The 228,645-nt window shown below is 70.8% G+C and carries 213 protein-coding genes, 1 tRNA gene and 4 pseudogenes (2 of these 218 cut by a window edge); 125 read left to right on the top strand and 93 right to left on the bottom strand.

Annotation, left to right across the window (positions count from 1 at the left end; genetic code table 11):
• Positions 1–3,284: the 5' portion of a type VII secretion protein EccCb gene (eccCb, locus tag ACN27J_RS17425; RefSeq protein WP_421367422.1), read on the bottom strand. 832 nt of this gene lie to the left of the window's left edge; only the first 3,284 of its 4,116 coding nucleotides appear in the window; the start codon lies at positions 3,282–3,284; its stop codon lies off the left edge, out of view.
• Between the two features lie 103 nt (positions 3,285–3,387).
• Between eccCb and eccD the strand changes: the two genes are divergently transcribed.
• The gene (eccD, locus tag ACN27J_RS17420; protein WP_421367420.1) at positions 3,388–4,737 is read left to right on the top strand and encodes a type VII secretion integral membrane protein EccD; all 1,350 of its coding nucleotides are present in this window, start codon (positions 3,388–3,390) and stop codon (positions 4,735–4,737) included.
• Between the two features lie 21 nt (positions 4,738–4,758).
• On the opposite strand, the gene ACN27J_RS17415 is transcribed toward eccD, so the two are convergent.
• On the bottom strand, positions 4,759–5,265 hold the full coding sequence (locus ACN27J_RS17415; RefSeq protein ID WP_123603846.1) for an inorganic diphosphatase: 507 nt from the start codon (positions 5,263–5,265) through the stop codon (positions 4,759–4,761).
• Positions 5,266–5,878: 613 nt separating this feature from the next.
• On the opposite strand from ACN27J_RS17415, the gene dacB reads away from it, so the two are divergent.
• From dacB to tilS, 3 genes and pseudogenes are all read left to right on the top strand, one after another.
• A complete protein-coding gene (dacB, locus tag ACN27J_RS17410; protein WP_421367417.1) occupies positions 5,879–7,477 on the top strand; it encodes a D-alanyl-D-alanine carboxypeptidase/D-alanyl-D-alanine endopeptidase in 1,599 nt (532 codons plus the stop codon).
• 51 nt (positions 7,478–7,528) lie between these two features.
• On the top strand, positions 7,529–8,602 hold the full coding sequence (locus tag ACN27J_RS17405; RefSeq protein WP_278172057.1) for a zinc-dependent metalloprotease: 1,074 nt from the start codon (positions 7,529–7,531) through the stop codon (positions 8,600–8,602).
• Positions 8,603–8,609: 7 nt separating this feature from the next.
• Positions 8,610–9,581: pseudogene (gene tilS / locus ACN27J_RS17400) on the top strand (tRNA lysidine(34) synthetase TilS); the annotation flags it as partial.
• Positions 9,582–9,608: 27 nt separating this feature from the next.
• Here tilS and ACN27J_RS17395 read toward each other — a convergent pair.
• Positions 9,609–10,571, bottom strand: a complete 963-nt coding sequence (locus ACN27J_RS17395) for a GlxA family transcriptional regulator (RefSeq protein ID WP_421367414.1) — start codon at positions 10,569–10,571, stop codon at positions 9,609–9,611.
• 199 nt (positions 10,572–10,770) lie between these two features.
• Between ACN27J_RS17395 and ACN27J_RS17390 the strand changes: the two genes are divergently transcribed.
• The 4 genes from ACN27J_RS17390 to folE all read left to right on the top strand — a co-directional run bounded on the left by ACN27J_RS17390 (position 10,771) and on the right by folE (position 14,572).
• Positions 10,771–10,899: a hypothetical protein gene (locus ACN27J_RS17390; protein WP_282232607.1), complete on the top strand. Its 129-nt coding sequence runs from the start codon at positions 10,771–10,773 to the stop codon at positions 10,897–10,899.
• A 93-nt stretch (positions 10,900–10,992) separates the two neighbouring features.
• Positions 10,993–11,568 (top strand): hypoxanthine phosphoribosyltransferase, encoded by a 576-nt coding sequence (gene hpt / locus ACN27J_RS17385; RefSeq protein WP_421367411.1) that lies wholly within the window; start codon positions 10,993–10,995, stop codon positions 11,566–11,568.
• A 284-nt stretch (positions 11,569–11,852) separates the two neighbouring features.
• Positions 11,853–13,892, top strand: coding sequence for an ATP-dependent zinc metalloprotease FtsH (ftsH, locus tag ACN27J_RS17380; RefSeq protein WP_421367408.1), 2,040 nt, complete (start codon positions 11,853–11,855; stop codon positions 13,890–13,892).
• Positions 13,893–13,945: 53 nt separating this feature from the next.
• Positions 13,946–14,572, top strand: coding sequence for a GTP cyclohydrolase I FolE (gene folE, locus ACN27J_RS17375; RefSeq protein ID WP_416552098.1), 627 nt, complete (start codon positions 13,946–13,948; stop codon positions 14,570–14,572).
• 15 nt (positions 14,573–14,587) lie between these two features.
• On the opposite strand, the gene ACN27J_RS17370 is transcribed toward folE, so the two are convergent.
• Positions 14,588–15,280 carry a hypothetical protein gene (locus tag ACN27J_RS17370; protein ID WP_421367406.1) on the bottom strand — a complete coding sequence of 231 codons (693 nt, stop codon included), beginning with the start codon at positions 15,278–15,280 and terminating at the stop codon, positions 14,588–14,590.
• A complete protein-coding gene (locus ACN27J_RS17365) occupies positions 15,277–18,057 on the bottom strand; it encodes an FtsK/SpoIIIE domain-containing protein (protein WP_421367403.1) in 2,781 nt (926 codons plus the stop codon). Before ACN27J_RS17365 ends, ACN27J_RS17370 begins: the two co-directional genes overlap by 4 nt.
• Positions 18,058–18,271: 214 nt before the next feature.
• Here ACN27J_RS17365 and ACN27J_RS17360 point away from each other — a divergent pair, with 214 nt between their 5' ends.
• Positions 18,272–18,823, top strand: a complete 552-nt coding sequence (locus ACN27J_RS17360) for a hypothetical protein (protein ID WP_421367400.1) — start codon at positions 18,272–18,274, stop codon at positions 18,821–18,823.
• Between the two features lie 10 nt (positions 18,824–18,833).
• Here the strand turns inward: ACN27J_RS17360 and ACN27J_RS17355 are convergent, their stop codons facing one another.
• The 7 genes from ACN27J_RS17355 to ACN27J_RS17325 form a co-directional block, all read right to left on the bottom strand.
• Positions 18,834–19,421 carry a hypothetical protein gene (locus ACN27J_RS17355; protein WP_421372310.1) on the bottom strand — a complete coding sequence of 196 codons (588 nt, stop codon included), beginning with the start codon at positions 19,419–19,421 and terminating at the stop codon, positions 18,834–18,836.
• A gap of 33 nt (positions 19,422–19,454) precedes the next feature.
• Positions 19,455–20,582: a M23 family metallopeptidase gene (locus tag ACN27J_RS17350; protein WP_421367398.1), complete on the bottom strand. Its 1,128-nt coding sequence runs from the start codon at positions 20,580–20,582 to the stop codon at positions 19,455–19,457.
• Entirely contained in the window at positions 20,579–21,127 is a 549-nt protein-coding gene (locus ACN27J_RS17345; RefSeq protein ID WP_421367396.1) for a hypothetical protein, read from the bottom strand. Before ACN27J_RS17345 ends, ACN27J_RS17350 begins: the two co-directional genes overlap by 4 nt.
• Before the next feature lie 6 nt (positions 21,128–21,133).
• Positions 21,134–23,062 carry an MFS transporter gene (locus tag ACN27J_RS17340; RefSeq protein WP_421367393.1) on the bottom strand — a complete coding sequence of 643 codons (1,929 nt, stop codon included), beginning with the start codon at positions 23,060–23,062 and terminating at the stop codon, positions 21,134–21,136.
• Position 23,063: 1 nt separating this feature from the next.
• Positions 23,064–26,657, bottom strand: a complete 3,594-nt coding sequence (locus ACN27J_RS17335; protein ID WP_421367391.1) for an ATP-binding protein — start codon at positions 26,655–26,657, stop codon at positions 23,064–23,066.
• Positions 26,658–26,721: 64 nt separating this feature from the next.
• Complete coding sequence (locus ACN27J_RS17330; RefSeq protein ID WP_278172040.1) at positions 26,722–27,084, bottom strand: hypothetical protein; 363 nt, start codon at positions 27,082–27,084, stop codon at positions 26,722–26,724.
• 15 nt (positions 27,085–27,099) lie between these two features.
• Positions 27,100–27,387 carry a hypothetical protein gene (locus ACN27J_RS17325; RefSeq protein ID WP_233606437.1) on the bottom strand — a complete coding sequence of 96 codons (288 nt, stop codon included), beginning with the start codon at positions 27,385–27,387 and terminating at the stop codon, positions 27,100–27,102.
• A gap of 370 nt (positions 27,388–27,757) precedes the next feature.
• On the opposite strand from ACN27J_RS17325, the gene folP reads away from it, so the two are divergent.
• The 6 genes from folP (at position 27,758) to ACN27J_RS17295 (ending at position 32,291) form a co-directional block, all read left to right on the top strand.
• Entirely contained in the window at positions 27,758–28,630 is an 873-nt protein-coding gene (gene folP, locus ACN27J_RS17320) for a dihydropteroate synthase (protein ID WP_278172039.1), read from the top strand.
• Positions 28,627–29,049 carry a dihydroneopterin aldolase gene (folB, locus tag ACN27J_RS17315; protein ID WP_421367388.1) on the top strand — a complete coding sequence of 141 codons (423 nt, stop codon included), beginning with the start codon at positions 28,627–28,629 and terminating at the stop codon, positions 29,047–29,049. Before folP ends, folB begins: the two co-directional genes overlap by 4 nt.
• The gene (folK, locus tag ACN27J_RS17310) at positions 29,046–29,573 is read left to right on the top strand and encodes a 2-amino-4-hydroxy-6-hydroxymethyldihydropteridine diphosphokinase (RefSeq protein ID WP_278172037.1); all 528 of its coding nucleotides are present in this window, start codon (positions 29,046–29,048) and stop codon (positions 29,571–29,573) included. Before folB ends, folK begins: the two co-directional genes overlap by 4 nt.
• Positions 29,574–29,664: 91 nt before the next feature.
• Positions 29,665–30,132, top strand: coding sequence for a DUF3180 domain-containing protein (locus ACN27J_RS17305; protein ID WP_282232595.1), 468 nt, complete (start codon positions 29,665–29,667; stop codon positions 30,130–30,132).
• A gap of 209 nt (positions 30,133–30,341) precedes the next feature.
• Entirely contained in the window at positions 30,342–31,898 is a 1,557-nt protein-coding gene (locus tag ACN27J_RS17300) for an ABC transporter permease (RefSeq protein WP_421367384.1), read from the top strand.
• Between the two features lie 72 nt (positions 31,899–31,970).
• Positions 31,971–32,291 carry a hypothetical protein gene (locus ACN27J_RS17295; RefSeq protein WP_421367382.1) on the top strand — a complete coding sequence of 107 codons (321 nt, stop codon included), beginning with the start codon at positions 31,971–31,973 and terminating at the stop codon, positions 32,289–32,291.
• A 21-nt stretch (positions 32,292–32,312) separates the two neighbouring features.
• Here ACN27J_RS17295 and ACN27J_RS17290 read toward each other — a convergent pair whose 3' ends face one another.
• Positions 32,313–33,302, bottom strand: coding sequence for an ABC transporter ATP-binding protein (locus ACN27J_RS17290; RefSeq protein ID WP_421367381.1), 990 nt, complete (start codon positions 33,300–33,302; stop codon positions 32,313–32,315).
• A gap of 2 nt (positions 33,303–33,304) precedes the next feature.
• Between ACN27J_RS17290 and ACN27J_RS17285 the strand changes: the two genes are divergently transcribed.
• From ACN27J_RS17285 to ACN27J_RS17270, 4 genes are all read left to right on the top strand, one after another.
• Positions 33,305–33,997, top strand: coding sequence for an ABC transporter permease (locus tag ACN27J_RS17285; protein ID WP_421367379.1), 693 nt, complete (start codon positions 33,305–33,307; stop codon positions 33,995–33,997).
• A complete protein-coding gene (locus tag ACN27J_RS17280) occupies positions 33,994–34,734 on the top strand; it encodes an ABC transporter permease (protein WP_421367377.1) in 741 nt (246 codons plus the stop codon). Before ACN27J_RS17285 ends, ACN27J_RS17280 begins: the two co-directional genes overlap by 4 nt.
• A 238-nt stretch (positions 34,735–34,972) precedes the next feature.
• Positions 34,973–35,977 carry a glycine betaine ABC transporter substrate-binding protein gene (locus ACN27J_RS17275; RefSeq protein ID WP_421367375.1) on the top strand — a complete coding sequence of 335 codons (1,005 nt, stop codon included), beginning with the start codon at positions 34,973–34,975 and terminating at the stop codon, positions 35,975–35,977.
• A gap of 113 nt (positions 35,978–36,090) precedes the next feature.
• On the top strand, positions 36,091–37,779 hold the full coding sequence (locus ACN27J_RS17270; protein WP_421367372.1) for a hypothetical protein: 1,689 nt from the start codon (positions 36,091–36,093) through the stop codon (positions 37,777–37,779).
• Positions 37,780–37,786: 7 nt separating this feature from the next.
• Here ACN27J_RS17270 and ACN27J_RS17265 read toward each other — a convergent pair whose 3' ends face one another.
• Both ACN27J_RS17265 and ACN27J_RS17260 read right to left on the bottom strand, forming a co-directional pair.
• Positions 37,787–38,977, bottom strand: a complete 1,191-nt coding sequence (locus tag ACN27J_RS17265) for an NADH-quinone oxidoreductase subunit D (RefSeq protein WP_421367370.1) — start codon at positions 38,975–38,977, stop codon at positions 37,787–37,789.
• A gap of 46 nt (positions 38,978–39,023) precedes the next feature.
• The gene (locus ACN27J_RS17260) at positions 39,024–40,055 is read right to left on the bottom strand and encodes an SAM-dependent methyltransferase (protein WP_421372307.1); all 1,032 of its coding nucleotides are present in this window, start codon (positions 40,053–40,055) and stop codon (positions 39,024–39,026) included.
• A 115-nt stretch (positions 40,056–40,170) separates the two neighbouring features.
• On the opposite strand from ACN27J_RS17260, the gene ACN27J_RS17255 reads away from it, so the two are divergent.
• The 10 genes and pseudogenes from ACN27J_RS17255 to ACN27J_RS17210 all read left to right on the top strand — a co-directional run bounded on the left by ACN27J_RS17255 (position 40,171) and on the right by ACN27J_RS17210 (position 52,197).
• Complete coding sequence (locus tag ACN27J_RS17255; RefSeq protein ID WP_421367368.1) at positions 40,171–41,127, top strand: Rossmann-like and DUF2520 domain-containing protein; 957 nt, start codon at positions 40,171–40,173, stop codon at positions 41,125–41,127.
• A gap of 23 nt (positions 41,128–41,150) precedes the next feature.
• Positions 41,151–42,092 (top strand): pantoate--beta-alanine ligase, encoded by a 942-nt coding sequence (gene panC / locus ACN27J_RS17250; protein ID WP_421367366.1) that lies wholly within the window; start codon positions 41,151–41,153, stop codon positions 42,090–42,092.
• A complete protein-coding gene (gene panD, locus ACN27J_RS17245) occupies positions 42,092–42,538 on the top strand; it encodes an aspartate 1-decarboxylase (RefSeq protein ID WP_278172019.1) in 447 nt (148 codons plus the stop codon). The genes panC and panD overlap by 1 nt, the downstream gene beginning before the upstream one ends.
• A 110-nt stretch (positions 42,539–42,648) precedes the next feature.
• The gene (locus tag ACN27J_RS17240; protein WP_421367363.1) at positions 42,649–43,554 is read left to right on the top strand and encodes a septum formation family protein; all 906 of its coding nucleotides are present in this window, start codon (positions 42,649–42,651) and stop codon (positions 43,552–43,554) included.
• A gap of 106 nt (positions 43,555–43,660) precedes the next feature.
• The gene (locus tag ACN27J_RS17235) at positions 43,661–45,355 is read left to right on the top strand and encodes an L-aspartate oxidase (protein ID WP_421367361.1); all 1,695 of its coding nucleotides are present in this window, start codon (positions 43,661–43,663) and stop codon (positions 45,353–45,355) included.
• Positions 45,340–46,221: pseudogene (gene nadC, locus ACN27J_RS17230) on the top strand (carboxylating nicotinate-nucleotide diphosphorylase); the annotation flags it as partial. The gene ACN27J_RS17235 and the pseudogene nadC, both read left to right, overlap by 16 nt.
• Positions 46,222–46,303: 82 nt before the next feature.
• Complete coding sequence (locus ACN27J_RS17225; RefSeq protein WP_278172014.1) at positions 46,304–47,062, top strand: type III pantothenate kinase; 759 nt, start codon at positions 46,304–46,306, stop codon at positions 47,060–47,062.
• A 107-nt stretch (positions 47,063–47,169) separates the two neighbouring features.
• The gene (gene lysS, locus ACN27J_RS17220; protein ID WP_421367357.1) at positions 47,170–48,687 is read left to right on the top strand and encodes a lysine--tRNA ligase; all 1,518 of its coding nucleotides are present in this window, start codon (positions 47,170–47,172) and stop codon (positions 48,685–48,687) included.
• Between the two features lie 108 nt (positions 48,688–48,795).
• Positions 48,796–49,146: an Lsr2 family protein gene (locus ACN27J_RS17215; RefSeq protein WP_326549857.1), complete on the top strand. Its 351-nt coding sequence runs from the start codon at positions 48,796–48,798 to the stop codon at positions 49,144–49,146.
• A 519-nt stretch (positions 49,147–49,665) separates the two neighbouring features.
• The gene (locus tag ACN27J_RS17210; protein ID WP_278172012.1) at positions 49,666–52,197 is read left to right on the top strand and encodes an ATP-dependent Clp protease ATP-binding subunit; all 2,532 of its coding nucleotides are present in this window, start codon (positions 49,666–49,668) and stop codon (positions 52,195–52,197) included.
• A 127-nt stretch (positions 52,198–52,324) separates the two neighbouring features.
• On the opposite strand, the gene ACN27J_RS17205 is transcribed toward ACN27J_RS17210, so the two are convergent.
• Complete coding sequence (locus ACN27J_RS17205) at positions 52,325–53,221, bottom strand: A/G-specific adenine glycosylase (RefSeq protein WP_421367354.1); 897 nt, start codon at positions 53,219–53,221, stop codon at positions 52,325–52,327.
• 126 nt (positions 53,222–53,347) lie between these two features.
• On the opposite strand from ACN27J_RS17205, the gene ACN27J_RS17200 reads away from it, so the two are divergent.
• The 3 genes from ACN27J_RS17200 (at position 53,348) to ACN27J_RS17190 (ending at position 55,254) form a co-directional block, all read left to right on the top strand.
• Positions 53,348–53,860, top strand: a complete 513-nt coding sequence (locus ACN27J_RS17200; protein WP_278172008.1) for a glycine cleavage system protein R — start codon at positions 53,348–53,350, stop codon at positions 53,858–53,860.
• Positions 53,857–54,417, top strand: a complete 561-nt coding sequence (locus tag ACN27J_RS17195) for a peptide deformylase (RefSeq protein ID WP_421367350.1) — start codon at positions 53,857–53,859, stop codon at positions 54,415–54,417. The genes ACN27J_RS17200 and ACN27J_RS17195 overlap by 4 nt, the downstream gene beginning before the upstream one ends.
• A 66-nt stretch (positions 54,418–54,483) precedes the next feature.
• Positions 54,484–55,254, top strand: coding sequence for a hypothetical protein (locus ACN27J_RS17190; RefSeq protein ID WP_421367347.1), 771 nt, complete (start codon positions 54,484–54,486; stop codon positions 55,252–55,254).
• Between the two features lie 74 nt (positions 55,255–55,328).
• Here the strand turns inward: ACN27J_RS17190 and disA are convergent, their stop codons facing one another.
• From disA to ACN27J_RS17170, 4 genes are all read right to left on the bottom strand, one after another.
• Complete coding sequence (gene disA / locus ACN27J_RS17185) at positions 55,329–56,561, bottom strand: DNA integrity scanning diadenylate cyclase DisA (protein ID WP_421367345.1); 1,233 nt, start codon at positions 56,559–56,561, stop codon at positions 55,329–55,331.
• A gap of 59 nt (positions 56,562–56,620) precedes the next feature.
• Positions 56,621–58,078, bottom strand: a complete 1,458-nt coding sequence (radA, locus tag ACN27J_RS17180; protein ID WP_421372305.1) for a DNA repair protein RadA — start codon at positions 58,076–58,078, stop codon at positions 56,621–56,623.
• Positions 58,079–58,089: 11 nt separating this feature from the next.
• Complete coding sequence (locus ACN27J_RS17175) at positions 58,090–58,743, bottom strand: hypothetical protein (RefSeq protein ID WP_421367342.1); 654 nt, start codon at positions 58,741–58,743, stop codon at positions 58,090–58,092.
• 167 nt (positions 58,744–58,910) lie between these two features.
• The gene (locus tag ACN27J_RS17170; RefSeq protein WP_421367340.1) at positions 58,911–59,750 is read right to left on the bottom strand and encodes a UbiA family prenyltransferase; all 840 of its coding nucleotides are present in this window, start codon (positions 59,748–59,750) and stop codon (positions 58,911–58,913) included.
• A gap of 47 nt (positions 59,751–59,797) precedes the next feature.
• On the opposite strand from ACN27J_RS17170, the gene ACN27J_RS17165 reads away from it, so the two are divergent.
• Genes ACN27J_RS17165 through ACN27J_RS17155 form a run of 3 tightly spaced genes read left to right on the top strand, consistent with a single transcriptional unit; the run spans position 59,798 to position 62,817 of the window.
• Positions 59,798–60,535, top strand: coding sequence for a methyltransferase domain-containing protein (locus ACN27J_RS17165; RefSeq protein ID WP_421367338.1), 738 nt, complete (start codon positions 59,798–59,800; stop codon positions 60,533–60,535).
• A 42-nt stretch (positions 60,536–60,577) separates the two neighbouring features.
• A complete protein-coding gene (locus ACN27J_RS17160) occupies positions 60,578–61,747 on the top strand; it encodes an acyl-CoA dehydrogenase family protein (RefSeq protein ID WP_421367336.1) in 1,170 nt (389 codons plus the stop codon).
• Positions 61,741–62,817 (top strand): type III polyketide synthase, encoded by a 1,077-nt coding sequence (locus ACN27J_RS17155; RefSeq protein WP_421367334.1) that lies wholly within the window; start codon positions 61,741–61,743, stop codon positions 62,815–62,817. The genes ACN27J_RS17160 and ACN27J_RS17155 overlap by 7 nt, the downstream gene beginning before the upstream one ends.
• A gap of 84 nt (positions 62,818–62,901) precedes the next feature.
• On the opposite strand, the gene ACN27J_RS17150 is transcribed toward ACN27J_RS17155, so the two are convergent.
• The gene (locus ACN27J_RS17150) at positions 62,902–63,687 is read right to left on the bottom strand and encodes a hypothetical protein (RefSeq protein ID WP_421367332.1); all 786 of its coding nucleotides are present in this window, start codon (positions 63,685–63,687) and stop codon (positions 62,902–62,904) included.
• A 328-nt stretch (positions 63,688–64,015) separates the two neighbouring features.
• On the opposite strand from ACN27J_RS17150, the gene ACN27J_RS17145 reads away from it, so the two are divergent.
• The 4 genes from ACN27J_RS17145 to ACN27J_RS17130 are packed head-to-tail and all read left to right on the top strand — an operon-like array spanning position 64,016 to position 66,975.
• Positions 64,016–64,501 (top strand): CarD family transcriptional regulator, encoded by a 486-nt coding sequence (locus tag ACN27J_RS17145; RefSeq protein WP_123603804.1) that lies wholly within the window; start codon positions 64,016–64,018, stop codon positions 64,499–64,501.
• 52 nt (positions 64,502–64,553) lie between these two features.
• Positions 64,554–65,279: a 2-C-methyl-D-erythritol 4-phosphate cytidylyltransferase gene (ispD, locus tag ACN27J_RS17140; RefSeq protein ID WP_421367331.1), complete on the top strand. Its 726-nt coding sequence runs from the start codon at positions 64,554–64,556 to the stop codon at positions 65,277–65,279.
• Between the two features lie 25 nt (positions 65,280–65,304).
• Positions 65,305–65,790, top strand: a complete 486-nt coding sequence (gene ispF / locus ACN27J_RS17135; RefSeq protein WP_421367330.1) for a 2-C-methyl-D-erythritol 2,4-cyclodiphosphate synthase — start codon at positions 65,305–65,307, stop codon at positions 65,788–65,790.
• A 9-nt stretch (positions 65,791–65,799) separates the two neighbouring features.
• On the top strand, positions 65,800–66,975 hold the full coding sequence (locus ACN27J_RS17130; RefSeq protein ID WP_421367329.1) for a tetratricopeptide repeat protein: 1,176 nt from the start codon (positions 65,800–65,802) through the stop codon (positions 66,973–66,975).
• A gap of 9 nt (positions 66,976–66,984) precedes the next feature.
• Here the strand turns inward: ACN27J_RS17130 and ACN27J_RS17125 are convergent, their stop codons facing one another.
• The gene (locus ACN27J_RS17125; RefSeq protein WP_421367327.1) at positions 66,985–68,154 is read right to left on the bottom strand and encodes a homogentisate 1,2-dioxygenase; all 1,170 of its coding nucleotides are present in this window, start codon (positions 68,152–68,154) and stop codon (positions 66,985–66,987) included.
• Positions 68,155–68,248: 94 nt separating this feature from the next.
• Here ACN27J_RS17125 and ACN27J_RS17120 point away from each other — a divergent pair, with 94 nt between their 5' ends.
• The 4 genes from ACN27J_RS17120 to ACN27J_RS17105 all read left to right on the top strand — a co-directional run bounded on the left by ACN27J_RS17120 (position 68,249) and on the right by ACN27J_RS17105 (position 74,047).
• On the top strand, positions 68,249–69,106 hold the full coding sequence (locus ACN27J_RS17120; RefSeq protein WP_421367326.1) for a hypothetical protein: 858 nt from the start codon (positions 68,249–68,251) through the stop codon (positions 69,104–69,106).
• Positions 69,103–70,353, top strand: a complete 1,251-nt coding sequence (gene fahA / locus ACN27J_RS17115; RefSeq protein WP_421367325.1) for a fumarylacetoacetase — start codon at positions 69,103–69,105, stop codon at positions 70,351–70,353. Before ACN27J_RS17120 ends, fahA begins: the two co-directional genes overlap by 4 nt.
• Before the next feature lie 219 nt (positions 70,354–70,572).
• Complete coding sequence (locus ACN27J_RS17110; protein WP_421367323.1) at positions 70,573–73,314, top strand: FtsX-like permease family protein; 2,742 nt, start codon at positions 70,573–70,575, stop codon at positions 73,312–73,314.
• Positions 73,315–73,318: 4 nt separating this feature from the next.
• Positions 73,319–74,047 carry an ABC transporter ATP-binding protein gene (locus tag ACN27J_RS17105; protein ID WP_421367322.1) on the top strand — a complete coding sequence of 243 codons (729 nt, stop codon included), beginning with the start codon at positions 73,319–73,321 and terminating at the stop codon, positions 74,045–74,047.
• Positions 74,048–74,109: 62 nt separating this feature from the next.
• Here ACN27J_RS17105 and ACN27J_RS17100 read toward each other — a convergent pair whose 3' ends face one another.
• On the bottom strand, positions 74,110–74,580 hold the full coding sequence (locus ACN27J_RS17100) for a hypothetical protein (RefSeq protein WP_421367320.1): 471 nt from the start codon (positions 74,578–74,580) through the stop codon (positions 74,110–74,112).
• 218 nt (positions 74,581–74,798) lie between these two features.
• Here ACN27J_RS17100 and ACN27J_RS17095 point away from each other — a divergent pair, with 218 nt between their 5' ends.
• From ACN27J_RS17095 to ACN27J_RS17080, 4 genes and pseudogenes are all read left to right on the top strand, one after another.
• Positions 74,799–74,957 carry a hypothetical protein gene (locus ACN27J_RS17095; protein ID WP_278171978.1) on the top strand — a complete coding sequence of 53 codons (159 nt, stop codon included), beginning with the start codon at positions 74,799–74,801 and terminating at the stop codon, positions 74,955–74,957.
• A gap of 255 nt (positions 74,958–75,212) precedes the next feature.
• Positions 75,213–76,085, top strand: coding sequence for a helix-turn-helix domain-containing protein (locus ACN27J_RS17090; RefSeq protein WP_421367319.1), 873 nt, complete (start codon positions 75,213–75,215; stop codon positions 76,083–76,085).
• Positions 76,082–76,156, top strand: a pseudogene (locus ACN27J_RS17085) (DUF397 domain-containing protein); the annotation flags it as partial. The gene ACN27J_RS17090 and the pseudogene ACN27J_RS17085, both read left to right, overlap by 4 nt.
• The gene (locus ACN27J_RS17080; RefSeq protein WP_421372302.1) at positions 76,151–76,402 is read left to right on the top strand and encodes a DUF397 domain-containing protein; all 252 of its coding nucleotides are present in this window, start codon (positions 76,151–76,153) and stop codon (positions 76,400–76,402) included. The pseudogene ACN27J_RS17085 and the gene ACN27J_RS17080, both read left to right, overlap by 6 nt.
• Before the next feature lie 100 nt (positions 76,403–76,502).
• Here the strand turns inward: ACN27J_RS17080 and ACN27J_RS17075 are convergent, their stop codons facing one another.
• The 6 genes from ACN27J_RS17075 to ACN27J_RS17050 all read right to left on the bottom strand — a co-directional run bounded on the left by ACN27J_RS17075 (position 76,503) and on the right by ACN27J_RS17050 (position 80,416).
• Entirely contained in the window at positions 76,503–76,898 is a 396-nt protein-coding gene (locus ACN27J_RS17075; RefSeq protein ID WP_421367318.1) for a DUF805 domain-containing protein, read from the bottom strand.
• Between the two features lie 107 nt (positions 76,899–77,005).
• Entirely contained in the window at positions 77,006–77,278 is a 273-nt protein-coding gene (locus tag ACN27J_RS17070; RefSeq protein WP_421367317.1) for a type II toxin-antitoxin system Phd/YefM family antitoxin, read from the bottom strand.
• Between the two features lie 64 nt (positions 77,279–77,342).
• Positions 77,343–78,038: a hypothetical protein gene (locus tag ACN27J_RS17065; RefSeq protein ID WP_421367316.1), complete on the bottom strand. Its 696-nt coding sequence runs from the start codon at positions 78,036–78,038 to the stop codon at positions 77,343–77,345.
• Positions 78,035–79,255, bottom strand: a complete 1,221-nt coding sequence (locus tag ACN27J_RS17060) for a hypothetical protein (RefSeq protein WP_421367315.1) — start codon at positions 79,253–79,255, stop codon at positions 78,035–78,037. The genes ACN27J_RS17065 and ACN27J_RS17060 overlap by 4 nt, the downstream gene beginning before the upstream one ends.
• A gap of 176 nt (positions 79,256–79,431) precedes the next feature.
• Positions 79,432–79,965: a DUF6244 family protein gene (locus tag ACN27J_RS17055; protein ID WP_421367314.1), complete on the bottom strand. Its 534-nt coding sequence runs from the start codon at positions 79,963–79,965 to the stop codon at positions 79,432–79,434.
• 70 nt (positions 79,966–80,035) lie between these two features.
• Positions 80,036–80,416 (bottom strand): MerR family transcriptional regulator, encoded by a 381-nt coding sequence (locus ACN27J_RS17050; protein WP_278171964.1) that lies wholly within the window; start codon positions 80,414–80,416, stop codon positions 80,036–80,038.
• 55 nt (positions 80,417–80,471) lie between these two features.
• Here ACN27J_RS17050 and ACN27J_RS17045 point away from each other — a divergent pair.
• Positions 80,472–81,300: pseudogene (locus ACN27J_RS17045) on the top strand (aldo/keto reductase).
• Positions 81,301–81,303: 3 nt separating this feature from the next.
• On the opposite strand, the gene ACN27J_RS17040 reads toward ACN27J_RS17045, so the two are convergent.
• A complete protein-coding gene (locus ACN27J_RS17040; RefSeq protein ID WP_421367313.1) occupies positions 81,304–81,888 on the bottom strand; it encodes a TetR/AcrR family transcriptional regulator in 585 nt (194 codons plus the stop codon).
• A 62-nt stretch (positions 81,889–81,950) separates the two neighbouring features.
• Between ACN27J_RS17040 and ACN27J_RS17035 the strand changes: the two genes are divergently transcribed.
• Positions 81,951–82,916 (top strand): oxidoreductase, encoded by a 966-nt coding sequence (locus ACN27J_RS17035; RefSeq protein WP_421367312.1) that lies wholly within the window; start codon positions 81,951–81,953, stop codon positions 82,914–82,916.
• On the opposite strand, the gene ACN27J_RS17030 is transcribed toward ACN27J_RS17035, so the two are convergent.
• A protein-coding gene (locus ACN27J_RS17030) for an IS5 family transposase (RefSeq protein ID WP_421372099.1) occupies positions 82,850–83,727 on the bottom strand; the annotation gives its coding sequence in 2 pieces (ribosomal slippage) (positions 82,850–83,335 and positions 83,338–83,727; 876 coding nt in all). The genes ACN27J_RS17035 and ACN27J_RS17030 overlap by 67 nt on opposite strands.
• Positions 83,728–83,952: 225 nt before the next feature.
• Between ACN27J_RS17030 and ACN27J_RS17025 the strand changes: the two genes are divergently transcribed.
• Positions 83,953–84,591, top strand: coding sequence for a hypothetical protein (locus ACN27J_RS17025; protein WP_421367311.1), 639 nt, complete (start codon positions 83,953–83,955; stop codon positions 84,589–84,591).
• 92 nt (positions 84,592–84,683) lie between these two features.
• Here the strand turns inward: ACN27J_RS17025 and ACN27J_RS17020 are convergent, their stop codons facing one another.
• Together ACN27J_RS17020 and ACN27J_RS17015 are read right to left on the bottom strand one after the other, a co-directional pair.
• A complete protein-coding gene (locus ACN27J_RS17020; protein WP_421367310.1) occupies positions 84,684–86,633 on the bottom strand; it encodes a sensor histidine kinase in 1,950 nt (649 codons plus the stop codon).
• Entirely contained in the window at positions 86,626–87,333 is a 708-nt protein-coding gene (locus ACN27J_RS17015; protein WP_421372300.1) for a response regulator transcription factor, read from the bottom strand. The genes ACN27J_RS17020 and ACN27J_RS17015 overlap by 8 nt, the downstream gene beginning before the upstream one ends.
• 87 nt (positions 87,334–87,420) lie before the next feature.
• Here ACN27J_RS17015 and ACN27J_RS17010 point away from each other — a divergent pair, with 87 nt between their 5' ends.
• The 4 genes from ACN27J_RS17010 (at position 87,421) to ACN27J_RS16995 (ending at position 92,201) form a co-directional block, all read left to right on the top strand.
• Positions 87,421–88,692 (top strand): hypothetical protein, encoded by a 1,272-nt coding sequence (locus ACN27J_RS17010; RefSeq protein WP_421367309.1) that lies wholly within the window; start codon positions 87,421–87,423, stop codon positions 88,690–88,692.
• A gap of 32 nt (positions 88,693–88,724) precedes the next feature.
• Complete coding sequence (locus ACN27J_RS17005; RefSeq protein ID WP_421372298.1) at positions 88,725–89,384, top strand: ABC transporter ATP-binding protein; 660 nt, start codon at positions 88,725–88,727, stop codon at positions 89,382–89,384.
• Positions 89,381–90,625, top strand: a complete 1,245-nt coding sequence (locus tag ACN27J_RS17000) for an ABC transporter permease (protein ID WP_421367308.1) — start codon at positions 89,381–89,383, stop codon at positions 90,623–90,625. Before ACN27J_RS17005 ends, ACN27J_RS17000 begins: the two co-directional genes overlap by 4 nt.
• Before the next feature lie 139 nt (positions 90,626–90,764).
• Positions 90,765–92,201 carry a PQQ-binding-like beta-propeller repeat protein gene (locus ACN27J_RS16995; RefSeq protein ID WP_421367307.1) on the top strand — a complete coding sequence of 479 codons (1,437 nt, stop codon included), beginning with the start codon at positions 90,765–90,767 and terminating at the stop codon, positions 92,199–92,201.
• A 46-nt stretch (positions 92,202–92,247) separates the two neighbouring features.
• On the opposite strand, the gene ACN27J_RS16990 is transcribed toward ACN27J_RS16995, so the two are convergent.
• From ACN27J_RS16990 to hppD, 6 genes are all read right to left on the bottom strand, one after another.
• The gene (locus ACN27J_RS16990) at positions 92,248–93,225 is read right to left on the bottom strand and encodes a hypothetical protein (RefSeq protein ID WP_421367306.1); all 978 of its coding nucleotides are present in this window, start codon (positions 93,223–93,225) and stop codon (positions 92,248–92,250) included.
• Positions 93,218–93,757: a hypothetical protein gene (locus ACN27J_RS16985; RefSeq protein WP_421367305.1), complete on the bottom strand. Its 540-nt coding sequence runs from the start codon at positions 93,755–93,757 to the stop codon at positions 93,218–93,220. The genes ACN27J_RS16990 and ACN27J_RS16985 overlap by 8 nt, the downstream gene beginning before the upstream one ends.
• A 58-nt stretch (positions 93,758–93,815) precedes the next feature.
• Complete coding sequence (locus tag ACN27J_RS16980; protein ID WP_421367304.1) at positions 93,816–94,385, bottom strand: hypothetical protein; 570 nt, start codon at positions 94,383–94,385, stop codon at positions 93,816–93,818.
• A gap of 70 nt (positions 94,386–94,455) precedes the next feature.
• Complete coding sequence (gene hisC / locus ACN27J_RS16975; protein ID WP_421367303.1) at positions 94,456–95,556, bottom strand: histidinol-phosphate transaminase; 1,101 nt, start codon at positions 95,554–95,556, stop codon at positions 94,456–94,458.
• Positions 95,553–96,578, bottom strand: coding sequence for an RDD family protein (locus tag ACN27J_RS16970; protein ID WP_421367301.1), 1,026 nt, complete (start codon positions 96,576–96,578; stop codon positions 95,553–95,555). Before ACN27J_RS16970 ends, hisC begins: the two co-directional genes overlap by 4 nt.
• A gap of 123 nt (positions 96,579–96,701) precedes the next feature.
• Positions 96,702–97,850: a 4-hydroxyphenylpyruvate dioxygenase gene (gene hppD / locus ACN27J_RS16965; RefSeq protein WP_421372296.1), complete on the bottom strand. Its 1,149-nt coding sequence runs from the start codon at positions 97,848–97,850 to the stop codon at positions 96,702–96,704.
• A gap of 194 nt (positions 97,851–98,044) precedes the next feature.
• On the opposite strand from hppD, the gene ACN27J_RS16960 reads away from it, so the two are divergent.
• Positions 98,045–98,545 carry an Lrp/AsnC family transcriptional regulator gene (locus ACN27J_RS16960; protein WP_421367300.1) on the top strand — a complete coding sequence of 167 codons (501 nt, stop codon included), beginning with the start codon at positions 98,045–98,047 and terminating at the stop codon, positions 98,543–98,545.
• On the opposite strand, the gene ACN27J_RS16955 is transcribed toward ACN27J_RS16960, so the two are convergent.
• Positions 98,529–99,512 carry a DUF5937 family protein gene (locus tag ACN27J_RS16955; RefSeq protein ID WP_421367299.1) on the bottom strand — a complete coding sequence of 328 codons (984 nt, stop codon included), beginning with the start codon at positions 99,510–99,512 and terminating at the stop codon, positions 98,529–98,531. The genes ACN27J_RS16960 and ACN27J_RS16955 overlap by 17 nt on opposite strands.
• Positions 99,513–99,594: 82 nt before the next feature.
• Between ACN27J_RS16955 and ACN27J_RS16950 the strand changes: the two genes are divergently transcribed.
• From ACN27J_RS16950 to ACN27J_RS16940, 3 genes are read left to right on the top strand one after another with little or no spacing between them, the layout of a single operon-like run.
• Positions 99,595–100,824 carry an MFS transporter gene (locus tag ACN27J_RS16950; RefSeq protein WP_421367298.1) on the top strand — a complete coding sequence of 410 codons (1,230 nt, stop codon included), beginning with the start codon at positions 99,595–99,597 and terminating at the stop codon, positions 100,822–100,824.
• A 57-nt stretch (positions 100,825–100,881) separates the two neighbouring features.
• A complete protein-coding gene (locus tag ACN27J_RS16945; RefSeq protein ID WP_421367297.1) occupies positions 100,882–102,300 on the top strand; it encodes a hypothetical protein in 1,419 nt (472 codons plus the stop codon).
• 51 nt (positions 102,301–102,351) lie between these two features.
• On the top strand, positions 102,352–104,034 hold the full coding sequence (locus tag ACN27J_RS16940) for a fumarate hydratase (RefSeq protein WP_421367296.1): 1,683 nt from the start codon (positions 102,352–102,354) through the stop codon (positions 104,032–104,034).
• A 265-nt stretch (positions 104,035–104,299) separates the two neighbouring features.
• On the opposite strand, the gene ACN27J_RS16935 is transcribed toward ACN27J_RS16940, so the two are convergent.
• Positions 104,300–104,506, bottom strand: coding sequence for a hypothetical protein (locus ACN27J_RS16935; protein WP_421367295.1), 207 nt, complete (start codon positions 104,504–104,506; stop codon positions 104,300–104,302).
• A gap of 167 nt (positions 104,507–104,673) precedes the next feature.
• Between ACN27J_RS16935 and ACN27J_RS16930 the strand changes: the two genes are divergently transcribed.
• A complete protein-coding gene (locus ACN27J_RS16930) occupies positions 104,674–104,916 on the top strand; it encodes a hypothetical protein (RefSeq protein WP_421367294.1) in 243 nt (80 codons plus the stop codon).
• A gap of 123 nt (positions 104,917–105,039) precedes the next feature.
• Here ACN27J_RS16930 and ACN27J_RS16925 read toward each other — a convergent pair whose 3' ends face one another.
• The 3 genes from ACN27J_RS16925 to ACN27J_RS16915 form a co-directional block, all read right to left on the bottom strand.
• A complete protein-coding gene (locus tag ACN27J_RS16925; protein ID WP_421367293.1) occupies positions 105,040–106,500 on the bottom strand; it encodes an alkaline phosphatase PhoX in 1,461 nt (486 codons plus the stop codon).
• 1,476 nt (positions 106,501–107,976) lie between these two features.
• Complete coding sequence (locus tag ACN27J_RS16920) at positions 107,977–108,252, bottom strand: helix-turn-helix domain-containing protein (protein ID WP_421367292.1); 276 nt, start codon at positions 108,250–108,252, stop codon at positions 107,977–107,979.
• Positions 108,252–108,887 carry a DUF2975 domain-containing protein gene (locus tag ACN27J_RS16915; protein WP_421367291.1) on the bottom strand — a complete coding sequence of 212 codons (636 nt, stop codon included), beginning with the start codon at positions 108,885–108,887 and terminating at the stop codon, positions 108,252–108,254. The genes ACN27J_RS16920 and ACN27J_RS16915 overlap by 1 nt, the downstream gene beginning before the upstream one ends.
• Positions 108,888–109,020: 133 nt before the next feature.
• Between ACN27J_RS16915 and ACN27J_RS16910 the strand changes: the two genes are divergently transcribed.
• The gene (locus ACN27J_RS16910) at positions 109,021–109,707 is read left to right on the top strand and encodes a CPBP family intramembrane glutamic endopeptidase (RefSeq protein WP_421367290.1); all 687 of its coding nucleotides are present in this window, start codon (positions 109,021–109,023) and stop codon (positions 109,705–109,707) included.
• On the opposite strand, the gene ACN27J_RS16905 is transcribed toward ACN27J_RS16910, so the two are convergent.
• On the bottom strand, positions 109,708–110,547 hold the full coding sequence (locus ACN27J_RS16905; protein ID WP_421372294.1) for a LysR family transcriptional regulator: 840 nt from the start codon (positions 110,545–110,547) through the stop codon (positions 109,708–109,710).
• 103 nt (positions 110,548–110,650) lie between these two features.
• Between ACN27J_RS16905 and ACN27J_RS16900 the strand changes: the two genes are divergently transcribed.
• Positions 110,651–111,403 carry an SDR family oxidoreductase gene (locus ACN27J_RS16900; protein WP_421367288.1) on the top strand — a complete coding sequence of 251 codons (753 nt, stop codon included), beginning with the start codon at positions 110,651–110,653 and terminating at the stop codon, positions 111,401–111,403.
• Positions 111,404–111,493: 90 nt separating this feature from the next.
• On the opposite strand, the gene ACN27J_RS16895 is transcribed toward ACN27J_RS16900, so the two are convergent.
• Positions 111,494–113,275 (bottom strand): DUF1996 domain-containing protein, encoded by a 1,782-nt coding sequence (locus tag ACN27J_RS16895; RefSeq protein ID WP_421367287.1) that lies wholly within the window; start codon positions 113,273–113,275, stop codon positions 111,494–111,496.
• Between the two features lie 209 nt (positions 113,276–113,484).
• Complete coding sequence (locus ACN27J_RS16890; protein ID WP_421367286.1) at positions 113,485–113,832, bottom strand: 2Fe-2S iron-sulfur cluster-binding protein; 348 nt, start codon at positions 113,830–113,832, stop codon at positions 113,485–113,487.
• Between the two features lie 143 nt (positions 113,833–113,975).
• Here ACN27J_RS16890 and ACN27J_RS16885 point away from each other — a divergent pair, with 143 nt between their 5' ends.
• The gene (locus ACN27J_RS16885; RefSeq protein WP_421367285.1) at positions 113,976–114,149 is read left to right on the top strand and encodes a hypothetical protein; all 174 of its coding nucleotides are present in this window, start codon (positions 113,976–113,978) and stop codon (positions 114,147–114,149) included.
• Positions 114,150–114,166: 17 nt separating this feature from the next.
• On the opposite strand, the gene ACN27J_RS16880 is transcribed toward ACN27J_RS16885, so the two are convergent.
• Entirely contained in the window at positions 114,167–114,931 is a 765-nt protein-coding gene (locus ACN27J_RS16880) for a siderophore-interacting protein (protein WP_421367284.1), read from the bottom strand.
• 196 nt (positions 114,932–115,127) lie between these two features.
• Here ACN27J_RS16880 and ACN27J_RS16875 point away from each other — a divergent pair, with 196 nt between their 5' ends.
• From ACN27J_RS16875 to ACN27J_RS16855, 5 genes are all read left to right on the top strand, one after another.
• A complete protein-coding gene (locus ACN27J_RS16875; RefSeq protein ID WP_421367283.1) occupies positions 115,128–115,700 on the top strand; it encodes a TetR/AcrR family transcriptional regulator in 573 nt (190 codons plus the stop codon).
• Between the two features lie 287 nt (positions 115,701–115,987).
• On the top strand, positions 115,988–118,318 hold the full coding sequence (locus ACN27J_RS16870; RefSeq protein ID WP_421367282.1) for a 2OG-Fe(II) oxygenase: 2,331 nt from the start codon (positions 115,988–115,990) through the stop codon (positions 118,316–118,318).
• A gap of 189 nt (positions 118,319–118,507) precedes the next feature.
• A complete protein-coding gene (locus tag ACN27J_RS16865; RefSeq protein ID WP_421367281.1) occupies positions 118,508–118,630 on the top strand; it encodes a hypothetical protein in 123 nt (40 codons plus the stop codon).
• 188 nt (positions 118,631–118,818) lie between these two features.
• On the top strand, positions 118,819–120,117 hold the full coding sequence (locus tag ACN27J_RS16860) for a vanadium-dependent haloperoxidase (RefSeq protein ID WP_421367280.1): 1,299 nt from the start codon (positions 118,819–118,821) through the stop codon (positions 120,115–120,117).
• A 185-nt stretch (positions 120,118–120,302) separates the two neighbouring features.
• On the top strand, positions 120,303–120,896 hold the full coding sequence (locus ACN27J_RS16855; RefSeq protein ID WP_421367279.1) for a hypothetical protein: 594 nt from the start codon (positions 120,303–120,305) through the stop codon (positions 120,894–120,896).
• Positions 120,897–120,912: 16 nt separating this feature from the next.
• On the opposite strand, the gene ACN27J_RS16850 is transcribed toward ACN27J_RS16855, so the two are convergent.
• Entirely contained in the window at positions 120,913–121,176 is a 264-nt protein-coding gene (locus ACN27J_RS16850; protein WP_421367278.1) for a helix-turn-helix transcriptional regulator, read from the bottom strand.
• A 223-nt stretch (positions 121,177–121,399) separates the two neighbouring features.
• On the opposite strand from ACN27J_RS16850, the gene ACN27J_RS16845 reads away from it, so the two are divergent.
• The 3 genes from ACN27J_RS16845 (at position 121,400) to ACN27J_RS16835 (ending at position 123,709) form a co-directional block, all read left to right on the top strand.
• Complete coding sequence (locus ACN27J_RS16845) at positions 121,400–122,344, top strand: acyltransferase domain-containing protein (protein WP_421367277.1); 945 nt, start codon at positions 121,400–121,402, stop codon at positions 122,342–122,344.
• Positions 122,345–122,426: 82 nt separating this feature from the next.
• Entirely contained in the window at positions 122,427–122,972 is a 546-nt protein-coding gene (locus tag ACN27J_RS16840; protein ID WP_421367276.1) for an RNA polymerase sigma factor, read from the top strand.
• A gap of 80 nt (positions 122,973–123,052) precedes the next feature.
• Complete coding sequence (locus ACN27J_RS16835) at positions 123,053–123,709, top strand: hypothetical protein (protein ID WP_421367275.1); 657 nt, start codon at positions 123,053–123,055, stop codon at positions 123,707–123,709.
• 138 nt (positions 123,710–123,847) lie between these two features.
• On the opposite strand, the gene ACN27J_RS16830 is transcribed toward ACN27J_RS16835, so the two are convergent.
• Positions 123,848–126,742, bottom strand: coding sequence for an AAA family ATPase (locus tag ACN27J_RS16830; RefSeq protein WP_421367274.1), 2,895 nt, complete (start codon positions 126,740–126,742; stop codon positions 123,848–123,850).
• Positions 126,743–127,000: 258 nt separating this feature from the next.
• On the opposite strand from ACN27J_RS16830, the gene ACN27J_RS16825 reads away from it, so the two are divergent.
• The 18 genes from ACN27J_RS16825 to ACN27J_RS16740 all read left to right on the top strand — a co-directional run bounded on the left by ACN27J_RS16825 (position 127,001) and on the right by ACN27J_RS16740 (position 145,725).
• The gene (locus ACN27J_RS16825; protein ID WP_421367273.1) at positions 127,001–127,255 is read left to right on the top strand and encodes a hypothetical protein; all 255 of its coding nucleotides are present in this window, start codon (positions 127,001–127,003) and stop codon (positions 127,253–127,255) included.
• Positions 127,256–127,294: 39 nt separating this feature from the next.
• Positions 127,295–129,172 carry a phage tail sheath family protein gene (locus ACN27J_RS16820; protein ID WP_421367272.1) on the top strand — a complete coding sequence of 626 codons (1,878 nt, stop codon included), beginning with the start codon at positions 127,295–127,297 and terminating at the stop codon, positions 129,170–129,172.
• Between the two features lie 11 nt (positions 129,173–129,183).
• Positions 129,184–129,684 (top strand): phage tail protein, encoded by a 501-nt coding sequence (locus ACN27J_RS16815; protein WP_421367271.1) that lies wholly within the window; start codon positions 129,184–129,186, stop codon positions 129,682–129,684.
• Complete coding sequence (locus tag ACN27J_RS16810) at positions 129,684–130,475, top strand: hypothetical protein (RefSeq protein ID WP_421367270.1); 792 nt, start codon at positions 129,684–129,686, stop codon at positions 130,473–130,475. Before ACN27J_RS16815 ends, ACN27J_RS16810 begins: the two co-directional genes overlap by 1 nt.
• A 293-nt stretch (positions 130,476–130,768) precedes the next feature.
• The gene (locus ACN27J_RS16805; RefSeq protein WP_421367269.1) at positions 130,769–131,473 is read left to right on the top strand and encodes a hypothetical protein; all 705 of its coding nucleotides are present in this window, start codon (positions 130,769–130,771) and stop codon (positions 131,471–131,473) included.
• A gap of 7 nt (positions 131,474–131,480) precedes the next feature.
• The gene (locus ACN27J_RS16800; RefSeq protein ID WP_421367268.1) at positions 131,481–132,287 is read left to right on the top strand and encodes a Pvc16 family protein; all 807 of its coding nucleotides are present in this window, start codon (positions 131,481–131,483) and stop codon (positions 132,285–132,287) included.
• On the top strand, positions 132,284–134,341 hold the full coding sequence (locus ACN27J_RS16795) for an ATP-binding protein (protein ID WP_421367267.1): 2,058 nt from the start codon (positions 132,284–132,286) through the stop codon (positions 134,339–134,341). Before ACN27J_RS16800 ends, ACN27J_RS16795 begins: the two co-directional genes overlap by 4 nt.
• Positions 134,338–134,589, top strand: a complete 252-nt coding sequence (locus ACN27J_RS16790) for a hypothetical protein (protein WP_421367266.1) — start codon at positions 134,338–134,340, stop codon at positions 134,587–134,589. The genes ACN27J_RS16795 and ACN27J_RS16790 overlap by 4 nt, the downstream gene beginning before the upstream one ends.
• Positions 134,589–135,245, top strand: a complete 657-nt coding sequence (locus tag ACN27J_RS16785; RefSeq protein ID WP_421367265.1) for a hypothetical protein — start codon at positions 134,589–134,591, stop codon at positions 135,243–135,245. Before ACN27J_RS16790 ends, ACN27J_RS16785 begins: the two co-directional genes overlap by 1 nt.
• 1 nt (position 135,246) lies before the next feature.
• Positions 135,247–135,543, top strand: coding sequence for a LysM peptidoglycan-binding domain-containing protein (locus ACN27J_RS16780; protein ID WP_421367264.1), 297 nt, complete (start codon positions 135,247–135,249; stop codon positions 135,541–135,543).
• Positions 135,540–136,739: a phage late control D family protein gene (locus tag ACN27J_RS16775; RefSeq protein WP_421367263.1), complete on the top strand. Its 1,200-nt coding sequence runs from the start codon at positions 135,540–135,542 to the stop codon at positions 136,737–136,739. Before ACN27J_RS16780 ends, ACN27J_RS16775 begins: the two co-directional genes overlap by 4 nt.
• Positions 136,736–138,499 carry a baseplate J/gp47 family protein gene (locus ACN27J_RS16770; protein ID WP_421367262.1) on the top strand — a complete coding sequence of 588 codons (1,764 nt, stop codon included), beginning with the start codon at positions 136,736–136,738 and terminating at the stop codon, positions 138,497–138,499. Before ACN27J_RS16775 ends, ACN27J_RS16770 begins: the two co-directional genes overlap by 4 nt.
• Complete coding sequence (locus ACN27J_RS16765; RefSeq protein ID WP_421367261.1) at positions 138,496–139,602, top strand: hypothetical protein; 1,107 nt, start codon at positions 138,496–138,498, stop codon at positions 139,600–139,602. The genes ACN27J_RS16770 and ACN27J_RS16765 overlap by 4 nt, the downstream gene beginning before the upstream one ends.
• Positions 139,603–139,620: 18 nt before the next feature.
• Positions 139,621–142,404 (top strand): hypothetical protein, encoded by a 2,784-nt coding sequence (locus tag ACN27J_RS16760; RefSeq protein WP_421367260.1) that lies wholly within the window; start codon positions 139,621–139,623, stop codon positions 142,402–142,404.
• A 35-nt stretch (positions 142,405–142,439) separates the two neighbouring features.
• Positions 142,440–142,919: a hypothetical protein gene (locus ACN27J_RS16755; protein WP_421367259.1), complete on the top strand. Its 480-nt coding sequence runs from the start codon at positions 142,440–142,442 to the stop codon at positions 142,917–142,919.
• Positions 142,916–143,626 (top strand): GPW/gp25 family protein, encoded by a 711-nt coding sequence (locus ACN27J_RS16750; protein WP_421367258.1) that lies wholly within the window; start codon positions 142,916–142,918, stop codon positions 143,624–143,626. Before ACN27J_RS16755 ends, ACN27J_RS16750 begins: the two co-directional genes overlap by 4 nt.
• Before the next feature lie 2 nt (positions 143,627–143,628).
• On the top strand, positions 143,629–144,264 hold the full coding sequence (locus ACN27J_RS16745) for a phage baseplate assembly protein V (protein ID WP_421367257.1): 636 nt from the start codon (positions 143,629–143,631) through the stop codon (positions 144,262–144,264).
• Between the two features lie 93 nt (positions 144,265–144,357).
• Entirely contained in the window at positions 144,358–145,725 is a 1,368-nt protein-coding gene (locus ACN27J_RS16740; RefSeq protein ID WP_421367256.1) for a DUF4157 domain-containing protein, read from the top strand.
• 317 nt (positions 145,726–146,042) lie between these two features.
• Here ACN27J_RS16740 and ACN27J_RS16735 read toward each other — a convergent pair whose 3' ends face one another.
• The 3 genes from ACN27J_RS16735 to ACN27J_RS16725 all read right to left on the bottom strand — a co-directional run bounded on the left by ACN27J_RS16735 (position 146,043) and on the right by ACN27J_RS16725 (position 148,713).
• The gene (locus ACN27J_RS16735) at positions 146,043–146,849 is read right to left on the bottom strand and encodes an SDR family NAD(P)-dependent oxidoreductase (protein ID WP_421372292.1); all 807 of its coding nucleotides are present in this window, start codon (positions 146,847–146,849) and stop codon (positions 146,043–146,045) included.
• 465 nt (positions 146,850–147,314) lie between these two features.
• Positions 147,315–147,809 (bottom strand): barstar family protein, encoded by a 495-nt coding sequence (locus ACN27J_RS16730; RefSeq protein ID WP_421367255.1) that lies wholly within the window; start codon positions 147,807–147,809, stop codon positions 147,315–147,317.
• Entirely contained in the window at positions 147,799–148,713 is a 915-nt protein-coding gene (locus tag ACN27J_RS16725) for a barstar family protein (RefSeq protein ID WP_421367254.1), read from the bottom strand. The genes ACN27J_RS16730 and ACN27J_RS16725 overlap by 11 nt, the downstream gene beginning before the upstream one ends.
• Positions 148,714–148,783: 70 nt before the next feature.
• Between ACN27J_RS16725 and ACN27J_RS16720 the strand changes: the two genes are divergently transcribed.
• Positions 148,784–148,921, top strand: a complete 138-nt coding sequence (locus ACN27J_RS16720) for a hypothetical protein (protein ID WP_278171881.1) — start codon at positions 148,784–148,786, stop codon at positions 148,919–148,921.
• A gap of 18 nt (positions 148,922–148,939) precedes the next feature.
• Here ACN27J_RS16720 and ACN27J_RS16715 read toward each other — a convergent pair whose 3' ends face one another.
• Together ACN27J_RS16715 and ACN27J_RS16710 are read right to left on the bottom strand one after the other, a co-directional pair.
• Positions 148,940–150,016, bottom strand: coding sequence for a DUF6183 family protein (locus ACN27J_RS16715; RefSeq protein ID WP_421367253.1), 1,077 nt, complete (start codon positions 150,014–150,016; stop codon positions 148,940–148,942).
• 214 nt (positions 150,017–150,230) lie between these two features.
• A complete protein-coding gene (locus tag ACN27J_RS16710) occupies positions 150,231–150,968 on the bottom strand; it encodes a VOC family protein (protein WP_421367252.1) in 738 nt (245 codons plus the stop codon).
• Between the two features lie 194 nt (positions 150,969–151,162).
• Here ACN27J_RS16710 and ACN27J_RS16705 point away from each other — a divergent pair, with 194 nt between their 5' ends.
• The 4 genes from ACN27J_RS16705 (at position 151,163) to ACN27J_RS16690 (ending at position 155,297) form a co-directional block, all read left to right on the top strand.
• Positions 151,163–151,534 (top strand): hypothetical protein, encoded by a 372-nt coding sequence (locus ACN27J_RS16705; RefSeq protein WP_421367251.1) that lies wholly within the window; start codon positions 151,163–151,165, stop codon positions 151,532–151,534.
• 181 nt (positions 151,535–151,715) lie between these two features.
• Positions 151,716–152,021 (top strand): CU044_2847 family protein, encoded by a 306-nt coding sequence (locus ACN27J_RS16700; RefSeq protein WP_421367250.1) that lies wholly within the window; start codon positions 151,716–151,718, stop codon positions 152,019–152,021.
• Positions 152,022–152,050: 29 nt separating this feature from the next.
• Complete coding sequence (locus tag ACN27J_RS16695) at positions 152,051–153,055, top strand: hypothetical protein (protein WP_421367249.1); 1,005 nt, start codon at positions 152,051–152,053, stop codon at positions 153,053–153,055.
• 10 nt (positions 153,056–153,065) lie between these two features.
• A complete protein-coding gene (locus tag ACN27J_RS16690) occupies positions 153,066–155,297 on the top strand; it encodes a VWA domain-containing protein (protein WP_421367248.1) in 2,232 nt (743 codons plus the stop codon).
• Positions 155,298–155,352: 55 nt separating this feature from the next.
• Here ACN27J_RS16690 and ACN27J_RS16685 read toward each other — a convergent pair whose 3' ends face one another.
• The 6 genes from ACN27J_RS16685 to ACN27J_RS16660 form a co-directional block, all read right to left on the bottom strand.
• A complete protein-coding gene (locus ACN27J_RS16685; RefSeq protein ID WP_421367247.1) occupies positions 155,353–158,490 on the bottom strand; it encodes a type I restriction endonuclease subunit R in 3,138 nt (1,045 codons plus the stop codon).
• Positions 158,490–159,677, bottom strand: a complete 1,188-nt coding sequence (locus ACN27J_RS16680; protein ID WP_421367246.1) for a restriction endonuclease subunit S — start codon at positions 159,675–159,677, stop codon at positions 158,490–158,492. The genes ACN27J_RS16685 and ACN27J_RS16680 overlap by 1 nt, the downstream gene beginning before the upstream one ends.
• A 26-nt stretch (positions 159,678–159,703) precedes the next feature.
• Positions 159,704–161,449, bottom strand: a complete 1,746-nt coding sequence (locus ACN27J_RS16675; RefSeq protein ID WP_421367245.1) for an N-6 DNA methylase — start codon at positions 161,447–161,449, stop codon at positions 159,704–159,706.
• A 191-nt stretch (positions 161,450–161,640) separates the two neighbouring features.
• Complete coding sequence (locus ACN27J_RS16670) at positions 161,641–162,063, bottom strand: hypothetical protein (RefSeq protein WP_421367244.1); 423 nt, start codon at positions 162,061–162,063, stop codon at positions 161,641–161,643.
• Between the two features lie 11 nt (positions 162,064–162,074).
• Complete coding sequence (locus tag ACN27J_RS16665) at positions 162,075–162,281, bottom strand: DUF397 domain-containing protein (RefSeq protein ID WP_421367242.1); 207 nt, start codon at positions 162,279–162,281, stop codon at positions 162,075–162,077.
• A complete protein-coding gene (locus tag ACN27J_RS16660) occupies positions 162,262–163,149 on the bottom strand; it encodes a helix-turn-helix domain-containing protein (protein ID WP_421367241.1) in 888 nt (295 codons plus the stop codon). The genes ACN27J_RS16665 and ACN27J_RS16660 overlap by 20 nt, the downstream gene beginning before the upstream one ends.
• Positions 163,150–163,319: 170 nt before the next feature.
• Here ACN27J_RS16660 and ACN27J_RS16655 point away from each other — a divergent pair, with 170 nt between their 5' ends.
• The 4 genes from ACN27J_RS16655 (at position 163,320) to ACN27J_RS16640 (ending at position 166,080) form a co-directional block, all read left to right on the top strand.
• Entirely contained in the window at positions 163,320–163,550 is a 231-nt protein-coding gene (locus ACN27J_RS16655; protein ID WP_421367240.1) for a hypothetical protein, read from the top strand.
• Positions 163,551–163,596: 46 nt separating this feature from the next.
• On the top strand, positions 163,597–163,809 hold the full coding sequence (locus ACN27J_RS16650) for a hypothetical protein (protein WP_421367239.1): 213 nt from the start codon (positions 163,597–163,599) through the stop codon (positions 163,807–163,809).
• A gap of 91 nt (positions 163,810–163,900) precedes the next feature.
• Positions 163,901–164,314, top strand: a complete 414-nt coding sequence (locus tag ACN27J_RS16645) for a hypothetical protein (protein ID WP_421367238.1) — start codon at positions 163,901–163,903, stop codon at positions 164,312–164,314.
• Positions 164,311–166,080, top strand: coding sequence for a hypothetical protein (locus ACN27J_RS16640; RefSeq protein WP_421367237.1), 1,770 nt, complete (start codon positions 164,311–164,313; stop codon positions 166,078–166,080). Before ACN27J_RS16645 ends, ACN27J_RS16640 begins: the two co-directional genes overlap by 4 nt.
• Before the next feature lie 121 nt (positions 166,081–166,201).
• Here the strand turns inward: ACN27J_RS16640 and ACN27J_RS16635 are convergent, their stop codons facing one another.
• Entirely contained in the window at positions 166,202–167,512 is a 1,311-nt protein-coding gene (locus ACN27J_RS16635) for a ricin-type beta-trefoil lectin domain protein (protein WP_421367236.1), read from the bottom strand.
• Between the two features lie 274 nt (positions 167,513–167,786).
• Here ACN27J_RS16635 and ACN27J_RS16630 point away from each other — a divergent pair, with 274 nt between their 5' ends.
• Positions 167,787–168,206, top strand: coding sequence for a nucleotide triphosphate diphosphatase NUDT15 (locus tag ACN27J_RS16630; protein ID WP_278171866.1), 420 nt, complete (start codon positions 167,787–167,789; stop codon positions 168,204–168,206).
• A gap of 36 nt (positions 168,207–168,242) precedes the next feature.
• Here the strand turns inward: ACN27J_RS16630 and ACN27J_RS16625 are convergent, their stop codons facing one another.
• Positions 168,243–169,691 carry a CU044_5270 family protein gene (locus tag ACN27J_RS16625; RefSeq protein ID WP_421367235.1) on the bottom strand — a complete coding sequence of 483 codons (1,449 nt, stop codon included), beginning with the start codon at positions 169,689–169,691 and terminating at the stop codon, positions 168,243–168,245.
• 157 nt (positions 169,692–169,848) lie between these two features.
• Here ACN27J_RS16625 and ACN27J_RS16620 point away from each other — a divergent pair, with 157 nt between their 5' ends.
• Complete coding sequence (locus ACN27J_RS16620; RefSeq protein ID WP_421367234.1) at positions 169,849–170,562, top strand: hypothetical protein; 714 nt, start codon at positions 169,849–169,851, stop codon at positions 170,560–170,562.
• Positions 170,563–170,634: 72 nt separating this feature from the next.
• Here the strand turns inward: ACN27J_RS16620 and ACN27J_RS16615 are convergent, their stop codons facing one another.
• Positions 170,635–171,372, bottom strand: a complete 738-nt coding sequence (locus tag ACN27J_RS16615; RefSeq protein WP_421367233.1) for a hypothetical protein — start codon at positions 171,370–171,372, stop codon at positions 170,635–170,637.
• Positions 171,373–171,446: 74 nt separating this feature from the next.
• Positions 171,447–172,511: a helix-turn-helix transcriptional regulator gene (locus ACN27J_RS16610; protein ID WP_421367232.1), complete on the bottom strand. Its 1,065-nt coding sequence runs from the start codon at positions 172,509–172,511 to the stop codon at positions 171,447–171,449.
• A 111-nt stretch (positions 172,512–172,622) separates the two neighbouring features.
• Here ACN27J_RS16610 and ACN27J_RS16605 point away from each other — a divergent pair, with 111 nt between their 5' ends.
• The 5 genes from ACN27J_RS16605 (at position 172,623) to ACN27J_RS16585 (ending at position 176,927) form a co-directional block, all read left to right on the top strand.
• Positions 172,623–173,045, top strand: coding sequence for a VOC family protein (locus ACN27J_RS16605; RefSeq protein ID WP_421367231.1), 423 nt, complete (start codon positions 172,623–172,625; stop codon positions 173,043–173,045).
• A 15-nt stretch (positions 173,046–173,060) separates the two neighbouring features.
• Positions 173,061–174,176: a winged helix DNA-binding domain-containing protein gene (locus ACN27J_RS16600; protein WP_421367230.1), complete on the top strand. Its 1,116-nt coding sequence runs from the start codon at positions 173,061–173,063 to the stop codon at positions 174,174–174,176.
• Positions 174,177–174,248: 72 nt separating this feature from the next.
• A complete protein-coding gene (locus ACN27J_RS16595) occupies positions 174,249–174,695 on the top strand; it encodes a hypothetical protein (protein ID WP_421367229.1) in 447 nt (148 codons plus the stop codon).
• Between the two features lie 83 nt (positions 174,696–174,778).
• A complete protein-coding gene (locus tag ACN27J_RS16590) occupies positions 174,779–176,227 on the top strand; it encodes a class II fumarate hydratase (RefSeq protein ID WP_421367227.1) in 1,449 nt (482 codons plus the stop codon).
• Between the two features lie 19 nt (positions 176,228–176,246).
• Entirely contained in the window at positions 176,247–176,927 is a 681-nt protein-coding gene (locus tag ACN27J_RS16585) for an HAD family hydrolase (RefSeq protein WP_421367226.1), read from the top strand.
• A 60-nt stretch (positions 176,928–176,987) separates the two neighbouring features.
• Here the strand turns inward: ACN27J_RS16585 and ACN27J_RS16580 are convergent, their stop codons facing one another.
• Positions 176,988–177,638, bottom strand: a complete 651-nt coding sequence (locus ACN27J_RS16580) for a helix-turn-helix domain-containing protein (protein WP_421367225.1) — start codon at positions 177,636–177,638, stop codon at positions 176,988–176,990.
• Between the two features lie 42 nt (positions 177,639–177,680).
• Between ACN27J_RS16580 and cysS the strand changes: the two genes are divergently transcribed.
• The 3 genes from cysS to ACN27J_RS16565 all read left to right on the top strand — a co-directional run bounded on the left by cysS (position 177,681) and on the right by ACN27J_RS16565 (position 183,044).
• Complete coding sequence (gene cysS, locus ACN27J_RS16575) at positions 177,681–179,144, top strand: cysteine--tRNA ligase (RefSeq protein WP_421367224.1); 1,464 nt, start codon at positions 177,681–177,683, stop codon at positions 179,142–179,144.
• Entirely contained in the window at positions 179,144–180,259 is a 1,116-nt protein-coding gene (gene rlmB / locus ACN27J_RS16570) for a 23S rRNA (guanosine(2251)-2'-O)-methyltransferase RlmB (protein ID WP_421367223.1), read from the top strand. Before cysS ends, rlmB begins: the two co-directional genes overlap by 1 nt.
• Before the next feature lie 88 nt (positions 180,260–180,347).
• Positions 180,348–183,044, top strand: a complete 2,697-nt coding sequence (locus tag ACN27J_RS16565) for an Hsp70 family protein (protein WP_421367222.1) — start codon at positions 180,348–180,350, stop codon at positions 183,042–183,044.
• Here the strand turns inward: ACN27J_RS16565 and ACN27J_RS16560 are convergent.
• The 5 genes from ACN27J_RS16560 to ACN27J_RS16540 all read right to left on the bottom strand — a co-directional run bounded on the left by ACN27J_RS16560 (position 183,019) and on the right by ACN27J_RS16540 (position 188,054).
• Entirely contained in the window at positions 183,019–183,642 is a 624-nt protein-coding gene (locus ACN27J_RS16560) for a hypothetical protein (RefSeq protein ID WP_421367220.1), read from the bottom strand. The genes ACN27J_RS16565 and ACN27J_RS16560 overlap by 26 nt on opposite strands.
• A 5-nt stretch (positions 183,643–183,647) precedes the next feature.
• Positions 183,648–184,526 carry a carbohydrate ABC transporter permease gene (locus ACN27J_RS16555; protein ID WP_421367219.1) on the bottom strand — a complete coding sequence of 293 codons (879 nt, stop codon included), beginning with the start codon at positions 184,524–184,526 and terminating at the stop codon, positions 183,648–183,650.
• Between the two features lie 20 nt (positions 184,527–184,546).
• Positions 184,547–185,536 carry a carbohydrate ABC transporter permease gene (locus ACN27J_RS16550; protein WP_421372290.1) on the bottom strand — a complete coding sequence of 330 codons (990 nt, stop codon included), beginning with the start codon at positions 185,534–185,536 and terminating at the stop codon, positions 184,547–184,549.
• Between the two features lie 118 nt (positions 185,537–185,654).
• Complete coding sequence (locus tag ACN27J_RS16545; protein WP_421367218.1) at positions 185,655–187,001, bottom strand: ABC transporter substrate-binding protein; 1,347 nt, start codon at positions 186,999–187,001, stop codon at positions 185,655–185,657.
• Positions 187,002–187,019: 18 nt separating this feature from the next.
• Positions 187,020–188,054, bottom strand: coding sequence for a LacI family DNA-binding transcriptional regulator (locus ACN27J_RS16540; protein WP_421367217.1), 1,035 nt, complete (start codon positions 188,052–188,054; stop codon positions 187,020–187,022).
• 269 nt (positions 188,055–188,323) lie between these two features.
• On the opposite strand from ACN27J_RS16540, the gene ACN27J_RS16535 reads away from it, so the two are divergent.
• From ACN27J_RS16535 to ACN27J_RS16505, 7 genes are all read left to right on the top strand, one after another.
• Positions 188,324–189,652 carry a Gfo/Idh/MocA family protein gene (locus ACN27J_RS16535; RefSeq protein WP_421367215.1) on the top strand — a complete coding sequence of 443 codons (1,329 nt, stop codon included), beginning with the start codon at positions 188,324–188,326 and terminating at the stop codon, positions 189,650–189,652.
• A gap of 53 nt (positions 189,653–189,705) precedes the next feature.
• Complete coding sequence (gene uxaC / locus ACN27J_RS16530) at positions 189,706–191,175, top strand: glucuronate isomerase (protein WP_421367214.1); 1,470 nt, start codon at positions 189,706–189,708, stop codon at positions 191,173–191,175.
• Entirely contained in the window at positions 191,172–192,482 is a 1,311-nt protein-coding gene (locus ACN27J_RS16525; RefSeq protein ID WP_421367213.1) for an enolase C-terminal domain-like protein, read from the top strand. The genes uxaC and ACN27J_RS16525 overlap by 4 nt, the downstream gene beginning before the upstream one ends.
• A complete protein-coding gene (locus ACN27J_RS16520) occupies positions 192,479–193,996 on the top strand; it encodes a mannitol dehydrogenase family protein (RefSeq protein WP_421367212.1) in 1,518 nt (505 codons plus the stop codon). Before ACN27J_RS16525 ends, ACN27J_RS16520 begins: the two co-directional genes overlap by 4 nt.
• A gap of 31 nt (positions 193,997–194,027) precedes the next feature.
• Entirely contained in the window at positions 194,028–195,212 is a 1,185-nt protein-coding gene (locus tag ACN27J_RS16515; RefSeq protein ID WP_421367211.1) for a Gfo/Idh/MocA family protein, read from the top strand.
• 245 nt (positions 195,213–195,457) lie between these two features.
• Positions 195,458–196,810: a pectate lyase family protein gene (locus ACN27J_RS16510; RefSeq protein ID WP_421372288.1), complete on the top strand. Its 1,353-nt coding sequence runs from the start codon at positions 195,458–195,460 to the stop codon at positions 196,808–196,810.
• Between the two features lie 154 nt (positions 196,811–196,964).
• Entirely contained in the window at positions 196,965–198,821 is a 1,857-nt protein-coding gene (locus ACN27J_RS16505; protein ID WP_421367210.1) for a right-handed parallel beta-helix repeat-containing protein, read from the top strand.
• A gap of 146 nt (positions 198,822–198,967) precedes the next feature.
• Here the strand turns inward: ACN27J_RS16505 and ACN27J_RS16500 are convergent, their stop codons facing one another.
• Positions 198,968–200,059 carry an ABC transporter ATP-binding protein gene (locus tag ACN27J_RS16500; RefSeq protein ID WP_421367209.1) on the bottom strand — a complete coding sequence of 364 codons (1,092 nt, stop codon included), beginning with the start codon at positions 200,057–200,059 and terminating at the stop codon, positions 198,968–198,970.
• Positions 200,060–200,423: 364 nt separating this feature from the next.
• Between ACN27J_RS16500 and ACN27J_RS16495 the strand changes: the two genes are divergently transcribed.
• Positions 200,424–200,500 (top strand) — tRNA-Thr (locus tag ACN27J_RS16495).
• 74 nt (positions 200,501–200,574) lie between these two features.
• On the opposite strand, the gene ACN27J_RS16490 is transcribed toward ACN27J_RS16495, so the two are convergent.
• From ACN27J_RS16490 to ACN27J_RS16420, 15 genes are all read right to left on the bottom strand, one after another.
• On the bottom strand, positions 200,575–201,819 hold the full coding sequence (locus tag ACN27J_RS16490) for a tyrosine-type recombinase/integrase (RefSeq protein WP_421367208.1): 1,245 nt from the start codon (positions 201,817–201,819) through the stop codon (positions 200,575–200,577).
• Positions 201,819–202,016, bottom strand: coding sequence for an excisionase family DNA-binding protein (locus tag ACN27J_RS16485; RefSeq protein WP_421367206.1), 198 nt, complete (start codon positions 202,014–202,016; stop codon positions 201,819–201,821). Before ACN27J_RS16485 ends, ACN27J_RS16490 begins: the two co-directional genes overlap by 1 nt.
• A 32-nt stretch (positions 202,017–202,048) precedes the next feature.
• The gene (locus ACN27J_RS16480) at positions 202,049–203,839 is read right to left on the bottom strand and encodes a replication initiator (RefSeq protein WP_421367205.1); all 1,791 of its coding nucleotides are present in this window, start codon (positions 203,837–203,839) and stop codon (positions 202,049–202,051) included.
• Entirely contained in the window at positions 203,836–204,102 is a 267-nt protein-coding gene (locus ACN27J_RS16475; RefSeq protein ID WP_421367204.1) for a hypothetical protein, read from the bottom strand. Before ACN27J_RS16475 ends, ACN27J_RS16480 begins: the two co-directional genes overlap by 4 nt.
• Positions 204,099–204,953 carry a DUF2637 domain-containing protein gene (locus ACN27J_RS16470; RefSeq protein WP_421367203.1) on the bottom strand — a complete coding sequence of 285 codons (855 nt, stop codon included), beginning with the start codon at positions 204,951–204,953 and terminating at the stop codon, positions 204,099–204,101. The genes ACN27J_RS16475 and ACN27J_RS16470 overlap by 4 nt, the downstream gene beginning before the upstream one ends.
• A 29-nt stretch (positions 204,954–204,982) precedes the next feature.
• Positions 204,983–205,702 (bottom strand): GGDEF domain-containing protein, encoded by a 720-nt coding sequence (locus ACN27J_RS16465; RefSeq protein ID WP_421367202.1) that lies wholly within the window; start codon positions 205,700–205,702, stop codon positions 204,983–204,985.
• On the bottom strand, positions 205,699–206,076 hold the full coding sequence (locus ACN27J_RS16460; RefSeq protein WP_421367201.1) for a hypothetical protein: 378 nt from the start codon (positions 206,074–206,076) through the stop codon (positions 205,699–205,701). Before ACN27J_RS16460 ends, ACN27J_RS16465 begins: the two co-directional genes overlap by 4 nt.
• Positions 206,073–206,372, bottom strand: a complete 300-nt coding sequence (locus ACN27J_RS16455; RefSeq protein ID WP_421367200.1) for a hypothetical protein — start codon at positions 206,370–206,372, stop codon at positions 206,073–206,075. The genes ACN27J_RS16460 and ACN27J_RS16455 overlap by 4 nt, the downstream gene beginning before the upstream one ends.
• Positions 206,369–206,800, bottom strand: a complete 432-nt coding sequence (locus ACN27J_RS16450; protein WP_421367199.1) for a DUF6197 family protein — start codon at positions 206,798–206,800, stop codon at positions 206,369–206,371. The genes ACN27J_RS16455 and ACN27J_RS16450 overlap by 4 nt, the downstream gene beginning before the upstream one ends.
• Before the next feature lie 113 nt (positions 206,801–206,913).
• Positions 206,914–207,210 (bottom strand): hypothetical protein, encoded by a 297-nt coding sequence (locus ACN27J_RS16445; protein WP_421367198.1) that lies wholly within the window; start codon positions 207,208–207,210, stop codon positions 206,914–206,916.
• Between the two features lie 20 nt (positions 207,211–207,230).
• Complete coding sequence (locus ACN27J_RS16440; protein ID WP_421367197.1) at positions 207,231–207,428, bottom strand: hypothetical protein; 198 nt, start codon at positions 207,426–207,428, stop codon at positions 207,231–207,233.
• Positions 207,425–208,306 (bottom strand): FtsK/SpoIIIE domain-containing protein, encoded by an 882-nt coding sequence (locus ACN27J_RS16435; RefSeq protein ID WP_421367195.1) that lies wholly within the window; start codon positions 208,304–208,306, stop codon positions 207,425–207,427. The genes ACN27J_RS16440 and ACN27J_RS16435 overlap by 4 nt, the downstream gene beginning before the upstream one ends.
• Positions 208,307–208,399: 93 nt before the next feature.
• A complete protein-coding gene (locus tag ACN27J_RS16430) occupies positions 208,400–209,305 on the bottom strand; it encodes a hypothetical protein (RefSeq protein WP_421367194.1) in 906 nt (301 codons plus the stop codon).
• A gap of 166 nt (positions 209,306–209,471) precedes the next feature.
• A complete protein-coding gene (locus ACN27J_RS16425; RefSeq protein WP_421367193.1) occupies positions 209,472–209,900 on the bottom strand; it encodes a DUF3307 domain-containing protein in 429 nt (142 codons plus the stop codon).
• A 241-nt stretch (positions 209,901–210,141) separates the two neighbouring features.
• Positions 210,142–210,459: a hypothetical protein gene (locus ACN27J_RS16420; protein WP_282228482.1), complete on the bottom strand. Its 318-nt coding sequence runs from the start codon at positions 210,457–210,459 to the stop codon at positions 210,142–210,144.
• 202 nt (positions 210,460–210,661) lie between these two features.
• Here ACN27J_RS16420 and ACN27J_RS16415 point away from each other — a divergent pair, with 202 nt between their 5' ends.
• Positions 210,662–211,516: a GntR family transcriptional regulator gene (locus ACN27J_RS16415; protein ID WP_421367192.1), complete on the top strand. Its 855-nt coding sequence runs from the start codon at positions 210,662–210,664 to the stop codon at positions 211,514–211,516.
• 1,240 nt (positions 211,517–212,756) lie between these two features.
• On the opposite strand, the gene ACN27J_RS16410 is transcribed toward ACN27J_RS16415, so the two are convergent.
• Positions 212,757–213,422 (bottom strand): hypothetical protein, encoded by a 666-nt coding sequence (locus tag ACN27J_RS16410; RefSeq protein WP_421367191.1) that lies wholly within the window; start codon positions 213,420–213,422, stop codon positions 212,757–212,759.
• Positions 213,423–214,464: 1,042 nt separating this feature from the next.
• Between ACN27J_RS16410 and ACN27J_RS16405 the strand changes: the two genes are divergently transcribed.
• Positions 214,465–215,169: a hypothetical protein gene (locus ACN27J_RS16405; protein WP_278171832.1), complete on the top strand. Its 705-nt coding sequence runs from the start codon at positions 214,465–214,467 to the stop codon at positions 215,167–215,169.
• Between the two features lie 36 nt (positions 215,170–215,205).
• Here the strand turns inward: ACN27J_RS16405 and ACN27J_RS16400 are convergent, their stop codons facing one another.
• Positions 215,206–216,774, bottom strand: a complete 1,569-nt coding sequence (locus ACN27J_RS16400; RefSeq protein WP_421367190.1) for an FAD-dependent oxidoreductase — start codon at positions 216,772–216,774, stop codon at positions 215,206–215,208.
• A gap of 120 nt (positions 216,775–216,894) precedes the next feature.
• Between ACN27J_RS16400 and ACN27J_RS16395 the strand changes: the two genes are divergently transcribed.
• Entirely contained in the window at positions 216,895–218,655 is a 1,761-nt protein-coding gene (locus tag ACN27J_RS16395) for an NAD-binding protein (RefSeq protein ID WP_421367189.1), read from the top strand.
• Positions 218,656–218,708: 53 nt separating this feature from the next.
• Here ACN27J_RS16395 and ACN27J_RS16390 read toward each other — a convergent pair whose 3' ends face one another.
• Entirely contained in the window at positions 218,709–219,917 is a 1,209-nt protein-coding gene (locus ACN27J_RS16390) for a DUF4032 domain-containing protein (protein ID WP_421367188.1), read from the bottom strand.
• A 161-nt stretch (positions 219,918–220,078) separates the two neighbouring features.
• Here ACN27J_RS16390 and ACN27J_RS16385 point away from each other — a divergent pair, with 161 nt between their 5' ends.
• The 5 genes from ACN27J_RS16385 to ACN27J_RS16365 all read left to right on the top strand — a co-directional run bounded on the left by ACN27J_RS16385 (position 220,079) and on the right by ACN27J_RS16365 (position 225,205).
• The gene (locus ACN27J_RS16385; RefSeq protein ID WP_421367187.1) at positions 220,079–220,849 is read left to right on the top strand and encodes a phosphatase PAP2 family protein; all 771 of its coding nucleotides are present in this window, start codon (positions 220,079–220,081) and stop codon (positions 220,847–220,849) included.
• A gap of 498 nt (positions 220,850–221,347) precedes the next feature.
• Complete coding sequence (locus tag ACN27J_RS16380) at positions 221,348–221,899, top strand: HD domain-containing protein (protein ID WP_421367186.1); 552 nt, start codon at positions 221,348–221,350, stop codon at positions 221,897–221,899.
• Between the two features lie 716 nt (positions 221,900–222,615).
• Positions 222,616–223,407 (top strand): nucleotidyltransferase domain-containing protein, encoded by a 792-nt coding sequence (locus ACN27J_RS16375; RefSeq protein WP_421367185.1) that lies wholly within the window; start codon positions 222,616–222,618, stop codon positions 223,405–223,407.
• Entirely contained in the window at positions 223,404–224,087 is a 684-nt protein-coding gene (locus ACN27J_RS16370; protein WP_421367184.1) for a metallophosphoesterase, read from the top strand. Before ACN27J_RS16375 ends, ACN27J_RS16370 begins: the two co-directional genes overlap by 4 nt.
• A complete protein-coding gene (locus ACN27J_RS16365) occupies positions 224,084–225,205 on the top strand; it encodes a hypothetical protein (protein WP_421367183.1) in 1,122 nt (373 codons plus the stop codon). The genes ACN27J_RS16370 and ACN27J_RS16365 overlap by 4 nt, the downstream gene beginning before the upstream one ends.
• 645 nt (positions 225,206–225,850) lie before the next feature.
• Here the strand turns inward: ACN27J_RS16365 and ACN27J_RS16360 are convergent.
• A complete protein-coding gene (locus ACN27J_RS16360; RefSeq protein ID WP_421367181.1) occupies positions 225,851–226,321 on the bottom strand; it encodes an NUDIX hydrolase in 471 nt (156 codons plus the stop codon).
• Between the two features lie 5 nt (positions 226,322–226,326).
• The gene (locus ACN27J_RS16355; protein ID WP_421367180.1) at positions 226,327–227,085 is read right to left on the bottom strand and encodes an XRE family transcriptional regulator; all 759 of its coding nucleotides are present in this window, start codon (positions 227,083–227,085) and stop codon (positions 226,327–226,329) included.
• A 425-nt stretch (positions 227,086–227,510) separates the two neighbouring features.
• Here ACN27J_RS16355 and ACN27J_RS16350 point away from each other — a divergent pair, with 425 nt between their 5' ends.
• Both ACN27J_RS16350 and ACN27J_RS16345 read left to right on the top strand, forming a co-directional pair.
• Positions 227,511–227,768 carry a hypothetical protein gene (locus tag ACN27J_RS16350; protein WP_421367179.1) on the top strand — a complete coding sequence of 86 codons (258 nt, stop codon included), beginning with the start codon at positions 227,511–227,513 and terminating at the stop codon, positions 227,766–227,768.
• A gap of 21 nt (positions 227,769–227,789) precedes the next feature.
• Entirely contained in the window at positions 227,790–228,047 is a 258-nt protein-coding gene (locus ACN27J_RS16345) for a hypothetical protein (protein WP_421367178.1), read from the top strand.
• 7 nt (positions 228,048–228,054) lie between these two features.
• On the opposite strand, the gene nagA is transcribed toward ACN27J_RS16345, so the two are convergent.
• Positions 228,055–228,645: the 3' portion of an N-acetylglucosamine-6-phosphate deacetylase gene (nagA, locus tag ACN27J_RS16340; protein ID WP_421367177.1), read on the bottom strand. Its footprint extends 558 nt past the window's final position; 591 of the gene's 1,149 nt are visible here — the last part of the coding sequence; its start codon lies off the right edge, out of view — the gene reads right to left on this strand; it ends in the stop codon at positions 228,055–228,057.

Genomic DNA, 228,645 nt, shown 5'->3' with positions numbered 1-228,645 from the left:
GGCGGTGCCGCCGGCCCCGCCCAGCCGTCCGCGAACGCGTCGGTCAGGGTGGACACCGAGGCTACGGCGGCGAGGAAGTGCAGGCCGTCGCTGGTGATCCCGCGGCCCGGCGACCCCGGTGGCACGTTGGCCGCCGACCGGTGCGACACCAGCGAATCGATCGGGTCGCCGAGCCGCAGCTCCAGCCGGGAGCCGAACAGATCCCGCAGCGCCGGCCGGAAGTCAGCCCAGCGGGGTGCCGAGGCGACCAGATGCACCCCGTACGACAGGCCCCGGGTGGCCAGGTCGGTGATCGACGGTTCCAGGTCGTCGTACTCGCCGCGCAGCGTGGTCCAGCCATCGACGACCAGGAAGACGTCACCGTACGGGTCGTCCGGCGCACTGCCGGTCCCGGTCGCGCGGCGGGCGCGGTATGCGGCCATCGACTCCACCCCATCCCGGGCGAACCGCCGCTCCCGGCTCGCGAGCAGGTCGGTGACCTCGGCGACGGTACGCCGTACCGTCGCCGGTTCGGTGCGGACAGTCACCCCGCCGACGTGTGGCAGGTCCCGCAGCCCGGCCAACGCCCCGCCGCCAAAGTCGAGGCAGTACACCTGCACCTCGGCCGGCGAACGGCTCAGCGCCAGGGCGCAGATCAATGTCCGGATCAGCTGGGACTTTCCGCTCTGCGGTGCGCCGACCACCGCGACGTGCCCGGCCGCCCCGTCCAGATCCAGCCACAAGGGATCCCGGCGCTGCTCGTACGGCTTGTCGATGGCGGCGACGGCCACCCGCAGCCGCCCCGACCGGTCCGAATCGGCCACGGCCGGACCCCGACCGGGCACCAGCCGCACCGGACCGAGCAGGTCGGCCAGCCGGGGTGGCTCGCCCAGCGGCGGCAGCCAGATCCGGTGCGCCGGTGGACCGTACCGGGCCAGCCGGTCGATGCTCACCTCGAGCAGGCTGGCGTCGACGCCCGACGGCGCTCCGGCCGGTTCCGGCTGGGTGGTGGCCGTTGGCACCGGGTGCGTCCGGAAGCCGTACAGCCTGGGCGTCGAGCGAGGACCGCCGGCCCGGCGCGGGGCCGGTCGGCGGTACGGCCCGGACACGTAGGCGGCCCGGAACCGGACCGGTGACCCGGTGCCGTACCGCAGGAAACCGTGGCCCGGCTCGCGGGGCAGGTGGTACGCGTCCGGTACGCCGAGGACCGCCCGCGATTCCAGCGCCGAGAAGGTCCGCAGCCCGATCTGGTACGCCAGATGGGTGTCCAGTCCCCGTAACCGGCCCTCATCCACACGTTGTGAGGCGAGCACCAGGTGCATCCCCAGGGACCGTCCGACCCGGCCGATCTGAAGGAAGATGTCGATGAAGTCGGGCTTGGCGGTGAGCAGTTCGGTGAATTCGTCGCAGACGATCACCAGTGACGGCAGCGGCGGCAGGGTCTCGTCGGCCGGCTGCACCCGCAGGTAGTCGTGTCGGCTGGCCAGGTTGCCCGCCCGGCGTAGCAGCTGCTGCCGGCGGACCACCTCACCGTGCAGCGCGTCGGCCATCCGGTCCACCAGCGGTAGCTCCTGCGCCAGGTTGGTGATCACCGCAGCGGTGTGCGGCAATCGATCCAGCGCGGCGAACGTGGCACCACCCTTGAAGTCGATCAGGACGAGGTTCAACGACTCCGGCGGGTGGGTGAGCGCCAACCCGAGGACCAGCGTACGGAGCAGCTCCGACTTGCCGGAGCCGGTGGCGCCGACCACCAGCCCGTGCGGCCCCATGCCCTGCAGCGCCGACTCCTTGAGATCGAGCTCGACCGGGTGCCCCTCGGCGGTGACCCCGAACGGGACCCGCAGGTGGCGGTCGACTGACGGGCTGCGGTCCGGTCCGGCCGTCGTCCACCAGCGGGCACCGGCCCCACCGCTGCCGAAGCCGAGCAGCTGGACCAAGTCCGCCTGGGCCACTGCGGCGGACCGGGCCGGCCCGCTGTTCGTCGCGAGCCGCAACGGGGCGAGCTGCCGGGCGAGGGCCTCCGCTTCGACGACACCCAGCCTGTCGGCCGTCCCGGTATGAGTGGGCCCGGTCGGCTCACGGACGGCCAGCCGACCGGACGGGTCGACCGACAGCTCCACGGTGACCCGGTCGAGTATCCGTGGTGCCGGTACGCCCACCTGGACCACGGTGACGCCGTTCCCGCCCCCGTCGATCGGATCGGTCCCGCCGTCCGCCCCGGTCCCGTCGTCCGCCCCGGTCCCGTCGTCCGCCCCGGTCCCGTCGTCCGCCCCGGTCCCGCCGTTCGGATCGGCGCCGTCGCACACCACCACGACGTGCGCGGGAGACAACGAGTCCAGCAGCCGGGCCAGCTCCACCGCGCTGCCGGCGACCAACCGCAGTGGGCCGGTGGCGTCGGTGCGCTGCGGATGACCAGCGTGCGGTAGCCACTTGACCCACTCCCACCGGTCGCGACGGTCGGCCGGCGCGTAGACCGCGATGCGCAGGTCGTCCGGGGCGTGCAGGACGGCCAGCTGGGCCAGCACCGCGCGGACCAGCGCGGCCGGCGCCCCGTCCGGGGCATCGTCGCCCGACCCGCCGGCGTCGAGCGCCGGGTCGGCTGCCGGCAGCTGCTCGGCGCCGGACCTGTCGGTGTCGTCCGGCCGTCCGACGACGAAGATCCGGGCGACGTCGCGCAGTCCGACCACGATCGGCAACCCAGGTACCAGCGAGTACGAGTCGATGAACCGGCGTAACGCCGCGGCGGTGAGCGGCTCGATCTCGTCCACCGGCCGGTCGTCGGCCGGCGGCACGAGCGGGGTGGCGAGTGGGCGCGATCCGACCCCGACCCGTACGGTCGCGAAATCCCGGTCATGCGGTCGGCGCTCCCAGACCCGGCTGCTCGCCGCCGTCGACCACAACCGACCGGGCTCCGGGTACCGGTAGTTCAGCGCCGTTCGTTGCCGGTCCACGGTCCCCCGGACCTGGCTGCGCAGGCCGGCCAACTGCCGTAGGTAGCGACGCCGGGCCAGGTCGGTCGCGGACCGCGCGCCGGTGCCAGGTGCGGAGTTCCAACTGGTCGCCAACATGGCCAGCGTCGACACCCCGAACACCGCGGCCATCAGGTACGGGTAGACCCCGCCGTCGCGGCCCGGCAGCACCGCCATCGCCACCGATCCGCCAGCCATCGGCAGCAGGGCCAGCAGGCGTTGCCAGCGGCCGGAGTCCGGATCGGCGACCTGCGGCGGCGGCGGGATGCGGACCTCCCCGGCCGGGATCTCGGGTGCCGGACGACGCTCGGATCTCTTGAGGACGATGCCCGCCATCGCGTCAGCTAACACCTACGTAGAGTGTTCCGCAATGGATCGGCGGTGGATGGTGGTCGCCGGGCCGGCACCGGCCCGGCCGTTGCGGCGTTGAGGAGGGACGATGAACGTGAGCCTGGCCAGGATCACCGTCTGCGGACCGCGCCGCCGACTGGATCTCGCCCTGCCCGGACACGTGCCGGTCGCCGAACTGCTGCCGGAACTGCTGCGACACAACGGGGACGGGCTGGCCGACGACGGTGAACGGCACGGCGGCTGGGTGCTGCGTCGGGCGGACGGGGTACCGGTGTCCGCCGGGCAGGCGCTGCACCAGCAGGGGATCCGCGACGGCGACGTGCTGCATCTGGTGCCCGGGCGGACCTACTGGCCGGAGCCGGAGTACGACGACGTCGCCGAGGCGATCGCGGCCGCCGCCCGACAGCAGGGCCGGACCTGGTCGGCCGCGACGACCAGAGGGTACGCGCTCGGCGCGGCCGGCCTGTGGCTCGGGGTGGGATGGCTGGTGCTGGTCGGGGCCGGCACCGCAACGGCCGAGCGGGCATGGGCGGCGGCCCTCGTCGGGGCTGCGGTGCTGGTCGTCGGGGTACTAACCGGGCGGGTCTGGCGGGACGCGGCGGCCAGCGTCGTGCTCGGGGCCGGCTCGTTGCCGTACGCGTTCGCCGCGGGTCTGCTCGCCGCCGGCGACGGCGGTCCGGTCGGGCTCCGTCCCGACGACTGGCCGACCGCCGCGGCCCTGGCGACCGGGTTGCTGGTGCTGCTGGGCGCGGCGGTGACCGCTGGGGCCGCAGTGGCCGCCGGCGGGCCGATCTTCGTCGCCGTGGCGACCGTGGCCGGGCTCGGCTCGATGGCGGCCGTCGCCGCGTCGACGGTCACCGGGGCGTCCGGCGCGGCGGCCGGACTGCTGGTGGTAGTCGGTTGCGGGGTCGGGTTGCTGCCCCGACTCGCCGTCCGGCTCGGCCAGGTGCCGACGGTCGTCGGGACGGGTGACCTGGTGTCGCGTACCGTGGTCCGGGCCGAGCGGCTGCTCACCGGGATGCTGATCGGGTACGCCGCCGTCGGCGTCGCGGCCAGCGTGGTACTGGCGCAGGTCGGCGGCGTGGTCGGGGTGGTGCTGGTCGGCGTCGTCGGGCTGGCGATGTCGCTGCGCTCGCGGACGTTCGTCAGCACCCGGCAGCGGCTGTCACTGCTCGTCGCGGGGACAGCGGCCACGACGCTGTGCGTGTTCGGCGTGCTGACCGCGTACCTACCGGTGCCGACGCCGACGTTGGTCGTAGCTGGGGGCGTGGTCGCGGTGTCGACCGCCGCAGCCGGTGCCCGGTACGCCGGCCGGTCACCGTCGCCGTATCTGAGCCGGGCGGCCGACCTGCTGGAGATCACCGTGCTGATCTGCGTCGTTCCGCTGGCCGGTGCCGTCTTCGGGCTCTACCGGTGGGCGGTCGGGCTGCCCGGCTGAGCAGCCCGACGCCTGATCAGGTCAGTGGGCCGACTCGCCGCGCTCCAAGGCGGCCTCCCGGCGGCGGAACGACGCCTGAATCTCCGCTTCCGCCTCGACCCGGCCGACCCAGGTCGCGCCTTCGACCGACTTGCCCGGCTCCAGGTCCTTGTAGACGACGAAGAAGTGCTGGATCTCCAGCCGGTCGAACTCGCCGAGGTGGTGGATGTCGCGCAGGTGCTCCTGACGGGGGTCCTCGTACGGCACGCAGAGCACCTTGTCGTCGGCGCCCTTCTCGTCCTTCATCCGGAACATGCCGATGGCCCGGCACCGGATGAGGCATCCTGGGAAGGTGGGTTCCGGTACGAGCACCAGGGCGTCCAGCGGGTCGTCGTCCTGCCCGAGGGTGCCCTCGATGAAACCGTAGTCGGCTGGATACTGCGTCGAAGTGAACAGGGTGCGGTCCAGCCGGATCCGGCCGGTCGCATGATCGACCTCATACTTGTTCCGGTGACCCTTGGGGATCTCAACCGTAACGTCGAAATCCATACTCACGCTCCCTCGTCGCCCGCGCTGGCTACGGAAATAGAGCGGTACGCCGTCCGGGCGTTGCCCCGCCCGACCGTTTCGGCTCCCGCTCGCTTTGTGAACACAAGTAGTGTCGCCTAGTCCGTTCGTCAGTTGGGAGGTGGGGCCGGTGGGGAGGGAAGACTCACAGTCCGCTGGAGCCGTCGGTGAACCCGATCGGGCTGACGGAGCGCCAGACCCCGCGTCGCAGGGTAGCGGACCATCTGCGAAAAGTGACCAAGTGGTCCCGTCGGAGGACTCTGCCGCCGCCCCGGCCGGTGTGCGCAATCCGGATCCAACGGCATCGGGCCGGACCGCCCCGCCGCCGGCCGCCCCGCCGCCGCCCACCGGTACGGCATCTGTTACAGCGACCCCGCCGGTCACCGGGTCGGCGCCCGCGACCGGCCGAGCCACCGTGCCGACCGCGACCGGCGGCACCGACGCGGCTCCGGCCGACGTCTCGACCGGCGGCCACCGGGGACGCGCGTCAGTGCCGGCTCATGGCACCGCCAGACCGGTACCGCCGGGCGAGTCTGCGCCGGCTGGCTCTGTGCCGGCCGAGTCTGTGCCGGCTGAGTCTGTGCCGGCTGGCTCTGTGCCGGCTGAGTCTGTGCCGGCCGAGCCGGCGCCATCGGCCGGCCAGTCGTCACCTGACCGGCACCGCCGGGCCCGGGTGCTGATCGCCGCCGTCGCCGGTGCCGTCCTGCTGGCCGGCGGGACCTCGATCGCGGTGCTCCAACCAGGGCCGGTGGCCGGCTGGCTCGGCGCCCCCGAGGTGAGTCCTAGCCCGAGCACGTCCACCGAGCCGACGCCCGGCCCGGTGCTGGCCGGGTTGGCCGCCGACGCCCCGATTCCCACCGTCGCCGGGCTGACCGAGACGCTGGACAAGGCGATCAGCCGGTCCGGCCTCGGTGACCGGGTGCACGTCTCGGTCCGGGACATGACGACCGGCGCGGTCCTGTACGGTCGCGAACCGGCGGTGCTGACCGTGCCCGCGTCGACCACCAAGCTGGTCACCGCGGCGACGGTGCTGGCCGCGGTCGGGCCGACACACCGGATCCCGACCCGGGTGGTCGCGGGAGCCGCGCCCGGCGAGGTGGTGCTGATCGGCGGCGGTGATCCGACCGTGTCGATCGACGACACCGGGTTCTATCCGGGGGCCGCCCGGCTCGACGTGCTGGCCGCCGCCACCCGTACCGCCCTCGGCGACACGGCGCCGACCAAGGTGCTGATCGACAGTTCGCTCTTCTCCGGGCCGGCGTTCGGGCCCGGGTGGGACGACGACATCCCGACCGGCGGGTACGCGGCCGCGATCACCGCGCTGATGGTGGACGGTGCCCGGACCGATCCCGCCGCCGCCAAAGGCTGGGCGCCGCGCTCGGCCGCACCGGACCTGGCTGCCGGCCGGGCCTTCGCCCGGGCTCTCGGGCTGCCGGCGGACGCGGTGGACACCACCCCGGCCGGCTACACCGACCAGCTGCCGGGCTCGCCGACGCAGCCCGTCGGCGGCACCGACGCGGTCGCCAGCGCACCGACCTCGTCGGCGACCGGTCAGCCGGCGACCCCCGACGGGTCGTCGGGGGCGAACCCCGACCAGCCGACGGAGGTCGGCCCAGGTGCCGAGCTGGCCCGGATCGAATCGCCGCCGATGGCCCGGCTGGTCGAGATGATGCTCTCCGACAGCGACAACGTCCTCGCCGAGGCACTCGCCCGGCAGGTCGCCATCGCCCGGGGCGAACCCGCGTCGTTCGCCGGGGCGGCGGTCGCGATGGACGCCGTACTGGCTGAACTCGGGTTGCCGGCCGACCAGAGCGACCTGTACGACGGCAGCGGCCTGTCCCGCAGCAACCGGGTGACCCCGGGACTGCTGACCGAGCTGACCGTGCTCGCCGGCAGCGGCGACCGCCCCGCGCTGACCGGACTGTTCTCCGGTCTGCCGGTCGCCGCCTGGTCCGGCACCCTGCAGGGGCGGTACCAGGCGGCGGACGCCCCGCAGCGGGTCGGCGCGGGCGTGGTGCGGGCCAAGACCGGGTCGTTGTCCGGCATCAACGCGTTGGCCGGCACGGTGACCACCGCCGACGGCCGACTGTTGGCGTTCGCGGTGCTGGCCGACGAGGTGCCGTTGCTCATCGACGCCGCCCAGGCCGGCCTGGACCGGATCGCCGCGACGCTGGCCAGGTGCGGTTGCCGTTGACCGGGGCATGATCACCGGGGTCGGCGGGCGTCACCCGGGTACGGTGGGTGCATGGCGCAGTTCGTGGACTGGGATCTGGCCGCCGCAACCGCCGGCGCGCTGAGCAAGTCGGGGCCGAAGGCTTCGCTCGACGAAGCAACCGAGGTGGTCAACGACCTTCGCCGGCTGACCGACGAAGCGGCCGGACACGTCGTGGCGTACACCGGTCTGCAGGCCCAGGTCGCGCACCCGCCGGTGCGGGTGGTCGACCGGCGGGACTGGGCCGTCGCCAACATCGCCGGGCTGCGTGACGTGATCACACCGCTGGTCTCCCGGGCGGCCGGGGACCGACAGCCGGGCGCGCTCACCGACGCGATCGGCTCCCGGGTCACCGGGGTGCAGGCCGGCACGGTGCTCGGCTACCTCTCCGGCCGGGTGCTCGGCCAGTACGAGGTGTTCTCCGGCGATCCCGGCCAGCTGCTGCTGGTCGCCCCGAACATCGTCGAAGTGGAGCGGAAACTGCACGCCGATCCGCGTGACTTCCGACTCTGGGTCTGCCTGCACGAGGTCACCCACCGCACCCAGTTCACCGCCGTGCCATGGATGCGCGGCCACTTCCTGGGCCAGGTTCAGGCGTTCGTCGACGCCTCACAGGCCGGCGGTGACAACTTCGTCGACCGGGTCCGGCGCGGGGTCGGCACCCTCGCCGAGTCGATCCGCGACCCGCAGAGCCGGGCCAGCGTGCTGGACATCGTGCAGACCCCTGCGCAGCGCGCCGTACTCGACCGGCTGACCGCGCTGATGACCCTGCTGGAAGGGCATGCCGAGTTCGTCATGGACGGGGTCGGGCCGGAGATCATCCCAACCGTGGAGCAGATCCGGGCCGGCTTCAACCGCCGCCGCGAGGCTGGCAACCCGTTGGAGAAGGCGATCCGCCGGCTGCTCGGCGTGGACGTCAAGATGCGCCAGTACGCCGAGGGCCGCAAGTTCGTGCACGGTGTGGTGGACCGGGTCGGCATGGCCGGCTTCAACAAGGTCTTCGACTCCCCGTTGACCCTGCCCCGGCTGGAGGAGCTGGGCGATCCGGACGCCTGGGTGGCCCGGGTGCACGGCCCGATCTCCGGTTCACCGCCGACCGTCGCCTGAGTCGCAGGTGCCCAGGCTCGCTCCAGCTGTCGCCGAGCTGCGTGTCGCGGTCCGGCAGATGCTGCGTGACCACGCCGGCCGGCTGGTGTTGGTGGCCTGCTCCGGCGGCCCGGACTCGTTGGCCCTGGCGGCAACGGTCGCGTTCGTCGCCCCCCGCTGCGGGGTCTCTGCCGGGCTGGTGACCGTCGACCACGGATTGCAGGCGGGGTCCGCCGAGCGGGCCCGGGACGTGGCCGGCTGGGCGGCCCGGGCCGGCTTCGACCCGGTCGAGACCGTCGCCGTCGAGGTCGGTGCCGAAGGTGGCCCGGAGGCGGCGGCGCGTACCGCCCGCTACGCCGCGCTGACCCGGGCGGCCCGCCGGCACCGGGCGGCCGCGGTGCTGCTCGGCCACACCCGCGACGACCAGGCGGAGACGGTGCTGCTGGCGCTGGCCCGGGGCGCCGGTCCGGCCGGCCTGTCCGGGATGCCGCCGGCCCGCCAGGTCGACGGCGTGCCGGTGCTGCGTCCGCTGCTGGACGTGGGGCGGGAGCAGACCCGGGCGGCGTGCGTGGCGCTCGGCCTCACCCCGTGGACCGACCCGCACAACACCGACCCGGCGTACACCCGGGCCCGGGTCCGGGCCGACGTGCTGCCGGCCCTGGTCGACGCGCTCGGTGCCGCGGTGGTGGCGAACCTGGCGCGCACCGCCACGCTGGTAGCCGCCGACAACGCGGCGCTCGACGGGCTGGCCGACGCCGCGTCGGCCCAAGCCGCCACACCCGGTGGTGGGCTGAGGGTTCCGGTCCTGGCCGAGCTGCCGGACGCGGTGCGGACCCGGGTGCTGCACCGCTGGGCGCTGCGGCTCGGTGCGCCGGCCGGGGCCCTGGCGTACCGGCATGTCACCGCTCTCGACGCACTGGTCACCCGGTGGCGTGGGCAGCGGGCGGTGCACCTGCCAGGTGGTATCGAGGTGCGCCGGGCCGGTGGTGAACTGTCGGCTGACCGGTCAGCCCCCGGTGCGACCGGCTCAGCCGACGGCGGTCCGGTCGCGGAACGTGCCACGGTACGCCTGGGGCGTGGCACCGACCCGCCGGCTGAAGTGGTGCCGGAGGGTCGCGGCGTCACCGAAGCCGCACCGCCGGGCCACCGTCTCCACCCCCAGGCTGGTCTCCTCCAGTAGCTGGCGGGCCAGCAGCACCCGCTGGCCGGTGAGCCAGTCGTGCGGCGTGGTGCCGGTCTCGGCGCGGAAGCGGCGGGCGAAGGTACGCGGCGCCATGTGTGCCCGGGCAGCCAGTTCCTCCACGCTGATCGTGGCATCCAGGTGCTGCTGCATCCAGACCAGTACCGGCTCCAGCGTGGCCGCTGTCGGGCTGTCCGCGATCGGCGTCTCGATGAACTGGGCCTGCCCGCCGTCGCGGTGCGGCGGCACCACCATCCGGCGGGCCAGTCTGGTCGCCAGGGCGGAGCCGTGCTCCTGGCGGACCAGGTGCAGGCAGGCGTCGATCCCGGCGGCGGTGCCGGCGCTGGTCAGCACGTTGCCGTCGGCCACGTACAACGAGTTGCACCGGACCCGGGCGGTCGGGTGGCGGCGGGCCAGCTCGTCGGCGTACCGCCAGTGGGTGGTGCATTCGCGGCCGTCGAGCAGGCCGGCGGCGCCGAGCACGAACGCGCCGGAGCAGACGCTGAGCAGGGTGGCGCCGCGGCGGTCGGCGGCGCGTAACGCGTCGACCACCGGTGCGGCGACGGCGTCGTGGAAGCTGGCCGCGGGCACGGCGACCAGGTCGGCGTCGGCGACCGGCCGCAGATCGGCGGTGGGTAGCAGCGAGAAGCCGGAGCTGGTGCGGACCGGGCCGCCATCGACCGTGCAGACGTCGAAGCGGTACCCAGGGAAGCCGTCCGCGGTGCGGTCCAGCCCGAAGACCTCGCAGACCACCCCGAGCTCGAACGGGGCGACGCCGTCGAGCGCGATCACCGCGACGGTACGGAGCATGCGACGAGTCTAGCCCACCGGTGGCAGGATTTCGATGAACAGTGGCATCTCTGCCGCTGTTCGCTCAGCGGGCCGGCGCGCAGACTGGTATCGACGTCCGGTGCGCACCGGCGGCACACCCATTCAGGACCAGGGTGAACACACCCATCGGGACCAGGGTGAACCTCCCGTCAGGACCAGCGTGAAGGTGGCTGCCGCCATGGAACTACTCATCGTCGTATCGATCATTCTGCTGCTCGCCGCCGCCTCGGCGGCCGGCCTCACCCGGGACAGCCGTGACTCGGCCGACTGGCGGCCGAGCCGGGACGGGGACCGCCTGCCCCGGTGACCATCGGCTGGACCCACCGTCACCCATCGGCGCCACGTGGTCATCCGCCGGCCCCGGTGTCGGCCGGCCGGCCGGATGCGGCAGGCTTAGCGCATGGCTGACGGCTCCTGGTACGACGCCGACATCGACCACGTGATCATTTCCGAGGAACAGATCCGCGACAAGACCGCGGAACTCGCCAAGCAGATCGCCACCGACTACGCCGACGTGACGGGTGGGCTGCTGCTGGTCTGCGTGCTCAAGGGCGCGGTCATGTTCATGGCCGACTTCGCCCGTGAGCTCGGCCGGCAGGGCCCTCCCGTCGAGTTGGAGTTCATGGCCGTCTCCTCCTACGGGCAGGGCACCACCTCCTCCGGCGTGGTCCGCATCCTCAAGGACCTGGAGCGGGACATCGCCGGTCGGCATGTGGTGGTGGTCGAGGACATCATCGACTCCGGCCTCACCCTGTCCTGGCTGCTGAAGTACCTGGCGTCCAGGTCGGCGGCGAGCGTGGAGGTGGTCGCGCTGTTCCGCAAGCCGGAGGCGGTCAAGGTGCAGGTCCCGGTGCGGTACGTCGGCTTCGACATCCCCACCGAGTTCGTGGTCGGCTACGGCCTGGACTTCGCCGAGCGGTACCGCGAGCTGCCCTACGTCGGGGTGCTCAAGCCCGAGGTGTACGCCCGCCGCTGACCGCCGCTGACCGCCGCTGGTGTGTCAGCCGTCGGGAAACTCCCCGGGACGTCCAGGCCACTCCCAGGAAACAGCGCTACGGTATGCGGTGGCGCGGGTCAGCTGACCGCGCCGACGTGGGACCAGCGGACGGAGCGCGGGTCGACCGGGCTCGCGGACGCGCACCTCGTCACCACGGTGTACCTTCGAATGACCGTGGCGCTCGGTTGGCGCCCCGGAGTGGCTAACCAGACGGTCAGAACGTCGATCAGGAGGGTCCGGGCGCTGCGGCGCTCGACATACGTATGGAACGTACGCGTTTCTTCCGCCGGCCGGTGGTCTGGATCATCCTGGTGATCATCGGTGCGATAGCGCTCAGCTCGTTCTTCACCAACGGCCCCAGCTACCACAAGGTGGACACCTCGGTGGCGCTGGAGCGGCTGGAGCGGGGCGGCATCGACAAGGCGATATTCCAGGACCGGGAGCAGACGCTCCGGCTCGACCTCGCCGAGCCGGAAGAGTTCGGCGACACCGAGACCGACCGGATCGAGGCCCAGTTCCCGTACGAGGTCGGCGACGAGATCTGGACCGACGTGCTGGCCGCCAAGGAGGCCGGCCGGGTCACCGGCCCGGCCGAGGCCGAGGTGTCGTCGGACAGCATCTTCATCACCCTGCTGGTCAACCTGCTGCCGATCGCCATCCTGGTGATCCTGCTGCTGCTGTTCATGTCGCAGATGCAGGGCGGCGGGTCCCGGGTGCTCAACTTCGGCAAGTCCAAGGCGAAGGTGATCACCAAGGACACCCCGAAGACCACCTTCGCCGACGTGGCCGGCTCCGAGGAGGCCGTCGAGGAGCTGCAGGAGATCAAGGACTTCCTGCAGAACCCGGCGAAGTACCAGGCCCTCGGTGCCAAGATCCCCAAGGGCGTACTGCTCTTCGGTCCGCCCGGCACCGGTAAGACCCTGCTTGCCCGGGCGGTGGCCGGCGAGGCCGGTGTGCCGTTCTACTCGATCTCCGGGTCCGACTTCGTCGAGATGTTCGTCGGTGTCGGTGCCAGCCGGGTCCGTGACCTGTTCGAGCAGGCCAAGGCGAACGCCCCGGCGATCGTCTTCGTCGACGAGATCGACGCGGTCGGTCGGCACCGCGGTGCCGGCATGGGCGGCGGCCACGACGAGCGGGAGCAGACCCTCAACCAGTTGCTGGTCGAGATGGACGGCTTCGACACCAAGGGCGGCGTGATCCTGATCGCCGCCACCAACCGGCCCGACATCCTCGACCCGGCGCTGCTGCGCCCCGGCCGGTTCGACCGGCAGATCCCGGTCGACGCCCCGGACATGGAGGGCCGCAAGGCGATCCTGCGGGTGCACGCCCGGGGCAAGCCGTTCGCCCCGGACGTCGACCTGGACGCGGTGGCCCGGCGTACCCCCGGATTCAGCGGTGCCGACCTGGCCAACGTGATCAACGAGGCGGCGCTGCTGACCGCCCGGCAGGACGCCCGGGCGATCACCAACGAGGCCCTGGAGGAGTCGATCGACCGGGTGGTCGCCGGCCCGCAGCGGCGGACCCGGGTGATGGGCGACAAGGAGAAGAAGATCACCGCCTACCACGAGGGCGGTCACGCCCTGGTGGCCTGGGCCCTGCCACACGCCGCCCCGGTGCACAAGGTGACCATCCTGTCCCGGGGGCGGTCGCTGGGCCACACCCTGGTGTTGCCGACCGAGGACAAGTACACCCAGACCCGCGCCGAGATGATCGACACCCTGGCGTACGCCCTCGGTGGCCGGGCCGCCGAGGAGCTGGTCTTCCACGAGCCCACCACCGGTGCCGGCAACGACATCGAGAAGGCCAGCGCGCTGGCCCGGGCCATGGTCACCCAGTACGGCATGAGCGCCAAACTCGGCGCCGTCAAGTACGGCACCAACGGCGACGAGCCCTTCCTCGGCCGGACCATGGGCCACGAGCGGGACTACTCGGACTCGATCGCCGCCGAGATCGACAGCGAGGTCCGCGCCCTCATCGAGCTGGCCCACGACGAGGCCTGGGAGATCCTGGTCGAGTACCGCGACGTGCTCGACACCATGGTGCTGGAGCTGATGGAGAAGGAGACCATCTCGCAGTCCGACATGGCCCGGATCTGCGAGCGGGTGGTCAAGCGGCCACCGATGGCACCCTTCAACGGCTTCGGCAAGCGGCAACCGTCCACCGAGCCGCCGGTGCTGACCCCGGCCGAGAAGGAGGACCTCGGCCGGCAGGCGGTCGCCGACGGGGCACAGGCCGTCTTCGGCGGCGGTATGTCCGCAAACTCGGACGGCAGCATGTCCATGAACTCGGACGGCACCTCCTGAGCAGCCCGAACCTACCGTCCAGCGCGTCGTCGACCGAACCGGACGACGACGCGCTGGACTATCTCGCCGCCCGGCTGATCAACGGCAAGCTCAACGGCACGCCGGTCGAGCGCTCCGTCGACCTGACCCGGATCGAGCACGCCGTACGGGAGATCCTCATCGCCGTCGGCGAGGACCCGGACCGCGACGGGCTGCGCCAGACGCCCGCCCGGGTCGCCCGGGCGTACGCGGAGCTGCTCGCGGGTCTGCGGGCCGACGCGGCCCAGGTGCTCACCACCACCTTCGAGGCTGACCACGACGAGCTGGTGCTGGTCCGCGACATCGAGGTGATGTCGCTGTGTGAGCACCACATGCTGCCGTTCCGGGGCGTGGCACACATCGGCTACATCCCCGGCACCACCGGCCGGATAACCGGCCTGTCGAAGCTGGCCCGCCTGGTCGAGGTCTACGCCCGACGACTGCAGGTCCAGGAGCGGCTCACCGCACAGATCGCCGACATGCTGATGAGCCGGCTGGAGCCGCGTGGTGTGGTGACCGTGCTGGAGTGCGAACACATGTGCATGGCGATGCGCGGGATCCAGAAGGCCGGCGCCCGGACCATCACCTCGGCCGTCCGCGGTGTGTTCCAACGCGATGCGAAGTCCCGCGCCGAAGCGATGAGCCTGATCATCCACAGCTGACGCCAGTTGCCCGGTTCACCCGAGCAGCGAGATCAGTGCCGCCAGCACCAACGCCAGCACCAGCGGGACTGCGCAGACCAGCGCCCCCACCAACGGTGTGCGGTCCGGCCGTTGGCCCGGCCCGGCGAACACGAAACCGACCGCCAGCCAACCAAGGCCGAACGCGACCAGCGGCAGGACCAGTCCGCAGCCGAGGGCGTAGCCCACCGGCGCCCGGTCTCCGGCGACCACGAACATGGCCAACTGGATCATCAGTACGATCACCGCGAACGGCCCGTACACCAGCAGGTTGCGTAGCCACGGCTGGGAACCGCCGGACGGACCCGCTGCGACGGCCAGGTCGCCGTTTGCGGCGTCGATCTGCGCGTGCGCCCGCGCGATCGCCGCCTGCCGGGCCGGCGACCCGCCGGTCAGGGAGGCAGACATCCCCACTGCGGCACCGGCCGAAGCCCCGGCTGATGCACTGACCGCAGCGTGGACCGCGGCTACCTCCGGCGGCACCGGATCGAGCACGTCAGGCGGTACGCCGAACCCGACCAGCTGACGTCGCTGGACAGCGAGGCGGTCGCGCAGCACCGTCAGGTCCACCTGGCGCCGGTCGCCGGCTGGATCGTCCGTCGGTAGCCCCTGGCCGTGGCGCAGCCGGGCCAGCCGCCGGGCGGCCGCCACGTACTCCGCCCACTCGCCTCCGGTGCCTTTCCCCGTCACGCCGCGCCCTCCCCGGTGTCGGCCACTGCGGGTCCCTCCCCGGTTTCGGTCCCGGACCGGGCCGGTTGGAACGGTACGAAGACGGTGCGCCGGTCGGTCTGCGCGTCGTACAACAGTCCACGCTGCGGGCGGGGACGCCAGGTCGGCAGTCGGCCGGCGAGCCCGACCGACCCAGCTGGCCTGGCCGGACCGGCCGACCCAGCCGATCCGACCCGCTCGACCTGGTCGGTCACCGGCCGATCGAGCAGGACGATCCCGGCGATCAGATCCGGACTGGGACCTAGGAATGCCAGGAACGGCTCCGGCTGCTCCCAGCCGGAGACCAGGTGGATGCCGCGGGCCGGCCCGGAATCCAACAGGTTGCGCAGGCGGGCGGCGGCGGGCCCGCCGAGTTCGAGAACGTCGGCCGTGGCGATGACCAGGTACGCGGGGCCAGCCGCGTCGCCCAGCGTCCGAAGTACCTCCAGATCCACGACCTCGGTTGGCTGACGGCCGTCGACCGCTCGGGCGAGCCCGGCCAACTGCTCCCGGTCGTGCTCGCCCATCGACAGCAACAGGATGCGGGCGGTGCCGGGCCGGTGGTGCGCCGCGACGCTGCGTACCACCGTGGCCAGCAGACTCGCGGTGCTCTCCCGGGAGCCGAAGATGGCGAGGTGGCGACCGGGGGCGCGTTCGAACCTGAACTCCGCTGTCCGCCCCGGCAGCTCGACGGCCCGGCCGAAGAGCCCGGCCGGGGTGTCCGGCGGGTCGGCCAGCACCCGCTGGTAGGTCTCGTCCGATTCGAGCTCCGGCTGGCGGTAGCCGGCGAAGACCTGCGGCGGCCGGACGTCGGCCGCGCGGCGCGACCACAGCTGCCGGCGGAGCCCGGCCAACCCCGGCCGATCGGCGTACGGGTCCGGGAAGTCGACGGTACGTTCGTGGCCGCGGGTCGCCCCGCGCGGGCCGCCCAGCCCGCCTGCGGTGTTCACCACCGCCCGACCTGCCGGCAGCCCGACCGCGGCGTCGTTGTTCGGCTCCAGGAGCCAGTCACCGCCGGCCAGCACCACCCGGACCGGGAACTGGCTCAGCAGCGACTCCCGCCGCCACCAGCCACCGCCGGTCGACCTGTCGGCCGGATCGGGGCCGGCCCAGCCGCCCGACCCCACCCAGCCGCCCGACCCGTCAGACTCGTCGGTTCCGATGCTCTGCTCCGACCCGGGAGCCGGGCCGGTCCCGGAGTCGGCGATCAGCAGGTGGACTCCGCTGCCGCGCCCGCCCCTGGCGATCCGTTCGAGCAGGTCGAGTGACTCGTCGGCGACCGGTCCGGTCAGGTCCAGCATCGGGGCCGGATCCTTGAGCACGCAGAGAACGCGGGTCGTGCCCGTGGCGGCGGCGAGCTCGGCGAACCGGGTCGTCCCATTGCGGGTCGCCAGGAAGGAGCGCCGGTCGACCTCCGCCGCCACCTGACGCAGCACCGACAGCCCGTACTCCGGGTCGGCGTCCACCCCGGCCGACGCGATGTGCGGCAGCCCGGACGGGTCGGTGGCGCCGGGCAGCACGCTGGCGAACGACTCGCCGGGCGACAGGTCCACTAGATGTACGGTCACCTCGGCGGGATCGTGCCGCACCGCCAGCCCGTACAGGATGGCGGTGAGGAACTGGTCCACCTCGGTGCCGGCCTGCCCGGCCACCAGCCAGTGCGGGGTGATGTCGTTGAACCGGAGCAGGACCGGCCGGTGCCCGTCGAACCCCGCTGCGGCCACCAGCCCGTCGGCGGCGGATTCGGTGACCGGGCCGTCTACCGGATCGGGCAGCAGGTCGGTCAGCGGTGGACGGGAACCAGCCTCGGCCCGGGTGACGAGTTCCGTGCACACCTGGTCGATCAGTTGCTGAGGCGGTTGCCGGTCCAGGTACACCGGCGCGTCGAGACCGCCGGGGTGGTCACCGCCCGCTCCGGCCGGCAGGTCGCGGAAGGTGTCTCCGGGCGGGTCACCGACCAGGACGTACGGATTCCGTAGCCGCACCATGGTGCTACGCGGCAGGTCGGCCCGGGCCTGTTCGGTGTCCAGCGGAGGTGGCGGCCAGCCGGCGACGACCAGATGCAGACCATGCTCGGGGCCCGCCTGGGCAAGCCGGGCGATCCGGTCGAGCACGGCACCGTCGGTGAGTTCGGGCAGCGAGGCGATCATCAGCAGCATGAATCGCCCCTGCCGGTGGTGCCGGGCGACCGCCGGTCGGGCCGGTCGGATCCACTGCTCCGCCTCGGCCAGGGCGGCCCGCAGCCCGGTGACGTCGGTGGCGGGGGGACGCAGTACGCCGGCCTCGGTCAACGGCCGGAAGGGGCCGAGCAGGTCCTCGCCCGCGGCACGGACGCCGTCCACCGTACACACCGACAGCCGTTCCGGCGGTACGGCGGCCAGTAGGCGGAGCAGCACCGCACGCAGCAGCCCGGCGACCCGCCGGTCGCGGATGTCGCCGTCGAGCGTCAGATGACCGCTGCCGAGGAACGGGACGACTACCGGGAACCGGGCGTCGTCCAGTGGCTGGGCGATGCCGATCCGCAGGTGGCCGACGTGGTCGAGACCGCCCATCGGCATCGCCGGGGTCTGGGCGTCGAGCGGGGCGCCCCACCAGCCGGGGGCCAGCCGCGCCGCGAGGCTGCGGAGCTGCTCAGCGACCTCGTGTTGATCGGAGCCGGTGGAACGTCGGCCGGCGGCCGCTTCCACCTGACTCAGCGCGGCGACGACGGCTGCCGCCGAGCGGTGCAACGCGGCGGCGCGGCCCAGGTCCCTGCCCATGTCGACCACCTGCCTACCGCTGTACGGCAGCCCGTCTGCGGGCGCCGGTTGAGTTCAGACCTGAGACGGTATCCCAGCCGGTCCGCAACCGGATGCGGGGTGACCGACGTTTCTCGCCTGATCAGTACTCGTCAGGGTGCTTCGCCGGATATGCGACCAATTAGGACTCGGACCGGCTATTCAGTCTCACGTTCGTGGCGGATACTGTCGAGGGGTGGAGCAGACCCGGCCGGCGGCCCCCGTACGCCGCGGACGGGTGCCCCGGCAGCGGACCGCTCCCGGCGTCGGAGCACCGCCCGTGGTGCCACCCGGCCGCCGGCTACGGCTGGCGCTGGTGCTGGCCGCCGGGATCACTGCGCTGCTCTGCCTCGGCGGCGTCAGCGTCGCGTTCGTCCTCTACACGAGCGTCACCACCCCCGACCGGGGCACCCCCGAATCGGCGACGCTGGGCTTCCTCGAGGCCTACCTGGTTCAGCGCGACGACACCGTCGCCGCACTCCACCTCTGCGAGGATCCGTCGATCGCACCTCTTGCCTCCTACCGCGACAGCATCGTCGAGTGGGAGCAGCGCCAAGGGACGCTGTCCGCGATGACCATCGGGCAGCTCACTACCGAGAATGCCACGGACAGCGACGCGGTTCTGACGGTGGTGATCGAACGTCGGATGGCCTCAAGCGGCTTGATCAACAGGTTGACGGACCGCTGGCGGATCACTGCAGTGGACGAGGGCGACTGGCGGGTCTGCCAGGTGGATCGGCTGGACTGACCGGTCGACGTCACTCCACCCAGACCAGATGGACCGGCAGTTCGATCGTCTCCGGCGGCTGGCCCGTCCACACCCACCGGTACCAGGCCAGCTCGGTGGCCGCCCGGACACAGATGTCCCCGTCGGCACCGGAGTGCAACTCGGTCACCGCGCGTAGGTCACGGCGTTCCTGACCGTCGTCCATGTGCACCACCCGTCGGCCGACCAGCGGCCCCGCGTCGACCACCGGCACCGGAAAACGGGGTGCCGGGGCATCGAGCGACACGAGCCGGGACAGCACGTCGCCCCGACCCGGGTCGGTCAGCGTGTCGTCCGGCTGCTCGACCCAGACCCGGTCGGCCGGCACCAGGGGGGCGAACACCTCCACCCCCTCCGATTCGGCCCGGTACCACTCCTGCTCCGGCAGCACCGGCACGTAGGTGCGGCTGCGCTGTACGACCTTCTCATCGCCGCGCAGGTCGCCGCGCCATCCGGTGCCCGGCAGGCCGACCCATACCCGCCGGCCGCGTAGCGTGGCTGCGACGGCGGCCGGCACCAGCGCCGTCGGTCGCGGCGGTCGAGGTGCCCAGTCCGGCTGGTCCGCGAACGGATCCGGCATCGGGTCCCGGGTCAACGCAGCTCCTCCGGTCGGTCAGCCACTCTCGCCGAGCGGCGCGCCCCGCTCCCGCATGAACGGCACCGGGTCGACGGCTCCGCGGCTGCTGCGGTCTCCGCTGAGGTGGATCTCGTAGTGCAGGTGCGGGCCGGACGAGTTGCCGCTGGAGCCGACCTCGCCGATCACCTGTCCGGCGTCGACCAGGTCGCCTTCGCCGACTTCCGGCCGCTTCACCATGTGACAGTATCTCGTGATCACCTGGTCGGCGTGCAGGATGTCGACGAACCAGCCGCAGCCACCTTTGCTGGGCGAGCCGTCCACGTCGCAGTCGAGGCGGCCGTACTGGTCCGGGTCGCACCGGGAGACGATGACGCGGCCGGCCGAGGCGGCCCGGATCAGGGTGCCCTTCGGCTGGGCGATGTCCACGCCGTTGTGTCCGGGCCGGGAGCTGGTCCGGAAGCCGGACCCGACGTTGCCCGGCACCGGCCGGGTCCATCCCGAGGCGGCGACCTCGCCGTCGGCGGCGCAGCGCAGCAGCCCATCCGGACCGGCGACCGCGCGGGCCGCGCCGCCGGTGAGGATGTTGACGATCCGGGTCGCCAACGGTTCGTGCTTGGCGTACGCGTCCGGGAAGGCGCTGACCTGCACCCGCTGCGCGGCGTCGGTCAACGCCATCGTCTCCCAGCCGTCGATGGTGAGCAGCTTCTGGTAGAACTTCTGCGAGGAGTACGCCGGATCCTGTAGCTGTTCCGGGGTGCCCCAGCCCTGGCTGGGCCGCTGCTGGAACAGTCCGACCGAGTCGTGGTCGTTGCGGTCGCCGAGATGCCCCAGGTTTCGCAGCGCCGACTCCTGCATGGCGGTGGCCACCGCGATCACCCAGCCGCGCGGTGACACCGACAACTCCGCGCCGACGTTGATGATCACCGCCGCGTTGGCGACCTGGTCCGGTCCGTACGGCCCGACCCGGGGCGCCTGGTCGGGGTCGACCGGGCCGTCCCGCCCGCAGCCGAAGGCGGCGAACAGCGCCGAGTCCGGCTCGTCGTCGCTGAACAGCACCGCACCGATCCCGCCGGTGCAACAGAGCAGCACCAGCGTCGCGGTCAGCGCCACGGTCAGGGCGACGTGCCGGGCCGCCCGGGTCCGCATGCCGGGGGTTTCGCTCATGCCCGCACCCAGTCGACGCCGTCGACCAGCCACTGTCCGTCGGGGCCGGTCAACCGTAGCCGCAACGTACCGGAATCCACCTCGATCACCACCTCGACCAGATTCGTCGCGTACGGAATGACCGCCGGTTCACCGGTCAGCCGCTCGGCCGGCACTGCCACCGGATCGACGCCGACCAGCTTCTCGGCCAGTTCCTCGGTGGCGTACGGGCGTAGCCCGGCGTGCCACTGCTCGGCGTCGAGGCCGCGGTCGAGCCAGGCGGTCGCGAACGCGACGGCGACGGTCGCCGGATCTGCGGCACCGGGGCTGGTCACCGGGTCAGGGGCGGGTGCCACCGACCGTATTCCGTCGTCACCGGCGGTCGGGTCGATGGTCAACGCCGGTTGTGGCCCGGGTGCACCGAGCAGTGGCCCGTTGGTCCCGTTGTCGCGGCCGACGACCTGCCCGACGCCGACCACGCTGACCACGACGACAAGCAGCACGACCGCCAGCCCGACCCGGGACCGGAAGAGGAACCGGGTCAGAAAGGCGATGACGGTACGCATCCCGGGTCACCGGGCCTCGGTGCGGATGCGCGGCTTCGGCGCCTCGTCGGGTTTGCGGCTGCTGTCGGGCCGGTAGACGGCGTACTGATGCTCTTCGGCCGGGACGTCGGGCGCGGTCCACGTCGATGCGCGACGAGGACGCCCCGATGGTCGGGCCGACCCGGGCTGGGCGGTGGGCTCGGAGCCGTCCTCCCGGCCGTCTGGCCGCTCCCGGGCCGGTCCGGTGCCGCCGGCACCACCGGCGGGTTTGTCGCTGCTCGGGTCCTCCAACCGGGCCTCCGGCCGCACCACGGTCTGCTTGACGACGGTCTGGTCCCGTCCGTCCTTGGACTTGACCACGACCTGTTCGGGCTCGCGGGTCTCCCGGGTTTCCCGGAAGTACCGCAGGTGCCACGAACTGCCGCCGCCGTCCCGGCCACCCAGATCGGTGATCCGCCGGTACGGACGCAGCAGCAGCCAGCCGACCATGCCGCAGAGCCAGATCAGCACCACCTGTAGCCAGCCCGGCAGGGTGGGCGTGCTCATGATCAGGTCGACGGCGAACAGGTAGACGGCCGCCCCGGTGCCGAAGATCGCGATGTTGAAGACGGCGGCGACGACCGCGTTGCCGAGTCGACGCATTCCCGCGCCGGCCGGCCGGAGCAGACCGATGGTCCCGAGGATCGGCGCGGCGACGACCGCCCAACGGAACAGCAGGAACCCGAGCAGAACCAGCAGCGACGCGGCGAGGTCGAACATGGCGAACATGGCTGCCGCGAAGATGGCGATCAGGCCGGTGCCGACCCGGTCCATCTCCCGGATGCCCTGCAGATGCTCGTACGCCTCCGGATCCTCGACGCGGATCTGCTCGGCGACCGTCATCCACTGCTGGTTTTTCTGCGAAAGGATGGCATCCCGGCGCTGCGGATCGGCCCGCATTAATTCGATCTCCGACCAGGTGAACGCCTGGGCGTCGTAGAGCGCGAAGCCGTACTTCTCCGCTGTCGGGCTGTCCGCCGAGCCAAGTACTCCGCGCAACCAGTTGCGGTACAACATGGCCGAGGTGATGGTGTCGCTGGCTCGGACCGCTGGCGGACGCTGATCGGCGCAGCGTTCGGCGTCAGCTTCCGGGCACTCCTCGGCCGGGATCTCGACGGCCCGCGGTCCGACAGCCTCGTGGACCACACCCAGTGTGCTGGTCAGCGCCTCGTCCGCCAGGTTCGCCGAGCGCACCGGCCAGGCGGCGATCGCGGTCACCACCACCATGATCAGGACCGCCCAGCCGGCCGTCGTGATCATGTTGCTCATGTCCGACTGGCGTGACCGCCAGATCAGGTACAGGCCGACCACGCAGAGGGTGATCAGCCCGAAGACCGTGAAGACCTCGTCGTAGATCGCCGTGGTCGCCTGCGCCACCAACGGGTCGGCCCAGGCGTACATGGTCCCCGGGTCCCAGGCCCGTTCCCGGATCGCGTTGGACGCCCCGATGATCGCGGTGGCGACCATCATTTCGAGATTGGCGACTCCGTTGAACACGCCGACGTCGGCGTTCACCACCGAGGAGGCGCACCCGCCGTTGAGGTCGTACGTCGGGAACCGGTAGCCGGCGTACCCGTAGTTCATGTACAGCCCGCTGGCACCTTCGGTCTGCTCCGGCTGGGTGGCGAACCAGCCGCCGAAGCCGGAGTCGGGGGCGCTCGGTGCCGGCGGGTCGAGGCACTGCGCACGAGCCGAGCTGACGTCCTGCAGCCGGTCCAGACAGGCCCGGAAGTCGGCCTGCCAGGCCTCGACCGGACACAGGTCGACCGGTGCCTGGGCGGGCAGCTGGGCGACCGGCGCGACCGGGGCGGCCTGGGCCGGCGTGGCCGCGCCGAGCACCGGCCAGGAGATGCTCGCCACGGCGGCTGTCAGGACGGCGAGCAGGAGCGCGGTGCACCGGGTCGCGGTCCTCGCCACGTCATACCTCCAGGTCACTGAGCGCGGTCGGCAGACCGGCGGGTGCCGCCTGCGGCGTACCGGGTGTGGTGTCCAGATGGTCGAGCAGTCCGTCCACGTACGAGACGTCCACCCGGACCTTCTGCACCCGACCGTCCACGTCGCGCATGATGAACTCCCGGAAGCCCAGCCGGCTCGCGGAAGAACTGTCTACGCTAGACAACGAGGCGAGCGTCGCCTCGTAACCGTCGTCGACCGGGACGCGCAGCAGGCGCAGCGCCTCGGCGGCGATCTCCTCGTCCTCGGCGATCCGGCCGACGAAGACGGTGGAGACCAGGTTCTGCACGTCCAGCCCGAGGATGTCCCGTGGATTCTGCGACGAGACCAGAGCGGCCAGGTTCCACTTGCGGGAGTCACGGGCCAGCCGGACCAGGAAGGACCGGCCGGACCGCCAGCCCTCCATGAAGTGCGCCTCGTCGAGGCCGACCAGTTTGCGCGACCCCATCGAGCCGCCGTAGCAGCGGCGTACCGCCAGCCGGTGGGCGGTGTGCAGCATCGGCAGCGCCAACGCCTCCTCGGCCGACCAGTACTCGCGTTCGATCTTCAGGTCGGGCAGCCGCAGCCCGGCCATGGTGATCACGGTCAGCGCGGCGTCGGCACCGAGCAGGCCCGGCTCCGGTGAGCCGAAGAACAGCAGGGCCAGCGGCATCTCGGCGGTGTCCAGCAGCAGGTTGGCCAGCTCGCGGCCGTCGTCGTCGAGCCCGCTGAGGCAGGCGACCACGTCGTCCAGCGTAGAAGTTTCCTCGGCGGGCACCTGGCGGACCGCGTGCCGCAGCAGGGTGGCCGTCGACGACTCCCGGGCCACCTGCGGCGGCACCAGCATCATGCAGATGTCCTGGACCAGCATCCGGCGTTCGGCCCGGGCGTTCGACACGGAGATCTCGTACTCGCGGTCGCCGGCGGCTCCGGCGGCGAACTCGCCGCGCACCGGTGTCGGGATGAGCGAGTACGGTGCCAGGGTGCCCTGTTCGGAACCGGTCAGGTTGAGCACCCGCGAGTACGGCCGTAGCTCCGGCATGGCGCAGAGCCGGGCCAGCGGCCCGGACGGGTCGAGCAGGGTGACCTGCACGCCGCGCCGGGCGGCCAGGTAGCCGAGGGCGCCGAGCAGGGTCGACTTGCCGCCGCCCGGCTCGGCGACGAAGACGGCGAGCCCGGAACGTTCCCGGACCTCCATCGGGAAGTGCAGGTCGAGAAAGACCGGCCGGCGGCAGGTGCCGGCGGTACGCCCGATCAGGTCGCCGCGCCGGTCGCCGACCGTCGACGCGGCCTGCGGCAGCGCGGCGGCCAGCAGGTTGACCGGCATCCGCCGGATGTATCCGGTGTTCGCCACCGGCTCCCCAGGAATGAACTCCCGGGCCAGCCAGTCCTGGTTCTTCGGATGCTGCAGCGAGATGCGCATTTCCCGGGAGTACAGCTGGATCAGCCGGCGGGCCCGTTCCAGACACTCTTCGCGGGTCCGGCCACCGACGGCGATCCGGTGCCAGCCGTGCGCCCGGGCGGACTCGACCGGCAGGCCGGTGGTCATCTCGTCACCGATGTGCAGGGCCCGCTTGGCGAGCCGTTCCAGCTCCGGCGGCGCGTCGATGCCGTGCTCGGCGTAATCCAGTTGCTGGGAACGGATCATCCGGAGCCGGTGCTCCAGGTTGCGGAACGAGTCGGCTGGTCCGAGCAGGTCGATCCGGGAGGAGATCTCCATCGGCCACGGCAGCCGTTCGTGGAAGTGCATCCACGGCTCGTGCCGCTCCGGGATCTCCAGCGGCTCCATCCGGCCGACCGCCAGCACCGCGACGTGCCGCTCCTCGCCGGTCATCCGGTTGACCAGCTTGAGCGTCGAGCCGTAGGGGGTGCGGTAGCGCTCGACCTGCTCGGTGAGGGCGAGTAGGTCGCCGCGGTCCCAGTTGCCGTCCCGGACCGGCGAGAGCATGGTTGGCGGGTTCATGCAGAGCGCGACCGACCGGTAGAGCAGCCATTCGAGTTCGCCGGCGGTGACCCGTCGACCCCGCATGCCGAAGGCACCCAGCACCTCGTCGAACTGCTCGACCATCCGGCCGAGCCGGCGGCGTTCGCTCTCGGCGACGCCGCGGCCGAACAGCCGCAGCACCCGTTCGGACAGTGAGTCGCCGAGGGACCGGCGGGCGAAGGTGATGCCCAGGTAGGTCTGCCCTTCGGCGTGGTTGACCGCCATCAGGTGCCGTTGGGCGGCGACCAGGTGGTCGGACCAGGAGACCGCGTCGGAGACGTTGGGCAGGGGGTTGCTGGTCAGCGAGTCGATGGTGCGGGCCCACTCGTCAGCCGGGAACGGCCGCGTCGTGCGGCGCAGGTGCAGCCGGAATCCGGCCAGGCCGGCGTACTGCTCGGAGATGGCTGACAGCAGCACCTCCCGCTCGGCGTCGGGCCGGAACGCCCAGCGGACCTCGGGCAGCCAGTACCAGGCGGTGACGGTGTTCGGGGTGAAGGTGAGATGGCCGGCGATCTCGGTGATGGCAAGTTCGGCGGCCGGGTCCCGGTCGGTGAACTTGACCTTCGGGGGGCGGATCGGCACCGGCTTGATCAGCTTGTCCGGCCGGTCGGCCTCGGCAGCCCGCCGGCGGGCCCGCTTGCCCTTGCCCTTGCCGCTGACCGGTGCATTGGCCGGCGGCGGCTGGTGCACCGGTGCGGGCGCGGCGCGCTGTTGAGGTGCGGGTGCGGCGTGCTGCTGGGGTGCGGGTGCGGCGTGGTGCGGCATCGCCGGTGGCCGGCGTTGCGCTGGTGCGCCATCTCGCTGCGCTGCCTCGGCCGGGTGTGCCGAGTCGGGCCGGTTCCGAACGTGTTGCGCGGTCGGACCGGGCCGGCGGGCGGCGGTGGGCGGTGGCGGCAGGACCGGTGCCGGCGGTGGTGACGGCGGCACTGTGGACGCCGACGTGACCGGCTGGCCGTCGCGCGGTGCGGCCGGTTCGGCTGCCGGGGCCGGTTCGCCGGCGGTACGCGGGGTGGGTGTGGCAGTCCGGCGCTGAACCGGCGGGTCGGGGGGACCGGACAGCGCCGAGCCGATCGGACCGGCGGGTGGGGTGTTCCCGGCTGACGCGTCGCCGGGAGTCCCTTGCGGATCGTGGCGGGTGGGCGGTTCGATGGCGGTCTGCTGGGCCGGCGGTGCGATGGCGTCGTGCCGGGCGGGCGGTTCGATGGCGTCGTGCCGCGTTGGTGGTGCGATCGCGTCGTGTTGGGCCGAGCGGCGGATCGCCGTCCGTGGCGTGCGGCCCGGCTGGTGGCCACCGGCCGGGCCGGCGCCTGGGAAAAGGTCCAGGAAGGGCGAGTCGATGTCGGTGTTGTCGCTCATACCGGCTCTGGGGGTGGGCACTGGTGGCGCCGGCGGCGGGGTCCGCGTCGGCCGGCTGCTGCGGGACGCCGCGGGTGCCTGGAAGTAGGCGACCGCGCCGTGGCTGGGGCTGGTGACCAGTTCGGTGTCGGTCGACTCGTCCAGCGCGGCGTCGTAGTCGGTCGGTCGCTTACCGTTACCGCTGGTGCCGGCCGGCTGGCCGGCCGGGTGGGAGGAGCCCGGCGGGGTTGATCGGCTCATGCCATCGCCTCACGGCGCCCGCCAGCCGGGTGGGCGGCGGCTGCGGTTCGGTGGTCGGTACGGGTCATGCCAACTCCTCCCGAATCCGGATGTGGCTGGCGACCAGCCGCGGGTCTCGCTGTTCAGTGGCGGGTTCCCTGGTGCGGCGCCAGTCGGTGAGGGCGGTCCGGACCACCATCCGGGCGGGCCGATCCGGGTCGACGTACCGGAAGATGAAGGAGGTGGTGACGATCGCCAGTGCGATCTCCCAGGCGGGGAAGAGCTCCACGGTGAAGGTGAACGCCCAGTGGATGAACATGTAGAGCGGTACGAGGAGGATGAAGACCCCGTACTGGGCATATGGCAGGTGGATCGGCAACGTGTAGCCGGGCGGGCCGAGGTAGACCAGCCGGGCGCGGTAGATGTCGTCGTCGGTACGCAGCCGCATCCTGTGCCCCGCGCTCTATTCGAACATCAGGTTGATGAGGTAGTCGCCGACGAAGAAGAGCGTCGCCGCTCCGGCGATGAACGCCAGACCCACGATCGCGATCGCGGAGCTGGTCAGGACCTTGGAGATCTCACCTTTGCTGGCCCGGCCGATGAAGATCACGCCCAGCACCGCCAGCAGGATCGGCGCGACCTTGCTGGCAAGGAAGGAGACAACGCCCTCGGTGTTGAAGCCGGTCGGTGCCGGGTCCGGCTCACCGGCCGGCGCGGCCAGTAGCGGCAGCGTGTCGACAACGGAGGCCATGGCGGCGTTGACCGTGTCGACGAGCGTTGTTTCGATCATGGGAACCTCCCCGGTGTGCGGCCGGCGAAGCCGGGGCACTGCAGTTGTCCAGCCTCACGGACGTGTCGGGTCGTGCCGCGAGTTTCGACCCTGCGTCCGGCGATCACCGCGTACGGTGAAGATTTGTGGGCTTTTTGTCCAACTTCAGCCCTTCTCCTCGGCGTTGCCCTCGCTGACCACCAGCAACTGCAAAGCGTACGGGCCACCCCTGTCTGGTACAAGCTGCGTGCAACTCGACCGACAGCGCCGCCGTGCCGCCGTTGTCTGGTTCGAGAGTACCCAGCATGCCCTCTGCCGGCCGACACCGAGCCGCGCCGGTACCGTCCTATCCGTGACCGATCTGCTGCGGCCGGCCCGGCCGGTCGTGATGGGCGTTCTCAACGTCACGCCTGACTCCTTTTCCGACGGCGGGCGGTACGCCGACCTCGATGCCGCCGTCGCCCACGGCGTCCGGCTGCACCGCGACGGCGCCGACCTGATCGACGTCGGCGGTGAGTCGACCCGTCCGGGCGCGGTGCGAATCGACGCCGAGACCGAGGCAGCCCGGGTGCTTCCGGTCGTCCGGGCGCTCGCCGCCGCCGGCGTACCGATGAGCATCGACACCACCCGGGCGACGGTCGCCGCCGCCGCGCTGGCCGCCGGGGCGGCGGTGGTGAACGACGTCTCCGGCGGTCTGGCGGATCCACGGATGGCCGAGGTGGTCGCCGAGGCCGGCTGCCCGTGGATTCTGATGCACTGGCGCGGGCACTCCGACCGGATGCAGGACCTGGCGCACTACCGCGACGTGGTCGGCGAGGTCCGCGCCGAGCTCGCCGCCCGGATCGACGCCGCGCTGACCGCCGGGGTGGCCGCCGACCGGCTCGTCGTCGACCCCGGTCTCGGCTTCGCCAAGCGGGCGGAGCACAACTGGCAGCTCACCGTCCGTCTGCCCGAACTGCTCGACCTCGGTTGCCCGTTGCTCTTCGCGGCCAGCCGCAAGTCCTACCTGGGCCAACTGCTCGCCGACCCGGCAGGCCAGCCACGGCCGGTCGACCAACGGGCCGCGGCGACCACCGCCACCAGTCTGCTGGCGGTCGCCGCCGGCGCCTGGGGAGTCCGGGTACACGACGTCCGGGACACCGTCGACGCGCTGGCGGTGTGGCAGGCCAGCGGACGCCCCCGGATCGTCCCGGACGCCGCCGAGCCGCCGGGGAGCCGTCGATGACCGACCATCAGCCCGCCGCAGGGCCGTCGCCCGACCCGGGTGACGCGCGGCCGTCGACGACCGACCGGATCGTGCTGACCGGGCTGCGTGCCCACGGTCGGCACGGCGTCTACCCGCAGGAACGGGCCGCCGGGCAGGACTTCGTCGTCGACGTCGAGCTCACCGTCGACCTCGCGCCGGCGGCCGCCTCGGACGACGTCACCGACACCGTGCACTACGGCGAGCTGGCCGACCGGCTGGTCGCGATCGTCGGCGGCGAGCCGGTGAACCTGATCGAGACGCTGGCCGACCGGCTGGCCGCCCAGTGCCTGGCGGACCACCGGGTCCGTTCGGTCACGGTGACCGTGCACAAGCCGCAGGCGCCGATTCCGCACCAGTTCACCGACGTCGCGGTCGTGCTGACCCGGAGCCGACCGTGACCCGGGCGGTGCTGGCGCTGGGCAGCAATCTCGGTGACCGGTACGGGCGGTTGCGCGCGGCGGTACGGTCGCTGGACGACGTACTGCTGGTCGTCTCCGGGGTCTACGAGACCCCGCCGTGGGGCGACCCGGCGCAGCCCGACTACCTCAACGCGGTCGCGCTGGTGGCCGACCCCGGTGCCGCGCCGGCCGATTGGCTCGACCGGTGCCGCAGCCTCGAACGGGCCGCCGGGCGGGTGCGTGACCCGGACCGGCCGTACGGGCCCCGCAGCCTGGACGTGGACGTCGTCGCCGTGTGGACCGACGACGACACCCCGGTGTTCAGCGACGACCCTGAGCTGGTGCTGCCCCATCCCCGGGCGCGGCTGCGGGCGTTCGTGCTGCGACCGTGGATCGACATCCAGCCGTACGGCCAACTGCCCGGCCACGGCTGGCTGACCGACCTGCTCAACCACGATCCGGTCGCCGGGGACCTGCTCGAACTGCGCCCGCGACCGGATCTGCCGCTAGAGTCGACCCAGTGAACGTGCGTCTGTCGATCACCTTGCCGGGGCTGATGCTGCCGTGACCGGACCGGGAGTCAGCCCGCGTGGCCGGGAGCCTGACGAGCCGCGGATGGGGCCTACCAGGCTGTCCACCCTGGTGGTGGCGGCGCTGGCCGCCGCGGCGGTCGGCTGGCTGGTGATCAGCAGCTGGTACGTACGGATGCCGGTCCTACCCTGGCTACCCTCCGTGACGCTGGCGGCATTGGCCGTGTTCGAAGGGTACGCGGCGCTGAACACCCGGGCCCGGGTCGACCGCCAGCCCGGGCACGATCCGGTCAACCCGCTGCTCGCCGCCCGCTTCGTGGTGCTGGCCAAGGCGTCCTCCCTCGCCGGGGCGATCTTCGCCGGCTTTTACGCAGGCCTGGTGCTGTGGCTGTTCATCCAGCCGACCCGGGCGGCGAGCAACGACCTGCCGGCCGCCGGCAGCGGTTTGGTCGCCGCGGTCGCGCTGGTGGCGGCGGCGCTCTGGTTGGAGCGGGCCTGCCGGGTCCCGGACCGCCCGGAGGACTCCGACGCCCCGGACCAGCCGGCCGACTGACCCTTCCGCTGCCTGACTGACCGGTCTGTCAGGCCGGTCAGCCGGGCCGGTGCGGACCCGGCATCGACCCGGTTCCGGGCAGCTCGGCCGGATACGGGGGGTGACGGCCGGACCTGGTCGCGGGTACGGTGCCTGCGACCGGTACGGCTGCCCGGGCCACCGCGCGGACGCCACACGCTGGTCGACTGAGCGACCAGAGGAGACGCGGTATGGCGTACGACGATTCGCCTTATCGCCGGCGGAACGCGAGCACCTCGGATCCGACCGGCCACCGTCCGCCCGGCGACACCCGCTACGGCGACACCCGCTACGGCGACGCGCGGTATCCGGCGGCCGAGCCCGGTCGTCGCGGCCCCGCCAGCTACTCGACGAGCTCCTTCTCCACCGTTGCGGACTTTTCGACCACCGGAAGCTCCACCACCGCGGACTCCGCCGCGACCGGGAACTCGCCCACTGCCGCGGACCGGCCCACACGTGGCTCCACTACCGCCCGGGCGGCCACCCGGCACAGCCGCCGTCGCCGGACGTCCACCGCGCTCGACGACGTCTTCGACGACCCCTACCACGGCGAACGCGGCCGGGACCGGCTCGGCGTGCACCTCGTCTGGGAACTGATCCTGCTGCTGGCGGTCGGTGGGATCGGCTATCTCCTCTACCAGGTCGACCCGGGCCTCACCAGCGCCGGCACCCGCGACCCGCTGCTGGTCTACGCGACCGGGCTCGGCCTGTTCGCGCTCGCCGCCGGGATCACGCTGCGCGCCGGGGCGCCGAACCTGGCCATCGGACCGGTGGCGGTGGCCGCCGCGCTGCACTTCGCCGAGAACGGCGACAACGGCGTGGTGCCGGTGCTGGTCACCGGCATCATCTGGGCGGTGGTGCTCGGCGCGGGGACGGCGCTGCTGGTCACCGGCCTGCAGGTGCCCGGTTGGGCGGGCAGTCTGGTCGCCGCCTGCGTGGCGGTCGTTTTCATCCAGCAGCGGTCCGGTCCGGTCGACCTGCAGGGTGCCTTCGACCCGACCGGACAGGCGTTCCTGCTCTTCGGCGGCTTCGTCGTGCTGGCGCTGGTCGGCGGATCCCTCGGCACGATCAAGTCGATCCGGCGGGGGGTCGGGCGGTTCCGCCCGGTCGCCGATCCGGCTGATCGGCGGGGCGGCGTCGCCGCACTGGTCACCAGCGGTGCGCTGATCCTGTCGATGGTCTTCGCGGTGGTCGGCGGGGTGCTGCTGGCTGCCGTCGGCAACGGCCCGGTCAGCCCGTCGGTGGGGCTGGAGTGGACGGCGGTGGCGATCGGCGCGGCGATGCTCGGCGGGACCAGCGTCTTCGGCCGCCGGGGCGGTGTCTTCGGGTCCGTGTTGGCGGTGATCGGCCTGACCCTCTTCATCAGGTACGCCGAGCTGCGCGACCTCGACATCGCGCTGTACGCCACCGGTGCCGTCGCGGTGGTGGTCGGGCTGGCAGTGACCCGTCTGGTGGAGACATTCGGCCGGCCACGGTCGACCTCGGTCGACGACGCCGACGAGGCCCATGAAGCCGAGCAGACCGCGGGCGAGTCGACTGGTGAACCCGAGCCGGTCTACTACGACGGTCAGCCGGCGGACTGGTCGGAGCCGGCCCGGGCCGAGGCCGGGTGGCCGTCCGACCCGCCAACCGGCGGCCAGCAGTCCTGGTCGGCCTCCCTGCCCGCCCAGCCGGCACCGGCCCGGGACCGCTGGGACACCAGTGACAGCTGGGGCGCTGACGACCATTGGGGCACCGACGGTCGCTGACCCGCCGGCAGCTAGCCGCCGAGCAGGCTAGCTGCCGAGCCAGCGACGGGCCGGCGGGTTAGGCTCGGTTCCATGACCGAATCGCCGGCCGCGAACCGCGCCACGCCGACCTTCGAGGAGCTGGATCAGCTCTCCACCGAGCAGTTGCGGGAGCAGGCGTTCGAGCTGGCCCGGCAGCACAAGGACCTGGGCTTCTTCTGGTCGATAACCCAGCGGCTGTCCCGGGCCGACGACGCCAGTGAGCTGGACGGCGCGCCGAACTCGATCGGCCCGACCGTCGAGGACGCGGTGGCGCTGTGGCGGGAGTTCACCGGCCACGAGTACGGCGAGTCGGAGCCGTTGCTACGGGCGGCGTTCATCGACTACCTGCTGCGGCCGGGGCAGCGGCGCTGACGCAGGTCAGCTGGCGTCGGGTCAGCTGGCGTCGAGGATCCGGCGTCGGCTCACCACGCCGACCGGCTGGTCGGCGTCGTCGACCACTCGGGCGTGCTCCGCGCCGGTGACCAGCAACCGGGCCAGCGCGTCGTAGAGCGAGGTACCCAAAGCGAGGGTGGGCAGCCCGGCCGGACCCGGGGCCGCCGGGTCGTCGTCGAGCAGTTCGCGGCTCACCGGGGTGACCGCGAGCCGGCGGATCGCCCGGTCGGCGCCGACGAACTCGGTCACGAACGGGGTCGCCGGCCCGCCGAGTAGTTCGGCCGGTGCGGCGTACTGCTCCAGCCGGCCGCCTTCGGACAGTACGGCGATCCGGTCGCCCAGCCGTACCGCCTCGTCCAGGTCGTGGGTGACCAGCACGATCGTCTTGCGTACCTCGGCCTGCAGCCGGAGGAACTCCTCCTGCAGCCGGCCGCGGGCGATCGGGTCGACCGCGGAGAACGGCTCGTCCATCAGCAGGACGACCGGGTCGGCGGCCAGCGCCCGGGCGACGCCGACCCGCTGGCGTTGCCCGCCGGACAGCTCGTGCGGGTAGCGCTTGCCGTACCGGCCCGGTTCCAGCCCGACCAGGTCGAGTAGTTCGTCGGCGCGGCGCCGGATCCGGTCCCGCTGCCAGCCGAGCAGCCGGGGGACCGTGCCGACGTTGGCCCGGATCGTCTGGTGCGGGAAGAGCCCCACGTGCTGGATCACGTACCCGATCCGGCGGCGCAGCAGTACCGGGTCGACCTGGGTGACGTCCTCGTCGCCGAGCATGATCCGCCCGGTGGTCGGCTCGATCAGCCTGTTGATCATCCGGAGCACGGTGGACTTGCCGCAGCCGGACGGGCCGATCAGCACCACCAACTGGCCGGCGGGGATCTCCAGGGAGAGGCTCTGTACGGCGCGCGTCCCGTCCGGGAACTGCTTGCCGATGTCGGTCAAGGTGATCGCTGCCGCGCCGTCGGCGTCGGTGTCCCGCACGGTACCGTCCACCTGTGTCCTTCCACCTGCTCGCCGACCGGGCTGACCCGGGTAACCCGTGGTTCTCCGGTCAGTACGTCCGGGACAACTGGTCGACGATCGTCGCCGCGTTGACCGAACACGTCACCCTGACGGTACAGGCGGTGCTGATCGCCACGCTGCTGGCGGTGCCGCTGGCGGTGGTCGCGTACTGGTTCCGGTCGCTGACCGGGCCGATCCTCGCCCTCACCGGCGTGCTCTACACCATCCCGTCGCTGGCGTTGCTCGCCTTCGTCGCACCCTACGTGGGCGCGACAAATCCCGCGTCGGTGCTGATCGCCCTGGTGCTGTACGCGTTGCTGCTGGTCGTGCGCAACTCGCTGGCCGGGCTGAGTCAGGTGCCGGCGACGACCATCGAGGCGGCCGACGGGATGGGGTACGGCCGGTTCGGTCGGCTGCTGCGCATCGAACTGCCGTTGGCGCTGCCCGGCATCATGACCGGCTTGCGGCTGGCCACGGTCTCCACGGTCGCGCTGGTCACCATCGGCTCGCTGATCGGCTACGGCGGCCTCGGTGACCTGATCTTCAGCGGCTTCCGGAACAACTTCTACAAGGCCCAGATTCTCACCGGTACGCTGCTGAGCGTGGCGCTGGCCCTGCTGCTCGACCTGCTCCTGGCGGGTGCCGGTCGGCTGCTGACGCCCTGGGCCCGGCGGGTCGCCCCGTGAGCCGGCGGACCGTGGCGGCGAACCCGGTCGAGCAGGCGGTGACCTGGCTCAACGACCCGCTCAACTGGACCAACCCGGGTGGGGTGCTGGACCGCCTCGGTGAGCACCTGACCATCTCGGCCGCCGCGGTCGCGGTCGGCTGCCTGGTGGCCTGGCCGGTCGGACTGTGGCTCGGGCACACCGGCCGGGGCGGCGGCCTGGTGGTGCTGGTGTCGAACCTGACCCTGGCGGTGCCGACCATCGCCCTGCTGTCCATTCTGCCGCTGACCTTCCTGGGCTTCGGCAAGCCGCCGGTGATCCTGGCGTTGGCGGTGTTCGCCGTACCGCCGCTGCTGGCCAATGCGTTCACCGGGATCCGGCAGGTCGATCCGCAGGTGCGGGAGGCGGCTCGGGGGATGGGGCTGTCCGGCTGGCAGGTGCTGCGCCGGGTCGAGCTGCCGCTCGCGGTGCCGTACCTGGCGGCCGGGTTCCGGACCGCGGCGGTGCAGGTGGTGGCGACGGCGGCGCTGGCGGCGTTCGTCAACGGCGGAGGTCTCGGGCAGATCATCAGCGCGGGCTTCGGGTTGGGCATCTCGATCGGCGGCGGCCAGATCCTCGCCGGCGGTCTGTTGGTGGCGACCCTGGCGCTGATCACCGAAGGGCTGCTGGCGGTGCTCGAACGGGCGTTCACTCCGCGGCCGCTGCGCCGGACCGGCCGGCGGGCGGACGAGCAGGCCAGCGCGGTCGGCTCGGGTTGAGCGCGTCGCTTTCCGTTTGGGCCGGATGACGATCCGGTGACAACCGATCTTCATCTGTTGTCGGACCCTACGGTGAGGATGTTCGGTAGAGGGAACGGGTGACGGCATGCCGGCACGGGCCGGGGCCCCGTCGCGGCTGCCGTGCTGCCCGCAGCACGCTCGCGCGGGCATGTGCCGCGCCCGTCGGACACGCGGCCGGCCCGATGGGGTCGCGCCGGGACACAGGAGGCGGGCAAACATGCATGCACGGACACGTATCGCCCTGAGCGCGGTCGGCGCGCTCACCGCGGCGGGTTTCCTCGCCGCATGTGGCGAGGCGGGGTCATCCGGCACCGAGGCGCCGGATGCCGGCGCGTCCGGTGCCGGCTGCGCACCGGTAGCCGGAGACCAACTGGTGGTGCTGACCGACGACAAGAACCTGCAGAACACCGACAACATCGTGCCGGCGGTCAACGACGACGCGGCATCGCCGCAGGTCATCGCCGCACTGAACAGGGTGTCGGCCGCGTTGGACACCGAGAAGCTGATCGGGCTCAACCGGGCGGTCGACGTCGACCGGCAGACGCCGCAGGCTGCGGCCGAGGAGTTCGCCGCCGCCGAGGGCCTGACCGACGGTATCGAGACCGGACCGGGCGGTGAGCTGATCGTCGGCGCGGCCAACTTCAGTGAGAGCGAGACCCTGGGCGAGTTGTACCGGATCGTGCTGACGGCGGCGGGCTACGACGTCACCGTGCAGCAGATCGGCAACCGTGAGCTGTACGAGCCGGCGCTGGAGACCGGGGAGATCCAGGTGGTGCCGGAGTACGCGGCAACCATGGCGGACTTCATCAACAACAAGGTCGCGGGGGAGAACGCGCCGGCGATCTCGTCGCCGGACCTGGACGAGACGATGACCGGGCTCCGCGAGGTCGGCGAGCAGGTCGGTATCGTCTTCGGCGAACCGTCCGCGGCACAGGACCAGAACGCGTTCGCGGTGACCAGTGCCTTCGCCGACGAGTACGGCGTTCGTACGCTTTCCGACCTGGCGGAGAAATGCTCCGGTACGGCGACCGTCCTGGGCGGTCCGCCGGAGTGCCCGCAGCGTCCCAAGTGCCAGGAAGGGCTGGTCGAGGTGTACGACTTCCGGGCCGGGGAGTTCAGCTCCCTCGACGCCGGTGGGCCGCAGACCAAGACCGCGTTGACCACCGGCGAGATCAGTGTCGGTCTGGTGTTCTCGTCGGACGGGGCGTTGGCGACCGGCTGATTTCCGTGGCTGGCGCGGACTGTCGCCGGCCACCCGGGCTGTGGAGCCTACCTTCTCGGACAGCAGGCGGTACCCGTTCCGTTGATCTGTAGATGTCGGTAGGCTCCACAGCCATGTCCGCTCCCGAGGCCGAAGAGGAGCCGCGCCGCACGGTTCCGCTCAAGTGGCTTACCTGGGGTGGCCTGGGCCTGGCGCCGCTGGCTGCGCTTTTGCTGCTGCTCGGCGACGGCGACGGCTCGTTGCGACTGGCGATGGTGATCGCTATCGCGTCCGTGGTGTTGATCGGATTGTCAATCACATTGCGTGGCGGCGTGGAAACTATGCGCGCCGACATGGAGGATGCGCTTGTCGAGGAAATGGACGTGCTCCGCGAGGACGTGCGCAACGACATTTCCACCGCCGTCCGGGCGACGCACCGCGCCTTCGGCGAGAAAATGCAGGTGGTTCAGGACGACGTCGAGGCTCTTCGCGGCCAACTGGACGTGGTCCGTGCCGAGATCGCCCGCAGTGAACCGGCCCGGGAACAGCCGGGCGGTGACCGCGCCGGCTACGACCGGTTCGATCAGGCTGCTCCGGCGTCCGCCGTACCGGCGGCGGTGCCGGCCTCCGGCCCGACCGGGGCTGCCGGCTACGGCGGCCAGTACGGCTCCAGCGGCCAGTACGGCTCCGGCGGCCAGGCCGGTCGGGCCTCGGTCCCGGCGGTCAGCGGTACCGTACTGCCCCGCCAGCAGGGGCCGAACGGCGTCGTCCGGCAGCCGGAGACCGTCCAGGTGAGCACCCGGCAGGTCGTCGACCCACGAGCCGACGACGAGCCCGCCGGCACGGTGTACGGCGGGACCCGCTACGGCGGCCGGGGCGGCGAGTCCATCGACGGTGAGTGGTCCGCACCGGCGGCCCGTGGTCGGCGTTCCGCCGAACCGGACGAGGAGTCGTGGACCGAACGTCGGCTGCGCGACCAGCCGGAGGAGCGCTGGTCGTGGAGCGGCGACCGGGACGACAGCGCCGAGCAACGGTACGGCGACCGACCCGTCGACCGGTGGGACGTCGGGCGGGCCGACGGCTTCAGCACCGGGTCGCCGGCCGAGCGGTGGCCGCCGGCCCGCGACGACGACTACCCGCCGGCCCGCGACGACTACCCGCCGGCCCGGTCCGGGGCCGGTGCCCGCAACGGCCGGTACCCGCAGGACCGGGGCGACCTCCCGGGGCCGGGCGGTGACCGGGTCGCGGACGAGCCGCCGTGGCGGGACGCCCGGTGGGACCAGCGGATGGCCGACCCGTCGCCGGACGGCCCGGGGATCAGCGGGACCGGCCGGCGTGCGGCGCTGCCGGCGCTGCCGGCCGGCAGCGGCGCCGAGTCGCCCCCGGCCTGGTCGTCGCCGGCCCGCGATCCACTCGACGACGAGCCGGTCCGGCGCAGTCGCCGGTACCGGGACGAGGAGGACGACGTCGGTCGGCGGTTCCGCGACGACGACCCGCCGCGCCGGTACCGGGACGACGAACCGCCCCGCCGGTACCGGGACGAGGAACCGGCGGACCCGGGCCGGCGCTACCGCGACGACGCGTCCGGCCGGCGCTACCGCGACGACGAACCGCCCCGCCGGTACGCGGAGGAGGGCACCGCCGGCCGCCGGTACCGCGACTACGACGACGAGCCGGGCCGGCGCTACCGCGACTACGACGACGGCGCCCCGGGCCGGCGCTACCGGGACCCGGACGACGGTGGCCGACGCTTCCGTGACGACGACGGCCGTGGCCGCTTCCGTGACGACGCCGACTACCCCGACGACCGCCGCTGGCGGTAGGCCGACGTCACTTGTCGATGTCGCCGACCACGAAGAACATCGAACCGAGGATCGCCACCAGATCCGGCACCAGGCTGCCGGGGATCAGCGTCGCCAACGCCTGCACGTTGGCGTAGGAGGCAGTCCGCAGCTTGAGCCGCCACGGGGTCTTCTCCCCCCGGGAGACGAGGTAGTAGCCGTTGACCCCGAGCGGGTTCTCGGTCCACGCGTAGGTGTGGCCCTCGGGTGCCTTGACCACCTTCGGCAGCCGTACGTTGACCGGCCCGCTCAGCTGGTCGACCCGGTCCAGACAGCGGCGGGCCAGGTCGAGTGAGGCGTACACCTGGTCGAGCAGCACCTCGAACCGGGCGTGGCAGTCGCCGGCACGGCGGGTGACCACCGGCACGTCCAGCTCGCCGTAGGCGAGATACGGCTCGTCGCGACGCAGGTCCAGGTCCAGCCCACTGGCCCGGGCGACCGGTCCGGAGGCGCCGAACGCCGCGGCCGTCGCCGCGTCGAGCACCCCGACCCCGACCGTACGGGCGAGGAAGATCTCATTGCGTCGGATCAGCCGGTCCAGGTCGGGCATCCGGGCCTCGACCTGGCCGATCGCCTCCCGGGCCCGGCGGGTCCAGCCGGCCGGCACCTCCTCCTTGAGACCGCCCACCCGGTTGAACATGTAGTGCATCCGGCCGCCGGAGACCTCCTCCAGCACGGCCTGCAGCGTCTCCCGCTCCCGGAACGAGTAGAACACCGGGGTGAGCGCGCCGATCTCCAGTGGATACGAGCCGAGGAACATCAGGTGGTTGAGCACCCGGTTCAGTTCGGCCAGCGCGGTCCGCAGCCAGGTGGCCCGCTCCGGCACCTCGATGCCCATCATCCGTTCGACGGCGAGCGCCACACCCAGCTCGTTGGCGAACGCGGACAGCCAGTCGTGCCGGTTGGCCAGCATGATGATCTGCCGGTAGTCGCGGACCTCGAACAGTTTCTCGGCGCCACGGTGCATGTAGCCGATCACCGGCTCGCAGGAGACCACCCGCTCGCCGTCGAGGACCAGCTTGAGCCGGAGTACGCCGTGCGTGGACGGGTGCTGCGGGCCGATGTTGAGCACCATGTCGGCGGTGTCCAGCCCGGCGCCGGTGCCGACGGTCAGCTGGCGGAGTCCGTCGGCCGACCCGGCCGGGGGCGGCGAACCGGTGTCGGTGTCCATGCCGGCCATCGTCGCACGCCGACTCCCCGCCACACGGTCGGCGGGGATCCGGGTTTCAGACCAGCAGGGATTCGACATCGACGGCCAGCCCGACGGGTTGGACCAGCCACCAGTGCCCGCCCAGCCCATCCGGGTCGGTGAGTTCGGCGGCGGTGCCGGCGGCGGCCAGCGCCGCCAGGTAGCCGCGCGGGTCGGTGCCGGCCAGGGCCAGCGGCGGTCGACGGCCGTGCACCCCGAGTCGGTGCAGCGCGTCCCGTTGCCGGCACAGCAGGTGGCCGGCCCCGCCAGCGGCCGCCGATCCGGCGGCGGCGACCGCGTCGATCGCCACGTGGGCGGTGAGGTCGCAGGAGCCGTCGGGGACCGGGGCCACCGTACGGCCGGCCCGGAAACCGGTCAGGGTGCCGGCGACCGGGCGGTCGGCGTACCGGTGGCCGTAGTCGACCGCCACGGCGACGCCCCGGCGCAGCGTCCGTACCGCCGCAGCCCAGGCCTCGTCGCGGGGGCGACCGATCTCGGCCTGCGCCCCGTCCGGCAGCGGCGGCCACCAGCGGGCCAGCCAGGCGGAGTCGGCGGCGCCGAGTTCCCCGCCGGGGTGCTGCCGGCCGGTTGCCGGGTCGACCAGCAGACAGCGGAGCCGGTCACCGTCGCGGACGGCCAGATCGAGCGGTACGTTGTCCAGCCACTCGGTGGCGACGAGCAGCCCGGTGGTTCCCGTCGGCGGTGCGCTCCGCCAGTCGACCGGTTCGGGCAGGCCGGCCGGTCGGGGCGCCGGGTCGACGCCGGTCAGCCGGATCCGGCCGGCGAGCGGGGCGGACGGGCCGGCGAAGGCGCCCGGCGAGTCGGTGAGCAGCCGGTGTACGGCGCCGAGCAGCTCACCGCCGCCGGCTCCGACGTCGACCAGGTCGACCGGGTCCGGGTGGCCGAGCAGGCGGTCGACGTGGCCCAGCAGCCGCAGCACCGCCCGGGCGAACGGCGTACCGGTCTGCGCGCTGGTCGAAAAGTGCGCGGCGGGCACCGGGGTGCCGCCGGTCACATAGAAGCCCTCCGGTCCGTACAGCGCGGTGGAGATGGCGTCCCGCCAGGTCAGCACCGGGCCACCCTAGATCAGCGGGTGAAGGTTTTCACACACCGTTGTTTCCGGCCCGTTGCCCCGGCGCATACTGGCATCGACCGGTACCCCCGTTCGAGGACTGGATCACATCATGAGCGCATCGGCGCGCCCGACGGCGGTGGAGGTTCCCGCCGCCCGGGTGACCGACCCCGCTGTCGGGGTCGTGGGCGCCGGCCGGGTCGGCGCGGTGCTCGCCGCCGCCCTGACCGCCGCCGGCCATCGAATCACCGCGGTATCCGGTGCCAGCCCGGCCAGCCGGGACCGGATCCGCCGGCTGCTGCCCGGCGTCGAGCCCCGGCCGGTGGCCGACGTCGCCGACGCCGCCGAGCTGCTGATCCTCGCGGTGCCCGACGACGTGCTGCCGACCGTGGTGGCCGACCTGGTGGCGGCCGGCGCGCTGCGGCCCGGCCAGGTCGTGGCACACACCTCGGGGGCGCACGGTCTCGCCGTGCTGGCCCCGGCCGCGGCGGTCGGCGCCGCCCCGCTGGCGCTGCACCCGGCGATGACCTTCACCGGCGAGCGCGGCGACCTGGACCGGCTGCCCGGGATCAGCTACGGAGTGACCGCCGACCGGCCGCTGCGGCCGCTGGCCACCCGCCTGGTGGCGGCGCTGGGCGGCACCGTCGAGTGGGTCGCCGAGATGGACCGGCCGCTCTACCACGCCGCCCTGGCGCACGGCGCGAACCACCTGGTCACCCTGGTCAACGAGGCCAGCGACCGGCTGCGCGACGCCGGGGTCGCCGACCCTGCCCGGGTGCTCGCACCGCTGCTGCGCGCCGCCCTGGACAACGCCCTGGCGCACGGCGACGCCGCGCTGACCGGGCCGGTGTCGCGCGGCGACGCCGGCACCGTCGCCCGGCACCTGGACCGGCTGGCTGACACCGCCGCGGAGAGCCTGCCCAGCTATCTGGCGTTGGCGCGGCGTACTGCGGACCGGGCGATCGCCGCCGGCCGGCTGCCGGCCGCCGCCGCGGTGCCGTTGCTCGACGTGCTGGCCGGCCGGGAGCCGGTCGCCACGTCGGGCCGGCGTCGGGAGCGGGTCCGATGAGTGCGGCGGGTCCGATGAGTGCGATGAGCCCGGCCTCGACCGCGCCGACCACGCCGACCACCTCGACCACCTCGACCGCGCCGACCACCCCGACCGCGCCGGCCGGGCTGCAAGTGGCGTGGACCCGCGCCGAGCTCGCCGCGCTGCGGGCCGGCTGGTCCGGCTCGGTGGCGGTGGTGATGACGATGGGTGCCCTGCACGACGGGCACGCCGCCCTGCTGCGCGCGGCGGCGGCCCGCGCCGACCACGTGATCGCCACGATCTTCGTCAACCCGCTGCAGTTCGGGCCGACCGAGGACTTCGACCGGTACCCGCGCACCATCGACGACGACCTGGCGGTCTGCCGGCGGGCCGGGGTCCGGGCGGTCTTCGCGCCGGCCCGGGCCGAGGTCTACCCGGACGGCGCGCCGCAGGTCAGAGTCGACCCGGGGCCGGTGGGGGAGATCCTGGAGGGGGCGAGCCGGCCGGGCTTCTTCCACGGGGTGCTGACCGTGGTGCTGAAGTTGCTCCAGATCACCCGGCCCGACCTGGCCTTCTTCGGGGAGAAGGACTACCAGCAGCTGACCCTGGTCCGGCGGATGGTGCGCGACCTGGACCTGCCGGTGACCATCGTCGGAGTGCCGACCGTCCGGGAGCCGGACGGGCTGGCCCGGTCCAGCCGCAACCGCTACCTGTCGCCCCGGCAGCGGCAGGTGGCGCTGGGGCTGGCCGGGGCACTGCGGGCCGGCGTGGACGCGGCGACGGCGGGCGTCCCCGCCGACGAGGTGCTGGCCGCCGGCCGGGCGGCCTTCGACCGGCACACCGGCGGCGCCGCCGAGCTCGACTACCTGGCGCTGACCGACCCCGACCTGGGGCCGGCGGTGCCCGGCCCGGCCCGGCTGCTGATCGCCGCCCGGGTCGGTGACACCCGGTTGATCGACAACACCCCGGTGGAGCTGGCCGGCTCCCGATCGGAAGGATCCTGATGCTGCGCACCATGCTCAAATCCAAGATCCACCGGGCCACGGTGACCCAGGCCGATCTGCACTACGTCGGCTCGGTCACCGTCGACGCCGACCTGCTGGACGCGGCCGACCTGCTGCCCGGCGAACAGGTGGCGATCGTCGACGTGACCAACGGCGCCCGGCTGGAGACGTACGTCATCGAGGGGGCCCGGGGCAGCGGGGTGATCGGCATCAACGGGGCGGCCGCCCACCTGGTGCACCCCGGTGACCTGGTGATCCTGATCGCGTACGGGCAGTTCACCGACGCCGAGGCCCGCGCATACCAGCCCCGGGTGGTGCACGTCGACGCCGCCAACCGGGTGATCCAGCTCGACGCCGACCCCGCCGGGGCGCCCGCCGGGGTGGTCGGCGACCCGGTCCGCGGCGACACCGCCGTCGGCTGGCCAGTGGTTGCCGGCAGGCCTTAGCGTGGTGACGGTTGCCGACCGTAAGCCGGGCGGTGACCGTACGGTCACCCGAAGGTGTCGTATGCTCGGCGGTCCGGACCGCCTGCCAGCCAGCCCGTGGGAGGGACTCGATGCGCCGATGGACCGCCGCTGTCGCGGTCGGTGGAGCGCTTGCGCTCGGCCTGACCGGGTGTGGCCTGCCCGCCGGGGTGGACGGTGAGCTGACCAACAGCTGGCAGCCGATCCCCGAGCCGAGCCCGTTCGTGCCGCCGGCCGAGGTCTGCCACCCGGGGGACTTCGCCGAGACCGCCTACCTGTCGTCGTACAGCCCGGTCGACTGCGCGGCCCCGCACCGGGTGGAGACGGTCCACGTCGGCACGTTCGGCGCCGAGGCGGCGGAGGCGACCGCGCCGCCGGCGCAGGGCTCGCCCGAAATCCGCGTCGCGTACGCCGAGTGCGACTCCGCGACCAGCGAGTACGTCGGTGCCGACTGGCGGCTCGGCCGGCTCTGGGTGGGGGTGGCGGTGCCGTCCCCGGCAGCCTGGGAAGGCGGCGCTCGCTGGTTCCGCTGCGACGTCACCGAGGTGACCAACGTCGAGGACAACGGCGGTACGGCGTCGCGCACCGCGAGCCTGCGGGACGCGCTGGCCGAGCCGTCGCCGCTGCACCTGACCTGCTACGCGGTCCGCAACGACGACAACGGCGCGATCGACACCATGCCGGCCGCGGAGTGCGACGAGCCGCACAACGCGGAGTTCGCCGGGGTCTGGCAGGCACCGGACATCGAGTATCCGACCCGGGACCGGGACTGGGCCCAGTTCCACACCGAGTGCCGCAAGGTGATCGGCCGGTACGCGGACGTACCGCTGGACGGCAACCTGCAGTTCCGTACCGGGGTGATCTCGCTGCCAGGCGGTGCGGCCGAGTGGGCGGCCGGCAACCGGGGCGTCCGCTGCTACCTGTGGCTCGACGAACGCAACGTCGAGCGGTCACTCAAGGACGCCGGCACCGAGGGCCTGCCCATCCAGTACGAGTAGTGGCCGGCCTTGTGACGGCCGCCGCCGGGCGCCCGGCCGGGTGCACCGGCACACATCCGTCCGCCCCGGCGGCCCGCCACCGGGGCCGACGCGGTTGACTCTGCCCATGCGACTGCGTATCCCGGACCTGCCCGAGCTGCCCGGCCGGCTCGCCGCGCCGGACCCCGGCTGGGCGGAGACCACCGACGTGGTGGTCGTCGGCTCCGGTATCGCCGGTCTGACCGCCGCGCTCTATCTGCGGGAAGCCGGGCTGCACGTCACCGTCGTGACGAAGGTCAACATCGACGACGGGTCGACCCGGTGGGCGCAGGGCGGGATCGCCGCTGTGCTGGACCCGCTGGACACCCCGGCCGCACACGCGCAGGACACCGAGACGGCCGGGGTGGGGCTCTGCGACCCGGACGCGGTCCGGGTGCTGGTCGAGGAGGGGCCGGCCAGGATCCGGGAACTGATCCGGGTCGGCGCCGAGTTCGACCGGGACGCCGACGGTGTGCTGCTGCTCACCCGGGAGGGCGGTCACCGGGCCAACCGGATCGTGCACGCCGGCGGTGACGCCACCGGTGCCGAGGTGCAGCGGGCGTTGCACGCCGCGGTCCGTCGGGACCCGTGGATCCGGCTGGTCGAGCACGCCCTGGTGGTCGACCTGCTGCGTGCCGCGCCGGACGCCGACGGCGGGCCGGCTCGGGCCTGCGGGGTCACGCTGCACGTGCTCGGCGAGGGCTCCCCTGACGGGGTGGGCGCGATTCTGGCCCGCGCCGTGGTGCTGGCCACCGGCGGGATGGGGCAGATCTTCGCCACCACCACCAATCCGGCGGTCTCCACCGGCGACGGGGTGGCGCTGGCGCTGCGGGCCGGCGCGGCAGTGGCCGACCTGGAGTTCGTCCAGTTCCATCCGACGGCCCTGGTGGTGCCGGGCGCCGTCGGCGGCAGCGGCCAGCAGCCGCTGGTGTCCGAGGCGCTGCGCGGCGAGGGTGCGCTGCTGCTCGACCCCGACGGCAAGCGGTTCATGCTCGGCCAGCACGAGCTCGCCGAGCTGGCACCACGCGACGTGGTCGCCAAGGGCATCCACCGGGTGATGTCGGCGGTCGACGTCGACCACGTGCAGCTCGACGCCCGGCATCTGGGCGGCGAGTTCCTGGCCCGGCGCTTCCCGACGATCGTGGCGTCCTGCCGGGCCATCGGGATCGACCCCGCCGAGGAGCTGATCCCGGTGGCACCGGCCGCCCACTACGCGTCCGGCGGCGTCCGTACCGATCTGCACGGCCGCACCACCATCCCCGGCCTGTACGCCTGCGGCGAGGTGGCCTGCACCGGGGTGCACGGCGCCAATCGGCTGGCCAGCAATTCGCTGCTGGAGGGCCTGGTCTTCGCCCGGCGGATCGCTCGGGACATCACCCGCGACCTGCCGCCGCAGCTGGAGCCGGCCGGCACCGGCCGGGCGGCTGACCGGGCCGACGGCTGGTTGCTGCCGGCACTGGCCCGGCAGCCGCTGCAGCGGGCGATGAGCCGGGGCGCCGGAGTGCTGCGTTCCGCCGCGACGCTCGACGGCACCGCCGCCGAGCTGCGCCGGCTCGCCGCTGGCCGGGGCACGCCGGGCACCGCCGGATGGGAGGCGACTAACCTGGTCACCGTCGCCACCGCGTTGGTGGCGGCGGCGTACGCCCGGCAGGAGACCCGGGGTTGTCACTGGCGTGACGATTTCCCGTCGGCGGCCGAGAGCTGGCTGGGGCATCTGGTCAGCGCGCTCGGCCCGGTCGGGCAGCCCACTCTCACCTGGGAGCCGTCATGCGTAGCGAGGTGACCGTCGCCGCGTCGCGGGCCTGCGGTCTGGACCCGGACGTGGTCCACCGGGTGGTGGCCACCGCGTTGGCCGAGGATCTCGGCCCGGACCGGCTGGACGTGACGTCGGCGGCCACCATCGACCCGGGGCAGTTCGGCACGGCCGAGCTGGTGGCCCGCTCCGCCGGCGTGGTGGCCGGCCTGCCGCTGGTCGCCGCCGTGTTCGACGCGGTGCCGTCGGCAGGCACGCCGGTCGAGGTGCGGCTGCACCGCTGCGACGGTGACCGGGTACCGGCCGGTACGGTGCTGGCCGCGCTGACCGGCCCGGTCCGCACCCTGCTCACCGGCGAGCGGACCGCGCTCAACCTGATCAGCCGGCTCTCCGGGGTGGCCACCCACACCCGGGCCTGGGCGGACGCCCTCGCCGGGTCGAAGGCGACCGTGCTGGACACCCGCAAGACCACCCCCGGGCTGCGGCTGCTGGAGAAGTACGCGGTCCGGGTCGGCGGCGGCGGCAACAAGCGGATGGGTCTGTACGACGTGGCGATGGTCAAGGACAACCACAAGCTGGCCGCTGGCGGGGTCGGCGCCGCGTACCGCCGGGTGCGCGAGGCCTTTCCCGGCGTACCGGTGGAGGTCGAGGTGACCACATTGGCCGAGGCGGTCGAGGCGGTCGAGGCCGGGGCGTCGTTCCTGCTCTGCGACAACATGCCGCCGGAGCTGCTGAGCGCGGTCGTCGCCGAGGTGGGTGACCGGGTCGAGGTGGAGGCCACCGGCGGGTTGACCCTGGCCAACGCGGTCCGGTACGCGCGAACCGGGGTGGACTACCTGTCGGTCGGGGCGTTGACCCACTCCTCGCCGATCATGGACATCGCGTTGGATCTGCGACCGGCCGGTGCTGGCGTGTCGGCCGGTACGGGCGTGTCGGCCGATGCCGGCCGGACTGCCGGTTGACCGTCGAGGGGACGACATGCTGCTGTGCATCGACATCGGTAACACCAACACGGTGCTGGCCACGTTCAACGGGGACAAGCTGGTGCACTCGTGGCGGATCAAGACCGACGCCCGGTCGACCGCCGACGAGCTCGGCCTGATGTTCCGCGGGCTGCTCGCCGGGGACTCGGTGGAGCTCACCGGGGTGGCCGCCTGCTCGACCGTACCGGCGGCGTTGCGTTCGTTGCGGACGATGCTCGGCCGCTACTACGGCGACATTCCCAGTGTGATCGTGGAGCCGGGGGTGCGGACCGGGGTGCAGTTGGCGATCGACAACCCCAAGGAGGTCGGCTCGGACCGGGTGGTCAACACGCTCGCCGCGCACACCTTGTACGGTGGCCCGTCGATCGTCGTCGACTTCGGCACCACCACCAACTTCGACGTGATCAGCGCCCGGGGCGAGTTCCTCGGCGGGGCGTTCGCTCCCGGCATCGAGATATCCTTCGACGCGTTGTCGGCCCGCGCCGCCCAGCTGCGCAAGGTCGAGCCGACCCGGCCCCGGTCGGTGATTGGTAAGAACACCGTCGAGTGCCTGCAGTCCGGCATGTACTTCGGTTTCGCCGGCCAGGTGGACCGCATCGTGGAGCGGATGGCGGCGGAGTTGGGGCAGCTCAGCGCGGTTATCGCGACGGGCGGACTGGCCCCGGTGGTGATCGGTGAGTGTCGCACCATCACCCACCACGAACCGATGATCACCCTTATCGGCCTGCGGATGGTGTACGAGCGGAACACCTGATCCCCACCGCGGCCTTGTCAGCTGCGTCACAGAACTCTGGTTGAGTACGCTCGTGGCCGGACCGTGACCACGAGGTCGCACCGTTGTCCGTACCCCCTGTGTTGAGGATGCCCGCCGTGACCGAGCACGTGACCGTACCCGACGATTCCGCAGCGGATCTGCCCGAGCAGATGCGGGTGCGCCGGGAGAAGCGGGACCGGCTGCTGGCCCAGGGCGCGGAGCCCTATCCGGTCGGGTTCCCCCGGACCACCTCGCTGGCGCAGCTGCGGGAGCGCTTCGGCGAGCTGCCGACCGACACCGCCACCGGCGAGCAGGCGGCGGTCACCGGCCGGGTGATCTTCGTCCGGAACACCGGCAAGCTCTGTTTCGCCACTCTGCGTGAGGGTGATGGCACCGAGTTGCAGGTGATGCTGTCCCGGGACCGGGTCGGTGCCGAGCGGCTGGAGGACTGGAAGCGGCTGGTTGACATCGGCGACCACGTGGGGGTGGCCGGCGAGGTGATCACCAGCCGCCGGGGTGAGCTCTCGGTGCTCGCCGACTCGTGGCAAATGACCGCCAAGGCGCTGCGTCCGCTGCCGGTGGCACACAAGCCGTTGAGTGAGGAGGCCCGGGTCCGGCAGCGGTACGTCGACCTGATCGTCCGCCCGGAGGCGCGCCGGACCGTGCGGACCCGGGCGACAGTGCTGCGTACCCTGCGCGACTCGTTCCACCAGCGGGGCTTCACCGAGGTGGAGACGCCGATGCTGCAGGTGCTCCACGGCGGCGCGGCGGCCCGGCCGTTCGTCACGCACAGCAACGCTCTTGATGTTGATCTGTATCTGCGAATCGCTCCCGAGCTATTCCTCAAGCGCTGTGTGGTCGGCGGCATCGACCGGGTGTTCGAAATCAACCGGAACTTCCGCAATGAGGGGGTTGACTCCTCGCACTCGCCCGAGTTCGCCATGTTGGAGACCTACGAGGCGTACGGGGACTACGACACCATGGCGCGGCTGACCCGGGATCTGGTACAGGAGTGCGCGAGCGCGATCAGTGGGTCACATGTGGTCACCCACGCCGACGGGTCGGAGTTCGACCTTGGCGGCCAGTGGCGTACGGTGACTCTGTACGGAGTGTTGTCAGAAGCTCTCGGTGAGGAAGTCACTGTACGGACCGACCGAGCGCAGTTGCTGCGTTACGCCGAGAAGTTCGATGTCGCTGTGGACCCGAAGTGGGGTCCGGGCAAGCTGGCGGAGGAACTCTTCGAGGAATTGGTCGTGCCGACTCTGCTCCAGCCGACCTTCGTGCGGGACTACCCGGTGGAGACCAGCCCGCTGACCCGGGCGCACCGCGCCGAGCCGGGGCTGGCCGAGAAGTGGGACCTCTACGTGCGCGGGGTCGAGCTGGCGACCGCGTACAGCGAGCTGGTCGACCCGGTGGTGCAGCGGGAGCGGCTGGTGGCCCAGGCGCGGCTGGCCGCCGGCGGTGACCCGGAGGCGATGCGCCTCGACGAGGACTTCCTCCGGGCCATGGAGTACGGAATGCCGCCGGCCGGGGGCATGGGAATGGGAATCGACCGGTTGCTCATGGCCCTGACCGGCCTGGGTATTCGCGAAACCATCCTCTTCCCTCTGGTCCGTCCGGAGTAGTCGGCCAAATTTTTTCGGGGAGTTTGCGCGTCCTATTGACGGCTGGCGCATCTTTCGGGCTATTGTGCTCTTGATTGCGGGAGAACGTGCTCGGAAGGACAACGGCCTGTGGCCAAGCAGATCATTCACAAGCTGGTCGACGATCTGGACGGCGGCGACGCCGACGAGACCGTCAAGTTCGCCCTCGACGGCGTCCAGTACGAGATCGACCTCTCGGAGAAGAACGCGGACAAATTGCGGCAGGTTTTCGCTCCGTACGTGGGTGCTGGTACCAAGATCGGCCGCGGTGGCGTGGTCGTAGGTGGTCGGGCCGCGCGGGGTCGGGGCGGTGCCGCCGCCGACCGTGAGCAGAACCGGGCGATCCGGGCCTGGGCGAAGAAGGAAGGCAAGGAGATCTCCGACCGCGGGCGCATCCCGCAGGAGATCGTGGACGAGTACCACGCCAAAGCCGGGCGCTGATCGTCCCAGGTGTACCGCTACCGACCAGCCCTCGTCGGCCGGTCGGAGTCAGTGACACGAGGCACGGATGTCTCATCCGTGCCTCGTGTCCCTTTTTGGGGAATTTGGCGGTTGCGGCACGATCCTGCGGCGATCGGCTGGGCTGCACGGTGCCGGGCCGGGTCTACTGCCCTGGCCAGAGCGTGGCAGGTTGTCCACAGCCTGTGCACCGGTTGTCCACAGGCCTGTGGACAACCGGTCGGGCGGTGGCGGTACGGACGGCGCGTTCCGGTGAGCCGACGCCGCGCCCGGTCACCGGACCGAGCGGATTTCGCTCACCGCGTAGCGCCGAAGCCTCGGGGAACAGCCAACGACCCGGCACAGTTGGGGTAAACGTTGCGGATCGCCCCTGCTCCGGCCCGACACGGCAGGAGCGGAGTCGGCCCACGGCGATAGAGTGATGGCACGAGCTTCCGCCTGGAGGCTCGTGCGCTGGCCCGCCAAGACCACTGGCGCACGGCACGTGAGGAGCACGAGGGCATGTTCGAGCGGTTCACCGACCGAGCGCGACGGGTTGTCGTCCTGGCTCAGGAAGAAGCCCGGATGCTCAACCACAACTACATCGGCACGGAGCACATCCTGCTCGGCCTCATCCACGAGGGTGAGGGCGTGGCGGCGAAGGCCCTGGAGAGCCTGGGCATCTCGCTGGAAGGTGTGCGTCAACAGGTCGAGGAGATCATCGGCCAGGGCCAGCAGGCGCCGAGCGGGCACATCCCGTTCACGCCGCGGGCCAAGAAGGTGTTGGAGCTGTCGCTGCGGGAGGCGCTGCAGCTCGGCCACAACTACATCGGCACGGAGCACATCCTGCTCGGGCTGATCCGTGAGGGCGAGGGCGTCGCCGCCCAGGTGCTGGTCAAGCTCGGCGCCGACCTCAACCGGGTCCGCCAGCAGGTGATCCAGCTGCTGTCGGGCTACCAGGGCAAGGAGCCGGCGGCGGCGGGCGCGGCGGCGGGCGAGGCCGCCCCGTCGACCAGCCTGGTGCTGGACCAGTTCGGCCGTAACCTGACCCAGGCGGCCCGGGAGGGCAAGCTCGACCCGGTGATCGGCCGGGAGAAGGAGATCGAGCGGGTGATGCAGGTGCTCTCCCGCCGTACCAAGAACAACCCGGTGCTGATCGGTGAGCCCGGTGTCGGCAAGACGGCCGTGGTGGAGGGCCTGTCCCAGAAGATCATCAAGGGCGAGGTGCCCGAGACGCTGAAGGACAAGCAGCTCTACACCCTCGACCTCGGTGCGCTGGTCGCTGGCTCCCGCTACCGCGGTGACTTCGAGGAGCGCCTGAAGAAGGTGCTCAAGGAGATCCGCACCCGGGGCGACATCATCCTGTTCATCGACGAGATTCACACCCTGGTCGGCGCTGGCGCGGCCGAGGGCGCGATCGACGCGGCAAGCATCCTCAAGCCGATGCTGGCCCGCGGTGAGCTGCAGACCATCGGGGCGACCACCCTCGACGAGTACCGCAAGCACCTGGAGAAGGACGCCGCGCTGGAGCGCCGGTTCCAGCCGATCCAGGTGGGTGAGCCGTCGCTGGCCCACACCATCGAGATCCTCAAGGGCCTGCGGGACCGCTACGAGGCGCACCACCGGGTGAGCATCACCGACGCCGCACTGGTCGCCGCCGCGACGCTGGCCGACCGGTACATCTCCGACCGGTTCCTGCCGGACAAGGCGATCGACCTGATCGACGAGGCCGGTGCCCGGATGCGGATTCGCCGGATGACCGCGCCGCCGGACCTGCGTGACTTCGACGAGCGGATCGCCCAGGTGCGCCGCGACAAGGAGTCCGCGATCGACGCGCAGGACTTCGAGCGGGCCGCGCAGCTGCGCGACAAGGAGAAGCAGCTGCTCGGTCAGAAGGCGCAGCGGGAGAAGGAGTGGAAGGCGGGCGACCTCGACGTGGTCAGCGAGGTCGACGACGAGCAGATCGCCGAGGTGCTCGGCAACTGGACCGGCATCCCGGTCTACAAGTTGACCGAGGAGGAGACCTCCCGGCTGCTGCGCATGGAGGACGAGCTGCACAAGCGGGTCGTCGGCCAGGAGGACGCGGTCCGGGCGGTGTCGAAGGCGATCCGGCGGACCCGGGCCGGCCTGAAGGACCCGAAGCGGCCATCCGGCTCGTTCATCTTCGCCGGCCCGTCGGGTGTCGGTAAGACCGAGCTGTCCAAGGCGCTCGCCGAGTTCCTGTTCGGCAGCGAGGACGCGCTGATCCAGCTGGACATGTCCGAGTTCCACGACCGGTACACGGTGTCCCGGCTGGTCGGTGCCCCGCCCGGGTACGTCGGCTACGACGAGGGCGGCCAGCTGACCGAGAAGGTCCGGCGCCGGCCGTTCTCGGTGGTGCTGTTCGACGAGATCGAGAAGGCCCACCCGGACGTGTTCAACACGTTGCTGCAGATCCTGGAGGACGGGCGGCTGACCGACGGTCAGGGTCGGATCGTCGACTTCAAGAACACCGTGATCATCCTGACCACGAACCTGGGCACCCGGGACGTGGCCAAGGCGGTGTCGCTGGGCTTCCAGGCGTCGGAGGACAACGACTCGAACTACGACCGGATGAAGCAGAAGGTCAACGACGAGCTGAAGCAGCACTTCCGGCCGGAGTTCCTCAACCGGATCGACGACACCATCGTGTTCCACCAGCTGAACCCGACCGAGATCCTGTCGATCGTGGACATCATGATCTCCCGGATCGAGACCCAGCTGCGGAACAAGGACATGAGCATGGAGCTCACCGACAACGCCAAGAAGTACCTGGCGAACAAGGGCTTCGACCCGGTGCTGGGGGCCCGGCCGCTGCGCCGGACCATCCAGCGCGACATCGAGGACAACCTGTCGGAGCGGATCCTGTTCAACGAGCTCAAGCCGGGTCAGATCGTGGTCATCGACTGCGAGGGTGACCCGGACGACATCGACAAGTCCAAGCTCGTCTTCCAGGGCGCCGACCGGCCGGTCGCCGTACCGGACGCGGTTCCCGCCGACCTCGGCGGTGCCACGGCGGCCGGCGCGGACGAGTAAAGACCGGCAGTCGACTGAACAGTGCGGCACCGGCGGCGCGAGCCGCCGGTGCCGCACTGCGTTTGCTGGTCAGTCGTCAGCCCGGAAAGCCGTCAACCCGATCGGGCCGCCGTCAGCCTGGAGGCCGTCAGCCCTGACCGGCCAGCGTGTACCCGGTCGGCGGCGCGCCGTCGCGGGCCACCGGCTCCACCAGACCGTCCTCGATCAAGCTGGCCAGGGCCCGACGGCGCTGCAGATCGTCGCCCCACACCACGTCCAGCCGTTGCTGCGGCACCGGCCCGGTCGCCTCCCGCAGCACAGCCAGCAGCAGGCCACGGACCTGCCGGTCGGTGCCGGCGTACCGCTGCGGTCGGCGGCTCGGCCCGCTCGGTGCCGGCCGGCCGGCCGCCCGCCACGCGCAGCGGCCGGCCACCGGGCACACCCCGCAGCGCGGTGTCCGAGCCACGCAGACCACCGCACCCAGCTCCATGAACGCGGCGCTGGCCCGGGCCGCCCGGGCCGGCTCGGCCGGCAGCAACGCGGCGGTGGCAACGAGATCGGCCGGGCGGGTCGCCGGCCCGGCGTCGGCCGCCCCGTCGACCGCCCGCGCCACGAACCGCCGGACGTTGGTGTCCACCACCGGATGCCGCTGCCCGTAGGCGAACGCGGCGACCGCCCGAGCGGTGTAGCTGCCGACACCCGGCAGCGCCAGCAACTCGTCCAGACCGGTCGGCACCTTGCCGTCGTACCGCTCGGTCAGCACCGTGGCGCACTCGTGCAGCCGCAACGCGCGACGCGGGTAGCCGAGCCGGTTCCACATCCGGATCGCCTCGGCCGGTGAGTCGGCGGCCAGCGCTGGCGGGTCCGGCCACCGGTCCAGCCAGGCGCGCCACGCCGGCAGCACCCGGACCACCGGGGTCTGCTGCAGCATCACCTCGCTCACCAGGATCGCCCAGGCACCGACATCCGGCTCCCGCCAGGGCAGGTCACGGGCGTTGTCGTCGAACCATTCGATCGCCGTGTCGGCGAAACTCACGTCACGCATGGCGCCGCCGATCCTGCCATGCCACATTGCCGGCCCCGCCCCAGGCCGTCCCCGGACGGTCCCCGGACCGGACCCGGGTACCGGGCCGCCCGGTCGGGCCGGCACCCGGTCGGGCAGACTGCTGGCATGAACGAACTCGCGATCACCGTGATCGGGCGCGACCGGCCCGGCATCGTCGCGGACGTCGCGGAGGTGCTGGCCGGTCTCGGTGCCAACCTGACCGACTCGACGATGACCCGGCTGCGCGGCCACTTCGCGATGACCCTGGTCTGCGCCGGTCCGGCCGAGGCCGCGGTGCAACAGGCACTGCGGCCGCTCACCGCCGACGGCCAACTGCTGGCCACCGTACGGCCGGTTCCGGCGGACGGTCAGCAGCCGGCGGGCGGCGAACCGCACCTGCTCAGCGTGCACGGCGCCGACCGGCTGGGCATCGTCGCGGCGGTGACCCGGGTGGTCGCCGAGGCAGGCGGCAACGTCACCGACCTGACCACCCGGCTCACCGGCCCGCTCTACGTGCTGGTCGCCGAGGTCGAGCTGCCCACCGGTACGGCGGCCGAGGTCGGCCGGCGGCTGTCCGAGACGGCTCGGGCGCTCGACGTCGAGGTGACCCTCCGGCCGGTCGATTCGGACGTGCTGTGAGCACGGTCAGCCGTACCCTGGCCGACTGGACCGAGACGGTGCTCGGCGTACCGGGGCGGGTGGTTCCGGTGGTCGCCGCGCCCGACCAGGTGCTCAGCCGGGCCGGTGAGCCGGTGGACCCGTGCGCTGCCGGGACGGTCCAGGTGGCCGCCGACCTGGTCGCCACGATGCGGGTCTCGCCCGGCTGTGTCGGCCTGGCCGCACCGCAGATCGGGATCAGCGCGCAGGTTTTCGCCGTCGACGTGACCGGGCACCCGAAGACGGTCACCGGGCACGGCACGTTTGTCCTGTGCAATGCCCGGCTGCTCGAGGCCACCCGATGGCGGCCGGGCCGGGAGGGCTGCATGTCGGTGCCGGATCTCACCGGTGACGTCAAACGGGCCACCCGGGTCGTGGTGGAGGCGCAACTGCCCGGCACCGGCGAGCCGGTACGCCTGGTCACCGACGGGTTCGAGGCGCGGGCCGCCCAGCACGAGATCGACCACTGTGCCGGTCTGCTGTTCTTGGACCGGGTGGCCGGGGCGCACGCCGTCTTCCCGCGTAAGACATATCTCTGACCGGGTGCCCCGGGCCTCGGCGCGTCGCGGCCGATCGGTCCGGTCTTGCCGATACGGTGTGCCATCATGCGACTGACGGTTGGCCCGCTGCCACCCGCCATCTACTGGCGGCGGCGTGCCGTCGTGCTCGGGGCGCTGCTGCTCCTGCTGTTCATCGTGGCCTACTCGTGCATCGGCTCCGACCAGACTGGCCGGTCGCAGGCCGATCCCACCCCGACCCCGTCCGGTGAGCTGCTCACCCCGACCACCTCGTCCCCGCAGCCGGAGGACGGTGTCGGCACCAACGACGGCGACGACCCCGACACCCTCGGCAACGGCGACGCTGGTGACGCAGGTGGTGGCAGCACCGGCGGCGGTACGGGCGACGACGGCACGACCGGCGGCGGGCAGCCCGGCGCCGGCGACCAGAACCTCCCTGGCGGCCCGGCCGGTCCGGCCGCCGGCACCTGCACCGACGACGAGATCCTGCTGACTGCGGCAGCCTCGCAGGCCACCGCCCAGAAGGGCGTCACCCTGGCCTTGCAGTTGCGGGTGCAGAACGTGTCCAGCCGTACCTGCGACCGGGATGTGGGCGCCGACCCGCAGGAGCTGTACCTGAAGCGGGGCGCGGAGCTGATCTGGTCGTCGGACACCTGCGGAGCCGCCCGGGGCACCGACGTGCGCACCTTCGGGCCCGGCACCGCCCGCGACTACCAGGTGGCCTGGAACGGTAGGGCGGCGAGCGAGTGCGCCAACAACGTCGCGGCCGGTGACCATCCGGCTGCCGGCGAGTACCAGCTCTTCGCCCGACTCGGCTCGAAGGTCAGCGAGCCGTTCGTGATCACCATCACCGGCTGACGCCCGGGGTACGTCCCTCGCGCAGTTACCCCGATTCCGGCACGACGTGGACGTGGCGCTTCAGACGTAGCGCTTCAGACGTAGCGCTCCAGGATCGACGCTTCGGCCAGCCGGGACAGACCTTCCCGTACGCTGCGCGCCCGGGCGTCGCCGACGCCGTCGACGGCCTGCAGGTCCTCCACCGTCGCCCCGAGCAGCCGTTGCAGACTGCCGAAGTGGTTGACCAGCCGGTCCACCACCGACACCGGCAGCCGGGGCACCTTTGCCAGCAGCCGGAAACCGCGCGGGCTCACCGCCGCGTCGAGCGCCTCGGTGGAGGCGGCGTACCCGATCGCCTTGGCCACCGCGACCAGGTCGATCAGCTCGGTGGCGGTCAGCAGGTCCAACTCGACCAGGGCCTCGTCCAGGGTTCGCGCCTTGCGGACGGTGGGCAGGTAGTCGCGGATCACCAGGGTCCGGTCGGCGTCCACGCCGGCCATCAGCTCGTCGAGCTGCAGCGCCAGCAGCCGGCCGTCGGTGCCCAGCTCGACCACGTATCCGGCGATCTCGTCGGCGATCCGTCGGACCATCTCCAGCCGCTGCACCACCGCGACCGCGTCGCGGACGGTGACCAGGTCCTCGATCTCCAGGGCGGAGAGCGTGCCGGACACCTCGTCCAGCCGCAGCTTGTACCGCTCCAGGGTGGCCAACGCCTGGTTGGCCCGGGACAGGATGGCGGCCGAGTCGTCCAGCACGTGCCGCTGACCGTTGACGTAGAGGCTGATGATCCGCATCGACTGGCTGACCGAGATCACCGGGTAGCCGGTCTGTCGGGCGACCCGTTCCGCGGTGCGGTGCCGGGTGCCCGACTCATCGGTCGGAATGGACGGGTCCGGCATCAGATGCACGGCGGCCCGGACGATCCGGGTGCCGTCGCTGGACAGCACCACCGCGCCGTCCATCTTGCACAGCTCGCGGACGCGGGTGGAGGAGAACTCGACGTCGAGTGGGAAGCCCCCGGTGCACAGCGAATCGACCTGCTTGTCGTAGCCGAGCACGATCAGCGCGCCGGTCCGGCCGCGCAGGATCCGTTCCAGCCCGTCGCGCAGGGCGGTACCGGGCGCCATCAGCGCCAGGTTGGCCCGCAGCGGATCTCCGGTGGCCGCCGGGCTGGTCAGCGCCGAGGTGCCGGCGCTGATGGTGCGCGCCGGCGTACCGACGGTACCGGTGCGCGCCGGCGTACCGACGGCACCGACCCGGCCGGCCGCGCCGGCGCCGGCACCGGTCCCGGCGCTGGCAGTCTTGTTCGCATCGCGGTCGATCGCCACGGGCAACAGTCTACGGACCGCCGTGCGGTGGGTGCTCCCGCGGTTACTGCCGTACCGGATCAGCCGGCTGAGGCGCGCGCTGCGGCCTGCAACGCGGCCCGTACGTCGTTGACCTCGGTCACCTGCATGTTCGGCGGCATCGGGTCGCTGCCGGAACCGGCCGTACCGGGGGGTACCAGCGCGTACCGGAAGCCGAGCCGGGCGGCTTCGGCCAGCCGCCGGGCGACCGCGCCGACCCGGCGCACCTCACCGGTGAGCCCGACCTCGCCGATCGCCACCAGCTGCGGGGAGACGGCCAGGTTGAGCCCGCCGGAGGCGACCGCCAGCGCCACCGCGAGGTCGGCGGCCGGCTCCACCACCCGGATGCCGCCGACCGTCGCTGCGAACACCTCCCGGTCGTGCAGGGTGAGCCGTTCGGTACGCCGTTGCAGCACCGCCAGCACCATCGCCAGTCGGGCACCGTCGAGCCCGGACACGGTACGCCGGGGCGAGCCGGCGACGGTCGCCCCGATCAGCGCCTGGACCTCGGTGACCAGGGCCCGCCGGCCCTCCATCGCCACCGTGGCGCAGGTGCCGGGGACCGGCTCGGTGTAGCGGGTGAGGAACAGCCCGGACGGGTCGGGCAGACTGCTGATGCCGCCTTCGTGCATCTCGAAGCAGCCGACCTCGTCGGCCGCGCCGAACCGGTTCTTCATGCCGCGCACCATCCGCAGCGACGAGTGCTTGTCGCCTTCGAAGTGCAGCACCACGTCGACCAGGTGCTCCAGCACCCGAGGGCCGGCGACCTGGCCGTCCTTGGTGACGTGGCCGACCAGCACGGTGGCTATGTTGCGTTCCTTCGCGGCCGCGACCAGTGCGGCGGTGACCGCCCGGACCTGGGTGACGCCGCCGGGGATACCGTCCGAGCCGGGCATCGAGATGGTCTGCACCGAGTCGAGCACCAGCAGACCCGGCCGGACCGCGTCGAGGTGGCCGAGGACCACCCCGAGGTCGCTCTCCGCCGCCAGGTAGAGCCGTTCGTGCAGTGCGCCGATCCGCTCAGCGCGTAGCCGTACCTGGCTGGTCGACTCCTCACCGCTGACCACCAGCGACGGACTGCCGGCGGTGGCCGCCCACTGCTGGGCGACGTCGAGCAGCAGGGTCGACTTGCCGACCCCGGGCTCACCGGCCAGCAGCACCACCGCGCCGGGCACCAGGCCGCCGCCGAGCACCCGGTCGAGTTCGCCGACGCCGGTCGGCCGGGCCTTGGCGGGCGCGGCGCTGATGGTGGCGATCGGCCGGGCCGGTTCGGTCGGCATCCGGGTGCTGACGACCCGGCCGGAGACCACCGGGCCGCTGACCACCGATTCGATCACCGATCCCCATTCGCCGCATTCCGGGCACCGGCCCACCCATTTGGGCGGCTGGTGCCCGCACGCGTCGCATTCGTAGGCGGGCCGGGGTTCGCGGCTGGCGGCGCGGCTGCGCGGCGCGGCGCTGCCGCGTCCCGCGCCGGTGCCGCCAGCGCCCCGGGGGATCGACCGCGAACTCAGTGCTCTTCCTCGTCGTGCTCGGCGGGTGCCCGGGGGGCCGGGGTGAGCGGCATGTCCACCGGGGCGGCGACCACCAGCGGCGCACCGCCGGTGCTGAACTCGAAGGCCAGGTTCACCGAGTACCCGGCGGCGAGCGGGTCGGCCAGCCCGGTCACCCGCAGCGGTTCGGTGTCGTCGGTGCTGAACAGCGCCCACCCGTTGGCCGGCAGCTGCACGATCGCGTCCCGGCCCGGGTCCGGCTGCGGCACCTCGACGGTGCCCGGCTCCGGCGACGGGGTCGGGCCGGTCTGCTCGGAGCCACCGATCACCACCGACTCGGCCCCGACCACCGTCGCCCAGTCCTCGTCGGTGACCGGGACGGCGCTGACCCGTACCGTCACCGGGTCGTTGGTGTTGTTGAACAGCCCGACCTCGACCGGCGCGCTGCCGCCGGCCGGGTAGCCCTCCACCCCGGGGTAGGGCACCGAGAGGTCGCGTACCGACACCGCGCCGTCCGGCGACTCGAGGTTGACTCCGTTGATCGCCGTCGCCTTGGTAGCGGTCTCCGCGAGCTGGCCGGCACCGCAGCCGCTGAGCAGCAGGCCGCTGGCTGCGGCAGCGCCGGCGAACAGCACCGCGACTCGGCGGTGTCCCCTGGTCGAGGGCGTCACGTCGGTCCTCCTTGTCACGGCGCGGCGACGAGCCCCGCGCAGGCCGGCTCCAGGGTAGTTGGCGGTGATCCGCGCCCCGCCACGGACCCGATAATCCGTGATCGGCAACGCTCACCCGACCGCGTCGGCCCGGCGGCGCTCACCCGACCGCGTCGGCCCGGCGGCGCTCACCCGACCGGGCCGCTGGCTACCAGCAGCACCACGTCGATCACGGCGACCACCAGCACCGCCCGGAAGACGCCGTCCGACCGGCCGGCCCGCCGGACCGCCTGCCGGGCGGCGTACCAGCCGGTCGGCAGGATGATCGCGGTGCCGGCGACCGCGACGAGTCCGGCCCACGACGGCGGCCCGGGCGGGCCGACGACCAGCGTCACGGTCGCGGCGAAGAGCAACCCGGCCGCCGCGACCCCCGAACCGGTGGCCCCGAGCCGGTGCGGCAGACCCCGCACTCCGGTGCGGGCGTCGTCGGCCAGATCCGGCAGTACGTTGGCGAAGTGCGCGCCGGCACCGAGCAGCCCGGCTGCGGTGACCAGCCAGGCCGGCGGCGCGGGCGCGCCCGGCAGGGCGAGCACGATGAAGGCGGGCAACGCTCCGAAGGAGAACGCGTACGGCAGCACCGACACGGCGGTGGACTTCAACGGCCAGTTGTAGGCCAGCGCGCTGAGCAGCGCGGCGGTGATGCACAGCGCCGCCGCCGGCCCGGTCGGCGCGGCCAGCAGCGGGGTGGCCAGCGCGGCGGCCAGACCGGCGACGCCCACCGTGCGCCGGCTGACCACGCCGGTCGCGACCGGCTTGTCGGCCCGTCCGGCCTGCCGGTCGCGACCGGCGTCCAGCCAGTCGTTGGTCCAGCCGACGGCGAGCTGGGTGGCCGCGACGGTGGCGGCGACCAGCACGATCCCACCCGGACGGTGACCGACGCCCCAGGCCAGCAGGGCGGTCACCGTGGTGACCGCAACCGCCGGTTCGGGGTGGCTGGCCTTGATCAATGCGGACACGCGGCGCGACATATCCGCCAAGTGTGGCCGTTACCGGCTGGTCATGCCACGCTCAGTCAATGCCGGATCTGTCGCCGAACGACCCCCGCCAGTACGACGTGCTGGCCGACGAGTGGTGGCGGCCGGCCGGCGCGTTCGAGATGCTGCACTGGATCGCCGAGGCGCGGGCCCGGCTGATCCCACCGGCGACCCGGCCGGGGGCGGTGCTGGTCGACATCGGCTGCGGGGCCGGCCTGCTCGCCCCCCATCTGCGCGGCAAGGGCTACCGGCACGTCGGGGTCGATCTGGTCGGTTCGGCGCTGCGGCTGGCGGCCCGGCACGGTGTCGAGCCGGTACGCGGTGACGCGGCCCGGCTGCCGCTGGCCGACCGGGTGGCCGACGTGGTCTCCGCCGGGGAGCTGCTGGAGCACGTACCGGACCTGTCGGCGGCGGTCGCCGAGGCATGCCGGGTGCTGCGGCCCGGCGGGCTGCTGGTGGTGGACACCCTGAACGCCACGTTGGCCAGCCGACTGATCGCGGTCGAGTTGGGCGAACGGCTGCCGGTCGCGCCGCGCGGCATCCACGACCCCGCGCTGTTCGTCCGTCCGCAGCAGCTGGTCGCCGAGTGCGCCCGGCACGGCGTACGGCTGGCGGTGCGCGGGATCCGGCCGAGCGTTTTCAGCCTGATCGATTGGCTGGTGCGCGCGCCGTTGCGCCGATCGGCTCCGGACCGGGCACTCTGGAAACCCCGGCGGCGGATGGTGCCGACCTGGTCCACCTCGGTGCTCTACCAAGGCAGGGGGGTCAAGGCGGGCTGAGCGGACGAGCAGGTGGGCAGGTCGACGGCGGAAGGGGCGGCAATGGTTGCGGATGCACTGGCGGCGGCGCGGCGGGTGGTGCCACGGTTGGCGGCGCGGGCGGGTGAACACGACCGGGCCGGCACCTTCCCGGTGGCGGACTTCGCCGACCTGCGGCAGGAGCAGCTGTTCGGGTTGCTGGTCCCGCAGCGGCTGGGCGGGCGGGGCGCCGGCTTCGCCGACTACGCCGAAGTGGCGTACGAGCTGGCCCGGGGCAACGGCGCCACCGCGCTGGTGTTCAACATGCATGCCTCGGTGACCGGTGCGCTGGGCGCGGTCGACGACGACCTCGCCGAGGCGATGGGGCTGCCGGACGAGGCGTTGGCGGCCCGGGACCAGCTGCTCGCCGACGCGGCAGCCGGATCCTGGTACGCGGTGGCGATGAGCGAGCGGGGTGCCGGCTCCCGGCTCTCCCAGCTGTCCACCGTCTACCACCGGGTGGACGGCGGATACCAGATCAAGGGTGCCAAGGCGTTCTGTTCCGGGGCCGGCCACGCCTCCGGGTACCTGGTCGCCGCCCGGCACGCCGACGACCAGTCGGTGGTGTCGCAGTTCCTCGTCCCGGCGGACACGCCCGGCCTGCGGGTGGAGCAGAGCTGGGACTCGCTCGGGATGCGGGCCACCTGCTCGCATGACCTGCACCTGGACGTGACCGTCGGCCAGCGGACCCTGCTCGGCGGGGTGGAAGGGCTGGCCCTGGTGGTGGCCCAGCTGATGCCGCACTGGATGGTGGCCAGCTACGCGGCGGTCTACGCCGGGGTGGCCCGGGCGGCGGTGGACGCGGCGGTGGAGCATCTCACCGAGCGGGGGTTGACCCACCTGCCGGCGGTCCGGGCCCGGATCGGCCGGGCGGACGCGGCGGCCGCCGCGGCCCTGCTGACGGTACGGGAGGCGGCCCGTCGAGTGGACGCCGAACCGGGCGACCCGGCGACCAACCAGTGGGTGTGGCGGGCCAAACTGGTCGCCGGCGGCACGGCGGCCGAGGTGGCGTCGTCGATGCTGGAGGCGGCCGGGACCTCGGCGACCCGTCGGGGCCATCCGCTGGAACGGCTCTACCGGGACGCCCGCTGCGGTGCGCTGCATCCGCCGACGTCGGACGTCTGCGCCGACTGGCTGGGCGTGGCGACGATCGGCGGGGACCCGGACCGCGACGGATCGGCACCCCGGTGGTGAGCCGGTCGGCCGCCGCGGTGGTCGGGCTCGGGGTGGCGCTGCCGCCGTCGGCCAGCCAGGACGAGCTGTGGCGGGACTTCTTCGCGGCGCGGTACGACGGCGGCACCCGGGCGCTCGCGGAGCGGATCTTCGCCAATTCCGGGGTACGCACCCGGCAGGCGGCGGTGAGCCCGTTGCTGGAGGATGTCGCGGACTGGCCGACCGAGCGCCGGATGCGCCGCTACCAGGTCGAGGCGTTGCCGCTGGGCAAGGAGGCGGTGGACCGGGCGCTGACCCAGGCCGGGCTGACCGCCGGGGAGATCGGCCTGTTCGTGGTCTGCTCGTGCACCGGGTACGCCACGCCCGGCCTGGACATCATCCTGGCCCGGGACGTCGGCATGGCCGCCGACACCCAGCGGTTGTTCGTCGGGCACATGGGCTGCTACGCGGCGCTGCCCGGGTTGGGCGCGGCCGCCGATTTCGTCACCGCCCGGGGCCGGCCGGCGCTGCTGCTCTGCGCCGAGCTGACCAGCCTGCACATCCAGCCGCCGGCCCGTCGGGTGGACACTCAGCAGATCGTGGCGCACGCGTTGTTCTCCGACGCGGCGGCGGCGGTGGTGCTGACGCCGACCGACGGGCCGGGCGGCCCGCCGCCGCCCGGCGGCTACGCCGTGCGGGAGGTCGTGTCGGCCACTGACGCCTCCACCGCCGACCACATGACCTGGGAGGTGACCGACCTCGGTTTCCGGATGGGTCTGTCGCCCCGGGTGCCGCAGGTGCTGTCGGTGCACGTACGGGCGCTGGTCGGCGATCTGCTGGCCCGGCACGGGCTGACCGTGTCGCAGGTGGACGGTTGGGCGGTGCACCCGGGTGGGCCGCGGATCCTCAACGTGGTGCAGCGGGAGCTGGGGTTGTCCGACGCGGCGATGTCGGCGTCCCGGGAGACGTTGGCGGCGTACGGCAACTGCTCGTCGCCGACCGTACTGCTGATCCTGGACCGGTTGCGGCGGGCGGGGCCGCCGCCGCGTCAGGTGGTGATGCTGGCGTTCGGCCCGGGCCTGACGCTCTACGCCGCGCTGCTCGGCCGCTGACCCGCCGCGCGCGTTCGCTCCCGGCGGGCCCCGATCCCGGCTGCGGTCCCGCTCCCGACGGGGCAGCGGCTGCGGCGGGCGGGTTCAGGGGCCGACCAGCAGGGCCAGGTCGGCGCGGTACGTCTCGACCGAGTCGGCCCGCGGCACCAGCCGGATGACCTCGCCGGTCTCGGTGACCAGCAGCGCGGTGGCGGTGCCGGCGGTTGCCGGGACGTCGACGAAGTTGCGGATCCCGGCGGCCGGGTCGGCCAGCAGGTGGGTGCCGAGGCTGTCGGCGAGCACCGGCGGCAGAGTGCCGGGGGAGGTGGCGCCGCTGGTGACCGCGACGACCGAGACCCCGGCCGGGGCGGCGGCGGCCGCCGCGGTGATCTGGTCGGCGCACTCACAGCCCTCGACGAGCAGGATCGCCGCCGGCAGCAACGACCGGACCGGGACCGAGGCGCCGGAGTCGTCGATCAGGTCGAGTGCGGGCAGCGGGCGGTCGGGCAGGGGAGCGGGGGCCGACGGTGTCGGGCTGGCGGTGGGCTGGGGCCGGTCGGACCAGGCGACGGTGAACATGCTGATCATCGCGGCGAGGACGGCCACCAGCATGATGATCAACGGCAGTCGGAGGGCGGCGATCTCGTGTGGCCGGTGCCCGCTGCCGCCGGCCCGGCCGGTGTCGCCGGGGTGGATGCCGAACCGCCGGTGCCAGTGGTCCCGCCGGCGGGTGCGGTGCAGCTCCCGGCGGACCTGCGCCGCTTCTTCGGCGAGCGCCCCGGGATCGTCCGGGATGACGATCGGGCCCCACTCGGGCGGGATCTCGGGCAGGTCGTCGGGCGCCCCGGCGCCGTCCGACCACCCATCACCGTTGTTGCCTGTCCTGCCCACAGCACCCCCAGCCGCTCGCCCACCGGGTCGATCGGGGTCTAGGTATCAGGGTCTCGCAACGAACCTGGTTCCGCCAGTGCCGGGGCGCGGGAAGCGGCCGGACGATATGCTGGAAGTGCCGAAACGCGTCCCATCTGGCACGTCCGACCAGTTAGCTGACTGCTGATCTGGTTGTTACTTAGCGTGTTCAAAACCTACTGGCGGTTGCGTGTCAAGCTCGAGAAAGACCTCTCACAGCCCCTCTGACCTGCGCTTACGGCTCAGACTGTGACGGGACATCGGTGCCTGAGCGTGTTACCCTAGACACAGCGAAAGGGGCTTCGAACCTATGGTTTTCAGTGTCGGCGAGACCGTTGTTTACCCCCACCACGGGGCCGCACTCATCGAGGCAATCGAGACTCGTGTCATCAAGGGCGAGGAGAAGCAGTACCTCGTCCTCAGGGTTGCGCAGGGTGACCTGACGGTGCGAGTTCCCGCCGAGAACGCCGAGATCGTCGGCGTGCGCGAAGTGGTTGGCGAAGAAGGCCTCGGCAAGGTCTTCGACGTCCTCCGCGCCCCGCACACCGAGGAGCCGACCAACTGGTCGCGGCGATACAAGGCCAACCTCGAAAAGCTGGCATCCGGAAACCCGCTCAAGGTCGCCGAGGTCGTTCGTGACCTGTGGCGTCGGGAGCGGGAGCGGGGGCTGTCCGCAGGCGAGAAGCGCATGCTCGCCAAGGCCAGGGACATCCTGGTCGGTGAGGTCGCGCTTGCGGAGAAGAGCACCAAGGACGAGGCAGAGACCTTGCTCGACAAGGTGCTCACCGACGCGTAGGCAACTCTCCACCCATAGATAGTCTGTTGCCACCTGCACCGAGGACCGCGACGTGACCGCGCACTTCCAGCAACGCGGTGACGTCGCGGTCCTCGTTCCTGCGGCGGGTTCCGGGGTACGGCTGGGACCCGGCGCTCCCAAAGCACTCCGGCCGCTCGGTGGCGTACCGCTGCTGGTGCACGCGGTGCGTCGACTGGCCGCCGCCTCCTCGGTCGCGGTGATCGTGGTCGCCGCCCCACCCGCCGACGTCGCCGCCGTCCGCGACCTGCTCGACCCCGCCACGGCCGGGCTGCCGCTGGTCGTGGTGCCGGGCGGCGCACACCGACAGGCCTCGGTGGCCGCCGCGCTCGCCGCCGTCCCCGCCGGCCCGCAGATCGTCCTGGTGCACGACGCGGCCCGCGCCCTCACTCCGCCCGACCTGGTCGACTCGGTCGCCGCCGCGGTCCGGGCCGGCGCCGACGCCGTCATCCCGGTGCTCCCGGTCGTCGACACCATCAAGTCGGTGGACGCCGACGAGACCGTCCTGGCCACCGTCGACCGGTCGACGCTGCGGGCCGTGCAGACCCCGCAGGGGTTCCGGCGTGACGTGCTGGCCGCCGCGCACGCCGACGCCGTCGATCCGCACACCGACGACGCCGGTCTGGTGGAGAAGCTGGGCGTACCGGTACTCTGCGTGCCCGGGTCGGAACGGGCGCTGAAGATCACCCGCCCGTTCGATCTGGTGATCGCCGAGCACCTGCTCGCCACCGAACCGGCGACCCGTACCCTGCCTTCATGATCGCCCTGCAAACCGAGCCAGCGCGATGATCGTTCCCCGGGTGGGTGTCGGCACCGACGTACACGCCTTCGCCGCCGACCGGCCCTGCTGGGTCGCCGGCCTGCACTGGCCCGGCGAGACCGGGTTGGCCGGGCACTCCGACGGCGACGTCGCCGCGCACGCCGCCTGCGACGCGCTGTTCTCCGCCGCCGGCCTCGGCGACCTCGGCGCCAACTTCGGTGTCGCCGAACCGCAGTGGGCCGGGGCCGCCGGGGTCGACCTGCTGGCCGAGGCGGCCCGCCGGGTGGTCGCCGCCGGCTTCGTGATCGGCAATGTCTCGATCCAGGTGATCGGCGTACGGCCGAAGATCGGCCCCCGGCGCGCTGAGGCGCAGCAGGCGCTCAGCGCCGCCGCCGGCGCCCCGGTTACCGTCTCCGGCACCACCACCGACGGCCTCGGGCTGACCGGCCGGGGCGAAGGCCTCGCCGGCCTGGCGGTCGCGCTCGTCTATCCGTCCGGGCCGCCCGGATAGGCTCGACAGGTGTCGAGCGAGTCTTCCCCCGAGCCGCCCACCGACGTCGACGGCTACCTGCAGCGCGCCGGGCTGCTGGCCGACCTGGGCCGCTACGACGAGGCCGCCGGTGAGATCGGCTTCGCGGTGGCCCTCGATCCGGACAGCGTCGCCGCCCGGATCATGCTGGCCCGGGTGCATCTCGCCGCCGACCGCCCGGAGCAGGCCCTCGCCGCGATCGACGCGTGGGCGGACGATGTGCCGAACCCGTGGTCGGCCGAGGCCGCAGCGACGGCCGCACCGGCAGAGACTGCACCGACCTCGCCGGACCGGGTCGCCCTGCTGGTGGTACGCGGGCTGGCGCTGATCGACCTGCGGCGGTACGCCGACGCCGCCCGGCTCGCCACCGATCTGCTGGCGACCTACCCGGACGACGCGTACGCCCAGCGCAGCGGGGCGGCGATCCTGGCCGGCTCGCGCAACGGCCAGCCGGCGCTCAACGCGGCCTGGCGGGGGGTGGAGCTGGCCCCGCAGGACGCGCAGGCGCATCTGGTGCTGGGGCTGGTCGGGGCCCGGCTGGAGCTGTTCGACCTGGCGCACCGGGCCTACGGGGAGGCGCTGCGGCTGGACCCGCTGATCGGTGAGGCGCAGCACGACGTCGGGGTGATCCACCTGGAACAGCGCCGGTACGCCGCCGAGCTGGCGGTGCTCGCCGAGCGGGCCACCGCGATGGCACCGCCGCCACCGCCGCCCGCGCCGGCCCGGTCCCCTCGGTGGGCACCGCAGTCGCCCGGGTCGGCACCGATGGACCCCCGGCTGGAGCGGCCGCCGACACCCGAGGAGGAGCTGCGCCGGCTGGTGCTGATCGGGGCCGGCTACAGCATGATCGCGGCGGTGACGGTGGCCTGCCTGGCCGGCAGCGCGGCGTCGCGCGGCTGGGCGGTGGTCGCCGCGCTCGGCGGGTTCGTGCTGGTCTGGATTCTGGCCCGGCGGGTGCCGGGTGGTCGGATCCTCGAGGTGGTGGCGCAGCTGGTGGACCGCCGGCTGGCGACGGCGGTGTACGCGGCGGCCGCCGCCCCGGTGCTGATCTTCTGCTACGCGGCGATCGCCACCCCGTGGCTGCTGGTGTCGGCGATCGTCGCGGCCGCCGTCGCCCAGTTCATGGTGCTGCGCCAGGCCACCGCCCGACCACCGGACCAGCGGTAGCGCGCCGGATCAGCGGGCGTTGCCGGCCCAGGTCCACGCGTACCCGGTGTCCTCGACGGACAGTGCCGGGTCGCAGAGGTCCAGCGGCCGGAAGGTGTCGACCATGACGGCGAGTTCGTCGAAGTGGTCGGCGCCGAGCGCCCGCTCGACCGCGCCGGGCTGCGGCCCGTGGGTGAACCCGGCCGGGTGCAGCGAGATTGAGCCCTGTTCGATGCCGGAGCCGCGCCGCGCCTCGTAGTTGCCGCCGGTGTAGAACAGCATCTCGTCGGAGTCGACGTTGTGGTGGTTGTACGGCACCGGGACCGCCTGCGGGTGGTAGTCGACCTTGCGCGGCACGAACGAGCAGATCACGAAGTTGGGGCCGGCGAACGTCTGGTGCACCGGCGGCGGCTGGTGCAGCCGGCCGGTGATCGGCTCGAAGTCGTAGATGCTGAACGCCCACGGGTAGAGGTGCCCGTCCCAGCCGACCACGTCGAACGGGTGGTGGGCGTACACGTGGCGGGTCCAGCCCTGCCGGTGCCGCACGTAGACCTCGACGTCGGTGCCGTCGACCAGCAGCGGTTTGCCCGGCCCGCGAACATCGCGTTCGCAGTACGGCGAGTGTTCCAGGAACTGGCCGCGTGCCGACAGGTAGCGCTTGGGTGGTCCGATGTGGCCGGTGGCTTCGACGGTGAGCAGCCGCAGCGGCACGTCGTCGACGGGCACGATTCGATGCACCACCGATGTCGGGATGATCACGTAGTCGCCGGAGGTGACGCCGAGCACCCCGAAGCTGGACTCGACGCGGGCGGCGCCGGACTCGACGTACAGGCACTCGTCGCCGGTGGCGTTGCGGTACAGCGGGGACGGCCGGTCGGCGACGACGTACGAGATGCGCACGTCGTCGTTGGCGAGCAGTGGTTGCCGGCCGAGGACGGCGTCGGTGTGGCCGGTGTCCAGCTTGTGGGTGCGCAGGTGCCGTGGGGTGAGCGGGCGGTTCGGCAGCCGGCGGGTCGGCGGCGGGTCGTACGACTCGGCGGCGACGATGGCGGTCGGCAGGTGTCGGTGGTAGAGCAGGGACGAGTCGGCGGAGAAGCCCTCCTGGCCCATCAGCTCCTCGGCGTACAGGGTGCCGTCGGGTTGGCGGAACTGGGTGTGGCGCTTGCGGGGGATCTCGCCAACGCTGCGGTAGTAGGGCATGATTACCCTCCGTATCTCCCCGTTGACCGGCCGGTAGCGTCCGATAACCGGACGCTGTTGTCCGTTAATCGTAGAATCCACTAGGTTCGAAGGCGTGTCAATGCAGGTACCCAGGATCTTCACCGGCCTTGTCGACGACGCCGCGGTCTTTCCGCCGGGCAACGCCGACCTGCCCGACGCGATCACCGCGCACCGTGGCCACCGCACCGCCTGGTACACCGACCTGGTCGGCCCGTTCCTGCTGCCCGCCTCCGAGATCGACGTGGCGCGGCGACTGGTCGGGCCGGGTGACGAACTGGAGATCGGCCTGATTGGCGACACCGGCGTGGCCGCGCTGCCGGCCGCCGTCGAAGCGCTACCGACCGACCGGATCCGGCCCCGGCAGGTCGAGGTCGCCGTCGCCAAACGCGGCGAGGACCCGCAGCCCGGCCTGCGCGCGCTGCTCACCGCCCTGGCCGGCTGGCCCAAGATCAGCGGGTACGCGGAGGTGCCGCTCACCTGGGGGCTGCTCGCCGCCCTGGACAGCCTCGCCGAGGCGCGGGCCGGCGGCGTCGACGTCGCCGCCAAGTTCCGCACCGGCGGGCTGGCCGCCGAACTGTTCCCCACCCCGGTCGAGCTGGCCGCCGTCATCTGCGCCTGCCGCGACCGGGCGCTGCCGTTCAAACTGACCGCCGGCCTGCACCACGCCATCCGCGACACCGACCCGGAGACCGGCTTCACCCACCACGGCTTCCTCAACGTGCTCGCCGCCACGATCACCGCCGCCGAGGGTGCCGAGGTCGCCGAGGTCGCCGAACTGCTCGCCACCACCGACGCCGCCCGGCTGATCGAGCCGGCCCGTACGCGCGGCGGTGCCGACCGGCCGCTGTGGGTAGGTTTCGGGTCGTGCAGCATCACCGACCCGCTGACCGACCTGGTCCGGCTGGGGCTGATCAACGGAGGATTCGCGTGACGACCTGCTGGGTGCCCGGTGCCGACGGCTCACCGTACGGGGTGCAGACCCTGCCGTACGGTGCCTTCCGCCGCAGGGGCGGGGCCGGCGCGCCCGACTCGCCCGGCGGCGGCGCGCCCGGCGGTGGTGGGCAGCGGCTCGGCGTACGGATCGCCGATTTCGTGCTCGACCTGCGCGGCGCGGAGGATGCCGACCTGATCCTCGCCGGCGGTGCGCTGTGCGAGCCGACCCTCAACGCCTTCCTGGCCCTCGGCCGGGCACAGTGGACGACGGTACGGCGGCGGATCGTCGAGCTGCTCACCGAGACCGAGCACCGGGCCGCCGTCGAGCCGCTGCTGATCCCGCTGTCCGAGGTAGACTTGGTGCTGCCGTTCGCGGTCGGTGACTACGTCGACTTCTACTCGTCCGAGCAGCACGCCAGCAACGTCGGGCAGATCTTCCGCCCCGGGCAGCCGCTGCTCACCCCCAACTGGCGGCACCTGCCGATCGGCTACCACGGCCGGGCCGGTACCGTCGTCGTCTCCGGTACGCCGATCGTGCGCCCCAGCGGGCAGCGGCGCAGCTCCGACGGCCCGGTCTTCGGCCCGTCCCGCCGGCTCGACATCGAAGCCGAGGTCGGCTTCGTCGTCGGGGTGCCGACCGCGCTCGGCGACCCGGTGCCGACCGACCGGTTCGCCGACCACGTTTTCGGCGTGACCCTGGTCAACGACTGGTCGGCCCGCGACATCCAGGCCTGGGAGTACCAGCCGCTCGGCCCGTTCCTGGGTAAGTCGTTCGCCACCTCGGTCGGCCCGTGGGTGGTGCCGCTGGAAGCCCTCGACCACGCCTGGGTGCCGGCCCCGGCGCAGGACCCGCCGGTGTTGCCGTATCTCGCTGAGGCGTCACGGCGCGGCCTGGACCTGTCGATCGTCGTCGAGTGGAACGGCACCCGGGTCAGCGAGCCGCCGTTCGCCGGCATGTACTGGACCCCGGCGCAGCAGTTGGCGCACCTGACCGTCAACGGCGCGTCGCTGCGCACCGGCGACCTCTACGCCTCCGGCACCGTCTCCGGTGAACGGCGTGACCAGGTCGGCTCGTTCCTGGAGCTGACCTGGGGCGGCACCGAGCCGGTCAAACTGGACGACGGGTCCGAGCGCGCCTTCCTCGAAGACGGTGACACCGTCGTCATCTCGGCCACTGCCCCCGGCCCGGCCGGCACGACGATCGGCTTCGGCGAAGTCACCGGCACCGTCGCGCCCGCCGCCTGATCCGGTCGGGCCACCGCCGCCTCCGTCACCACCCCGGCAGACGTCACGATGTGAGGCTGAGATACCTATCCCACTCGTCGATAGGTATCTCAGCCTCACATCGTCGAGGGAGCAGCCGGTACGGGGACCTGGCCGACGCGATCTTCGCCGCGTAGAGCGGCCCGCTTGCCGATCACCGGCGCCGTGGTGTCCACTCTGCCCAACCGGTAGGTTGTAACGGTGTTGCGGATCGTCTGGTCGCAGATCATCCGTCGATGGACCCGGTCGGTCGCGCTGCTGGTCGGGCTTCTCGTCGCGGTCACCAGTTTTACAGTGCTCACCGGCACGGCCGAGACGGCACGACTCGACGTCATCGGCACGGTGGAGGCGAACGCCCGCACCGCGTACGACATCCTCGTCCGTCCTGCGGAATCGATTTCCGACCAGGAGACGGCGACCGGGGTGGTTCGCCCCAACTTCCTCACCGAGGCACCCGGCGGCATCAGCCTGGAACAGGTCGACACGATCCGCAGCCTGTCCGGCGTGGAGGTGGCGGCACCGATCGCCCTCATCGGTATGGCCGTCCCGGAGCTTCGTGTCCCGTTGGACCTGTCCGATGTCGTGCCGGACGGAGAACGATCGGCCTTCCGACTCACCGTCAACTGGCGCATGGACCGTGGCTTGAGCACGATCGGGCCGGACGAAGCCTACGTCTACTTCACTCCGAACCCGGTAGCGCACCAGGACATCGTCAGGGTCACCGACGAGGACCCGTTCGGCAGCTTTCTGAACGAGATCCTTCCGTCCGGCGCGCGGGTCAACATCTGCGGCAAGGCGCTCGACCTCCAAGCCGGATCGTCGTATGAATCGACGGTGAGCGAGAGCGTGCAGTGTTACTCCCTGAACGAGGACAGCCGTGAGTACGCCGACCAGGCGTTCCTGCTCGACTGGCGCATTCCGTACGTCCTGGCTGCCATCGACCCAGCGGCCGAGGCGAAGCTGATCGGCCTGGACGACGCGATGGTCTCCGGGAGTTATCTGCCCGACAGCCGGGCTGCGGTGGCCGGGGAGGACGACGATTGGACCCGGACGATCCCGGTGATCGCGGCCAGCGACAGCTACGTCGATCAGCAGGCGATCGTGGAAGTCGAGCAACTGCCGCGCGACGTCGCGGAACAGTTCGTCGGGACGAGGGAAAGCATCACCGCTGCGGACAGCTTCGCCGACACCGCCTCCGGGGTCCCGGTCAAGTCGATCGAGGTCGACGGCGGTGCTGCTGACGCGTTCCTACTTCGCGACCTCGGACATACGTTCGGCAACGAGGTGGGAGCCTACTGGACGGCTGGACCGGTCGAGTGGGACACCGGGCCCGACGGCGCGCTGATCCCCCGGGACCAGGCGATCGCCAGCGAGGTGTGGCAGGGGGTGCTCGGCGGTCGGACCGGTACCGAGCCGATCGCGGCCGACGACCGAAGCTTCCGTGAGCTGCAAGCGCACAAGCTCAGCATCAGCCGAGTAGTGACCCACCCCAGGTTCACGTTGACCGGCCGGTTCGATCCGGAGCTGATCGACACCTTTTCGGCCCTGTCCGAGGTGCCACTGGGCGCCTACCAGTCGCCCGGTCTGGAAGGCGCGGATGAGACCTCGCAGCGGCTGCTGGGCGGAGCGCCACTGCTGCCATCCAGCAACCCGGGCGGCTATCTGCAGCAGCCGCCGCTGCTGCTGACCACTCTGGATTCGGCGGAGTCCTTCTACGGCAGCTTCGACCGGTCTTCCGGGCCGGGGCCGGTGGCGGCGGTCCGGGTGCGGGTCGCCGGCGTGACCGGCATCGACGAGGTGTCCCGGGAACGGGTCCGGGTCGTAGCGGAGCGGATAGCGCAGGCCACCGGCCTGCACGTCGACATCACCGTCGGCTCGTCGCCGACCGAGCGGACCGTGGCGCTGCCGGCCGGCGAGTTCGGCCGACCCGACCTGTCACTCGCCGAATGGTGGTCGAAGAAGGGCGTCGGGGTGGTGATCAGCGAAGCGGTGGAGCGCAAGTCGCTGATCCTGTTCGTCCTGGTCCTCGTGGTCTGTGCGCTGTTCGTCGGCAACTCGTCCGCCGCCGCGGTACGTGCCCGGCGTACCGAACTCGGCGTACTCGCCTGCCTGGGCTGGCCGCGCCGGTCGTTGTTCGCCGTGATCCTGGGCGAGCTGCTGCTCATCGGGCTGGTCGCCGGTGCCCTGGGCGCAGTGGCGGCGTGGCTGGTCGCCGTTCCGGTCGGTGCCGACGTGTCGTGGTCCCGGGCGGTACTCGCCGTCCCAGCGGCGATCCTGGTGTCCCTTGCCGCCGGCCTGGTCCCGGCGGTGCAGGCGTCGCGGGCCGATCCCATGGCAGCGGTCCGGCCACCCGTGGTCGCTGGCCGTCGCGCCCGGCTGTTTCTCGGACTCACCGGCCTCGCGGTGGTCAACCTCCGCCGGACCCCGGGCCGTACGGCGTTGGGCTGCGCCGCGTTGGCCGTCGCGGTGACGGCGCTGACGCTGCTGGTCGCCATCACCTGGGCGTTCCAGGGTGTCCTGGTCGGCAGCCTGCTCGGTGACGCGATCGCCGTCCAGGTGCGTGGGCCGGATCTGGCCGCCGTGGTGGCGATGCTGGTCCTTGCCACGGTCGCGATCGCCGACGTGGTGTTCCTGAACGTGCGAGAGCGGGCCGCCGAGTTCGCCGCGCTGCAGGCGACCGGCTGGACACACGCTTCGACAGCCCGCCTGGTCCTCACCGAGGGCGTGCTGCTGGGCCTGCTCGGAGCCGTCCCGGGAGCCGTCCTCGGGCTCGGTCTCGCGGTGCTGCTGGCCGGTGGCGCGCCGGAGGCCAGTCTGGCCCGGCTGCTGCCGGTGGCCGCCACCGTGGCGGGTGTCGGCGTGCTCGCGGCGGCCGTCGCGACCATCCCACCGATCCAGTCGCTGCGGCGCCACCCGGTGACCCGTCTGCTGGTGGAGGAGTAGACCGATGGCTTCACCCGTCGTTGAACCGGGCAGCACGAGCCCTGGGAAAGGTCAGCCGATGGTCCGGGTGACCGGCCTGTCGAAGAGCTACCGTACGGAGGCCAGCGAGCCGATCCACGCCTGCCGCGACATCGACTTCGAGATGGACGGCGGGGAGATCGTCGCCGTGATGGGGCCGTCCGGGTCAGGCAAGTCGACGCTGCTGCACCTGATCGGGGCGCTGGACACGCCCGACTCCGGCACGATCGAGGTCGCCGGTGAGTCCGTCACCGGGGTCAAGGGACGCCGGCTGGCGGAGCACCGGCGGCGCATCGGATTCGTGTTTCAGCGGTTCCATCTCCTGCCCACCCTGACCGCTGCGGACAACGTCATCGCACCGTTGCTGCCGTACAAGGTCGGTTTCGACAAGCGGGCCAAGGCGAAGCAGCTCCTCGGCGCGGTCGGGCTCACCGGCCGAGAGGACTCGTTGCCGTCGAAGTTGTCCGGCGGGCAGCAACAGCGCGTCGCCATCGCCCGGGCGCTGGTCAACGATCCGATGCTGGTGCTGGCCGACGAACCCACCGGCAACCTGGACAGCCAGACCGGAAACGAGATCATCGACCTGCTCTTCGGCCTGCGGGACCGGCTCGGCACCTCGCTGATGATCGCGACCCATGATCCAGGGCTGGCCGCCCGCTGTGGCCGCGTCGTCCAGGTCCGCGACGGGCGGATCACGGAGGACACCGGGGCGTGAGCCAGCGCCGGCGGTGTTCGCCGGGCGTCGGCCAGAATGGTGCCCGGCCAGAACGGCACGGGTCAGGGCGGGGTGAGGCCGGCGTACTGCAGCACGGCCCGGATGCGTCGGGCGGCGGCCGGGTCGCGTCGGTCCAGCACCGCGAGCGCTTCCAGGAACAGTTCGCAGTACGTGCCTCCACAGTGCCGGCAGCCGCCGGTCCGGTCCGGCATGTGCCGCTCGGCCATCCGCTTGGCGATCTTCGCGACGAGCGCCAGGTTGCCGTCGGGCGGCGGCCCGTCGTCAGCGGCGTGACCGGGCCCGTCGTCGACCTGGTCGGGCTCGCTGTCGATCCGGTCGTGCCCGCCGTCGCGGGGTGCCGGGGCGACGCCGCGCGCTCCGACCAGGTTGAAGCGGGGGTCGGTGTCGATGTCGGTCTCGCCGGGCACCCGGCTCGGCAGCGGCGGGCGGCCCGCTGTGGGCCGTCGGTTGATCTGTTCCGACGGTTGCGGCCGGCGGGTGAACCGGTCGGGCTTGTCATTGCGGTACGCCATGATTCTCCTCGCGTCAGTATTGCCGTCCGAGATAGTCGTCTGAGATTGCTGGTCTGTTGTTTCACCGGCCGCCGTGGAAATTGCACGCAGGTCGGCGGCGCTGTGGCGTTGGTGTCTACGTCGGCGGGGGTGGCGGCTGCGGGTAGGTCATCGCTCCGCAGTCCGGACACCAGCGACTCTTCACCTTGAAGCTCAGCAGACCGGCGAGAAATCCGATCATGGCGGAGCTCGTCATGGCGATCCCGAAGCCGATCGACGACATCGCTTCACCCTCTCGCGTAAGCGTGGTGAGCTGGGGTTTCTCCGGCGGCGTGGCGGCCGGACGGCTCGGGGGTGCCGTGCCGGCCGCCACGCCTGATTGGGGAGAACGGCGCTGACCGTTCGGATGGTTTGCCGGCCCACCGATCGGTCATGCCGTATTCGTCGACGAAAGGTCAGCGCCGATTTGCGGCGCTTCGATCCCGTTCCCGAACGAAGAAGAGTCTGTCGGTCAATCTGCGCCAACGCAACAGTGTCGGGGCCATGTGGTAGAGATATGGCCAGTCAGTCGAATAGACCTCGGTCGACCGAGAGTTGACCTGCCAGACGCGCATGATCAATCCGCAGGTGATCAATTCCAGGAGGTGGCACCAATGTCCTCGGCCCTGTTGAACTCGTCGGTACCGCGACGCCAGCTCGGTCGGGAGCTGCGTCGGCTGCGGGAGCGGCTGGCCCGGGTCCCGCAGACCACGGCGGCTCGGGAGCTGGACTGGTCGGCGACCAAGCTGCTGCGGATGGAGCGCGGTGAGGTGCCGATCCGCGCCGAGGACGTGGTGCTGCTCTGCGAGCTGTACGGCGCGGACCTGCAGACCATCGAGGCGCTGGCCGCGCTGGCCCCGAAGACCAAGGAGAAGGGCTGGTGGCACGACTACGCCAGCATCCCGTCCTGGTTCGAGCTGTTCATCGGCCTTGAGGAGGCCGCCTCCCACCTCCGCGAGTACCACACCGGCCTCGTTCCTGGCGTGCTGCAGACCCGGGAGTACGCGACCGCGGTCTTCGCCCGCAGCCCGCTGCGGCTGTCGCCGGAGGTGATCGAGCAGCGGGTGGCGGTCCGGCTGCAGCGGGCGCAGTTGCTGACCCGGATGGAGCCGATCCTGCCCCGGTTCGACATCGTGCTCACTGAGGCGGTGATCCGTTGGCCGGTCGGCTCCGGGGCGATCATGGCGGCTCAGCTGCGCCGGCTCGCCGAGGCGAGCGAGCTGCCGAACGTGTCGATCCGGCTGATCCCGTTCAGCGAAGGTGTCCACGGTGGGCTGCTTACCGGCGACTTCCGGCTGATGGACTTTCCGGCTGAGCTGGAGCCGACCACCGTCTACGTCGAGGGCCTCACCGGCGCTCTCTATCTAGACCGTCCCGATGAAGCCGCGCGCTATACGATTGCCTTCGATGACCTGACGGCCGCCGCGCTCGGTCAGGCCGCGACACGTGACCTCCTCGCCCGGACCGCAAAGGAGTACGAGTCATGATCGACCTGTCCACCGCCACTTGGCGGAAGAGCAGCCGCTCCAACGATCAGGGCAACTGCGTCGAGGTGGCCGACGCTACCTGGCGCAAGAGCAGCCGCTCCAACGCTCAGGGTCACTGCGTCGAGGTGGCCGACACGACGTGGCGCAAAAGTACCCGTTCCAACGACCAAGGTCACTGTGTCGAGGTGGCCGACGAGTTGGGCGGGGTGGTCGGCGTGCGGGACTCCAAGGACCCGGCCGGGCCGGTGCTGGTGATCTCCCCGACGAGCTGGTCCGCCTTCATCACCGCCACCAGGACCAGTACCTTCAGCGCCTGACCGTGCGGCACCTGCGTTGACGTCACGATGTGAGGCTGAGATACCTAACCAGCTCGTTGATAGGTATCTCAGCCTCACATCGTCGACGCTGTCGCAGGCGTCAGACGGCTGAGCCGAACCCGGCGACGTTCTTGGGGTCGGGGCCGAAACGGTTCGAGCCGGGCGTGCCGTTCTGCACGTAGAACACCAGCAGGACGATCCAGCCGATGATCGGGATCAGCCCGATCAGGATCCACCAGCCGGACCGGTCGGTGTCGTGCAGCCGGCGTACGGCGACCGCCAACGACGGCAGCAACAGCGCCAGGCTGACGAGCAGGCCGATGACGCCGTTGGTGGAGTCCTCGAAGTTGGTGCCCAGCGCGGTGTCGAGGATCGAGGTCACGATGCTGACGAGGAGAGAGAAGAGGGCGAACCACCAGTACTCGGAGCGGCGGGCACGTCCGCTGAACCCGACGTACTGGGTGAGAACCGAGCGAACTGCAGCGGTAAACGACATGACGCCTCCAGCGTCTCAAGCGGAGCGATCCGTGACACTCAGGGTAGGAGGCTGTCACAAGTGGATCTTGCCCGCCTGAGCGCACGACGCCCGTAAGGCCTGCGCCTCTACGAACGGCGCTTCAACTCACCGAGGACCTCGTCCATCGGAAACGTGTCGCCCGAGGCGAAGTCCTCCCGGGACTGGCGGAGATCCGCGAGGGCTTCGGCGTCGGAGAGCAGTTCCAGCGTTTCCCGCATCGACTCGTACTCGGCCACTGAGATCAGCATGACGTCGGCGCGGCCGTTGTGGGTGATCGTGAAGCGGTCGTGCTGCCGGGAGACCCGATCGGCGAGTTCAGCGATACGAGCCTTGGCCTCAGTGATCGAGATGGTCTCCACGGCAGCCATTCTGGTGACCGGTCAGAGTTTTGACTATCAGCTACGAACCCGCCACAGGTCCGTACTATGAGCGCAGCGCGTTCTTGATCTTGCTGGCGGCCTTGTCCACGCCGTGCATCACCTTCTGAGCCGTACCGCTGCTGACCTGCAGGAGCATGCTGGCGCTCAACGCCTTCTCGACCTCGGACAGGCCCTCCTGCGCCGACCCGCTGAGCCGGGTGGCCGCCGCCTGCATCACCTGCTTGGCCTGGCCGTCGTCGGCCTTCTCCGCGCAGTTGGTCAGCGACTGCGCGTTGAGCACGCCGAGTGACAGGGTGGCGAACGCGGCGTTGAGCCCGGCCGTCTCGAAGGTCAGCTCGTCACCGGAGCCGTTCATCAGGAACGACGAGATGATCTTCTCGTCCATGCCGCCGGTCATTCGGGCGGTCGGACTGACGTACGTGGGCATGCCGCCCAGCTCGCCGATCAGCGCCTCCCAGGTCTGCACCCGCTCGCTGGTCGACGTCCTGAGCCGGCCGTACAGTCCGGCCAGGATCGGGTTGGGGGTGCGCCGGGTCAGCATGGCGAACAGGTGGACCCCCATCAGGTCGTGGGTCGTCCACGCGGAGAGCTGGTCGGCCAGGAACGGGCCGTTCAGACCACTGCCAGTGGCGAAGGTGGCGAGTCGGTCGTCGTCCACCGCCCGCTCCGGCGTGACCGTCACCATCGGGCCCGGCTTGATCATCGCGCCGGTCTCGGTACGTACGGCACTGCGCGTCATCGCACGACCTCCTCTCGAACCTTCTCGCGGGCGTACTGCTCGGCCGGGTACGGGCCGTCGGTGATATTGCGGTACTCGCGGCCGTTGCGCTGCGCGTTCTCGTCGATGACCTGCTCACTCGGTGCGCCACCGGCGTTGACCGTCGCCATGTGCTTGATGTAGCGCTCCGGCCACTCGGCGACGAAACCGGTGCCGAACGTGGTGATGTCCACCTGTTCGGCGATCACCTCGCGGATGAAGTCCTTGTTCGGCTGGAACTTCGTCGGCTGGGGCATCTCGGCGGGGAGGATCTGCTCCGGCTCCCGGCCGTTGTACCGGCGCAGCAGATCGGCCGCCACCTTGAGCTGCTCGATCTCCATCGCCAGGTTCAGCTCCCAGACCTGCTTGATCCGGCGGTCGTCCTCGTCCTGGGCGAACGACCAGTACATGTAGCACTCGTTGTACTCGTGGTGGACGAGCTGCTCCAGCCAGCTCTCCGCCGGGTCGAGCATCGACTCGTACTGCGTGACGTGTTCCTCTTCCACCATCGCGATCTCCAGGTAGAGACCCCGGGCGATCGGCTCGACGAACTCCGGACCCACGTTCATGTAGTAGTTCATCGTCTGCTGCTCGGCGGCCGTGATGGTGATGGCGTGCATCCGCGACAGCGGATCGACGGTGTGCTTGTCGTAGTGCTTGCGGACGTTGTCCTCGGGGTGGCGGTGATGGTGCGACGTCGGCCGCCCCGGCATGACCTCGGTCAGGTAGTCGACGATCGCCTCCGCCTTCTTGCCCTGGGTCAGCTCGTACAGGTTGGAGTAGCGGTAGAGGTGGTCGAAGTCCTCCAGCAGGCCGAACTTGTAGTTCTGCCGCAGGTACGGGTCGGGCTCGTTGCGGGCGACCCAGGCGGTGATGTCGGTCGCCACCTGCTCGTACCCGAGTACGACCTCCAGCACCGACTCCTGGCCGGGGATCATCCAGTTGATCGCCTTCTGCTGCTGTTGCTCGATGTAGCGCAGGTAGGCGAGCTTCTGCCGTAACTCGATGTCGTCGACGTGCCGGTTCATCTGGTGGCTGAACGTGATCGCCTCCACCTCGATCCCGTTCATCACGATCACCCGGCACCGGGTGTACGGATCGACCCCGTGCGGCTCGTACGGCTCGACGTTCAGTTCGGACCAGCTCCGTAGCTGTTTCTCCAGCGGGATGCCGGTTTCTTCGAGCGGGTTGAAACGCATCGCCTCTCCTTCTCGGGGCCGTCCGGCACATCGCCGGCTGCCTGCCGCGCCGGCAACGAAACGAAGGCCACCGACCCGCACAAATCACACCATTTCCTGCGAGCTGTCTGCAGCGGAACGGCCGGATGGCGGCGGCCGAACGTCAACGGCGGCCGAACATCGACGGCGGTGGACCGTCAGCTGCCCGGGTTCGCGCCGACCTGTCGGGCGGTGGCGGCGGCAGCGGTCAGCGACTCGTCGACGGTGCCGGCCCGTTGCCGTACCGCCGCCAGCGTCTCTTTGACGGTGCCGAGCACCCCGAGCAACTGGGCCGGGTCGCCGCCCTGCAGTACCCGCGCCACCAGCGTCGCCGCCTCGTCGGCCTTGGCGGTCGCCGCGCCGATCCCGTCCTGGACGGCCCGCAGCCTGTCGCCGGCCCGACCCAGCGTGGCCAGCACCTCCGCCGGTGACGGCTCCCTCGGCACCGGCACCACCGTGGCCGCCGCCTCGTCGAGCGTGCCGGTGACCCCGGTCAGCCCGGCCTGCAGTTCCTTCAGCGTGTTGCGTACCTGGATCATGCCGGCCACGATGCCGCTGAAGCCGCCGGCCGCCGCCTGACCGGCGACCCGCTCGGCTTCCTGCTGCGCCGCCGCTGCGGCTGTCCGGGCCCGTTCGACGCCCGCCCGCATCGCCTGCAGATCCTTGCCGACGCTGTCCACCGGTGCTGCCACAATCGCTCTCCTCACCCCGTTTGACCTGCTGTTCCAATGGTGCGGGGTGGTCGGCGGAAAAGCCGGCAGACTAGCCCTCGGCCGCGGTCGTGTCCGCCGCCTGGCCCTGGTACCAGGCGAGCTTGTCGCCGAGGCGGGCCCGCCAGCGGTGCAGTTGTTCGATCTGCTGCTCGACCGCGTCCGCGTGCTCGCGCAGCAGCGCGATCCGCTCCGGGATGGTCTGCGGGTCACGGCACAGTTCGCCGTAGCGGCGTAGCCGTTCGATCGGCATCCCGGTGTCCCGCAGGCAGCGCAGGAAGTCGAGCATGCCCAGGTCGTTGTCGCTGTAGACGCGGCGCCCGCTGGCGTTGCGGGCGATCGGCGACAGGATGCCCTCCCGTTCGTAGTAGCGCAGGGTGTCGATCGAGAAGCCGGACCGGGCCGCCGCCTCGGCGGGTGAATAGGCCGTCATACCGCCGACGGTACCGCTTGACCTGGAGTGCGCTCCAAGTCGCAGGGTGGGACGCATGACGTACGAGAACCCCCCGACCATCGCCGCCACCTCGACCACCAGCAGAGCGTCGGCACCGGCCTCGCCGCTGGTGCTGGGCGCGATGATGTTCGGCACCCGGACCGACGAGGAGACCTCGTTCGCGCTGCTCGACCGGTTCGTCGAGCGGGGCGGCGAGTGGATCGACACCGCCGACTGCTACGCCTTCTGGGCCAGCCGGGACGGCCGGGGCGGCGACAGCGAACGGGTCATCGGGCGGTGGCTCGCCGCCCGCCCCGGCGTACGGCAGCGGGTGCGCATCGCGACGAAGGTCGGTGCCGAGCCGCTGTGGGCCGGATCGTGGCCGCGCGTGCGGGCCGGGCTGAGCCGCCGCGCCGTCGCCGACGCCTTCGCCGGCAGTCTGGACCGGCTGGGCGTGGACAGCGTCGACCTGCTCTGGCTGCACCAGGAGGACCGGGCCACCCCGATTGAGGAGACTGTCGACACGGTCGCCGGGCTGGTCGCGTCCGGTGCCGTACGCCGGGTCGGTGCGTCCAACCACCCGGCCTGGCGGATCGAGCGGGCCCGCGCCCACGCCGCTGCTGACCGGAGCCTACGACGACCCGGCCAAGCCGGTCCCACCGGTGTACGACCATCCGGGCAGCGCGCGGCGGCTCGCGGCACTCGACGACGTCGCCCGGGACGCCGGCGCGACCCGTGGCCAGGTGGTGCTGGCCTGGCTGGTGGCGCAGGGCATCCGCCCGATCCTCGGCGGCAGCAAGCCGTACCAGTTGGAGGCGGCGCTCGACGGCGTCTCGCTCGACCTCACCGACGAGCACCTCGCCCGGTTGAACGTCGCCGGCTGACGGTCAGTCGGGCCGTGCTCCTCGGATGAACTGGTCGACGGCCGTCTCCAGGATCCCGTCGAGCAGTTCGGCCGGGATCAGGTTCCCGTTGATCAGGGCGGCGATGCCCTGCAGGGTCGCGAACAGCACGACGCCCACCCGCTCCGGGTCGCCCGGCGCCAGGTGGCCCTGCGCCTGCCCCTCCTCGATGAGGCTCTGCATCAGCCCGATCGGCGCGGCGGCGACTTCGCCGGGCAGGTCGGCGCCGGGCCGGTGCTTGGCGGCGAACATCAGCTCCAGCAGCGCGGCGTCCTCGGTGGCGAACCGCAGGTGGGCGGCGGCCATGGCCCGCAGACGCGGCCTGAACTGCTCCCCGGCGGCGTCGATCGCCGCGCGTAGCTCGGCACCCAGCCGGACGAATCCGGCCTCGGCCAGCGCGTCGAGCAGCGCTTGCCGGTCGGCGAAGTGCCGGCGTGGGGCGGCGTGGCTGACGCCGGCCTCGCGGGCCAGCTCGCGCAGTGAGAGCTGGCCCGCGCCGTGCTGGCGCAGGCTGCGTTCGGCGGCGGCGAGCAGCGTCGTCCGCAGGTTTCCGTGGTGGTACGCAGGCACAGGCACACCCTAACCCAATGTTGTCGTTGACAGCATTGTTGTCGATGACTACATTGTTTCCCATGACAACATTCACCGCTGCCGGGATCCCCGACCAGGCCGGCCGAACCGTCGTCGTCACCGGGGGCAACAGCGGCATCGGTCGCGCTGCCGCCCGCGCACTCGCCGCCCGGGGCGCGCGGGTCGTGCTCGCCGTCCGCGACCCCGCCAAGGGCCGCGCCGCCGCCGCGACGATGACCGGTGACGTGGTCGTGCGCCGCCTCGACCTCGCCGACCTCGCCTCGGTCCGCGCCTTCGCCGAGAAGTCCACCGAGCCAGTCGACGTGCTGATCAACAACGCCGGGGTGATGATCCCGCCGCTGGGCCGCACGGCCGACGGATTCGAGCTGCAGTTCGGCATCAACCATCTGGGGCACTTCGCGCTCACCAACCTGCTGCTGCCCCGGATCCGCCAACGGGTCGTCACCGTCTCCTCGAGCGGCCACCGCGCTGGCAGGATCGACTTCGACGACCCCAACTGGCACCGTCGCCGCTACCGGGCCTTCCCGGCGTACGCCCAGTCGAAGCTGGCGAACCTGCTGTTCACCGCAGAACTGCACCGTCGCCTGACCGAGGTGGGCTCGCCGGTACTGGCCACCGCCGCGCACCCCGGCATGGCGACCACCAACCTCCTCGAGCACCAACGCCGCCCACTGCAGCGGTTGCGTACGACGTTCTTCAAGGCGATCGGGCAGAGCGACGACGGCGGCGCGCTGCCCACGCTCTACGCGGCGGTGGCGGACGTCCCCGGCGGCAGCTACGCCGGACCGGGTGGCCTTGGGGAGATCCGTGGCGTGCCCAAACTCGTCGGCCGATCGTCGGCCGCCCGCGACGAAGCGCTGGCCCGCCGACTCTGGACGGCTTCCGAGGAGCTGACCGGCGTGGCCTTCCCGCTCGCCCCTAGGGCGTGTATCAAAGTCGGTCACAGCCACTCGTTGATCGCCGCGACCTGCACGGTCGCCTCGTACCGGACCGCGAGCTTGTCGTAGCGGGTCGCGACGGCACGGTTGCGCTTGAGCCGGTTGATCCCGCACTCGACCGCGTGGCGCTGCTTGTAGATCTCGGGGTCGAAGGCCGGCGGCCTGCCGCCCTTCGACCCCTTCTTCCGCCGGTTGGCGTCCTGGTCGGCCTTCGACGGGATCGTCGCGGCGACACCCCGTCGACGCAGGTAGGCACGGTTCGCCTTCGACGTGTACGCCTTGTCCGCCAGCACCCGGTCCGGACGGGTCCGGGGCCGACCGGCCCCGAGCCGGGGCACCCGGATTCGGTCGAGGACCGTCGTGAACTGCGGGCTGTCGCCACGCTGCCCGCCGGTCAGCACGATCGACAGCGGTTTCTGTCCCTGTTCACAGCCCAGGTGCAGTTTCGTGGTCCGTCCGCCACGGGAACGCCCCAACGCGTGGTCGTCGGGTTCCGACCCGGTACCGCCGGGTGGTTCGGCCTGCAGATCCCCCTTTTACGCGCTCCGGCGGCGTGCTGGTGCGCTCGGCTGATCGTGGAGTCCACGGACACGTCCCAGACGATCCGTCCCGCCGCGTCGGCCAGGGCCTGCAACGCGGTCAGGATCCGTGCCCAGGTCCCGTCGCGCTGCCACCGGCGGAACAGGGCGTACGCCGCAGCCCAGGAGCCGTAGTGGTCGGGGATGTCCCGCCACGGGGCGCCGGCCCGGGTCCGCCACCGGATCGCGTCGATGAGCTGCCGTTTCGTTGATGCGGGCGGTCGGCCCGGTCGGCGTGCGGTGGGCAGGAGAGGCTCCAGGACTGCCCACTGCGCGTCCGTCAGGTCGTGCCGCCTCGTCACCGCTACGCTGGTCACGAGGTCTCCGTGTTGATGGTTCGTCTTGGTCGATAAGCCGTCTACCGGAGACCTCGCTGTTTACCGGGCAGCGACACGCCGAAAGTCGTCACCCGCCCACGGCCGACTTTGATACACGCCCTAGCGCGGCCGGCGGTGGGCAGCATCTCCGCTGATGTGGCCAAGACGGTGCTGACAGGATCCTGACGGTTGCTCGGCAACCTCGCTCGCATGACGACATTTCGACACCCCCGCCGGTCCGGCATCCGATCAGGCCGCCGGTCCGCCCCGCTGGCGGTCGCGCTGGCCGTGACGGTGATCGGGCTGCTGACCGCGTGCGGCGGTGGGGACCAGGACCCGGCGGCAGCCGGCGGTACGGCGACCGGTGCCCCCGGCTCGACCGGTGACAGTGGCGTCGCGTCGATCGTGGGCAGCACCGCACCGGACGCGTCGCCATCGTCGCCGGCCGAACGTCCGTTGATCCGCCCCGACACCTCGCCAGCGGAGGAGCAACGCCTGTACGACGTCTACCAGCGGTGTCTGGAGGACAACGGGCTACCCAAGCCGGCCAGGCTGCCGGAGGGCGGCGGCGATACGCCGATGGCGGCCGCTGGTCCCGAGTCCGCAGAGGAACAGGCCGCGGCGCGCAAGGCCGCCGAGGCGTGCGCTTCGCTGGAGCCCGAAGCGACCTGGGAACGGTCCCTGCGGCTCGACCCCGAGTACCCGGACAAGCTACGGGCCTGGGCCAAGTGCCTGCAGGATCGCGGCGTCGACGCCTTCGTCGACGGCGATTACCTGTCGCTCACCGATGGGCTGCCGCCCGGCAACGAGATCAAGGAATGCGAGGCGAAGGTGTTCATCGAGGGCTGACCGGTGACCCGGGTACCCCCAGGTGCCTCCCATGCGCTGATGCCACAGGTGCATCTTGATGCACCTGTGGCATCAAGACTGAACCGGTACCTCTACCCGGAGAGGCGACGCTGCGTGCTGGGCGGCCGGGCTGGGATGCGTACCGTGACGTGCGTGCCCCGGCCCGGCTCGCTGGCCACGGTGATGTCTCCGCCGTGGGCGCGGGCCAGCTGCCGGGCGATCGGCAGGCCCAGCCCGCTGCCGCCGGTGGATCGGCTGCGGGAGGCATCCGCCCGCCAGAACCGGTCGAACAGCTTCGGCAGGTCGTCGGCGCCGATCCCGACCCCGGTGTCGACCACCTCGACGGTCAGCCAGTCGTCGTCGGGTACCGCGCCGTCGCCGCGTACCGCACAGTCGACGGTGACCGACCCGCCGGCCGGGGTGTGCCGTATCGCGTTGCCGACCAGGTTGCCGACAAGCTGACGCAGCCGTACCGGATCGACGATGACCTCCGGATCGCCGTGCACCGCCAACCGCAGGGCGACTCCGGCGGCGGTCGCGGCACCCTGGTTGGCCTCGACGACCTGGGTGAGGACGTCACCGACGAAGGTCGGCTCCGGGTGCAGCGTGAAGGTCCCGGCGTCGGCGGCGGCCAGATCCCGCAGGTCGTCGATGACGTGCTGCAACAGGGTGGCTTCCTCGGTCAGCAGCGTGAGGGTACGCGGATCCACCGGCGCCAGGCCGTCCTGAGCGGCCTCCAACCAGGCCCGGATGTTCGTCAACGGGGTACGCAGCTCGTGCGCGACGTCGCTGACCATCGCCCGGCGTTGCTGTTCCAACTGGTCCCGGCGCTGCGCCAGGTCGTTGAGAGCGGTGGCGAGGTAGCCGATCTCGTCGCGGGTGGTGACCGGCACCCGGTGCTGCCGGTCGACCGGTGCGCGGGCCGCCTCGGTCAGCGCCCGCAGCGGCCGGACCAGGCGCATCCCGACGCCGACGGTGACCGCGACGGTGAGCAGCAGGACCAGGCCGGCGACGCCGGCGATCCGTAGCAGATTGCCGGTGGACAGGTTGACCGTCGTCGGCTCCGGTCCGGCGGCCGCCGGGTCGGTGACGAAGAGCAGGACCGGCGGGGCGACGTACGGCCGGAGCTGGCTGCGTCGGCTCTCCTCGACGCAGGCCCGTACCTCCGCGTCGGACGGTGCGCCGGGCAGGGAGCGGAGCACCTCGACGGAGCGTACCGCCGAGATGGTGAGGTCGAGTTGGCCGGCGGCCGGGCCCAGACAGCTCCTGGTCAGGTCGAGCAGCTCGTCGAGGGGAGCGATCTCGCCTCGGGTCGGCTCATCCAGCACTTCCGGTTTGGCGCAGATTCGCGGGTCACTCGGGACTGGTTCGATCACCTCGGCAGGCGACTCAGCGCTTGTCGAGGAGACGATCTGGACGGTCGGTCGGCCGCTGGGCAGCTCGACGATCTCGACGGTGTTGCCGGCCTGGTCGAGGCAGTCGCGGTACTCCTCGGCGACCTCGCGCAGCATCGCCTGTTCGTCCTCGGCGAGCCGGTACGGCCCGACCACCCGGGCGTCAATGCTCGACGCCTGCCCGGTGGCCGCAGTGGCGATGCTCGACTCAGGCCGGGTGACCGTCGCGGTGCCGGCCAGCGCCGGATCGAGGTCGAGCGGGTCGACGATGGCCGACGGGCGGGCGTCGCGCAGCGACGGGCCGGGTGCCGACTCGGCGACCGGGGCGCGGGTCACCGGGTCGAGCAGCACGATCCGCCGGCCGGTCCGCGCCGCCAGCTCGTCCACCGTCGGCGCGACCCCGGACCAGTCGCGGTGCTCGATCGCGTACGTGATCAACTCGTCGTAGATGCTGACGTCGTCGGCGAGGGACCGGCCCTGTTCCTGTTCGATCGCCCGGGTGGTCGACTCCACGGTCAGCCAGGCGGTGGCGACGACCGCACAGACCGTCACCAGCACCGACGCGCCGAGCAGCCGCAGCACCAGGCTGTGCCGCAGCGGCACCCGGGCACCCCCGGTCACCGACGCGTCGCCGGTCGGCTCAGCCATTGGCCGGGTCGCGGAGTTTGTAGCCGATGCCGTACACCGTCACCAGGTACGCGGGCCGGCGTACGTCCGGTTCGATCTTGCGGCGCAGGTTGACCATGTGGGTGTCGATGGCCCGCTCGGTCGAGTCCCTGTCCAGGCCCCGGGTGTGCTCCAGCAGCTGGGCCCGGGTGAAGGCCCGTTCCGGCTGCTCGGCCATGGCGGCCAGGATCGCGAACTCGCCCGGGGTGCAGCCGACCGGCCGCCCGTCGACGGTGACCTCGCGGCGGACCGGGTCGACGGCGAGCGCACCGACCCGCCGTACCCCGTCGATGGTGCGCGGCACCCGGTCGACCCGGCGCAGCAACGTCCGGACCCGGGCCATCAGCTCCCGGGGCGAGTACGGCTTCGTCAGGTAGTCGTCGGCGCCCAGGTCCAGCCCACGCAGCATGTCGTCCTCGTCGGCGCGGGCGGTGAGCATCAGCACCAGCAGGTCCGACTCGCGGCGCAGGATCCGGCACACGTTCAGCCCGTCCAGACCGGGCATCATCACGTCGAGCACCAGCAGTTGCGGGCGGTGCCGGCGGGCCTGGTCGAGCGCGTCGCGCCCGTCGTGGACCACGGTGGTCCGGTGTCCGTCGGACTCGACGTAGCGGCGCAGCACCTCGGCCTGCCGTCGGTCGTCCTCGGCGATCAGCACATGGGCAACCACGGGGCGAACCATACTGCGCGCCAACGTCGGCGCGGCGGTGGGAAATCGCACCGTACCGGCCTGACAGGTTCCTCACAATCGCCGTCGACGCTGGCCGGCATGGTGTTCTTCCTGCGAACGTCCACCGGTCGCCGGTGGCGGCGACCACTGGCGTACGGCCTGCCGGCCGCGATAGTGGTGGCCGGGTTGACGGTGACCGGGACGATGATCGGCTGGGGCTGGCCGGGTGGGGGCGCGACGGCCGACGCGGACGACGCGCCGCCGGATCCGGTCTGGGTGGCGACCACCGAGGTGGTCCGGATGGACATCTCCGACGCCCGGGAACTGCCCGGCACCCTCGGCTACGGCGCGGCCCGGCCGGTGCGGGGCTCCGGTGACGGGGTGCTGACCTGGCTGCCGGAGCAGGGGGCGGTGATCGAGCGTGGCCAGCAGCTGTACCGAGTGGATGATCAGCCGGTGCTGCTGTTCTACGGTGGCACGCCGTTGTTCCGTACCCTCGATCAGCCGAACCTGGTCGGCCGCGACGTGCGGGTGGTCGCCGACAACCTGGAGGCGTTGGGCTACCGGATCGGCTGGCAGCCGCCGGTCGGTGCCACCGTCGCGGTGCCGGCGGCGACCACCGCCGCCGACCAGGACGCGGCCCAGTCGCCGGATCCTGAGCAGTCAGTAGATCCTGAGCAGGTGCCGGCGCAGGCCGCCGACTCCGGTCGGCAGCCGACCTCCGCCGGTGGCAAGGTCACCGTCCGTACCGGCGACGCGGTCCTCACCCCGGAGCTGATCTCGGCCATCGAACGCTGGCAGCGCGACCGCGCCGCGCCGGCCACCGGCATCCTGCGGCCCGGCGAGGTGGCCGTACTGCCGGGAAAGGTACGGGTCGACGCGGTGCCCGCGCTGGCCGGGGACAGTGCCGCGACGGACATCATGTCGGTCACCCCGACCGAAAAGATCATCACGGTACGGGTGGGAGCCGGCGAGACCAGCGGAATGCTGCCCGACGCGCCGGTGACGATCACCCTGCCCGACGGCGCCACCGTCCCCGGCCGGATCGCCGCGGTCGGCACCGTCGTCGCCGATCCCGAGGGCCAGCCGGGGCAGGGGCCGCAGCTGAGCCTCACCGTCGTGCCCGACGACCCGGCGGTGCTCGGCGAGCTGGAGTCCGCGCCGGTCCGGGTGCAGTTCCGCACCGAGGTACGCGAGCAGGTCCTCGCCGTACCGGTCGGCGCGCTGCTCGCGCTCGCTGAGGGCGGGTACGCGGTGCAGCTGACCGACGGTGCGCTGATCGCCGTCGAGACCGGGCTGTTCACCAAGGGCATGGTCGAGGTCACCGGCGACGGTCTCGACGAGGGCATGACGGTGGTGACCACGTCGTGAACGCGCCGGTGCTGTCGGTCGTGCGGGCCGGGATGCGTTACCCCGGCGGTGTCGCCGCGCTGACCGACGTCGACCTCGACATCCACGCCGGTGAGCTGGTCGCCATCGTCGGCCCGTCCGGCTCCGGCAAGTCCACTCTGCTCAACATCATGGGCACCCTGGACCGCCCGACCAGCGGTACGGTCCGGCTCGGCGGCCACGACGTGACCGCCCTGTCCGACCGGCAGCTGTCGGCACTGCGCGGGCGCTGGCTCGGCTTCGTCTTCCAGCAGTTCCATCTCACCGACGGGCTGACCGCCGCCGAGAACGTCGCCACCGGCCTGCTGTACGCGGGCGTACCGCGCCGCCGTCGTCGGCCGTTGGCCGCCGAGGCACTGGCCCGGGTCGGGCTCGCCCATCGGGTCGGGCACCTGCCCCGGCAGTTGTCCGGTGGGGAACGCCAGCGGGTGGCGATCGCCCGCGCGCTGGTCAACGACCCGGCGCTGGTGCTGGCCGACGAGCCGACCGGCGCGTTGGACACCGCCACCGGCCGTGCCGTGCTGGACCTGCTCACCGCGCTCAACGCCGACGGCACCACGATCGCGGTGATCACCCACGATCGCGACATCGCGGCGCGGCTGCCGCGTCGGGTGGAGATCCGTGACGGCCGCCTGGTCGGCGACGTCCGCCAGCAGCCGGTGGCGGCGTCATGAGCCGGGTGGATCAGCCCCACCGGGTCGGGTCTGCCCCGGTGGAGCTGCCCCGTCCGGTTCGGCTGGCCCCGCTGGACCTGCTCCGGCTCGGCCTGGTCGGCATCCGGACCCGCCGGCTGCGGGCGGCACTGTCCGCGCTGGGCATCTCGATCGGCATCGCCACGATGATCGTGGTCACCGGCATCCCGGCGGCCAGCGAACGGGCGTTGCTGGCCGAGCTGTCCGCCCTCGGCGTGAACCTGCTGCAGGCGACGGCCCAGCCCGACGAGGACGGGGTCACCCGGCTGCCGGTCGAGTCGCCGGCGATGGTGGCGCGGATCGGGCCGGTGACCGCGACCAGCGCGGTCGCCAACACCAACACGGTGATCCGCCGTTCCGACTGGATCGACCCGCGCGAGGGCTCCGGGTTGACCGTGCTGGCGAGTGAGTCGAGCCTGCCGGCGACGCTCGACGCGCGGCTGCGTACCGGCCGCTACCTCGACGCCGGCACCGAACGCCTGCCGACGGTGGTGCTCGGCTCGGTGGCCGCGACCCGGCTGGGCATCGTCGGCCTGGGGCCGGCGGACTCACCGACGCAGGTACGCATCGACGACGAGTGGTTCACCGTGGTCGGCATCCTGGAGCCGCTGCCGTTGGCCCCGGAGATCGACCGGTCGGCGCTGGTCGGCTGGCCGGCGGCCGAGGAGAAGCTGGGCTTCGGCGGGCATCCGACGGTGATCTACCTGCGGGCGCACGAGCCGGCGATCGAGGCGGTCCGGGCGGTGCTGCCGGCGACGATCGATCCGCAGCGACCCAGCACGGTGCGGGTGACCCGGCCGTCGGACGCGCTGACCGCCAAACGCGTGACCGAGAGCAGTTTCGCGTCGCTGTTCCTGGCCCTGGCCGGGGTGGCGCTGCTGGTCGGCGGGATCGGGGTGGCGAACACGATGGTGATCTCGGTGCTGGAACGCCGGTCGGAGATCGGGCTGCGCCGGGCGCTGGGCGCGAGCCGGGGCCAGATCCGGGCGCAGTTCCTCACCGAGTCGGTGGCGTTGTCGCTGCTCGGCGGCCTCGCCGGTACGGCGCTCGGCCTGGCCGCCACCGCCGGCTACGCGATCGCCAACGGCTGGCCGGTGGTGGTGCCGCCGGGGGCGACCCTCGCCGGGCTGGGTGGGGCGTTGCTGGTCGGTGTCGTCGCTGGCGGCTATCCGGCGTTGCAGGCCGCCCGGCTGCCGCCGACCCGGGCACTGGCCACCGCCTGACCGGCCCGGCGGCGTACCGGCGCGCGGACGGAATCGCCGTCGTTCCACTGGCGCTGCTCGGTCCGTGACCGGTGGTCCAACGCCCGCGGCTGACCCGACGTGGTTGTCCGGTTCGGTAGGGTGCGGGGGGAGGTGCCCGATGGCCGAGCCGGCGAGCAACACCCAGCACCCAGCGGACGCAGCGGACCCTTCGGCGCACCCCGCCGACGGTCCGACGAACCCCGACGAGACGCAGCCCGACGAGACGCAGCCCGGCGGGCGACGCCCCTGGTGGCGGTCCCGCCCGCGCTGGCAGCTGATCACCGCCGGGGTGCTGGCCGGGGCGGTCGTCCTCGCCGCCGCGACGGTCGTCGCCTGGCGGGTGCTGGCCCCGGCCGAGGTGGTCACCCCGGCCGGCTACCAGCCGTCCCCGCCGACCGCCGAGCCGGGCCCGGTGGCCGAACTGTCCGCCGCGCCGCTGCTGGTCGACGGACGGTTCCGGGTGTACGCCACCACCCGTCAGGTGCGCGCCGACGGCCCGATCGACATGCGTACCCAGGTCACCCCGGCCTGGTCGTTCCGGCGCTGGCCGGAGCAGCTGACCGGCGTCGTCGTCACCGGCACCACCGTGGTCAGCCGCTGGACGGACGGCGAACTCGTGGCGATCGACGCGGGCAGCGGCAAGGTGGCCTGGCGGTCCGCCGGCCCGCAGCCAGCCGACACCGGGTACGCCGGTCGGCGTACCGGGGCGCAGACCGTCTACGCGCCGTCCGGTCTGCACACCGCGGTCAGCGGCACCGACGGGCGGGCGGTGGTGGTGGCGCACGGCGAGTCGCAGCTGACCGGGTTCGACACCGCGACCGGTCGGGAACTGTGGCGGACCATGCTGCCCGGCCAGGGCGACGCCTGCCGCGACGCCGGCTTCAGCACCACCGGCGGCCGGTTCGCCCTGGTCAACAGCTGCGCAGCCCCGCCGACGGTGGAGTTCTACGACGTCGCCACCGGGCAGCTGACCGCGACCTGGCAGCCGGAGGGTGCCGGTCCGGGGCTGGCCGTGGAGCCGATCGGCTGTGCGGCCGCCCGTTCGACCTGCGGTGCGCTGCGTACCACCGGGGCTGGACAGTCGCGGGGCTGGCTGGTCGACGGCCCGGAGCCGGTGCCGGCGCCGCCGCTCGACCCGGTCGACGCGATGCTGGTCGACGGGATGGCTATCCGGTTGGACACCACCGGGGACACTCCGGCGGTGGTGGCCGAGGCGGTACGGACCGGTGAGCAGGTGTGGCGGCGGCCGATTCCGTCGGCAGCGGCACCCGGTCCGGGCGGCACCGGTGACCGGTTGCTCGCGGTGCAGCCGGGTCGGGCGCACCTGCTGACCGCCACCCGGGAGTTGATCACCCTGGACGCGGCGACCGGTGCCGAGTTGTCGAGTTTCGTGCTGATCCTGCTGAGCGAGCTGTCGACCGACTGGGCCCCCGGCTACGTCTCCGCGCAGGACGGCTTCGTGGCGGTCGAGCGGCTACGGCTGCCGGTCGACCCGGACGCCGACGACGGCCGCTACTACCGGCTGCAGGAGGCGGTGATCGTCGCCCGTACCTGACCCGGCCGGTCCGGGTGGGGTCAGCCCGGACCGTGCAGCGGTCAGGTCAGCCGGTCCGGTCCCGCCGCCGGTAGGCCACGACGCCGAGCGCTCCGACGGCGAGCAGCGCGACCAGCCCGCTGATGCCGAGCATGGTCCCGGGGCCGACCGCAGCGGAGGACTCCACCAGTGCCGGGCCGAAGACGACCGTTGCGGTGCTTTCCCGATCGACTTTTCCGCTGGTCAGGGTCAGCTTCGCGGTCCACCGGCCGTCCGGGACGACCGCGTCGAGCGGCAGCTCGACAACCCGGTCGTCGCCGACGGCCAGGGTGGTGATCTCCACCGGGAACGGGCCGGCGGACAGGCCACCCGGTCCGTCGGTCAACGTCAGCTCACCGCGCAGGTCGAGGGCACGTTGTCCGGTGTTGCGCAGCCGTGCGCTGACCACCGGTTGGCCGTCCTTGGTCCGTTTCGCGCCGAGGTCGTCGAGCTCGAAGTTCGACGGTGGTTCGCCGCCGGCGCCGATGGACAGGTAGACCCGGATGCCGGACCGGGCGACGTTGTGGACGTTGGCGTGCGGCTCGTGCCGGTCGCCGGCCTCGGCCCAGATCACCCCGTAGTGCTCGCCGCTGGTGGCGTCGTCGGGGACGGTGATCCGGGCCAGCACCCGGGTGCGGCTCTCCGCGTCGAGGCGTACCTCGGTCTCGTCGAGCGTGATCCACTCGGTCAGTTCGTTGTCCGCCCGGCCGTCGCCGAACAGGAAGCCTTCCTTGTCGACGAACGCCGCTCCCGGGTACAACGCGATGTCGCGGGCGCTCGGCGAGTAGTTGGTCACCTCGATGCGTCGCTCGATGGTGTCGCCGGGGTTGAGATGGTCGACGATGTAGATGTGCGCCCGGTAGTCGTCGCGGCGTTCCAACGGCGCGTCGACCAGCCGGACCCCGACGCTGGTCGGATCGGCGTCGTGGTGCGGCTTGGCATGTGCGGCCGCCCCGGTGCCGACCAGCAGCGGCACCAGGGCGAGCGCGGCGAGACGGTTACGCAACGGAGTGGGTCACCGTGCCCTGATAGAGGCCGGCGACCGAGTCGCCCGGGATGGCGATTGCCAGGGTCGGGTTCCAGACGGCGGTGTTGACGCCAGCACCGGAGGTCTTGGAGAAGGCGGTCCTCGGCAGGTTCAGCGACACGGCGTCGGCGGCGGTGGGCTGGCCCGGCACGAAGGTGCCGTCGCCGGTGGTGGAGACCGCCGGGCCGGACCAGTAGTCCACCACGTTCGGCTGGATGACCTCGTCAGGTGTGCCGGCGCCGGTGGTGAACGCGGTGGAGACCACCGACGCGGTCCAGGTGGCGGTGAGCGCCGCCCGCTGATCGCTGACGGTGACGTTGCCGAGGCTTCCGCTCAGGGTCTGGCTGGGGAACGCCGAGCCGAGGTTGACCGCCGCCGGCACCTGGATGATCAGGTCCGACGTGGAGACGGTGAAGGTGACGATGGTGTCACCAGAAGGCTGGGCGGCTGCCGGTGTCGCCACGGCAGCCACGGTCACCGCGGCGGCGACCATCAGAAACATCTTCCGCATGTGACCCAATGTAGTCATGAATCCCGCCAATAGCCGGCAGAACCAGCGATTCGGGCAATCAGGCGACAGAGTGGGTGATCCGACCGGTGTAGGTGCCGCCGGTCACCCCGGTCGGCACCATGATCGACAGGGTGGGGTTCCAGGTGACCCGGTTGTTGCCGCTACCCGAGGTCTTGCTGAACGCGACCCGCGGCGCGCTCAGCACCACCGCCTGCGCGGCGGTCGGCTGACCGGGCACGAGCGTCCCGCCCCCGGTGGAACTGGTCGCCGAACCGGACCAGTAGGAGACCCGACTGTTCGCAATGGTCTGGCTCGGCCCGGCCGCCCCGGTGGTGTACGCGGTGGAGGTGACGGTGACCACCCAGGCGTTGGGGTTGAGCGAGCCCCGGAAGTCGCTGACCGACACCGGGCCGAGCGTCCCGCCGATGGTCGATCCGACCGGCGCGGCACCGTAGCTGCGGGTGCCGGGCACGGTGATGGCCAGACCGGTCTGCCGCAGCATCCCGAGGGCCACTGGCGCGGCGAGCGGCCGGGTGACGGGGTGCGCGGCGGAAACCGCGTCGGCCGGCCGGTGGGTCGGGCCGGCCGCGACCAGCGTCGCGCCGAGTAGTATCGCGGTTATACGCACGTAAGTCACTATACGAGCATGATGACCGTTTTGCGGCTGGAGTCGGCTGGTGTGACGGATCGACCGCTGGTCAGAGCGCCGCCTCGGCAGCCGCCAGGAACGCGTCGTTCTCGGCCGGCGTACCGATGGTGACCCGGACCCCGTCGCCGGCGAACGGGCGCACGATCACCCCGCGTGACTCGCAGGCCGCGCCGAACGGCACCGCCCGCTCACCCAGCGGCAGCCAGACGAAGTTGGCCTGACTGTCCGGCACGCCCGGCACCAGCCTGCGCACCGCGTCGGTGACCCGGGCCCGCTCGGCGATCACCAGATCACACCGGCGGCGTACCTCGTCGGCCTGGTCGAGCGCGGCCAACGCCGCCGCCTGCGCCAGCGCGTTGGTGCCGAACGGGGTGGCCACCTTGCGTACCGCCGACGCCACCTCGGGATGCGCGACCAGGTAGCCGACCCGCAGCCCGGCCAGCCCCCACGCCTTGGACAACGTGCGCAGCACCACCACATTCGGCCGGTCACCGTAGGCGGCCAGGCCGTCGGGCACCTCGGCGTCGGTGACGAACTCCTTGTACGCCTCGTCCAGCACCACCAGCACGTCGTCCGGTACCGCGTCGAGGAACCGGTCCAGCTCGGCCCGGCGAACGCTGGTGCCGGTCGGGTTGTTCGGGTTGCAGACCAGCACCAGTCGGGTCTGCCCGGTCACCGCCGCCGCCATCGCCGGCAGGTCGTGGCCGTGGGTCGCGGTGTTCGGCACCCGCCGGCTGCTCGCCGCCGTGGTCGCCGCGATGATCGGGTACGCCTCGAACGACCGCCACGAGTAGACCACCTCGTCACCGGGCAGGCAGGTGGCGCGGACCAGATGCTCGCAGAGCGCCACCGAGCCGCATCCGGTGACGATCCGCTCCGCCGCCACCCCGAGCCGTTCGGCGAGCGCGGCCCGCAACGCCAGCACCCCCATGTCCGGGTAGCGGTGCGTCGACGCCGCCGCCTGCGCCACCGCCTCGACCACGCCGGGCAGCGGCCCGTACGGCACCTCGTTGCTGGCCAGCTTGATCGCCTCGGGCAGGCCGAGCTCCCGGGCCACGTCGACCGGGCTGCGACCCGGCACGTAACTGGGCAGCGCGTCGAGGTCGGCGCGGGTCAGACCGAGCGAGGGGGGCATCGGGCCTCCTGTCATGCGGAGCTTCCGGGGGTGTCGCGGTCCGCGCCCGGACCGCCGGTCCGGCCACCGCCGGGGCCGGCGGCGCTCGCCGGTACGCCGGGCGGTAGCTGCACCACGACGGTCTGCGCCGACTTGTCGTGCAGCGCCTGCCGCAGCGGGCGGTCGAACAGCAGGAAGACACAGTCGATCAGCTGAAGGATGAAGCCGACGCAACAGATCCACAGCAGGGTGGGCAGGCCGAGGGTGTTCCACCGGCGGAACGACCGGGCGAAGCCGAGCTGCCCGCCCGGCTCGACCGGCACCACCTTGAGCCGGGCCAGCCGCTTGCCGAGGGTCTGACCGGTGTTCGCCACGGCCGGCACCTCGTACGCCCACCAGATCGCCGCCGCCAACAGGATGATCACCATCTGTAGTCCGGAGGCCCGCTCGGTGACCTGCGGCAGACCTTCGGTGGACCGGTCGTCGGCCAGCGACCGCCGCCAGATCTCGCTGAACGTCGGCCAGACCTCCACCACGTACTGCCAGACGAACCAGCCGTTGATGAAGATGTTGAGCAGCAGCACCGCGCCGATGTCGATCAGCCGGGCGGCCAGCCGCGCGCCGAACGGCGCCAACGCCATCCCCTGCGGCCGGGGTTCCGGCGGCGGCAACCGGTAGCCCGCCCAACCGGGCGGCGGCGCTGCCGGGTATCCCGGTGGCGGAGGTGGGTGGCCCTGCGTCGGGTAGCCCGGCGGTGGTGCCGACCAGCCGGGGTACGGTGCCGGTTGACCCGGTGCGACCGGCTGGGCCGGCGGCGGTGGATGGCACGGCGGTTCCGCCTCGGGCCCGGCCGGTGCCGCTGACGTCGGCCCGGCCGGTGACGTCGGCCCGCCGGGCGTCGCCGGTTGCTCTGCCGCCGGTTGCTCTGCCGGCGGCGGCCCCTCCGGCGGGGTGGCGTCGGCCGGCAACGGCGCACCGATCCACCCGCCGCCGTCCCAGTAACGCTGGGTGGTCGGCTCCGCGGGATCCTTGTACCAGCCGGGCGAGATCGACGTCACCGGGCGGACCCCGCGGTGCGGCCGGCCGGCCGGGGCGGACTGTGCATGCTCACCCTGGCACCTTAACGACCGGCCCGGCCGGCACCGCAGCCTGTCGACGGTTCACCGGCCGCCCACCCTGGTTCAGAGGTTGCCCCGGTTCTCCTGCTCCCGTTCGATCGCCTCGAACAGCGCCTTGAAGTTGCCCTTGCCGAAGCCGAGCGACCCGTGCCGTTCGATCAGCTCGAAGAAGACCGTCGGCCGGTCCTGCACCGGCTTGGTGAAGATCTGCAGCAGGTAGCCGTCCTCGTCCCGGTCGACCAGGATCCGGCGGGCCTTCAACTGCTCGATCGGGGCGCGGACCTCACCGATCCGGGCCCGCAGCGCCGGGTCGTCGTAGTACGAGTCCGGGGTGTCCAGGAACTCCACCCCGGCGGCCCGCATCGCGTCCACCGACGCCAGGATGTCGTTGGTGGCCAACGCGATGTGCTGCACTCCCGGCCCGCCGTAGAACTCCAGGTACTCGTCGATCTGCGAGCGGCGGCGGGCCACCGCCGGCTCGTTGAGCGGAAACTTGACCTTGCGGCTGCCGTTGGCGACGACCTTGCTCATCAACGCCGAGTAGTCGGTGGCGATGTCGTCGCCGATGAACTCCGCCATGTTGGTGAAGCCCATCACCCGGTGGTAGAAGGCCACCCACTCGTCCATCCGGCCCAGCTCGACGTTGCCGACAACGTGGTCGACCGCCTGGAAGAACCGCTTCGGCTGCAGGCCGGCGTCGACCAGCGGCGTCCGGTCGACGATCGGCGGCCGGGCCACGAAGCCGGGCAGGAACGGGCCGTCGTAGCCGGACCGGTCGACCAGGGTGTGCCGGGTCTCGCCGTACGCGGCGATGCTGGCCACCCGTACGGTGCCGGCGCCGTCGGTGAGGTCCGCCGGGGCGGCCAGCCCGGTCGCGCCCTGCGCCAGGGCGTGCGCGTACGCGGCGTCCACGTCCGGTACGGCGAGCGCGATGTCGGCCACCCCGTCGCTGTGCCGGGCGACGTGTGTGGCGGCGGACGCGTCGGCGTGCACCGGCCCGCGCAGCACGAACCGGGCGGCACCGCTGGTCAGCACGTACTCGGCGTGGTCGCGGAAACCCTGCTCCGGGCCCCGGTAGGCGACGCAGGTCATACCGAACGCGGTGGAGTAGAAGTGTGCCGCCTGCTTGGCGTTGCCGACCAGGAAGGTCAGGTGGTCGACGCCGTGCACCGGAAACGGGTCGCGGGTCGCGGTGGCGTCGGCGATGGCGATGGCGGTGGCGGTGGCGTCGCCGGTGGCGGTGGCGGTGGCGCGGGAATCAGTCAGGTAGGTCACGATCGTCCTCCCTAGGAGCCGGCCGATCGGGATCGCCATGGCCGGTAACGGCAGGATGGGCGGTTCATCCCCACTGGGCAACCGCCGCGACGACGGCTGGTCAGCCTGCTCACTCGTTAGGGTCGGGGGCCATGGACGCTGTACAGAATGTCCAGCTCGATCAGCTGGACGCTGAGCTGATCGCGCTGCTGACCAGGGAGCCGCGGATCGGCGTACTCGAATGTTCCCGGCGGCTGCGGGTGGCCCGCGGCACGGTCCAGGCCCGGCTCGACAAGCTGGTCGCCCGGGGGGTGATCGGCGGGTTCGGGCCGCAGGTGTCACCGGCGGCGCTCGGCTTCGGGGTGACGTCGTTCGTCACCCTGGAGATCGGCCAGCGGCACGGGCACGAGCCGGTCGCCGCCCATCTGCGCGGCATCCCGGAGGTGCTGGAGGCGCACACCATCACCGGCTCCGGGGACCTGGTGTGCCGCATCGTCGCCCGGTCCAACGCCGACCTGCAGCGGGTGCTGGACCAGATCCTGGCGTACGACGGGATCCGACGCGCCTCGACGATCATCGCTCTGGCCGAGCAGATCCCGTACCGGGTGCTGCCGCTGGTGCTGTCGGCGGCCGACGTCACGGGTCGGCGCTGAGCGCGTCGCCGAGCGCGGTCCGCTCGTAGCGGACCGCGCGGCCGGTGCGGGTCCGGCGCACCAGGCCGGCGTCGCGCAGCACCGCGAGCTGCCCACCGACGGTGCCCAACGCCGTGCCGAGCTGGGCGGCCAGCTGGCTGGTGGTGGCCGGTACGGCGAGTGCCCGCAGCACGGCGGCCCGGCCCGGCCCGATCAGCCGGTCCAGCCCGTCGGCGGCCCGGTCGGCGTCCGGCGGGCCGAACAGGCCGGCGACGCCGCGTGCCCGGTAGCCGATCGCGTACGGCCACGGCGGATCGAGGTGCAGGCTCAGCGCACCGAAGACGGTCGGGACGAGCAGCAGACCACGCCCGCCGAGCCGGTGCCGCTCGGCGGCGAAGCCGGTGACGGTGATGGCGCCCGGATCCGGATCCCAGCGCAGCCGGGCGTCCAGGTCGGCCAGTGCGGAACTCCAGCCGTAGGTGGTCAGCCGGCCGGCCCGGTAGACCACGTCGCGTTCCAGGATGGCCCGCAGCCGGGGCCAGTCCGGGGCGATCAGCGCCCGCCACGCGGCGTCGATCGTCTCGGCGAGCCGGTCGACGACGTCGTCGGCGGCCAGCAGCCGCCCGGCCGGCCCGGTCGGCGGTGGCCGGCCGGCCAGACTGCGGGCGATCTCGTCCCGGGCCCGGTCGAGCGGGGTACGCCGGACCACGGCGACCTGGTCGGCGAAGGTCAGCCCGATCCTGTCCGGCGGCGGCTGGATAAAGTCGGCGTTGTAGCCGTTGCGGTGGTACAGCGCCCGGATCGCGGCGATGCCCGGCTGGGCGCGGCGCAACGCCGCGTACTGGTCGCGGTGCCGGTGCACCCAGGGCAGCAGCGGTCCGGCGGTCTGGACCCCGGCCAACAAGCGCAGCGCGGTCATCGTCTCGCCCAGCGGGGAGATCGCGAACCGGCTGGTCGCGACGTCTCCCGGACTCACCTCGATCCGCATCCGGCCCTGTCCACCTCCCGCGACCTTTCGCCCTGCGCCGAAAGGTTACCGCTGGCCGGCTGGCCGGCGGCATGCTTCGCCGGTGACCATCACCAGTGCAGCGCCGACCGACCGGGCCACCTTCCGGGATTTGTTCGCGGTCGGCGAGTTCCGGGCGCTCTTCGCCAGCTACGGCATCTTCATGATCGGCGAGACGGTGAAGATGCTCGCCCTGTCCGTGCTGGTCTACCAGCGGACGAACTCGCCGCTGCTGGCCGCGCTGGCCTACGTCGCCGGCTTCCTGCCCAGCGTGGTCGGCGGGATGTTCCTGCTGGCGTACGCTGACCGCTGGCGGCCCCGGACGGTGATGGTCGGCTACGACCTGATCCGGGTGGTCACGGTGGTGGTGCTGGCGATCGGGGTGCTGCCGCCGGTCGGCGCGCTGGCGCTGGTGTTCACCGTCGGGCTGGTGTCGCCGGTGGCGGCGGCCGCCCGTACCGCGTTGCTGCCGGACCTGCTGGCCGGCGACCGGTACGTGTTGGGGCGGGCGCTGTTCACCATCACCGCCGGGGCCACCCAGGTCCTCGGGTTCGCCGTCGGCGGCGCGCTGATCGGTCTGCTCGGGCCGTACGGTGCGTTGTGGATCACCGCGGTGACCTGCCTGACCTCGGCGGTGCTGATCCGGTTCGGGTTGTCCGACCGGCCGGCCCGGGTGGTAGGGGCCGCCGTGACCGGAGGCGCGGTACGCGAGACCTGGCGGGTGAACCGGCGGCTGCTCGCCGACCCGCCGGTACGCGGTCTGCTGCTGGCCACCTGGCTGCCCGGCGCGCTGCTGGTCGGCGCGGAGGGCGTGGTGGTGCCGTACGCCGGTGGCGAGGGTGCCGCCGGGGTGCTGTTCATGGCCGGGGCCGGTGGGATGCTGCTCGGTGACCTGGTGGTCGGGCGGTGGGTGGCGCCGGCCCGGCGGGAGTCGTTGACGCCGTGGCTGGCGTTGCTGCTCGGGGTGCCGATGCTGGCCTTCGTGGCCGATCTCGGGCTGCTGGTGGCGGCGGTGCTGTTCGGGGCGGCGACGTTCGGGTTCTCGTACCATCTGGGGTTGGCCCGGCGGTTCCTGGACGCGGTGCCGGCAGACCGGCGTGGCCAGGCGTTCGGGTTGTCCCACATGGGGATGATGACCGGGCAGGGGCTGGCCGCCGGGGCGGCCGGGCTGGTCGCCGAGTGGGTCGCGCCGGGGCTGGTGATGGCCGGTTTCGGGGCGCTGTCGCTGGCCGCCACGCTGCTGCTGTGGCGACAACTCCGGGTACCACCCATGAATGTCCCCCGACACGCCTAAAAGCCGCATTTCGGTCGGCCGACTGTTCTGTTGGTCAGGCCCGGCTACGGTGGCCCGATGGCGAAGGGGAGCGCGCCGTGCGTGAAGTGCTACCTGGCCTTCGCGCTCGTCGTGGTCATCGTGCTCGCCGCCACCGGCCTCTGGAACCCGTTCCCCGGCCTGTGGGACTGGGTCAACCGCAGCCAGCCACTGGCCGACCCGGACGTCACCTGGCAACAGCGGGTCGGCGGTACACCGCGCGGTGTCACCATCACCGAGCGCGCCGTCATCGTCGAGCACCGGCTCAAGGTCGAAGGGCGCAGCATCACCTCCGGCAACCAGGTCTGGGAGCGCAAGGCCGACTGGGCGGCGGTCGCCGGTGACGGATCGGATCAGGTGGTCGCCACCGGCGAGCTGCTCACCGACGGCTACCAGGTGCTCAACCCGGCGACCGGTGCCGTGCTGCGCGCCGACGACGCCGCCATCGCCGTCTGGACCTACCGCGACGCGCTGCTCGACGTACGCTGCGCCGGCCCACGCGACTGCACGCTGACCGCCTGGGACCCGCGCGGCAAAACTCCACGGTGGACCGCCCAGCTGCCCGGCATGGGCTTCGTGCTGTTCGCCGACAACCCGAAACTGGTCACCAGCCGGCCGTTGACCGCCGACGACGTCGCCGACGACGCCGGCGGCCCGCAGACCATGCCGACCGTGCTCGGCTTCCCGATCGACGGCAAGATCCACGTCGTCGAGACCCGCACCGGGCAGGTCCTGCAGGAGCTGGAAGAGGACCGGCACGAACGGATCGTGGTCTTCGCCGGCCGGGTGTTCAGCCTGGTCGCCACCCCCCGCGACGGTGCCTGCTACTACACGGCGAAGGGCGTCGACCCGGTGACCGACCTGCCCGTGTGGCAGCGGACCGGGATCAACCTGCGTACCGCCGACCGGATCGGCTGCGCCCAGCGGGACAACCCGACCGGCGGCGCGAACGTTCTCGCCGGGATCGCCCCCGACATGCGGGAAACCGTCATCGACGCCTACGACGGGCGGGTGCTGTGGACCGGCGCCGCCGGGCAGGAGCTGCGCGCCGTCGACGACCGGTACGCCCTGGCCCGCTCCGCCGACGGCGAGACCCTCCAGGCGTACGTGCTGCCCACCCCGACACCCCGGTGGACCCGCCCGATGCACCCGGACGCCCAGCTGGCCCTCACCCGGCACGCGGCCCTGGTCGTCGACCGCAAACCGGACCGGGTCGTCGCCCTCGACCCGGCCACCGGCACCGAGCTGGTCAACCTGCGTACCTCGGCGGAGGTGCTGGCCGTCGGGCCGCGCGGCATGGTCATCGGCGACGGCCGGGAGATCGGCTACGTCCGGTTCGCCGGTGCCGCCGCGACCCCGCCGACCGGCGGCCCGGACGACCCCGCCGATCCCGGCGGCCCAGACCCCGGCCCCACCTGCGGCGGCCCCAAGCAGGAGGACTGCCCGGCGAAGGGCTGACCCACCCGGGGGTTGGGAGCTGCGGCCACCTCTGGCCTAGGCTTGCCGGTCATGAGCAGTGCCGCCCCGTTCTCCCACACCCCGCTGCTACCGACCGGCGACGACCTGACGGAATACCGCCTGATCAGCGACGAAGGCGTCGACGTCGTGCACGGGCCGGGCGGGCGACGGTTCCTCACCATCGAGCCGGCGGTGCTGACCGCGCTGACCGCCGAGGCGATGCATGACATCGCTCACTATCTGCGCCCGGCGCACCTGGCTCAGCTGCGGGCGATCCTCGACGACCCGGCCGCATCACCCAACGACCGGTTCGTCGCCCTCGACCTGCTGCGCAACGCCAACATCGCCGCCGGCGGGGTGCTGCCGATGTGCCAGGACACCGGCACCGCGATCGTGATGGGCAAACGCGGCCGGCACGTGCTCACCGACGGCGCCGACGAGCAGGCCATCGCCCGGGGCGTGTACGAGGCGTACACCAAACTGAACCTGCGCTACTCGCAGCTCGCGCCGATCACCATGTGGGAGGAGCGCAACACCGGGACCAACCTGCCGGCCCAGATCGAGCTGTACGCCGAGGACCCGGGCGGCCAGCCCGACGCGTACAAGTTCCTGTTCATGGCCAAGGGCGGCGGCTCGGCCAACAAGTCGTACCTCTACCAGGAGACCAAGGCGCTGCTGAACCCGACCAGGATGATGCAGTTCCTGGAGGAGAAGCTGCGGCTGATCGGCACGTCGGCCTGCCCGCCGTACCACCTGGCGATCGTCGTCGGCGGCACGTCCGCTGAGTTCGCGCTCAAGACCGCCAAGTACGCCAGCGCCAAGTACCTGGACAACCTGCCGACCAGCGGCAGCATCGGCGCGCACGGCTTCCGGGACGTCGAGCTGGAGGCGCAGGTGCTCGAACTGACCCGTCAGTTCGGCATCGGCGCGCAGTTCGGCGGACGGTACTTCTGCCACGACGTACGGGTGGTGCGGCTGCCCCGGCACGGCGCATCCTGCCCGGTGGCGATCGCCGTCTCCTGCTCGGCCGACCGGCAGGCCGTCGCCAAGATCACCCCGAGTGGGGTGTGGCTGGAGAAGCTGGAGACCGACCCGGCCCGCTTCCTGCCCGACGTCACCGACGAGACCCTCGCCGCCGATCAGTCCGTCGACGCCGACGTGGTCCGGGTCGACCTGAACCGGCCGATGGCCGAGATCCGCGCCGAGCTGTCGAAGTATCCGGTGAAGACCCGGCTGTCGCTGACCGGCCCGCTGGTCGTCGCCCGCGACATCGCCCACGCCAAGATCGCCGAACGGCTGGATGCCGGTGAGCCGATGCCGCAGTACCTGCGCGACCACGCCGTCTACTACGCCGGCCCGGCGAAGACCCCCGAGGGATACGCGTCCGGCTCGTTCGGCCCGACCACGGCCGGGCGGATGGACGCGTACGTGGAGAAGTTCCAGGCCGCCGGCGGCTCGCACGTCATGCTGGCCAAGGGCAACCGGTCCGCGCAGGTCACCCGCTCCTGCGGTACGCACGGCGGCTTCTACCTCGGCTCGATCGGCGGCCCGGCGGCCCGGCTGGCGCAGGACTGCATCCGGCACGTCGAGGTCCTCGAATACCCGGAGCTGGGCATGGAAGCCATCTGGAAGATCGAGGTGGAGGACTTCCCGGCGTTCATCGTCGTCGACGACAAGGGCAACGACTTCTACGCCGAGGTCACCAAGCCCGTCCTCACCGTCGGCCGCCGCTGACCCCATGGCTCCGCACAACGAGGAGACTGTCACCGATCCTTGAACCCGTTGGTTACGTTGCGTCATTGGTTTTGAGCGCAGGGTCACCTCCTGGGTGGGGGGTGCCGGTCAGGCTTGATGCCACAGGTGCATCTTGATGCACCTGTGGCATCAAGCCTGCGGAGGCATCTTGGGTTCCCCGCCCCAACCCGAGAAACACCAACCCGGAGCAAATCCGAAGCCCTCGGCTGCGGTCGAGGGCGTCGTCCGTGTCGGGGTGTTCGGGTCAGCCCCGACGGTCAATGGTGCGAAGTTCGTAGATGGCGCGGGAGCCTTGGCCGCTGTCGCGGTCGGACAGCGTCAGGTGCTCGGTCCGTACGGTGACCTCATGGCCCCCGCCCGATCCTGCATCCATCCACACCCTGACCCGGCTGTGCTCGGGCAGGGGACGCGGACCGACCACCAGTACGCCGCTCGTTTGGATCTCAGACATCGGACCTCCCTGGTTGGGGCGGGTCGGTACCGGGAGTGCCGATCCGGACCCACCGTCTCCGGATGCCAACTATCACAACCTTAGTTTGGCCAAACATCAAGTGTTTGAGTTGGCCTTCTAGGTAGATAGGTGAGTTGGCCTAGTGTCTGACCTGCTGAAATGGCCAAGTGGCGGACCTGGAGGCGGCGGTACGAAAGTTGCGCACGGCGCAAGCTGCGGTGCCTCGTGCCGAAGAACGGGCCGCCCGCCTCGTGGCCGAGGCCCGGGTGAAGGTGGACCGGGCACGTGCCGACCTGGCCGAAGCGATCAGGGCCGCCGACCGGGACGGCGTGCGCCAGGTGGACATCGTGGCGGCCACCGGCTACAGCCGGGAGCGGGTCCGGCAGATCATCCGCGACGGCGAAACCTGACGTCGTCCGCCGGGGTACCCGTCGTCTGCCGGCGGCGGCCTGAGCTCAAGGGCGGCCCACGGCGTCACTGACCAGCGGTGGGTGGGACCGGTCGGTCCCACCCACCGCACGGTGCGATCGGGGTCAGTCCAGGTACTTCTCCCACGGACCGGTGATGGCCAGGGTGAGGCCGGGGTCCTGCATGTTGACGAAGAGCACCTTGCCGTCGTCGGTGAAGACCGGCCCGCAGAACTCCGAGTCGTTGAGCTGGTTGCGGGCGATCGCGTAGGTCGGGCCACCCGGGACCGAGCTGAGCACGTGGGACGCGCCCGAGCCGTCCTCGGCCAGCACCAGGCTGCCCCACGGGGTGACGGTCACGTTGTCCGGCCCGTCGAAGGTCAGATCGCTGTACTTCGCCGGCGTACCCTCCTCCGACGAGGTCTGGTGCGGGAAGTACGTGACCAGCTGGATGGTTTCGGCCCGGTAGTCATAGAACCAGACCATCCCGTCGTGCGGGGCGGCGTCCGCCGGCAGGTCACCGTCCTCCCAGGCGTACGAGTTGACTACGTACACGCCCTGGTCGGTGCCCCACACGCCCTCGAACTTGCGGCCCCGGGTGACCTGGTCGTCGGCGAACTGCTCCCGCAGGGGAGTGGTCCGGGCATCGCGTTCCGGCACCTCGATCCACCGTACGGGGAACGGCCGACCCAGCTGCGCGGAGGTCAGGTAGGCGACGTCCGGCAGCACCGAACCATCGTCCATGATGATCTGCATCGCGGCGAGCACACCGGCGTCCGGGGCGAGCCGGGTCAGCACGCCGGGGCCGAGCTTGACGCGGCGCGGCGCGGTCCACCGGTAGAACAGACCGTTCGGCCCGTCGGCGTCCTCGGACAGGTAGATCTTCGTACGGTCGGCGTCGATCGCCAGCGCCTCGTGGGCGTACCGACCGAGGCATTTGATCGGCGTCAGGTCGGCACGGCCGTCGGCCCACACCTCGAAGACGTAGCCGTGGTCCTTCTGGTACGTCCCGGTGCGGCCGTCCTCATCCCACTCGTCGCCGGCCCGGTCCTCGGTCTCCTCACAGGTCAGCCAGGTACCCCATGGGGTCGGCCCGCCCGCGCAGTTGTCGACGGTGCCGGAGATGGCGACGAACTCGCCGAGGTTGCGGCCCGCCCGGTCGGTCCTGATCACCGTGCAGCCGCCGGCGTCGACCGCGCCCGGGTCGTAGACGGTGCCCGGGACATGCGGTACGCCGAACTCGGCCCCGGGGCCGAGCTCGTGGTTCTGGATCAAGGTGTACCGGCCGCGTCCGGCGTCGAAGACGGCCATGCCGTCGTGCTCGGCCGGGGTCAGGCCCTGGCCCCGGTCGAGCCGGGTGACACCGGTGCGGGTGACCACGGTGTACCGGAAGCCCTCGGGCAGGGCGAGGATGCCGGCCGGGTCGTCCACCAACGGCGGGAACGGTACGTGGCCGCCACCCTTCGGCGGGTGGCTCCGGCCGGGGTGGGCCTGGGCCAGCGACGGAAGGCCACCGGCGACGGCGAGGCCGACGCCGGCCGCGCTGGCGGCGCCACCGGCGAGGAAGGTACGACGAGAGGATGGCACGTCGATCGGGCTCCTGTTCAGCTTGAGGGTGTTGACGTGACGCAACTCCCGTGGACCGACGGCCACCCGTCCGTACGGTGATGATTTGGCGGCATCGATGTAAAGAGATCGATGTAAAGAGTCGGGGTCACCGCTGTCGGTGAACCCGGTGCGGGGCTCGGCTAGGGTCGGCACCGACGGCGGACTTCGTGCATGTCACCGCGCAGCGGTCGGCCCGGCGGATCCTGGGAAGGCGGCCAAGCTGCGCCGTCGCTGGCGTGCCGCACGGCTACTTGCTTCAAAGTCTCCGAAGACTCAAGAATCTTCGCAAGGCCGTGCCGTGCTCTTGGCTGATTGAGTGAGGCCGGAATACCCGCACTTCGGTACATGGCTGTGCCCCGGGCCGCATGCAGAGCAGAGGCGGACACCGGGGCTTACGTCGTCAAGTGTAGCGGTGCCGGGCGTAAAGGAGTAGTCGTGTCTCAAGCGCCTTCCTTGGGCCACTCCACGTGCTGGAGGTGTGTCTACGCAACGGCGTCGACGACCGCCTGACCGTACTGGCTGGTCGGCCTGACTGGTGGCGTTCAGACATCAAGTTCACATTCGTCGCAGAGCGGATGGTCCAGGATTCGATCAAGAAATGCCGGATCCGGAAGGATGTGACACCGGGGAGCGTGATCGCTGAGTTGCCACTCGGTTTCTGGGTTGGGTTATTTGGCAGCGGTGGCTCCTGCCAGTACGAGACGACGTTATGGCGGCCTGCTCTGCGGAAGGTTTTCCCAGGATATCGAGGATCCCGAAGGGATCTCCACTCTGATCTCGATCACGTCCGCGCGTTCCGCAACCGCGTCGCCCATCACGAGCCGATCCACCGCCGGCACCTGGCTGCCGACCGCGAGACGATCGTCCGGCTGCTCAGACTCATGTCGCCTACGGCTGCCAGCTGGGTCGTCACACACGACCGAGTGCCTGAGGTGCTCGCCCGGCGGTCTGCTGTCATCGGTGGGGCCGCGTCACCCAGTTTCTGATCGCGAGGAGTGTGGTATGCCGAATATTGAGGTAGACGAGGAGACCTATCGGAATTTGGCGTTCGCCGCGCGGGTTGCGGGCATAGAGATTGGTGAGGTTGTCACCCGCCTGGTGGCACTGCCTCGGGAGCCGAGCACGCTTGAGCCGGTGGGGGATGAGCCCACTTCGATCCCTGTCTACGCTGATTACGACGGCCACCGGACTCGGGCATGTTTCACTCCGGGACCAGGGCGGGTCGAAATTCTGAGCGGCCCGCTCGCTGGTTCGGTGTACCGCACGCCGAGCGAGGCTGCTCGGGCCGTGGTGAGCGAACGGCGCCCCGGGGTCAACCCACAGCGGAACGGCTGGACCTTCTGGATCGAGACAGCTACCGGGGCACCTATCCAACGGTTGCGCCACGTCAGAAGTTGACGCCCGCTACCCGCCCTCCGGCGCCGTCCTGCTGGTGGCCGCAGTGGCCGGTGGGCGTCACGGGGGCGGAGCCTGGGGACCCGGTACGGGCGGATCGGTGGGGCGCACGCTGAACAGGTCGCCGGGCTGGCAGTGGAGCACGTCGCAGATGGCGGTCAGGGTGGAGAAGCGTACCGCTCTGGCCCGGTCGTTCTTCAACACCGACAGGTTGACCACGGTGACCCCGGCCCGTTCGGCGAGTTCGGTGAGGGTCATCCGGCGGTCGGCGAGCAGCCGGTCGAGGTGGCAGACCACCCGGTGACCGGCGGAGGGTTCGTCGTCGGTCGGGGCCATCAGACCAGTCCGTCGAGGTCGGCGCGCATCGCCGTGCCCCGGCGCAGGAACTCGGCCGCCGCGCCGAGGCCGAGGCCGAGCAGCAGGACGGCCACCGGCGGGTCGATGACGGCCTGCAGCGCGAGTGTCCGGTCCGGTTGCCAGGCGTCCCGGGCGGTGCTGACGAGTGCGAGGTGACCGGCGGCCTGCAGCGCGGCGGCCAGCGATCCGCCGAGCAGGAGTACGGCGGCCGCCGCGCCGACCCGGCGGGCGTTGCGCGGGTGGAACGGGTCCGCTGAGCGCAGCGACCGCACCACCCGCCACAGCAGTCCGCCGGCCGTCGCGACGACGGCGGCGAGCAGCAGCGCCGGCCCGAAGATCCAGAGCCGGTCGCCGACGGTCGGCTCGGTCACGGTCAGCAGGGCGGCGTCCTGGGGCGTGAGCGTGAAGCGGTCGGCGGTGGCCTGCGGCCCGAGGTCGGTGGTGGGGTTCACCGTGACGGGCACGACCAGGTTGTCGGCGATCAGTACGCCGATCGCCGAGGCGGCGGCCAGCAGGGTGCCGAGTGCCACGGCACCTGCCGTGACCGCCTCGAAGGCCCACTGACCGGCAGGAGCGGTACGGGGATGACGCCTCCGCTCGATGTCGTGCCGCATGGGCGGCCCCTCCCTATCGAAACTCGATATGAACTTGGTCTAGTATATCGAATCTCGATATGCCGCAGCGGGTCACACCCAGCCACCGGCACGTCGACCGACCCCGTCCGCCCACCGGAAGGCTGGACCAGCCATGACCATCCCCGTGCCCGTCCGCTCCGCCGGACTGTTCCTGGCCGGCGCGCTCATCTGCTTCGTCGGCCCACCGCTGGCCATGGGCGTGTTCGCGGCGGACGGGGTGCCGGCGGTGCTGGTCGCGGTCGCCGCCGCCGAACTGGTGTCGGCCGCCGCCCTCATCGCCTGGTGGTTACGCCGCCACGGGCTGACCCGCCGAAGTCTGGGCCTGACCTCGCGACACTGGCGGCGGGACATGCTGATCGCGGTGGCCACCGTTCCACCACGCCTGCTACTGGAGTTCGGGGTGCTGATGCCGGCGGCCGGCGGAGAAGCCAACCCGGAGATCCAGGAGATCCTGCGAATGTCCGCCGCCGGACCGGCCGCGTTGGCCGCCACCCTCTTCCTGGGGATCGTCGGCGGCGGTATCGCCGAGGAACTGTACTTCCGTGGGTTCCTGCTCGGGGCGATCCCGCAACGGTCCGCCCGCCCCCAGGTGACGCTGTGGGTGGCGGTGGTCGTCTCGGTGGTCCTGTTCGGCCTGCTGCACCTGCCGGCCAGCGCGCTGGACGCGCTGTCCATCACCGTCGCCGGTCTGGTCTACACCGGGCTGTTCCTGGCCACCCGCCGGCTGACGGCACCCATGGTGGCCCACGCGCTGTGGAACGCCGCCGCGCTCGGCACCGTCCTCGTCATCTATGGCTGATCACAGCTGGGTGGCGGTCCGGACGAGTCCGGCGACGGCCCGGGAGCGGTTGTCCGGCAGCCAGGCGAGCACGGTGGTGACGTGCGGCGCGTCGGTCAGCGGTACGGCGGTGTGCGCGCTCCACAGCCAGGACCGCGACGAGGCGCACAGCACGGCCATGGTGTGCCCGAGGGCGATCAGCTGGGCCAACTGCGACTGGTCGTGGATCTCCGGGCCCGGCCCTGGTTCGTACGTACCGTCGGGGCGCGGCCAGCGGGCGACCGGCAGCCCCGGCACGTCGCCGATCTCGGCCATGGTCAACGACGTACGGCTGGCGAGTGGATGCCCGGCCGGCAGGATCGCGACCTGCTGCTCGGTCAGCAGGTCCTCGGTGTCGAAGCCGGTGAGCGAGTCGAACGGCCGCTGCATCAGTGCGGCGTCGGCTCGGCCGTCGCGCAGCATCCGCGCCTGCTCGCCCATGCCGCACAGCAGCACGTCGATCTCGGCCGCGTCCGGCTCGGCGGCGTGCGCGTCGAGCAGCCTGCGGAGCAGTTCATGGCCGGCGCCGGCCTTGGTGACCAGGGTCAGCCGGTTGGCGCCGGTGGCGGCTCTGCGGGTACGCCGGGCCGCTGCGGCGGTGGCGTCCAGGATGGCGCGGGCCTCGTCGAGCAGCACCTGACCGGCGTCGGTGAGCGCCACCCCTCGGCGGTCGCGGTCCAGCAGGGTGACGCCGAGGCGGCGTTCGAGCTGGGCGATCGCCCGGGACAGCGGCGGCTGGGCGATGCCGAGCCGTTCGGCCGCCCGGCTGAAGTGCAGCTCCTCGGCGACCGTGACGAAGTACCGCAGCTCACGGGTCTCCAGCGTCTCCACGCCGACAACGATACGTCGGTGATACCCGCCGGGTATGACAGCGGAACTCAACTGGTGTAACGACGGCGGCTACCGCCGCGCCACCATCGGCGTCATGACCGAAACGAAGGCCACCACCGGAACGAAGACCGCGCTGGTCACCGGCGCGAACAAGGGACTCGGCTACGAGATCGCCGCCGGGCTCGGAGCGAAGGGCTACCGGGTGGCGGTGGGAGCGCGCGACACCGCCCGCGGCGAAGCAGCCGTCAAGACGCTGTACGCCGCCGGAGTCGACGCGTTCGCCGTACCGCTGGACGTCACCGACGACCGCAGCGTCGCCGAAGCCGCGCAGCTGATCAGACGTCAGGCCGGCGGGCTGGACGTCCTGGTCAACAACGCCGGCATCGCCGGCGAGACCGGGCCGGGGTGGGATCAGGACCCGACCACCCTCGACCTTGACGCCGTCCGTGAGATCGTCGACACCAACGTGTACGGCGTGATCCGGGTGACCAACGCGATGCTGCCCATGCTGCGCCGGTCGTCGTCGCCGCGCATCGTCAACATTTCCAGCAGCGTCGGCTCGCTGACCTGGCAGTCGGACCCGGGGATCAACGTGGGCCCGATCATGGCGGCCTACTCGCCGACGAAGACGTACCTCAACGCGGTTACCGTGCACTACGTGCGGCAGCTCGCCAACACCAACATCCTGATCAACACGGCCTGCCCGGGGCTGGTCGCCACCGACTTCACCGGCGGCGTCGGGCGTCCGGTCCAGGAGGCCGCCGCCACCCCGATCCGGCTGGCCACGCTGCCCGACGGCGGCCCGACCGGCACGTTCGTCAACGACGACGGCATCATCCCCTGGTGATCTCCCAGCCCTGTCGGCGAGCCCGCTCTGGTCACTCCGTCTCCGGTGACCGGGCTGGACCAGCCCGGTCACCGGAGACGGACCGACGGCTCAGCGGCAGCTACGGCCGGCGTTGATGCACTTGGCGATCTTCCTCATCTGCTTCCCGGAGTTGACGTTGATGAAGTCGTTGTGGTCCGAGAACGGGTTGTGGTCCTCCTCGGGGAAGGAGTCGAGCAGGTACTGACCCTTGAACTGCACGTCACGCGGGATGTAGTAAGCGATGGTGATCCGCAGCTGAGGGATTGCCACGAACCCGGTCGGGCAGGCGCCGGTGGTCGCGTCGGCGAACGACAGATGCGACCGGTGGTTGTCGCTGTCGATGTTGACCCCGTCCCAGCAGCCGGGGAAGTCGTGAACGCGCAGCACCTGCGAGCCCTTCGGGCAGATCGGGTACTTGTCCGACAGCCGGTCGGTGAAACCGGAGCAGGTCCAGGAGTTGCGGGCGTTGCCCGGCCCACGACTGGTCGGCTTCGACTCACCGGTCAACGCCCGCAGGAACCGGGGCATCGGGGTCACCTTGCTGACCGGGTTGCCCCGGTACTCGATGAGAACCTCGGCGGGCCGGACGATGCCGCCGGTGTTGCCGGGAAGCTCCAGGTCCGGGCCGGACGGGACAGGCAGCGCCGACGGTTCAGCGTCCGGGCCGTCGGCTCCGTCGCCGGCCCCACCGTTGTCGCCCCCATCGCCGCTGTTGTCGCCGGCTCCGCCGTTGTCGCCGCTGCCCGGCCCGAGCAGGGTGCAGGACGCCAGCTGGGTCAGCCCGGTCGGCCGCGCCGCGTGCCTACCGATCGCGATCTCGATCCGGTCGAGGGTGGCCCGCCGCTTGTCCCGCAGCGGTCCCACGATCGCGTTCTGAGCGAAGTTCGGGCCGCCCTCGCCGGCCGTGGTCAACAACCGTTCGTTGGCCTCGGCGATCTGCCGGTCGAGCAGGTTCAGATTCTGGTCGACCTCGGCGGCCGCCTGCGCCGGCACGGCCGGCAGCCGGTCCCGTACGGTCGGGCACTCGACCATCGGGTTGGCCTGCGTCCGACCGTCCGTGCTGTGCCCGGCGTGCAGGGCGTCGTAGCTGACCGCGCAGTCGACCAGCGACATCAGCCCGGTCGGTCGGGCACCGAACTGGCCGAGTTCACCCGCGACCTGCCGGAGCGTCGCGGCCCGACGGGCGCGCAACCAGCTGAGCACCTCGTTGTTGCGCCGGGCGTCGACCCCCTGGCTGCCGGCGAGCCGGGCGTTCGCCTCGGCGATCTGCCGGTCGAGTTCGCCGAGCGCCCGCTGCACGTTGCCGTACGCGGCCGGCGGGATGGACGGCATGCGGTCCCTGGCGGGTGGGCAGGACACCGTCGGCGTCCCGACGTCCCCGACGCCGGAGCGAGGGGAGCGGTCGATGCGTACCACCGGCCAGAAGTACGACGACCGGTCACCGTTGCGGCAGGTCGTGCCGGACGCTGCCAACGCCTCGTCGCTGGTGTTCGCGTTGATCGCGAGGTTGCCGACGAAGTCGTGCAGGTGTTCGGCGCCGTTGCTGATGCCAGGCTGGGCCACCGGGTTGTCCGAGCTGAATTTGCCGTTTTCGTTGGTGCCGCAGTCGACGGTGAACACGCCGGTCGAGCCGTTCGGCCCGGCGGCCACCTCGACGACGTTCGGTGCGATCTCTTCGATCCGGACCGAGTCGGCCGGTATGGATCCGGCCGACGCGGAGTTGCGGCCGCCACCGGACACGAAGGTCACGACGGCGGTCGCCCCGAGTGCGACGGTGGCGACCGCCACGGTCACGCCGCGGACCGTACGGCTGTCGACGGCCCGGCGGCCCCGGCTCTTCCTTGGTTCCATCGGCCTCTCCCTACCTGTTGCCAGTGATTCCAGGGCCGGTGTCGGCGCCTGGTGTCGACGGCTGGTACGGGTCTGCCGGCGGCGGCAGTTCGGGTTCGGGTCGGCTCGTAAGCACCTGGTAAGAACTGCGCGAGCTCTGGGTGAGACCTGTGCGAGCTCCTGGTAAGAAGTGCTCGGCATCGATCCTCGACACCGGACCGGTCGCCCGGTCACGGGTCCGCGATGTCCAGGGTGACCTTCGACATCGGCCGGCCCACCCAGGTCAGCACGTAGCCGTCGGCCTGCTGCCGTGGGGTGAGGCAGTTCGGTTCGTGCTGCGCGACCTGGCCGGCGCGGAGCTTCACCACGCACTCCCCGCAGTTGCCGACGGTGCAGGAGTACGGCATCGGCAGCCCGGCCGCGAGCCCCGCGTCGAGCAGCGTCTGACCGGGCTCGACCAGCACCGTCGCTACCGGCTGTCCGTCCTGCTCGACGGCCATCTGCCAGGGCACGGCCGGCGCGGTCGCCCGGTTCCGCGGCGCTGGTGTGGAGCTCGTGGTGCACCAGCGGGCCGTCACCGGCGATCTCCGCCACTGTCGGCGGCCCGACCGAGGTGGGCGGTTGCCACAGGCGGGACCGCAGCACGGCCTGGGCGCAGTGCACGTACGCCTGCTTGATGTCTACTGTGGTCCGCGCGCCCTGACGCGTGACCACCGTGCCGTTGACCCGCAGGATCTCCCCGACGCCGGGCAGCAGGAAGAAGAACGAGACCGGACCGTACGGGTCGCCGGGCTCGGCCAGGGCGAACGAGATCCGGGTGGGGGAGTGGACGCGGGTGAACCCCGGCGTACCGCCGATGAAGGTCGTCCTGCTGGTGCCGCTGGTGTCCCGGTAGCCGAAGGCGGCCTTCGGTCAGCCGGGGGCGGCCCGGCCGAGACGCCAGTAGCCGAAGAACGAGATGTCCCGTTTGGCGACTCCCCGGTCGTTGACCAGGTGTCGCCGTACCGTGGTGGCCAACCAGGACTCGCCCGCGACCCAGGTGTAGAAGCGGCCCGACGGCAGGGCCGCGTCGCGTACCGCCGCCACCAGCAGAGCGCCCGGTCGCAGATCCGCGCCGTCGCGGCTGAACCAGTGGACGCGTACGCCGGCGGGTGTCTCGACCGCCCGGATGTCGGCCCTGGTCGGGACCTCCAGGTAGACCTCCGTGGCCACCGTCGGTGGCGTGCCGTCGAGGATCGACAGTACGGCGGGCAGTGCGCTCTCGTCGCCGACCAGCAGTTGCCGGTCCACCTGCTCCGGCAGCCGGTACATGGTGCCGATGTCGAAGATCCCGGCCGGGGTGCCCGGCTCGGCGGTGCGTGCCCAGGACGACATGGGGGAGTCGCCGTGCAGGGCGAACTCGATGTCGATCTCGTCGTCGGCGGGTCGGGCCCGCCGGATCGTCAGGTTGCGGACCCACGGCCGGGTCGACTTCGGCCACAGCAGCACCTGGGCGATCCATGCGTCGTTCGAGACGGTGGGCATCCGTAGCCCGGTCTGTCCCTCGCGGGGGAAGAACAGCCGGACGGCCTGGTCGTTGCCGGCGACGACGAGGTCCCTGACGGCGGGGCCGCCCAGGGTGACGCTCGCGAAGCCCGGGGTGGGGAACTCGCGGCGCCGCACCTCCAGCGTGATCATCGTCCGTGACTCGGGTAGCTGGACCTTGGGTATCACGATCCACCACCGGGCCGGCGATCGCCCTTGTTTTCGCAGCTCATGAAGCTATTCTGAGCAATAGCTCATCTTTTTGGCTACTCGCTTTTCGCCGCCGTCGAGGAGGACCCGGATGCCGTCGGGCGACCATCGTCTTGCGCCACGTCGCAGGCCCCGCCAGGTGCGTGCCGAGCTGACCCGGGAGCGCATCCTCACCGCCGCTGCTCACGTTTTCACCGAGTACGGCTACGCCGCCGGGACCACCAACCGCATCGCCGAGCGCGCCCGCATCTCCATCGGCTCGCTGTACCAGTACTTCCCGAACAAGGACGCCATCCTCGCCGAGCTGCTGGTGCGGCACATCGATCGCGGCGCCTGGCAGCAGGCCGATCAGCTCGACATGTCCGCCGGGAGTTTGAAGGCGATGGTCGAGGCGATCGTCCGCGACGCGATCGACAACCACCGGGACGATCCGCAACTGCTCCGCATCATGATCGAAGAGGCGCCGGTCTCACCGGAACTGCTCGACGCGATCAACCGGCACGGCGAGGTCCGGGTCTCTCAGCTGCGTGACCTGCTCGCCCGACACCCGGACGTCGACGTACGCGACGTCGACACCGCCGCCGAGTTGATCCTGTTCACAGTGGAGATCAACACCCACAAGCTGCTGGCTGACCCGCGCGAAATTCCGGTCGAGATGCTGGAGAACGAACTGGTCGACATGGTCACCCGGTACCTGCGCGGCGACCGGTAGCGGTGCGAGAACCGGTCAGTCCCGGGGATCGACGATCGGGATCTTGTGGCTACACGAGCATGCTGTGCGTCGTGGCCCGCACACGCCAGTTGGTCCTCGACATCCTCCTCGCCGACCTGTCCGGCCTGCCATGACACCGACCGGGCCGGGCGCGTGGTCGGAACGGAACTCGGCCACCAGCAAGGACCGCACCGTTTGCACGGAGTGCTGCGGCCGACATCGGACCCGATGTCCGTCGGACCGGAACTGCGGTGGCTCCAGTGGACCGTCTGACCTAGAGTCTGCTCGTGCCTGCACCGACCGTTGCCCCAAGTGTCCGATTCGCCGAGCTGCTGGGCGTCGCGGTACGGTCGGTGTCGTTCAGCGCCTGTCGGACCGTGCCGGCTGGCGGCCTGCAGCTGACCGTACGCGGTGTCGGACCGATCGCCTTCCCCGTGACCGCCGGGCCGGCGGAGCAGCTGTGCTCGGTTGGCCGGCCGGCCAGGTTCGGCAAGGGTGAACAGACGCTGACGGACGCCGGGGTCCGCGACACGTGGGAGATCCCGACGAACCTCGTCGACATCGACGAACAGCGGTGGCACGAGACGCTCCACCCGATGCTGGACCACCTCCGGGCCGACCTCGGCCTGCCGCAGGGGTGCGAACTGGTGGCCGAGCTGCACTCGATGCTGGTGTACGCGCCCGGCCAGTTCTTCGCGTCACATCAGGATTCGGAGAAGGCCGATGCCATGATCGGCACTCTGGTGGTGACGCTACCGTCGAAGTCGGCCGGCGGCGTGCTGTCGATCGAGCACGCCGGCCGGACCGGGACCTACGAATCGTCACCGGACGAGCTGACCTTCGTCGCGTTCTACGCCGATTGCCGGCACCAGGTGTCGCCGGTGACGGCGGGCCACCGGATCGTGTTGACCTACAACCTGCTGCTCGCCGGTGACCCGGTCGCCTTGGCCGCCGGCTCGCTGGGCCAGGACCTGGTCACCGAGCTGGCCGGCTGCCTGGACGATCACTTCGCCGAATCGTCCGACGAGCCCGCCCGGCTGGTCTACCTGCTGGATCACGAGTACACCCAGCGGGCGTTGGGCTGGGACCGGCTCAAGGGCGACGACGTCGGACGCGCCGCAGCGGTACGGGCGGCCGCGCAGGCCGCCGGTTGTGAGGTCACCCTGGCGTTGGCGGAACTGCAGGAGACCTGGAGCGCCGCCGACCCCGAGGAATCATGGGGCGGCTGGGGTCGGGGCCGGGGTCGATACGGTCGGTATCGATACGACGAGGAGGAATCCAGCGGCGGGAGCGAGTCGGGCGAGTACGAGCTCGAAGACCTCATCGACTCGTCGATGACCCTCGACTGCTGGCTGGACGAGTCCGGCGAGGTGGTGCCCACATCGCTGCGGATTTCCGACGACGAGGTGTGCGCCACGACGCCCACCGCGAACCTGTCACCCCAATCGTCCGAGTACGAGGGGTACATGGGCAACTACGGCAACACGTTGGACCGGTGGTACCGCCGGGCGGCGATCGTCGTGTGGCCGCACCGGTGGACCTTCGCGGTCCGGGCGCAGGCGTCGCCAGGCTGGGCCCTCGACCGGCTCACCGATCTGCTGCGAGCCGGGGACGTCGCCGGTGCCCGGCGCAGCGCCGCCACGCTCGCCTCGTTCTGGCGGGTCGCCCCGGCGGCCGGTGAGCTTGTCGTCGGGCGGGCGTTGGCGGTCGCCTGGGAGCTCGACGAGCCGGATCTGGCCGCCATGCTGCTGGCGCCGCTGCGGGTGGAGACGCTGGCGCCGGCCGACGCCCCGGTGCTCGCCCGCCTCGCCACCCGCTACGGCGAGTCCTGGACCCGGGAGCGGGTCAACGGCTGGTTCGGCCGAAACTGGCTGTCCCATTCGTCGCTGTTCGACAAGCAGACCCCGGACTGGCTGGCATCGCTGCCCGCGATGTGCGCGGCGCTGCGTGCCACCCCCGACACCGGGGGTGTGCTGGTCGGCCGGCTGCTGGTGGCCGGCGTCTGGTCCGAACTGCACGGCCGGGCCCGAGGAATGCTCACCTACCCGGCGGCCCGCGACCGGCGTAGGTACCTCGCGGACCTGGGGCCGCAGATCGCCGTCGTCCTGGCCGGTGCCGCCAGCCTCGGTACGGCGGACCTGGCTGACGGGGCGGTCGAGTTCCTCTGCCAGGACGAGGACGACGTGCTTGCCTGCACGATGTCGGCGCTGCGGGCCACCCGCGCGACCGCAGCGGACCAGTCGGGGCAGCAGGTGGCCGGCCTCGACACCCTCACCGCGCACGCCGCCCGACGACTGGAGCAGCGGCTCGCCCGGCCAGTTCGGGCCGCCGACGACTGGTCGGTGGCGCTGCCCGAGGGATGCGACTGTGAGCTGTGCACCACCTTGGTGGCGTTCCTCGGCGATCCGGCGCGCCGCACCTTCGAGTGGCCGCTGGCCGAGCAGCGCCGCCGCCACGTCCACTCCCGGATCGACCAGGCAGACCTGCCCGTCGACCATCAGACCCGGCGCAGCGGGCGACCGTACACTCTGGTGCTGCGTAAGACCGACGCGCTCTTCGACCGCGAACGCGAGACCCGCCGCCGCGCCCAGGAGGACCTGGCCTGGCTCCGGCCGTAAGTACAAGAGGTGACGGCGGGTTGCCATCCCGTCGAACACCCCGCTGGACCGGGCCCACCGGATGCTCCAGGAGGCTTTCGGGTTGCCTGGTGAGGGGCCGTACGCCTTCCGCACCGACGAGTACCCGAACGTCGCGCCCGGGACGGGCCAGATCGGCGTCCCGGTGGTAAGGGCTGCCCGAGACGGCCGTTGACCCTGCTGGCCGACCTCACCGACCTCACCGACCTCGCCGTCGAGCACGGCCTCGGTACGACCAGCTTCCATGCGGCCGCCCGCGACCGGCGCACCGTGGATCCCGAGGACGACTACTGAGGCACCGCCTACTGATACACCCACGTCGGGCGTGACATCGACAGCAGAGTGTCAATATGATCAATATTGGGGCATTGTCGGTCGAAGTCTCCCTTGTTACCTTGGCTTAGACGGCAGTCGATGAGTTGGCCCCGGCTGCTCCACGGTTCGGGCCCGACCTGTCGGCGTACCAGCCAGGGAGGTCAGGCATGGGCCGAGATCTGTTGCGTCGTCGTGGCGGGGCTGCCGCCGCAGTGCTCGCGTTGGTGGCACCGGTGGCGGTCGGCTCGCCAGCGGCAGCTGCGTCCACTCCGGGCGTCCCGCTCAACGCGGTGGTCGTGTGGGACGCGAACGCGCAGACGGCGATCTGGGACATCGCCGGCCAGCAACCGGCACAGGTGTCTGGGCGAAGCTTCGCGATGGTCAGTGGCGCGGTCTACGACGCGGTGAACGCGATCGCCGGAACGCCGTACCAGCCGTACCTGGTCGCGCCGCGATCCCGCGGATTCGAGTCCACGGACGCCGCCGTCGGCGCCGCCGCGCACCGGGTGCTGCAAACCCTGTTTCCGGCACAGCAGCAGCGGCTGCAGGCACAGTACGAACAGTGGCTCGGCCGCATCCCCGACGGCCGAGCCAAACGGGGCGGGATAGCGATCGGCGAGCAGACCGCCGCCGCGATGATCGTCGCCCGGCACGACGACGGGGCGTTCGGGGACCAACTGTGGACGGTCGGCACCGGGCCCGGCCAGTGGCGGCCCACACCCCCGGGCTTCGGCAACGCCGGGGCCTGGTTCGCCGACCTGAAACCCTTCCTGATCCCCGACCCGGCGGCGTTCCGGACCGCTGGGCCGCCCGCGTTGACCAGTCGCGCCTACGCCCGTGACGTCAACGAGATCCAGCGGATCGGCGCGGCGACCAGCACGGTCCGTACCGCCGATCAGACCGAGGCCGCGCGGTGGTGGCACGACCGGCGGTCCCCCAGCTGGGAGATCAAACGGCAGATCGCCACCAGCCAACGCTTGGACGTGCTGCAGACGGCGCGGCTGTTCGCCATGGTCGACATCACCGGTACGGACGCAGCGGTCGCCTGCAACGACGACCGGGACAACTGGAGCTTCTGGCGGCCAATCACCGCCATCCAGTTGGCCGACACCGACGGCAACCCTCACACCACGGTGGACCCGGACTGGACGCCGCTGCTGGTCACCCCGCCCCAGCCAGACCACCCGTCCGGCAACACCTGCGGCACTGGTGCCCGGATGGCGGCCAACCGGCTGTTCTTCGGCACCGACCGCATCCCGTTCAGCGCCTACAGCGTCGACACCGGCACCAGAAGACACTTTCACAGCTTCTCGCAGGCCACCGCCGAGGTCGTCGAGGCGCGCATCTGGGGCGGCATCCACTTTCGTAGCGCCGACGTCAACGGTGCCCGACTCGGCGAGGCCGTCGCCGAATACATCGCCCGACACCATTTCCAGCCACTCAGGCAGGGGGAGGACGGCGGGTGACGTGACCAACGGTGGCGGGCCGTTCCTACCGTGGTGCCATGTACGGCTGGTGGAGTCGTCGGCTTGCACAGTCGGTCTTCGGAGCCGACCGGCGGAGGGAACGCCGGGAGCGGCGAGCGTGGACGCGCGAAACCAGACGAGGGCTTCGCGAGCTGCGACACGAGGACGATAGACGCCGGGCCGTCATGGCCTGGTCGGCGTGGGCCGCGCTGGCCGTCTGGTTGCTGATCACGGTGGTGGCCGCACGCCTTATGTCGTCGGCCAGTGCCGCGCCGGTGACCTCCGCCCTCGTGGCGGTCGCCCTGCTACTACCCACGATCTTCGCCGTTGGGCTGCTCAAAGAGAACTTCCCCATGGCGGCGGTGGTGTGCGCCTGCGGACTGGTCACGGCGGCGGCCCTGTCTTCGCCCTCAGCGATGCTGATGCACCTGATGTTCGGGCGGCCGGCCGAAGCCACCGTCGTCGAGGTGCGGTGTCCGCCCGAGCCCGGGTCGTGCGTGTACCGGGTGGCGGTCGCAGGGACTGACAAGCAGGAGCCGGGATGGCTGTACCGCTGGCCGCATGGCCAACTGGAGCAGGGCCAGCGAATCGAGGTCTCCGCAGTGCCCGGCCAGTGGGTCCAGCCGGTGGAACGCGACCGGACGCTGTCGGTCATCGAACAGGTCTCCGTCGCAGTGGCCGCCCTGGCGCAGCTGGCGGCGTTGCTGGCGGCGGTGGGTGCCGTGGTGGGACGCCGCAGCTGGCTCGTGAACGAGATCGAGCTGTGGGTCGCTGGCTGAGGCGGTCATCGGGGCGTCACCATTCTTCCCCTGTGGTGATCTCGCGGCCCGCGCCACGGCGTAGCTCCAGATGCAGGCCGAGGGTCGAGACCACCGCTAGCACCTTGTCGAGCTGTACGGTCCGTTTGCCGTTCTCCAGGGCGTAGACGAACCGTTCGGAGACTCCGGCGAGATCGGCCAGCTCGTCCTGGCACAACCCGAGTGCGCGCCGACGCTGGCGGATTGCGTCGGTGAACTCGTCGCGCTCCCGGCCGCTCTCCACAGGTTCGGCCCGTCGCATCCTTCACTCACCTCAGCAAAACCGCACGATCGTGCGGCCTAGGGTCAGCTTAAGGCTCTCCGGGGCGGCCGCACAGCATATTCCGCACGTACGTGCGGATCAGCTGCCTTGTGGGGCGATGCGGGCCGAGCGGGTGACGCTAGCCGCACGTACGTGCGGTTCGACGGCGGTGGGGCCGGGCTCCGGCGCGGACGCTGGTGGCCGCGGCGGTAGCGTCGTCCGGGTGAACCTGGACGAGACCGCCGCCCGGCTCGGGGTGCCCGTCGCCGACGTCGAACGGGTGCACCGGCTCGCCGGTGACCGGCCGTCGGCTCCGCTGCCAGCCAGGGCCGACGTGCCCGAGATCCTGGACCGGCTCGCGGTGCGGCCGGACGACGCCGCCGAGATCATGGCCGGCTGGCCGGACCCCGACTCACCGCTGTGGACCCCGGAGCTGTGCTGGCTGCTCGACCGGACGATCGCCCTGGTCCGGGCCGACCTCGGCGGCTACGCATGGCTGGCACCCGGCCCGGAGCTGCCCCGCGACCGGGGACCCGCCTGGCGGCACCTTTACGTGTACGCGTACCTGGCCCTGGTCGGCGTCGTCCGGACGTACCACCGCGACCACGGCATCGCCGACGCCGTGTCCTGGACGACCCTCGCGGACCTGGGCCGTAACCTCGCCATCGACCGGCGGATGCGTGGCGAGGGCTGGCCGGTGATGCGGGCCTGGCTGACCCTGCACGTGCGCGGCAGCCTCTACGAGCTGGGCCGACTGCAGCACCACCGCAGCGACGGCGCCATCGAGCTGCACATCCCGGACGCGGGGCCGTTGACCCCGGAGGCGGTCACCGGGTCACTCGACGCTGCCCGCGCGTTCTTCCCCCGGCACTTTCCCGACGAGCGGTACGCGGCGTTCGCCTGCGGGTCGTGGCTGCTCGACCCGCAGCTGCGGGAGTATCTGCCGGAGGACTCGAACATCGTCCGGTTCCAGTGCCGGTTCGAGTTGGAGCCGTACCAGGAGCCGGACGGGCTGGACGCCGACGTCGAGGTGCTGCGGTTCGTGTTCCGCACGCTGACCACGCCGCTCGACGCGCTGCCACGCCGTACCGTGCTGCAACGCGCCGTCGTCGACCACCTGACGGCCGGCCGCCACTGGCAGTGGCGCCGCGGCCGCTTCCCGATCTGACCACGGCCTGGCGATCGTCTGGCCACGCTTGCTCTCCGCCCGGTTCGGTAACCCCGACGGCCGAGGCGGAAACAGACCGGGTATGGACGACGACCGGACAAGATTCGCGGAACTGTTCCGGCGACATTACGGCGCGGTGATGCGGTACGCGGCCCGCCGGGTCGGCCGGGAACGCGCGCCCGACCTCGTCAGCGAGGCGTTCCTCGTCGCCTGGCGACGCCTGCCGGACGTACCGGCCACTGACCCACTGCCCTGGCTGTACGCCACCACCCGGCACCTGATCGGCAACGAGATCCGGGGCCGGGACCGGCAGGCGAGGCTGACGTCGCGACTGGGCGAGGTTGCCGAGACGGTCACGGCCGACCACGCCGATGCCGTCGTCGACCAGGTACGGGTACGTCGGGCGCTGGCGCAACTGTCCGAAGCGGACCAGGAGGCGCTTCGGCTGGCTGTCTGGGAAGGGCTCGACGCCACCACCGCCGCCACCGTCATGGGCTGCAGTCGTACCGCGTACAAGGTGCGGTTGTTTCGGGCTCGGCGGCGGCTGGCGGCCGCGTTGGAGCCGACACCGACCAGGAGACCGGCGGACGCCGCGCTCTCCCCGCTGGCAAACGAAGGAGGACGATGATGGAGACCGACCGACTGATGCGCGACGCGGATCCCGTCGCCGGCTGGCAGGTGGACGCGGAGTCGCCACAGGCTGCGGCGATGCTGGCCGGCATCCTGGCGCAGCAGCAATCGCCGCCGCAGGCCGACGCCGCGCAACCGTCCGGCATGACGGGGGTACGGCGACAACCCACCGCCGCTGTTCGTCGGGTGCGGCACCGGCGGCTCGCGCTCGGCGGGGTCGCCGCCGCAGCCGTGGCGGTGGCCCTCGCGGCGTCGACGATCTGGCTCGACGGCCCCGGCGGCGCCACCCCCGCGTACGCGGTCACCGCCAACCCGGACGGCTCGGTGGAGCTGATCGTGGAGTGGGACCGGCTAAATGACCCGGCCGGTCTCGCTGCCGACCTGCGCCAAGCCGGCGTGCCGACCGAGCTGCACAACGGCATGCCGACTCGTCCCGTACCGTTTTGTGACCCCGCAGAGACAGAACGGACAGGCGAAGGCTTGAACAACATGAGTCCCAGCGGGGAGCCGGTATCCACCGACGGGTACGTCATACGGCCGGCGCTGTTTCCCGATGACAGCACCCTAACCATCTCGCATTACTCCGACCCAGCGACGCAGATGACATACGTGATGTTCTATCTCGCGCCAACCGACGGCACATACTGTTCCCTGTCAGGCGTGCTTGGCACAGCGCGTTACACCGGACCCGGCCCGCACCCGACCAGGATCGTGTGGCCACAACCAGCCGAGTGAGCGTGTGGCTGTGCGTCGAGGTGACGCTGACGTACGTAATTCTCGCGGTTTTGACGTGCGCCAGCGTCACTTCGATGGCTCGCTGCCGTCGCGGCGCCGGAAGGCGGGTTCGCCCGCGTTGGCGCGCCGGACCCGGTGTCATACCGTTTCCCGGTCGGTTCCGGCGTTGGCGAGGAGGCGGACGACGCCGATCCGGGTGGTGAGGCCGAGCTTGGCGAGCAGGTGGGAGACGTGTTTCTCGACGGTCCGTTCGCTCAGGTACAGCCGGGTGGCGATCGCGGCGTTGCTGTGCCCGGCGGCGACCAGGTCGGCCACTTCGCGCTCGCGCCGGGTCAGTACCGCGAGTCCGTCGTCGGACGGCGCGGCGGACGCCGTATTGATTCGTGGCCGGTCACCGAGGCGTCGTAGCTCGCGGAGGGCGGCGTCCCGGAAGCCGGCTGCGCCGAGCGCGTCGAGGTCTGCGGCGGCGTTGCGCAGCTCGGCACGGGCCAGGTCGGTGCGCCCCTGGGCGGCAAGAGCCTGCCCGGCCAGGATCCGGCAGCGGCCGGCCCACAGGGGGGTGCCGGCCTGGGCGGCGGCCTCCGCCCCCGCCAGCGCGACGTCGGCCGCGGTCGCCACGTCGTCGGCGGCGAGGAGGACGGTGGCCCGAATCCTGGCGTGGATGCCCGCGAAGGTGCCGGTGAGACGGGCACCGGCGGCCTCGGCGGCGCGATCGGCGAGCCGGGCGGCGTCGTCGCGTCGTTCTGCGGCGATCAGGACCCGTACCCCGACGTCCACCGCGCGGAGGCGTTCGCGAGGCCAGACCGTCGGGTTGATCCACCCGTAGGTGTCCAGGGCCGCGATGGCGCCGGCCACGTCTCCGGCGGCCAGGCGGGCGTCGGCGAGCGTGAACCCGATGGAGTTTCCGTTCGTGTTGCCGTTGCTGTGGGTGTCGCCGGTGGTCGCGTGTTCCAGGGCGGCGGTGATGTCGCCCTGGGCGAGTGCGACCCGGCTGGCCACGAACGAGGCCCAGACCCGCAGCTGTGGGCTGCCGGTGGCCACCGCACTGTCCAGCGCCTCGGCCGCGTCGGCGGCAGCAGCTTGGAGTTGGCCGCGTTCCTCGTGCACGACTGCGCGGATCACGAGGAACGATGAGGCCAACAGCCCTTGACCGGTGTCTTCGGACAGGCGCAGCGCGCGGCGCGCGCGCCGCGCGGCACCGTCGATGTCACCGGCGTTGAGCTGGTTGACGCACAACAGGAAGTCGGTCTGGAGCCGGTCGGTACGGGCCTGGTCGGGCTCGCTGTCAGCGACGGCGACCGCACGGGCCATCCGGCGGTCGACCTCGTCTCGGACCGTCGGGTCCGCCGACAGCGCCAGGCGCTGAGCGACCCCCGCAGCCGAGGTCAGCGCACCGGCTTCGAGGGCGGTGTCGCCGAGCGTCGCGGCGCCGCTGGCAGCGTCGTCGGCCAACCGCAGCGCGGCCGGAAGATCACCCCACCAGGACCGATCGTTGGCCAGAGCGAAAGTGAGCAGTGTCGTCAAGCGGGGATCGCGGTCGCCGAGCGCGGCCAGCTCATCCTCCAGCAGCCGGCGGATCTCGATTCCGTTGCCGAGCCACAGCCCTGTCAAGCGGACCATGATCTGAAGGACCCTGACCCGCTCGACGAACCGTTCGGGTGGGATCAGACTGAGTGCGTGCCGGAGCACGTCCCGAGCCTTCGCCGGAAGGCCAGCGCTGGCCAGGGCCGGGCCTTGCGCGCAGAGCAGGGCCAGGTGACGGTCGGCGTGCCTCGGATCGGCCGGCAATAGGCGCAGCGCCGCCTCGTACCAGCCCGCCGCCGACGCCGGGGCGACCGGTAGCGCCGTGTCGGCAGCTTCGGTGAGCAAGGCGACCGCGTCGAGGTCGCCCGGCCGAGCGGCCCGTTCGACGTGGTAGGCCCGGCGCATCGGGGCGACGCCACGGTGACGCAGGGCCTCGGCGACCCGGTCATGCGCCCCGATCAGCCAACCATCGCCGGCGTCGTGGTAGACCGCGCGCCGGATGAGGGGATGCCGGAAGTGGTAGATTCCGGGCGCGCCGCCAGCCCGCACCAGGTCGACGGCGAGCAGCGCGTCCAGCGCGGCCAGCGCCTCGGGCGGGTCGAGTCCGGCCGCCACCCCGGCGAGCACCGGTTCGAACGGATCACCGGCGACCGCAGCGCCCCGAATCAGGTCACGGGCCGCAGCCGGCAGGCCATCGACCTCGGCGGCGAGCGCGGCCCGCACGGCGGTAGGCACTACGAAGGCGCCCAGGGGTGTGTTGGACTGCCCGGCCCGGTACGGCCTGGCGCCAGACTCGGCCAGCTGCTCCAGGTAGAACGGATTGCCCCCGGTGAGCTGATGCAGCTCACCCTGGGCGGCCGGACTCAGGTCCGGGTAGAGCCGTCCGACGGCGCGCACCGACAAGGGTGCCAGGTCGAGCAGGGCCCCGTCATCGTGGCGGACCGCGTGCGCCAGCGCGGATTCCAGGGTCGGTGCCTGTCCGGTGCGCGCGGCGAGCGCGGTCAGGACCGCGCCGCGTGGTGGCCGGTGCAGCAGCAGGGCGAGCACCTCGGCAGAGGCCGGGTCGGCCCAATGCACGTCATCGAGCACAAGTACCACCGGCCGCTCCCGGCTCAGGGTCTCCAGCAACGCCCGGACCGCACGGGCGACGGCGTGCCGTTCGAAGGGACGCGGCCCGCCGGTGACCGTGTCCGGCGGCCCGGGCTCGGCGCCGAGGGCGTCGAGGGCCCGGGCATCCCGGTCGGACAGTGTCGACCGAGCCTGCGAGTTCACCGCGAGCGAGTCGTCCAGCAGCGCGAACGGGACGTCGCGTTCGAGTTCGGACGCCCGCCCGGCGAGCACGAGGGCGCCGCCGCGGCATGCGAGATCGGTGACCTCGGACAGCAACCGGGTCTTGCCGACTCCCGGCTCACCACGCAAGCCGACGGTGCGGAACTGGCCCGCGGCCGCGTCGTGAAACGCCCGCCGGAGGGTTGCGATCTCGCTCTCGCGTTCGAGCAGGTTCGCCAACCGGGACCTCACGAGGTGGCCAGACCGGCGCCACCTGCCGGGGTGCGCGGGTCAGACATAAGTGTCCATGTGGGTACTACCACCCATACCGAGGGCATGATCCACCGGGGCACCATGGGACCCGTCCTCATGACGCCCGGAGGACGACAACACCATGACCGCCCTACCCGTCACGCCGGAATCCGCGAACCAACATTGCGTGAGCACACCGTCGGGCGTGTCTCCATCAGACCCGCGAATTGACTCTGAGGAACCTTCGTGTCGTTGCACATCGGCAATATATCTGGGCGTCTTCTGAGCGTGGAACTGGCTGACGGCCGGACGCTGCACCTCGCCCCGGGAGAGACATCGCCAGAGGTCGATGAGGTGGGCGTCGGGCCGAGCACGAGCGCCGGCCGTCTCGTCGCCGCCGGTCTGCTCACGCTGAGCGCCGCCGCCGCCTCGCCGAGCGCCGCCGCGACGCGATCCACGACGCCCACCCGGAAGACCGCCTCGACGCGGTCCCAAGACTGATCCACCGCCGTCCGTCGTCTGCAGAGAACGGGACACCACATGGAATTGCTGCATCCAGGCGTCTACATCCGGGAGGTCTCCAGCGGGGTTCGGCCGCTGGAGGGCGTCAGTACCTCGACCGCGGCGTTTCTGGGTGCCGCAAGTTCCGGGCCGGTGGACGGCGCCGTCATGGTGACGAGTTTCATCGAGTACCAGTCGATGTTCGGCGGCTTCCGGACGGACAGCTACCTCACGCACGCCGCGCTGCACTTCTTTGCCAACGGCGGTCGCCGGCTCTACGTCGTGCGGGTTGCCAACGACGCGAAGACCTCCTCGGCTGAGATCGCCGACCGTCGGGAGCAGTCCGGCGAAGCCCTGACCGTGACCGCGACAAGCCCCGGCGCGTGGGGCAACGAACTGGACGTCACCATCGCCGACGCGACGCTGGACGGCGCCGGGGCGTACCGGCTCACCGTGTCGCGGGATGGCACACCGGTGGAGTCCTACGACAACCTGAGCGTGGACCGCGAGTCGCCGGCGTTCGCCGACGCCGTGGTCAACGCCCGGTCCAGCCTGATCCGCGTGCACACCCCGGACGATGTGGCGACGGGCGCGGCGGCCGGCACCAGCGTGAGCGGCGCCGACCCGGCCCCCAGCCTGTCTGGGGACCGCCGGTCCCTCACGATCGACCTGCACGGCGACGGGCCTCGGACGATTGTCCTGGCCGACCCGGTGAGCACGCCAGAGGAGATCGCCGCCGCGATCCAGGACGCGGTTCAGGGGCTGACTCCGCAGCGAGCGACCACACCGGCCGGCGCGTTCAGCCGGTTCACCGCCACGTTCACCGACGGGCAGTACGTGCTGACCTCGGGTGAGCCCGGCATGCGTTCGTCGGTGCGGGTCAGCAACAGCCAGGACGCGAACGCGGCCGGCTTGCTACGCCTGGGCACCACGAACGGCGGCACCGAGGCGACGGGTGGCTCGGTGCTGCGCCCGGCCGGCGGCACCTACCTGCTCGGCGACGGGGTGGTCTCCGGAGCGACCCGTGCCGTCGTCGCGGGCGACGATGGCAAGACTCCACAGGACGGCGACTACCTCGCCGCCTTCAGCCGGCTCGACCGCGTCACCGACGTGAACCTGGTCGCGGTGCCCGGTATCGGGTCGAAGCCGGTGCTGGACGGCGGCTCGGGTTACTGCGCCCTGCGCGCGGACTGCTTCTTCATCGGCGATATGCCGTCCACAGCGGACACTAAGGAGGCTGCGAAGGACTTCGTGAACGGTCTGACGGTCAAGAACTCCTTCGCCGCAGTCTACTTTCCGTGGTTGTCGATGGTGGATCCGCTGGGCTCGTCGCCGGATCCGGTGCTGGTGCCGCCGTCCGGCTTCGCTGCGGGCCTGTACGCCAGGACCGATGCCCGGCGCGGCGTGTGGAAGGCGCCGGCCGGGACCGAGGCCAACGTATCCGGCGCGGTCGGGCTGGCCCGGGTGGTGACCGATGCGGAGCAGGACACGCTGAACCCGATCGGGGTCAACGTCGTCCGCTTCTTCCCGTCTGCCGGGATCGTGCTGTGGGGTGCCAGGACACTCGCGCTGTCGGACCCCGAGTACCGATACATCCCGGTGCGCCGGCTTGCGATCTTCCTGGAACGCAGCATCTACAACGGCATCCAGTGGGCCGTCTTCGAGCCCAACGACGAGGACCTGTGGGCGAGCCTGCGGATGAACATCGGTGCCTTCATGATGACCCAGTTCCGGGCCGGTGCTTTCCAGGGCGACACGCCGGCAAAGGCGTTCTTCGTCAAGTGTGACGCCCAGACCAACCCGCAGGACCAGGTCAACGCCGGGATCGTCACCGCCCACGTCGCCTTCGCCCCGTTGCGGCCGGCCGAGTTCGTGGTCATCCGGATAAGCCAGAAGACGGCGGAAGCCGCAGTATAGGAAACGAGTAGATGGCAAAGTTCACGGTCAACACGCATCGCTTCGACCCGTACCGCAACTTCAAGTTCCGAGTCAAGATCGACAACCGGTACGTCGCCGGTCTGAACCGCTGCAGCGCGCTGCGCCGCAGCACCGAGGTGATCACCTGGCGGGAGGGCGGCGACCCCAGCCTGAGCCGGCAACTGCCCGGCATGACCACCTACGACCCGGTGACCCTGGAGGCAGGGGTCACCCACGACCCGACCTTCGAGGAGTTCGCCAACCTGGTGCACAACTTCGAGGGTGACGCGGCGTCCTCGCTGAAGAACTTCCGCAAGGACATCATCATCGACGTCTTCAACGAGGCCGGTGTGAAAGTCATCTCCTACCTGCTGTCCCGTTGCTGGGTGTCGGAGTACCAGGCGCTGCCGGACCTGGACGCGGGCAGCGCCGCTGTCGCGATCCAGCAACTCAAGATCGCCCACGAGGGCTGGCGTCGTGACCCGTCGGTGGTCGAGCCTGCGGAGTCCTGATGGGGCACGCCCTCACGGTGTGCTTGCCGGGATCGGCCGACCAGACCACGCCGGTCACGGTCGCTGCGCTGCGCGGCCGGGACGAGAAGTGGCTTGGCGGCCTGGACCCGGCGACCCCCCGGGAGTCGGCGGTCATCCGGCTGCTCGCCCACCGGACGCGGATCGCCGCTGACACCCTGCGGGACCTGCCGGTGGGCGACCGCGACTTCCTCGTCCTCAAGTTGGGCGAGGCCAGCTTCGGTGGCCGGGTCGAGCTGACGTTCGCCTGTCCTCGGGGAAGCTGCGGCGCCGTGATGGACACCGGCTTCGACATCGACGACCTGCCGGTGCACCGCTCGCCCCGGCAGCCGGACTACCCGGTGCCCGGGTGGGGCCAGCTCCGGTTTCGCCTGCCCGTGGCCGGCGACCTGACGGATCCGGCGGTCGTCGGCGCCGACGACCCGGAGACCGCGCTGCTGGCCCGCTGCCTGGTCGGTCCCGGCGCCGACCAGGCTGACGACCCGGCGGTGCGGGCGGCCGTCGCGGACGAGATGCGGCGGGTGATGCCCGGGGTGCCACCGGAGATGTCGCTGTGGTGCCCGGAGTGCGGGCACGAATTCGAGGCCGCGTTCGACCCGGCAGCCTGGCTGCTCGGTCGGATCCGGCGCGGCCGGGCGCTGCTCGACCGCGACATCCACCTGCTCAGCTTCCACTACCACTGGCCGCTGGCCAGCATCCTCGCGCTGTCCGGACCGGAACGGCGCGAATACGTGTCACTGCTGGAACGCCAACTCGGGCTGGCGACCTCATGACCGCCGACTACCTGAGGCGCCTCGCGGGCGTCGCGACATCGACCCTCGGCGACATCCACAGCGACATCCGCACCCCGCCGCCGGCTCCGTCCCGGCAGCCGTCAGAAGAGCCAGCACCGCCGGACTCCACCGCGCCGGCACCGGAGAGATCCCTGCCGGAACGCGAGTCGTCCACGCCGCCCGCGCCCGTGCGCCCGGACCCCGCACCATCGACCGTCGCGGCGGCCATGTCCGGATCGGACGCGTCAATGGCACGGCCCGAGCGTCCTTCGGCCAGCCCGCCCGTCCCGTCCGTGCGGTCATTCGCCACGCCAGCGGCGGCCATGCCAGCGGCGGCCACGACCGCCACCGGCCCACCAGGAACCTCGGTCGTCCGGCAGGCGGACGCGGCCCACGCCATCGGCGGCGCCCACGCGGACGCCAGGCCGGCGCCCGAGAGCGGTCCGCGGACCGCAACCGATCTCGCGGCGGCGCCCCTGCGGCATGCCGGCATCCGGGCGGTACAGGACCTCGGCGTCCAGCAGGCCAGTGACCAGGCACGCCGGCGGCCGGCGACCGCCCCCGACACGGCCGACCCGCGGCTGCGCGAGCACCTCGACAGCCTTGGACAACGACTGCTCGCCGCCCACCCACCGACCGCACCCGCCCCGGTCACCACAGACCGGCCACCAACGACGACGCCGCTCCCGGTCACCACAGACCGGCCATCAACGACGACGCCGCTCCCGGTCACCACGGCGGCCGCGACGCGCCCGGCCACCGTGCCGCCGTTCGCCGGTCACGGCACGCACGAGATGCCGCCGTCCGCCCCGCCGCGAGACACCGGTCCGGGCCGGCCAGCGGCGAACGCCGAGCCCTCGTTGACGATCGACCATCTGGAGGTACGTGTCGTGGTGGAACCGCCGCCCCGTCAGCAGGCGACCCCGGCGCCGCGCCCGCCCGCCGAGACCCGGCCCGCCTGGGCCGACAGCACCCGGCGCTACCTGCGGAACCGGTGAGCACCCCATGATCGGACTGGTCAGTGAGTCACTGAGGAACCTTCTCGTGGCCAAGATGGTGCCCACCACGAACGTCACCCTGTTGTCGCCTGCCGCGGACAGTTCCCTGCGCAACGGGATCAACCTGTTCGCCTACCGGCTGATCCCCAACGCCTTCCTGGCCAACCGCGACTTCCAGCCGGTCCACGGCCGGCCGGGCGAGCTGGCCGCTCCGCCGCTGGGGCTGAGCGTGTACTACCTGATGACCTCGTACGCCACGACGCACGAGGTGAGCGGCGACGCCGAGGCCCAAAGCCAGCTCGGTGAGGCCATGCGGGTGCTGTACGAGGACGCGATCATTCCGGCTGAGTACCTGGAAGACGGTCTGCCTCCCGGCGCGCTTCGGATCACCCTGCAACTGGTCGACCAGGACGAGGTGAGCCGGGTCTGGACCGCACTGGAGCTGCCGTTCCAGCTCTGCGCCATCTACGAGGTCGCCACCGTCGACCTGGCCACGGTGGCGCGGCGGCCGGCGGCCCCCCGGGTGACCGGGACAAGCGTGAGCATGGCGGCCGGGGCGGAGCGTCCCCGGGTCACCGCGATGTCGCCGCGGTCCGGCCCGGTGGGCACGACCCTGGAGTTCACGGGCGAGCACCTGGCCGGGTGGACCGTGACGGTCACCGTGGGCGGCCAGGACGTAAGCCCTGCCGGGCCGGTCACGGCCGACCGGTTCACTGTCGAGGTGCCGCCCGGGCTGGCGGCGGGCCGTTACGCGGTCGAGGTGGACACCGGCAGGCTGACGTCGTTCCAGTCTGAGTTCGAGGTCACTGCATGATCGGCGTGGTGGAGCCGTTCCGTGACGGGCGTGAGCACCTCGTGGCCGAGCTGGCGTGGCTCGACGCGGCGCTGCTGGCGCTGGTCCGGGCGATGCCGAGGGCGGCGGACGGGGGGCAGGGGTGGTTCGTCTCCGCCGCCGAGACCGAGTCCCTACTGGTCCCCGGGGGCCGGGCGGCCGTCCCGCCGGACGGGCCGGCGACCGAGCTGTTGACGCTGCGTGCCGCCCTGCGTGAGCGCCGCGCGGCGTCGGCGGCGGCCGGGGTGGCGCTTCCGCTCGACCGGGTCTGCTCCGCGTTCGGTCTGGGGCCGGTGGCGGAGATCCTGGTCGTGGCGTGTCTCGCCGCCGAGGTCGACGCGGCGTACGGCAAGGTCTTCTGCTACCTGCACGACGATGTGAGCCGGACCCGGTTCAGCCGGGATCTGGCACACCGGTTGGCCATGGTGGCCGGGGCCACCGGCGCATCGGTGCCGGTCGACCGGTCGGCACCGGTGTTCCGGTGGGGTGTGGTGTCCGCCGGTGAGGGGGCAGGCCCCGCCCAGGAACTGATCCTCGACCCCGACGTGACGGACTTCCTGCTGGAGCGGCCCGTCCGAGGCGTGGCACGGGACACGGCAGCCGGCTCAGATGTCGGCTCCGTGGCCGCCGCGCTGTATCCGGAGCCGATCGAGGAGCTCACCCGGCTGTTGAAGCAGCAGCGGGCGACGGTGGTGCGGTTCGACGGCCCGGGCTCCAGCGACGGTGCGGCCGTCTTCGTCGCGGTCTGCCGCGTGCTGGGCGTCGGGTACGAGCGCGTACGCCTCGACCCGGTGACCCCACCGGAGGTGACCCGCGAGCAGCTTCGCGGCGCGTACCGCCGGGCGGCGTTGACCGGCTCCGGCGTCTTCCTCGACGGGCTGGACGACCTGCAGGCCGACCCGAGGGCCCAGGCTGCGCTGCTCGGGCTCGACGAGACGATTACCGCCGGGTCGTGGTGCACCGGGGTGACCGGCGGGGCCGGCTGGCCGGTCCCCGGCGAGGTGACCGTGCTGCCCGTGCGGCTGGAGCTGCCGGCGCATCCCGAGCGGACCCGGGCCTGGCGGCAGGCCGTACCCGGTCTGCCGGACCGGGACGCCGCGACGCTGGCCGCGAGATCGGCGAGCGGCACGGCGGACATGGCCGCCACGGTGGCGCTGGCCCGGCTCCTCGGTGGGGGCGCCGACCCCGACCGGGCCGGCATCGAGGCCGCCAGGCGGATCAGCGGCCGGTCCGGGGCAACCAGCGGGACCATCATGGTGGTGCCCCGTGCGAACTGGGACGACCTTGTGCTTCCGGCCGACATTGCGGCGCACCTGCGGGAGTTCTGCGCGCAGATCCGGCACCGGGCACGCGTCGGACACGAGTGGGGGCTGTGGCGCCGCGCCTCGCTCGGCCGTGGCCTGGCGGCACTGTTCCTCGGGCCCAGCGGCACCGGCAAGACGCTCGCCGCCGAGGTGGTGGCCGGCGACGCCGGCATGGACCTGATGAAGATCGACCTGTCGGGGGTGGTCAGCAAGTACATCGGCGAGACCGAGAAGAACCTGGCCAGGGTCTTCGACGACGCCGCCCGCCGCGGCGCCGTGCTGTTCTTCGACGAGGCCGACGCGCTGTTCGGCAAGCGCTCCGAGGTCCGCGACGCGCACGACCGGTACGCCAACGTCGAGGTCGGTTTCCTGCTGCAGAAGGTCGAGGAGTTCGACGGCGTGGTGATCCTGGCGACGAACCTGCCCCGCAACATCGACGACGCGTTCCTGCGCCGGATGCGGATGTCGGTCGAGTTCCCCTTCCCGGACGAGGCGGCCCGCCTGCGTCTCTGGCAGGCCCACCTGCCGCCGGAACTTCCCCGCGACGACGACGTGGACCTGGCCGCGCTCGCCCGCGAGTGCAAGGTCGCCGGCGGCGTCATCAGCAAGATCGTCTGGAACGCGGCGTGCCTTGCCGCCGACGAGGGCGACCGGCTGCGGATGGCGCACCTGCGCCACGCCGTGCGCCGCGAGTACCAGTGGCTCGGCAAGCCCGTACCGGTGGCGCGATGACCGACGAGACCGGGCAGACCCGGATCGGGCGGGTCGGCGTGAGCTTCTCCGGGGGTGTCGATCCGGCGGCGGCGCGCGCCGCCGCCGAACGGGCGCTCACCGCACTCGCCGGGTCCGCAGTACCGGGCCGAGGCCACCTCGCGGACCTGCGGCTGGACGTCCGGGTAGCACAGGGCAGCGAACAGCACATGGCGGAGGCCATCGCGGCGGCGGTCGCCGCCGCGATCCGCCGTGAAACGGGGAGATGATGGCCGACTCCTTCACCAACCGGCCGCGCCTGACCAAGGGTGCGCTGGTCGATTCGACGATCCTGGCCGTGCCGCCGCTGGTGGTGCCGTTCCAGTTCAACCCAGAGCAGATGACCCGCCAGCGCGGCGTCACCATTCAGGAGCCGCCGTCGCGGCGGGGCCGGGCGGAGTTCCAGCCAACCGACGAGAGCCTCGGCGAGGCTCAGACCGTCCTGATCGACTCGGAGACCATCTCGCTGGAGGTGCGACTGGACGCCACCGACGCGCTGGAGACCGGTGACCCGGTCGCCGTCGAGTTCGGCGTGCTGCCCGCGCTGTCCGCGCTGGAACTGATGGTCACGCCGAGAGCGGAGACGTTCTTCGGCGAGCTGCTCGGGGTCTTCTCCGATGTCGGCTTCGGCGACCGCACCAGTACCCCGGTACTGATCTTCGTCTGGGGCCGGCGGGTCAACGCGGTCCGCCTCACCTCGCTGACGATCAACGAGGTCGCCTACCTGCCCAACCTCGCCCCGAGCCGGGTCACCGTGAACCTGAGCATGCAGGTCCTGACCGGCCAGAACCCGTTCCACAGCTTCATGCAGACGCAGCGGCGCGTGCTCGCCGCCGTCAACCTGCGCGAAGCCCCCGACCTGATCCACTCGCTGCCCTTCCTGTGAGGTGACCGTGCTCTTCCCCGGTTCCCGGTACGCCACGACCCCGGTGGTGGCTCCCGAGGCCGCCGACGGCGTGGCCCGCCGGGTGCTCCAGCCCCGGGCCGTACCGCCGACCCCCGGCGTGCTCGAACACCTCGTGGTGCAGGGAGAACGCCTCGACCAGCTCGCGGGCCGGTTCTACGGCGACCCGAAGCTGTACTGGCTGATCCTCGACGCCAACCCCGAGGTGCTCGACCCGTTCACCCTGCTCACGCCGGGGCGACGGATCCGCATCCCACGGGACCGGACGGTCGGCCGGTGATCACGGAGACCGTCCGGGTGCGCATTGACGGCGAGCCCGAGCCCGACCTCGTCGCCGATCTGCTCTCCGTGGACGCGGAGGAGGACGTCGACCGGGCCGGAGTGTTCGCGCTGCGGTTCGCCGCCAGCCCGGCGGCGAACGGCCGGTGGTCCCACGTGGACGACCCGCGGCTGGGGGTCTGGCGGCGGATCAGCCTGGAGATCGGCTACGGCGACACCGTCGACACCGTCATCGACGGCTACGTCACGCACGTCGAGGCGGCATTCGACATCGACACCAGCGCGGCCTACGTCGAGGTGTCCGGCATGGACGCGAGTGCGGCCATGAACCTCGCCGAGAAGCGGATCGCCTGGCCGGACAAGCGAGACCACGAGATCGCCGTCGAGATATTCCGCTCCTACGGATTCAGCGCGGAGGTGCAGGATACCGTGACCCTGCACGAGCGGAAAGGCGACACGGTGGTGCAGGCCGACACGGACATCCGCTTCCTGCGCCGGCTCGCCGCCCGCAACGGGTTCGAGTGCCGGGTCCGTGGCGCGACCGGCGTCTTCCGCCCGCCGAACCTGACCGAGCCGCCGCAGCGGACGCTGGTGCTCTCCGGCGGAGCCGACGGAAACCTGGTCCGCTGCGCAGCGACGGTGGACGGCACCCCGGCGACCCTGGCCGAGATTCGCGCGATCGACCCGGTGGCCAAGAAGGAGGTGACGCGCTCGCTCGGCGCGTCCCCACAGCGGTCGCTCGGCGCGGCCAGCCTCACCGCCCTGCGCACCGGCTGGCCGCCGGGGCGGACACAGGTCCGCGGCGAGACCGGGACGTCCCGCCCGGAGCAGGATGCCCGGCTGCGGCAGGCGTACGGGGCGGCCGAGCGGTTCGTGACCCTCACCGGGGAGATCGACTCCCGGGCCTACCGATCGGTGCTGCGGGCCGGGCGGCTGGTGACCGTGCGTGGGATGGGCGAGAGCCACAGCGGGCTGTACTACGTCAGCCGGGTCCGGCACTCGGTCGCCGACAGCGAGTACCGGCAGACCTTCGAGGCGTACCGCAACGGGGTCGGCCTGACCGGCCGCGAGCAGTTCGGCCCCCCGCCACCGGCCCTGGTCGCGGCCGGTGGCCCGGTGCGCACGCGGCGCTCCGGCAACAGAGTGCTCCCACAACGACAGGCGACCTCAGTGCTCAAGGGAGGTGCCCCCCGATGACGGAACCCATCACCTCGTCCGGACCGGTCATCGACTACGTGACCAAGGACTACGACGGCTTCAAGCAGGCGATGCTCAGCCGGATCCCGCAGCTGCTGCCGGCCTGGACCGACCGGGGCGAGAGCGACTTCGGCGTGGTCCTGCTCGACCTGTTCGCCTACGTCGCCGACATCCTGAGCTACTACCAGGACCGGATCGCGAACGAGGCATACCTCGCGACCGCCACCCAACGCCGGTCGGTGACCGAGCTGCTGCGGCTGATCGGCTACCAGGTCGATCCCGGCCTGGCCGCGTCGGCGTACCTGCACGTGGACGTCGCCGCGGACGTCACCGTGACCGGCGACGCGCTGCCGTACCAGGTGACGACGGCCGCCCGTCCCGGGGAAGCGGACGTGACCTTCGAGGTCGACCGCGAGTTCACCGCACTGCTGCGCAACAACGCGGTCGCCCTCGCGCCGACCGCCGACCTGCCGGTGGGCGCGACCGGCACGCTGGTCCCGCGTGGCGGGCACGCACTGGCCGAGGGCGACCGCGTCTACCTGCAGGAGCGCGCGGAAGCGGACGGGCAGGCGCGGGTGCGCCGGTCCCCGATGCTGACCGTCACCGGGCTGCGCACCGTCTCCGAGGACGACGAGGAGATCAGCTGGATCCCCGCGCTGCCGGAGCGACTGCTGGCGTCGGCGACCGTGCTCAAGGGCAACAACGTGCTGGCCACCCATGGCGCCACCGTCGCCGACGAGCCGGTCTTCGTCAGCGACGGCACGGCGGGCCAGCGGTTCACCCTGAGCCGCACCCCGGTCACCCACCTGCTACGCACCGGCGAGGTGCGCTACCGGCGGTCCGCCCCGCAGGTCGAGCTCACCGTCGACGACGTGCCGTGGACGTTCGTGGAGACCCTCGCCACCAGTGGCCCGGCCGACCCGCACTTCACGACGTCGATCGACGACCAGGACGTGCTGACGATCGAACTCGGTACCGGCGCGCACGGCGCGGTCCCGCAGGCCGGCGCCCGGATCGCCGTCCGGTACCGGGTGGGCATGGGCACCAGCGGCAACGTCGGCCAGGACACGCTGACCGTCGCGGTGACCGCCGTCCCCGAGATCACCGGCGTCGCCAACCCGTTCGCCGCCACCGGGGGTGCCGGCCGCGAGTCGGTCGAGGATGCCCGGCTCGCCGGGCCCGGCTCGGTCATCACCCAGGACCGCGCGATCACCCTGACGGACTTCGAACTGCTCGCCGAGGGGTTCCCCGGGGTCGGCAAGGCGCGGGCCAGGGTCGGGCTGCGTGGGGGCTACAAGGTCGTGCAGGTTCGCATCGCCGCGGCGGACCCGGATACCCTTCCGCCGCCGCCGCCGTCCGACGAGCTGCGGGCCGCGGTCAAACAGCACCTCGAAGCCAGAATGCCGGTCAACCGCATGTCCGGGGTCGACGTGCTGGCCCCCGCCTTCGTGCCCGTGGACCTGGCCGTGGACGTACATGTCAAACCGGCGGCGTCCCGCGCCGCCGTGCTGGGCGAGGCCAGGTCCGTACTTGGTGACCTGCTGTCGCTCGCCCGGCAGGACTTCGGCCGCTCGCTGCGGGTCGGCGAGGTCTTCTCCGCCCTCTACCCGATCGCCGGCATCGACTACGTGGTACTTCGCCGGCTGCAGCGCCGCGACCGGCCGGTTGCCGAGGGTGTGCTCGCCGACGTGCCGATCGCCGAGCACGAGATCGCCTACCCCGGCCTGGTCACCGCCAACGCACTGGGCGGCCGGGTATGAGCATGGACATCGCCGCGCTGCTGTACGACGCGCTGCCCGGGCTCTACCGCGACCAGGACACCCGAGGCGAGCTGCGTGCCTTCCTCACCCTCACGGCGGAACCACTCGCCGAGCTGTACGACTCGGTCGCGACCCTGCGCGACGACCTGTACGCCGCCACCTGCCGCCCGGAGTTCATCGCCCTGGTCGGCTCGCTGGTCGGCGCCGAAGTCGACACGGGAGCACCGGACCGGGAGCAACGCGCTCAGGTCCTCGACAGCCTCAGGTCCTACCGGGACAAGGGCACCGCCGACGAGCAGCTGCGCCGTGCCGAACGGATCTCCGGTTGGCTTGTGCACCTCGTCGACGGTTCGGACCGTTTGGTCCGGTTGCCGCTGCTGAACGATCCTGACCGGGGCCCGGACCGGCCGGTGACAGTGGACGTCCGCGACCTCGATGCGATTCACCGGATCGGCCGGGTCGACGACGACGTGCCCTACACCGTGGACGTCAGCTCTCCCCGGCACGCGACCGACCGCGTCGGCCGGGCCAACCATGACGCACAGATATTCTTCTGCGTCCCCGCCGTGGTGCACACCGGGCGCCGCCCGGCCCGCCTGCCAGCCGCCCCCGTCGCGTTCACCTTCGCCGACCACGACGACGGCGAGTTCTCACTCCTCGACGGCTTCGAGGGGTCCCCGCTGACCAGGGCCGCACTGGCCGCAGACCTGGCGGCGTTCGCCGGCACCCGGCGCGGCTTCGCCTTCCGTATTCGAGGCACCGACAGCGGCGCCCCGGTCGTCGCGACCGACCTCAGCGATCCGTCCGACCCGCGACGGTTGGACGGGGAGCCACTGATCTTCGTCGGCACCGAGGTCGCGGTCGACCCGGAGACCGGCCGGTTCCTGGCCGACCTGGCGGCACTGGGCACCCGGGACGGTGAGTTCACCGTCGACTACCTGCGTGCCACCGATCCCGATCCCGCAGCGGAGGTGCGGACGTTTGCCGGCCTGACCGCCGGTCTGGCCCGAGCCGTGCCTGCGGCGACCGTCGCCGTCGTCACCGACGCCCGGATCCACCGCTCCAACCCCGCTGCGGTGCTCCTGTCTTCGAACGACGCCTGATTCGAAAAAGGAACGACATTGTCCAGCTCGATCTCTCGCGACAGCTTCCGGGAACCGAAGAACTACCTCGGCGTGCACTTCCAGCAGGGCCGCCCCATCCTCGACGCCGACCTCAACGAGGCCCAGACTGTCCTGCGTTCGATGGTCAACCGGGGCGTCCACCACATGGCTGGCGACGGCAGTCCGAACCACGGCTTCGCCATTGAACAGATTCGCCCACCGCTGCGCCTTCCGAACCCCCTGGATGACCCACGGCGAATCCGGAGAAGCCCGGACGACTACACCTCCGAGGTACTCGACTACGCCATGCAGTACGCGTTTCGCCGGACGGGTTTCTTCCTCACGGTCCCCGGTGATCCGCTGGAGGAGTTCACGCCGGCCGAGTTCACAGCGTCCCAGGGCCGGGCGCGGGTCAGCCACGACCGCCCATACCAGGGTGATGGTTGCCTGCGCGTGTCGGGGCACACCGGATCGGTCACGGTCTCCCAGAAGCTCGACAGCGACCTCGATCTGTCCGCATACGATGTGGCCACCTTCCGGTACCGGCTCAACCGTCCGGTGGCCGGGATCATTCGCTTCTTTCTGCGGGACGACAAGAACAACCGCACGTCCTGGCCCTGCCAGACCCCGTTGTCCTTCCCGACGGACACCTGGCTGGCGGGGGCGGTCGACTTGGCTGACGGTCGGTTCCACATTCTTGATGAGCCGCTGCCAGCGCTCCGCGTCGGTCAGAGCTTCACCACATGGATCGTCGCCAACAGCGGACCCACCGAGTTCACCACTCTGCCCACGTGGAAGCTTTCCGGCAAGGACTTACCGCCGTGGATCCACATCCTCACCGCGGAAAAAGGGAGCGGACGAACGTCGCGCGCTTTGATCGTCTTCCAGCCGAAAGACGTCGGCACCTTCTCCTTCGACCTGACGGCCGTTGACGGAGAGAACCGAGCCGCCACCCGATCACTGTCGATCACCGTCCTGGACGAACACTGGGACGGAGGGTTCCCATCCCACGGTGCTTACCATGACACGAGTCAGTACTGGTCGAACCCGGCGGTAGTCAACCAGTCGCCGCAAGGCACGACCACCGACCTGACCGCCATCCGGGAGTACGGCTTCGAGCTCTACCAGGCGGACGAGCCGCTGGTCTGGGATCTCGACGACCTGCGGCTGGGCGGAGCAGACCTGCTGGCGGAACGAGGCAAGAACGACTTCGTCATCCGCGGTTCCGATATCGCCAAGCACGTCCGTCGGGCGAGCCTGTTCAGCACGCTGCGGGACGAGGACGGCTCCTACCACAGGCCGTCCCAAAGTCTGGCAGCCCCTTTCGACGCCTTGTCCCTGGGGGATCCGCACAAGCTGCAGGCAGAGCTCGACTCCGTACTGGTCGCGGCTGCGGGGGCGGCTGACGGTCCGGGGCGCTTCTATCTCGCCGGTCTGCCGTGCGTGCAGGCCGAGGACATCCTCTACAGCGACCAGGCGGACCCCAACGACGAACCGCTGGCCCCGCCGAAGGAAGGGCATACCCGCCGCGACGAGGTCTACCTGGACGCCTGGACCGAGCCGGTCACCTACGTGCAGGATCCGGCGATCCGCGAGGTGGCGCTCGGCGGGCCGGACACCAGCGCCAGGGAGCAGGTCCGGCACCGGGTCCGCGTAGCCCAGGGCGGTCGCACCCCGACCGGCGACGGGATGGGCTCCGGCACGCTGGCCACCGAGGGCACTTACACGGCCGCCGCGAACCGGCTATACCGGGTCGAGATCGACCTGGACGGCGACATCGGCACCGCGACCTTCCGCTGGTCACACGAGAACGCCTCGGTCATTGCCCGGGTCATCGACGACGTCGCCGCGGACTCGACCGGAGTGGTCGTGGAGGACGCGAGCGCGTTCCACCCCGGCGACCTCGTCCTGTTGCGTACGGAGTTCCGCGCGGAGCGGCACGAGGTGTCCCAGGTGAGCGGCAACGAGATCACGCTTGCCGCCTCGGTCGGTGACGAGTTCTCCGTCACCGACCGGCCGATGGTCCAGCGGTGGGACGGCTTCGGTGTCACCATCGCCGCCGACCCCGACGACGGCATGGTCTCCGCGTCGATCCCGCTGCACGACGGGATCCGGATCCGGTTCGGTGGCCACAGCATGCGCGCCGGCGACTTCTGGACGTTCACCACCCGATACCTGGCCGACGACGCTCGCACCCGAACCGACGCGACCACCCGCATCGAACGACTCGCCTTCGCCCGGCCTCAGGGGGTGCGTCACCACTATGCCCCGCTCGCCACTTTCATCCGCCACGGCGTCCTGCCCGACCGGGACCACATCACCGACATCGAAGATCTGCGACCGACGCTGGGCGGCACAACGCGAGCCGCCGATCTGCCTCAGACTTCGACCACCGGCACCCAGAGAGTGCATTTCGGCGACGTCCGGCTACCGGCTTCCTCCCGCCGGAACAAGTACCTGATCATCCTGTCCGGATGGTTGTCGGGAGGCGGAGGTGGCTCCGTGACAATCGATGCCGTGGGCTACACGGACGAGATGACCGACCCGGAGACCAACCCCGAAATTGGGCGGGTCCTGACATGGAGTGAGTCCTTCACCAACGGGGCCGCAAGGACCCCGGTCTTCATGACGATATTCACCCACACCAGATTCGACTCCGGCAGCCCTTACGGGACCCACGCTTCGGTCGGCCCACAACGGTTGCCCACGTCTGTGCAGTTCTTCGCAAAATGGTCCCAGTCTGCCTCCGCCGGCGAAACCCGCACGCTCAAGGCCAGGGCGACAGTCATTGAACTGCACTGACGATCGTCGAACGGGAGCCAGGAAACGGAGACACGATGAGCCAAGACGACCCGGGCGTCGTCGGCCGGCCCACGCCGCCGCAGGGCGCCCTGACAGCCGCCCAACGCCCGACCACCGCCAAGCCCCCCGCCCCCACGCCCGTTCAGCATGTCGAACGGCTGCCGCTGGTGGTCCCGGTCCGGGACTTCGACAACCCTGACGGCGTCAACCTGAAGGACGTCCTGGCCGCCGCACAGTCGGTGGCATCCGCCGTCAGCGATCTCGCCGTCCTCGGTCGCACCCTCACTGTCTTCAGCGACCGTCCGCTCGAGTCGGCCGAACGCAGCGAACTCGCCGCCCTGCTGGCCGACAGCACCCGGCTGGCCCGGCTGGCCCGGCCGAAGGTGGCGGCAACGACGGCCGCCGACCCCATCCAGCTGCTCCTCGACGAGACCACCGACGACCAGACATGGCTGCGCGCGTTCCGGCGGTACGCCGTCACCCATCTGATCCCGCGTGAGGGGAAGCAGGAGTGAGCGCCCTCGCCTCGGCGGCCGACCTGGCCGGCACCCACCTCGGCGGCGGCCGGATCCGGCTGACCTGGACCTACCCCGACGACCCGGTCACGCACGGGGTCACCTTCGACGTCTACTCCGGAGCCGACCCGCTTGACCCACTGCGCCGCCTGCACGCCTCCGGCGATTCGGCACTCGCCGTCGAGCTGGCCGGTTTCGCCGACGGGACCGTCTACCTGACCGTGGTGGCCCGTGGCGGCGACCGGACCGCGCTGCCTGCCCGGATCCTGCCGCTGACCGTGCGCCTGCCCACGGATTCGGTGGCGCTCAGCCCGCCCGCCGGCGGAACGGACCAGCCGGCCGGGCTGGGGTTCCCGTTCCGGATCGGCGCGGGCGGTGGGGTCCACGCCGACACCGGCGACCCGCTGCTCCGCGGTCGGATCATGCAGCTGCTGCTGACCGCGCCGGGTGAGCGGGTGAACCTGCCCGAGTACGGAACCCGCCTGCGGGACCTGGTCTTCGACCCGAACAACGAGGTCCTGGCCGCAGCGACCGAGTTCGCCGTCGCGAGGGCGCTGATGCGCTGGCTCGGTGAACAGATCCAGGTGGATCGGGTGCAGGTGCACTCCGACGGCGCGGAGCTTTCGGTCGACATCCTGTACCTGCGCAAGTCCGACCTGCGGACCGAACGGCTGCGGGTGGGCGTGCCGGTTCTCGCGGCGAGGTGAGTATGGACGGCGAGAGCAGCTACCAGGAGTGGGCGGAAGGCCGGTACTGGGGCAAATACCGCGGCTTCGTCGCTGACCGCGACGATCCGGAGAAGCTGGGCCGGCTGCGGGTGCGGGTGCCGAGCCTGCTCGCGGACGCGCAGACCGGCTGGGCCTGGCCGTCGGTGCCGCACCCCGGCCTGTTCATGCTGCCGGCCGTGGGTGACCTGGTCTGGGTCGAGTTCGCCGAGGGCGACCTGCAGCATCCCATCTGGACCGGATGCGGCTGGGGCAGGCCCGGCGGCACCAGCGAGGTCCCGCCGGAGGCACTCGGCGCCTACGCCGACACGGCCGTGCTGCGCACTCCGGCCGGCAACGCCGTGATCCTCTCCGATGCCAAGGGCGGCGAGAAGATCACCGTCAGGTCGGCGAACGGATGCGAGATCGTGCTGGACACCGCCGCGAACCGGGTGACCATCAGCGCCGGCGAAGTCGTGATCAGCACCGGGGGTGCCGTCCAGGAACTGGCCACGAAGGCGTTCGTCGAGCAGACCTACGCGACGCACAGACATCTCGTCACCGCGCTGGGCGCACCCACCGAGGCGCCGACGCCCATCCCGAACCCGAACGCCCTGACCAAGGTGCTGAAGGCGGAGTGACCGGTCACAGCACCTCACACCAACCAGCAGGGCGCCGTGCGGCCGACCCGGACTGCTCAGCTGGCCACCAGCTTCCGACGGAAGGAAACTTGGATGTCGTCGATACACGGTACGAGACCCACTGCTGCCCGGACACCGGTTGGGGCAGCGTCATCGACGCCCTCTGTCCTGGCCCGCGGACCGGCCGGCTCACGAGGAGCCCTGCTGGCGTTGCACCGCCGATACGGCAACCGGCGGGTGCAGTCGGTGATTCAGGCGAAGCTGTCCGAGGGTTCCCTTGAGCGACCCGCCGCTGGTGGCTCCGGAACCAGCGGCGGCCGAGCTCTGCCGGAGGGGATTCGATCCTCGATGGAGGAGGCGCTCGGCAGAGACCTGTCAAGCGTCCGCGTTCACGAAGACAAACGCGCCCTCAGCATGAACGCGTTGGCGTTTACGCGGGGAAACCACATCCACTTCGCGCCGGGCCACTACCGACCGTGGACCCGTCAGGGCGAGGAAGCCTTGCGCCACGAGATCGTCCACGTAGAACAGCAGGCCGAGCGGCGTGTCCCCGTTACTGGGCGGTTGCGAGGCGTGGGGCTCAACGACGATCCTCAGCTGGAGCGCGACGCCGACGAGCGAGGCCGCCGGGCCGCACGGGCGGAAGGCTTCCATACCCGTGAGTCACCACTGGCGCCCAAGCCGCCACTGGATACAGGTCCGTTGCATGCGACGCGCCTGGGCGATGCTGCCCCGAAAGAACTCGCGCCACTACCCTTGTCGACCGATAGTGCCGCTCCCATTCAGCGTATCACAATGAAAGACTTCAATGAAGTTGCCGATGATGTTGAATACATCCTCCATCAATGGGATGGCAGATACATTATCGGCGGCAGCTATGCCTTTGCTCGCCAAGGTGGCCACGCCAACTACAGGCGGGACGGCGGAATCGGGGACGACCCGAATCTGATTCGGTTCCCCGAAGACTTCGACCTCTGGTTCTTCGCATCTGATGAACTGGACGAAGCTAGAAAGATCATGCTCGACACAAAAATCGGTGGCGAGAGCCTTTTTGTCTTGAAATATCCTGACAGGCCGCGGGTTGATGACCAAACGGACTCGGCGGAGTTCGGGGACGATCTCTCAGAGGGATCTCTTGGTTCGGGAGGCGGCTCCGACGGTACGTTCGCAAGTGGGACCCGGAGCCCTGTGATCCACAGAAGGACAGAGATCGAAATCGACATGTCGACCCTGGCGGGCACGAAATTTGCCACATTCCCTGATGTTACGGGAATCGCGCCTGTATCGCTGCTCCTTGCTGGTGCCCTGGACCGCGACGATTTTCTAAAACAGGATCATGACCTCATTCGGGACTTGATTAGGGTCCGATTCTTGCGTAAGGAATTTATTGGGAAAATCTTGACCTATGTGGTGCAAGATAGGCGCGCAGATGTGACCGAGCTCTGGAATTCGTTCTTCTGAAGGGCGCGATCCGGTTCGTAGGTCTCCGCCGGACCCTTCAGCGCTACCGGCGACGGTCCTGGTGGCCCGGGGTGGCGTTCCCAGCCGGCAGTGTGGCCGTGTCGCTGGTACAGGCCGGTGTGTCGGCGAGTGGTCCGGCGGCCGGCCCGGTTCACCGACCCGGCCCCGGCGGGGGCGATCCTGTACGCCGTACCGGTGGGGCGTGCCTGCCTGCTCGGCTACCTCCGGTAGGCAACCGCCGTGCCGCCGCTCATCGTCGGCCGCCTGCACCCCAGGTTCGGCGGACGACTCCCACCTCTGCGCCGTAGGCGGGTTTCTCACCGCCGTTGACGGGGCAGCAGTGCGTCGACGCCGATCGCGCGTGCCGTACGTTCGTAGACCAGGGTCGTCAGGTCGGGGTCGAGGGCCGGTTTCGGTGGTGTCACGCTGGCGCCCTTGGTGAAGAGGCCGCCGTTCGGGGTCGGGGCCACTGTGGCCGTCGCGAGTAGGACCGGTGTGTGGGCCGCCTTCTGCGGCGTCTGGGCGAACAGGCCGCTGACCGACGACACGGCCTTGAGCAGGCCGCCCGCTTTGGCGTTGAAGCCGGTCTTGATGACGCCGGGGTTGGCGCTGTAGGCGTTCATGCCGGCTGGAAGCCTCGCCGCGAGTGCGGCAGTCGTCATCAGGCTGATCAGCTTTGCGGTGCCGTACACCGTAAGTTGCGAGAACCTGTCGCGCCAGGAGTTTCCGGTGACGTCAGGGTCGTCGACATCGAGGCGTCCCCGGCTCACGAGGTCGCTGGAGATGTTGATGATGCGCGCGTCTGGGGCGAGCCGGTCCTCGGCCAGCAGGAGATGGGTCAGGTGGAAGGGCGCCAGGTGGTTCAGGGCGTGGGTTCGCTCGATGCCATCGGCGGTCTGCGAGAAGCGCGGAAAGGCCGCCCCGGCGTTGTTGATCAGTACGTCGACGGGCCCGACGGTGTCGCGCAGCCGTCCGGCGAGGGTGCGGACGTCGTCGCGGTCGACCAGGTCGGCAGGTAGCGCGTGGACTGTGCGGCCGTGGGCGTCCGCGGCGAGGGCATGCCGGGTGGCCGCAGCGCTGGGCGCGTCGCGGGTGACGGCGACGATGTCGAATCCGGCCGCCAGCAGGTGCCGGGCCGTGGCCTGCCCGAGGCCGCCTGCCGCGCCGGTGATGACGGCGGTGAGGGTGGGGTGCCGTTACCGGGGACAACGAATGACTCGTCGTCGCCTCGCGCGCCAGCGCTGGTGATGTCTCCGCTGCGCACCAACTCCCGGATCGCCGCAGTCATCGTTGGTACGCCCGGTTCAGGCACGATGAGCTGGTCGACTGCCCAGAAGTAGCTGCCGTTCGCGACCTCCCCTGTTTTCCTCCACCGAGCCGACAGGCGGCCGACCTCATCGACGGTGAAGATCGTCAACGACCAGGTGGAGCCGTCGGGAAGGTCGACGAACACGTCGACAGAGGCCACCCCGTCTACGGTGTCCGTGCCTGGGTCGAGAAGGAACCGTGCCACGAAAGTCGGCTCGGTGACGGTGGTGTACGGATCGCCGGTGCCCATGGACGCCAATCATGGCCTACCGCCGGGGTCGTCAGCGCGTTTCGTGAAGTGCCTGGTCGACGGCATGTCGCAGTTGTACTGCCTCGTCGTCGTGGTCACAGAGGAGCAGCACGGTGAATGGGACGGCCACCCCCTCCGGTCTGTCGCCCGCGCCGGACCAGTGGCGAACTACCTGGGCGAGGATGCGGAAGAGTGTGCGCTGGTCCAGGGCGCTGTCCGGCAGCAGCTGGTGCGCGTTGTCGACGATCACCAGGTAGCCGTCCGCCGGCAACCAGCGCAGGTCTCTCAGACAGTCCGACAGCGGGTCCCGGTTCCAGCCGAAGTAGCTGGGGAAGAGCAAGGCATCCGAAAAGTCGTAAAAGACCTGCTTGGCATCGGTGAGTCTCATGCCGTCAAGGCGGGCCACCACGAATCTGCCGGACGCCGGAAGCACCGCGGCCAACTCCACTAGGGATTCACGCTGGCAGACCACGAGCGGATCGCCGAGGCAGAGCCGCATTTTGCCGCTGCGCGATTCAGCGCACATGGACGTCGATCCCATCCTCGGTGAGCCAGTGCAGGAGCTGCCCGAAATCCGGGTCGCCGGCTGGGGTGGGCGGGCTCAGGCGCTCCTGAGCCACAGCCGAATGCCGCCAGACCAGCTTGAACGGCACTGCGGCTCCCCAGCCACCTCGCGCGCAGTCGTGGAGTGCGTCGGCGTTCGAGCCGAAGTAGCCGCCCGGCCCGTTGATTGCCTCACCGAGAGCGCAGTAGAACCCTTCGACGTCGGTGACGTTCCGCCCGTCGAGTTCGTAGGTGGTGCCGGCTGGCTTGTCAGCGGCGTCGTACCGGTGGTGGGCAAACGTCGTCACGGTCCACTGGTGACGGAGAGGGCGGTCGTAGCGTACCCAGTGACCGCGTTCGGTCGGTCGGCCGGAGCGCCAAAGTGCCCAGATTTGGCGTGCCCCGCCGGGCACTGGGTCGGTGATGGGGGTGTCGAGGGTTACATCGATCAGTCCGTCGCCCAGCGCAGACGGACGGACTGCCGCCACCGACCCATGGACGTAGGCTCCCGGCACGTGGGTCGCGCTGCCGTCGTCTGCCACGCTGGCGATGGAGGCACGGATTCGGCGACGCCACGCCGCCCCACCAGGGTTGCCGATCCCGCGAGCCAGCGCGTCCAGCGCACGCTCTAGCGGTGGCGTGGGCTGGCATCCGATGAGTACTGCCGGCCGGGCCGTCGCCAGGGAGGCTGGCCCGCTGTCGTCGAACAGCCCGTCGATGTCGACGCAGGCGGCGATGGTCTTGCCCGGATCGTCTTCGTCGTCGTCGACCAGCAGCCAATGAGGCGGGAGCGTATCGTGCCAGAGCCGCAGCAGTTCACCAGGCTTTCCGCCGCCACGAAACATGGAGTGAGCCCTTCTGCGTAACGTCGCGAACACGTAGCGCATCTCTGTCGAACTTCCTACCGATGGGCTCGACCGCTTCGCCGACGACCCCGTTGCTACGGTGCGGCAGGCGATGGCGAGCAGCCCTCGCCTGCCAGCAGCGCGGATCACCGCGCTTCTCGACGATCCCAAACCGGTTGATGCCTCCGCAGCCAACCCGGCCCTGACTATCGACCAGCACCACATCCTGGACCGGCTCAACGTGGGCTGATTGGCGCTCGTCGGTGGATCAGTCGGTGTCGCTGGCAGCCAGTACCGCCAGTCGCCGCCGGTCCGGTGAGACCACCGCCAGGCCGATATCCCAGGCGATACGGTCGAACCACGCGGTGGAGCCGGCGAACGAGTACCACGAGCAGTGATGCGCCAGCGCCTCGACGTCACCGACCGGTGCTCCATGCGGAGCGCCGACCAGCGCCGCAACCGACCGCCACGCCAGCAACCGTCCGTACGCTCCGAACTCGCCACGGTTGTACGCGCCGCCGGTCGACGCCGCTGAGAACAACTGCCGCCACGCCTGCGGCGGCGAGTATGTGCCGAGCCCAGTCGTCATGCCCTGGGTGCACTCCAGATCGATGCTCAGCAGCGCATCGCCGACGGCGTCCGGCGGGAGGTCGTCGTCGAACGCGAACGTCCGTGCCTCGATACGGCCGTTGGATTCCTCGGCCCAGTTGTCGACCGCCGCGCTCAGCGAGACCGCCTCGTCGGAAGCGGTCGTCTCCTGCCAACGAGGAACAGCGCCATGCCCGTGAACAGGCTCCGCTGCCATGGCTGGTAGGTCCTGGCTTTCCCCTCCGATGTGGTACCGGGGACGGCTGGGGTGCCCTTCGATCGGAGTCAACGACAACGGCAGCCAGCCGAGCGGGTGATGGCGCCAGTGCGGCGAGACAGCCCACGGGTGATGCACATCGGCACCACGCAACACCAGTTCCTGCAGCAGGCAGGCCCGCAGTTCCTCCGACCCGTCCGCATCGAATACGACGCCCAGGTCGGCGACGGTGTGGGCCGAAGCGAGCAGCGACGCGGCGTACCGGACCTGGTGGCGGTCCTGCACGACGGAGATCAACCGTACGGCCTGGTCGATCACCCCTGGCGTCAGCGCCAGCAGCCGCAGCGTCCGATCGAACACGCTGCGGTACTGCCACGGTGCCGTCGTATCGCCCCCGTACCTGCGCCACACCGCGATGCCGAGGTCCGCGACGAAGCTCGCGTCGCCGGCCCGGAGACGCTTCTCGGCGAGCGCCAGGACTGCCGTCACGTCGCCCAACTCGGCGAGGCCGGCCACGATGCTCCGGGGATCGTCATCCACGCCGAGGACTCTAGCCAGCGATCACCCGCTGCACCGGACGGGCAATCGGCGTGGGCCCGAGTAGGAGCGGGAGGGCCTGCGGCAGCTGGCCTCGTATGGCGGCGCGGCGAGAGTGAGCTGTCGCAACCAGCCGGCCACGGCTGCGGCCTCTCGGGCCTCCCCCAGTCGAGGGAACGATCCGGTACGCCGTACGGGCCGGTGCGCCACGGCGGGGTCAGGCTGGGGTGAGGAGGCAGAATTCGTTGCCTTCCGGGTCGGTGAAGACCTTCCACGGGATGTCGCTTCGGCCGAGGTCGACGGGGGTGGCGCCGAGCGCCCGCAGCCTGGCCGCTTCGGCTTCGAGATTGTCGTCCGGGTACGGGCGGACGTCCAGGTGGACGCGGTTCCAGCCGACTTTCGCATCCGGCGTACGGACGAACTCCAGGTACGGGCCGACGCCGGCGGCGGAGCGCAGCCTCGCGGTGTCGTCGGTCACCTCGTGCAGGGTCCAGTCCATGGCTTCACTCCAGAAGCGGGCCATGACTCGCGGGTCGCCGCAGTCGACCACGACCGCGGCGATCGGCCCGGTGTCCAGGTAGATCGGCCGGGGTTCCAGCACGCAGAACTCGTTGCCTTCCGGGTCGGCCAGGACGGTCCACGGCACGTCGCCCTGGCCGATGTCGACGGGGGTCGCGCCGAGCTCCTTCAGCCTCGCCACCAGTGCTGCCTGATGGGCTGCCGAGGTGGTGCCGAGGTCGAGGTGTACGCGGTTCTTCACCGTCTTGGGTTCGGCAGACATGACGAGGTCGATGCAGACGGCGACGGGGTCGGGGTAGACGAAGCCCTCGGGTTCGAGGTTGGTCACGCCCGGCCCCTCGCTGGAGACTTCCCAGCCGAGGACCGCCGCCCAGAAACCACCCAACGCGGAGTCGTTGCGAGCCTTCATGTTGATCTGCACCAGCCGCGTCGCCACGCCGACGATGCTAGACGGCGTGCACGCAGGACAGACAGATCGCTGGACGGCGGTTCGGTGAGGTCATGCGGGCTGTCCGGATTGGGCTACCCATCGCCGTGCTGTTCATGGTCGCCAGCGCCACGGCGGTCGCCGTGCCGCTGATACGGGCTAGCGTGTCAGCCAGCGCGCCGGACGGTCGGCCGGCTGCGACTGTGGAGCAGTTCGTGTGCGCGCAGGTGGCGTCCAGCGTCGATGACTACTGCGGTCGTATCGTGGAGGATCTTGGCCGGCATGCGCCGGTGACCGACGACGATCGGGTAGCGGCGCTGCCGCGCCGGCAGGCGGTGCTGACGGTTTGTCTGCGAGCTTGGCGCGGATTGTCCTGGGCCGTTGGAGCACTGTCGGCTCCCGGCCACCACGGCGGAGGCGGTGCGGCAGACGCTGATCGCTGCCGGCTTCAACGACCCGGCGGTACGGCCGTCCGGGCCGGGCGTGCCTGCCTGCTCGGCTACGTCCGGTCGGAAACCGCCAGGCCGCCCCTCATCGTCGGTCGCCTGCCCGACGACGCCTGCCTGTCGCTGTAGCAGGCGAGCATCTGACCGTGCTCCTGCCCGGGTAACGGTGAATGATGGTTGTCGCCATGATCACTTGACTCGGCTCAGCCTTGCGATGTCGGAGTTCTGACCGACTTCCGGCTCGATCAGTGACCGATCAGGATGAAGAATGGTGACATCGGCGCGGAACGAATCATGGTGAGGCACCATAGTGGATAAACTGGATCCAAACACTCGTGTACAGGTCGTGGAGTTGCGCAGTGGTCGAGAGATCAGCTGGAGCGACGGGCTGACGGAGCGGCTGGGTGAGCGCGTCGACGATGTGCGTACGGCCGTTGTCGACGGAGTTCGGGCTGTAGCGGAGAGCCTGCCGGACATGGCTTCGGTCGACGGCTGGAAGCTGACCGAGGTTTCCGCCACCTTCGGTGTCGCGCTCGTCGCCGAGGCGGGCGTCGTGCTGAGCAAGGCGTCGGCCGAGGCGACGTTCGAGGTGACCGTCACTTTCCAGCGCGCCTGACAGCCGCGCACTCGATAGCCGCGCATCTGATGGCAGACGCAACCATCCTGCTGGAGCCGGGCGGACGTACGCTTGGCAGCGCCTTTCTGTGCCTGCCGGGAGTCGTAGTCACTGCGGCTCATGTGCTGGGCAGCAGGCCGGCCGGCCAGATCCGGGTACGGCTCGGAAGCGATTCGGTGGCGGTGCCGGTCGAACGCCTCGAGTGTGCACAGGAGCTTGATGTTGCCGCTTTGTGGCTGGCGGCCCCGGAGGTCCGCGCTCTGCGGGCCGGCGCAGCCGGCGTCGACACCAGGTGGATCGTGACCAGTCGGCCGGCCGACAACGACCCGCAGTTGACCGGCCGGGTTGTGGCGACAAACCGTGTCATCGTCAACGACGGCGGCGCTGCGGTGTCGATGCTGCAACTGGACGTGGATCAGGCGCTCGGCGACTACGGCGGATACTCGGGCAGCGCCGTTCGGCTGCGGGAGCGCCCCGACGCCGTGATCGGCGTGCTCTGCGAGCAGGTCCGTACTCGACAGCGGCGACCGGACGGGCGGCCGGCGACCACCGTGCTCTACGCGGTCCCGATCGACGCAGCGCTTCGATGCCTCGGCCTGCGGCTGGCGCAGGACGTGCCCCACCGGTTCGCCGGGGTGCGGGGAAGGCTCGGCGATCGTGACATGGACGGCGCGGACCGGGCGTTGGCCCAGGTGCCGGCCGATGCCCGGGACGCCGAGTATTGGTTCTGGCGTGCCCAGACCGCACGGGCTCGCGGCAACTGGCCGGTCGCGGCCGCGTACCTGGACGAGGCGCTGGAGCGCAACGCACGGCATGCGCCGAGTATCAGCGTCAAGATCTGCCAACTTCTGCTGACGAACGATCCGACCGACCGGACCGCCGCAGCGCGGCTGGTCGAGAGATCCCGAGGGTGGGATCCCGATCTGGACGCCTGGACAGGTTGTGTCGAGCAGCACGGGCTCCTAGCGCCGGGGATTCGCTCGGAGACGGAACTGATCGGTCTCTGCCCCCTACCCGAGTTCGACTCGCACTGAGGAGATTCCGATGTCCAGTACCGGCGAACATGGCCAATCCAAGGTTGTCATCGTCGTCTGGCCGTGCGACCGCCTGGATGACGAGGCCGAGCGCTCCGCTGCGCGCGAATCGCATCTGGAGTTGGCCGTTGAGTACGGATGGCACATTCTCGACGAGGTGACGATCCCGCTGTGTCCACTGTCGGTCCCGCATGGCGAGCACCGCGCTCTGGCCGAGGCAGCGCTCAGCAGGGTTGAGGAAGTCCTGCAAGTGGGTGGTGACTGGAGGTTGCTGCTGTTCGGACCTCCGGAGCCGTCGAGGTTTCGCGGTGGATGGCAGAGGTCTGCGAGACGTCAATTACTGTATTTGAATCTCGATGAAAGTCGTCACGAAATCTTGTCCAGAATTCTTGGTATGCTTCTGCTGTCTGATCCCAGGAAAGCCACGGGAAGCGAGGCGGAGTTCCTGCTCGAGGAATTCCATGCCGAGGAGGTTGAATATGGCGGATGGCTACAGCATGGCTTGGTTGAATATGAGGGCGCTGCTGATGCCGCGGGATCATATGATGGCTGGGTAACCGAGCCGGGTTTGGCGGGATGGTCTGCCGTGCCCCCTGGGCGCGCCTGGGGGCTGGTCGACGTACCGCGACTGCTGGTGCCGGCCCGGACCGGCCCGTTGCCGCACGATGGCTTGTTCGTGCGGCGCAACAACGCCTTCGGCACGCGGCCGACGCTGGGTATCGCGGATCTGATCGACCAGGGCGTGCTGATCGACCAGACCCGGATCCGGTTCGACGACTTTGTTGCGTCCAATGCGGACGGCATCCCGTTGCCAGGTCCGGGCAGCGCTGTCGCTGTGAGCCATGGTTCGACCGCCGTGTCCGGCCCGTTCAGGACCCACGATGACACCACCCATCTGGTCGAGATTGCGTTGCGGGCCGCTTCGCAGGCGCCGGCGGACCAACTGGCCGGTGAGTCGACCGGCGAGCCGCTGTCCGTGAACTTCGTGTTCGCCGTTGACGTCAGCTCGTCGATGTCGGGCGAGAAGTTGGGCGACGCCATTATCGCCATCCGTGAGCTGTACACACAGCTTCGTGACACCGACGTCCTCGGCATCATCGTCTTCAACGATCAGGCCCGTACGCTGCTGCGGGCAACCCGTAAGGATGAGCTGTCCGATGATCAACTGGGACAGATCCTTGCTGGCATGCACGCCGATGGCGGCACCGATCTCAACCTCGGGCTGTCGTTCGCGTTCGATGAGATCCAGCGCCACAGTGCACCGGGCACCGTGAACTGCGTCTACCTGTTCTCTGACGGCGACCCGACCTCAGGCGAGACGAACTGGGTCACCATCCGCGCCAACGTCGCCGCCCGGGTCCGAGGCGATGTCACTCTTTCCTGCTTCGGCTTCGGCTCGGACGCGCGGGTGGCCGAGCTGCGTGCCCTGGCCGGGGTCAGCGGCGGACACTGGACCTTCGTCACGGAGGCGACCGACGTCACCTCCGTACTGTCGGAGGACCTGGCCCGGCGGGACAGCCTCGCCGCGATCAACATTCAGCTGCGGATCGACATCCCCCCGCAGACCACCGTCTGGCACATCTACGGCCATGACCTGATCACCGACCCGGCGGGCCGGGCGGCGGTGCTGACTGAGGCCGAGTCGGCGCGGCAGCGGTCCCGTGACGAGTACCAGGTGGAGAACCTGCCCGACCTGATCCGCGACGAGCAGGGCATCCGCATCTTCGCCCCTGACCTCGCCTACGGCGAAACGTACTGGGTGGTCGTGGAGCTGCAACTCCCCGCCGACGCCGCCGATGGTGCGTTCGGCAGGGCGACCGTCCAGTACCTCGACACCCTCGCCCGCGACAATCGCCGCGTCGAGGTCGAGTTGTCGGCCGCCGGCGAGATCCCCACAGAGACCGTCCTCACCCACGGCCTCGGGCTGCGGACCAGTGAGGTCACCTTCCTCGCTCTCGACGACCTCTACGATGATGACAAGGAGGCCGCGACGCGGCGACTCCATCAGCACGCACAAACGCTCAAGGTCGCCTACGCAACGGTTCCATCGCCTCAGTTCCGTGACGACGAGATCACTCTCGCCAAGCTGACGTCGCTCGCCAGCAACCTGGGCACCCAGCGGACGTCGTTCGAGGGGGCAGCGGTCCGGGGTGGTGCCCTCGGATACACCGTCTACCAGATGAACCAGTTCGGCCGGGTCCGAGGCGGCTACCTCTCCCACCGCTGGGCCGCTACCCGCTGACCGAGGTAGCCGGTAGGTCTGGCCGATCGCGTTCCTCCAGAAGCAGCCAGGCCGTTCACACGTCGGTCTGCTGGTCGATCGCGGCCTCGTAGAAGGCGTCCGCGAGCGCCATGACGACGGCGCTGATGCCAGGGCCGTCGCTGAAGAAGTAGTCGGCCATGGTGTTGTGGGCCTCCTGGTTGTCGACTACCGCCTCGATGACCGCCGACTGGAAGTCCTGCGACTCCATGAACTGCTTCTTCGAGTTCACCAACGTCTGGTTGATCAGGTCCGGGCGGGTGAGCAGCCGTTGCACCAACCCCTGCACGAACTCGCGGACCTGGGACGCGGAGAACGACTCGGCGCCGAAGAGGTCGTTCATCTTGTCGATGACGACCTGTAGCGCGACGTACTTGGGCTCCTTGCGGGTGCCGGTGCCGGCGGCGCTGATGCCCTTGAGTTCGCCGTCCCCGGTCAGCGAGATGTCGACCGCGACGTTCTTGCTGTGCTTGACCCCGACGAGGACCACGTCGGAGAGGTCGACCTCCGCTGCCCAGGAGGACTCGGCGATGACCTTCTCCAGGAGCCGCAGGAAGATCGACAGCATCTCCATGTACGGGTCGCCGTAGTCGACGATCTGGCTCATGAAGTCGTATAGCCGGACGTAGGTGGCGACGTCCTTGCGGAACAGGTCGAGGGTGTTGAGGGTGACCTTGTCATCGGCTTCGATCGCTGCCGCGTAGCGGCGGGCGAAGGTTTCCTTGGCCGGGCTGATCGCGGCCGACAGCGCGTTGTTGCCCTTGCGGGTGACCCACAGTCCGGCGACCTCGCGCACCTGCTCGGGCGTGTAGATCCCGGCCTGGGCGAGCTTGTTGTGGAGGTCGCTGACGACGTACGGGTTGGTCTCGGTCTCCAGGGTGGCGTTGGTGAAGTACGGCTCGAACGCGGTCCGGATGTCCTCGGGCTTGTTGATGAAGTCGATGACGAACGTCTTGCGCTTCTGCTCCCCGCTGGCGGTGCGGTGGGTGCGGTTGAGCCGGGACAGGGTCTGCACAGCAGTGACCCCGGAGAGCTTCTTGTCGATGTACATGGCCGAGAGCAGCGGCTGGTCGAAGCCGGTCTGGAACTTGTTGGCGACCAGCATGATCTGGTACGTCCCACCTCTGAAGGCGGCGGCCAGGTCCTTGCCGGAGCCGGGGTTGAGGTTGGCCTCGGTGAACTCGTCGTCCTTGCTCGGCTGCGGCCCCCAGTCCGAAGCCCACTTCTCGTCCTCGGCCATCTTCACCGAGCCGGAGAAGGCGACCAGGGTGCGGTAGCTGTACGAGGCGTCCTGGGCGGCACGCTTGGCGATGTAGGCGTCGATCGCCTTCTTGTACTTCACTGCGGCCTTGCGGGAGTCGGTGACGACCATCGCCTTCGCCTTGCCTTCCAGCAGGTGGGCGACGTTGATGTGGAAGTGCTCGACGATGATTTGTACCTTTTGGCTGATGTTGGTTGGGTGCAGCTTCACCCACCGCATCAGCCCTTTCCGTGCGGCGGTCTCCTCCACCACCTTGCTGTCGTCGGCCTTCTTGGTCTGCCCGGCGATCTTCAGCGCGGTGTCGTAGGACTGGTAGCCCCTGAGCACGTCGAGGATGTAGCCCTCCTCGATCGCCTGCCGCATCGAGTAGAGGTGGAACTCGACCGGCTTCCCGTCAGGACCCTTGCGGCCGAAGAGTTCCAGAGTCTTGTTCTTCGGCGTCGCGGTGAACGCGAAGAAGGAGATGTTCTCCGACTCGGCCCGCTCGGTCATCTCCGCAGCCAGGACCGCCTCGACGTCGACCTCCCCGCCGTCCTCGATCTCCTTGATCTCTTCGGCGGTCAGCACCTTCTTGAGCTTGGCGGAGATCTGCCCGGACTGCGACGAGTGCGCCTCGTCGGCGATCACCGCGAACCGCTTGCCTCTCAGGCCCTTGTTGGACCGGACCTCGTCGAGGGCGAACGGGAAGGTCTGCACGGTTACGGCGATGATCAGCTCCCCGGCCTGCAACGCGGTCGCCAGCAGCCCGGACTTCGACTTCGCCCCCGCCTTGCGGACGTCCTCCGGGCTGATCGTGGCCACGATCTTCCCCGAGCCGTCGATCTGCCGGATCGCGTCCTGAAGCTGCCCGTCGAGGACGTTGCGGTCCACGACCACGATCACCGAGTCGAAGACCTTCTTGTCGTCCACGTGCAGCCGCGCCAGCCGGTGCGCGGTCCAGGCGATGGTGTTCGTCTTGCCCGACCCTGCCGAGTGCTCGATCAGGTAGCGATGCCCGACCCCCTCCGCACGCACCGCTGCCACGATGTTCGTGACGGCCTCCCACTGGTGGAACCGTGGGAAGAGCATGCTGGTACGCCGGACCGAGGTCCCGGTCGCGACGTCCCACTCCTCCTTGGTCTCGACGATCATCAGCCGGCCGATGATGTTGAGCCAGGATTCCTTTTCCCAGACCCGCTCCCAGAGGTACGCCGTCGCCGACCGCCCCTCGGAGCCGGGCGGATTCCCCGCGCCACTCTCGTGCCCCATGTCGAACGGCAGGAAGTGGGTGCTGTCGCCCTCCAACCTGGTGGTCATCGCGGCCCGGTCGTTGGAGACTGCGAAGTGCACCAGTGCCCGGTGTCCGAACGACAGCAGCGGCTCGCGTCGCCCGTTGGTCTGCGGATGACGGCCCCTGCGGTACTGGTTGATCGCCTCGTCGAGAGACTGGGTGAAATCGGTCTTCAGCTCGACGGTGGCGACCGGGATCCCGTTGACGAAGAAGACCAGGTCGATGCTGCGCCGGTCGGCTGTGGAGAAGTGCACCTGCCGCATCACCCGTACCCGCATCGCCGCGTACTGCGCGTTGGTGGTCGCGTTCAGGCTGGTGTCGGGGCGGAACTGCGCCATCTTCAACCGGCCACCGCCGATGTACAGCACCCCGGTACGCAGGATGTTCAGCGTCCCGCCACCATGTTCGAGCGGCTTGTCGAGTGCTGCGGTCAGCACGTCGAGGACCTTCTCCTGCGACCCGGCGGCCTTCAAAGCCTTTTGGTACGCCGCTTGCTGGGTCTCCTGCAGCCAGGCGAACAGGTCTTCGGGGAAGAGCGCCCGCTCCCGGTCGTAGCCGGTGTCGTTCACCGAGTAGAGCCACCCGTGGGCCGCCAGGTGCGCGCAGATCTCAGACTCGAAGACCGCCTCGTTATGGTCGGCCATCACGCCATCTCTCGCACGTCGATCTGCCCCGTCACCGCCGCCGTAATCAACGCTGCCCGCCGCTCCCGAGCGAGCTCAATGAACCGCTCGGCCTCGGCAATCATTATGTCAATCTTGGCGGTCTGTTGATCGAGAAAGGCTGCGATCTGGCGCTGTTTGTCTAGGCTAGGTGCAGCCAGTCTGAACCGCTTAATTGCCTCACATGTGAGGCCGCCCTTAGTGCTGCCATTCTCCTCACTAAGGCGGCGCAGTTCGTCGTATGATGCTCTCAATAGCCACAGAAGATATTCCGGGAGCCATTTGCTCCGATCGGGCGTCACGTACGCAATGTGCTGATTCACCGTCGCCTTGATGTCAAGGATGGTCGCCGTGCCCCGCGTTTTTCCTTGGCCAGTCAGTCCGACCAGGACGGAGCCGGGAGGAACGAGGGGTAGGTGGCATTCGCGGAGCGCCTCGTCTGTCACAAACTGTTCGGCGTACGTGACGCGCGGCTCATTGACGACGGAGCTGTTCAGCCATGGGATATTCCCGCCGTCCCAATAGGCCGTACTTTCACGACTTGGAGTTGACCCGTTGCCAATGTGGGCCGAGCGTCCGAGTTTGTCTGTCGCTGCGCCAGAAGAGATCGGCTGGTTTATTGCATGCAAAGCCACTGCCCTGCGGCGCTCGCGGAACAGTTCGATTAGGCGTTGCTGCTCCTCGATGAGCGTGTCGATGCGGGCCGTCTCCCGGTCGAGGTAGTCGGCGATGGCGCGCTGCTCCTCGGTGGCGGGCAGGGAGACCTCGATGGTCTTCATCTCATCCCAGTACAGGCGCCACTGGGATGGACGGATTCCCGTGGAACGGAGGGCGTACTGGTCGATTAATGCGCGCGAACGGAGCAGACTGTGGACGAAGCGGCGGTCGTACGTAGGGACAACCGGTCGGAGTACCTCGTAGTCAGGGCTGACGATGCCCTGGTGCTCGGAAATCCCGAGCGAGCCCTGCCATGCCTTCATCCGGTTGACGACGAGGTCGCCAGGCTGTACGAGCTGGTAGTTGCCCAGATTCTCCGGCGTCCGGTTGAAGTTGTCAGTGCGGCTGTCCTTCGGGATCACGCCGTGGTCGCGGTAGACGCTAAGGACTTTCTCGTTATCGTGGCCGCGGTCTGAAACTGGCTGGAATAGCCAGCCAAGTCGGGTCGTCATCCACGGCCTAGACAAGGAAGTCATACTCACTTATCGACCTCTCGAAGCAGGTCGAGGATCTTGGCGACCTGTTTTTCTAGGTCGGCGTCGATCTCGGCGAGGGGGCGGGGCGGGACGTACTTGTAGAAGTGGCGGGTAAAGGGGATCTCGTAGCCGGTCTTGACCTTCGTCCAGTCGATCCAGGCATCAGGGACGTGTGGTTTCACCTCGGCGTCGAAGTACGCCTGAACCACTTCAATCTTGCCGGACGCACCCTCTGTTGAGCCGCCGTAGGTGAATGGAACGTTCTCGGTGTCGCGCTTCTTGGCGTCCGGCTTGGGCTTGCCCTTGCGGTCGACGACGGGCTTGCCGGCCTCGTCGAGGAGGGGGCGTTCGACAGTGATGGTCCAGTAGCCGAACTCGTCGTTGCGCAGCACCTTGGAGTAATCCGGATCAGCGTCGGTGAAGTCGGCGTACAACTTCACAACCTTGGCGCGGTCGGCGTCGCTGATCTCGCGGCCCTTGGAGCCAAGGTTCTTGCGCATCTTGGTCCAGAACGACGTACCGTCGATGAGTTGGACCTTGCCCTCGCGATCGGGATGCTTGGCGTTGTCGAGGATCCAGATATAGGTGGCGATTCCGGTGTTGAAGAACATGTTGGTCGGCAACGCGACGATCGCATCGACCAGGTCTCGCTCTAGCAGCCACTTGCGGATGTTGGACGGGCCGGACTCGGCGGCTCCGGTGAAGAGCGGTGATCCGTTCATCACGATGCCGGCCCGGCCACCACCGTCCTCCGGCTTCCGCATCTTGTGTACCAGGTGGAGTAGGAAGAGCATCTGCCCGTCCGAGGTCGACGGGAGGCCGGGGAAGAATCTGCCGTACGGGCCAGCTTCGTCGTGCTCTTTCGTCACCGCCTTGGCGTACTGCTTCCAGTCGACGCCGTATGGCGGGTTGGACATGCAGAAGTCGAACTGCCGGCCCTTGAAGGCGTCGTCTGTGAGGGTGTTTCCGAAGGCGATGTTGGTCGTGTCGTGGCCCTTGGCCAGCAGGTCCGACTTGCAGATCGCGTACGATTGCGGGTTGTACTCCTGGCCGTACAGGCTCAGCTTCGCGCCTGGGTTTTGCGCGAGCAGGTGGTCCTCCGCCAGGGCGAGCATGCCGCCGGTGCCGGCGGTGGGGTCGTACAGCGAGCGGACGATCCCGGCCTCGGTCAGGTCAGCGTCCTTGTCCGCGAAGAGGAGGTCGACCAGCAGCCGGATCGCGTCCCGTGGCGTGTAGTGGTCACCGGAGGTCTCGTTCGCGGCCTCGTTGAACTTGCGGATGATGTACTCGAACGCATCGCCCATGTCGGCGTTGGAGACGACGTCCGGATGCAGGTCGACCTTCTTGAAGGACGTGATGACGCCGCGCAGTAACCCTGCCTCGTCCAAGGCGTCGATCTCGTCCTTGAACTTGAAGTACTGGAACACGTCGACATCGGGCGAGAACCGGTCGATGTAGTCCGCTAGGTTGTCTGCCAGCCCATCTGCGTCAGCCAGCAGGTTGGCGAAGGAGTAGTTCGAGGTGTTGTAGAACGGCCTGCCGGTCGCCTTCTTGACCTCGATTTTGAGCCGGACGGGGTTGTCGTGCTTCGCCGCCAGTTCTCGCACCTTCTCCAAGTCAGGCTCAAGGATGCAGTCGAGGCGGCGCAGGATTGTGAGCGGAAGGATGACGTTGCCGTACTGGTTGGGGCGGTAGGGGCCTCGTAGCTGGTCGGCGATAGACCAGATGAAACTACCAAGGGTGCTCACAAGGCTCCTTGCGCGGATCACTCGACGACAGATGCAGGACGCCTAGCGCAGGTCCGTGCGTGCCGTTGAGCGGCGGCGCACAGCCTGCAGCAGCCGATGCGTCAGGATGCATGATCGCGCATCACGACACCCGCCAGCCATCGCTGCGAGCGTTCGTTGCCCATCTGGTATGTCGATCCGCGTCTACCTAGTTACTCCCTGCTTGTCGTGGCGTCTTTCCACTGCTGGCCGCCGTGGTGCTGTAGCCAGTTGGTCAGCAGCTCGGGCTGGTACAGCTCGACGTCGCCGTACGGATCCCAGCGCAGCCAGTCCGGCGTGAGCATGCCTAGCGTGATCAGCTCGGAGCTGTCGCTTTCGGTGATCTTGAGCCAGCAATCGGGCCAGGACATCCAGTCCATGAGCCCAGACTGCGGGCCGCAGCGTAGCGCGGCTGCGAGCGCTTCCAGGGCCTCAGCATTCACGACATCCGCGAGTAGCGACGGCCGGTCGCGGTGACGCCGCTTGCGAGCTGCGGGGATCTCGCCCCTACGGTCGAAGATCTGGACCCGGTGCGCGCGGAGCAGCTTGGCGGGTAGTGCCTCGGCAAGCTGCTCGGCGGTGACGCTTGGGTCCACGTGTTGGTCGGTCAGTGGGTGTCGGGGGTGAGGGTGGAGAGGAAGGACATCCAGTCGGCGGGGGAGAAGGTGAGTGCGGGGCCAACGGGGTCTTTGCTGTCGCGTACGAAGACTGTGGCGGGGAGGTTGGTGGCGACCTCGACGCACATGGCCTGTCCGTTGCTGCGGGTGCTCTTGCGCCAGATCGGCTGCTGCGGATCACCGGGGGTGGTGGTCATCGGTGCTCTCCCTTGCTCCCTGCTCCAGGATCGCCTCGGCCCTCATCCGCAGGAAGGCCAGCGTGTCGGCGGGTGAGAGCGCGGTCGCACGGAGATGGTCGAACGCCAGTCCGTGCATCTCCACATGGTAGTCCTTGTCCAGGTACAGAGCGCCACTCAGATTTTCCTGGTAGACGACCGTCGGATGGTTGCTGAAGTCGAGCATCGCGAAGGGGCCGCCCATGCCCATGTGTGCGCCTTGGCGGAACGGCAGCACCTGGACCGTGATTGACGGCCGCTGTGCCATGGTGATCATGTGCTCCAGCTGGGCTGCCATCACCTGCGGGCCGCCGACCGGCCGGTGCAGGACTGCCTCGTCGAAGATGAACCACAGCCTGGGTGGTTTGCGTCGTTCCAGGATGCGCTGGCGGGCGAGGCGTAGCTCGATCCGCTCCTCGATCTTCTCCGGTGGACCCTCCGGGAACTCTGCGCTGATGATGGCGCGGGCGTAGTCCGAGGTCTGGAGCAGGCCGTTGACGAGCTGGACGTCGTAGGTGCGGAGCTGAGTCGCCTCGTCCTCGAAGGCGATGTACCCGTCGAGCCCGTGAGGCATGGCGGCGGAGTAGTCGACCCACCAGTTGTACTTCTGGGCGTCGCGGGCGAGTTCGATGAGCCCGACAGCATCCTTGTTGGGTAGGCCGTAGAGGCGCAGCAGCTTCGTGACGTTCCGAGTCGTCACCGAGACCTGGGCATTCTCGACGCGGGACAACGTCGACTTGCTGATCTTCACCTGTTGGATGACCTGGTCAATTGTCAGACCGGCAGCCTCGCGAAGTGCGCGAAGCTCGGTCGCGAGCCGTCGTCGCTGGACGGTTGGAGTTCCTGCCACAACGGACAGTCTGCGCCATGAGCCCGTCTTTTGACGAGTCCCTGAGCCAACTAATTTTCTACCAGATGCGGTGTTGCAAGATCACGCTTTCCCTGTCAATGTGGGCCAAGCATCGAAGGTGGACGGTTGATCAACTGGCCGGCTGCTGAATCGCGGGGAGCGCCGATTTCATGATCGTTTTCCCGCTGCGTTGCGCTGAAATCCCAGGTGGTCGGGCAGGTCGCGGCAACGGCTCGCCCGACCACACTCCAGCCCAATCGGAAGGGTTGATCATGGTGGTGTTGAGCGCCCTGGCTTCCGGAATCCTGCTCGGGTTCTTCGTGGGGCTGTTCAGTTTCAAGATCAAATCGCGTTGGTGTCCCGACTGCGGTCGGCTGACCGTTCCCGCCGCCGATCGGTAGCGGGCCGGCCGACCGGTCACCGGCCGATCCCCGCCCCGGCGACGAGTTGATCATCGATGGTCGGGCGAGTGTGCAGTTCGCGGCCGGGCGGGGCTTCCGGTTCCGGGTGACGACAGTGGACAAACGCTGGACGTACGAGGGCTGGGTCTGGTTGGCCGGGTATGTGTTGGCGCCCGACGGCGAGGCCCGTGAGCGTCGGGAGATTTTCGTCGAGCGTGATGGTCTCCGCTGGGCACCGCGCCCGCGCCGGCACCGCTGACCCCGGCGGCGGCACCACTGCGACGCGAAACCGCGCGCTCTCCAGCCGTACCTTTGAAGGTTTTTCGATTGTGTGAAAGGTGGTTCCTGCTGTGCGCAGATTCCTTGACCTGTTCCGGCGGGCTCCGGTGCGGAGTCGGCGTAACCGGCGGTTGCTCGCTGAGATCGCCCGCCACGACCGGCGGCCGACCGACGTGGCGGCCGGGCCGCGTCCGCCGGTGCCGCGTGTCCCGAACGCTGCCGGTCACCTGTACGGCAGGCCGGTGCGGCCGTCGATCAGCCCCGGCCTGGTCCGCGACCGGTCGTTCGGCGACCGGACGCGGCGTGGCTGCGACCCGGTCGAGGTGCGGGCGTTTCTGCATCTGGTCGCCGACGAGTTGACCGCGCTGCGCGCCGAACTTGGCTCCACCCGCGAGGAGAACGCCCGGCTCAAGCAGGCGTTGCGGGACTGGCAGTCGCAGCAGTTCGAGCAGTCGCACCGGTTCGGGGCGGGGGTGGCGGCATGAACGGCGTCGACAAGGTGCCGGCCGGCTCGCTGCACGTGGTCGGGATCGGCGCGGACCGGCGGCGGGCGCAGCGCGTGTTCACCGTCGCGAACCTCGACACCGGGCAGGTCGCCTCCACCAGTTTGGTTCCGGGCTCGTTCACGCCGTTGCCGACGCCGGGTGGGACGTGGTGGCTGCCGTACGCGCCGATCGTCACGGACCTCGCCCAGCGTGCCGGGGTGGTCGCCGCGACGCTGCGTGACCCGGACTTCCCCGACGAACCGGGCCGGCTGCCGTCGTCCGGGTTGACGCTGCCCCGGCAGTGGCAGCCCGGCATCCCGGATTCCGACCGGCTGCGGTGGGAGGCGGTGGCGCTCGCCGAGCGGCCCGCCACGCCGTGGCTGGTGCTGATCGGCCGCAGCACTGCGCCGCCGCCACTCGGTGATCCGGCCGGGCTGCTCGGCCGGCTGTGCGCGCTCGCCGACCAGCTGCACGTCGACCTGGTCCTCGAAGTGCGGCCCAGCTCCATCGGGCGCGGGCTGAGCTGGGACGTCCGGTTCGAGCATGCCGGCGGTGCGGTGCCCGACTACCAGCACCGGTGGATCGCCGACCTGCCGACCGCGCTCGCCACCATCCCCGCCGAACGGGCGGTGACCGGCCTGACCGTCGCCAACCCGCACCTGCCCGCCCACTACCTCACCGACGAGGCGTTGGCCGCCCGCCCGGTGCCGGTCGGGTTGGACGGGCACCCCGGCGGCCACGACCTCGACCAGGTCGAACGCCGCATGACCGCCGACGCAGAGCAGCACGGCGGCGCGCAGGCCATCTGGCGCAACCGGCACTGGTGGCACACCAGCCTGCGACCCGCCGACACCCCCGGCCGATTCGTGCGCGGCTGGGAACCCCCGCACCCGAGACACTGGGGCGAGCCGATCCCCACCCACCCCTGCACCCGGTGCGCCGACCGGCCCGACCCGCCGTACTGCCTCGACTGCTACGGCACCCGCCAGGTCCGACGCGGCGCGGTGCTCACCGTCACCGACCTACGCGGCCGGACCGTGCACCGCAACTGGCGACCCGACAACCCCGACCAACCACCACCCACACCGGTGCCCGCCGACCGGCCGTCCGGCAGCATGGTGTGGCAACTGCCCGACCACTACCAGATCGGGGCGCTCGCCGCGCAGTTCGGCGTGCAGCCGACCGACCTGACCGACATCGACGGCGAACACAGCATCGACCAGCACCTACGCAACGGTGTCAGCCAGGTCCCCCACACCGGCGGCGACCCGCTCGACGCGTACCTCGGTGAAGTCGGCGCCACCCACGACGGCGCCCGGATCATGGTCCTCGCCACCGGGTGGCCCGGCCCCACCCCCGACGAACTCGCCGCCCTGATCCGCAGTCTCGGCCTCGCCCTCGACATCACCGTCATCGACCACCGCAACACCATCGGCCGACCCGAACTGTCCCAAGGCCACTCCTGGTCGGTCCGGGTCGTCGACCCCACCACACCCTTGGCCGTCGACCCCGTCCCCACCAGCGCCGCCCTGCCCGAAGCCGTCGCGCTCTGCTACCGCTACCTGCACGGCGCACTCCGCGCCACCATCCCCACCGACCCGGCCACGCCGATACCCGTCCCACAACACACCGCGACGACCGGCACCCTCACCGACACCCACATCACCCAGCTACGCCGCCAAGCCGCCACCCGGCCCGGCGAACCTGTCACTGTCCGCCTCCACCCCGACGGCACCCACACCGTCACCACAGACCGCCCGAGGTAGTCCGGCTGGCTGGGTGAGGGTGCCGAGCTGATGTGGGCCGAGCGGTTCGACGCGGTGGCGGCCGAGAGAGACGGCCGCCACCGCCGACGCCGGGCTGCGGTTGCGCCGGGTTGTCGGACCGTTAGCTGCGGGTGCTCCACTGTTGGTTGGCGCCTCCGTGGCACGCCCACAGGTGCAGTTGCGTCCCGTTGGCGGTGCCGGCGCCGACGGCGTCCAGGCAGAGTCCCGACTGAGCGGAGGTGATGGTCCCGTTGCTGTTCATGTTCCACTGCTGGTTCGCGCCGCCGTGGCAGTCCCAGATGAGCACAGCGGTGCCGTTGCTCGTGCCCGCCCCGCTCGCGTCCAGGCACTTGTTGCCGTAGACGGTGAGGGTGCGGTTGGCGGTATAGGTCCAGCGCTGGTTGTTGTTGCCGTGGCAGTCCCACAGCTGCACCCGGGTGCCGTTGCTCGTGCTGGCGTTGGGGACGTCGACGCAGCGGTTCGACTGGCTGCCGGCGATCATCACGTTCGCCTGGCCGGGCGGCGGTGTGGTCGGCGGCGGGTTGCTTGGCGGCGGGCTGGTCGGCGGCGGGTTGGACCCGAACTGGGTGAAGAACCGCCACACCTCGGGCTTGACCCAGCTGCGCGCGCCACTTTCACAACCGGCGCAGCCGTCCACCGGGCCCTGCTGGTGGCCGCCGTCGAACGGAGCCCAGACCACCGGGTAGCCGGCCCGGCACGAGTAGGTGGTGATGATGTGGGTCAGGCTTCCCTGTGCGGGCTCGGGAGCGTTCTGCGCGGCGCAACCGTTGTTCCTGAGCCACCTGTCGCGCAGCGACCGGCCGTTTTGGATGTTGTCGTTGATTCCGTGAATTCCCATGTACGCCACAGGCTGGGTGCCGCCGCTGCAGCCGCTGATCTCTCCGGGGGCCGCGATGGCCGCGACCGCGCGGAACATGGTCGGCCGGGAGCACGCCAACGAGTAGCTCATCGCGCCGCCGTAGCTGAACCCGACCGAGAAGCGCTGCGTCGTGTCGACGCAGAGCGCGTTCTCGATCACGCGGATCATGTCGTCGGTGAAGGTCACGTCCTCGCCGTTGGTGTTGGCCCAGGCGTTGTTGATGCCCTGCGGGGCGACGAAGATCGTGGAGTTGTTCGACTGCGACAGCATGCCGTAGTAGGCCCAGGCGTAGCCGTCGGTTCCGCCTGAGGCGACGTCGTTGGCGGTGCCGCCCCACCAGTGGAACCCGAAGGCAAGCCGGTGCGGGTAGTTGTTGTCGTAGCTGTCGGGCAGTCGGAGGATGAAGCTGCGGTTCCTGCCGCCGCTGGAGATGGTGTGGGTGCCGCTGTTCAGCCCTGGTGCCTTGCCACAGCCGGCGGTGGTGGCCGCAGCCGCCGGTGTCACGTTCGTGACGACATACGCGCTGGCGGCGGCCAGGACCATAGCGGCCATGACCGTCCCTATCCAGCGGGCTGGGCGTTTGCGATGTAACACAGGTTTGTCTCCCTACAGTGGAGGCCGCCGTGGCGTCCACCCTCGGCAGGAGGGCGGCCGAAGCTGCGGCGGCAGGTCTCGACCGATCCGGTGCCCCTCGGCCTGCCAGCCTGGACGTAGGCCGGCAAAGATATCGATAGTTATGTTGGTATGACGTACGACGTCTGTCAATGCATGTGTGGTGCGTTGCCTGCGGTTGACGGTCCGGGCGGCCCGGAGTTAGCTGATCGGCGTGCAGCAACCGCAGGTCGGAGTGGCGGTCTTCGTGCTCAGCGAAGGTCGCTTCCTGATGGGCCGCCGCAAAGGTGCCCACGGGGCCGGCACCTGGTCCCTGCCCGGCGGCCACCTCGAACACGGGGAGAGCTTCGAGCAGACCGCGCGGCGGGAGGTCGAGGAGGAGACCGGCGTCAAGATCACCAACGTACGCTTCGGTGCGGTAACCAACGACGTCTTCGACGCCGCCCGGCACTACGTGACGATCTGGATGATCAGCGACCACCTACGGGGCAGTCCGCAGGTCCGCGAGCCGGACAAGTTCGTCGACCTCCGCTGGACCGCCCCGCCCACGATGCCTGACCCACTCTTCCTCTCGATGCGGAACCTGCTCGACCAACATGACCTGGACCAGTTGCTCACTGACTCACGCCCGTAGGCTGATTCCAGCGCAAACGACAGATCTCGCGTCGGATTAGAGCGGTACGTCTCCTGCCTCGTCCACGGTGGCCTGGCGAAGCAGTGCGCTGTTGGTGGTGCCGAGGAACGCGTACGACGTCGCGTCGAAGATCAGGGTCGTCCCATCGGCCATACCGACTCCCACCCCGTCACGGTTGGCAAGGTCCCGCACCTGCTGCTGGACGGTCACACCCGGCAGCGAGGCCAACGCGGCGAACAGGGCACTCCGCTGACCCGAGGTGAGATACCGACCGCCGACCAGCAGCTCACCGGCCCGTTGGAAGACGAGCGCATCGGCGACGCCGCCAACTGGGGCGGCAGCGGATCCCACCGGCGGCCCTGCTGCCGAGGACACGCCGGTTCGGAGCCAGTCGAGCACCGCCGCCGGGTTGTCCGGCATGCCGGCGTCGAAGCCCGGCTGCGGCGTACACGATCGGCCCGGCACCGCGTCGGCGGACGAAACGGCGGGGCATGCCGGCAGCACCAGGTCGTCGGACGTGGCCCCGTCCTGCCGGTACGGCCGGTCGCGGACCAGCCCGTCCCGGGTGCCGTCCACCGAGAGCCAGCTCTGCCGCAACACCCGAGGTCCCTGAACGGTGCCGAAGCCACCGTCCGGCTGCTGCACCTGGTTGATCGGGCTCGCCACCGTCTCGGTGAACACGAACTGCCCGGCTCGTGGGACGGGCAGGTCCGCCTCGTGCGCCACCAACGCGGCGGTACGCAGGATGTCGGCCGCCTCAGCCGTGACAGGTGGCGGTGCCGATCCGCCTGCCGGCCAGCCACCCCGTACCAGAGCGCCGACGGTGACCACGACGAGCAGCGCCGCCAACACCCCGCCAGCCAGGCCGAGGCTCCACCGCCGATCCTCGATGCCGTTGCCTGCCGAGCCGCTCCGGGCCGGGTCGGCGTCCAACGCGTCACGCATCCTGCGCCGGGCCCGGTTGAGTCGTGACCGGACGGTGCCGACCGGGATGTCCAGGGCTCGGGCGACCTCCTCGTAGCTCAGGTCTCCCCAGGCGACCAGCAGGAGCACGTCCCGCTCCTTGCGGCCGAGCCGGGCGAGCGCGGCGGCCAGCGGCCGGCGCCATGCCTGGGCCGACGCCGCGGCCGCCACCCGGTCCGCTAACGCCTCCTCGCCGCCGTCCGGCTTCACCCGCAGGTACGCCCGGTAGCGGGCGTTCTCGGTGCGGTGATGGCGGGCCAGCTCACGGTGCACGATCGCGAGCAGCCACGGAAACGCGTTCGGGTAGCCCGGGTCGTAGGTGTGCCGTGCCCGGAACGCGGCCACGAACGCGTCCGCGACGACGTCCTCGGCGATCTCCCGACCCACCCGCCGGTACGCGTAGCCGTACAGCTTCCCGGCATGCTTCTCGTAGACCTGCGCGAACCGGTCCGGGTCGTCGAGCGATGCGGCGATGATCGCGGCGTCATCGGTCAGCTGCGTCGCGACGCCCCTCACCCTCACCCGAAGTCCCGCGACGGCGGTACGCCCACGATGGTGTGCCCTTTCCGGTCTGCTTCCCCTCGGCAATGTCTATGCGCGAGCACCGGATCGGGTTCACTGCCGATCATCGCCGGGGCGGCCAGCCGATGGGGAATCGACCAGCGGCATAATCGCTCGGATGACCGATCAGGACCTTCTCGCCCGTGTCCGGGAGCTGCGGGAACGGGGCAGCTCACCCAAGCAGATCGCCAAGGCCCTCGGGATGGCGCCGTCGGCCGTCGCGCCGCTGGTCCGCCAGATCGCGGCGGCCCAGCAGGCACACACCGACCCGGCCGACCGGGCGCTGCTCGGCTGCTGGATCAACCCCGGCTGGAGCGTCGGCCTCGGCTTGGCCGAAGCGCCCGACGAGTGGGCGGCCGCCGACCCGCAGGCCGGTGTCGAAGTCGGCCCCAGTGGCCTGGTGCACGTGCTCGTCGCCCGCCAGGAGCGCGCCAGCCGGGCCACCGTCTGCGGCTTCCTGATCGACGTCTACTGCCTCGGGGTCAAGAACGCCATCGGCCCGCTGCCGATGAGCGTCGGCGCCATCGACGACTTCCGCCGCGAGTTCTTCGGCACCCTGGACGTGTCTCCGCTGGTCGCACCGCTGGAGTTGGCCCAGCATCTAGTGCACGGCGCGGTCGCGTACGCCCGGGGTCTGGGTTTCGAACCGCACCCGGACTTCGGCCCGACGGCCCCCTACCTCGGCGCACCGGCCACCCCCACGCCGATCCAATTCGGCCGCGACGGTAAACCGCTCTACATCTCCGGCCCGTACGACGACCCGCGCTCGGTGATGCGGACCCTGGAGTCGACGGTCGGTGCCGGCAACTTCGACGTCGTCACCCACGTGTGACGCTGCCAAAAGACGACCTCGTGTCACGGCCAGAGAGCCTAGGCCAGATGCGACGGCTGGTCGCCGATCACGTCAGCCGTCGGTGCCGCAGTCGGTGACCGGTTGCGTGGACTGGGCCGTGGCGACGATGGTCAGGTCGTGTTCGGCGAGTGCATCCGGCAGCCGTACCAGGCCGGCGCGCTGGCGCTCCCACAGGGCGATGCCGTCGTGGAAGCGGACCGCGTAGGTCAGCACCGCCCCGTCGCCCGGCGGACGGTGCCCGCCGGTGTACGGCGCGAAGGTGTCGGCGTCGCGCAGTGCCTGGTCGAGCAACGCCTGGTCGACCCGCGCCGCCATCGCCGGCTCGGTCAGGTCCACCTCGGTCATCGTGCACGGCGGCAGATCCGAGATCTGTACGCCGATCCGCCGCTGGTACGAGCCGCTGAACTCGCGCTCCTCCACGTCGATGACCTGCACCATCCGCAGGGTCACGTCCAGGGCGGGCACCGGGGAGCGGTTCTGGACGACGACGGTGCCCCGGTCACGCCGGGTGGCCCACCACGACACCCGCTCGGCGTACCGGCGCTCGAACCGGTCCAGCGCGAGGCCGTTGACCTGCTGCTGGTCGCGTAGTGCGCTGACCGCGATGATCAGCGCCACCGTGGAGACGACGGTGGCGGTGATCGCGGCGACCGCCTGGACCCAGCTGGCGACGGTGCTGGACCGCCCCGGCCGATCTGCGCCGTCGCCTCCGGCTGGGGCGGCCTCGGGCTGTCCCGCCGGGACGTACAGGCCGCTGCCGGACCGGTGCCAACCTGACAAATCCGCCACCCCGCCCTCGGCCTGCTGCGGCGACCACAGTGACCGCTACCTCGCCCATCATGTCGGCCGGCGGCAACCTGGCGTCATGGTGCGGTCACTGGCCGGCGACCTGCCTCTGGAGGCTGCCCGGCGGTGGCGTACCGGCGGGCCAGGGTGGCGAAGGCGGCGGCCAGCTCCGGCGGGCCGACGACCTCGATGCCGGCGTCGAACATGCCGACGGCGCTCGCCAGACCCACCCACGACCAGGAGCCCAGAGTCAGCCGGCAGCGGCGTGGACCGATCTCCTCGACGATGCCGCCGTAGGCGTACGGAGCCACCTCAGCGGCCGGCAGATCCAGGATCACCTGACCCCGGCAGGGCCAGTCACCGGAGCTCGTCGAGCCGTCGGAGCCGGCTGAGCCCGCCGAGCCGGTCGTACTGGTTGTGCCGTCCGCGCCCCGGAACCTGGCCGTGACGAACGCGGCGACGCTGTCCGCCGGCAGCTCGCGCGGGGTGAAGCGCGGCCCGGTCGGGGTGCGCGGGCTGATCCGGTCGGCCCGGAAGATCCGCCAGTCGTCGCGGTCGAGATCCCAGCCGACCAGGTACCAGCGTCCCCGCCAGGTGACCAGGTGGTGCGGCTCGACCCGCCGAGGGATGGGCGCTGACCGGTAGTCGAAGCGCAGCACTTCGCGGGCCCGTACGGCGTCGGTCACCGCCAGCAGCGTCGCGCTGTCGACCGGCTGCGCGGCGGCCGGCCCGAGGGCCGGCCCGGTCGTGACGGCCCCGATCGCCTCGATGGCCCCCACAGCGTCGATCCGGTGGCGCAGCCGCTGCGGCATGACCTGCCGGACGGTGTGCAGCGCCCGCGCCGCCGCCTCCCCGATGCCGGCACCGCTGACGGTGGCGGTCCGCAGCGCGATGGCGAGCGCGACCGCCTGCTCGTCGTCGAACAGCAGCGGCGGCAGCCGGGCACCGGCGTCCAGCCGGTAGCCGCCGGCCGGTCCCTTGACCGCCGTGATCGGGTAGCCGAGATCGCGCAGCCGGTCGACGTCGCGCCGGACGGTACGCGCGCTGACCGCCAGCCGCTCGGCGAGCAGCCCGCCCGGCCACTCGCGGCGGGCCTGCAGCAGCGACAGCAGCATCAACAGCCGTTCCGAGGTTTTCGGCATGTTTCTCATTCTGACCGCAGTAGCGGACACAACCTGGCCACTACCCCTGCGAATGTTGCCCCTGCGCCCGACACCCGTCGGGCCTGAACCACACAGCAAGAGGGGCCGACCTTGTCGATCACCACCACCACCCATCTCAACTTCCGCGGCGAGGCGCGCGCCGCGCTGGAGTTCTACCGGTCCGTCTTCGGCGGCGACCTGGTCGCCGTCACCTACGCCGACCTCGGCGCCGCCCAGGACGAATCCGAGGCCGACCAGGTGATCTGGGGCCAGGTCCGCGCCGACAACGGCTTCCACGTCATGGCGTACGACGTGCCCGGTCGACTGGCCTACTCGCCGGGCGAGAACGCCTACTTCGTCTCCGTACGCGGTGAAACGGTCGAGGAGGTCACCGGCTACTGGGACAAGCTCGCCGACGGGGCGACCGTGGTGGTCCCGCTCGGCCCGGCCGGCTGGGCACCCGCGTACGGAATGCTGCGGGACCGGTTCGGCGTCGTCTGGGTCGTCGACGTCGCTGCCCCGTACAACGGGTAGTCGGGAGCGCGACCGATGACGGTGCTGGACATCCGGGCGCTCAACCGCGCGACGCTGGCCCGGCAGTTGCTGCTCGACCGCGCCGACCTGCCGGCGTACGACGCCGTCGCCCATCTCGGCGGCCTGCAGGCGCAGGAGCCGCAGGAGCCGTTCGTCGGGCTGTGGAGCCGGCTGCGCGGCTTCGACCCGGCGACCCTGTCGGACCTGCTGCTGCGCCGCGCGGTGGTCCGGACCCATCTGATGCGCCGCACCGTCCATCTGCTGACCGCCGCCGATGCCGTGGCCTGGCGTCCCCGCCACGAGGCCATGCTGCGGCAACGAGTCCTCGCCGGCTACCGCAGCGAGCTCGCCGGGGTCGACCTCGACGCGCTCGCAGCGGTTGGCCGGGCGGTGCTGGCCGACGGCGAACCCCGGACGATGACCGGGCTGGCCCGCGCGCTGCCCGACGCGTGGCGGCGGCTGGAGCCGCGAGCGCTGGGGGAGGCGCTGGTCGCGGCGCTGATCCCGATGGCGCAGCTGCCGCCGCGCGGGCTGTGGCGTACCGCCGGCGGAGCCCGCTACCGGCCGCTGGCGGAGTGGGCGGGACTCGACCCCGACCAGCCAGCGACCGATGGAAGCGCCGCGCAGGACGGCGGCATCGACCTGGTGGGCCAGACGCTGGTACGGCGCTACCTGGCCGCGTACGGGCCGGCGGCCAGCGCCGACCTGCGTGCCTGGTGCGGGCTGGCCGGGCTGCCCGCCGCAGTGACCGCGATCCGCGACGAGTTGGTCGTCTTCCGCGACCAGCGCGGTCGGCAACTGCTCGACCTGCCGGACGCGCCGCGGCCCGACCCGGACACTCCCGCCCCGGTGCGGTTCCTGCCGGCGTTCGACAACGCGATCCTCGGCTACGGCGACCGCAGCCGGATCATCGACGACGCCCACCGGGGACTCTCCGTCGCGGGGGCACGCGTGGTGCTGGTCGACGGCCGGGTGGCCGCCACCTGGACCGTCGACGCCGGCACCGTCACGATCGCCCCGCTGCGCGACCTCAGCCGCGCCGACCGCGCCGCCGTGGCCGAGGAAGGAGAGCGCGTGGCGGCGTTCCTTTCCGACGGCGACAGCCACCGGGTACGCCTAACCGCCGGCTGAGGGCAGGCCGGTCAGCTCAGGTTTCGCCGCCGCCGATCCGGGCACACCCGCCGTGACGGGAGGGGTGACGACATGGGGCGACGAAGCGGCAGCGCCGACCAGGGCCGGGACCAGATCTCCGAGCGTGATCGCGGGCAGGCGTTCGTCGACGACCTGGAGCAGCGGTCGGCGTACCGCCAGGAGATCCTGGACGACGTCGTCGCGCCGCCGAACGACCCGGTCCGCGAGGTGAAGGAGCGCGACCTCGACGACCCGGCCGACGTGCCGATTCCGGCCGAGACGCTGCGCGACGGCGGCCCCACCCGCTCCGGTGGCGGGCTGACCACCACCGGCGGCACCGCCGGCCCGGCCAGCACCCGCCGCGCCACCGGCCCCGGTCGGGGCGAGGACCCTGGCCGGGGAAAGAAGGGTCGTGGCCGGGGCAAGGTGGCGCCGACGACGACCGGCGACGCCACCAGCGGCGGCATGGGTACGCCGGCCGGCGGCACGACCAGCGACGCCACCACCCGCGAGGTGTAGTCCGTCGCCGCCCGCGAGCATTACCGGGGGCACGGACCGCACGTGGCCCACATCATCTGCGGGGTGCCGCCACTCGGGGCAGGATGGGAAAGGTGACTGACGAGGGCATCAGCGACGGTGGGATCGGCGAGGACGGCGTCCGCGACGAGGGCTACCGGATCGAACGCGACACGATGGGCGAGGTACGGGTCCCCGCCGACGCGCTGTGGCGGGCGCAGACCCAGCGCGCGGTGCACAACTTCCCGGTCTCCGGCCGTACGCTCGAATCCGCCCAGATCCGCGCGCTCGCCCAGATCAAAGGGGCCGCCGCGCAGGTCAACGCGGACCTCGGGGTGATCCCGGCCGGCATCGCCGAGGCGATCGTCACCGCCGCCGCGCACGTCGCCTCCGGCGGCTACGACGACCAGTTCCCGGTGGACGTGTTCCAGACCGGCTCCGGCACCTCGTCGAACATGAACACCAACGAGGTGCTGGCCACCCTCGCCGCCCGTGAACTGGACCGGCCGGTGCACCCCAACGATCATGTCAACGCCTCGCAGTCGAGCAACGACGTCTTCCCGACCTCGATCCACCTGGCCGCCTCGCACCAGGTGGTGCACGAGCTGATCCCGGCCCTGGACGAGCTGGCGACCGCGCTGGAAGGCAAGGGCGACGAGTTCGCCACCGTGGTCAAGGCCGGCCGTACCCACCTGATGGACGCCACCCCGGTCACCCTCGGCCAGGAGTTCTCCGGCTACGCCGCGCAGGTCCGCTACGGCCAGGAGCGGCTGCGCTCGATCCTGCCCCGGCTGGCCGAGCTGCCGCTGGGCGGCACCGCCGTCGGCACCGGGGTGAACACCCCGCCCGGCTTCGCCGCCGCCGTGATCGCCAAGCTGGCCGACGCGACCGGGCTGCCGTTGACCGAGGCCCGCAACCACTTCGAGGCCCAGGGCGCCCGCGACGCCCTGGTGGAGACGTCCGGGCAGCTGCGCACCATCGCCGTCGGCCTCTACAAGATCGCCAACGACATCCGGTGGATGGGTTCCGGCCCGCGCGCCGGCCTCGGCGAGCTGCGCATCCCCGACCTGCAACCCGGGTCGTCGATCATGCCGGGCAAGGTCAACCCGGTGGTCTGCGAGTCGGTACGCCAGGTCTGCGCCCAGGTGATCGGCAACGACGCGACGATCGCGTTCGCCGGCAGCCAGGGCGACTTCGAGCTGAACGTGATGCTGCCGGTGATGGGCAGCAACCTGCTCGAAGCGGTCCGACTGCTGGCCGCCGCCAGCCGGCTGCTCGCCCAGCGCTGCGTCGCCGACCTCGCCGCCGACCCGGAGACTTGTCTGGCGTACGCCGAAGGGTCGCCGTCGATCGTCACCCCGCTGAACCGCCACCTCGGCTACGACGAGGCCGCCTCGATCGCCAAGCAGGCGCTCGCCGAGAACAAGTCGATCCGCGCGGTGGTGCTGGAACGCGGCCACGTCGACGCCGGCCGGCTGACCGCCGCCGAACTGGACGCGGCGCTGGACGTTCTGCGGATGACCCGGCCCAGCTGAGCCGACATACCCTGGTGGGGTGATTACCACCGTGGTGTTCGACGCCGACGAAACCCTCGTCGACCTGCGGCCTGCGGTCACCGGCGCGTTGCAGACCGTCCTCACCGAGCTGCGCCGTCTGACCCCGCGTGCCGCCGAGCTGACCCTCGGCGACATGGCCGACGACTGGGCCGCCGCGTTCGCCGCCGACCCGTCCGCACCGGTGATGCAGATCCGCCGGAGCGCGCTGGCCCGCTCGCTGGACCGGGTCGGCATGCCCGAGCAGCTGGACCGGATCACCGGGATCTTCTTCGAGCGACGGTTCGCGCTCAGCCGGCCGTACGCCGACACGCTGCCCGCCCTGGACCGGCTGCGCCGCCGGTACGCCGTCGGCCTGGCCACCAACGGCAACAGCCGCGCCGACCGGTGCGGGCTGCGCGGCCAGTTCGCCTTCGAGGTGTACGCGCACGTCGACGGCCTGCCGAAAAAGCCGGACCAGCGGTTCTACGACGCCGTACTGACCGCCGCCGGGGTCTCCGCCGCCGACCGGGTGGTCTACGTCGGCGACTCGATCCCGCACGATGTGGTCGGCCCGCAGACGGCCGGGCTGCGGGCCGTCTGGCTGAACCGGCGCGGCGAGTCGTGCCCGGCCGAGGTGTGCCCGGACGCGCAGATCACCAGCCTGGCGCAGCTGCCCGAGGCCCTCGCTGACCTGTTCTGAACCCGACTGTTCTGAACCCGACTGTTCTGAACCCGACTGCGCTGCTTCACAGCAAAGCTGTCACAGCTCGCCGGCGAGCAGCCGGGACACCGCCTCGGCGGTCGCCTGCACCTGCGCACTTATCGCCGACACGTCCAGGGTGCCCATCGCCACCACCCCGACGCTGGCCTCCAGGCCGGGCACGCCGAGCACCGGGGCGGCGATCCCGTACGCGCCGGGCTGCAGCTCGCCGCTGCTGGTGACCGGTCCGGGCGTACCGTCGCGGCCGGCCAGGATCGCCCGGCCGGCGGCGCCGCGACCGACCGGATGCCGCGACCCGGCCCGGTACGCCACGTGGAACGCCGTCCAGCTCGGCTCGACGACGGTCAGCGCCACCGCCTCCGCGCCATCGGCGACGGTCAGGTGGGCGGTGGCGCCGGAGGACTCGGCGAGCCGGCGCAGCGCCGGCAGCGCGGCATCGGCCAGCAGCGGCTGTGCCCGCCGGGCCAGCTGCAGCAGCCCGGCACCGAGCCGCAACCGGCCGGCGGTGTCGCGGCGCAGCATGCCGTGCGCGGCCAGGGTGGTGGCCAGCCGGTAGACGGCGGCCCGACCGATACCGAGCGCCCCGGCGGCCTCGGTGACGGTGATCCCGCCGGTCGCCTCGGCTACCAGGCCCAGCAAACGCAGCCCCCGGTCCAGGGTCTGCGCAGTCTCCGCCCCTCGCGCGTGCACACCGACAGAGTACGGACGGGTGCCAGTCGGTACCCTCGTAGCGTGACGCTCCGCTTGTACGACACCGCGACCCGGTCCGTGCGGGACTTCGTGCCCCGCCAGCCCGGCGAGGTGAGCGTCTACCTGTGTGGCGTCACCGTCCAGTCCGCCCCGCACATCGGTCACCTTCGCTCCGGCGTCAACTATGACGTGCTCCGCCGCTGGCTGACCCACCTGGGGCTGCGGGTCACCTTCATCCGCAACATCACCGACGTCGACGACAAGGTGCTGGACAAGGCGGCCGCCGCCGGTCAGCCGTTCTGGTCGATCGCGTACGCCAACGAGTTGGTGCTCGCCGCCACGTACCGCAGCCTGAACGTGCTGCCGCCGACGTACGAGCCGCGCGCCACCGGGCACATCCCGGAGATGCACCAGCTGATCGAGCGGCTGATCGAGCGCGGCCACGCCTACCCGGCCGCCGACGGCAGCGGCGACGTCTACTTTGACGTCGCCTCGTACGCCGACTACGGCGCGCTGTCCGGCCAGCGCCTGGACGCGATGCAGCCGGCCGGCGACGGCGCCGAGCGGGCCAAACGCGACCCGCGTGACTTCGCACTGTGGAAGGGCGTCAAGCCGGACGAGCCCGCCGACGCGGCCTGGCGCTCGCCGTGGGGTCCGGGCCGGCCCGGCTGGCACATCGAGTGCTCGGCGATGTGCTGGCGCTACCTCGGCCCCGAGTTCGACATCCACGGCGGCGGGCTGGATCTGACCTTCCCGCACCACGAGAACGAGGTCGCCCAGTCCAAGGCGGCCGGGCTGCCGTTCGCCCGCTACTGGGTACACCACGGGCTACTCAACCTGGGCGCGGCGAAGATGAGCAAGTCGCTGGGCAACGTCATCGACCTCGACCACATCGCCCGGCTCGGGGTGCGCCCCGCCGAGCTGCGCTACTACCTGACCGCGGCGCACTACCGGTCCCGCATCGACTACTCAGACGACGCCCTACGGGAGAGCGCCACCGCGTACCGGCGGATCGAGGGTTTCGTCCGGCGGGCGGCGGAGCAGGTCGGCGCGAGCCCGACGCCGGACGCGGCCACCCAGGTGCCGGCGGCGTTCGCGGCGGCGATGGACGACGACCTGAACACGTCGGCCGCTTTCGCCGTGCTGCACGACGAGGTCCGCGAGGGCAACAACCTGCTGACCGGGGCCGGGGTGAGTGCCGCCGCGAGCGACGCCGACGCCGACGCCGACCGGGCGCTGCGGGCCAGCCTGGGCCGGGTCCGCGCGATGCTCGGCGTGCTCGGCCTCGACCCGCTCGACCCGGCGTGGGGCGACGTCGCCCCGCGCGACGAGCTGCGCGGCGCGGTCGACGCACTGATCGCCCTCGCCCTCGACCAGCGGGCGCAGGCCCGTGCCCGGCGCGACTGGGCCGCCGCCGACGCGGTGCGTGACCAGCTCAAGCAGGCCGGCGTCACGGTCGAGGACACCCCGCACGGCCCCCGTTGGACCATTGGAGAGCAGACCTGATGCCCGGCAACTCGCAACGACGTGGCCGGCGGGTCACCCCCAAGAAGGGTGCCGCCGGCGGCACCGGCGGCAAGAACCGGTCCGGCCTGGCCGGCAAGGGCCGCACCCTGCCGGCCGACGAACGGCCGTGGCACAAGGGCTACTCCGGCACCGAGAAGCTGCCGAACAAGACCGCCTGGAAGCAGGAGAAGGAACGTCGGGCGGCGGCCGCCGAGGGGCGCGCGCCGAAGATCGGCGTACCCGGGACGAAGGACACCACCTGGGGCGGCGGTGGCCGCAGCCGGGGCGGTCCGGCCACCGGCCGGTTGGCCCGGGGCGGTGCCCGGTCCGGGCCGCGGGTCTCCCCGGGCCGCAAGGCGCACCCGCCGAAGGACGCCCCGGAGCTGCTGGTCGGCCGCAACCCGGTGGTCGAGGCGCTGCGGGCCAACGTGCCGGCGACCGCGCTCTACGTCGCCCAGGGCATCGACGTCGACGACCGGGTCACCGAGCTGGTCCGGACCGCCGGTGACCGGGGCATCGCGATCCTGGAGATCAGCCGGGCCGAGCTGGACCGGATGACCGGCGGCGTGCTGCACCAGGGCGTCGGGCTGCAGGTGCCGGCGTACGCGTACGAGCCGTTCGAGGACCTGCTGGCCGCCGCCGCCGAGCAGCCGGAGCCGCTGCTGGTCGCCCTGGACGGGGTGACCGACCCGCGCAACCTCGGCGCGGTGGTGCGCTCGGCGGCCGCGTTCGGTGCACACGGCGTGTTCGTGCCGGAGCGGCGGGCCGCCGGGATGACCGCCACCGCGTGGCGGACCAGCGCCGGTGCCGCCGCCCGGACCCCGGTCAGCCAGGTGGTCAACATGACCCGAGCGGTGAAGAAGTGCCAGGCCGAGGGGTTCACCGTGGTCGGCCTGGACGCCGACGGTGAGACCGACCTGTACGACCTGGAGGCCGCCGTTGGTCCGCTGGTCGTGGTGGTCGGTTCCGAGGGTCGCGGGCTGTCCCGGCTCGTCGGCGAGACCTGCGACCTGCGGGTACGCATCCCGATGCACTCCGACGTCGAGTCGCTCAACGCCAGCGTGGCCGCCGCGGTCACCCTCGCCGAGGTCGCCCGCCGCCGCCTGGTCGGCTGACCGGCCGATCGCTGATCAGCGGGTCAGTCACCCGTAGCATGCCCGGGGTCGGTGTCGGTCGGTTCGGGGTGCGGCGGAGGAACAGCTGATGACAGGGCAGGACGAGGGCTTCGCCCTCGGTGTCGACCTGGGCACCTCCAACACGGTCGCGGTGCTGCGCTGGCCGGACGGGCGGAGCCGGCCGCTGCTCTTCGACGGCGTACCGGTCCTGCCGTCCGGGGTGTTCCTCGGCGACCGGCTGCACGTCGGCCGGGACGCGCAGCGGCTCGCCCAGGCCGACCCGGCCCGGTTCGAGCCGAACCCGAAACGCCGGGTCGACGAGCCGACGGTGCTGCTCGGCGACCGGGAGGTGCCCACCGCGGACCTGCTGGCAGCCGTGCTCGCTGCGGTGGCCCGGTCGGCGGTGGAGGCGGTCGGCTTCCTGCCGCCGGCGGCGCTGACCTACCCGGCCGGCTGGGGTGCCCGCCGCCGGGAGGTCCTGGCGCACGCGGTGGCCCGCGCCGGTTGGCCGCCGGTGACCTCCGGCGGGCCACCCACCGCAGGCCGCCTGCCGGTCGGATCCCCCGCTGCCGGGCCCGGGACCCGGCTGGTGCCGGAGCCGGTCGCGGCGGCCCGCTACTTCGCCGACGTGCTGCGCCGGCCGGTGCCGGTCGGGCAGGCCATCGCCGTGTTCGACTTCGGCGGCGGCACCCTCGACATCGCCGTGGTACGCAACGACGGCGTCGACCCGCACGGGCGGGCCCGGTTCGCGGTGGTCGGCTCCGGTGGGCTCACCGAGCTCGGCGGTCTCGACCTGGACGCGGCACTGGTCGAGCAGCTCAGCGGAGTGCTCGACCCGCAGGTACGGCAGCAGCTGGCCGCTCCGGCCACCCCGGCGCAGTGGCGCAACCGTCGACAGTTCTGGGACGACGTACGCGGGGCGAAGGAAATGCTGTCCCGGGCGTCGTCGGCACCGGTCGCCGTGCCCGGCGTGGACCGGGCGGTGCACCTGACCCGCGACGAGTTGGAGCAGGTGGCCGGCCCGCTGATCCGTCGTGGTGTGCGGGAGACGGCCCGGGTGATCGCGGCCTGCGGGCTCGGTGTCGACCAGCTCGCCGGACTGTTCCTGGTGGGCGGCTCGTCGCGGGTGCCGCTGGTGGCCCGGCTGCTGCACAGCGAGCTGGGCGTGGCACCGACCGTGCTGGAGCAGCCGGAGCTGCCGGTCGCCGAAGGCGCGTTGGCCGACCTGCCCGCGCCGGCATGCGGTCCGGCCGCGTCACCCGTACCGCCGGTTGCACCCGCACCATCCCCGGTCTCACCCGCACCGTCCCCGGTCCCGCCGGTGCCGGCCGCGCCGGCATCGGTCCCGCCGGCCCAGGGTCCGCCGCCCCCGGTCCAGCCGACGTCGACGCCGACGCCCGGCCCGGCGCGTCGGCGTCGACGTCGGCGTCGGCGGCTGCCGTGGCTGGTCGGCGGCGCCGCCCTGGCCGTGGTCGCGGTGACCGTCGCCAGCGTCGTCTACCTGCTGAGGGATCCGGCCCGGCCGATCGAGTTCCGGGCGTTCAACCAGGTCGGCAAGGCGATCACGGTGCCCGAGGACGCGGACGCCGACTTCACCCAACTGGTCGACGGCCAGGCGTACGGCGGCTACGTCCGCGACGACGGCCGGCTCGGCGTCGTCGCCGTCGACCCGGCGACCGGCGACGAGCGGTGGGACGGGGCGACGACCGTGCGCGCCGACCGGTGGTTCGGCCTGCGGGCCACCCCGGACGCGGTGATCGCCGTCGCCGACGCCTACAGCAGCGCCACCCGGCCGGTCGCGGTGCTCGACCCGACCGACGGCCGGCAGCTGTGGGATTTCGAGATCCTCGGCAAGGACCAGTTGTTCGTCTTCGACGACGTCCTCGTCTGGTCCGACGTGGAAGGTGCCCGGCTGGTCGGGCTGGACCTGCGGGACGGCACCGAACGCTGGGCGCACGGCAACCCGGCCGACCAGTACGACGCCACCGACACCGCGGTGTATCCGGCGGTGAGCGCCGCCGACCTGACCGGCCCGGCCGGCTTCGACGGTGTCCCCACCGAGCCCGACCTGGCCGACGATCGGCGGATCGTGCAGCTCACCTCGACCCGGCACGCCCGGGTGTTCGACGCGGGTAGCGGTGAACTGCTCGGCGAACGGTCCAACGTGGCCGCGCCGACCGACCCGGCGCTGGTTTACGCGGGCCGGCTGGTGATCGCGCCGTCGGACAGCAGCGGGTACCGGCTGGCGTCGTACGACCTGTCGACGACCGGCGAGTCGGTCAATCTTTACACTCCGGCCGACGACCAGCGGCGGCTGCAGAGCCTGACCCCGTGCGGCGGCACCCGGATCTGTCTGCTGGAGTCGACCGGCTTCGGCTCCGACACCAACGAGCTGGTGCTGATCGACCTGGCCGAGGGCGGCGAGCAGTGGCGGGTGCCGGCCGCCGACTTCGAGGCGGTCGTGCCGGTGGGTGAGCAGATTCTGCTACGCCGTACGTCGGGTGGCTACCTGTCACTGCTGCTCGACCCCGACGGCGAGGAGCTGCTGAGCCGCGACGGGGTGGCGGTCCGGATCGACCGGGCCAACCTGCTGTGGTTTTTCGACAACCCGGGCAGCTACCCGGAGGACGCCAGCGTGGCCGGCGTACCGGCCGCCGTCCCGGCCGATCTGCTCGAACTCGGCGTGCTGCAGGGTGTGCGTACCGTGGCCTGCTCGTGGGACCGCGCGGTGATCTTCTGCCCGACCGCCGACGGTTTCGTCACGCACCGGTTCGTCGCCGGTTGAACCGGCGTAGCACGGTGTGCAGGGCGAACAGGGTGTAGCCGAGCAGGATCGGCGCGAGGATCGGCATGACCAGTACGGTCAGTACGGCGGCGAGTCCGACCACCCCGGCGGCGGCCAGGATCGCCAGTGGCCGTTGCTCGACCAGACGCCAGGTGCGGCGTACCGCCGCTCGCCAGCCGCCGCCGGCTCGGCCGACCTCGACCACGACGAGGCCGGCGAAGCCGGCCACCAGCGCGGCCAGCAGCCCGGTGCCGACCAGCATGACCGTGCCGCCGGGCACCACCCCGGCCGAGATCAGCACCGCGTTGCCGCCGAGCAGCAGCGTGCCGACCACGGCGACCAGGGTGGCGACGGCCCCGGGTGCCAGCACACGCCAGAAGTGGCCGGCCATGTCCCGCAGACCCGGCCAGTGGCCGTCGACCGTCCACCGGTGGATCGCGGCGCTGGCGGTGGCCAGCGCCGCGCCGGCGGTCAGTACGGCCGCCGACGCGAGCGCGGTGACGATGCCGAGCAGCGCCAGGTCGGTGGCGGCCCGCAGCGTGTCGCGCCAGTCGGCGCGGGCCGGTGCCGGACTGTCCGGCCAGTCTGCGGGAGCCATTGACGTCACCCCTTGAGGCCGCTGGTGTTGATGCCCTGTACCAACATCTTCTGGAACGCCAGGAAGAAGAGGAAGACCGGCAGCAGCGAAAGCACCGACATGGCGAACATCGGGCCGAGCGAGGTCTGCCCGGTGGAGTCGATGAACAGCCGCAGCCCGATCGGCACCGTGTAGCTCTCCACGCTCGGCAGGTAGATCAGCTGGGTCAGGAAGTCGTTCCAGGTCCAGATGAACGAGAAGATCGCGGTGGTGACCAGTGCCGGGCGGGCCAGCGGCACGATCACGTACCGGAAGACACCGAACGGCGAACACCCGTCGATCTTGGCCGCGTCGTCCAGCTCACGGGGGATGCCCCGCATGAACTGCACCATCAGGAAGACGAAGAACGCCTCGGTGGCCAGCAGCTTCGGCACGATCAACGGCAGCGGGGTGTCGATCCAGCCGAACGAGTTGAACATGATGTACTGCGGCACGATCAGCACGTGGCTGGGCAGCAGCAGCGTACCGATCATGATCGCGAACCAGAACCTGCGGGCCCGGAACCGCAGCCGGGCGAACGCGTACGCGGCCAGCAGGCAGGAGACGGCGTTGGCGACCACGGTCGCCATCGAGATCACCGTGCTGTTCCAGAAGAACCGGCCGAACGAGATGTTGCTCAGGTAGTTCCAGCCGTCCGGGTAGTTCGCCCAGGTCGGGTCCTGCGGGATCACCGACAGGTTGCTGGCCACCTCGGTCGGTGACTTCAGCGACGAGCCCAGCACCCAGATCAGCGGGTAGAGGACCACGACCAGGATGGCGACCAGTACCGCCACCCGGGCGACGCCCCGGGCGGTGCCGCCGGCGGCCCGGCGGCGCGCGGCGCTGCCGCCGTCCGCTGTCGACATCTGAGCAGCTTCGGTAGCCATCAGTCGTTGTCTCCGTCCGAGTAGTGCACCCAGAACCGACCGGTGCTGAAGAACAGCACCGTGATCAGGCCGATCGCGATCAGGAAGACCCAGGCCAGCGCGGACGCGTATCCCATCTGGAACTCGGTGAAGCCCTTGGTGTAGAGGTACAGCGTGTAGAGCATGGTCGAGTCGACCGGGCCGCCGGTGCCGTTGCTGATCACGAACGCGGCGGTGAAGCCCTGGAACCCGTTGATCGTCTCCAGCACGAGGTTGAAGAAGATCACCGGGGAGAGCATCGGCAGGGTCACGTTGAAGAACTGCCGAATCTTGCCGGCGCCGTCGACCGAGGCCGCCTCGTACAGCTCGGTCGGCACCTGCTTGAGCCCGGCCAGGAAGATCACCATCGGCGCGCCGAACTGCCAGATGGCCAGCACCATCAGGGTCTCCAACGCCCAGTCCGGGTCGTTGACCCACGGTTGTCCGGTGATGCCGAACAGCCCGAGGAAGTCGTTGAACGCGCCGTCGCCGCTGAACATCGCCCGCCAGATCAACGCCAGCGCGACGCTGCCGCCGAGCAGCGACGGCAGGTAGAACAGGCTGCGGAACAGCCCCACCCCGCGGGTCTCGCGGTTGAGTAGCAGCGCGACGCCGAGGGCGGCGGCCAGCTTCAGCGGTACGGCGACGAACGCGAAGATCAGCGTGACCTGCACCGAGTGGCGGAACGTCTGGTCGTTGACGAACAGGTCCCAGTAGTTCTCGAAGCCGACCCACTCGACGAACTCCCAGGACGACAGGATGTCGTAGTTGGTGAAGCTGAGGTAGAGCGAGAACAGCATGGGGAAGGCGGTGATCGCCATCAGCCCCAGCAGCCACGGGGAGAGGAAGACGTACCCGGCCAACCCTTCGCCGTGCCGCCGGCTGCCGCCCTTGGCGCTGCCCCGCCGCCCGCTCGTGCTCGACGGGGGGGCAGTGGTGGTGCTCGTGGCCGGGACGGATTTCGTGGTCAGGGCCACGATCTGGCTCCTTTCTCGGATCACGGGTCGTGGTGCCCACGGCCCGGACCACGGGTCGTGGTGCCCACGGCGGATGCCGTGGGCACCACGACCGCGCAACGTCCGGCCCGGACTACTCGAGGGTGGCTTCGGCCTGGCGGAAGAACTCGGCGGCGGCGTCGGCCGGGCTGGCCTGGCCGTAGGTGACGCTCTCGGCGACCGTGGTCAGGGTGGACCGCAGCGGCCCGTGACCCTGTGGCGGCGGTGCCGGCGCCGGGCCCATCTGCGGGATCAGCGCGTTCTCGAACTCGACCGTGGCGGTCATGTACGGGTCATCGAGACCCGCCTGGACCGTCTCCCGGTTGTCGATGTTGGACGGCAGGCCCCGGTCGACGCCGAGGATCTGCGCCGCCTCCGGGTCGTTGGCCAGGAAGTCGATGACGTCGGCGACGACCTCCGGGTGCTCGGTGGAGCGCGACCCGGCCCAGTACAGCGACGCCCGCGCCCACTGGCCCTTCGGGTCACCGGGGTAGGCGACCATGCCGAGTTCGCTCTCGGTCGACTTGCCCAGCTCGGAGAGCTGGTTGGACCACATGAACGAGGTGGCGCCCTTGCCGGTCACCACCAGCTGGTCGGAGACGCCGCCGCCGACCGCCTCGTGCACCACGTCGGCCGGCGGGGTGGCTCCGGCCTCCCGGGCGTCCAGCCAGAACTGGAACCACTCGGTGAGGTCGGCCTCGGTGAAGGCGAGCTGCGGCCCGTCGTAGAACTCCTTGCCCTGCGAGCGCAGCCACAGCCAGAGGGCCTTGTAGTCGGAGCTGGGGTCCATCGCGCCCCAGTAGTCGCCGCCGGCCGCCTCGGTCACCTGGGCGCCCCAGGCGATGAACTCGTCGTACGTCCAGCCGGTCTCCGGCTCCGGCAGGCCGAGCTCGGTGATCTTCGTCTTGTCGTAGACCAGGGCCGGGGTGTTCTCGCCGGCGGCGACCGCGACCTGCTTGCCGTCGATCTGCCCGTACTGGGTCAGGCTCTCCGGGTGGTTGCTCAGGTCGATGTCACCGGACTCCACGAACGGGGTGAGATCCAGGGTGACATTGCGGCCGGCGTACTCGGCCAGGCCGTTGTCGTCGATCTGGAAGATGTCCGGGGCGTTACCGCCGGCCGAGATGGTCGCCAGCTTGTCGTAGTAGCCGGTGAACGCCTGCCAGGTCGGGTTGATGGTGACGTTCGGGTTCTTCTCCTCGTACAGGTCGAGGGCCTGCTCGGTGAGCTCGGCGCGGGACTCGCCGCCCCACCAGAAGAACTCGATGGTGACCGGCGCGTCCGGGTCGCTCGACGCGGCGTCGCCGCAGGCGGCGACGCCGAGGACCAGCGGCACGACGGCGGTGGCGGCGACGCCGCGCAGCAGGCGGCGCCGGCCGAAGGGGGTACGGTGAGCACGCGTGGCAGGCGTGTTCGCCGTCGGTGATGTTGCGGGGTGCATTGCGCTCACTCCTTGGGGTTAGGAGGCGACATCGGCCGGCGCGGCGGCAGCCGCGTCGCCCGGGTCCGCATGGCTGTGCGGTCCCGGGCCCGTCGAGTCGCGGATGACCAACTCGGTCTGGAGCGTTACCTGGGCGGTGGTGCGACGGTCGTCGCCATGCTGGAGCAGCATGTCGACGGCCGCCCGACCGGCGGCCGCGTTCGGTGTGGCCACCGTCGTCAGTTTGGGTCGGGTGAGCCGGCTCAGCGCGATGTCGTCGATGCCGACCACGCTGATGTCCCGGGGCACCGCGACCCCGTGTGCGTCGAGCCCTTCGATCAGGCCGATCGCCATCAGGTCGTTGTAGGCGAGCACGGCGGTCACCTCCGCCCGGCGGACCTGTTCCGCCGCGGCGATGCCGCCGCCCTCGGTGGGCGGGTTGGGGCCGATCACGGTCAACGTGACGTCCGCCGAGCGGGCCGCCGAGGTGGCGGTGCGCCGGATCTCCCGGTTGGTCCACGACCCGCGCGGGCCGCCGAGCAGCGCGATCTGCCGGTGGCCGAGGCCGATCAGGTGTTCGACGGCGAGTCGGGCACCCTGGCCGACGTCGATCACCACGTTCGGCAGGCCGGTCACCTGCCGGTTGATCACCACCAGCGGTACGTCCCGGCTGAGCTGTTCGATCAGGCTGTTGCTCATCCGGGGGCTGCACAGCAGCACCCCGTCGACCTGCTTGGCGAGGGCGTGGACCAGTTCCTCCTCGACTGCCGGGTCCTCGTTCGTGTCGGTCACGAAGATGTGGTAGTCGCGGTGCCGGGCCTGGCTCTCCGCCGCCTTGATCAGGGGCGGGAAGAACGGGTTGGCGATGTCGGCGACGATCAGGCCGATGTTGTGGGTCCGGCCGGTGATCAGCGCGCGGGCCGCCCGGTTGGGGCGGTAGCCGAGGTGTTCCGCGCAGGCCAGCACCCGGCTGCGGGTCTCCGGGTTGACCAGGTGCGGTGCCGAGAACGTGCGGGACACGGTGGAGATGTGCACTCCGCAGGCCCGTGCGACGTCTCGAATGGTGGCTGGCACGCGTCGTCCTTCATCGATGTGGTCGCCGTCCGGAACGGGCGGCGACCGGTGTGGCTGGGGTCACGTTGGTTCGCCAATTAATGCAAACGGTTGCTCAGGTGTCAACGGTCTTCGATTGCGGATTTGTTGCGGCCGTGGTCATCCCGGGTGATCGAACCCTCGCATTCGTCATCAAAACGGGCAGGATGGTTTCGGGGCATTGACGAAGGTGTCCGTCTCGTGGCAACTTCTGCTGCAAACCTTTGCAGCCAACCCGGAGGCGGAGCAGGATGTCCCCAGAACCCCATCGGCGGCTGCGTTACGCGCTCGTCGGCACCGGCGCCCGCGCCGAGATGTTCGTCCGGTCCCTGGTCCTCGACTACCGGGACAGCGCCGAACTCGTCGCCTTCGCCGACAGCAACCAGGCCCGGATGGACGCGCACAACGCCTGGCTGGAGGAGCTTGGCCGCGACGCCGTGCCCACCTACCCGGCCAGCGACTTCGTCACCATGCTGAGCAAGGAACGGGCGGACGTCGTCCTGGTCACCACCGTCGACCGGGTGCACGACGAGTACATCGTCGCCGCCCTGGACGCCGGCTGCGACGTGATCACCGAGAAGCCGATGACCGTCGACGTGCCGCGCTGCCAGCGGATCCTTGACGCGGTGGCACGGACCGGGCGCACCGTACGGGTCGCCTTCAACTACCGGTACAACCCGCTGCACGAACGGGTCCGCCAGGTGCTCGCCGACGGCGAGATCGGCGAAATCGGCTCGGTGCACTTCGAGTGGCTGCTCGACGTGCGCCACGGCGCCGACTACTTCCGCCGCTGGCACCGCGACAAGGCCAACTCCGGTGGGCTGATGGTGCACAAGGCCAGCCACCACTTCGACCTGGTCAACTGGTGGCTGGACGCGGTCCCGGTGCAGGTCTACGCGGCCGGCCGGCTGTTCTTCTACGGCGAGCCCGGCCGCCGGCACGGCTACGCCCGCGACTACGACCGGGCACACGGCGAGGTCGCCGCCGCCGGTGACCCGTTCGCCCTGCAACTGGCCGCCCACCCCCGGCTGCGGGCGCTCTACCTGGAGGCCGAGGCCGAGGACGGCTACCACCGCGACCAGAACGTCTTCGCCCCCGGCGTGACCATCGAGGACGACATGTCGGTGCTGGCCAGCTACTCCACCGGGGCCACGATGACGTACCACCTCACCGCGTACGCCCCGTGGGAGGGCTACCGGGTGATGTTCAATGGCAGTCGGGGTCGGCTCGAGCTGGAGGTGGTGGAGAGCGACTTCGTCAGCCCGTACGCCGCCGGCGAACTCAAGGGCGCCGCGCTGCACGGCGTCCAGGCCGCGGTCGAGGAGGGCTGGGCCAAGCTGACCGTCCGGCCGTTCTGGGAGCAGCCCCGGCAGGTGCCCGTCGCCGGCTACACCCGGTCCGGGCATGGCGGCGCGGACGCCAAGATGACCGCGGTGCTGTTCGGCGGCGAGACCGACCCGATGGGCCGGGCCGCCACCGCCCGCGACGGTGCGCTCGCGCTGCTCACCGGGCTGGCCGCGAACCGGTCCTTCGAGACCGGTCAGCCGGTCCGGGTGGCCGACCTGCTCACCGTCGACTGACGTACCGATCCAGACCCGCGACCCGACCCCGTACCCGCGAGGAGCCTGCTTCCGTGTCCTCCCAACCCGACCGGGCCGACCAGCTGTTTCCGGCCGAACCCACCCAGCGGGCGATCGCCCGCGAACTGTACGCGCACGCCCGGGACCTGCCGGTCATCTCGCCGCACGGCCACGTCGACCCGGCGCTGCTGGCCGACGACGAGCCGTTCCCGGACCCGGCGCGGCTGCTCGTCGTACCGGACCACTACGTGACCCGGATGCTGCTCAGCCAGGGCATCCCGCCCGGCGATCTCGGCGTACCCGTGCGTGCCGGGGTCCGGCCCCGGCCGCCGGCCGGCGACGGCGACTACGCCACCGAGACCGACGGCCGGGCCATCTGGCGCAAGCTGGCCGCCAACTGGCACCTGTTCCGGGGCACCCCGTCGCGGCTGTGGCTGGAGAAGACCTTCGCCGAGGTGTTCGAGGTGGACGCCGCCCTCGGCCCGGACACCGCCGACGACGTCTACGACGCGATCGCGGCGAAGCTGGCCGAACCGGCGTACCGGCCCCGGGCCCTGTTCGAGCGGTTCAACATCGAGGTGCTGGCCACCACCGAGTCGCCGCTGGACGACCTGGCCCGGCACGCCAAGCTCGCCGCCGACGGCTGGGGCGGGCCCGGCGGGCGGGTGATCACCACGTTTCGGCCGGACAACGTGGTCGACTTCGAGTTCGACGGCTGGGTGGACAACGTCGCCGCTCTCGGGGTGATCACCGGTGCCGACACCGGCACGTACGCCGGTTACCTCGACGCGCTGCGGGCCCGCCGGCAGGCGTTCATCGCCGCCGGCGCGACCAGCTCCGACCACGGCCATCCGACCGCACTGACCCTGCGGCTGGAACAGCGGGAGGCCGCCGAGCTGTACGACCGGGGGCTGCGCGGGCAGGCGACGGCGCAGGACGCCGAGGCGTTCCGGGCCCACATGCTGGTCGAGTTCGCCCGGATGTCCATCGAGGACGGCCTGGTGATGCAGCTGCACCCCGGCTCGGTGCGCAACCACAACAAGTGGCTGTACGCCACCCACGGCCGCGACGTCGGCGGCGACATCCCGCAGGCCACCGAGTACCTGCACGCGCTGACCGCGCTGCTCGACACGTACGGCAACGACCCCCGGCTGCGGATCGTCGTCTACACCCTCGACGAGTACACCTTCACCCGCGAGCTGGCCCCGCTCGCCGGCGGGTACGCCGCCCTCTACCTGGGCGCGCCCTGGTGGTTCCTGGACTCGCCGGAGGTGCTGCGCCGGTTCCGGGAGGCGGTCACCGAGACCGCCGGGTTCTACAACACCGCCGGCTTCGTCGACGACACCCGGGCGTTCTGCTCGATCCCGGCCCGCCACGACGTGGCCCGCCGCATCGACGCCGGTTTCCTGGCCCGGCTCGTCGCCGAGCACCGGCTCGGCCTCGACGAGGCCACCGAGACCATCGTCGACCTGGCGTACCGACTGCCCAAGCGGGTCTTCAAGATCGGGGAGAGGCTGCAATGAGCGTCACCATCACCGGCGTCGACGTGCACGACGTACGGTTCCCGACCGCAGCGGCCGGCGACGGCTCCGACGCGATCAACCGGGGCGACTACTCGGCCACCTACGTCGAGCTGCGCACCGACGCGCCGGACGGGGTCTTCGGCGCCGGCTTCACCTTCACCAACGGCCGGGGCAACGAGATCACCTGCGCGGCGGTACGCGCGTTGGCCCACCACGTCACCGGCCGCACCGTCGCCGAGATCGTCGCCGAACCGGTCGCCTTCTGGCGTTCGCTCACCGCCGACGTGCAGCTGCGTTGGCTCGGCCCGGAGAAGGGCGTCATCCACATGGCGTCCGGCGCGCTGGTCAACGCCGTCTGGGACCTGCGGGCCAAGCTGGCGGGCAAGCCGCTGTGGCGGCTGCTGGCCGAGATGCCGACCGACGAGCTCGTCGCCAACGTCGACTTCCACCACATCAGCGACGCGATCACCCCCGACGAGGCCGCCGCGATCCTGGACAAAGGGCTGACCGGTCAGGCCGAGCGGCTCGCCGAGCTGCAGCGCGACGGGTTCCCGTCGTACACCACTTCGGTCGGCTGGCTCGGTTACCCCGACGACAAGGTGCGGGCGTTGACCCGGGCAGCGTACGCCGACGGGTGGCGGGCGATGAAGATGAAGGTCGGCGGCCCGATCGACGACGACGTACGCCGGGCCCGGATCATCCGCGCCGAGATCGGCCCGGACGCGCTGCTGATGATGGACGCCAACCAGGTGTGGGACGTCAACGAGGCGATCGCCAACATGACCCGGCTGGTCGAGGTCGACCCGTACTGGATCGAGGAGCCGACGCACGCCGACGACGTGCTCGGCCACGCCCGGATCGCCGCCGCCGTCACCGAACTGTCCGACGGGCGCTGCCGGGTCGCCACCGGTGAGGTCGCCGCCAACCGGGTCATCTTCAAGCAGCTGCTGCAGGCCGAGGCGATCCGGGTGTGCCAGATCGACGCGTGCCGCATCGCCGGAGTCAACGAGGTGCTGTCGGTGATCCTGCTGGCCGCCAAGTTCGGCGTGCCGATCTGCCCGCACGCCGGCGGCGTCGGCCTCTGCGAGTACGTGCAGCACCTGGCGATCTTCGACTACCTGCGGGTCGGTACCTCGCTGGACGGCCGGATGGTCGAGTACGTTGACCACCTGCACGAACACTTCGTCGACCCGGTCCGCACCCGGGGCGGCCGCTACCTGGTGCCTGACCAGCCCGGCTACAGCGCCACCATGAAACCGGCGTCGATCGCCGAGTTCTCGTTCCCGGACGGGCCGGTGTGGCGGTGAGCGGCGGCACCGCGACGACGGGTCCGTCCGCCGACGCGCCGTTGCTGAGTCTGCCGACCCTGGACCGGGTGCCGGTGGACAGCCGACCACTGATCCGCCCCGGCGACGTCGACGCCGGCATCGTCCACTTGGGCCTCGGCGCGTTCCACCGGGCCCACCAGGCGGTCTACACCGAGCAGGCGGTCGCCACCGCCGGCGGGAACTGGGGCATCGTCGGCGTCGCACCGCGCAACATCGACGTGGTGCGGCGGCTCACCGACCAGGACTGCCTGTTCAGCGTCACCACGCTGTCCGCCGCTGCGGCACGGACCCGGGTCGTCGGTGCGCTCACCGGGGTCCGGCACGCCGCCAGCGATCCGGCCGCGGTGGTGGCCCTGCTGGCCGACCCGGCGATCCGGGTGGTCACGCTGACCGTGACCGAGAAGGCGTACCAGTTGGACCCGGTCACCGGCCGGCTCCGGCCGGGCGAAGCGGTCGCCGCCGACCTGACCACCGACCGGGCGCCGACGACCGTGCCGGGCCTGCTGCTACGCGGGCTGGCCGCCCGTGCCGCCGCCGACGCCGGCCCGCTCGCCCTGGTCAGCTGCGACAACCTGCCGTCGAACGGACGCCGGCTACGCGGTCTGGTCACCGAGGCCCTGGCGTACGCGAAGGTGCCCGACGAGACCGCCGACTGGGTGCACGCCAACGTCACCTTCCCCGGCACCATGGTCGACCGGATCGTGCCGGCCGCCACCGCGCAGACCCTGGCCACCGCCCGGGCCGCGCTCGGCGTCACCGACCTGGCGGCGATCGCCGGGGAGCCGTACACGCAGTGGGTGATCGAGGACGACTTCCCCGGCGGCCGGCCGGCCTGGCAGACCGCCGGGGCGGTGCTGACCGGCGACGCCGGCCCGTGGGAGCGGCTCAAGCTGCGCGGGCTCAACGGCGTGCACTCCACGATCGCCTACCTCGGGGCGCTGGCCGGGCACGACACCATCGCCGAGGCGCTGGTCGGCATCCCCGGCCTGCCCGCCGTGCTGCGCCGGATGATCGCCGAGGACGTCGCGGCCAGCTTCACCCCGCCGGACGGGGTGTCGGTCGTCGGGTACGGCGAGTCGGTGCTGGAGCGGTTCGCCAACCCGGCGATCCGACACCGCACCATCCAGGTGGCGATGGACGGCTCGCAGAAGCTGCCGCAGCGGGTCCTGCACACCATCGCGGACCGGCGGGCGGCCGGCGACCGACCGTACTGGTCGGCGCTGGTGGTCGCCGCCTGGATGCGGTTCGCGCAGGGGCGGACCGACGACGGAGCCGAGCTGCCGTTGGACGACCCGCTCGCCGAGCAGATCCGGGCGGCGCTGGCCGGGTCCAATGGCACCCCGGCAGGGGTGGTGGCCGCGCTGCTCGGGCTCACCGAGGTGTTCCCGCCGGAGCTGGCGGCCGATCCGGAGGTCCGCGAGATGATCACGACCTGGCTGACCGCGCTGGACCGGCACGGGGTGGTCGGTGCGGTGACCGGCGCGGCTGGCTGACGGCGGCCGTCGACAGGTGGAGGTTTCCGACGTGACGAGCACCCCGCCCCGGGTGGCCCTGATCGGTGCCAACGGGCACGGACTGTGGCACCGGCGGCAGATCGCCCCGCTGCACGCCGCCGGCGAACTGCGCCTGGTCGGCCTGGTCGACGTACGGCCGGTCGAGCCGGCACCCGACGCCGGAATTCCGGACGGGGTGCAGGTCGGCACCGACCACCGGCGGATGCTGGCGGACACCCGGCCGGACGTGGTGGTGATCTGCACGCCGCCGTACACCCATCTGCCGATCGCGTTGGACGCGCTGGCCGTCGGCGCGGACCTGCTGCTGGAGAAGCCGCCGGTGCTGTCGCTCGACGAGCACCGGCGGCTGACCGTGGCGCTGGCCGAACACGGCCGGGTCTGCCAGGTGGGCTTCCAGGCGCTCGGGTCGGCGGCGCTGGCCGAGTTGACCGCAGCGGCCACCGGCGGCCGGCTCGGCACGGTCACCGGAATCTCGACGGTCGCCTCCTGGCAGCGTGACGACGCCTACTACCAACGGTCGCCGTGGGCCGGGCGGCGTGCCGTCGACGGCCGGCCGTCGTTGGACGGGGCGCTGGCCAACCCGTTGGCGCACGCCATCATGCAGTGCCTGGCGGTGGCGGCGGCGGTGGATCCCAGCCCGCCGGTGCTGGTCGAGCTGGAACGCTACCGGGTGCGGCCGATCGAGGTGGACGACACCGCGTCGATGCGGGTCACCCTGGGCTCGGGGCTGGCGATCGTGGTCGCGGTGACCCTGGCCGGGGAGGAGTTCATTCCCGGTGAGGTGCTGGTGCACGGTACCGCCGGCACGGCGGTGCTGGAGTATCCGACGGACCGGCTACGGCTGCCCGGCGAGCCGGCGATGCGACCGGTGCCGGGGCGGACCGGCCTGCTGGAGAACCTGCTGGCGCACCGGCGGGACCCGGCCGGCGTACCGCTGATCGCCCCGCTGGCCCGGACCGAGGCGTTCACCGCCCTGCTGGAGGTGGTGCAGGCCGCCCCGGAGCCGGGTCTGCTCGGTCCGGACCGGACGGTCGCGACCGGGGTGGCTGGTGCGGACCGGGTGCTGATGATCGAGGGTGTGAACGGGGTCGTCCGGCGCGGCGCGGCCGAGCTGGCGCTCTTTTCCGAGCAGGAGGTGCCGTGGGCGGTCCGGCCGTACCGGGCCCGGCTGGCGCAGGGGGTGGTGGGCCGCTGACCGGGGCGGCGGAAAACGTACTGCAAATCGACGGTCCTCGCCGGTGCCGCGAAGTCGGACAGATCAGTCGTCCGCTCGGCAAATTGTTGCCGAGTAAATAGGTCTCGTCCAAATGCAGTGCAAACAATCTGCAAACAATTTGCATTGACACATTTCGTGATGAAATTTATCGTTTGGGTTCAGGAAGATTGCTTGAGTGTTACGTGATCGAATCCGAACAATGTGTGCGGAGTGTGGTAATGCGACTGAGGAGATTGACTGCAGCTGTTGCTGGAATCGCGCTCGTGGCGGTACTGCCGGCACCGGCCGCCGCCGGCCGGGACACCGACTCCGACCGGCTGTCCTGGCCGGCCCGGTCGCTGGGCCGCCAGGCGCTGCCGCCGGGCGACGGCTGGGCGGCCGCCGGGGCCGGCACCACCGGAGGGTCGGCGGCCAGCCACGAGAACGTCCACGTGGTCGACAGCCGGGCCGAACTGATCGACGCCCTCGGCGGCGACAACGCCACCAACCGGAACAACGACACCCCGAAGATCATCTACGTCGATGGTGCGATCAACGGCTTCGAAGGGCCGGACGGCAACCTGTTGAGCTGTGCCGACCTCGCCGACCCCGAATACGACTTCGACGAGTTCCTGGTCACCTACGACCCGGCCGTCTGGGGATACGAGAACGACCCGAGCGGACCGCTGGAGGACGCCCGTCGCCGGTCGGTCACCAATCAGACCCGGTACACCCAGATCAACGTCGGCGCCAACACCACCATCGTCGGGCTGCGCGGCGCCCGGCTGGAGAACCTGACCCTGATGGTGGACAGCGTCCGTAACGTCATCGTCCGCAACATCGTCTTCGACGACGCGTACGACTGCTTTCCCGCCTGGTCGCCCGACGACGGCGACGCCGGCAACTGGAACTCCCAGTTCGACCTGATGTCGGTGCGCCGGTCGGAGAACGTGTGGGTCGACCACAACACCTTCACCGACGGCGACAACCCGGACAGCGCCCAACCGGTCTACTTCGGCCGGCCACTGCAGGTGCACGACGGGGCGCTCGACATCACCCACACCGCCAGCCTGGTGACCGTGTCCTACAACCGCTTCGACGGCCGGGACAAGGTCATGCTGATCGGCTCGTCGAACACCGTCGGCCCGGACGTCGGCCGGCTCAACGTCACCCTGCACCACAACGTCTTCGACGGCAGCCTGCAACGGCTGCCCCGGATCCGGTTCGGCCAGATCGACGTCTACAACAACCACTACGACCTGTCTGGCGACGACTTCCAGTACGCCGTCGGCGTGGGTGTGCAGGGCGCACCGTACCTGGAGAACAACTCGTTCCGGCTGAGCTCCGGGATCGACACCGCCGACCTGCTGCACGACTGGGGCGGCACCGTGCTGACCGAGAAGGGCAGCTGGGTCGGGCAGGGCCACCGGCCGTTGCGCCCGGCCAGCCTGCTCGACGCGTACAACGCGGCGAACGACCCGGACCTGGGCGACGACGCGGGCTGGACCCCGACGCTGCGGCACGGGCCGGTGCTGCCCGCCGTGGTCGTCCCGATCTACACCCGGCTCACCGCCGGCGCCGGCAAGCTGCCGGTCTGACCTGTCGGCAGGCTGCCGGTCTGACCTGTCGGCAGGCTGCCGGTCTGACTGACCCGCCCGGCCGGGTCGCAAGCGGGGTGGGTCGGCGAGACGCCCGCCGGCCCACCCCTTAAGGCGCACCGCCACTGGCGCGGTGCCAACCGAAGGAGTGCACGTGCAGAGCAGAACGAGGAGACGCCGTCGCGGCCTGTTGGCCACGCTCGGCGCGAGCGCGGTCACCGCGACGCTGGTCCTCGCGGCGACCAGCGGCAACGCCCACGCCGCGACGTTGTTCCAGGCCGACTTCGAAAGCGGCGGCACCAGCGGCTGGTCCAAGTCCGGCGGCAGCTGGGAGGTCGTCTCCGACGGCAGCCAGGTGCTGCGACAGGACAAGACCAGCAGCAACCTGGCACGGTTCTTCGCCGGCAGCACCAGCTGGACCGACTACCAGATGCAGGCAAGAGTCAAACCGTTGTCGTTCAACGGATCCGACCGATTCGTCGGCATCGCCGCCCGGGTCACCAGCAACACCAAGATGTACCGGCTGGCGCTGACCAGCAGCAACCGTGCCGAGCTGCAGGTGGTCAACGGCAGCCAGATCACCGTGCTCGGCTCGACGGCGCTGAGCGTCGCCACCGGCACCTGGTACACCCTGCGGATCGAATCGAGTGGCAGCACCATCCACGGCTACGTCGACGGCAGTCAGATCGGCTCCGGCAGCGACGCCTCCTACGACTCGGGCCGGATCGCCCTGGTCACCGGCTACGCCGGGGCCAGCTACGACGACGTCAGGGTGGACACCCTCGGGTCCATACCGGACCCGACGACCCCCGCCCCGACGACGGCCCCGCCGACCACCACGCCCCCGCCGACGACCGCACCCCCGACGACCGCACCCCCGACCACCGCACCCCCGCCGACGACCGCGCCGCCGACCAGCCCACCGCCGTCCGGTGACACCCTGTACGTGGCACCGAACGGTAGCGACGGCGCGTCCGGGACGGTGTCGAACCCGACGACCCTCACCTCGGCGATTACCCGGATCGCCCCCGGCGGCACGATCTACCTGCGCGGCGGCACCTACCGCTACTCGCAGACCATCACCATCGGCCAGGACAACAACGGCACGTCGGGCGCGCGCAAGAAGCTGTACGCCTATCCGGGTGAGACGCCGATCCTGAACTTCTCGGCGCAGAGCGAGGACTCGGCGAACCGAGGGCTGGCCATCGGCGGCTCGTACTGGCACGTGCACGGCATCATCGTCGAACGGGCCGGCGACAACGGGATCCTGCTCGCAGGCAACCACAACATCATCGAACGGGTGGTGACCCGCCACAACCGTGACTCGGGCCTGCAGTTGTCGCGACTGATCGCCGGGGCGCCCCGGGACCAGTGGCCGTCCAACAACCTGGTGCTGAGTTCGGTGTCGCACGACAATGTCGATTCCGACGGTGAGGACGCCGACGGCTTCGCCCCGAAGCTCACCGTCGGCTCCGGCAACGTCTTCCGCTACACCGTGGCCCACAACAACATCGACGACGGCTACGACCTCTACACCAAGAGCGACACCGGGCCGATCGGGGCGGTCACCATCGAGTACTCCCTGGCGTACGAAAACGGGACGCTCAGTGACGGCAGCCAGGCCGGTAACGGCGACCGTAACGGCTACAAACTCGGTGGCGAGGACATCGGCGTCGACCACACCATCCGGAGCAACATCGCGTACGGCAACGGCAAGCACGGATTCACGTACAACCGCAACCTCGGCGCGATGACGGTGTCGAACAACGTCAGCATCGGCAACGAGGAGCGCAACTTCAACTTCGACGGCGGCAGCTCGGTGTTCCGTGGCAACACGTCGTGCGACAGCGGCTCCACCGACCGGATCATCGGCAACTCCGACAGCTCGAATCAGTTCTGGTCCGGCTCGAACGGGTCCCGGTGCTCGACGTACTCCGGCTCGCTGGGCTGGTCGTTCGCCTCGGACGGTCGTCTCGTGGTCACCTTCGGGGGGCGGGTGGTGACGCCGTGACCCGCGTCGCCGACTGACCGGACCGTCCACTCGGAAAGTCGTAAGGCCGTCCACCGGAAAGCAGTAGGGCCGGTCTCCCCAGCTGGGGAGACCGGCCCTACGCGACGGGTCAGGCGTCGCGAGTCGTCAGCCGGGACGGCGCTCGGTCAGAGCCGCTGACCGTTGGCGGCGTGGAAGGCGTGGTGCTGACCCGGCCGGGGCCGGACGAACACCGTGTCGTTCATCCGCGGCATGTGCCGGCGGTCGGTCCGCACCACGAACCGCTCCGAACTGCCGTCGAGCGTCGCGTAGCCGTAGACGTTGGCGTCCGAGCCGAGGTCCTCGACCAGCTCGACCGACATCGGCATGCCGCCCTCGGAGGCACCGACCAGGTCGCAGTCCTCGGGACGGAACCCGACGGTGACCTTGTTGCCGCCACCGTTGGCCTTGGCCGCGTCGATCTGCTCGCGGCTCAGCTCGACGACCAGGTCGGCGAAGACGGCACCCTGATCGGTCAGCGGGACGGTCTTGATGTTCATGGCGGGGGAGCCCATGAAGCCGGCGACGAAGACGTTCGCCGGTACGTCGTACAGGTTCCGCGGGGTGTCGACCTGCTGCAGTACGCCATCGAGCAGCACCGCCACCCGGTGGCCCATCGTCATCGCCTCGACCTGGTCGTGGGTGACGTAGACGGTGGTGACCCCCAGCTTGGCCTGCAGCGAGGCGATCTGGGTACGGGTCTGCACCCGCAGCTTCGCGTCGAGGTTCGACAGCGGCTCGTCCATCAGGAAGACCTGCGGCTCCCGGACGATCGCCCGACCCATCGCGACCCGCTGGCGCTGACCACCGGAGAGCGCCTTCGGCTTGCGGTTGAGGTACTCCTCCAGCTGCAGCAGAGCGGCGGCTTCCTTGACCCGGCGGTCGATCTCCGACTTCGAGGTCCGGCGCAGCTTCAGCGCGAAGGCCATGTTCTCGTACACCGTCATGTGCGGGTAGAGCGCGTAGTTCTGGAAGACCATCGCGATGTCGCGGGCCTTGGGCGGCAGGTGGGTGACGTCGCGGTCGTCGATGAGGATGCGGCCCTCGTCGACGTCTTCCAGGCCGGCGAGCATCCGCAGGCTGGTGGACTTACCGCAACCGGAGGGGCCGACCAGTACGAGGAACTCGCCGTCGCCGATCTCGAGGTCGAGCTTGTTGACAGCGGGTCGCTCGGTGCCCGCGTAGATGCGGGACGCCTGGTCGTAGGTGACCGTAGCCATGGTCAGTGCTTCCTTTCACCGGCAGGAACGTGCCGGACGATCCGAGTGAAGGAGCGACCGGCGCTCAGAGCGCCGGCCCACGCGTACCCGCAGCCGCCAGGGCGACGTGTCGCACGTGTCACGCCACGGTAAACGGGATTTGCCTGGCTGCCAAGACCGGGACGGCCCGCAACTACCTCTGATAACTGACCAAAACGGACACCAGGGTGGGGTATGCCACTGTTCGTCACCCTCGGCCGGCGGTCCACGGCGACCGCCGGAGCGGCGGACACCCGTACGCAGAACGGGAAAGATCGATCGGACAGACCGGCCGATGCGGCGGTATCGCCACGTCAGTGGCTATGCTGACGCTGAACGAAGCGCTGCCCCTGTAGCTCAGTTGGCCAGAGCACTCGCCTTGTAAGCGAGATGTCGCCGGTTCGAGCCCGGCCGGGGGCTCCAGCACCGACAAGGGAAATCCCGCCGTGAGTTCGCACGGCGGGACACCTTGACAGCAACGGTGACAGCAGCGTCAGTCAGGACAGCCGTCCGTCGAGCTTGCCCAGGGCCTGGCGCATCACGTCGAGGTTGGCGTGCGCGTAGATCTTCAGCGTGATCTTGACGTCGGCGTGCCGGGCGATGGCCTGGACGACGTGCGGCGGTACGCCCAGCTCCATCAGCAGTGAGACCACCGTGTGCCGGAGATCGTGCAGCCGTACGCCATCGAGCCCAGCGGCCCCCCGAAGCCGGGCGAACGCACGGCTCATGTTGGTCGGCTCGATCGGGGTGCCCCGCTCAGACGGGAAGACCAGGCCGTGATCCTCCCAGACCTCGGCCAACCGCTCCCGCTCCGCTGTCTGACGTTCCTGGTGTTCGAGCAGCGCCATCCAGGTCGCGTCCGGCAGGGGAAGGACCGCCTCCGACTCCTCGGTCTTCGCGTCGAGCAGGTGGAGCCGTCCGGCGACCCGTTGCACCGTCTGCTGCACCCGCAGGGTCCCGCTGTCGAGGTCGAGATCCGACCAGCGGAGCCCGAGCAGTTCCCCGCGTCGGAGTCCCATCGTGGCGGCGACCACGTACAGCGCGTACAGCCGGTGACCCTCGGCGGCCTTCAGCAAGCCTCGCACCTGTTCCACCGACAACCCTTTGCCGACCTTGTAGCGGGGCGACGGGACCCGGACCAGCTTGGCGACGTTGCGGGAGACGAGCTCTTCCCGCATCGCGTGCTGCAGCGCGTTGCGCAGCACGGCGTGCACGAACTGCACCTGACGTGGGCTTGGCTGCTTGCCGCAGCAACGGCCGAGAGAGCAGCAGCGGCGCCCTATGGGACGTATCCGGTCCAGACCGTTCGTACAGCAGAGGCACTTGCGGCGGAACTCGTCGAGGAACGTGCGCACGTGTTGGACCTGGAGCCCGTCGAGACGTTTGGTGCCGAGCGCGGGGATGAGGTGGAGCCGGATGGCGCTTTCGTAGCCTCGGGCGGTGGTCGGCTTGAGGTCGGCGACGTAGCCGGCGAGCCAGTACGGCAGGTAGTCGGCGAGTTTCCAGGCGCGGTCCGGGATGGGGATGCCCTGGCGGGACTGAGCCTTGAGCGCGGTCAGCTTGTCGTGCGCTTCCTGCCAGGTCGCGCCGTAGACGGCTTTGCGTCTGCGAGTGCCGTCGGTGGTGAGCACGTACGCCTGGCCGACCCAGCGGCCGTCGCTGGCCCGTTGGTAGATCGAGCCTTCACCGTTGGGGTTGCGGCGAGGGCCGTTGGATCGGTTGCTTCGGTTGCCGGTGGCCATCAGGCTGCCTCCTGGGAGAGTTGGTCGATTGCTTCATCGATGGCGGCAGCCGGGATCAGTCGGCGGCTTCCGACCTTGAACGACCGCAGCCGGCCGGACCGGATCAGGTCGTAGACCAGTGACCGGCCGATGCCGAGTTCACGCGCGGCTTCCTCGACGCGCAGGACACGGGGCCGGGTAGCGGGGGTGGGTTCCAACGTGTTCCTCTCTCTGCGGTTGACGGGGGTGGTCACGCGGCGGCGGGGGTGGGCCGGGTCGTGGACCAGAGTTCGTGGGCGAGTTCTTCGCGGGCGGTGCGTTGTCGTTCGCGGGCGAGGGCGGCGGCGGTGTTGGCGAGCAGGGCGTCTCCGCTGCTGTGCCAGCCGGCTCCGGCGAAGGTGAGTGCGCCGATGACGAGCGTGGTGTCGGCGTCGGTGTGGTCGGCGGCCTGGACTACGTCTGCGGGGTGGCCGGTGTGGTGGGTGTCGTGTTCGCGGCGGTAGGTGGCGCGGCTGTCGCGCAGGTGCCGGAAGGTGACGGAGTAGCGGCGGGCCTTGGTGAGGAAGTGGCCGCCGAAGCCGAGCATGTGTGCCCAGCGGCGTAGCCGGGCGTACGGGTTGGCGGGTCGACTGTCGCCCGGTTCGCCGTCAAGGTCGGCTTGACGGCGGGCGGTGCAGGTGGGGCAGGCCGGGTAACGGGTGTGGTTGCCGCAGTCGGGGCACTGCCAGCGGGCACGGAAGCTGGGTGCGGGGTGGTCGGCGCGTGGCCGGTCAGTCAGTGGTGCGGGGGTGGCGGTGGGTCGGCCGAGTCGCCAGCAGGCGTCGATGAGGCGGGCAGTGTGGTCCCCGTCGGGGTCGGCGTAGGTGCCGACGGTGTCGGCGTCGAGACGGGTGGACCGGTGCCCGGTGGCCTCGGTGCTCTTGGTGGCGTACTTGGCAAGGTAGCCGGCGGCCATCTGGTCGGTCACGTTGCCGCTGGTGGGGAGGTTGATGGGGCGGATGTCGAGTTGTTCGCCCCAGACAATCGACCAGCCGGCGGGTTGGTCGGGGTGGGTGGGGGTGGTGTAGGCGACCTGGGTGGCGGCGTGGCGTAGCGCGTGGTCGAGATCGGTGGTGGTGAAGCCGGGCGGCGGTGGGGCGACGGCGGTCGGGTCGTCGGGGTGGACGCCGTCGAGGCGGATGAGGGCGTGGAAGTGGACGGCTCCGCGTGTCTGGAACTCGGCGGCTTTGCCGTGGGAGATCCGTACCGGGGGGACGGTGCGGGTCTTGCCGGTGCTGGTGGCGACCTCGACGGGTGGGATGCCGCGGCGTCGGGCGAGGGCGGCGAGGTGGCGTTCAGCAGCTTGTTTGGTGCGTCGCCAGAGTTCACCGGCGTAGAGGTTCCACACCACGTGGTGGTCGTGGTCGTAGCAGTCGAGGCACAGCGGCCGGCCGAGGTTGGCGTCGGTGGGTTCGTGGCGTGCCCAGCAGACGGCGGGGCGGCCGTGGGGGCAGGTGGGGGTGTCGCGGCGGGGGTGGCAGGGGTCGGGTCGGCAGTCGCAGCGGCGGCGGTTCCGGCAGGTGTGGCGGCGGACGGCGCGGGTGTGGACGGTGCCGAACGATGGGGCGGTGAGGGTGACGAACACGGCCGGGTGGGTGGCCACCGTGTCGGGGATGCCTTTGCCGCCGGTGAGGCCGGCGCGGAGGAGCTGGTAGGCGTCTTGCTGGTAGGTGGTGGCGCAGGAGGGGCAGACGGTGGCGCGGCGGTTGCCGCAGGCTTTGTAGATGACGGCGTCGGGTAGGTCGCCGGTGGGGGTGTGGTCGAGGACGCGGCCGGTGGTGTGGTCGACGGTGGTGAGGGTGCCGGCCAGGCGGATGGGTCGGGTGCAGCCGGCGGCGGGGCGGATGTGGTCGAGCCAGGTGAAGTAGTCGGGTTGGGTGGCGCGGTGGAAGGCGTGTGCGGGTGCGGTGTACCAGGCGGCGGGGGTGCTGGATTCGGCGTTCGAGACCGCACCCCGGGCCGTGGTGGCTCGGGGTGCGGCGTCCAGCGTCGAAACCGTCACCGCTGTCCCTGCTGTGGGGTGCGGTGGGTGATGGTTCGTTCGACCACGGTGATGCGGCATGCGCCGCACTGGTGGGCGGCGGGGCGGTGCCGTCCGCAGTCGATCGTTGTGGTGGTGTTGCCGCAGCGGATGGTGACCGGTGCGCGGCAGGGTCCGCCAGGAGTGACGTGCACGAGGGTGCGGCGGATGTCGTACGGGTGGGGTTGCGGGTCGGCCGGGCAGGTGTGCAGGACCTGGACGACGTCGACGAGGTGAATGCTCATCGGCGGTCCCCCGTCAGATGGTGGCCGTTGACGGCCGGGGCGTCGGGGTCGACGACGGTCAGCAGCGCGCCGGCGACGGCGGGGCTGATGTTGAGTCGGGCGGCCAGTCCGTCAGGGCTGATCCGGTGGCCGGTGGCCTGTAGGTGTTGGGCGGCGGCGAAACGTGCCGTGGGGACCAGGTGCTGAGGGATCGACGGTGTTTCGTCGACCGGGGTGGCCGGGTCGGCGGCCGTCATCGCCAGGGTCGGCGGGAGGGTGACGGCGGAGATGGGTGCCGGTACGGGTTCGGCGACCGGCGTCGGTGCCGTCGGGTGCTCGGTGTCCGGCGCAGGTGCCGGGGGTGCCACCGGGGCGGGTTCGGGTTCGGCTTTGGCCTTGAGGTTGTTGGCGGCGTTGAGCAGGGCGGCGGCTTCGGCCTCGATGGCGGCGAAGTCCGGGCGGATGCGTCCGGCGACGAGTTCGACGCCGATGACGAGGACGACGACCAGGGCGAAGACGAGGCGTAGGCCGAGGCTGCCGGGTGAGGCGAAGTTGATGGTTGCCGACAACAGGGCGGCGGCGGCGAAGACGATCAGCGCTCCGCGTTTGGCGTCCTTGGCGATGCCGGAGGTACGGACCACGGTGAGCATCGACACCATCGCGGCGTCGAAGATCAGCGGCACCAGGTAGGCGAAGTAGCTGGCACCCTGGGTCCACAGATAGTGGGCCTGGTGCAGGTAGCTGGTCAGCAGTGCGCCGAGGAGAACGAACCGGTTGTACCGCTTGATGGAGTTGATGGCCTTGAGCATCGCGGGGACCGCGTTGCGGGCGTACTCGGCGGCGAACTGCTCAGTGACGGTGTTGGTGGGCATGGTGACCTCAGGGTGTGAGCGTTCGGTGGTCATCCGGCGAGCCCCCAGACCCGCGACAGGCGGCGAGTGGGGCGGGCACGATCCCGAGTCCGGTCGGTGGGCCGGTCAACCGGGGTCGAGGTGTCGTCGGCGGGACCGTCGTAGACGGCGGTGGTCGACTGCCGGGCGCGTGCCGCGTACATGGCCAGGTCTGCGCGGTGCAGCCACACGGATGCGGGTTGGCCGGGATGGGCGAGGGTCGCGCCGAGCGTGGCGCCGACCGCCAGGGACTGTTGCCCATGGACGGTCGCGGTGGTCAGTCGGTGGTGTGTGCGGGGAAGCCATCCGGACAGCCAGGTGTCGGCGTCGCCGAGCCGGGCAGCGGGGCCGGTGGTGAGGATCGCGAATTCGTCTCCGCCGAGTCGGGCGGTGATGCCGGCGGGTCCGGCGATCCCGTGGAGGCGGCTGGCGACGACGGTGAGGATGTGGTCTCCGGCGTCGTGGCCGTGGGTGTCGTTGACGGCTTTGAAGCCGACCAGGTCGACCAGGGCGACGACGATCGGACGTCGCGCGGTGTGCGCGGTGTGGATCAAGTCGTCAGCGGTGGCGGCCAGTCCGGCCCGGTTGTAGGCCCCGGTGAGGGGGTCGTGGTGGGCGGTGTGCCGGATCGCGTCGAGTTCGGCCCGCAGTGTGTGGCGGGCGGTCAGGTAGCCGCAGGTGGCGGCCACACCCAGGGCGGCCGCAGTGGTGAGGGCGCGGGCGGGTGTCATTGGGCACCTCCGGTCGGCGTGCTGGCGAGGGGGAACAGCGGTGCGCTGGTGTAGCCGGGCTTGTCCGGCTGGTGGTCGCGGGAGGCGGGGACCTGGGTGGACAGTCGTTTGCCGAACAGGTCCTCGTGCTGGTTGACGGTCAGCCGCCCGAAGGCGGCGGGTGCGACCTCGTTGCGGCGACGGCGCAGCAGGGGCCGCACGGTGGCGGCGGTGGGGCACAGCGGCGCGTCAGTGGTGTAGGTGTGGCCGCAGGCCGGGCAGGTGGCCGGCGCGGGGTTGTCGGCCGGGGTATGCGCTGCCCACAGTTCGATGAGTGTCGGAACGGTGATGGTGAGTCCGGCGGTGGTGAGCCGGGGGTCGAGGCGAGCGTTCACCGGTCGCCTCCCCAGCGTTGCTGGGCGGCCTGGCGGGAGATGCCGAGCCGTGCGCCGATCTCGGCCCAGGAGTAGCCGAAGGCACGCAGGCCGGTGACGGCCTGGCCGATGGTGTCGTCCAGCACCGAGGCGAGCGCGGTGAGGTCCCGGAGCGCTTCGACGTCTCCGTTCGCGACTCGGCGGCCGTGAGCGCGGATGATCCGGCGGGCGAAGGCGGCGAATTCGTCGTTCTCGACGACGTCCCGACGCTTCTGCCGGGCAACGGCAGGCGTCAACGGGGTCTTGACGGTGTTCACGAGCTCTCACCGCCTCGGGGGTGGTGGCGGTCCCAGTCGCGGGCGGCGTCGGTGAGGGCGAGGATGACGTCGACGAGGGTGCGGCCCTGTTCGTCGTTCCAGTCGGCGATCAGGTCAGCGGCACCGGACTCGACATCGCTGCCGTCGAGGTAGCTGGCCAGCAGGTGTAGCGCCCGGTCGACGAGGTAGCCGTCCGGACCGGACGGGATGTCACCCAGGGCGGCGATGGATCGGCCGGTGGCGGCGGCGCAGATGGCACCTACGGCGCAGGCAGGCTGGAACAGCGCCGATCCGGCGGGGTTGGGGCGGGCGAAGAACTCGCCCTGTGCCCAGTCGTACCGCTCCAGGTAGACGGCAGCGGCGCGCAGGACGTCAGCCGGGGTCGGCTCGACGGATGCGATCGTGGGGGGAGTGTGGGTAGCCTTCATGACGGCCACGTCCTTCCATCGATGGGTGTGGTGGTGGCCGGCAGGACCGGACAGCTTTCCAGGGCTTGAGGCCGGTCCTGTCGGTCGTTCCGTATGTAGCGAGCGCTACCGGGTCAGGCTTGACCGTGGCGGTGCGCACGCCCGGTGATCCGGACGGTGCTCGGATCGGGGTAGTCCCAGGTGTGGGTGACGACGGCGTAGCCGTCGGCGTTGAAGTCGTCGGCGGTCGCGGTGTGGGTCAGTTCGACGAGCCGCCCGTCGTCGGTGGGACCGAAGAATCGGGCTGGCCAGGGGTAGGCGTCGGCCACCGTGTTGGTTTCGGCCCAGTCGGCGTACTCGTCCGCCGTGAAGACCTGGGTGCCGGGCGCATCGGGGCCGACGGCCCACACCGCCACGATCTGAGTGCTCATGTGCTCCAAGACGGTTCCCTTCAGTGGGTGGGAGTCAGCCGGATGACGATCCGGATGCGGGGGTCGTCCGCGCTGACCTGGGCGGGTGCGGACATGTAGACGAGTCGGCCGCTGGCGCGGACCGCGTCGCGCAGAGCGGTGACGTCGGCGTGGGTGCCGGTGACGACCAGGTCGCAGTACGGCGTCTTCGGTCCGGTGTTGCCGGTTCGCCGGTTCATGCGGCCATCCCCCAGTCCAGTGGGGCGTACCGCTGGTTGACGGTGTCTAAGCTGGTGGGTCGCCGGATCCAGGCGGCGTAGTCCGCGATGGCCTGGATCTGCTGGTCGGACAGGTAGGCGACCTTGATGCGTCGGGGCATGCCGCCCTCGGCGAGGAGGTACGCGGCGCCCTGGTTGGTGGGGGAGATGTCGGTAGCGGAGTAGCCCTGTTCGGCCCAGCCGTGGCCGAGAACGATGTTCGAGCTGTTCGGGGTGGTGCAGCGGAACGCGGCCCGGTAGCCGAACAGGTCCCGCAGGCTGGTGGGGATGATGTCGAACGACGGCCGTTGCGTCGCGGCGACGACGGGGATACCGGCGGCGCGGCCTCGGGCGACCAGGTCACGCAGCAGCGTGACGAACTCCTCCTGTTCGGGCTTGCTGCCGATGGTGGCGGAGTAGAACGCGATCTCGTCGCAGATCACGGTGATGATCGACAGCTTGTCGGCACGGGTGACCTTGCGGCGTCCGTGTGCCCGGAGCCAGGCGTACCGGTTGTTCATGACGACCTGGAGGCGGCGCAGGACGATGAGCGCCCGATCGATGTCGGGGCCGATGAACTCGTCAGCGACGTCTTCCCACATGCCCAGTTCGACGAGCTTGCCGTCGAACAGAACGAGGCGGGTGTCGGTGGACAGGGCCGCGTGCGCGCAGACGGTGTTGAGCAGTCCGGACTTACCGCCGCCGGGTTCACCACCGGCGAGAAGGTTGCGGTAGACCATGTTGAGGTAGACGGGCTCCCCGAACTCGTCGATGCCCAGATAGATGGGGTCGAACATCGACAGGGACGGCCCGACCGGCACCAGCGGGTTACCCGCTGCGGGAATCGGTGTGGTGGTCATGGCGAGCGCTCCTAGGAATAGGAAGGTGGAAGGGGCGCGGGTAGAGCCGCGACAAGCGGGACCTGTCCCGCGCCCCTAAGCGATGGGTAGGGGTCAGATCCAGTCGGTGACGTCGTCACCGTCGGAGCTGGTGGCCGTCGCCGGGGCCGCTGTCGCGGTGGCGGGGGTACGGCCATTCGCGGTACGCGGCGACGGGGCCGGCTTGCCGTTGGCCGGCGTGCCGGTCGGCTCTGCCACGTCGGGCAGGTCCAGCGCGGTCGGTGCGGTGGTTCCGCTCCGGTCGGTGTCGCCTGCCGGGGTGTCCGGGTCGACCAGGTCGACCAGCGGGGAATCGACGGTCGCGCCGAGCACGTCACGGCGTTTGACGTCGACCCGCAGATAGGCGGCGTTGCGCTCCGAGGCGCGTTCGATCGTGACGGCCGCCGCGTGGCAGGTGACCGCGATCTTGTCCAACCGGCTGTTCAGATCCGAGTGCGACAACCCTGGCCGCAGATAGATCCAGACGCGTTCGCCGACCTGGGTCGGCGCGGCCCACAGGATCAGCGGCAGCGATCCGGACCGGTTGGCGATGATGAACTGTGCGAAGCACACCCGCAGCCGGTGACGCACGATGACGCACCACGCGAGCGCCACGATCCGACGGCGCACAGCCGGCACAGCGGCCGGAACGCCGACGACGACGGCGATGACCGCCAGGCGGGCGGCCAGGTTGGTGTGTGCGGCCAGGGCGATCCAGCCGTACACCAGGGCCAGGGACAGCACGATTTCCGGCAGCCACCACCAGACGATGCGGATCAGTGGCCAGATCCGGACCAGCGTCCAGACGACGGAGCCGACCGCGACGCCGATCGCGAAGCCGGCCAGGCCGGCGAGGATCGGATGCATGTAGTCGGCGGCGACAGCCATCGCGGCCAGGCCGACGACGATGGCGGTCAGGACGAACGACAGCCGCGCGTTACGCGCCGAGGAACGGTGAACCTGGGTCTCGATGACCGTCACCGTTCCGGTTGACTTCCGCCCGAACGGGCGAGGGCTAGACTTGGACACGACACGTCCTCCCAAGCGATTGGGTTGGATGGGTTGGAAGGGCGTAGGGCCGGGTGATGTAGGAGTCAGACCGGCCCCACGCTCGACATGGCGCGGCGGGATCAATGCCCGCCAGGTGCTACAGAGCGGCGATCAGCAGCGCAGCCACCCACAGGCAGCCGTAGTGCAAGGCTTGATCCGCCAGGTACATCCCGCAGGTCGGCGCGACCCGGTCAGCGAACGCTTCCGACCCGGTACGGGCCAGAATCCACCGCACCGGCCAACGCCGGTCCAGAACGGCGTGCGTCACCGCCGAGAACGCCAAACCGGCTACCACACCGGCGACCGAAACGGGAAGATCCAGCACCCACACCGTGACGCCCAGCATCACGGCAACCACCAGGTGATAGGCGGCCACGTGGCCCGCCAGATGCCGCCAGCCGGACAGACCGGCAGCGGCCTTGTTGGCGGCCTGAGCGTCAGTCTGGCCGAAAACGTGATCCGCCAACTGGTGAGCGGCGTGCAGAGTCGCGGCAACCACCGCGAACACGACAGCGGAAACGAGCACGACAACCACTCCCATACATGAGGGATGAACGGGTTGGAAAATGCGGGGCCGGGTGATGTAGGAGTCAGACCGGCCCCGCAGGTACTACAGGGTTGCGGCCACCATCGGTGACCGCGAGACCAGGAATGCAGGAGTCAGAACCACTCCCGGTCTCGACAAGGTGGGATCAGTGACGACGGGCTGAAGCCGCCGGAGGAGCCCCGGACATCGTGGGGCGGACACAGCACGATGTGCGAGGAACCTACTTGGCCGAAGCGCCAGTAGCCGGCTTCAGTTCGGTCGCGCGGTACGCCACGCCGGAACGCCCGTTGGTCGCCCACGGAATGGCCTCCCACTGAACGGGGTTGACGAGCTGTCCCACCGTCACGTTCGGCTTCTCACCCGCCGTAGTGATGGTGATGACCTCGCCCCCGGTCTCGTCCAGCACGAAGACCTGGGTCGACCACATGAGCCGGCCCGTACCCTTCTCCGACCGCTGACTGCCGTTCTGGTCGTTCTTCGGCTCCGGGTCCTTCGACACCGTCACCTGCTTGCCCGTGATGTCCACGTACAACTTCACAACAGACCTCCTGTCAGGAGCGCGCCCCCTGTGGGCGACTGCTCATGTCGATGAATCTAACAGTTGATAGCTAGGCGGGTCAACTGTTAGGTCGACTGTCCGGGAGATCTGAGTTAAGTTCGCAGATCAGCCCAGATGCAGGGTCGATCTGTTAGGTAACTGATATGATCGTTGCGTTGTTGACCTCTCAGTTAGGAGACCCATGTCCACGCCTCGACCACGGCTGACCCGTGCGGCGGCACTGCACCTGCAGGTGGCCCGCAACATCCGCAACGACATCGAGGCTGGTGTACTCCGTGACGGAGACGTGCTGCCCTCTACCCGCGAGCTGGCAGAGCAGTGGAAGGTCAGCGTCTTCACGATCACCGAGGCGATGAAGGTGCTCAGCCAGGAGGGCCTTGTCCTCAGTAAATCCCGGTCAAAGCGCGTAGTGCGAACACCGGACCAGGGCCGGACGGGCAAGGTCCGACCGAGTCGGCCACAGGTCATCATGATTGGCGGGTACGCCGGTAGTGGCAAGACCGAGCTCGGCCGAATCCTCGCACGCGAGACCGGATGGCCGATTCTCGACAAGGACACCTTGACGCGGCCAGTCGTAGAGGCTGCCCTGGAGACTCTCGGCACGTCTCCGCACGACCGGGAGTCAGAGGTCTACCTGACGCGGGTCCGGCCGAGAGAGTACGAAGCGCTCCACGCCGCGACGGCCGAAAACGTCGAGTGCGGCAACAGCGCGATCGTCACCGCGCCGTTCATCGCAGAGTTCAGGGATGCCGCCTGGATCAATCGGACCAAAGCGAATCTTTCTGCAATGGAAGCTACCGTAAACCTCGTATGGGTGTACTGCGATGTCCTGACGATGCACACCTATATCCGCTCCAGGGGTGCCGCACGTGACGCCGCCAAGCTCGCCCACTGGACGGGCTACCTGGAGTCGATCGACGTCGAAACCCGCCCAGACGCCCCGCATCACCTGATCGACAACTCGGCGTCCAGCACGCCCTTGCAGGTACAGGCGCGGCACATGCTCAAGACCATTCTGGACGGCGAGGCAGGCTGATGCCCGGCGTTATCCTCTACGGCCCGCCCGCGAGTGGGAAAGACACGGTGACTACCGCGCTTCACGCTGTCGACTCACGGTGTCGCCTGTTTCCCCGCCTCAAGGTCGGCCCAGGTCGTTCCACGGGGTACCGCATGGCGACCCATCAAGAGGTCGACCAGCTACGGAGCAGTGGCAACATCGTCTGGGAAAACCAGCGCTACGGAGCGCTCTACGTCGTAGACAGGCCCTACCTGGAGGAGCAGCTTGCTCACCACATCCCCGTGCTACACCTTGGGCAGGCAGAGGCCGTAAGTGCGGTACTGGATGTCATGCCCCCAAAGACCTGGACCGTGGCTCAACTCTGGTGCTCCCGACCGACCGCGCTGGCGAGGATCGTCGACCGAGGCACAGGCGACGTAGATGCGCGGCTGACTGCCTGGGACCAAACAACTCCGCTCGCTGACGCGGACGTCACGATCGACACCGGTCGAGTCGTCCCAGAGGCGGCAGCGCTGTCCATCTACCAACTCTTGCGCTTCAGCGGCTGACTTCGTCGGCTGAAGGCCGCCCCGGCGGCGGGTGGGCGGTGGAAAGCCGGGCCGGCCGGCTGCCGGCGGTGCTGTGAGAACTTTCTGTACGTCTTCAAGGCGGCCCGCGAAGCGGGCCGCACGCGCCGCCGCCTGGGCGCGTGGCCTGCACTCCGCTGTCGCTCCGCTCCGGCCCCGCAACACGCCCGGCGGCTGGCGCGGAGAGCGGACACCAACCGGGCCGCCGCCGACTGCCAGCGTTCCGAATGTGTGGTGTTGGGCCGGCAGCCGGCCGGGGCGCGGCGTGGCCGAGCGCACGCCGCGCCGATCGCGCGGGAGCCGGGTACGTGCGGGGTTGCGGTTACTGCGCCTCCGGCGGGGGCGCTCCGGCTCCGGGGATGGATGGGCCGCCGTCGGCGGCTCGCGGTCCGTCGGTGGTGGCGGTGGGGGAGCCATCCCGCCCGCCGTCGACCCCGGGCAGAGCCGAGCAGACCACCGCCCGACCCGCCAGCGTCCGTACGGGCGTCAAGGCCGTCTTGACGTGGCGGGCCGGGCGGCGGCCCGCTCCACGGTGTGCGGGTCGACGGCAGACGGGATGGCTGGTGTTGCGGGCCGCGCTGATCAAGGCAGACGCTCGCTGTGTACTCGCTACTTCGGATTGGTTCCTGGAGAGGCTGCAGCCGGCACGGAATAGCGGGGGTCAACTCTGGAGCTGAAGTAGTGGCTGCGGTTCAAAAGGGAGGTGCGAGGCCGATCAAGGCCCGCGGATTGTCGACAGGGTATTCGTTGAGAATCGCGATCTCGTCCTTCTCTAGCAGGTCCTTTAGCGCCTGCATGTAGTCGCCGACACTCCCTTTCACTGCAACTCTTGCAATTACGCTCAGCTTTCCCGAGGCGACTGGCTGTTTCTCCATGAGGCCTTTAATAACTACCCTCTTCATTTTTTCAACTCTCTGGATCCTTGTCGAATCCAGAGCCTCGTGGACAATCGGCGTAACTTGATCGCGTAGGGTCTTCAAGTCCCCCTCTGTGACCCCCAGTCTCGCTGATATGTCGGTAATGGCATCCACCAACTCGGTTTGCGTTCGAGTGGTCTGCTCCTCCGTGGTGCTTTCCGTCTCGCCCCCTTCGAGCGCCTTCGTGTGGGGAATGCGCCAGACGTGTGCTCGCATGTCTGTGACCGTCTCGCGCATCATCGTGAAAGTGTCAGCGTACATAGTTGAAAAGAGCGCTTCGACACGCTTGACGCTTGCGGATATTTCCTCCGCGCTTTTTTGGGACCTTTGCGCTTCCGCTGTGGAGAGGCGGTAGAAAACTATCGCAAGATATAGTGCAACGATCGCTAAGACGGTTGACATTACAGCGGAGATCAAGTTAAACGCCTCGACCACGGTCATGCTGGCACTCTACTGCACCCCTCTGCCCGGACCTTGAGTGACTGAGTGGGCGACGATCTGGGATCTAGCCCGAAACCCACGGACGGCGGCAGACGAGGACTGCCAGCGTGCTACCCGGAGCGCCGCAGATGGGCGGGCGTCGATTGACGCCTAGGGTCAAAGATTCAACCGAAGCGGGGACTAGTGGCCCGGTTGCTGTCGACAGCAGTGGTGACAGCAACCTGGCTGGACGTGGAGCGTCAGGGAAGGTGAGTGACGGACCTGTATCCGAGCTTAGAGACGTGCGCGGACCGAGCCGGACGGGGCGCGCAGAGCTTGTAAGCGAGATGTCGCCGGTTCGAGCCCGGCCGGGGGCTCCAGCACCGCCGCGCAGGTCCCGCCGTGCGACGCACGGCGGGACGCCGTGGCAGCAACCGTGACAGCAGCGCTGGGCACGGCCGCCGTCCGTCAGATTGCCGGGCGTCACTGTATCCCGGGTTGTGTTACATCCGGCTGATGTGTGACTTGTCTAGCGAGCCCATGTCAGTAATCGGCAACGCGAGTAGCTGGCGTTGCACTCATTCGGCCGATGTGTGACGTGTTCTTCTGACGGAACGCTGGGCCGTTGTGGCGGGTCACGGAGGGGCCGGTGGGCGTCGCGCGCCGGTTCGACGGCGGTTTGCGGCGGCAACGTCGCCTCCGATTCGGGTGCCGCCGTGGGTCTGATGCCACAGGTGCATCTTGATTCATCTCTGGCATCAGGTTCGGTCGGTACTTCCGATCCAAGGAGGTGACGCTAAGTGCATATCAAGCTGCTCCTGGCGACTGACGGGGTGCGAGGCTCGCGTACCCCCGGCAGCCGCCGGCTCCGGCCGTCGTGGCGTGGCTCCTGCCCCGGGTAACGGTTCGGTGGTGATTCCACCCCGTCGGTTCCTGTCGGGCGACTCAGTTGTCGCCGCCCACCGTTACGATCGGCCGGCCCCGCGTACAGCGGGTTGCCAGGAAAGCTCCGAGCCGCCTGCCGGTCAGGAGTCACGGGGCCCTCATCAGAAGTAGGTAGAACATGTCTGACCCCTCTCAGCCGCAGTACCCGGGCGCGCCCGCCGGGCAGCCGGTGCCGCCGGCTGGAGCCGCTCCCGGGCCGGCCTACGCCGGCCAGCCCGGCGTTCCGATGGCCCCGCCGCCCAAGAAGTCCAAGGCGGGCCGGATCATCCTGATCGTCATCGCCGCCGTACTGGTGCTCTGCCTCGGCGGCGCGGCCGTGACCTTCTTCCTCGTCCGGGACACCGTCGGTGAGGTCATCGAAGCGACCCAGACCCGGCTGGTCACCCCGGACACCCTCGCCGGCCGCGAGCTGAACACCGACCCGACCTTCCAGGGACTCGCCGAGGAGGTGGCCACCGGGCTGGCCGCCGACGTGCCCGAGTCGACCAGCAGCATCGGCGCCTTCTACGGCGACATCGAGCAGGAAAACCTGGTGATGATCGCCGGTGTCTCCGGCGTGATGGCCGACCCCGACCAGGAGTTGGCCGACGCCACCGAAGGCGACGCCACGGGGCTCGGGATGACCAATGTCACCGACGTCGACGCCGGTCCGAAGGGCGGGTCGGCGCGGTGCGGCGATGCCGACCTCGAAGGCATCCCCGGCGGGGTCTGCGTCTGGGCGAGCCGCGGCGCGCTGGTGATGTACGTGTTCTACTTCAGCACCGGCGAGGAAGCCGCCGGCTCGCTCGTCGAGATCCGCGACGCGGTCGAGCAGACCAGCTGACGGAGAACTGACCGACGTCGGCCCGCCGCACTACCACTACTGCGGCGGGCCGACGTCGGCCGGCGTCAACGGGTGTCGCTCCCGGGCCAACAGGCCGTACCGCCGGATCGTCCGCAGCGGCTCGGTGGCCGCGCCCTCCCGACGCAGGATGTGGTTCGCGGCCAGGATTCCGGTCACCGCCGCCCGTTCCATCAGTGCGCTCGGCAGGTCGGTGTCGATCCCGTCGCCGGCCAGAAACAGACCGTCCGCGTCGGTGACCACGCCGGGCCGCCCGGCGGCCGCCCCGGGCGGGAACGCCGGAGCCTGCGCCTCGACCCGCGCCCGGGACTCCAGCACCGGCAGGTCGGCCACCTCCGGCCACAGTGCCGCCAACTCGGCACGCATCCGATCGGCCAGCACCTCGGCCGACACCTGCTCCGGGCAGGCGTACGCGTGGAGTTCGAGCACCGCACCCCGGCTGCGCTGCGCCCACTGCCGCGCCTGACGCTCCAGCCGGTGGTAGAGGGTGACCGAGTCCAGGGTCGGCTGGCGGGAGACCCCGCTGAACACCGGCCGGTCGGGTGCGACGTCACCGCCCAACCAGAGCCGGGCCACCGCGTACGGCGGGCTGTCGACCAGCGAGCCGACCCGCTCGGCCAACGTCGGCGCGGCCTCGGCCAGCCGGGGCGAGTCAGCCAGCAACGTGCGCAACGCCGGCGGATCGACGGCCAGCACCACGTATCGGGCGGTGTGCGCCGCCCCGGAAGCGCACCGCACCTGCCAACCGTTGGCCCGCCGAGGGCTGACGGTCTGCACCGCGTCGCCGGTGACCACCCGGCCACCGTGGCGGCGCAGATGCTCGTGCAGCGGCTGCCAGATCGCGGCGTCGTAATCCTGCTCCGGTGCGTCGAAGCCGAGCCCTTCCGGGTTGCCCAGGAAGTAGAAGTGGAAGTTGGCCACCAGTTCGGCGGCCGACAACTCCCGCTCGTGGTTGAAGAACGAGTGGGAGAAGACCTCGAACAGCATGGCGCGGGCCCGGTCCGGCAGCCGCAGCGAGTCCAGCAGCTCGGCGGCGGACCGCTGGTCGAGCTCGGCGTACGTCCGGTCTGGATGGTAGGCCAGCAGCGGCATCGCCGCCCGACGGTCCATCTCGCGCAGTTCGGGTAGCCGCAGGCTCGGACTGCGCAGCAGCAGCGCCAGCAGGTTCAGCGGTGGTGTGGTCGGCAGCCGGCCGAACTCCTCCGGTGGCCACTGCGCCGACCACACCGGGTAGCCGTCGACCGGGCGCAGCATGCCGAGTGTCGGGTCGGCCCGGCGCAGGATCGCCCGCCAGTTGTAGTACTGGCGGAAGAACGCGTGAAAACCGTGGTCGACCGGCTGGACCGTGCCGTCGGCCAGCGTCTCCGGCCAGGCGGCCAGCCGTCCACCGAGCTGGGCGGCGCCTTCCAGCACTGTGACCCGTACGCCGCGTTCGGCGAGGACGATCGCCGCGCACATGCCGGCGATGCCGCCGCCAACGACCAGCGCGTCGGTGCCGGCGGCCACCCGGTCGGTGCCGGCCGGATCAGCCCGGACCAGCTCGGACCGTACGCCGAAGAGCCGGCCGACCGTTCGGGACAGTCCCAAGAGCTCCTCCTTGCGTCTGCGGTGATGGGCCGGATGCCGGGTCCAGTGTGCCGGTCCGGTCCGCCGGGGAGGCGACTTTGCGGTCACCCCGCGCGTGCCGTCGATGGCTACCATCCGGTCATGGCTGTCGACCCGTGGCGTGACCGCGCCCGCCGCGCCGTCGGCGGGCGGCTGCGCAGCAACGGCGAGAACCGGCCGCACTACGTCGTCTGCGGGCACGATCCGCTGGCCTACCGGCTGGTCGGCGAGTTGGTGGCGGCGGCCGCCACGGTGACGGTCATCGTGCCCACCCGGCCCCGGCCGGACGGGCCGGACATGCGGTCGATCAAGGGGATCCGGCTGCTGCGGGCCGACCGGCTCACCGAGCAGACGTTCCGCAGCGCCGGGCTGGCCGGCGCGCGCGGCCTGGCGCTGCTCAACCAGGACGACGTCGGCAACATCAACGCCGCGCTGTGCGCCCAGGAGGTCGAGCCCGACCTGCGGGTGGTGATGCGGATGTTCAACACCCGGCTGGGCAGCCGGGTGAAGCGGCTGTTCGCCGACTGCGAGGTGCTGTCCGACGCGTCGATGGCGGCACCCGCGTTTGTCGCGGCCGCCCTCGGGGTGGTGTCGCCGACCCATTTCCGCCACGGCGGCCGGACGCTGCACGTGGCGCAGCGCGACGAGGTCCGCCCCGAGCACGTCATCTGCGGGCTGGCCGACCTGAGCGACGCGGGCCGCCCCCGGGTGCTGCCGGCCGACCAGCACACCGCCGATCTGGTGCTGGCCGAGGCGGCCGGCAGCCAGCTGGCGCCGGTCCGGGCGGCCCGCCGGATCGTCCGCGCCCGTCAGCGCGCCCGGCTGTGGCGGGACCCGGTACGGGCGTTGCGGTCCTTCGCCACCCGCAAGATCGGGATGGCCACGCTCGGCGTACTGGCGGTGGTGGTGGTCTTCGGCATGCTGCTGTCGCGTGCCGAGGGGGTGAGCGTCGCCGAGGCGGTCTACCTGACCGTGGTGATGACGCTCAGCGGCGCCGATCCGGACCTGGGCAAATCGGCCGCCGTACAGGTGATGCAGGTGGTGCTCAGCCTGGCCGGGCTGGCGTTGATCCCGCTGCTCACCGCCGCCGTGGTGGACGGTCTGGTGAACGCCCGGCTGGCGATCGCCGACCGGCAGACCCGGCCGGAGCGCACCGAGCATGTGGTGGTCGTCGGGCTCGGCAACGTCGGCACCCGGGTGATGTGGCAGCTGCACGACCTCGGAGTCGAGGTGGTAGGGGTCGACAAGGACCCGGACGCGCGGGGCGTTTCGGTCGCGCGGGAGCTGGGCGTCCCGTTGATCGTCGGCGACGGCTCCCAGGAGGAGACGCTGCGCGCCGCCTCGGTGGCGACCTGCCGGGCGCTGGTGATCGTCTCCACCGACGACGTGACGAACCTGCAGGCGGCGCTGTACGCCCGGGAGATCCACAGCGACGTGCATGTCGTGCTGCGGCTGTTCGACGGCGATTTCGCCAGCCGGATCCAGCGCACCTTCAACATCGGTATCTCGCGCAGCGTGTCGTACCTGGCGGCGCCAGCGTTCGCCGCCGCGCTGATGGACCGCGAGGTGATCGCTACCATCCCGGTCGGCCGGCACGTGCTGCTGGTCGCCGAGGTGATCGTCGCCGCCGGGTCGGCGCTGGACGGCGGGTCGCTCGCCGCCGCCGGCGACAATCCGGGCGTACGGGTGATCGCGTTCGCGCAGTTCGGCGAGCCCGGACCGGTGTGGCTGCCGGCGTCGGGTTTCCGGCTGCGGGCCCGGGACCGGATCACCGTGGTGGCCCGCCGGTCCGGGCTGAGTTGGCTGCTCAAGCAGGCCACCGAAGCGGTCGACGAGGCCGAGCCGGCGACCGGATCCGGGTAGCGCCCCGGTCGCACCCGGGGCGCGCCCGGTCCGCCCCGGTGACGCCGGGTCAGTCAGGCGGCCGGCACCTCGGTGCCGAGCACCGCCTGCTCGTCCGGGTAGTGCACCAGCACGTCGGCCAGGAACGACTGGACCGCCGGGGCCAGCCCGACGTCCCGGCCGGCCTCCTCGGACAGCCGCCACCGGTGCTCGATGACCTGGGCGAACAGCTCTGACGGCTCGACCTTGCGGCGCAGGTGGGCCGGGACGGCGCGGACCACCGGCTCGAAGACCTCGGTCAACCAGCGGTGCGCCGCCTGCTGCTCGTCGGTCAGGTCGCTCTCCGCCCGGTGCGCGTCGAGGTCGTTGAGCAGCCGGCGGGCCTGGTTCTCCTCGGCGTCCAGGCCGGTCAGCCGCAGCAGCCGCCGGCTGTGGTAGCCGGCGTCGACCACCTTCGGTCGGACCAGGTAGGAGCCGCGGTCGACGACCGACATCGCCACCTCGGCGACGTCGAAGCCGAGTTCGTTGAGCCGGCGGATCCGCCGTTCGATGTCGTGCCGGGACTCCCGTTCGACGTGCTGCTCGTAGGTGATCTCGTGCCACAGCCGTTCGTAGCGGGTGACCACCTCGTCGGCGACGGTCTCCGGGTCGATCGACTCGTGCAGCAGGCCGGCGGCCTGCAGGTCGAGGGCCTCGCCGAAGATGTTCACCCGGGCGATCTCCAGGTCCTCGCCGCGCTGCCCGTTGGACAGGCCCGGCCGCAGCGCCCCGGTCTCGGCGTCGACCAGGTACGCGGCGAACGCGCCGGCGTCGCGGCGGAACAACGTGTTCGACAGCGAGCAGTCACCCCAGAAGAAGCCGGTCAGATGCATCCGGACGATCAGCGCGGCGAGCGCGTCGAGCAGCCGGGCCAGGGTCTCCGGGCGCAGCTGGTTGGAGAACAGCGCCCGGTACGGCAGCGAGAACTGCAGATGCCGGGTGATCAGCACCGGGTCGAGCGGTTCGCCGTCGGCGTCGGTGCGGTCGGCGACGATCGCCACCGCCTCGACGGCCGGGAAGTCGATCCGCTCCAGGGCGCGCAGCAGGTCGTACTCGCGTTCGGCGACCCGTTCGCCGGTCTCCTTCACGGCGTACACGGTGCCGGCGAGTTTGACGAACCGGACGACGTGCCGGGAGATGCCCTGCGGCAGCGCCACCAGGTGGTCGGCAGGCCACTGCTCCAGCGGTGTCGACCAGGGCAGGTCGAGCAGCGCCGGGTCCACAAGGGCCGAGGTGATCCGCACGGATCAAGCATGACGGGTACGACGCCGCGATGCCGCCTGCCGTGGCTCGGCTAACACTGTTGATTTGATCCATATTCAGAGTGTTCGTGGTGGTCCCGCCGTCAAGCTGTCGCCGCCCCGACACGACATCGTCACCGCACCGGTTCGGTAACCTGGCCGGCGTGCCCGAGCCGACCGCCACCCGCCCGCCCGCGCCGCTGTCCGACGCGTCGCGGCGACCGGGGCCGCGGCCGGCCGGCTGGTGGTTCGACGCGGTGCTGCTGGCCGCGCTGGCCGGGCTGACCGGGGCGCTCGCCGCCGGGGTGTTCCTCGACACCGACCTGGCGGTACGGGACTGGGTCGACGCGCACCGGCCGCCGGTGGCCTACTGGGCCGCCCGGGTGCTCAACCTCTTCGGCCAGGGCGGCTGGCTGCTGATCCCGGTCTCCAGCGTGCTGGCGCTCTGGCTGGCCCGGCGGGTCCGTTCGGTGCGCCCGCTGCTGCCGGTGCTCGGCGCGGTGGCGGTGACCTACCTCAGCGTCGGCGCGATGAAGGTGCTGCTGCCCCGGGGCTACCCGCACGACCTCGACGACCCGTTCCCGGAGCGGCTGTTCACCGAGGCGACCCCGGCGATGGCGTACCCGTCCGGGCACGTCACCAACGCTATCGTCTGGTACGCGGTGATCGCCCTGCTGATCACCGGTCTGCTACGGGCGTACGGCCGGCCGGTCCCGGCCCGGCGGCCGTTCCCCGGCTACCTGGCGCTGCGCTTGCTGCCGGCGGCGATCCTGTTCTGCAGCACGGTCTACCTCGGCTACCACTGGTTGACCGACTCGGTCGCCGGGCTGCTGCTCGGCTGGCTGCTGCTGCGCCTGCTGCAACGGGTGCCGTGGGACACCGTACGGCTGCCGTGGGTGCCCGGCGGCCTGGACCGCCCCGCCGGCCTGTCCTGACCAGTAAGGCTTCAAGGCTGATCAAGGAGGCGCTGGAAGAGGGCATGATCGCGCTACGTGACCCCAATGCACCCCTCAAGCTCAGGGAGTATGTGCCCTGGTGGGCCGCTCCGGACCACGCGCCGGGCTCTTGAGCGTTGTTCACTTGACAGCAGGTCTTCGGAGCCGCCCGCGACGGGCATCCTCGGGGCCCTGAGCGGCAGGGACGCGGGTCACATTCTCCTTGATGGGTATTTGATCGCCTACGTTCAGACCGTCCATGTTGCCCGCCGACAAATGCCGTCTAGGCACCCAAATAAACTCCCAGACCGGACAAAACGCCCTCGGATTTGTTTGACGGGTACTTGACGTAAGCCAGCAGAGGCAGAGGTAGGCCCACGGGTAACCCCAGGTGATCTGGGCCGCGCCGCGCCCCGGCCGGCTGCCGGCCGGCACAGGGCACGTAACCGACAGCCGTAAGCCGGGCGGGGATCTCTAGAGACGCCGTACGCTCCGGGTATGTCGGGACTGGTGGCGCGAGCGGCTGAGCTTGCCGAGGAACAGTTAGCTGCTGCTCTACCTCGGCGCTGGCGTCATGTGCAGGCCGTTGCCGGGAAGGCCGGCGAGGTCAGTCATGTCCTGGACCCGGCGGACGCTGAGGTTCTCGTCGCTGCCGCGTGGCTGCACGATGTCGGGTACGCCCCTGGCGTGGCGGATACCGGCCTGCACGCTCTCGATGGCGGGCGGTGGCTGCGTCGTGTCGGGGTGTCCGATCGCGTGGCCGCTCTGGTGGCTCATCACTCGTGCGCGTTGTTCGAGGCGGAGGAACGTGGCCTTCGGGACGAGTTGGCCGCTGAGTTCCCGCAGGAACAGTCGCTCACGGCTGATGCCCTCTGGTACGCGGACATGACGACCGGCCCGGACGGACACGACGTCGCCGTTGCGGACCGGCTGGCGGAGATCGAGCAACGCTATGGCCCGGATCACCTGGTCACCAGATTCTGGGTACGGGCCAGACCGACACTGCTGGAAGCCGTCGAGCGCACCACGGGTCGGCTCGCGGTGTCCTAACCGATGTACGGCTTCGAACGCCCCTCGTAGCCGTGATCGACGCGCAGTCGCACGGAGGGATGGGTCGCTGCTGGGCCCTGGGCAAGCTCGACGGACGGCTGTCCTGACCACCGTTGCCGTCAAGGTGTCCCGCCGTGTCTGTGCTGGAGCCCTCGGCCGGGCTCGAACCGGCGACATCTCGCTTACGCGCTCTGCGCGCTTCGCCCGGCAGGGTCCGTCCGCGTCGGCGAATTCGGGTCACGGTCCGTGCCCGGCCGCCGACGGCTGTCCTTCGTCCGGGCACGTTGCTGTCACCGTTGCTGTCGAACCGACCTCCTGGTAGCGGGCTCACCGCGCTGCCTCCGCCGCTGGCGACCGGCCAAGGCAACGGAAGACGTTTACGGGCGACGGATCGGTTACCCCACGGCGGTAACAGGGCTGGTCACAGCGGCGGCTGGCCTCATTGCGGCTGTCGCGACGCTCACAGCGCTCCTCATCGCCTGACTACGTGGGGGCAGTCGGTGGCGCTCGCCTACCCCCGCATCGTCGCAGCAAGACCGCTCCAACTCGCGTCCGGCGCGCCCGGCGGTTTGGGACGCTGCCGTACTCAAGCGGCCCTGTGGAGGAGGGCCAGCGCTTGATGTGCGCCGTCAAGCACAGCCGGACGCTCGGCCATACGAGCGGAGGAAGGCGTCTGCCCGTATCAGGTTGTCGGTGCAGGTCGTTAGGCTCCTGTTATGACCCCGTCGCTCGTGCCGTTGGACCAGGCCACGACTAGTACCAGGCAACCGCCTCAGGACGTCATCGCGCGGGCCATGGCAGCGGTACGAGGGCCGTTCGTTGCTGTTGCCCTGTACGGAAGCCAGGCACGGGGCACCGCCCGGACAGACAGCGACATCGATGTCCTCCAAGTGGTGCGAACACGTCCCGGTAAGTACTCCGACGGGGACGTCAACGTGACTGCATACAACATCAACACCTTGAAGGAGATGTCAAAGCAGGGCAGCCTCTTCATGCTCCACCTGCTCACTGACGGCTACATCCTGAGCGACCCCGATGGGACACTCGGGGAGATTTTTGCCAGTTATCAGTATCCCCCGCACTTCCGGAAGGCGATTGCTGAGTTGGCTGCCGCCGGGCGGGCGCTGACCGTTACGGATGCATCGCTCCACGCGGTCGGCCTGCGAAAGCTCGGGATCTACGTCGCTAGGACGGCTTGCTACGCCGTCCTAGCCGAGAGGGGGCAGCCGGAGTTTGACCCTGACATAGTTGCTAAAACCCTGGGCATTCCTTCAATGAGCCGTGCTCTGGAAATGCGGCTCGTTCCGCCACGTCCCGATGACCTGATCGCTCTTTATCAGGCCATCAGCGACTTGCTGGGTGAACTTCCCTCGGCAGATACCACGCTGGATTCCCTCGCTGTCTCCCTGTTTCCTGAGTTTCCCTACGCCTCCACCTTGATGACACAAGTGCTCGCCGGCCCAGAAGAGGGATTCGAATACACCGCGCTGGCTGTACCGCCGATATGAACCATAAACTAATGGTGGTTGGTGATGTTCACGGCTCGTACGCGCAGCTTGCGCGACTACTCGACTCGCGGTTTTCGGCCGGGCGACGCTTGGTTTTCGTAGGCGACCTCATTGATCGTGGGCCTCGCACCTCAGATGTCCTTGATTTGGTAGCCCGCTTGGTGGCGGAGTGGCCACTTGGCGTTTCAGTTCTACGCGGCAATCATGAGCAGGCGCTCTTAGACTTCCTTGACGGCAACGATGCGGTCACGTTCCTCCGCAACGGTGGGGTGGCGACAGTGGCCAGTTATTACCCTCAGGCACCGCCCAACGTTCTAAAGGTGTTTCGGGACAGCTTTCCGTTGGAGCACCTATCGTTGTTGCGATCGACAGTGACACACCTAGAGAGCCCCGAGTATCTGATCAGTCACATGGGCTACGATCCGCGTCGCCCGAATGCTAGAGACCTCCGGGCGATGGTCCTTGAACCCCACTTCGAGCTGTTTCAAACTCGCCTGCAACCTCCGGTGCCATTAACGGTCTGCGGACACTATGCGCAGCGAGGCGGCCGGGCTTTCGTTTCGCAGTCCCTGATTTGCATCGACACGGGCTGCGGCACCACAGAGGGGGCACCGCTAAGCGCGGTCCTCCTTCCCGAGCGGTTGATCGTTCAGTCGGACATAGGAGGCGAGGTCAAGTGACATCTGAGCCGGCTAAGTTGCGTGAATTGCGGAACGCCGTCAATGACGGACGAGAGATAATCTCCGTCCACTATGCTTGCGAGAGTCTGACAGATGCAACGGATCATCCCCCAACTGTCTCCTGCATAGCTGTCGCAAGCCTGAACAACGGGACCCGAGAAGCCTTTTCACTAGCCGACCTACCTGTAGAGACCGACGCGGTGGGGCGAGAAATTTCCTTGCTGGAGCGGTTCTACGACTATCTAAGTGAAAATCGAGAATCCATCATAGTCCACTGGAATATGAACAGCTCGATCTTCGGGTTTGCCGCCCTCGCCAAGCGGTATTGCTTTATCACTTCCAAGGAGCACCCTCCATACAGGCCGTCCGATCACCTCCTCTATGATATTGATGACATCGTCGCCGAGATGTATGGCGACCAGTACGTCAGGCATCCAAAGTTCTACAATCTTGCCTCACTCAACGAAGTCGGGCTCTACTCATTCCTTCCCGGCAAGGAGGAGGCAAACCGCTTCAAATCCGGAGACTTTGGTGCTATCAATAGCTCCACAACAACCAAAGCGCGTGCGAACTTAGACATCCTGCGCGCACTCTTGGCTGGACAGCTCCGCACCCAGAGAAGTTCGGGAAGCGTGCGATTCGCCGGGCAGCAGATAGATGCCGTTGACACGATTCTGACAATCGGGCAACGGATGCGGGACGTCGAGAGAGAGTTGTCTCGCAGGCACGGCGGTCGACCGACGATCACTGTCGCGGATGAGTATGATGCCCAGGATCTCCTGAAAGGGCTTTTTGCTCTATTCTTTGAGGACGTGCGCCCTGAGACGTGGACGCCTAACGTCGCCGGCGGTGCAGCTCGGATCGACTTCCTACTTCCCTCCTTCGAGCTGGCTGTCGAGATCAAGCGGGCGCGGCCAAGCATGACGGCTCGCAGTCTGGGCGACGAGCTGATTGTGGATCGGGACCGGTACAAGACAGAGCAGCGCGCCAAGCATCTAATCTGCCTTGTCTTCGACTATGACGGAATCCTACCCGGCCCCCGTGGACTAGAGGCGGACCTGAGCCGAGAATCAACGGTTGAAGGGCTGGCGGTAACGGTGAGAATCTTCGACCGCTGACTTTCCCATCCCGTCTGCCGTCGACCCGCCCTCCTGGGGAGCGGGCCTCCGCCCGGCCCGCCACGTCAAGACGGCCTTGACGGCTCGTACGGACGCTGGCGGGTCGGGCGGTGGTCTGCTCGGCTTGCCCGGGTCGATGGCGGGCGGGATGGCTCGCGCAACCACTCACGGACCGCGAGCCGCCGACGATCTTTCCCATCCCGGAGCTTGAGCGCCCCCGCCGGAGGCGCAGTAACCGCAACCCCCGCACGCGGCCGGCACCCTGCCGACGCGCCCGGCGTGCGCTCCACCACGCCGTGCGCCTGCCCGACCCGATCCCGGCCGGCTGCCGGCACAACCCCTGAACTTCTCTCCCACCTCGGCCACCCATTCGGCGGCGACCCGTTGGGCATCCCGCTTCGCGGGCCGCCTTGAAGACGTACAGAAAGTTCTCACAGCACCGCCGGCAGCCGGCCGGCACCGGGCGCGTATAAGCCTGGCGGGGACGTCTAGGGACGCCGTACGCTCCGGGTATGTCGGGGCTGGTGGCGCGAGCGGCTGAGCTTGCCGAGGAACGGTTAGCGGCGGCTCTGCCTCGGCGTTGGCGTCATGTGCAGGCCGTTGCCTGGAAGCCGTCGAGCGCACCACGGGTCGGCTCGCGGTGTCCTAACCGATGTACGGCTTCGAACGTCCCTCGTAGCCGTGATCGATGCGCAGCCGCATGGACGGATGGATCGTCAGCATGCCCAGCTCATCCTGGGCAACCCACCGAACTTCGGACGACTCGTCGCTCGTGGTGGGTTCGCCGGACAGGTACCGGGCGCGGAAGCAGATGGAGAACTGCTGCCGTACCTCGCCATCGCTGTACTCGATGACATGGTTCGGGTTGGTGTAGAGGCCGACGATGTCGGTCACCTCGATGTCAACCCCGGCTTCCTCCTTGGTCTCACGCACGGCTGTCTCGGCGATGTACTCGCCGAAGTCCTGTGCCCCGCCCGGTAGCGCCCACAGGTCGTTGTCTGTCCGGCGTACCAGGAGGACGCGGTCGTCCGCGTCGAGGACGAAGGCGGTCACAGCGACAACGATCGAGTTCGGTCGAGGGGCGTCCGGGTTGTTGAAGTGCTCGGTCCTGGCCACGGCTCCTAGCCTGCCACGGGCGGGGGCCAGATCGGTGCGGCGCTGGACCAGACGCGGTCGAAGCTGTCGGCGTAGGTGTCGAACAGGTCGCCTCCGGAGAGTCGCCGGAGGTGGAAGACCGGGGCATGTGCGGCGGGGAACCCGTAGGCGTGCGTGTTGACAAGCATCTCGTTGTCAAACCGGTAGATCGAGTTGTAGAGGGTCGTGCTGTGGAACCGGGCATGTACACCTGGCACGTCCTGGAGCTGATTGTAGAAGGCCATCACGTTGCGCACCTTGCCCGCTATTGCGTCGCCGATCCCCTCCTCGGCTCCTCGCTGGGCCACGGCCTCCGACTCCGGGTTGCCGAGGAGTAGTCGGACGTCGACAGCGGCTAGCGCCCTTTCTTGAAGGTCTCGGATCAGGGTAGGCACCAGTTCCGGTAGGAACAGGCCGGCGTAGACGAGAATGCCGATTCGTTCGCTGGACTGCTCGATCAGTCGCCGCCACAGGTCGTACGGCACGGCGGACCGGCGGGAGTAGACGTGCACGACCTCGGATTCCGCCACCCGTGCGACGCGCTCGGGTGATGCGGCGTTGGGCCAGAGGTACGACTCACGCTCTTTCAGCAGGCCGGCGATGGCGTGTCGGTGTCGTGGGTAGGGGACACGGTTGAGCGTTATCCACCGCTCGGCCGTCTTGGGGCTGACTCCGACACGTTCAGCCAAACTCAGCGGTGTCAGGCCGGCGTTCAGGACGGCTTCCCGTAGACGGTCGTTCGCCATGACTACCCCTTCGCAACCCTTCGTGGGACGACTTTATCCTAACCAGGACGTCCCTAGACGTGCAAAGTGCGTTGTGACGCTGTGGCTTCCCCTCCGGCGAGAGTGGACCTCGTCAGCGAGCAGTCGTCCGCAAGGGTTGCGCGTTGGACAGGAGGTCCGTGCTCACTCGGTCCTTGGCGCGAACCTGAGTGGATCGACACCTACGAGAAGACGAGGTGGTCATGATCCTCACGCCAACCCAACCCATCTGGAAGTCTCGATGCTAGGCGTCGGCGCGTTCGTCGGGGCGGCGCTGCTCGGCTTCTGCGCGGGGCTGTGGTCGTTCCGAGTGAAGTCCAGATGGTGCCCCAGCTGCGGACGTACCACCTGGCCGATGGAACGAGGCGCCGACGGCGTGGAAAGGCCATGTGGCGACGGGTGACCCGGTGAACAACCGGCTGCTGCGGACACCGGAACCGAGCCCAGGAGATGTGCTGCTGATCGGGCGGGAGGCGAGCGTCCAGTTCGCCGACGACCGCAGCATCCGATTCCGAGTGATCGCGGTGGATCGGAAATGGACGTACGACGGGTGGATCTGGCTCACCGGCTACGTGCTGGACCGCCACGGCAACGCCACCGAACGGCGCGAGATCTTCGTCCAGCGCCACGGACTTTACCGATTTCCCAAACGTACCGCGACCTGACTGTTTACGAAGGAGAACAAATTGATCATCGACGTACTACGGGACTGGTGGCTGCGCTGGCTCGACTGGCGTTCCGGCCGGTCCACGGCGTCCCGGCGACTGCGCGCACTACGGCTGCGGCAGACGACATCCGCCCGGCACCGCCGACTCGACGGCAACCGGGGACACCACTGGCGATCGGAGACCACCACCCTGCTGCCGACCCTGCGCCCCCTGATGACCTACGGTCAGCAACTCGGCTATCGGCTACCGCCGATCAGCATCCTGACCAACCGGTGACCGTGGCTCACTGCCAGACGCCAGCGCGCATCACCCGGCGTACCCGCAGGTCGTCGTCGAGCTCGACCAGGTCGGCCCGGTGACCGGGGGCGAGTGCGCCGACCGTGCCGGCCAGGCCGACCGTCGCCGCCGGGGTGGTGGCCGCCATCCGTACGGCGTCGACGATGTCGATGCCGGCGGCGACCGCCCGGCGCAGTGCGGCGTCCATGGTCAGGGTGCTGCCGGCGATCGACCCGTCGCGGGCCAGCCGGGCGACGGAGCCGGACACCGTCACCGCCTGCCCGCCGAGCTCGTACGCGCCGTCGGGCATCCCGGCGGCGGCCATCGCGTCGGTGACCAGGGCGGTCCGGCCGGGGCCGCCGACCGACGCGGCGAAGGTGAGGGTGCCGTCGTGCAGGTGCACCCCGTCGGCGATCAGTTCACAGGTCACCCGGTCGTCGCCGAGCAGGGCGAACACCGGGCCGGGTTCGCGGTGGTGCGGTGGCCGCATGCCGTTGAACAGGTGCGTACCGGCGGTGGCTCCGGCGTCGATCGCCGCCCGGGTCTGGTCGTAGCCGGCGTCGGTGTGGCCGACCGCTGCGACCACCCCGGCGTCGAC

The organism is Solwaraspora sp. WMMB762, assembly GCF_049179115.1.
Lineage (GTDB): Bacteria > Actinomycetota > Actinomycetes > Mycobacteriales > Micromonosporaceae > Micromonospora_E.
The sequence above is the reverse complement of the archived record's forward strand: the minus strand, read 5'-3'. Positions and strand labels throughout refer to the sequence as shown.

Coding starts and splice junctions, on each gene's coding strand:
- ACN27J_RS16800 (WP_421367268.1), top strand. CDS start 131,481: ATGATCGGACTGGTCAGTGAGTCACTGAGGAACCTTCTCGTGGCCAAG.
- ACN27J_RS17095 (WP_278171978.1), top strand. CDS start 74,799: ATGGCGGAGCTCGTCATGGCGATCCCGAAGCCGATCGACGACATCGCT.
- ACN27J_RS17145 (WP_123603804.1), top strand. CDS start 64,016: ATGGTTTTCAGTGTCGGCGAGACCGTTGTTTACCCCCACCACGGGGCC.
- ACN27J_RS17330 (WP_278172040.1), bottom strand. CDS start 27,084: ATGCGGCTGCGTACCGACGACGACATCTACCGCGCCCGGCTGGTCTAC.
- ACN27J_RS16945 (WP_421367297.1), top strand. CDS start 100,882: ATGGCGAAGGGGAGCGCGCCGTGCGTGAAGTGCTACCTGGCCTTCGCG.
- ACN27J_RS16955 (WP_421367299.1), bottom strand. CDS start 99,512: ATGCGGATCGAGGTGAGTCCGGGAGACGTCGCGACCAGCCGGTTCGCG.
- ACN27J_RS17165 (WP_421367338.1), top strand. CDS start 59,798: ATGCCGGATCTGTCGCCGAACGACCCCCGCCAGTACGACGTGCTGGCC.
- ACN27J_RS16745 (WP_421367257.1), top strand. CDS start 143,629: ATGGACGGCGAGAGCAGCTACCAGGAGTGGGCGGAAGGCCGGTACTGG.
- ACN27J_RS16600 (WP_421367230.1), top strand. CDS start 173,061: ATGACGGTGCTGGACATCCGGGCGCTCAACCGCGCGACGCTGGCCCGG.
- ACN27J_RS16850 (WP_421367278.1), bottom strand. CDS start 121,176: ATGCGACGGGCCGAACCTGTGGAGAGCGGCCGGGAGCGCGACGAGTTC.
- ACN27J_RS16470 (WP_421367203.1), bottom strand. CDS start 204,953: ATGCCCACCAACACCGTCACTGAGCAGTTCGCCGCCGAGTACGCCCGC.
- ACN27J_RS16465 (WP_421367202.1), bottom strand. CDS start 205,702: ATGACACCCGCCCGCGCCCTCACCACTGCGGCCGCCCTGGGTGTGGCC.
- ACN27J_RS17325 (WP_233606437.1), bottom strand. CDS start 27,387: ATGGCCTCCGTTGTCGACACGCTGCCGCTACTGGCCGCGCCGGCCGGT.
- ACN27J_RS16915 (WP_421367291.1), bottom strand. CDS start 108,887: ATGCGGCACGACATCGAGCGGAGGCGTCATCCCCGTACCGCTCCTGCC.
- ACN27J_RS17105 (WP_421367322.1), top strand. CDS start 73,319: ATGGCTTCACCCGTCGTTGAACCGGGCAGCACGAGCCCTGGGAAAGGT.
- ACN27J_RS17020 (WP_421367310.1), bottom strand. CDS start 86,633: ATGGCTGAGCCGACCGGCGACGCGTCGGTGACCGGGGGTGCCCGGGTG.
- ACN27J_RS16940 (WP_421367296.1), top strand. CDS start 102,352: ATGAGCAGTGCCGCCCCGTTCTCCCACACCCCGCTGCTACCGACCGGC.
- ACN27J_RS17300 (WP_421367384.1), top strand. CDS start 30,342: ATGGCGTACGACGATTCGCCTTATCGCCGGCGGAACGCGAGCACCTCG.
- ftsH (WP_421367408.1), top strand. CDS start 11,853: ATGGAACGTACGCGTTTCTTCCGCCGGCCGGTGGTCTGGATCATCCTG.
- ACN27J_RS16985 (WP_421367305.1), bottom strand. CDS start 93,757: ATGCGGAAGATGTTTCTGATGGTCGCCGCCGCGGTGACCGTGGCTGCC.
- ACN27J_RS16840 (WP_421367276.1), top strand. CDS start 122,427: ATGGACGACGACCGGACAAGATTCGCGGAACTGTTCCGGCGACATTAC.
- ACN27J_RS16685 (WP_421367247.1), bottom strand. CDS start 158,490: ATGGCCGACCATAACGAGGCGGTCTTCGAGTCTGAGATCTGCGCGCAC.
- ACN27J_RS17405 (WP_278172057.1), top strand. CDS start 7,529: ATGGCGCAGTTCGTGGACTGGGATCTGGCCGCCGCAACCGCCGGCGCG.
- ACN27J_RS17365 (WP_421367403.1), bottom strand. CDS start 18,057: ATGGGCAGGGACCTGGGCCGCGCCGCCGCGTTGCACCGCTCGGCGGCA.
- ACN27J_RS16610 (WP_421367232.1), bottom strand. CDS start 172,511: ATGCCGAAAACCTCGGAACGGCTGTTGATGCTGCTGTCGCTGCTGCAG.
- folB (WP_421367388.1), top strand. CDS start 28,627: ATGACCGACCATCAGCCCGCCGCAGGGCCGTCGCCCGACCCGGGTGAC.
- ACN27J_RS17000 (WP_421367308.1), top strand. CDS start 89,381: ATGAGCCGGGTGGATCAGCCCCACCGGGTCGGGTCTGCCCCGGTGGAG.
- ACN27J_RS16370 (WP_421367184.1), top strand. CDS start 223,404: ATGAACCATAAACTAATGGTGGTTGGTGATGTTCACGGCTCGTACGCG.
- ACN27J_RS17390 (WP_282232607.1), top strand. CDS start 10,771: ATGGAACTACTCATCGTCGTATCGATCATTCTGCTGCTCGCCGCCGCC.
- ACN27J_RS17240 (WP_421367363.1), top strand. CDS start 42,649: ATGCGCCGATGGACCGCCGCTGTCGCGGTCGGTGGAGCGCTTGCGCTC.
- ACN27J_RS16380 (WP_421367186.1), top strand. CDS start 221,348: ATGTCGGGACTGGTGGCGCGAGCGGCTGAGCTTGCCGAGGAACAGTTA.
- ACN27J_RS16415 (WP_421367192.1), top strand. CDS start 210,662: ATGTCCACGCCTCGACCACGGCTGACCCGTGCGGCGGCACTGCACCTG.
- ACN27J_RS16445 (WP_421367198.1), bottom strand. CDS start 207,210: ATGAGCACTCAGATCGTGGCGGTGTGGGCCGTCGGCCCCGATGCGCCC.
- ACN27J_RS17270 (WP_421367372.1), top strand. CDS start 36,091: ATGTCCGCTCCCGAGGCCGAAGAGGAGCCGCGCCGCACGGTTCCGCTC.
- ACN27J_RS16900 (WP_421367288.1), top strand. CDS start 110,651: ATGACCGAAACGAAGGCCACCACCGGAACGAAGACCGCGCTGGTCACC.
- ACN27J_RS17255 (WP_421367368.1), top strand. CDS start 40,171: ATGAGCGCATCGGCGCGCCCGACGGCGGTGGAGGTTCCCGCCGCCCGG.
- ACN27J_RS17350 (WP_421367398.1), bottom strand. CDS start 20,582: ATGAGCGAAACCCCCGGCATGCGGACCCGGGCGGCCCGGCACGTCGCC.
- ACN27J_RS16725 (WP_421367254.1), bottom strand. CDS start 148,713: ATGCGCTACGTGTTCGCGACGTTACGCAGAAGGGCTCACTCCATGTTT.
- ACN27J_RS17235 (WP_421367361.1), top strand. CDS start 43,661: ATGCGACTGCGTATCCCGGACCTGCCCGAGCTGCCCGGCCGGCTCGCC.
- ACN27J_RS16855 (WP_421367279.1), top strand. CDS start 120,303: ATGGCCTGGTCGGCGTGGGCCGCGCTGGCCGTCTGGTTGCTGATCACG.
- ACN27J_RS16395 (WP_421367189.1), top strand. CDS start 216,895: ATGGCTGTCGACCCGTGGCGTGACCGCGCCCGCCGCGCCGTCGGCGGG.
- ACN27J_RS17395 (WP_421367414.1), bottom strand. CDS start 10,571: ATGCTCCGTACCGTCGCGGTGATCGCGCTCGACGGCGTCGCCCCGTTC.
- ACN27J_RS16720 (WP_278171881.1), top strand. CDS start 148,784: ATGGCGAGCAGCCCTCGCCTGCCAGCAGCGCGGATCACCGCGCTTCTC.
- hisC (WP_421367303.1), bottom strand. CDS start 95,556: ATGACAGGAGGCCCGATGCCCCCCTCGCTCGGTCTGACCCGCGCCGAC.
- ACN27J_RS17015 (WP_421372300.1), bottom strand. CDS start 87,333: ATGGTTCGCCCCGTGGTTGCCCATGTGCTGATCGCCGAGGACGACCGA.
- ACN27J_RS17170 (WP_421367340.1), bottom strand. CDS start 59,750: ATGTCGCGCCGCGTGTCCGCATTGATCAAGGCCAGCCACCCCGAACCG.
- ACN27J_RS17160 (WP_421367336.1), top strand. CDS start 60,578: ATGGTTGCGGATGCACTGGCGGCGGCGCGGCGGGTGGTGCCACGGTTG.
- ACN27J_RS16500 (WP_421367209.1), bottom strand. CDS start 200,059: ATGGCTACGGTCACCTACGACCAGGCGTCCCGCATCTACGCGGGCACC.
- rlmB (WP_421367223.1), top strand. CDS start 179,144: ATGCCCGGCAACTCGCAACGACGTGGCCGGCGGGTCACCCCCAAGAAG.
- ACN27J_RS16835 (WP_421367275.1), top strand. CDS start 123,053: ATGCTGGCCGGCATCCTGGCGCAGCAGCAATCGCCGCCGCAGGCCGAC.
- ACN27J_RS17225 (WP_278172014.1), top strand. CDS start 46,304: ATGCTGCTGTGCATCGACATCGGTAACACCAACACGGTGCTGGCCACG.
- ACN27J_RS16560 (WP_421367220.1), bottom strand. CDS start 183,642: ATGGCTCCCGCAGACTGGCCGGACAGTCCGGCACCGGCCCGCGCCGAC.
- ispF (WP_421367330.1), top strand. CDS start 65,305: ATGATCGTTCCCCGGGTGGGTGTCGGCACCGACGTACACGCCTTCGCC.
- ACN27J_RS17075 (WP_421367318.1), bottom strand. CDS start 76,898: ATGTCGTTTACCGCTGCAGTTCGCTCGGTTCTCACCCAGTACGTCGGG.
- ACN27J_RS17210 (WP_278172012.1), top strand. CDS start 49,666: ATGTTCGAGCGGTTCACCGACCGAGCGCGACGGGTTGTCGTCCTGGCT.
- ACN27J_RS16490 (WP_421367208.1), bottom strand. CDS start 201,819: ATGGCCACCGGCAACCGAAGCAACCGATCCAACGGCCCTCGCCGCAAC.
- ACN27J_RS16785 (WP_421367265.1), top strand. CDS start 134,589: ATGGCCGACTCCTTCACCAACCGGCCGCGCCTGACCAAGGGTGCGCTG.
- ACN27J_RS16795 (WP_421367267.1), top strand. CDS start 132,284: ATGATCGGCGTGGTGGAGCCGTTCCGTGACGGGCGTGAGCACCTCGTG.
- ACN27J_RS16755 (WP_421367259.1), top strand. CDS start 142,440: ATGAGCCAAGACGACCCGGGCGTCGTCGGCCGGCCCACGCCGCCGCAG.
- ACN27J_RS16475 (WP_421367204.1), bottom strand. CDS start 204,102: ATGAGCATTCACCTCGTCGACGTCGTCCAGGTCCTGCACACCTGCCCG.
- ACN27J_RS16405 (WP_278171832.1), top strand. CDS start 214,465: ATGTCTGACCCCTCTCAGCCGCAGTACCCGGGCGCGCCCGCCGGGCAG.
- ACN27J_RS16810 (WP_421367270.1), top strand. CDS start 129,684: ATGGGGCACGCCCTCACGGTGTGCTTGCCGGGATCGGCCGACCAGACC.
- ACN27J_RS16655 (WP_421367240.1), top strand. CDS start 163,320: ATGATCGTTTTCCCGCTGCGTTGCGCTGAAATCCCAGGTGGTCGGGCA.
- ACN27J_RS17005 (WP_421372298.1), top strand. CDS start 88,725: ATGCGTTACCCCGGCGGTGTCGCCGCGCTGACCGACGTCGACCTCGAC.
- ACN27J_RS16545 (WP_421367218.1), bottom strand. CDS start 187,001: ATGCACCCCGCAACATCACCGACGGCGAACACGCCTGCCACGCGTGCT.
- ACN27J_RS17065 (WP_421367316.1), bottom strand. CDS start 78,038: ATGACGCGCAGTGCCGTACGTACCGAGACCGGCGCGATGATCAAGCCG.
- panC (WP_421367366.1), top strand. CDS start 41,151: ATGAGCCCGGCCTCGACCGCGCCGACCACGCCGACCACCTCGACCACC.
- ACN27J_RS17035 (WP_421367312.1), top strand. CDS start 81,951: ATGACAACATTCACCGCTGCCGGGATCCCCGACCAGGCCGGCCGAACC.
- ACN27J_RS16535 (WP_421367215.1), top strand. CDS start 188,324: ATGTCCCCAGAACCCCATCGGCGGCTGCGTTACGCGCTCGTCGGCACC.
- eccD (WP_421367420.1), top strand. CDS start 3,388: ATGAACGTGAGCCTGGCCAGGATCACCGTCTGCGGACCGCGCCGCCGA.
- ACN27J_RS17060 (WP_421367315.1), bottom strand. CDS start 79,255: ATGCGTTTCAACCCGCTCGAAGAAACCGGCATCCCGCTGGAGAAACAG.
- ACN27J_RS16680 (WP_421367246.1), bottom strand. CDS start 159,677: ATGACGACCCGACTTGGCTGGCTATTCCAGCCAGTTTCAGACCGCGGC.
- ACN27J_RS16355 (WP_421367180.1), bottom strand. CDS start 227,085: ATGGCGAACGACCGTCTACGGGAAGCCGTCCTGAACGCCGGCCTGACA.
- ACN27J_RS16440 (WP_421367197.1), bottom strand. CDS start 207,428: ATGAACCGGCGAACCGGCAACACCGGACCGAAGACGCCGTACTGCGAC.
- ACN27J_RS16880 (WP_421367284.1), bottom strand. CDS start 114,931: ATGATCACGCTGGAGGTGCGGCGCCGCGAGTTCCCCACCCCGGGCTTC.
- ACN27J_RS17125 (WP_421367327.1), bottom strand. CDS start 68,154: ATGCCCTACTACCGCAGCGTTGGCGAGATCCCCCGCAAGCGCCACACC.
- ACN27J_RS17205 (WP_421367354.1), bottom strand. CDS start 53,221: ATGCGTGACGTGAGTTTCGCCGACACGGCGATCGAATGGTTCGACGAC.
- ACN27J_RS16960 (WP_421367300.1), top strand. CDS start 98,045: ATGGACGCTGTACAGAATGTCCAGCTCGATCAGCTGGACGCTGAGCTG.
- ACN27J_RS17200 (WP_278172008.1), top strand. CDS start 53,348: ATGAACGAACTCGCGATCACCGTGATCGGGCGCGACCGGCCCGGCATC.
- ACN27J_RS17305 (WP_282232595.1), top strand. CDS start 29,665: ATGGGGCCTACCAGGCTGTCCACCCTGGTGGTGGCGGCGCTGGCCGCC.
- ACN27J_RS17090 (WP_421367319.1), top strand. CDS start 75,213: ATGTCCTCGGCCCTGTTGAACTCGTCGGTACCGCGACGCCAGCTCGGT.
- ACN27J_RS17050 (WP_278171964.1), bottom strand. CDS start 80,416: ATGACGGCCTATTCACCCGCCGAGGCGGCGGCCCGGTCCGGCTTCTCG.
- ACN27J_RS16920 (WP_421367292.1), bottom strand. CDS start 108,252: ATGGCCCCGACCGACGACGAACCCTCCGCCGGTCACCGGGTGGTCTGC.
- panD (WP_278172019.1), top strand. CDS start 42,092: ATGCTGCGCACCATGCTCAAATCCAAGATCCACCGGGCCACGGTGACC.
- ACN27J_RS16555 (WP_421367219.1), bottom strand. CDS start 184,526: ATGTCGACAGCGGACGGCGGCAGCGCCGCGCGCCGCCGGGCCGCCGGC.
- ACN27J_RS16815 (WP_421367271.1), top strand. CDS start 129,184: ATGGCAAAGTTCACGGTCAACACGCATCGCTTCGACCCGTACCGCAAC.
- hpt (WP_421367411.1), top strand. CDS start 10,993: ATGGCTGACGGCTCCTGGTACGACGCCGACATCGACCACGTGATCATT.
- ACN27J_RS16740 (WP_421367256.1), top strand. CDS start 144,358: ATGTCGTCGATACACGGTACGAGACCCACTGCTGCCCGGACACCGGTT.
- ACN27J_RS16910 (WP_421367290.1), top strand. CDS start 109,021: ATGACCATCCCCGTGCCCGTCCGCTCCGCCGGACTGTTCCTGGCCGGC.
- ACN27J_RS16640 (WP_421367237.1), top strand. CDS start 164,311: ATGAACGGCGTCGACAAGGTGCCGGCCGGCTCGCTGCACGTGGTCGGG.
- ACN27J_RS17415 (WP_123603846.1), bottom strand. CDS start 5,265: ATGGATTTCGACGTTACGGTTGAGATCCCCAAGGGTCACCGGAACAAG.
- ACN27J_RS16765 (WP_421367261.1), top strand. CDS start 138,496: ATGAGCATGGACATCGCCGCGCTGCTGTACGACGCGCTGCCCGGGCTC.
- ACN27J_RS16995 (WP_421367307.1), top strand. CDS start 90,765: ATGGCCGAGCCGGCGAGCAACACCCAGCACCCAGCGGACGCAGCGGAC.
- ACN27J_RS17100 (WP_421367320.1), bottom strand. CDS start 74,580: ATGGCGTACCGCAATGACAAGCCCGACCGGTTCACCCGCCGGCCGCAA.
- ACN27J_RS16820 (WP_421367272.1), top strand. CDS start 127,295: ATGGAATTGCTGCATCCAGGCGTCTACATCCGGGAGGTCTCCAGCGGG.
- ACN27J_RS16860 (WP_421367280.1), top strand. CDS start 118,819: ATGGGCCGAGATCTGTTGCGTCGTCGTGGCGGGGCTGCCGCCGCAGTG.
- ACN27J_RS16665 (WP_421367242.1), bottom strand. CDS start 162,281: ATGACCACCACCCCCGGTGATCCGCAGCAGCCGATCTGGCGCAAGAGC.
- ACN27J_RS16410 (WP_421367191.1), bottom strand. CDS start 213,422: ATGACCGTGGTCGAGGCGTTTAACTTGATCTCCGCTGTAATGTCAACC.
- ACN27J_RS16770 (WP_421367262.1), top strand. CDS start 136,736: ATGACGGAACCCATCACCTCGTCCGGACCGGTCATCGACTACGTGACC.
- ACN27J_RS17010 (WP_421367309.1), top strand. CDS start 87,421: ATGGTGTTCTTCCTGCGAACGTCCACCGGTCGCCGGTGGCGGCGACCA.
- ACN27J_RS17355 (WP_421372310.1), bottom strand. CDS start 19,421: ATGCCGGATCCGTTCGCGGACCAGCCGGACTGGGCACCTCGACCGCCG.
- ACN27J_RS17275 (WP_421367375.1), top strand. CDS start 34,973: ATGCATGCACGGACACGTATCGCCCTGAGCGCGGTCGGCGCGCTCACC.
- ACN27J_RS17345 (WP_421367396.1), bottom strand. CDS start 21,127: ATGCGTACCGTCATCGCCTTTCTGACCCGGTTCCTCTTCCGGTCCCGG.
- ACN27J_RS17335 (WP_421367391.1), bottom strand. CDS start 26,657: ATGAGCCGATCAACCCCGCCGGGCTCCTCCCACCCGGCCGGCCAGCCG.
- ACN27J_RS17295 (WP_421367382.1), top strand. CDS start 31,971: ATGACCGAATCGCCGGCCGCGAACCGCGCCACGCCGACCTTCGAGGAG.
- ACN27J_RS16695 (WP_421367249.1), top strand. CDS start 152,051: ATGGCAGACGCAACCATCCTGCTGGAGCCGGGCGGACGTACGCTTGGC.
- ACN27J_RS16690 (WP_421367248.1), top strand. CDS start 153,066: ATGTCCAGTACCGGCGAACATGGCCAATCCAAGGTTGTCATCGTCGTC.
- ACN27J_RS16565 (WP_421367222.1), top strand. CDS start 180,348: ATGACAGGGCAGGACGAGGGCTTCGCCCTCGGTGTCGACCTGGGCACC.
- ACN27J_RS16435 (WP_421367195.1), bottom strand. CDS start 208,306: ATGACCACCACACCGATTCCCGCAGCGGGTAACCCGCTGGTGCCGGTC.
- ACN27J_RS16450 (WP_421367199.1), bottom strand. CDS start 206,800: ATGAAGGCTACCCACACTCCCCCCACGATCGCATCCGTCGAGCCGACC.
- lysS (WP_421367357.1), top strand. CDS start 47,170: ATGCCCGCCGTGACCGAGCACGTGACCGTACCCGACGATTCCGCAGCG.
- ACN27J_RS16525 (WP_421367213.1), top strand. CDS start 191,172: ATGAGCGTCACCATCACCGGCGTCGACGTGCACGACGTACGGTTCCCG.
- ACN27J_RS16790 (WP_421367266.1), top strand. CDS start 134,338: ATGACCGACGAGACCGGGCAGACCCGGATCGGGCGGGTCGGCGTGAGC.
- ACN27J_RS16590 (WP_421367227.1), top strand. CDS start 174,779: ATGGGAAAGGTGACTGACGAGGGCATCAGCGACGGTGGGATCGGCGAG.
- ACN27J_RS16895 (WP_421367287.1), bottom strand. CDS start 113,275: ATGGAACCAAGGAAGAGCCGGGGCCGCCGGGCCGTCGACAGCCGTACG.
- ACN27J_RS17265 (WP_421367370.1), bottom strand. CDS start 38,977: ATGGCCGGCATGGACACCGACACCGGTTCGCCGCCCCCGGCCGGGTCG.
- ACN27J_RS16375 (WP_421367185.1), top strand. CDS start 222,616: ATGACCCCGTCGCTCGTGCCGTTGGACCAGGCCACGACTAGTACCAGG.
- ACN27J_RS16935 (WP_421367295.1), bottom strand. CDS start 104,506: ATGTCTGAGATCCAAACGAGCGGCGTACTGGTGGTCGGTCCGCGTCCC.
- ACN27J_RS16635 (WP_421367236.1), bottom strand. CDS start 167,512: ATGGCCGCTATGGTCCTGGCCGCCGCCAGCGCGTATGTCGTCACGAAC.
- ACN27J_RS16730 (WP_421367255.1), bottom strand. CDS start 147,809: ATGTGCGCTGAATCGCGCAGCGGCAAAATGCGGCTCTGCCTCGGCGAT.
- ACN27J_RS17190 (WP_421367347.1), top strand. CDS start 54,484: ATGCGACTGACGGTTGGCCCGCTGCCACCCGCCATCTACTGGCGGCGG.
- ACN27J_RS16620 (WP_421367234.1), top strand. CDS start 169,849: ATGACCGATCAGGACCTTCTCGCCCGTGTCCGGGAGCTGCGGGAACGG.
- ACN27J_RS17025 (WP_421367311.1), top strand. CDS start 83,953: ATGACGACATTTCGACACCCCCGCCGGTCCGGCATCCGATCAGGCCGC.
- ACN27J_RS16595 (WP_421367229.1), top strand. CDS start 174,249: ATGGGGCGACGAAGCGGCAGCGCCGACCAGGGCCGGGACCAGATCTCC.